Raw genomic sequence first — 226,068 nt, forward strand, 5'->3', positions numbered from 1 at the left:
GGTGCACACATCACGAGAGCGGAACAACCGGTCGGAATAAGACCCGTTGTTCTCAGCGTCCTCGCTGTGTAATTGCCTGTCGGTCACCGAAGTGAGCCGGCAGGACTTTCAAAGGAACCACCAACCTGCCGAAGCAGGCCGGGGTATCAACATATCTGGCGTTGACTTTTGGCACGCTGTTGAGTTCTCAAGGAACGGACGCTTCCTTCGGTCCCGTTTCACCGGGGCCCTCCGGGCGCTTCCCTTCGTTTTCTTCTTTGTCTTGCTGTCCTGCGTTTCCGACTCTATCAGACTCTTTCGTGTCCGATTCCCGGTCGAAGCGGGTCTCGCATCTCTCACCTTCCAGGTTCTTCGCTTTCGCGTTTTCCCTTTCCGGCGAGTCCGACTTTACCAGACTCTTTTTCGTTCCGTTTCCGGTCCGAATTCGATTTCTGATGGCCTGCGGAGCGGCCTTGCCTTTCGGCGTGTTCACTACGTTAGCCGATTCTCTTGGCAACTCATAATCGAGTCGATAGGGCGAATACGGGCATGCCGAATTCGCACCCGCCAGGGTGAGTCGTAGGTAGTGGTTTGGTCGCTTCGAGTGGCTCGGCCCGGTCCGATGGACTGTGCCGAGAGCTGTACCCGTGTCAAGCGGCTCGGACTACATTAGGCGTCTGCCGAGGGTGCGTCAAGTTGCCTTGGTGCTCGGCCGGCGGCGCGGTGCGTGGGCGCGGTACGGGCTCACCGTGGGGTCTCCCTCGATCCAGAAGCGCCACGGCTGGTGGGCGCCGTCGCCGCCCACCCCTGTGCGGGGGCCGCTGCGTACGAGGGCACGCGGCGGCGGGGTGCCGTGCAGTACGGACAGGACCGGGGCGGGGCCGCCGAAGAGATCGCTGCCGTCCAGGGCGCGGTCGACATCAAGGGCGGTGGCGAGCCGGGCCGGGCCTTTGGCCAGTTCCTTGTCATTACGGGCCGAGGGGCATCGGTCGCGGGCCAGAGCGGCGCCGACGTTGATCTCGCCCGCCCGGAGCAGAACCCCGCTCGCACGGCCTTCCGGGCCGCAGACCAGGTTGAGGCAGTGCCACATCCCGTACGTGAAGTAGACGTATGCGTGACCGGGCAGACCGAACATCACACTGTTGCGCGCGGTGCGGCCCCGGAAGGCGTGCGATCCGGGGTCGACCTCGCCCGCGTACGCCTCCACCTCGGTCAGCCGCAGCTCGATCGTGCCCGCCGGGCTGCGGCGGACGAGCGTGCGGCCCAGGAGGTCGGGGGCCACTTCCAGTACGGAGCGGTCGAAGAACTGTCGTGTCAGTGGGGCTCGGTCCGGGGTCTTGGTCATGGCGACCGAGGGTACTGGGATCGCGCGGAAGGGAACCGGCTACCGTCGTGGCGCGTATGTAGGGGTCAGAACCTAGAAGGAGTGACTATGGGCTTCAAGCGGCTGCTCGCGAGCATGGGTGCCGGCGGTGCCTCGGTGGAGACCGAGCTCACCGAGGCGAACGTCGTCCCCGGTGGGGTCGTCCAGGGCGAGGTGCGTATCCAGGGCGGTTCGGTAGCCCAGCAGATCGAGGGGCTCTCCGTCGGCCTCCAGGCGCGGGTCGAGGTCGAGGGCGGGGATCAGGAGACCAAGCAGGACATCGAGTTCACCAAGCAGAGCCTCGGGGGCGCCTTCGAGGTGCAGGCGGGCGCGGTGCACGTGGTGCCGTTCGGCCTGGAGATCCCGTGGGAGACGCCGATCACCATGTTCGGCGGCCAGCAGCTGCGCGGGATGAACATCGGGGTGACCACCGAGCTGGAGATCGCCCGCGCGCTGGACTCCGGTGACCTGGACCCGATCAACGTTCACCCGCTGCCTGCGCAGGAGGTCATCCTGGACGCCTTCCGGCAGCTGGGCTTCGGCTTCCGCAGCGCGGACATGGAGCGCGGTCACATCCGCGGTACGCGTCAGCGGCTGCCGTTCTACCAGGAGATCGAGTTCGTCCCGCCGACGCAGTACCGCGGCCTGAACCAGGTGGAGCTGACGTTCGTCGCCGACGACCGCGAGATGGACGTCATTCTGGAGATGGACAAGAAGCCGGGGCTGTTCAGCGAGGGCAGCGACTCCTACCGCGCGTTCAAGGTGGGACTGCACGACTACCAGCAGACCGACTGGGCCGCGTACCTCAACCAGTGGCTCGCCCAGGTCGGCGGACAGCGCAACTGGCTCTAGAGCGCGCCACCGCCCCCTAAGGTCGGGTGGGAAGGCAGACGAACCGATCAGGAGAGGTGCGAGACGTGACCGAGCCGAAGAGGGCCCCGCTGCCGCACGACTTCCATCCGGAGGTTCCGGCGTTCACCGTGGTGAGCGACGACCTGGCGCCGGGGGCCGTGCTGGGCGATGCCCAGGTGCTTGCGGGTGGGAACACTTCGCCGCAGCTGCGGTGGGAGGGTTTCCCCGAGGGGACCAGGAGTTTCGCCGTGACGTGCTTCGACCCGGATGCCCCGACGGGCAGCGGTTTCTGGCACTGGGTGCTCTTCGACGTCCCGGCCTCGGTGACGGAGCTTCCGGCCGGTGCGGGCAGCGGAACGTTCGAGGGGCTGCCCGAAGGGGCCGTCCAGGCCCGTAACGACTACGGCTCCAAGGATTTCGGGGGCGCCGCGCCGCCGCCCGGGGAGAACCACCGCTATGTGTTCACCGTGTACGCGGTGGACACCGAGAAGCTCGGCATCGACAGCGACGCGTCTCCCGCGGTGGCCGGATTCAATCTTCGGTTCCACACACTGGGGCGTGCTCAGCTGATCGGTGAGTACGAGGCTCCCACCGGCGATTAGTTCGTCTGCTGTTTGCCCTGCTCTGGTCTTGGAGAGATCAGAGCAGGGCATTTTTTATTGCGTTGTCCATCGCGGCCTGCCCAGCCAGAGTTGATCCGGGCCTGCCAGGGGGCGGGCGGCACACGGGAGGTGGGCAGGATGCGGGACACGCTGGTTCTCAACGCGAGCTTCGAGCCGCTGTCGACAGTGACGCTCAACCGTGCGGTGGTCCTGATCCTGACGGACAAGGCCGTCGTCGAGCAGTCGCATCCCGAGCTCCGTATGCGTGGTGCCGCCGTGGACATTCCGGTGCCCCGGGTGATCCGGCTCTGCCGGTACGTACGGGTGCCGTTCCGAAGACAGGCGCCGTGGTCCAGGAGGGGTGTGCTGATACGGGACCAGCACCGGTGCGCGTACTGCGGGCGGCGGGCGTCCACCGTCGACCATGTGGTGCCGCGTGCCCAGGGCGGGCAGGACACCTGGCTGAACACGGTGGCCTCCTGTGCCGAGGACAACCACCGCAAGGCCGCCCGGACGCCGGACCAGGCGGGGATGCCCCTGCTGAAGCAGCCGTTCGTCCCCTCCCCCGCCGAGGCGATGCTGCTGGCGATGGGGGCCGGCGACCGTTCGGCGCTGCCGGAGTGGCTGGAGCGGGCAGCGGTGGCGTAGGGCGCCGGAGTGATCGTCCGACGCGGCCGCGGGGAGCCGTGACGTAGTCGGCGTACGTCGGGTGGTGTATCCGTGGGCCCGTCCCTGGGAGGGGGCGGGCCCGCGTACGTCAGCGGAGCAGCAGTTGGACGATGGCCATCGTGCCGACGGCGACGATGAGGGCGCGCAGGACGGTGGGGCTCAGGCGGCGGCCGATCTTGGCACCTATCTGGCCGCCGATGGCCGAGCCGACCGCGATGAGGACGACGGCCGTCCAGTCGAAGTGGGCCATGAAGAGGAAGAACAGCGCGGCGATGGTGTTGACCACGGCCGCCAGGACGTTCTTGACGGCGTTGAGGCGCTGCATGGTGTCGTCGAGCAGCATGCCCATCAACGACAGGTAGATGATCCCCTGGGCGGCGGTGAAGTAGCCGCCGTAGACGCTGGCGAGCATCAGGCCGGTGAACAGGAGGGGGCCGCCGTCGGTGCGGGGCGTGGCGCCGGTGTGTTCGCGGCGGCGCTGGACGGCTTTGCTGATGCGTGGTTGCAGGATCACCAGGACGAGGGCCAGGGCGACCAGGACCGGGACGATCGTCTCGAAGGCCGTGGAGGGCAGGGCGAGGAGCAGGGTCGCCCCGCAGAGGCCGCCGATCGCCGCGCCGACGCTCAGCTTGAGGATGCGTCGGCGCTGTCCGGCGAGTTCCTTGCGGTAGCCGATGGCCCCGCTGATGGAGCCGGGGATGAGGCCCAGCGCGTTGGACACGGTCGCGGTGACCGGCGGGAGGCCGGTGGCGAGCAGGACGGGGAAGGTGATCAGCGTGCCCGAGCCGACGATCGTGTTGATCGTGCCCGCTCCGACGCCGGCCGCGAAGACGGCGAGTATTTCCCAGATGGACAAGGCCATCTCCTTCGGTGGTCAGTGACGCCTCCCCGCCATGAAGGTCGAGGGGCCTCACTGATCATGCACGAAGGGGCTTTCGGGTCAGGAGACCGGGGGTTCCTCGCGTCGTTCCACCGCCGGGGCGGGGATGGAGCCGTGGCCGTTGCCGCCGTTGCCGCCGTTCCCGTTACCGCCGTTCCCGTTGCCGCCATTGCCGCCGGTGTTGAAGCCGGGCATGCCGCCGCCGAGGTTCCCGAAGGCTCCGCTGAGTCCCTTGAGGGCGTCGCCGATCTCGCTGGGCACGATCCAGAGCTTGTTGGCGTCGCCCTCGGCGATCTTCGGGAGCATCTGGAGGTACTGGTACGAGAGGAGCTTCTGGTCCGGGTCTCCGGCGTGGATGGCCTCGAAGACCGTGCGGACGGCCTGCGCTTCGCCTTCGGCGCGCAGGGCTGCCGCCTTGGCCTCGCCTTCGGCCCGCAGGATCGCGGACTGCTTCTCGCCCTCGGCGGTGAGGATCTGGGACTGCCTGATGCCCTCGGCGGTGAGGATCGCGGCACGCTTGTCGCGGTCGGCGCGCATCTGCTTCTCCATCGAGTCCTGGATGGAGGTCGGCGGTTCGATGGCCTTGAGCTCGACGCGGTTGACGCGGATGCCCCACTTGCCGGTCGCTTCGTCGAGGACTCCGCGCAGGGCGGCGTTGATCTCCTCACGGGAGGTGAGGGTCCGCTCCAGGTCCATGCCGCCGATGATGTTGCGGAGGGTGGTGACGGTGAGCTGCTCGATCGCCTGGATGTAGCTGGCGACTTCGTAGGTCGCGGCGCGGGCGTCGGTGACCTGGTAGTAGATGACGGTGTCGATGTTGACGACCAGGTTGTCCTGGGTGATCACCGGCTGCGGCGGGAAGGGCACCACCTGTTCACGGAGATCGATCCGGTTGCGGATCGAGTCGATGAACGGGACGACGATGTTCAAGCCCGCGTTCAGGGTGCGGGTGTAGCGGCCGAACCGCTCCACGATGGCGGCGCTGGCCTGTGGGATGACCTGAATCGTCTTGATCAGGGCGATGAAGACGAGCACCACCAGAATGATCAGAACGATGATGATCGAGTTCATGGTGTCTCTCGTGCCCTTCGGTTGGCCGGTGGATCGCGGTGATCGGGGTCGGTGCTCATGGGGGCCCGTGATCCGTGCGTTGCGGGCCGGTCCGGGTCGCATGGTGATCGACATGATCGACTTCGAGTCTGGCAGATCTGGGCCCGCCACGTGCATGGTTCGGTCACATGACGACGGCCGTCGCTCCGTCGATGTCCACGACGTCGACCTGGCTGCCGGGGTCGAAGACCTGGTCGGAGTCGAGCGTGCGGGCCGACCAGACCTCACCGGCGAGCTTGATGCGGCCTCCGGAGGCCGATACCCGCTCCAGCACGACCGCCTGACGTCCCTTCAGCGCGTCGATGCCGCTGGCGTGCCCTGCCTGTCCGGCCCGGTGTCTGGCGGCGATCGGGCGCACGACGGCGATCAGCGCGACCGAGACCAGGACGAAAACCAGAACCTGGGCGACGATCCCGCCGCCGAGGGCGGCGACGGCCGATGCGGCCACCGCCCCGACGGCGAACATTCCGAATTCGGGCATCGCGGTCAGCACGAGGGGGATGCCCAGTCCCACCGCGCCGATCAGCCACCACACCCATGCGTCGATGTCCACATGGTCATCGTAGGACTGTCGGTGCGTCACCGACAGGGCGCACGGGTGGCCAACTGCGGTGCACGGCACGCCGATCGTGGCGCGGGGGCCTGTCGGCACCCGGCGCGAGGGCTGTGCGCGGCGGAGCCGGGGTCAGGAGAGCGGGAGGCCGTGGGCGGTGTAGCGGTCGCCGGTGTGCTCGACGATGAGCGGCAGTCCGAAGCAGAGGGAGAGGTTGCGGGAGCTGAGCTCCGTCTCCATGGGGCCGGCGGCGAGGATCTTGCCCTGGCGGATCATCAGGACGTGGGTGAACCCGGGCGCGATCTCCTCGACATGGTGGGTGACCATGATCATGGAGGGGGCGAGCGGGTCGCGGGCGAGGCGGCCGAGGCGGCGTACGAGGTCCTCGCGCCCGCCGAGGTCGAGCCCGGCGGCGGGCTCGTCCAGGAGCAGCAGTTCGGGGTCGGTCATCATGGCGCGGGCGATCAGGGTGCGCTTGCGCTCTCCTTCGGAGAGCGTGCCGAACCTGCGGTCCAGATACTCGGTCATGCCGAGGCGGTCGAGGAAGGCGCGGGCGCGCTCCTCGTCGACGGCTTCGTAGTTCTCGTGCCAGGTGGCGGTCATGCCGTACGCGGCGGTGAGGACCGTCTGCAGCACCGTCTGGCGCTTGGGCAGCTTGTCGGCCATCGCCACGCCCGCCATGCCGATCCGGGGGCGGAGCTCGAAGACGTCGGTGCCGACGCCGCCGAGCCGCTCGCCGAGGACGGTGGCCGTGCCGGTGCTCGGGAAGAGGTAGCTGGAGGCGAGGTTGAGGAGGGTCGTCTTGCCGGCGCCGTTGGGGCCCAGGATGACCCAGCGCTCCCCCTCCTTGACCGACCAGGAGACGTCGTCCACCAGAGCGCGTCCGTCGCGGACCACGGATACGTCCACCAGCTCCAGTACATCGCTCATGGCGCGTTGTCTCCCCATGCAGTCTCGTCGATCGTCGCGTGCCGGTGGGCACGGCTCCCAGGGAAAACCTACGCCACCGCGCGAGTGCTCCAGGCGTGAGGGCCGTTTCCAGGCGTTGCCTAGGCTGTCCGCATGCTTGTCGAACCACGTTCAGGGTTGTTGGCCGCTTGGGGAAACGCGCTTCTGGCGGGACTCGTCTCGCCGGACGAGGCGGCCCTCGCGATTGTCGGGGAGGACGCGGTGCACCGCGTCGATGGACTGCCGGGTGAGGCGGGGCCGGTCGGGCTCACGCTGGCGCTCGGCCGGCTGAGGGGGTTGGGGGCGACCGGGTTCCGGGTGGCGCTGCCGGTGCCGGGGCATCCGCTGGGGCTGAGCGGTCCGCCCGATTTCAACGCGCGGGCGCTGGAGGCGGAGGAGGCGGTGGTCGCGTACGGGGTGGCGTACGGGCTGGTGCCGGAGGTCACCGAGGCGGGGCCGGCCGGGGATCTGCACGTCGAGGTGGTGTGGCGGGTGCTGCCGGTACGGGAGGCGCCGCCCGCGGACGTGCCGTCGCTGGGCGAGGCGGAGCGGGAGCTGGCGGAGGCCTTGCGGGATGCGACGGCGGTGCTGTCGCGGCTGGACGTGGCCGGTTCGGGGCCGGTGGCGGAGGCCGCGGTGGACGCGTACCGGGCTCGGGCGGAGCGGGGGCGCGTTGTGCTGGCGCCCGGGTATCCGCCGCGGGCGGTGCGGGTGCTGGAGATGGCGCAGCGGGTGGGGCTGCTGGTCTCGGTGGCGTACGAGAACGGGCACGGCGGTGCGGTGAGCGCGTCGGAGATCGCGGCGCGGGGGGAGGCGTTGCGGCCGGTGGAGCGGGTGGCTCGGCGGGCTCAGGTGGCGGCGTACAACGCGTATGTGGAGGACGGGGAGGTTCGGCGGTAGGCCCGCGGGCCTTCTGTCCTCAAGCGCCGGACGGGCTGGGGTGCGTATGGGTGCGGCCGGCCCGGCGGCCACGGCCCCGGGGTAGGGCTCGGGCCCCCCGGGGCGAGGGTTCCGTCCTCAAGCGCCGGACGGGCTGGGTGCGTGCCGGACGGGCTGGGTGCGTACCGGACGGGCTGGGTGCGTACCGGACCGGCTGGGTGCGTGCCGGACGGGCTTGGTGCGGGCCGGACGGGCCCTTGGGGGTGGGTCAGTGGTTGAGGCCGAAGTTGCGACGGCCGGGTTGAGCAGGCCCACCGCGTTGACCGTGTTGCCGACCACGTTCACCGGGACGGCGACGGGAACCTGTGCGAGGTTGCCGCCGGCGACGCCCGGGGAGTGGGTGGCCACGCCGTGGGCGTCGGCGCCGCTGTGGCCGGTGGCGGAGGCGGCGCCGGCGGCGACGACGTCAGCCCGCCGCTCCGTTGCGTACCGCCCACAGCGCCGCCTGGGTCCGGTCGGCCACGTCGAGCTTCATCAAAATGTTCGACACATGCGTCTTGACCGTCTTCTCCGAGAGGACGAACGCACGGGCGATCTCGCGGTTCGAACGCCCGTCAGCGATGAGGCCGAGGACTTCGCGTTCCCGGTCCGTGAGCGTGCTCCCCCGGCCCGTGCCGGTGCCCGCGTCGTCCTGGGCGAGCAGCGCTCCCGCGACCTCCGGCTGGAGCAGGACGTGACCGGCGTGGACCGAGCGGATCGCCCCGGCCAGGGCGTCCGGGTCGACGTCCTTGTAGACGTAACCGGAGGCTCCGGCGCGCAGGGCGGGGACCACCGTGCGCTGCTCGGTGAAGCTGGTGACGATGAGCACCTTCGCGGGGTTGTCGAGCTCCCGGAGGCGGCGCAGGGCCTCGATGCCGTCCGTGCCGGGCATCTTGATGTCCATCAGCACGATGTCGGGGCGGAGCTCCTCGGTCCGGGCCACGCCCTCCGCACCGTCGGACGCCTCGCCGACGACCTCTATGTCCTCCTGGATCTCCAGGAACGTACGCAGTCCGCGGCGGACCACCTGATGGTCGTCGACCAGCAGCACCCTGATGATCTTGTCAGCCACCGGGGACCTCCATCTCGATCGTGGCGCCCTTGCCGGGCTCCGAGGCAACGGTGAGTCGGCCGCCGACGCTGTTCGCCCGGTGGCGCATGGAGACGAGGCCCAGGTGGCGGCCCGCCCGCCGCACTGCGGTGGGGTCAAAGCCCGCCCCGTCGTCGGTGACACGGAGGACGGTGTCGGTGCCGCGCCGGACCAGGGTGACGCTCACGCGCTCCGCACCGGAGTGGCGCAGGGCGTTGTGGAGGGCCTCCTGCGCGACTCGGAGCAGCGCTTCCTCCTGGGCGGCGGGCAGCGCGCGCACTCCGCGGCTCTCGAAGGCGACCGCGGCGGCGTGCGCCCGGTCCAGGACCTGGATCTGGGTGCGGAGGGTGGCGATGAGCCCGTCCTCGTCGAGGGCGGCGGGCCGCAGTTCCACGACGGCGGCCCGCAGCTCGTCGACCGCCTCGGCGGCGAGGGCGGCGACCTGCTGGAGCTCGCCCTTGGCACGGACCGGGTCGCGGTCGACGAGGGCGGTGGCGGCCTGGGCGGTGAGGCGGAGCGAGAACAGCTTCTGGCTGACCGCGTCGTGCAGTTCGTGGGCCAGCCGGGAGCGTTCCTCGGCGATGGTCAGTTCACGGCTGCGCTCGTAGAGGCGGGCGTTGGTGAGCGCGATGGCCGCGTGCTGGGCGAACATCTGGAGCAGTTCCTCGTCCTCGGCGGTGAAGCCGCAGCCGCCCGCGGGCTTGGGGCACAGCTTGTTGGCGAGGAACAGCGCTCCGATGATCTCGTCGCCGTCCGTGATGGGCAGGCCGAGGAAGTCGGACATGTCGGGGTGGGCGTCGGGCCAACCCTCGAAGCGGGGGTCCTTGCGGACGTCGGCGAGGCGCTCGGGCTTCGCCTGGTGGAGCATCGCGGCGAGGATTCCGTGCTGGCGGGGCAGCGGACCGATGGCCTTCCACTGTTCGTCGCTGACGCCGTCGACGACGAACTGGGCGAAGCCGCCGTGGTCGTCCGGGACGCCGAGGGCGGCGTACTGGGCGTCGAGCAGTTCACGGGCGGAGGCGACGATCGTCTTGAGGACGTCGCCCACTTCGAGGTGCCGGCTCATGGCGAGGAGCGCGGCACTCACCGCGGCGAGGCCCGACGGTGGGCGATGACTCATGGGATCACCGTACCGGCGGGGGCCGCGCGGTCGTATCGGGCCGGGGTCGGTGGTGGAGGTGCGATGCGCCTAGGTCCGGGCCGCGGGCCCCTCCGCCGAAGGTCGTAGGACTGCCCGGGGCCTGCGTCCGCCTCATCCTGCCGGACGAGGAACGTGACGCTCCGAATTGCTCCAGCAACGAGTGGTGAGACCGTTACGTCGCCGATGTGAGCCCAGGCATAGGGCCTACGTCACTTACGAACGTACCTAGTGGGCACATAAGGGCGATTTGGGCGGGCACACAGGGGGGTCAATTCGGACGAACGGGGTCCTCTTCCACTACTCACCTTCGTACGTCACACCTTTGCCACGCGATTTTGCTGCCGCTAAGAATTGCTCTCGTCCCCGACGGAGGTACGCATCACCACCTCCGGTCTCGTCCTCCGTGAGGACACCCTGCGCATTCGAAGAGGTAGCCCTACATGTCTGCGACTCGCATACCCAGCCGTGTCCGTCGTCTGAACAAGGTCCAGAAGATCTCCGTGGCCGGTGTGTCGGCCCTTGGCGTCGCCGCCCTGACCTTCTCGCTCGTCCCGTCGAACGCCGAGGCCGAGATCGCCCCGCAGGCAGCGGCCGCCGCCGCGCCCGTGGCCTTCACCAACGCCGCGGGCTCCGCCCAGGCCAGGACCGTGCAGAACAGCATGCTCGAGCAGCACTCCACCGCCGAGCAGCTGGTGAAGGCCGCCGACGCCGCCAAGGCGAAGGCCGCCGCCGAGACCAAGGCCGCCGCCGCGAAGGCGAAGGCCGCGTCCGAGGCGAAGGCCAAGGCCGCCGCGGACGCCAAGGCGAAGGCGAAGGCCGCCGCCGAAGCGAAGGACAAGGCCGCCAAGGCCAAGGCGGACGCGAAGAAGCGCGGCACCGAGGCCGCGAACCGCTCCACCCCGCGCAAGCCCGTCTACGCGAACAACCTGGACGGCTGGATCCGCGAGGCCATGTCGATCATGAAGAAGGAAGGCATCCCCGGCTCCTACGAGGGGATCCACCGCAACATCATCCGGGAGTCCAGCGGTAACCGCTGGGCCATCAACAACTGGGACATCAACGCCCGGAACGGCATCCCGTCCAAGGGCCTGCTCCAGGTGATCCAGCCGACCTTCGACCGCTACCACGTGGCGGGCACCAAGAAGGACCTGTACGACCCGGTCGCCAACATCGTCGCCGCCTGCAACTACGCGGCCGACCGCTACGGCTCCATGGACAACGTCGACAGCGCGTACTGAGTCCGGCCGTACACACGCCGGAGGCCGGCACCCCTCGGGGTGCCGGCCTCCGGCGTCGTTCCGTCCCGGCGGGACTCTACTTGCGCATGACCTCGGGCTCGTGGCGCCGCAGCAGGCGCGCGACCGCGATGCCGCAGATCACGCCGAGCGCGAGCAGCACGGCGATGTTGATGCCCCACTGGCCCGCGGTGTGCTCCCACAGCGGGTCGAGGTCGGTGGGGTTCTTCGGGTCCCACGGCGGCATCAGGTGCGCCAGGTCCAGCGTGGTGCCGGCCGCGGCCATCGCCCAGCGGGACGGCATCAGCCAGGCGAACTGTTCCAGACCCGGCGACCCGTACACCTGGAAGAGCACGCCGGTGAAGACGACCTGGATGATCGCGAACATGACCAGCAGCGGCATCGTCTTCTCGGCGGTCTTCACCAGCGAGGAGATGACCAGGCCGAACATCATCGAGGTGAAGCCCAGCGCGATGATCGAGAGGCAGATCTCGACGGCCGGCGGCATGATCAGGCCCTCCGCGGGCAGATCGCGGGTGGCGAAGCCGATGCCGCAGATGATCACGCCCTGGAACGCGGTGATCACGCCGAGGACGATCACCTTGGACATCAGGTACGCGGAGCGGGACAGGCCCGTGGCCCGCTCCCGTTCGTAGATGACCCGTTCCTTGATCAGCTCTCGTACGGAGTTGGCGGCGCCGGAGAAGCACATGCCGACCGCGAGGATCAGCATGATCGTTCCGGCCTTGCCGTTGAACCGGGACGGCGGGTCGGGCTCGGCGAGACCGAACTCCGCCGGGATGACCACGCTGACCACGCCCAGCACGGCGGGCAGGATCAGCATCAGGCCCATGAAGCCCTTGTCGGACGCGATGACGGAGGAGTATCTCCGGATCAGCGTCCACAGCTGCGCCATCCAGCCCTGCGGCTTCGGCGGGCGCATCTGCTGCGGCGGCGGCATGTTGACCGGCTGGGCCGCGACCGCGTCGATGTCGGCGGCGTACATCTGGTAGTGCTGCGACCCGCGCCAGCGGCCCGCCCAGTCGTAGTCGCGGTAGTTCTCGAAGGCGGAGAAGACGTCGGCCCAGCTGGTGTAGCCGAAGAAGTTCAGCGCTTCCTCCGGCGGACCGAAGTAGGCGACGGAACCGCCGGGGGCCATGACGAGGAGCTTGTCGCAGATCGCCAGCTCGGCGACCGAGTGCGTGACCACGAGTACCGTGCGACCGTCGTCGGCGAGGCCGCGCAGCAGCTGCATGACATCGCGGTCCATGCCCGGGTCGAGGCCGGAGGTCGGCTCGTCCAGGAAGATCAGCGAGGGCTTGGTGAGCAGCTCCAGGGCGACCGAGACGCGCTTGCGCTGGCCGCCGGAGAGCGACGTGATCTTCTTGTCCTTGTGGATGTCGAGCTTGAGCTCGGCGAGGACCTCGGTGATCCGGGACTGGCGCTCGGCCTCGGTGGTGTCCGCGGGGAAGCGGAGCTTGGCCGCGTACTTGAGGGCCTTGGTGACGGTCAGTTCCTTGTGCAGGATGTCGTCCTGCGGGACCAGACCGATGCGCTGGCGCAGCTCGGCGAACTGCTTGTAGAGGTTTCGGTTGTCGTAGAGGACGTCACCCTGGTTGGCGGGCCGGTAGCCGGTGAGCGCCTTGAGCAGGGTGGACTTTCCGGAACCGGACGGACCGATGACCGCGATCAGCGACTTCTCGGGGACGCCGAAGGAGACGTCCTTGAGGATCTGCTTCCCGCCGTCGACCGTCACCGTCAGGTGGCGGGCGGAGAAGGAGACCTCACCGGTGTCGACGAACTCTTCCAGCCGGTCCCCGACCAGCCGGAACGTCGAGTGGCCGACGCCGACGATGTCGTTCGCGCCGATGAGCGCGGAGCCGGACTTGTGGAGCGGCAGACCGTTGACGTACGTGCCGTTGTGCGAACCGAGGTCGCGGATCTCGAAGCGGCCGTCGGGCGTCGCGTGGAACTCGGCGTGGTGGCGGGAGACCTGGAGGTCGGAGACGACCAGGTCGTTCTCCAGCGCACGACCGATGCGCATGACCCGGCCGAGGGCCAGCTGGTGGAACGTGGTCGGGCTGCGGTCACCGTAGACCGGCGGCGCCCCCGCGGCGCCGCCCTGTCCCGGTCCGGCCGGATGCCCGGGGCTCTGCTGGTGCGGCACCTTCTGGTGCGAGGGGTGCGAGGGCTGCTGCGGCGGGACCTGCTGCTGCGGCGCCTGCGGCTGCTGCTGCCAGGCCTGGTGCGGGGCAGGGGCCTGATGCTGGGCAGGAGCCTGATGCGCCGGCGGCTGCTGTCCTTGCCAGCCCGCGCCGCCCCCCTGGGGCTGGTGGTGGGGCTGAGGCACGGGTGCCTGCTGAGCACCGGCCGCGTGCCCGCCGGCGACACCGGCGCCCGCGGCGGGGCTGAGGCTCACCCGGGGCCCGTCGGTGGCGTTGCCCAGATGCAGCACCGAGCCGGGGCCGATCTCCACCTGCTGGATCCGCTGACCCTGCACATAGGTGCCGTTGGTGCTGCCGTGGTCCTCGATGAACCAACTACGGCCGTTCCAGCTGATCGTGGCATGCCGCCACGACACCCTGGCATCGTCGATCGCCAGGTCGCCCTGAGGATCACGTCCAAGGGTGTACGACCTGGACGGATCGAGCGTCCAGGTGTTGCCATTCAATTCCAGTACGAGTTCCGGCACTCCGCGCCCCACTAGTTGTCCCCCGTGATACCCCCGTCGCAGGGAGTCTAGGGATGCTGAACATCGTGGGGAACTATTCCAGGACCAGTCCCCCATCCGAAAGTCGGGCGGGTGAAGAGCGCGCGGAGACCTGTGCGAACACCCGGGTACCGGGGAGCGAAACAGCTATGGAACGGATGAAGTACGGATGAAGGTCCAGTTACCTCCCAGAGAAGGTTCATCGACCGTATAACGGCGAAAACAAGACAGGTGGCCTGTCCGAGCGCAAGACCCGTACCGGCCAGATCCGCAACGTCCCACGTCCCCGGGCCGAGGCCGCGGGACCGTCGCTCGGCGCAGCGGACAACGCCGGGGCGAATTCCGTCCGGCACTCGGGACGGGCGGCCGGAGGAGCCGGTGGGACCGATACGGTGGGAGCACCATGAGCGCATCTCAGCCACCTCAGCCCCTCTCGTCCTCTGAGCCCCCTGGGCCCCGCCGGGTCGACGGCCCCGGAGGCGGGATCCCTCCGGGCGGCGACGCACCCACGCTTCTCGTCAAGATCTTCGGCAAGGACCGCCCCGGCATCACCGCCGGGCTCTTCGACACCCTCGCCGCGTACGCCGTCGACGTCGTGGACATCGAACAGGTCGTGACCCGGGGCCGCATCGTGCTGTGCGCTCTGGTCACCTCGCCCACCGCGGGCGGGACCACCGAGGGCGATCTACGGGCGACCGTGCACAGCTGGGCCGACTCCCTGACGCTGCAGGCCGAGATCATCTCCGGTATCGGCGACAACCGCCCCCGCGGTGACGGCCGTTCCCATGTGACGGTGCTGGGACACCCCCTGACCGCGGAGTCGACCGCCGCCATAGCGGCCACCATCACCTCGACCGGCGGGAACATCGACCGTATCTTCCGGCTGGCGAAGTATCCGGTCACCGCCGTCGAGTTCGCGGTGTCGGGGACCGGGACCGCGAAGCTGCGGACCGCGCTGGCGACCGAGGCCGCGGAGATCGGTGTGGACGTCGCGGTGGTCTCGGCCGGGCTGAGCCGCCGGGCTCAGCGGCTGGTGGTCATGGACGTCGACTCCACGCTGATCCAGGACGAGGTGATCGAGCTCTTCGCGGCGCACGCGGGCTGCGAGGAGCAGGTCGCCCGGGTGACCGAGCAGGCGATGCGCGGCGAGCTGGACTTCGAGCAGTCCCTGCACGCCCGGGTCGCGCTGCTGGCCGGTCTGGACGCGTCGGTGGTGGACAAGGTCCGCGCCGAGGTGCGTCTCACCCCCGGCGCCCGCACCCTGATCCGTACGCTGAAGCGGCTCGGCTACCAGGTCGGCGTCGTCTCCGGCGGCTTCACCCAGGTCACGGACGACCTGAAGGAACGGCTCGGCCTCGACTTCGCCTCGGCCAACACCCTGGAGGTGGTGGACGGCAAGTTCACCGGACGGGTCGTCGGCGAGGTGGTGGACCGGGCGGGCAAGGCCCGGCTGCTGCGGAGCTTCGCCGAGCAGGCGGGGGTGCCGCTGGCCCAGACGGTGGCGATCGGGGACGGGGCGAACGATCTCGACATGCTGAACACCGCCGGGCTCGGCGTCGCCTTCAACGCCAAGCCGATGGTCCGCGAGGCGGCGCACACCGCGGTGAACGTGCCGTTCCTGGACACCGTGCTCTACCTGCTCGGCATCACCCGTGAAGAGGTCGAGGCGGCGGACGGTCTCGTCGACTGACGGCCCCGGCCCGCCGCCCCGGCCGCCGGTTTCGGAGTCGTACGCGGTCGCCTCGGTCGTACGCGGTCGCCTCGGTCGTACGCGGCAGGGCCCCGACGGATAGGCGCCTGGGCCCTGCGCGTTCCTGGGGCGAGCGGTACCGGGCGGCCGGTCGTCCGGCGGCCGGTAGGGCGCTCAGTCGTTCGGCGTCCAGTACTCGGTGAGCTTGCCGGCCCCGTGCTCCACGCTCTTCCAGGAGCCGGGGAACTCGACCACGGCATAGGCGGCGGTGGGGAAGCCGTCCCGGGTCATCCGGGCCAGGGTGTCGCCCTCGGCCGAGCCCGAGAGGGCGTCGGCTGCCCCGTGCATCCCGGGGTTGTGGCCGATGACCAGGAGGCTGCGCACCTCGTCCGGGGTCTCGTTGAAGAGGGCGATCAGTTCGCCGAGGGAGGCCTCGTACAGCCTCTCCTCGTAGACGGTCCGGGGTCGCTGGGAGAATTCATGGACCGCCAGCTTCCAGGTCTCCCGCGTCCTGGCGGCAGTGGAGCAGAGGGCCAGATCGAAATCGATGCCGGAATCGGCGAGCTTGCGGCCGGCCACGGGTGCGTCTTTGCGGCCGCGCTCGGCCAGCGGACGCTCATGATCGGAAGCCTGTGACCATTCCGCCTTGGCATGCCGGAGAAGGACGATCCTGCGAGGTGTCTCGACGCTCATACACCTCAGCTTCGCATGAAACGCGGCCTCCGGCGCAGGGTGTTGACGTGCTCGTCCGGGGAGTTGGCGCGCTGGTCCGGGGCTGATTCGCCTCAACGGGACAGCAGCTGGAGGGTCCGCTCGATCAGCTGTCCGAGCGCGGGATCTGAGGTGGTGGCGGCCTGGGCCTGTCCGGGGCTGAGGATCATCAGCAGCAGAGCGGCGAACGCGAGGGCGGGCAGGGCGACGGCCCACCAGGGCAGCCGGATCTCGACACCGTCCGCGGCCGGTCGGTGGGACCTGGTGTGCGTAGGTGTCGGCATGTCCGCCTCCGTCAAGTCATCGGGTCGTCACCGAAGAACCTACGGACCGGAGGCGGTCGGCCCCATCCGGTGACCCACCCACTTCACCCTGAACCTGGCCCCCTAGGGGAGGTGGTGCTAGCCCCACCCCTCGGGTTTCAGGGTCTCGGGCGTCAGGGGGAGGCGATCGTGGCGATCACACCGATGACGACGGTGATGAGGAGCATCGCCCCGAACACGAGGAGAAGCTTCTTCTGGCCGTTCTGGGGGTTCGGATCGAGCACTGGCATGAGGTCAGTGTCGCATCTCAGCATTCGTCCTCGATCGTCCGGTCCCGGCCGGCGAGGATCCCGGCCACCATCTGGGGAACCATGAGGCCCGCCATCAGCGCGATCGGCAGCCCCCAGCCGCCGCTGTGCTGGTAGAGCACGCCGACGAGCAGCGGACCCGGTATCGAGATCAGGTAGCCGGTGGACTGGGCGAAGGCGGAGAGCCGGACCACGCCCGCGCCGGACCGGGCCCGCATGCCGATCATGGTAAGGGCGAGCGGGAAGGCGCAGTTGGCCACGCCGAGGAGCAGGGCCCAGGCCCAGGCGCCGGCGGCGGGGGCGAGGTAGAGGCCGCCGTAGCCGATCAGGCCGCACAGGCCGAGGACGACGACGATGGGGCCCTGCTGCTTGAGCCGGGAGGCGACCCGGGGGATGACGAAGGCGAGCGGGACGCCCATGGCCATGGTGACCGCGAGCAGGAGTCCGGCCGTGCCGGCGGAGACCCCGGCGTCGCGGAAGATCTGCGGCATCCAGCCCATGGTGATGTACGCGGCGGTGGCCTGGAGCCCGAAGAAGCAGGCCAGGCCCCAGGCGGTACGGCTGCGGGTGATCCGCAGCCCCGGCGCCCCGGTGGGCGCGGCGGCCGGACCCGGAGCGGGGGCCGGCTGTCCGGGGGCCGGGGTCCGGTCGCGTACGAGGACGATCCAGGGCAGCACCGCGACGACGGCGAGCACGGCCCAGACGACGAGTCCCGTTCGCCAGTCGCCGCCCAGCGCCCCGGTGACGGGGACGGTGACGGCGGCTGCCAGGGCGGTGCCGAGCGCCAGGGCCATGGAGTAGAGGCCCGTCATGGTGCCGACGCGGTCCGGGAACCAGCGCTTGACGATCACCGGCATCAGGATGTTGCTGACGGCGATGCCCATCAGGGCCAGCGCACTCGCGGCCAGGAACCCGGCGGTGGAGCCGATGTACGGACGGATCAGCAGGCCGGCCGCGATGGCGGCCATGCCCGCGCAGACCACGGCGCCCGCGCCGAAGCGGCGGGCCAGGCGCGGCGCCATGATGCCGAAGACCGCGAAGCAGAGCGGCGGTACGGAGGTGAGGACGCCGGCCACGCTCCCGCTCATGTGCAGCCCCTCGCGGACCTCTTCGAGGAGGGCGCCGAGGCTGGTGATGGCGGGGCGGAGGTTCAGAGCGGCGAGGACGAGTCCGACAGCGATGAGGCGCAGCAGCCAGGGTGCGGGAGGCTCGCCCTCGCCAGGGAGCTGCGGGGTGCGGAGTTCGTGGGCGGTGCGCGTGGCGGGGCCGCTCTTCAGGGTCGGGGTCTGCGTTTCATCGTCCGGCATGATGCCATCATAGAATCATGGGATGATTGATTGTCCACTCCCGTCCATCCACTGACCTCCGCGCCCGCCTGAGAGAATCCGGCCCCGACACCCTTCCCGCCCGGCCCCCGGGCAGGCCCCGAGCAAGGAGCACCATGGCGTTGACGTCCCCGCGGCGTTCGGCACTCTCCGACCAGGTGATCGCCCAGCTGAGGAATCAGATCACCTCGGGCGAGTGGCCCGTCGGCTCGCGGATTCCGACCGAGCCCGAGCTGGTCGAGCAGCTGGGCGTGGCCCGTAACACCGTCCGCGAGGCCGTGCGGGCCCTCGCGCACAACGGGCTCCTGGACATCCGGCAGGGCTCCGGCACGTACGTGGTCGCCACGAGCGAGCTGGCCGGGGTGATGCACCGCAGGTTCGCCGCCGCCGACCCCCGGCACATCGCCGAGCTGCGCTCGACGCTGGAGTCGTCGGCGGCGCGGCTGGCGGCGGCCCGGCGCACCGAGCGGGATCTGCGGCAGCTGGACGCGGTGATGGCGCGCCGGGAGGAGGCCTGGGCGTCGGGCGACACGGAGGCCTTCGTCGCGGCGGACGCGACGCTGCACCTGGCAGTGGTCGCGGCCTCGCACAACGACGTCCTGACCGAGCTGTACGCCGACCTCGGGGATCTGCTGCGCGACTATCTGCGCGGCGATGTGGGCCCCGAACTGCGGCCGGAGAACCACATGGACCACGGCCGGCTGGTGGAGGCGATCCGGGCCGGGGACGCGGACACGGCGGCGGAGGAGGCGGCGAGTCACGCGCTGAAGTGGCTGGAGCCGCGCACCGCACCGGCCGACGGCCTCGGCGCGGCCGCCCCGGGTCCCCTCACAGCGGGGCGGGACAGTGGCTGACCCACGCCGTGGCGACCTCTTTCCAGCAGCGGTCCTCAAGACGTACGGTCCGGCCGGGCTCCACCGCGACCGCCGCCCCGTCCGCGTCGACGTCCCACCAGCGGTCGCATTCGGTGTGCAGCCGGACCAGGTCGGTGGAGGGGTAGGGGTTGTGGCAGTAGGCGACGACCCGGGAGCCCTCGACGGAGGTACGGCACTCCGAGCCGGCCGGTTCGGGTTTCGGGGGCTCCGCTTCCGTACCGGAGTCGGCTCCCCTGGCGGCATGGACTCCCAGAGGGACGGCGAGGGCGGCGGCGACCACCGGGGCGGCCAGGAGGAGATGGGTTCGGCGGCGCGTGGGACGCATGGCGATCTCCCTCCCGCAGCCTGACAAGAAGTCCGGTTCCTCCTCATTCTGCGGTGGATCGGCCGACTTTTCGACCGGAGAGGCCCCGGGAGGCCACGGAGTGTGAACGGCCCCCGGCCGCGTACCGCCCCCGGAGAACCGGGAGGGGCACGCGGCCGGGGGCCGTCGGGCGGGGCCGTGCGCGGTCAGGCGCGGTCAGGCGCCCATCATGTGCACGCCGCTGTCGACGTGGATGATCTCGCCCGTGGTGCGCGGGAAGAAGTCGGAGAGCAGGGCGACGATGCCGCGCCCGGCCGGCTCCGGGTCGTTCATGTCCCAGGCCAGCGGGGCGCGGGTGTTCCAGACGTCGGCCAGCTCCTCGAAGCCCGGGATGGACTTGGCGGCCATGGAGCGGAGCGGTCCGGCGGAGATCAGGTTGCAGCGCAGCCCGTCCTTGCCCAGGTCGCGGGCGAGGTAGCGGGAGGTGGCCTCCAGCGCGGCCTTGGCCGGGCCCATCCAGTCGTACTGCGGCCAGGCGTACTGGGCGTCGAAGGTGAGGCCGACGATCGAGCCGCCCTCGCTCATCAGCGGCTTGCAGGCCATGGCCAGCGACTTCAGGGAGAACGCCGAGACGTGCATCGCGGTGGCGACGGACTCGAACGGCGTGTTGAGGAAGTTGCCGCCGAGCGCGTCCTGCGGCGCGAAGCCGATGGAGTGGACGACGCCGTCCAGGGAGCCGAGCTCCTCGCGCACCAGGCCGGCGAGCCGGTCCAGGTGCTCCTGGTTGGTCACGTCCAGCTCGATGACCTTGGCCGGCTTCGGCAGCTTCCTGGCGATGCGCTCGGTCAGGGTGGGGCGGGGGAAGGCCGTCAGGATGACCTCGGCCCCCTGCTCCTGGGCCACCTTCGCGGCGTGGAACGCGATGGACGACTCCATCAGCACCCCGGTGATCAGGATGCGCTTGCCGTCGAGAATTCCGCTCATGGTGATCAGTGACCCATGCCCAATCCGCCGTCAACGGGAATGACGGCTCCAGTGATGTACGACGCGTCGTCGGAGGCGAGGAAGCGCACCGCGGCGGCGATCTCCTCGGGCCGCGCGTAGCGGCCGAGCGGCACCTGGGACACGATGCCCTCGCGCTGCTCCTCGGTGAGCACCTGGGTCATGTCGGTGTCGACAAAACCGGGGGCGACGACGTTGAAGGTGATGTTCCGCGAACCGAGTTCACGGGCCAGCGACCGGGCGAAGCCGACGAGCCCGGCCTTGGAGGCGGCGTAGTTGGCCTGGCCGGCCGAGCCGAGGAGGCCGACGACGGAGGAGATCAGGACGACACGGCCCTTCTTGGCGCGCAGCATGCCGCGATTGGCGCGCTTGACGACCCGGAAGGTGCCCGTGAGGTTGGTGTCGAGGACGGAGGTGAAGTCCTCCTCCGACATCCGCATCAGCAACTGGTCCTTGGTGATGCCCGCGTTGGCGACCAGCACCTCCACGGGACCGTGCTTCTCCTCGATCTCCTTGTAGGCCTGCTCCACCTGCTCGGCGTCCGTGATGTCGCAGCGGACCGCGAGGACACCGGCTTCGGTGAGCGCCTGGGGCGGCTCTCCGGAGCGGTAGGTGATCGCGACCTGGTCGCCGTTGTCGGCGAAGGCGCGGGCGATGGCGAGGCCGATGCCCCGGTTTCCTCCGGTGACGAGAACCGAGCGGCTCATCGGATCACCCTTTCCTTGGCGGTCTGGTACATCGAAAACCTATCGGTACCGTGCGCCGATCGAGGAAGCGGTCCCTGACAGTGGCTTGTCCGGGGTGCTGTCGGGTTCCTACAGTCCACGCGGGTAGGTGGTCGACCCACGGGTCCTCGATATCCCCCGGTGCGGTCACCCTCCGGCATGGTTCACTGCCGTGGTGTATCGAGAAGGGAACTCCCTGTGCCCCACGAGGTAGATCAGTCATTCCTGGCCCTGCCGTCGCGCGCGCTGGCCGACGCGGCGCTCGCCAGAGCGCGGGCGCTGGGCGCGACCCACGCCGACTTCCGGCTGGAGCGGGTGCGCAGCGCCTCCTGGCGGCTGCGGGACGCCCGCCCGGCCGGCGCGTCGGACAGCACGGACCTCGGGTACGCGGTGCGGGTGGTGCACGGCGGTGCTTGGGGGTTCGCCTCGGGCGTCGACCTGACGATGGACGCCGCCGCGAAGGTGGCCTCGCAGGCCGTCGCGATGGCGAAGCTGTCGGCGAAGGTGATCGCCGCCGCCGGGTCGGACGAGAAGGTCGAGCTGGCGGACGAGCCGGTGCACGGTGAGCGGACCTGGGTCTCGGCGTACGACGTCGACCCCTTCTCCGTACCGGACGAGGAGAAGGCGGCGCTGCTCGCCGAGTGGAGCGGGCGGCTGCTGGGCGCGGAGGGGGTCGCGCATGTGGACGCGTCCCTGATGGCCGTGCACGAGAACAAGTTCTACGCGGACACGGCGGGCACCGTCACGACGCAGCAACGGGTGCGGATCCACCCGCAGTTCACCGCCGTCGCGGTGGACGGCACGAGCGGTGAGTTCGACTCGATGCGGACCATCGCGCCGCCCGCGGGCCGGGGCTGGGAGTACCTGACCGGGACGGGCTGGGACTGGAACGACGAGCTGGAGCGGATCCCCGGGCTGCTCGCGGAGAAGATGCGCGCGCCGAGCGTCGAGGCGGGGACGTACGACCTGGTCGTCGATCCGTCGAACCTGTGGCTGACGATCCACGAGTCGATCGGCCACGCCACCGAGCTGGACCGGGCGCTGGGGTACGAGGCGGCGTACGCCGGTACCTCGTTCGCCACCTTCGACCAGCTGGGCAAGCTGGCGTACGGCTCCCCCGTGATGAACGTGACCGGTGACCGCACGGCCGAGCACGGGCTCGCGACGATCGGGTACGACGACGAGGGCGTCGAGGCGCAGTCGTGGGACCTGGTGAAGGACGGCACCCTGGTCGGCTACCAGCTGGACCGCCGCATCGCGAAGCTGACGGGCCTCGGCCGCTCCAACGGCTGCGCGTACGCGGACTCGCCGGGCCACGTCCCCGTACAGCGCATGGCGAACGTGTCCCTGAAGCCGGACCCGGGCGGACTGTCGACGGAGGACCTGATCGGCGGGGTGGAGCGCGGGATCTATGTGGTCGGCGACCGGTCCTGGTCGATCGACATGCAGCGCCACAACTTCCAGTTCACCGGGCAGCGGTTCTTCCGTATCGAGAACGGCCGGCTGGCCGGGCAGCTGCGCGACGTGGCGTACCAGGCGACGACCACGGACTTCTGGGGCTCGATGGAGAAGGTCGGTGGCCCCCAGACGTACGTCCTCGGCGGCGCGTTCAACTGCGGCAAGGCCCAGCCGGGCCAGGTCGCGGCGGTCTCGCACGGCTGCCCCTCCGCCCTCTTCCGGGGCGTCAACATCCTCAATACGACGCAGGAGGCCGGACGATGAACGGCGACCACGGAACCGGCCGGGGGTCCGGCCCGCGGCGCAGCCGCAGTCAGATGCAGTGCCCCCCGGGTAGGCACAGTCTCAATACGACGCAGGAGGCCGGACGATGAGCCGCGTCAGCAAGCCGTACGAGATCGTCGAGCGGGCTCTGGAGCTGTCCACCACGGACGGCCTGGTGGTCATCGCCGACGAGCAGTCCTCCGCCAATCTGCGCTGGGCGGGCAACGCGCTCACCACGAACGGGGTGACCCGGGGGCGGACCCTGACCGTCATCGCGACCGTGGACGGGGCGAAGGGCACGGCGTCCGGCGTCGTCTCCCGGTCCGCGGTGACCCGGGGCGACCTGGAGCCGCTGGTGCGGGCCGCCGAGGCCGCCGCACGGGGCGCGGATCCGGCGGAGGACGCGCAGCCGCTGGTGAGCGGGGCGCCCTCATCGCCCGACTTCACGGACGCGCCCGCCGAGACCGGCTCGGAGGTCTTCGCCGACTTCGCCCCGGCGCTCGGCGACGCCTTCGCGCGCGCCCGGGCCGGGGGCCGCGAGCTGTACGGCTTCGCGAACCACGAGCTGACCTCCACCTACCTGGGGACGTCGACGGGGCTGCGGCTGCGCCACGACCAGCCGAACGGGACGCTGGAGCTGAACGCGAAATCGCCGGACCGTACGCGCTCCGCGTGGGCGGGCCGGGCGACCCGGGATTTCCAGGACGTCGACCCGGCGGCGATGGACGCGGAGCTGGCGCAGCGACTGCGCTGGGCGGAGCGGCGTGTCGAGCTGCCCGCCGGCCGGTACGAGACGCTGCTGCCGCCGGCCGCGGTCGCGGACCTGCTGATCTACCAGCTCTGGTCGTCGACCGCGCGGGACGCCGTGGAGGGCCGGACGGTGTTCTCCACGCCGGGCGGCGGTACGCGGCTGGGCGAGACGCTCGCCCCGCTTCCGCTGACCCTGCGCAGCGACCCGCACGCGCCGGGGCTGGAGTCGGCGCCGTTCGTGATCGCCCACTCCTCCGGCGACAGCGGTTCCGTCTTCGACAACGGACTGCCGCTGGCCCCGACGGACTGGGTCAGGGAAGGGAAGCTGGAGCGGCTGACGACGACCCGGCACACCGCGGGCCTGACGGGGCTGCCGGTCGCCCCGGCCATCGACAACCTGCTGCTGGAGGGCGGCGGCGAGCGGTCGCTGGAGGAGATGGCCGCCGCGACGTCCGGGCGGGCGCTGCTGCTGACCTGCCTCTGGTACATCCGCGAGGTGGACCCGGCGACGCTGCTGCTGACGGGGCTGACCCGGGACGGTGTCTATCTGGTCGAGGACGGCGAGGTGGTCGGCGGGGTGAACAACTTCCGCTTCAACGAGTCGCCGGTGGACCTGCTGTCGCGGGCCTCGGAGGCCGGTCGGACGGAGAGGACGCTGCCGCGCGAGTGGGGCGACTGGTTCACGCGGGCCGCGATGCCCGCCCTGCGCATCCCGGACTTCAACATGAGCTCGGTCAGCCCGGGGGTGTGACCCGCCTAGACTGACCCGTACATCTACCAGCATCTCTGCCAGTCATAAGGAGCACCGGAACCGTGACGGACATCGTCGACGAGCTGAAGTGGCGCGGGCTGTTCGCCCAGTCCACTGACGAGGACGCACTGCGCAAGGCTCTCGCGGACGGTCCCGTCACCTTCTATTGCGGCTTCGACCCGACCGCGGCCAGCCTGCACGTGGGGCACCTGGTGCAGGTGCTCACGATGCGGCGGCTCCAGCAGGCCGGACTGAGGCCGCTCGCCCTGGTGGGGGGCGCGACGGGCCAGATCGGTGACCCGCGGCCCACCGCCGAGCGCACGCTGAACGACCCGGAGACGATCGCCGCCTGGGTGGCCCGGCTGCGCTCGCAGATCGAGCCGTTCCTGTCCTTCGAGGGCGAGAACGCGGCGACGATGGTCAACAACCTGGACTGGACCGCGAGCATGTCCGCGATCGAGTTCCTGCGGGACATCGGCAAGCACTTCCGGGTCAACAAGATGCTCACCAAGGACTCGGTCGCCCGGCGGCTGGAGTCGCAGGAGGGCATCAGCTACACGGAGTTCAGCTACCAGCTGCTCCAGGGCATGGACTTCCTGGAGCTGTACCGCCGGCACGGCTGCACCCTTCAGCAGGGCGGCAGCGACCAGTGGGGCAACCTCACCGCGGGCATCGACCTGATCCACCGGCTGGAGCCGGGCGCCACCGTGCACGCGCTGGCGACGCCGTTGATGACGAAGGCGGACGGGACGAAGTTCGGCAAGTCCGAGAGCGGCGCCGTCTGGCTCGATCCGGAGATGACGACGCCGTACGCGTTCTACCAGTTCTGGCTGAACGTGGACGACCGGGACGTCTCGCGCTACCTGCGCATCCTCAGCTTCAAGAGCCGTGAAGAGCTGGAGGAGCTGGAGAAGCTCACCGAGGAGCGGCCGCAGGCCCGCTCCGCGCAGCGCTCGCTGGCCGAGGAGCTGACCACGCTGGTGCACGGCGGTGCGCAGTGCGCCGCGGTCATCGCGGCGTCGAAGGCGCTGTTCGGGCAGGGCGATCTGGCCGAGCTGGACGAGGCGACGCTGAGCGCGGCCCTGTCCGAGGTGCCGGGCGCCACCGTCGCCGAGCTGGGTCCGCTGGTGGACCTGCTGGTGGAGGTCGGTCTGGCACCCAGCAAGTCGGGTGCGCGCCGCACGGTCAAGGAGGGCGGCGCGTACGTGAACAACGTGAAGGTCGTCGACGGCGAAGTCGCGCCGGACGCCGGGGAGCTTCTGCACGGGCGCTGGCTGGTGCTGCGCCGGGGCAAGAAGAACCTGGCGGCCGTGGAGGTCGGCCCGGTCGGCTGACCCTCCCCCGCGTCACAGCGCCGTGGCCGGACACGCGAGGCACGCGTGTCCGGCCACGGCGTTGCGTGGTTCCGCCGGGTCAGGTTCGCTGTTTACGGTTGCCTCGGATGGCCTGCCAGGCCATGTCGCCGACGGCGACGACCGCCACGGCGCCCGCCAGTTGCAGCAGATGACGGATCCAGTCGATGCCCTTGGTGTTCTCGACACCGATCCAGCCGGCCACGGCGTTGCCGAGGATGCTGCCGAGGATGCCGAACACGGCCGTCAGCCAGAGCGGGATGTCCTGCTTGCCCGGCAGGATCGCTCTGGCGAGGACACCGAGCACCAGTCCCACGATGATTGCCCACAACCAGCTCATTTCGCCTCCTCGTGCGGCGCGGAGTGCGCGTCTGTCCAGAGTTGTCCCGTTGCCCGGCCGGCGCATGTCGGGTTGGGCCGTCCGGGTGACCCGGCCGCCCACCGCGAACCGCCCGGGCCCTCCTCGTACGGCGTGCCCCGGTCTCCTGCCCGGCCGGTGCCGGGCGTACCGTGGATGCGGCCCGGTCCGGGAGCGTCCGGCGACGAGATCTGGTGGTGGAGCATGCTGCGGAAGAGCGCGGGTACGGAGGTCATCCGGATCACGGGAGCCCGTCAGGGGCTGACGGACGACGTCCGCGGCCGACAGCGGCGCTATGTGATCTCGATGTCGGTGCGCACGGTGTCGGTGGTACTGGCCGCGGTGCTGTGGAACGTGGAGCGGCATGTGGCGATCGTGGCGCTCGTGCTGGGGGTGCTGCTGCCGTACGTTGCGGTGGTCATCGCCAACGCGGGCCGGGAGAACGTGACTTCGCTGCCGACGACGTTCGTGCAGATGCCGCTGCGGCCGGCGGTGGAGGCCGCTCCGGTGCCGGGCCGGGCCGAGCCCGGGCAGCCCGAGGGGGCGTCCGGCGGGGTCCGGCCGCCGCACGAGCGCACCTGATTCGGGAGCCCCGCGAAGCTCAGGAAAAGCTCAGATCAATCATGACGTTCCGGTGCACCGCACCCCGGTCCCCGTGACATACTTCGAAAGCGCTCCGCATCCCCCGTCGGAGCGATGGACCGACGCCGGGCAGCTCCCCCCGTGGCTGCCCGGCGTCGCCATTTCTCCGGCCGGGGATGCGTCAGAAAGCTCGTGGAGCACGTGACTTGGCTCGGGGTGCCCCTGACTTAGGCTGGGCCATGTGATTTTTCCCGAGACGTCCGCCGAGAGTCCCGCCGGTGCCCCGCTCTGTTCCGCCAAGGGCTGCCGGGCCGCTGCCGTGTGGGTGCTCGCCTGGAACAACCCCAAACTGCACACGCCGGAGCGGCGCAAGACCTGGCTGGCCTGCGACGAGCACCGGGAGCACCTGTCCTCGTTCCTCGGTGTACGGGGTTTCCTCAAGGACGTCGTGGCGCTGAAGGACTGGGCAGCCGGGGACGGGAAGGAGACCGAGGCCTGATCCTCGGGCCTCGGTCCCTCGGGCTCGGGCGCCTCAGCCGCCGATCGCCGACATCGGGCGGTCGGGCTGAAGGAAGGACGGGTCGTCCAGTCCGGAACCCGCCTTCTTGCCCCACATGGCCGTCTTCCAGAGCTGGGCGATCTCCTCGTCCGGCGCGTCCCCGCGCAGTGCCCCACGCAGATCCGTCTCCTCACGGGCGAAGAGGCAGGTACGGATCTGGCCGTCGGCGGTGAGCCGGGTGCGGTCGCAGGCGCGGCAGAACGGGCGGGTGACGGAGGCGATCACGCCGACGCGGTGCGGCCCGCCGTCGACGGTCCAGCGCTCGGCGGGGGCGGAGCCGCGGGACTCGTCGCCCTCCGCGGTGAGGGTGAAGCGCGTGCGCAGCGAGGCGAGGATGTCCCCGGCGGTGATCATGCCGTCACGCTTCCAGCCGTGCTGGGCGTCGAGCGGCATCTGCTCGATGAAACGGAGCTCGTAATCGTGGGCGACGGCCCAGGCGAGCAGCTCGGGGGCCTCGTCGTCGTTGAGTCCCGGCATCAGGACGGAGTTGACCTTCACCGGGGTGAGCCCGGCCTCGCGGGCGGCCTCCAGGCCGTCCAGCACGTCCCTGTGGCGGTCGCGGCGGGTGAGGGTCTTGAAGACGTCGGGGCGCAGGGTGTCCAGCGAGACGTTGACCCGGTCGAGCCCCGCGGCCTTGAGGGCGGTGGCGGTCCGCTTGAGTCCGATGCCGTTGGTCGTGAGCGACATGCGGGGGCGCGGGGTGAGCGCGGCGCACTGCTCGACGATGGAGACGAGGCCGGGACGGAGCAGGGGCTCGCCGCCGGTGAAGCGGATCTCGGTGATGCCGAGCGAGGTGACGGCGATACGGATCAGGCGCACGATCTCGTCGTCGGAGAGCAGCTCGCTCTTGCCGAGCCACTGAAGGCCCTCTTCGGGCATGCAGTAGGTGCAGCGCAGATTGCACTTGTCGGTGAGTGACACGCGCAGGTCGGTGGCGACCCGGTCGTAGGTGTCGATGAGCACGGTGGGTCCCTCCCCCGGGGTGTCCGCAGTGGTGCGGTCGCTCTGGTGGCCTCTTGTCCTTCCGAGCCTACGTGAGACGTGTGACATCGGGGGGGGCTCGTTTGCCACGAGGTGCGGCCGGGCCGCGTCGTAGGACTCTACGACGCGGCCCGGGCGCGGGTGGTGGCAGTGAGCCGCAGGGCCTGTCGGCGACGGGCCGAGAGGGGTCCTCGCGGTGTGCTCAGTGGGCTCCGATGCCGGTGAGGGACTTGACCTCCAGTTCGGCGTACTTGTCCGTGTCGGGCTTCTCCTTGGAGAACAGCGAGCCGACCCAGCCGAGCAGGAAACCGAGCGGGATCGAGATCAGGCCGGGGTTCTCCAGCGGGAACCAGGCGAAGTCGACGCCCGGGAACATCGAGCTCGGCTTGGAGGAGACGACCGGCGAGAACAGCACCAGCAGGACGGAGGAGGCGAGGCCTCCGTAGATGGACCAGAGGGCCCCCTGGGTGGTGAAGCGCTTCCAGAAGAGGCTGTAGAGGATCGTGGGCAGGTTGGCGGAGGCGGCGACCGCGAAGGCCAGGGCGACGAGCCCGGCGACGTTCAGGTCGCGGGCGAGTGCGCCGAGGCCGATGGAGACGATGCCGATCGCGACGGTGGCCCAGCGTGCGGCGCGGACCTCTTCCTTCTCGGTGGCCTTCCCCCTGCGGATGACGTTGGCGTAGATGTCGTGCGCGAAGGACGAGGAGGAGGCGAGGGTGAGCCCGGCGACGACGGCGAGGATGGTGGCGAAGGCGACGGCGGAGATCACCGCGAGGAGGATGGCGCCGCCGGTGGATCCGGAGCCGCCGCCGATCTCCAGTGCGGCGAGGGGCGCCGCGGTGTTGCCCGCCTTGTTGGAGGCGATGATGTCGTCCGGCTTGAGGATCGCCGCCGCGCCGAAGCCGAGCACGATCGTCATCAGGTAGAAGGCGCCGATGATGCCGATCGCCCAGTTCACGGACTTACGGGCGGCCTTGGCGGTGGGCACGGTGTAGAAGCGGATCAGGATGTGCGGCAGCCCCGCGGTGCCGAGGACCAGGGCGATGCCGAGCGAGATGAAGTCCAGCTTCGAGACGTTGTCGACGCCGTACTTCAGACCGGGCTCCAGGAAGGCCGCGCCCTTGCCGCTGTTGCTGGCGGCGGTGCCGAGCAGATCGGAGATGTTGAAGTTGAACTTCAGCAGGATCAGGAAGGTGATGAGCAGGGTGCCCGCGATGAGCAGGACGGCCTTGACCATCTGCACCCAGGTGGTGCCCTTCATGCCGCCGATGGTGACGTAGAGGATCATGAGCACGCCGACCAGGGCGACGATGAGGACCTTCCCGGCGTCGCTGGTGATACCGAGCAGCAGCGAGACGAGGACGCCCGCGCCGGCCATCTGCGCCAGCAGGTAGAAGATCGAGACGACGATCGTGGATGTGCCGGCGGCGGTACGGACGGGGCGCTGGCGCATCCGGTAGGCGAGGACGTCGCCCATGGTGTAGCGGCCGGAGTTGCGCAGCGGTTCGGCGACCAGGAGCAGGGCGACGAGCCAGGCGACGAGGAAGCCGATGGAGTACAGGAAGCCGTCGTACCCGAAGAGGGCGATGGCTCCGGCGATGCCGAGGAAGGACGCGGCGGACATGTAGTCGCCGGAGACCGCGAGTCCGTTCTGGAATCCGGTGAACTGCCGGCCGCCCGCGTAGAAGTCGGAGGCGTTCTTGGTCTGGCGGCCGGCCCACACGGTGATGAAGAGGGTCGCCACGACGAAGGCGGCGAACAGCGTGATGATCAGCGGCCGATGCTCGCTCGCTCCCTCGGTGGCGGCGAGCTGGACGGTGGGGTAAAGGGCGTGGGCGGCGCTCACAGGTCGGCCTCCATACGGGACTTGATCGCGTCGGCCTTGGGGTCGAGCTTGGTGGCGGCGTGCCGGGAGTAGAGCCAGGCGATGAGGAAGGTGGTGGCGAACTGGGCGAGTCCGAGGACGAGCGCCATGTTGATGTTGCCGGCGACCTCGGTGGCCATGAATCCGCCCGCGTAGTTGCAGAGCAGGACGTAGAGCAGGTACCAGGTCACGAAGGCGATGGTCAGGGGGAAGGCGAAGGAGCGGTGGGAGCGGCGCAGGTCCGCGAAGTCCGGGCTCGCCTGCATCGTGACGAACGCCTCGGTGGTGGGCTGGGCGGGGCCGGTGGGCGAGCCGCCCTCGGGCGGCGGTGCATCGGTAGCCACGGAATCTCCTCGCGACGCGGGTGCGGTGGTCTGGGGGGCGGTGGGTGTCAAGGGAAGCCTCGTTACCGACGGGGACGGTGATGTGCCTCCTGGACAACGGCACGGAGAGCGCGACGAAGCGGTTCACCGTGTCTTTCGCCTTCCCGGAGGTGCCGCGGTGCGCCCGGTTGCCCGGAAGTCACCCGTTCGCGTTCAGCCGCCCAGGTCACTCTTCGAACTGACTTGCCCGTAAGCGTTGATGCATCGGGATGATCAGCGATAGCTTCACTCGTCATGTACGCGACCGGACACGCCAGGTGTCCGGTCGTTCGGCACGGATGATGTGGAGACCCCATGGCTCATCTGGCATCGAGACGGACCCGCGCACTCGCGGTGCCCCTCGGACTCGCGCTGACCGCCTCGCTCGGCTTCCTGCCGACGGCGACGGCCACGGCGGCGCCCACCGGGGAGCAGGCCGCCGCGAGTGCGCGGACCGACGGACCGAAGCTGTCCTACGTGGTCAACACCCGGGGCGGGCACGGCACCGTCAAGAACGTCAAGAAGGCGATCGCCAAGGCCGGCGGCACCGTCGTCATCGCCTATGAGCAGATCGGCGTCATCGTCGTCCACTCGCAGAACCCCGCCTTCGGCGAAACGATTCGCCGGGTACGCGGCGTGGAGTCGGCGGGCGCCACCCGCACGAACCCGATCGTGCCGCAGGCCACCAAGGACGTCGGTTCGATAGCGGAGCCGCTCACCGCCGAGCAGGCGGCCGCCGCCGCCGCGGACGCGAAGGCCGGCGAGGACCCGCTGGAGCCCCTCCAGTGGTCGCTGCCCGCGATCAAGGCGGACAAGGCGCACGAGAAGTCGCTGGGCTCGAAGCGGGTGACGGTCGCCGTCATCGACACGGGCGTCGACGACACCCACCCGGACCTGGCCCCGAACTTCGACGAGCGCGCCTCGGCCAACTGCGTGTCGGGCGCTCCGGACACCACCGCCGGCTCCTGGCGTCCGGCGGCGGGCGAGAGCGACCACGGCACGCATGTGGCGGGCACCATCGCCGCCGCGAAGAACGGCGCCGGGGTCACCGGCGTCGCCCCGGGCGTGAAGGTGTCGGGCATCAAGGTGTCGAACCCGGACGGGTTCTTCTACACCGAGGCCGTCGTCTGCGGGTTCCTCTGGGCCGCCGAGCACGGCGTCGAGGTGACCAACAACAGCTACTACACCGACCCGTGGCTGTTCAACTGCAAGAACGACCCGGACCAGGGCGCCCTGGTCGACGCCCTCACCCGTGCCGTGAAGTACGCGGAGCGCAAGGGCACGGTCAACGTCGCGGCGGCGGGCAACTCCCGCCACGACCTGGCCCTCGACGCGATCGAGGACAAGACCAGCCCGAACGACACCGAGCCGGTCACGCGGACGATCGACCCGAGCGCCTGCCCGGACATCCCGACCATGCTGCCGGGTGTCGTGACGGTCTCCGCGACGGGTGCGAAGGGCCTGAAGTCCTCGTACTCGAACTACGGCAAGGGCGTCATCGACGTGGCCGCCCCGGGCGGTGACTCGACGGTCTACCAGACCCCCGAGGCGCCGGCCGTCAACGGGCTGATCCTGTCGACGCTGCCGGGCGGCAAGTTCGGCTACAAGGCCGGTACGTCGATGGCGTCCCCGCACGTCGCGGGCGTCGTGGCGCTGATCAAGTCCAAGCACCCCTACGCCTCGCCGGCCGCGGTGAAGGCGCTGCTGACGCTCCAGTCGGACGCGAAGGCGTGCGGTGAGCCGTACGACATCAACGGTGACGGTGTCATCGACGCGGTGTGCGAGGGCGGCAAGAACTACAACGGCTTCTACGGGGCCGGAGTGGTCGACGCGCTGGACGCGGTGCGCTGGTAGGCACGTGACCGATGAGGTGCGAGGGCCCGGGGAGGACGTTCTCCCCGGGCCCTCGCGCGTCGGGCCCTACGGCGTGATGAGCACCTTCAGCGCGGTCCGCTCGTCCATCTCCTTGTAGCCGAGCGGCACTTCGTCCAGGCCGATGGACCGGTCGAAGACGGGCGACGGGTCGATCGTGCCGTCCAGCACGTCGGGGAGCAGTTCCGGTATGTACCGGCGTACGGGGGCGACGCCGCCGCGCAGGGCGATGTTCCGGCCGAACATCACGCCGAGGTCCACGCCGGTGGCGCTGCCGTGCGGGACACCCACGTAGCCGACGGAGCCGCCGTCGCGGACGATGCCGAGGGCGGTGCGCATCGACTGCTCGGTGCCGACGGCCTCGATGACGCTGTGCGCGCCCTCGCCCCGGGTCAGTTCGCGGACGGCGGCGAGGGCGGCCTCGCCGCGTCCGGCGACCACGTCGGTCGCGCCGAAGCGACGGGCGATGTCGGTGCGCGCGGTGTGGCGGCCGAGCGCGATGACGCGCTCCGCGCCGAGCCGCTTGGCGGCGAGCACCCCGCACAGGCCGACCGCGCCGTCACCGACGACCGCGACGGTGCTGCCCGGCCCGACGCCCGCGCCGACGGCGGCGTGGTGGCCGGTGCCCAGGACGTCGGAGAGCGCCAGCAGGGCGGTGAGCAGGCGGTCGTCGGACGCCGCGGCGGCCGGGAGCCTGACCAGGGTGCCGTCGGCGTGGGGGACGCGGACGGCCTCGCCCTGGCCGCCGTCCGACTGTGCGCCGTCCGGGCCGACCGAGCCCCAGAAGCCGCCCTCGGGGCAGGAGGTGGTGAGGCCCTCGGCACAGTAGGTGCAGGTGCCGTCGGACCAGACGAACGGGGCGACGGCCAGATCGCCGACGGCGAAGCCGTTCACCCCGGGGCCGGCCTCCTCGACGACGCCGAGGAACTCGTGGCCGGTGCGCTGACCGGGCCGCCGGGCCGACTCGCCCCGGTAGGCCCACAGGTCGCTGCCGCAGATGCAGGACCGCAGGACCCTGAGCACCACGTCGGTGGGCTGCTGGATCCCGGGGTCCGGCACCTCCTCCACCCGGATGTCGTGGGGGGCGTGGATGACGGTGGCGCGCATACGTTCGGGGTCCTTGCCGGTCTCAGACGCTGGTACCCCGTTCACGGTACGCCCCGGTTCGCCCGGTTCCGCCGGCCGGGGGAGCCGTGAGCACCCCGAGGGTCAGCAGCGCCTGGGCGGCGATGTAGGTGAGCATGACCCAGAAGTCGGGGGCGGGTGCCTGCGGCCACTTCGCGATGCCGGTGGCGATGAGGGCGTCGGAGATCAGGAAGAGGGCCCCGCCGGCCGCGGCGTACCGGCCGAGCACGCCGGCCCGCCAGGCCACGGCCGTGAGCAGCAGGCTGTAGCCGGTCAGCGGGATACGGAGGTCCGCCGGGAGGTCCGGCCAGATCAGCACGAGGAAGACGGCCAGGACGAGGGCGTACCCGGCTCCCGTGGCCAGCGGCGCACGGGCCCGGTCGCGGCCGAACAGCGTCAGGTAGCAGACATGGCCGACCGCGAAGGATCCCATGCCGAGGAGGAAGGCCAGGTCGTCGGCGAGCAGGAAGACGTCGCCGCCCCACCCGAACAGCAGGGCCGCGACGAGTAGCCGGGGTCCGCCGCGGAGCGCCGCGTACCCGGCGAGCAGCGGCATCAGCAGCGGCTTGGCGACGAGGTGGACGGCCCCGGCCCCGGCGAGCAGCCCGGCCAGGTCGACCGCGGCGACGAGGAGGAAGGCGAGGAGCACGGGGCGGGCGAAGCGCTCGGCTCCGCCGGCGCGCGCGGGGCGGGAGTCAGTGGCGCTCACAGGGCGCGTCCCGGAACGGAGGTTTCCGGGGACACGGGCGCGGGTTCTCCCGCCGCGGCCCCGGCCCCGGCCCCCGCCTTCGGCCCCGGCTGCCAGCCGGGCCCGCGGAAGACCCGTCCGGCCCGCTCGCCCCAGGTGTCGGCGGCCCTGACGTCCCGGGCGATGGCGGCGTACTCGTGGGTCGCGACGCGCAGCGGGTTGTGGGTGGAGATGTTCTTGGTGAGCCCGTAGACGGGCCGCTCGGTCTCGGCCGCGAAGGATCCGAACATCCGGTCCCAGACGATCAGGATCCCGCCGTAGTTGCGGTCCAGGTAGCCGCCTTGGGAGGCGTGGTGGACGCGGTGGTGGGAGGGCGTGTTGAGGACGTACTCGAAGGGGCGCGGAAGCTTGCCGACGCGCTCGGTGTGCACCCAGAACTGGTAGACGAGGTTGGCCGACTGGCAGAACGCCAGCGCCGCCGGGTGCACCCCGCAGGCGATCAGCGGCAGATAGAAGGGCCAGACCGTCGCGGAGGTCCAGGGCTGGCGCAGCGCGGTGGTGAGGTTGAACTTCTCGCTGGAGTGGTGGACCACGTGGCAGGCCCACAGGATCCGGATCACGTGGTGGCCGCGGTGGGACCAGTAGTAGAAGAAGTCCTGGGCGAGGAGCATCAGCAGGACGGTCCACCACAGCACGGGCACCCGTAGCGGCGTCAGCTCGTGGACACCCATGTAGATCGCCAGGACGGGGATCTTCCACAGCAGGTCGAAGCCGAGGCTGCCGATGCCCATGGTGAGGCTGGTGGCGGTGTCCTTGGTCGCGTACCCGGCGGCGTCCTCGTCCGGGTGGAGGCGGTAGCTGACCATCTCGATCACGGTGAGCAGCACGAAGGCCGGTATGGACCACAGCACGACATCGGGCAGGTTCGGCTCCATGCGAGCACCGTAGGGCCGCGGGCCGGCGAGGGCTAGACGTTGTTACCCACAAGTATGCGAGACCTGGTGTCAGCGATCTTTGGCACTTTCTGCCAGTCGCCCACGCCGTAGGATCCGCGGTACAGGCCCCAGGGGAGGAACGCACGTGTCCGGTACGGAAGTTGCCCTGTTACGGCTGGCCACGACGGTGGGCGGCGCGGCCGCCAAGGCACTGCTGACGCCCAGGCCGGGCGCGGGCCTGGTCCCGGACCCGGTGCGTCCGCTCCCCCGCCCCGCGAAGCCGGAGCGGCTGGCCAAGGTGCTCGCGGGCCGCATGGCCGACGCCTTCGCCGACCTCCCCGAACACGAGCGGCTGGCCGCGCTCACCTCCGTACAGGACACGTTCGCGGCGGCGGACGAGCCGGACGCCGAACGGCTCTTCGCCCTGGAGCTGGCCCCCGAGCGGCTGCGCGCCGAGCTGTCGGCCCCCGCCGCCGGGCTCTCGGCGCGGGCCGTCGACCTGTACGAGGATCTGCTCGGCCGCTGCTGCGCGCACCTGGTGGAACAGCTGACGGCGCACCCGTCGTTCGCCGCCCGGGCGGCGGTGGAGCAGGTTCGCGCGACGGGCCGGACACGGGAGCTGGTGGAGGAGGTACGGGACCGGGTCGGGCCGCGCCCGGACGCGGCGGACCTGGAGTTCGAGGGGCGGTACGCGGAGTTCGTGGCGAAGGCCAACGACCGGGTGGAGCTGTTCGGGCTGACGCTGGGGCGGTCGGCGGGCGGGTGGCCGCTGGAGACGGCGTACATCGGTCTGGAGGTCAGCGGGGAGTACGAGACCGCCGACCGGCTCGGCCTGGATCATTCGCTGCGGACCACAGTCCGGATCGAGCAGGCCCTCGGCGAGCGGGACCGGCTGTTACTGCGCGGGCCCGCCGGTTCGGGCAAGAGCACGCTGGTGCAGTGGCTGGCGCTGAACGCGGCCCGACAGTCGTTCGGGGACGAGCTGACCGACTGGAACCGGTGTGTCCCCTTCGTCCTGCGGCTGCGCGCCTTCACGGCCCTGGACGCGCTGCCCGCCCCGGCGGACTTCCTGCGCGCGGCCGGCGTTCCGCTGCACGGCTCGGCCCCGGCCGGCTGGGCGGACCGACTGCTCCTGCAGGGCCGGGCGCTGGTCCTCGTGGACGGGGTCGACGAGGTTCCGGACCGGCTGCGCAAGCGTACGGAACGCTGGCTGAAGGATTTGATCCTTGCCTATCCACGGGCCCGGTACGTGGTGACGACCCGCCCGTCCGCCGTCCCCGAGACCTGGCTGTCCAGCTCCGGCTTCGAACCGCACAGCTTGCTGGCGATGAGCCAGGAGGACGTTCGTGCCTTCATCGAACACTGGCACCGGGCGGCCCACTCGGAGTGCGGGGCCGAGGAGGAGCGCACCGAGCTGGACCGGTACGAGACCGCCCTGCGCCGGGCGGTGGGCACCCGGCGGGACCTGGGGCTGCTCGCGACGAACCCGCTGATGTGCGCCCTGCTCTGCGCGCTGAACCGGGACCGCCGGATGCAGCTGCCCCGGGCGCGCAAGGAGTTGTACGACGCGGCGCTGGACATGCTGCTGGTCCGGCGCGACACGGAGCGCGAGATCATCGGGGTTGAGGGCGTCGACCTGACCCGCGAGGAGCAGACGGCTCTGCTGCAACGGCTCGCGTACTGGCTGATCCGAAACGGCCTGGTCGAGGCCCGGCAGGACGAGGCGGTCTCTCTGGTCGCTGACTGGATGCGGGCCATGTCGCAGGTCCGGGGCACCCCCGACCAGGTCTTCGCGCACCTTCTCAACCGCAGCGGACTCCTCCGCGAACCGGCCCCGGGCGCGGTGGACTTCGTGCACCGGACCTTCCAGGACTACCTGGGCGCGAAGGCAGCTGTGGAGGCGCGCGACTTCGGCGTCCTGGTCCGCCACGCCCACGAGGACCAGTGGGACGACGTGGTGCAGATGGCGGTGGGGCACGCTCGGCCGGACGAGCGGGCGTCGCTGCTGGGGGCGTTGCTGGAGCGGGCGGACGCGGAGCCCGAGTGCGAACACCGGCTGGTCCTGCTGGCGGCGGGGAGCCTGGCCCATGCCCCGGAGCTGGATCCGGAGGTACGGGAGGAGGTGGAGGCGCGGACGGGGAGGCTGTTGCCGCCGGACAGCAAGAAGAGCATCGACGAACTGGCCAAGGTGGGCGACCTCGCGCTGGAACTGTTGTCGTCGCTGCTGGACGGGCTGGCCGAGCGGGAGGCGGCTTCCGTGGTGCGGACCGCCGCGGCGGTGGGCAGCGAGACCGCGTACGAGCTGGTGAAGCAGTTCCGGGACGACGAGCGAAACCTGGTCACGGAGGCGTTGTCCCTGGCCTGGGAGGAGTTCGACCCGGACCTCTACGCGCGCGAGGTGATGGCGGCCCGGTCCTGGGACAACAACTACGTGTACGTGAAGTCCGATGCGCAGCTCTCAGCCCTGCGCCGGATCCCGCGTATGGGGTGCCTGAACGTGGCGGGCGACCGTCAGGATCTGCCACAGGTGCTCTCCCGGCTGAGCCTGGACCGCGTCTTCGTTTGGCAAAACGGACAGCTGACCGATGTGGGGCCGCTCGCGGCGATGCCCCGGCTCCGCGAGATCGGCCTGAGCCACTGCCCGCAGATCCGGAACCTGGAACCTCTCGCACGTCCCGGGTTGGAATGGCTCTCGCTCGTCCAGCTCCACCCCTCTCTCGATCCCGCGCCGCTCACCGGGATGCCGGACCTCCGGCACCTGGTACTCGGCCACCCCTTCCTCATGGAGTGCGTCGGCGAACTTCCCGTCTGCGGTCAGCTGACCGGACTCGACCTGCTGTCCGAGACCCGGTACCTGAACCTGGAGGGCCTGGACCGCTGGACAGGGCTGAAGTCCCTGTCCCTCTACGGTCTGACCCACTACCAGCAGCTCGCCCGGATGCCGTCGCTGCACGGTCTGGAGCGTCTGCACCTCGCCCGGATAGCGGAACTGGACCTGCGTCAGGCGGCGCCTCTCACCGCACTGCGTGAACTCTCTCTGTACCCGATGGGCAAGCCCTACTGCCTCGCACCCCTCGTCGATCTCCCGTCCCTCACCACCCTCGGCCTCTACGGAGGCGAAGGCGCCTGCGACCTCACCCCCCTGGCGGGCATGGACAACCTGACGATCCATGTGGCCCACGGCACCCACGTCACCGGCGCCGAACTCTTCCCGCCCGAACGGATCGTCCGCCTCCCCTGACGGCGGGATCACGTCACCGTGACCGGCCGAATAGGGGACTGTCAGTCGCGGCCCGTATTCTCTGTGACCATGCTCGACGACCGCCAGACAGCCGCACCATGGCCGACCGCCTACCCCCAGGGGTACGCGGTCGTCGACGTGGAGACCACCGGACTCGCCCGCGACGACCGGATAGTGTCCGCCGCCGTCTACCGGCTGGACGCCCTGGGCAATGTCGAGGACCACTGGTACACGCTGGTCAACCCGGAGCGGGACCCCGGGCCCGTCTGGATCCACGGGCTGACGAGCGACGTGCTCGAAGGCGCGCCGCTCTTCCCCGACGTGGCCGCCGAGCTGTCGGAGCGGCTCAGGGACCGGGTGCTCGTCGCGCACAACGCGGCGTTCGACTGGTCGATGATCGCCCGGGAGTACGCGCGAGCGTCGGTGATCGCCCCCGTCGAGCACCGGCTGTGCACGATCGCGCTGGCCAAGGAGTTGCGGCTGCCGCTGCCCAACCACAAGCTGGCCTCCCTCGCCGCGCACTTCGGCGTCGTACAGCAGCGGGCCCACCACGCCCTGGACGACGCCCGGGTGCTGGCCGAGGCGTTCCGGCCGAGCCTGCACGCCGCGGCCCGGGGCGGGGTGCGGCTGCCGTTGCTGGAGTGCCGGCCGCTGACCGAGTGGTCCGACTCCCCCGTCACCCCGCGTGTCGGCTACCAGCCCTCCCGGCAGCAGAACAGCTGGCGGCCCTCGCGCAAGCGGCCGGCCTGCCCGTATCCCAATCCGGGGCGGTACGAGAAGGAGAAGCCGCTCCAGCAGGGCATGCGGGTGGCCTTCTCCGGGGACACCTCGATCGACCGGGAGCTGCTGGAGGACCGGGCGGTGGAGGCCGGCCTGCACGTGGCGACCAGTGTGTCGCGGCTGACCAGTCTGCTGGTGACCAACGACCCCGACGCCGCCACGTCCAAGACACAGAAGGCGAAGACCTTCGGGACACCGATCCTGGAGGAGAGCGCCTTCACCCATCTGCTGCGCGACGTGGCCCCCGCCGAACCGGTCCCGGGGGCGACCCTGCCGCACCAGGCCCCCGCACCGTCATCGGAGTGAACCGGGCACGACTCGCCCGGCAGCCGCTCGCCCCGTGACCGCCGGGCGTCCCACCCTGTGGCGCATGGCACGTTGTGAGGTTTGCGGAAACGACTACGGCATGTCCTTCGAGGTGCACGCGCAGGGCGCGGTGCACGTCTTCGACTGCTTCTCCTGCGCCATCCACCGCATGGCGCCGATCTGCGAGCACTGCCGGGTCCAGGTGATCGGGCAGGGCGTCGAGGTCGACGGGCACTGGTACTGCGGCGCCCACTGCGCCCGCGCCGAAGGAAAGGCAGGCATCGTGGACAAAGTGTGACGGAGCGGACCACCGCCGGATCGCTCCGGCTCGACCCCTGAGTGCCGCACCCCATGCCCCCGGTTGTACGGTCATGGGGTGTACCGCTTCCTGTTGACCCGGCAGTGGGTGATCCTCACCCTGCTCGGCCTCGCGCTGATTCCGACGATGATCGAGCTGGGTTTCTGGCAGTTCCACAAGCACGAACACCGGGTCGAGCAGAACGCGCTGATCTCGCGGAACCTCGACGCGCGGCCGGTACCGGTCTCCGAGCTCACCTCTCCCGGACACACCGTCCCGCGCTCGGACTACTGGCGGGCGGTCACCGCGACGGGGACGTTCGACACCGAGCACGAGGTGGTCGTCCGCCGCCGGACCTCGGACGACGACCGCATCGGCGTCCATGTCCTGACCCCGCTGGACCTCAAGGGCGGCGGGACCGTCCTGGTCAACCGCGGCTGGGTCCCGGCCGCGCCCAACCAGACCGCCTTCCCCGACGTGCCGCCCGCCCCCCGGGGCGAAGTGACCGTCGCCGGCCGCCTCAAGGCGGACGAGACGACCGGCAGCAGCGGCATCAAGGACCTGGCGGGGCTGCCGGACCGGCAGGTGATGCTGATCAACAGCGACCAGCAGTCCCAGCTGCTGTCCCGGACGGTCCTCGGTGGGTACATCGAGCAGACCGCCCCCCGGCCGACGGGTGATCTGCCCGAGCAGATCGCCTCCCCCGACGACAGCTCGATCGGCCCGCACATGGCCTACGCCGTCCAGTGGTGGCTGTTCGTCGCCGCCGTCCCGGTCGGCTGGATCATTCTCGTACGCCGTGAGAAGCGCGACCGCGAGCAGGCCGCGGCCGAGAACGCGACGGCCGACGCCCCCGGACAGCCCGAACCGGCGAGCGCCTGAGGCCTCCGGCAAACCCTCGGCCTGATGGCTGGTTGACAACGGCCTGGTTCGGGAAAACGCCAGGCGTGACCCCACGCATCGAGGACTACGCCCTGATCGGCGATCTCCAGACCGCCGCGCTCGTCGGCAGGAACGGTTCCGTCGACTGGCTCTGCCTGCCCCGCTTCGACTCCGGCGCCTGCTTCGCCGCCCTGCTCGGCACCGAGGAGAACGGCCACTGGCGCATCGCGCCCCAGGGGACGGGCACCTCGGACACCTGCACCCGGCGCGGGTACGCGGGTGACTCCCTGGTCCTGGAGACGTACTGGGAGACGCGGACCGGCACGGTGAAGGTCGTCGACTTCATGCCGCAGCGCGACAAGTCGCCGGACCTGATGCGGATCGTCGAGGGCGTCAGCGGCACCGTCGACATGAGTTCGGTACTGCGGCTGCGCTTCGACTTCGGTTCGGTGGTGCCCTGGGTGCGGCGTTCGCACGGCCACCGGGTGGCGGTCGCCGGCCCCGACTCCGTATGGCTGCGCAGCGAACCGCCGGTCAAGACGTGGGGCCAGCAGTTCAGCACCTGCTCCTCGTTCACCGTCGCCGAGGGCGAGAGCGTGGCGTTCGTGCTGACCTGGCACCCCTCGCACGCGCCGCGCCCGAAGCTGATCGACCCGCGCAAGGCGCTGAAACACACCCTCCACGACTGGGCGAAGTGGACCGACGCCTGCACCTACGAAGGCCCCTACCGCGAGGCCGTGCTGCGCTCCCTGATCACTCTGAAGGCGCTGACATACGGCCCGACGGGCGGCATCGTGGCGGCCCCGACCACCTCCCTGCCGGAGGAGATCGGCGGCGTACGGAACTGGGACTACCGCTACTGCTGGCTGCGCGACGCCACGCTGACCCTGGGGGCGCTGGTCTCGGCCGGCTATCTGGAGGAGGCGGCGGCCTGGCGGGACTGGCTGCTGCGGGCCGTCGCCGGGGACCCGGCCGACCTCCAGATCATGTACGGGCTGGCGGGCGAGCGGCGGCTGCCCGAGACGGAGCTGCCCTGGCTCACCGGGTACGAGCACTCCCGGCCCGTGCGCACCGGCAACGCGGCGGTCCGTCAGCAGCAGCTCGATGTGTACGGCGAGGTCATCGACGCGCTCCGGCTCGCCCGCGTCGCCGGTCTCGACGACAAGCCGCACGCCTGGAACCTCCAGCTCAGCCTGCTCGGCTTCCTGGAGTCGACCTGGCGCGAGCCGGACGAGGGGCTGTGGGAGATCCGCGGCCCCCGGCGGCACTTCGTGCACTCCAAGGTGATGGCCTGGGTCGCCGCCGACCGGGCGGTGCGCTCGCTGGAGGAGAATCCCGAACTGCCCGGCGACGCCGACCGCTGGCGGGCGATGCGGGACGCCGTGCACGCCGAGGTCTGCGAGAAGGGGTACGACCCCGAGCGGAACACCTTCACCCAGTCCTACGGGTCACGGGAGCTGGACGCCTCCACGCTGCTCATCGTGCGAACCGGGTTCCTGCCGCCGGACGACCCGCGGGTGACCGGCACGGTGGACGCGGTCCGCGCCGAGCTGGGCAGCGACGGGCTGGTCCGTCGCTACAGCACCCAGGGCACCTCCGTGGACGGTCTGCCGGGCGACGAGGGGGCGTTCCTCGCCTGCTCGTTCTGGTTGGTGGACGCGTTGCAGCGGATCGGCAGGCCGGACGAGGCGCGGGAGCTGTTCGAGCATCTGCTGGAGCTGCGCAACGACGTGGGCCTGCTGGCCGAGGAGTACGACGTGGCGGCGGGGCGGCAGCTGGGCAACTTCCCGCAGGCCTTCAGCCATATCGGTCTGGTGAACTCCGCTGTCGACCTGGCCGGGGAGGACCCGGCAGGATAGGGCCATGGATCTTGGACTGAAGGACCGCGTCTACATCGTCACCGGAGCGACCCGGGGCCTCGGCAACGCCACGGCCCGCTCCTTGGCCGCCGACGGCGCGAAACTGATCATCACCGGCCGGGACGAGAAGTCCGTCGCGGAGGCCGCCGCCGAGCTGGGCCCGGACGCGGTCGGGCTCGCCGCCGACAACGCCGACCCGGGCGCCGCTCAGCGCCTGGTGGACACGGCGCGGGAACGCTTCGGACGGCTCGACGGCATCCTCATCAGCGTCGGCGGACCCGCCCCCGGCTTCCTCGCGGACAACACGGACGACCAGTGGCAGACCGCGTTCGAGACGGTGTTCCTGGGGGCGGTACGTCTCGCCCGGACGGCCGCGGCCGCGCTCGGCGAGGGCGGCGTGATCGGCTTCGTGCTCTCCGGTTCGGTCCATGAGCCGATCGCGGGGCTGACCATCTCCAACGGGCTGCGCCCCGGTCTCGCCGGCTTCGCCAAGTCGCTGGCCGACGAGCTGGGCCCGCGCGGCATCCGGGTGGTGGGCGTGCTGCCGGCCCGGATCGACACCGACCGGGTCCGCGAACTGGACGCCCTGTCCGGCGACGCGGAGGCCGCCCGCACCGCGAACGAGGCGCGGATCCCGCTGCGGCGCTACGGGACGCCGGAGGAGTTCGGGAGGACCGCGGCCTTCCTGCTCTCCCCCGCCGCCTCGTACCTGACGGGCATCATGGTCCCGGTCGACGGCGGAGCACGGCACGGCTTCTGACCCTCCCACCGCTCCCCAGGCGCCGCAAGGGCCGTCAGGAGACCCGTTCCGCGCGGTGCTTGACGGCCCTGAGGCGCACCTCCGCGGGGAGTCCGTCCAGGCCGGCCGAGTCGCGTGCGTGCGCCAGCGCCCCGTCGGCGACCGCGTTCAGCGTCCCCAGGGGCGCGGCGTGCGGTTCCATCAGCAGGCGGACCCGGGCCCGGGGCGCGGTGCGGCGGCCGGTCAGCATCGCCTGGGCGCGGGCGACTCCGTCCAGTGCCTCCGCCTCCCCGGCGAGGACGCCCTCCAGGGCGCGGCCCCGCAGCTGGGCCCCTTCGCCGTCGCCGCTGTCCACCAGTACGTCGGCGAGCCGGCCGCGGCGGAGCTGGGCGAGGAACCACCACAGAGCGAGGACCACGAGGACGGCGAGGACGGCGATCACCGTCGGCCACCACCAGCCGTCGTCGCGCCAGCGCTGCCGGTCGGCCACGCTGAGCAGCACGTCGGTCTTGCCGTCCCAGGGCCACCAGGACGGCACGGACGCGCCGAGGCCGGCGGCGAGCACGGCTCCGCCGACGACGACCAGCACCAGCCCGGCCAGGGCCAGCAGGACCCGGTTGACGGTGGAGCGCATGCGGCTCATCCCTTCTTCGCCGGTCGGTGCACCTGGACGGAGATGGCCGGCGGCTTCGCCAGGCCCAGCTCCCGTACGGCCTTCTCCAGCACGGTGTCCAGGTCGGTCCGCACGTCGTCGAGTTCCCGGAAGTGGGAGAGCGCGCGCACCTTCGCCTTCCGCCGTCCCATCCTGACCCGCACGGACTGCACGCCGGACACCTCCACGGACCGGTCCCGCAGGACCAGTGCGGCGGCGGTGCGGTCGAGTCCGGCCCGGACGTCCGCGCGGTCGCGACGCATCGGCAGCAGATCGCGCAGTCCGGGGGTGAGGGCGAGCAGGATCAGCCAGAGTCCGATCAACGCCGCCACCCCGGCCCCGATGAGCACCGCGACGTCGTCCAGCCGCTGTTCGGCCAGTCCGTCGGCGAGGGAGCGACGCCACCCCATGGCCGGGCGCCCGGCCCGTACGGCGGCGATGTCGTAGAGCAGCAGTCCGGCCCCGCCCAGGAGTACGAGAGCCAGCAGGGCGGCCGGGACGCGGCGGGCGGACCAGAAGCGGCCGGCGGCGCTGTCGCCCCGTTCCAGGGTGGGGACCGATTCGCGGGCGTCGGCCGTCGGGTCCTGGGCAGGCGTGCGCGCGTCGGCGTCGTCCTGTCCGACGGTGGGCATGCGCCGGGTGGAGCCGGTCGGCTCACGGGGTTCGGTCATCGGATCCTCCCCTGTGCGGCGGCGCTCGCTCCGGCGGGGTGCAGCCGTTCGACCTGCACGGCCACCTCGGGTACCTCCATGCCTGCGAGTGCCTCGACCCGCTGGGCGACCCGGCGGCGTACGGCGCCGCACTGGCGGCCGATGTCGCTGGGATAGCCGAGCTCCAGGCTGACGCGGACCCGGGCGGCGTCGCGGTGCACGGTGACCGTGGCACGCGGCGACGCCCCGTCCGCGGGCGGTTCGTCGATCGCCTCCTTCGCCGCCTGGGCGGCGATCTTGGCGACGACGCGGTCGGCGATCCGGGTCTCGCCCCGTATCGCGGCGGCGACCCGGCCGGTCACCGCCGTCACCGTCGCCGGTCGCCGCGCTCGCGACTCCGGAAGAAGTCGCCGGGCTCCAGGTCGCCGTCCAGGAAGCGGCCGGCGATGAAGCCGATCGCGCCCAGCGCGGCCACCAGTACGAAGGCTCCGAACCCGCCGAAATACCCGGCGAACCCGAGCGCCATGCCGGCCAACAGACCGGCGACAGCCATGCTCATCGTGTTTCTCTCCTCAACTGGCGTGCGACGGAAATGCGGAAGGGCTACTGGACCCGCTGTTCGGACTCGTCCTCGTCGTCCTCCTCGTCGGGCAGCTTGACGTCGCTGACCGCGATGTTGACCTCGACGACTTCGAGTCCGGTCATGCGCTCCACGGCGGCGACGACGTTCTCGCGCACGTCGCGGGCCACGTCGGAGATGGACACGCCGTACTCGACGACGATCTCCAGGTCGAGGGCCGCCTGGGACTCGCCGACCTCCGCCTTCACACCGCGGGTGACGGACTTGCCGCCGCCGGGAACCCGGTCGCGGACGGCGCCGAACGTCCTCGACAGGCCGCTGCCCATCGCGTGGACACCGGCCACGTCGCGTGCCGCCATTCCGGCGATCTTCTCGACGACGCCGTCGGCGATGGTGGTGCGGCCCCGGGTACCGGGGTCACCGCCGCCACGCTTGCCGAGGTTCTTGCCGCCCGGGCCGCTGTCGGGGTTGTTGCGCTGGGAGCTCTCAGTCATCGCCGATCTTCCCTTCGGGACAGGGTTGGACTTCCTCGCCCACGTTAAGTGTGCTTTCGCCATCCCGCGCCGTGGATGCGGCAGGCTGGGGCGATGACAACAGCGCGGGACCCGCAGAGGGACGACGGATGGACCGCCGCGGTACGGCAGCGGCTGGGCCTGGGCAGACTGCTGCCGCTGGGCGGCCCGGAGGACGGCGCGTGGATCGCCGAGACGGCTGCCGCCGCGGTGCTGCGCGGGGCGACGGCCCGCCCCGGGACGGTGCTGGGGAAGCTGCGGATCGGCCCCACGGAGGCGGCGGTGGAGGCGGCGGCGGCCGGAGGGGGCCGCGAAGCGTCGCGGGGCCCGGCGGACCCGGCGCCGCCCCCGGCTCCGCCGAACGCGCTGCCGTCGGTACCGCTGCGGATCGAGGCGGAGTTCTCCACCACCCCCGACCGGCCGCTGCCCGACACCGCGGCGGCCCTGCGCGCGGCGCTGCTCACGGCCGCCGCCGCCCGGCTGGGTCTGGAGATCGCCGAGGTGGACCTGACGGTCACCGCATTGCTGGAGGACGGTGCGACCGATCAGGTGACGGCCGGGGGAACGGCGCCGCCGGCCCCGGGCGCGAAGCCGGAGGGGCCGGTGGCGACGGCTGCCGCCGGAGTGCCGGGGGTCGTCTCGCTGACCCGGGTCCTGGGCGACCCGGTGCACACCTCCCGCGACCATGTGCGGGTCGAGGTGGCGACGGACGGGGACCACCGGGCGCTGGATGTCGCCCGGTCCGTGCGCACGGCGGTGGCGGCGGCCGCGGCGGAGCGGCTGCCGGTGTCGGTGCTGGTCACGCACGTGGTCAGTCGGTGATGCCCGCCAGGTCGCGGAGCCGGCGGCCCTGGGCGGCCCGCTCGGCGACGCGCTGCTCCTCGTAGTCGCGCGAGAGCGCGCCGGCCAGGAGGGCCTTGGTCTCGACGACGGCGTCGCGGGGTGCCGCGACCAGGGCCCCGGCCAGGTCGCGCGCCGCCGCGTCGAGCTGGTCGGCGGGGACGACGAGGTTGGCGAGGCCCGTGCGCTCGGCCTCCTCGGCGTGCACGAAGCGGCCGGTGGCGCAGATTTCGAGCGCGCGGGCATACCCCACGAGGTGCACCAGGGGATGGGTGCCCGTGAGGTCGGGAACGAGGCCGAGGCTGGTCTCGCGCATGGCGAACTGCACGTCCTCGGCGACGATCCGCAGATCGCAGGCGAGGGCGAGCTGGAAGCCGGCGCCGATGGCGTGGCCCTGGACCGCCGCTATCGACACCAGGTCGTTGCGGCGCCACCAGGTGAACGCCTCCTGGTACTCGGCGATGATCGCGTCGAGCTCGGCCTCCGGGCCGCGCGCCATGTCGAGGAACGACGGCTCGCCGTCGAAGCCCTCGGGAGTGAAGGCCTGACGGTCGAGGCCCGCGGAGAAGGACATGCCCTCGCCGCGGAGCACCACGACCCGGACCGTGCCGGGCAGCGCCCTTCCGGCCTCGGTCAACGCCCGCCACAGAGCGGGAGACTGAGCGTTGCGCTTGGCCGGATGGGTGAGCGTCACCGTGGCGACGGCGTCGTCGACGGTGAGCCGTACACCGTCCTTGTCGAGCACAGTGTCGAGCGAGGTCATGGGGCGCCTCCGGATGGGGTGCGGTCAGCACTCGGTATGAAGTGACTGAACAGTAACCACCCGGACGACCTTGCGGTCAGCCGGGTGGTCACCCCGAATTCGTTGGGCCCGAATGACGCCGAATGACCCGAGAAACGCAGAGGCCTCAGGCCGAAGCGGCCTTCTTGCCCCGTGTCGCGCCGCCGCGTCCTCGCAGCGTCACTCCGGATTCACTGAGCATCCGGTGGACGAACCCGTAGGAGCGGCCGGTTTCCTCGGCCAGCGCCCGGATGCTCGCACCGGAGTCGTATTTCTTCTTCAGGTCTGCCGCGAGCTTGTCACGCGCGGCGCCGGTTACCCGGCTGCCCTTCTTCAGAGTCTCGGCCACCCGTGCCTCCTCATGGGAAGTGCGCTCTGGACTCTCATGATCACCCCTCCCGCGCTTCCTGGCCACCCATTCGGCAAGGTCGGTGCGAGCGGTTTCCCGGACGCGAAGCGCGTCGGCACGAACGGAATCCTTGATTCCCCATGGCGTGCGAGGGCATACGACCCGGCCCGGCCGGAGAACAGCCAGGTCAGGGCCGTACGGGGAAGAGCGGCCGGGAAGGGGGCGCACGACGGGTGAGCGCCGGGCGCACCACCGGAGTACGAGACGTCCTCACGCAGATGATGGATCACGCGTAGGCCGAATGATCTATTCCCGGTGATTCAGGCGAGGGCGACGAGGTCCCCGGTGGATCAGGCGAGGGCGACGAGGTCGCGGTAGTCCGCTCCCCAGAGGTCCTCGACGCCGTCCGGGAGCAGGATGATCCGCTCCGGCTGGAGCGCCTCGACGGCGCCCTCGTCGTGGGTGACGAGGACGACCGCGCCCTTGTAGGTGCGCAGTGCGCCGAGGATCTCCTCGCGGCTGGCGGGGTCGAGGTTGTTCGTCGGCTCGTCGAGCAGGAGCACGTTGGCGGAGGAGACGACCAGCGTCGCGAGGGCGAGCCGGGTCTTCTCGCCCCCGGAGAGCACGCCCGCGGGCTTGTCGACGTCGTCGCCGGAGAAGAGGAAGGAGCCGAGCGTCTTGCGGACCGCCACGAGGTCGAGGTCGGGTGCGGCGGAGCGCATGTTCTCCAGGACCGTGCGCTCCGGGTCGAGGGTCTCGTGCTCCTGGGCGTAGTACCCGAGCTTGAGCCCGTGCCCCTCGATGACCTCGCCGGTGTCGGGCTTCTCGGCGCCGCCGAGCAGCCGCAGCAGCGTGGTCTTGCCGGCGCCGTTGAGACCGAGAATGACGACGCGGGAGCCCTTGTCGATGGCGAGGTCGACGTCGGTGAAGATCTCCAGCGAGCCGTACGACTTGGAGAGGCCTTCCGCCATCAGCGGGGTCTTGCCGCAGGGCGAGGGGTCGGGGAAGCGCAGCTTGGCGACCTTGTCGGAGACCCGGACGGCCTCCAGGCCCGAGAGCAGCCGGTCGGCGCGCTTGGCCATGTTCTGGGCGGCGACCGTCTTGGTGGCCTTGGCGCGCATCTTGTCGGCCTGCGCGTTGAGGGTCGCGGCCTTCTTCTCGGCGTTCTGGCGCTCGCGCTTGCGGCGCTTCTCGTCGGCCTCGCGCTGCTGCTGGTAGAGCTTCCAGCCCATGTTGTAGACGTCGATCTGGGAGCGGTTGGCGTCGAGGTAGAACACCTTGTTGACGACCGTCTCGACCAGGTCGACATCGTGGGAGATCACCACGAAGCCGCCGCGGTAGGACTTGAGGTAGTCACGCAGCCAGACGATGGAGTCGGCGTCGAGGTGGTTGGTCGGCTCGTCCAGGAGCAGGGTGTCGGCGTCCGAGAAGAGGATCCGGGCCAGCTCGACGCGGCGGCGCTGACCGCCGGAGAGCGTGTGCAGCGGCTGGCCGAGGACCCGGTCGGGCAGGCTGAGCGCGGCGGCGATGGTGGCGGCCTCGGCCTCGGCGGCGTACCCGCCCTTGGTGAGGAACTCCGTCTCCAGGCGCTCGTACTTCTTCATCGCCTTCTCGCGGGTGGCGCCCTGTCCGTTCGCCATCCGGTCCTCGTTCTCGCGCATCTTGCGCAGGATCGTGTCGAGGCCGCGGGCGGAGAGGATGCGGTCGCGGGCGAGGATGTCGAGGTCGCCGGTGCGCGGATCCTGCGGGAGGTAGCCCACCTCGCCGGACCTGGTGATGGTGCCCCCGGCGGGGGTGCCCTCGCCCGCGAGGCACTTGGTGAGGGTGGTCTTGCCCGCTCCGTTGCGGCCGACGAGGCCGATGCGGTCGCCCTTGGCGATACGGAAGGAAGCGGACTCGATGAGGATGCGGGCGCCGGCGCGCAGCTCGATGCCGGAAGCGGTGATCACGGGAGAACTCCAGGGCAGTAGGGACGGCGGAGGGACGAGGGCGGAGGTCTCTCGACGCCGCTAATGCACAAGGAGGAAAGCCATACGGCTCATTCTACTGGCGGTGCGCAACTTCTTTGTCCGCGCGCCCGTCGGGACGAACGGGCCGATACCCGGCCCGGGGCGGCACCCGCCTGGACGCGGCGACGGTCGGCGAGGACCGGGCCCAGGAGGGCGTTGTCAGTGCCCGGTGGAAGACTGAGACGCAGATCACATCCATGTGGTCGGGACAGCAGATGCGACACCGGGAGAGGTGAGTGCGATGACAGGCGGGGCGAGCGGCGTTCCCACGGTCTGCCCGACGATCCTGTACGACGACGCGAAGGCCGCGATCAGGACGCTGACGCAGGGCCTCGGCTTCACCGAGGAGGCGGTCCACGAGGGGGAGAACGGCAGTGTGCTGCATGCCGAGCTGTCCTGCGGCAACGGCAGGGTGATGCTCGGTTCCAAGGGGCGCGGGGGACTGTTCGCGCAGGCGATGACGGGCGCGGGCCCGGCGGGGGTGTACGTGGTGGTGGACGAGGTGGACGAGCACTGTGCCCGCGCCAGGGAGTTCGGCGTGGAGATCCTCATGGAGCCGACCGACCAGGACTACGGCTCCCGGGACTACATGGCGCGGGACGCCGAGGGCAACGTGTGGAGCTTCGGGACGTACGCACCGGGGTCCGGCTGAGCGGGCGGGCGGGCGGGGCGACTCCCCGGCACGGCGGCGGTCGGGTCTCGCCGGGTGGCCCCGGGGCCACCCGGGCCCCGGGTCAGGCTCCTCCGGTGTGCACCTGGAAGGCGGCCCGGCGGACCGCCTTGGCCAGGGCCGGGTCGGGGTGGGCGGCGGCCAGGGCGACCAGGACCTGGACGGTGCGCGGATGGCCGACGGCCCTGACCTCGTCGAGCAGGGCCGGGACGGTGCCCTGGACGGCGGAGTCGAGGTGGCGCACCAGCAGCCCGGTCTCGCCGTGGTCGGCGACGGCCGCCGCGGTGTCGACCCAGAGCCAGGTGGCCTCCTCGCGGCTGAGGACGTCCGGGGCGTCGTCCGGGTCGTTGCCCTCGTACTCGGCGAGCCAGAGCAGCGCGTAGGGCCGCAGCGAGGGTTCGGCGAGCACGGCCCGGACCTCGGGTTCGGCGGGGGCGCCGACGACCCTCAGCGCCTCGAAGGCCAGTCCGCGCAGCAGCGCGTCCTCGCCCCGGGCGACGGCCAGCAGTTCGGCGACGGCGCTGCCGACGGTGCGGGCGGCGAGCCAGGCGCGGTATTCGGCGCGGGCCGGGCCGGGGGTGAGCCGGGCGCAGCCGAGGAGCATGTGGGCGGCGGACTGCTCGATGTTTCCGGCCGGGCTCTGGGCGGCGACGCAGATCTGTTCCAGCTTGACCCAGACCGCCCAGTTGCCGAGCGGGGTGAGGGTGGCGTGCCCTTTGCCGAGCGTCAGCGCCCCGACGGCGGCGAGGCCCTCCAGGGCCCAGTCGAGCAGCAGGGCGTTGAGGTCGGCGCTCCGGGCGGGTCCGGCGCCGTTCTCGGCCGCCGCTGCCCGGGCGGGGGGCTCCGCCGGGGCGGCGGGCGCGGTTCTGCCGGGTCCCAGGGGCACTTCGCAGCGCTCCTCCTGGAGTTCGGCGACGCGCTGCCCGAGGAGGTCCAGCAGGGCGGGGACGGTGACGGGCCCCGCGGAGAGCTGGAGGAGGGAGAGCACCTGGGGCACGGCCTCGACGGCTTCGGCGACCGCCCCCGCCTCGATGTCCGCGGGTGCGGCGTGGACGAGCGACCAGGCGTCGAAGAGCGCCACCCAGCCGCGCAGGACGGCGGAGTCGTCCCGGTCCCAGGCGCGCAGCCGCCAGCCGGGGCGGGCGGTGTCGCCGTGCAGTTCGATCAGTCCGGCCAGCCGGGCCCGGTCCCAGCCGGCGCGGACCTGTGCCGGGGAGAGTTCCAGAGCGGTGGCCGCCCGTTCGAGGGCGTGGGCCGCGAGCGGGGCGGCGGTGCCCGGCCCCGGCGTGCCCGCCGCCCAGTGGGCGATGCGTACGGCGTCGGCGAGCACCGTCCTGGCCTGGCGCGCCAGTTCCGTACGGGGCGGGGTGCCCTCGGGGGGCCGGGGAGCCGGCCTGGTACGCCGGGTCGTCACGGCCTTGCGGGCGGTGGCGAGGGGTCGCGGGCGGACAAGTCGCAGCCTGGAGTCGCGCGGAGTACGGGACGTCACGGGAGCAGTCTTGCCCCTGACGGCCCGAAAGCCCAAACGGAAGGCGTTTCACCGGTACGGGAAAGGTTCCCCCGGTGCGGCGGCAAGCGGGAGAGTTCACCCCATCGGCTCACATCAGGGGCGTGAGGAAGCGTCGCAGGGTCTCTTCGTAGCGGGCCGGGCCGGCGTTCCACATCGACGCATGCGGAGCCTGCGGTACGGCGTGGAGGCTGACCACGTCCGGGCGGCGGGCGGCGAGCTCGCGGGAGGCGGCCCAGGGGGCGATGGTGTCGTCCGGGCCGTGCAGGATCAGGGTCGGGGTGCGCAGGGAGGCGGGCGCCGAGGTCTCCAGCAGCGGGGCGGCGTTCATCCCGGTCCTGCCCTGGGCGGCGCGGACGGCGAGCGGCAGAACGGCGGCCGGGACCCCGCGGGCCGCGGCCAGGGCGCGCAGGGTGACCTGCCAGTCCAGCACCGGGGAGTCGAGGACGAGGCCGCTGATCCGGTCGCGGAGCGGGGACTCGACCGCGGCGTACAGGGCCATGGTGGCGCCGGTGGACCAGCCGTGGACGATCACGTTGCGGGCCCCGTGGCGCAGGGCCCAGCGGAGGGCGGCGTCGAGGTCGCGCCACTCGGATGCGCCGAAGTGGCCGAGGCCGTCCGCGGGGCGGGGGGCTCCGGGATCGCCCCGGTGGGCGAGGTCGAGCACGGGGAAGCCCTGTCCGCGCAGGAACGGCATCAGGTTCATGGGGTGGGCCCGGGTGGTGCCGAGGCCGTGCACGGTGATGACCCAGGTGTCGCGGGCGCCGGGGACGTACCAGGCGGGCAGGGTGCCCAGCTCGCCGGGGATCTCGACCTCCTGGTGGTCCAGGCCGAGGTCGCCGCTCGGGTCACCGTCGTACAGCGCGGGGGTGAGCCGCACCTTCACGCCCGGTTCGAGGAGTCCCCGGCCGACGCTCTCCAGCCTGCGGACGACGGTGTCGGCGGCCTGGGAGGCCCCTTCGACGACGGGCCCGACGACCGCGTGGACGCCGGGTCCGGACAGGCCGTAGGTGCCGGGCCTGAGCGCCGAGAAGGACCGGGTCAGGGTGACCTGTCCGGCCGCCGTGGCGTGCACGGCGAGTCTGCGGTCGGCGGGGAGGGGACGTCCCGGCGCCGCTTTGAGGGCGACGCCGCTGGCGTACCGGCCGGCGGCGACCGCTGTCGCACCGACGCCGAGGATCGTGGTGACGGCCGTTGCCGTCGCGGTTACCGGGCGCACCGCTTCAGTGTCGGGGGGCGGGAGGCGGGCTGCCAGTGGGCGGGGCCGTCCGGGGCGGACGGGCGGGGTCCGGTCCGGAGCCGTGGCCCGGGCCCCGGTGGTTTGCGCGCGTGCCCGGGGGCAGGCGGGGTCAGCCGGGCTGGCCGTATCCCTTGAGCGCTTCCGTCACCTCGTCCAGCTGGGCCGCGTCGAGCAGGGCCGGGGTGCGGCCGGGCACGGAGCTCGCGGTGAGCCAGAGGCGGCAGAGCCACTCCAGCTGGGCGGTGCGCTCGTAGGCCTGGTCGAGCGTGTCGCCGTAGGTGACGGTGCCGTGGTTGGCCAGCAGACAGCCGGTACGGCCCTCCAGGGCCCCGAGCATGGCCTCGGCCAGTTCCGGGGTGCCGTAGCGGGCGTAGGCGGCGGTGCGGACGGGGCCGCCGAGGATGGCGGCGGCGTAGTGGACGAGCGGCACCTCGGTGACGAGGGTGGAGACGGCGGTGGCGTGCACGGCGTGGGTGTGGACCACGGCGGCGGCGTCGGTGGAGCGGTAGACGGCCAGGTGGAGGGGGAGTTCGCTGGTCGGCCCGAGGTCGCCGAGGACCTGGCGGCCTTCCAGGTCGACGCCGACCGCGTCCCGGGGGCCGAGCCGGTCGTAGGGGACCCCGCTGGGCGTGACCAGGATCAGGTCGCCGACGCGGGCCGACACGTTGCCCGAGGTGCCGACGACCAGGCCGTCCGCCGCGCTGCGGCGGGCGGTCGCGACGACGTCCAGCCAGGTCCGGCCGACGGATTCCGGGTGCTGCTCGCTCATGGGGCGAGCGTAGGGGGCAAGAGGCGCAACCGGAACGTCACATGACAGGTGACGGAGGTCTCTTCCGGGTGCCGAACAGCCGTTCAAAATGTTCGCCAACTAGTGGCAAAGGGCGGCCCACGCCCCACCTCACAGGCCTCGCCCGGCCCCTCCCGGACACAAGCGGAGGCAACACACTCCGCTTGGGGTCACCACAGCGCCCTGTCCAGTTCATCTTCCGTTCATCCAGGTTGCCTACGGTCCACGTGCCACTGACGTCGAACGATTGCCTGGGTAAATGGAACACATCACGCTGCTGCTTGCGATTGTGGTCGTGACAGCTCTCGTGTTCGATTTCACGAACGGTTTCCACGACACCGCCAACGCGATGGCGACGACCATCTCGACCGGCGCCCTGAAGCCCAAGACAGCGGTGGCGATGTCCGCCGTTCTCAACCTGATCGGCGCGTTCCTGTCGGTGGAGGTCGCCAAGACGATCTCCGGCGGGATTGTCAACGAGGACGGCCTCAGAACCGAGGTCATCTTCGCGGCGCTCGTCGGCGCCATCCTGTGGAATCTGCTGACCTGGCTGGTCGGCCTGCCCTCCAGCTCCTCCCACGCCCTGTTCGGCGGTCTGATCGGCGCCGCGGTCATGTCGGCCGGCTGGTCCTCGATCAACGGCGGCACCGTCGTCACCAAGGTGCTGCTCCCGGCGATCGCCGCCCCGCTCGTCGCCGGCCTCGCCGCGATGCTGGCCACGCGACTGACGTACCGGATCAACCGGAACGTCACCGACGAGGGCCAGCTGAAGTCGACGGCCAAGGGCTACCGGGCCGGACAGATCGCCTCCGCCGGTCTCGTCTCGCTCGCCCACGGCACCAACGACGCCCAGAAGACGATGGGCATCATCACGCTGGCCCTGGTCACCGGAGGCGTCCTCGCCCCCGGCTCCAACCCGCCGCTGTGGGTCATCGTCTCCGCCGGTGTGGCCATCGCGCTCGGCACCTACCTCGGCGGCTGGCGCATCATCCGCACGATGGGCAAGGGGCTGACCGACCTCCAGCCGCCGCAGGGATTCGCCGCCCAGACCAGTGCGGCGACGGTCATCCTGGCCTCTTCGCACCTCGGTTTCTCCCTCTCCACCACCCAGTCCTGCTCCGGCGCCGTGATGGGCGCGGGTCTCGGCCGCAAGGGGGGCGTGGTCCGCTGGTCCACCGCCACCCGGATGTTCGTGGCCTGGGGTCTGACGCTGCCCGCCGCGGGTCTGGTCGGCGCGGGCGCCGAGTTCCTGACCAAGCAGGGCCCCTGGGGCATCGCCGTCACGGCGGTCATCCTGGTGGGCGGTTCGTTCGCCATCTGGCTGGCCTCGCGCCGCCAGCCGGTCGACCACACCAACGTCAACGACATGGACGGGGAGGGCGAGCCCCAGGGCGTCGTCACCACCGCCATCGCCGCGGTCCAGCCGCCGCCCGTCGGCGGCCCGGCCGCCGACCTCGCAACCACCATCCCGGCCCCGGCCCCGTCGCCCGACGACCCGGCCCGGCCGCCGGCCAAGGTGTAAGGACAGATCCGCATGAAAATCGACTGGGCAGCTCTCGCCTCCGTGTTCGGTGTCAGCCTCGTGGTCACCGTCGCGCTGGTCGGCCTCTTCACCCTGGGCATCGTCGCCCTCTCCAAGCAGTCCGCCACGGCCGGAAGCAGCGCTTCCGGAGGGTCGGTCGCGCTGGCGCGCACCGGCGCGTACGCCTGCTTCGCGGCGTGCGTGGCGGCGGTCGCGTACGGGATCTACCTGATCGTCGCCTGACCCCGTACCCCGCACTTCCCCGGGCCGGACACACGCGCGTGTGTCCGGCCCGATGTGTGTCTGCGCACAGTGGAGCCTCGCAGGTCAACAGCGAGTTGACGGTTCTTCGCGGGGCGTGGTGGACTGCCGGAGCCATTTACGGCGACAGCAGAGGAAGCCGGTGCGAATCCGGCGCGGTCCCGCCACTGTCACCGGGGAGCACTCCCCCACACCGGACGTCACGGCCCACGACACACGGGCTGGAAGGCCGGGGGAACTGCGGATCCGGAAGCCAGGAGACTCTCGTCGCCGGTCACGTCGAACCAGGGCGCGGACCCTGAGTGAGGACATACGCCATGCCCGGCCGCCGTGTGCCGCTTCACATGCCCCCTCATTCCCCCTCCGGAACGCCTCTCCCCGCGACCGGCTGAGCCATGCGTGCCGACCGCGTTTTCGCGTACGGCGCCACGGCCGGGCTGATCGCCGACGCCCTGCTCGGCGACCCCCGCCACGGCCACCCCGTCGCCGGATTCGGCCGCGCCGCCGCGCGGGTGGAGTCCCTGCTGTGGCGTGACGACCGGGGCCGGGGCGCGCTGCACACCCTCGTCTGCGCCGGAGGCGCGGTGGGGGCCGCCGCGCTGACCGCGCGCGCCGTCCGGGGACGCCCCGCGCTCGCCGTCGCGCTGACCGCCGCCACCGCCTGGTCCGTCGTCGGCGGGACGTCACTGGGGCGGGAGGCCCGCGCCATCGGCGGCGCCCTGGCCGCCGGGGACCTGGAGGTGGCACGGGAGCGACTGCCGCACCTGTGCGGGCGCGATCCGTACTTCCTGGACGGCCCGGGCATCGCCCGCGCGGTCGTCGAGTCGGTCGCCGAGAACACCTCGGACGCCGTCGTCGGCGCGCTGGTGTGGGGGGCGATCGGCGGGGTGCCGGGGCTCGTCGGCTTCCGGGCGGTGAACACGCTCGACGCGATGGTCGGCCACAAGTCGCCCCGCTACCGCCGTTACGGCTGGGCCTCGGCCCGCCTGGACGACCTCGCGGGGTGGCCCGGCGCCCGGCTGACGGCCGCGCTGGCCGTGGCGGGCGGCGGGCGGCCCCGGGAGGCCGTACGCGCCTGGAGGGCGGACGCAGGGCGTCACCCGAGCCCGAACGCGGGGCCGGTGGAGGCCGCGTTCGCGGGGGCGCTCGGCGTACGGCTGGGCGGGACCCTGGCGTACGCGGGGCGCGTCGAGCACCGGCCGGTGCTGAACGGGGAGTCCGGACGGGACGTGCGGGGCGCGGACATCGAACGGGCGGTACGCCTGTCGCGCCGGGTGAGCGCGCTGGCCCTCGGCGTGTGCGTGGCGGGGCGGATGGTCGCGGGCCGCGTGGTCGCGGGACGGTCGTCGGCAGGACGGCAGCGGGGGCGGGGGCGGTCATGAACGGTCCGGCACGGAACGCGGTACGGGAACGGGAGCGGGTATGAGCGGCGGGCTGCTGGTCGCGGGGACCACATCGGACGCGGGCAAGAGCGTCGTCACGGCGGGCATCTGCCGGTGGCTGGTGCGCCGGGGCGTGAAGGTCGCGCCCTTCAAGGCCCAGAACATGTCCCTGAACTCCTTCGTGACCCGGGAGGGCGCGGAGATCGGCCGGGCCCAGGCGATGCAGGCACAGGCCGCCCGGGTGGAGCCGACGGCCCTGATGAACCCGGTGCTGCTGAAACCCGGCAGTGACCGGTCCAGCCAGGTCGTGCTGATGGGCAAGCCGGTGGGAGAGATGAGCGCCCGGGGGTACCACGGGGGGCGGCAGGAAGCGTTGCTCGGGACGGTGACGGACTGTCTGGAGGAGCTGCGGTCGTCCTATGACGCCGTGATCTGTGAAGGCGCCGGGTCCCCGGCCGAGATCAATCTGCGGCGCACGGACATCGTGAACATGGGGATCGCGCGGGCAGCTGGGTTCCCGGTTCTGGTGGTCGGGGACATCGACCGGGGCGGGGTCTTCGCGTCGTTCTTCGGGACGACGGCGCTGTTGAGCGCGGAGGACCAGGCGCTCGTCGCGGGCTATCTGGTGAACAAGTTCCGGGGCGACGTCTCGCTGCTGGAGCCGGGCCTGGACATGCTGTACGGGCTGACCGGGCGGCGGACGTACGGGGTGCTGCCGTACGCGCACGGGCTCGGCATCGACGAGGAGGACGGTCTGCGGGTGTCCCTGCGGGGTGCGGTGCGGGAGTCGGTCGTGGCTCCCCCGCACGGCGAGGACGTGTTGCGGGTGGCGGTCTGCGCCGTGCCGCTGATGTCGAACTTCACGGACGTGGACGCGCTGGCCGCCGAACCGGGCGTCGTCGTGCGGTTCGTGGACCGGGCGGAGGAGCTGGCCGACGCGGACCTGGTGATCGTGCCCGGGACGCGCGGCACGGTGAAGGCGCTGGCCTGGCTGCGCGAGCGGGGCCTCGCGGACGCGCTGGTGCGGAGGGCCGCGGAGGGCCGGCCGGTACTGGGGATCTGCGGCGGGTTCCAGGTGCTCGGCGAGCGGATCGAGGACGAGGTGGAGTCGCGGGCCGGCGTCGTGGACGGGCTCGGGCTGCTGCCGGTGCGCATCCGCTTCGACCGGGACAAGACGCTGGCGCGGCCGGTCGGTTCGGCGCTGGGCGAGCCGGTGGAGGGATACGAGATCCACCACGGGGTGGCCGATGTGCGGGGCGGGGAGCCGTTCCTCGACGGGTGCCGGGTGGGGGCGGTGTGGGGGACGCACTGGCATGGGTCGCTGGAGAGCGACGCGTTCCGGCGGCGGTTCCTGGTGGCGGTGGCCCGGGCCGCCGGGCGGCGGTTCGTGCCGGCGCCGGACACGAGTTTCGGGGTGCTGCGGGAGGAGCAGCTGGACCGGCTCGGGGATCTGGTGGAGGAGCACGCGGACACGGACGCGTTGTGGCGGTTGATCGAGGGGGGTGCGCCTGCGGGGTTGCCGTTCGTGCCGCCGGGGGCGCCGGCCCTGCCGGGGGCTGACGCGGGTGCGGGTGCTCCGGAGAGCCGGGGCGCCGCCCCGGACCCCGCTCCTCAATCGCCGGAGGGGCTTGATTTGGCCGGGTCCGCCGGGTCAAGGGGCCAGGGGCGTGACGTTGCCCGGTCCGCAGGGTCAAAGGACCAAGGGCTTGATTTTGCCCGGTCCGCCGGGTCAAGGGGCCAAGGGCTTGATGTCGCCCGGTCCGCTGACGCAATGCCCCACGGGCTCGGGGAAGCAGCTGTTGTTCACGTCGACCAGGAGGCCAAGTGAGTACGCCGTATCCCTTCACCGCGATCGTCGGGCAGGACGACCTGCGGCTCGGGCTGTTGCTGAACGCGGTCAGTCCGGCTGTCGGCGGGGTGCTCGTACGGGGCGAGAAGGGGACCGCCAAGTCCACCGCCGTGCGCGCGCTCGCCGCCCTCGTGCCGGAGGTCTCCGTCGTGCCGGGGTGCCGGTTCTCCTGTGATCCCGTCTCCCCCGATCCGGCGTGTCCCGACGGGCCGCACGCGGAGGCCGCCGGTGTGTCGCGGGCCGCGCGGACCGTGGAGCTGCCCGTCGGCGCGTCCGAGGACCGGCTCGTGGGGGCGCTGGACATCGAGCGGGCGCTGTCGGAGGGCGTCAAGGCGTTCGAGCCGGGGCTGCTGGCCGACGCGCACCGCGGGATCCTGTACGTCGACGAGGTCAACCTCCTCCACGACCACCTGGTGGACCTGCTGCTGGACGCGGCGGCCATGGGCGCCTCGTACGTCGAGCGCGAGGGCGTCTCCGTACGGCACGCGGCACGGTTCCTGCTGGTCGGGACGATGAACCCGGAAGAGGGCGAGCTGCGGCCGCAGTTGCTGGACCGGTTCGGGCTGACCGTCGAGGTGGCCGCGTCCCGGGACACCGACGAACGGGTCGAGGTCGTGCGGCGGAGGCTCGCGTACGACGACGACCCCGAGGGGTTCGCCGCGCGCTGGGCCGGGGAGGAGAGCGCCCTGCGGGAGCGCATCGCCGCCGCGCGCGCCCTGCTGCCCCGGGTCGTGCTCGGTGACGGCGTGTTGCGGCAGATCGCCGCGACCTGCGCCGCGTTCGAGGTCGACGGGATGCGGGCCGACATCGTGATGGCCCGTACCGCGACCGCGCTGGCCGCCTGGGCGGGCCGCGAGGAGGTCTCCGCCGACGATGTGCGGCAGGCCGCTCTCCTCGCCCTCCCCCACCGGCGTCGCCGCAACCCGTTCGACGCGCCGGGTCTGGACGAGGACAAGCTCGACCAGACCCTGGACGAAGCCGCGGGGGACGAGGGACAAGGGAACGGGGGGCCAGGCGACGACGACGATCCCGACCCCGGCCCCGATGGCGGTGGCGGTGGGGGCGGTGGCGTACCGCCGCAGGCCGATGGCGACCGCCCCCCGCCAGGGACTTCAGCAGGCGACGACACGCCGTCCGGGGCTCCCGAGGGCAGCCCCGACGCGCCCGGCCGGACCACCGGGGCCGAGCAGCAGCCGGTGGCGTCCGCCGAGCCGTTCCGGACGAAGATGCTCAGCGTGCCGGGGCTCGGGGAGGGCGCCGCGGGGCGGCGCTCCCGGGCCCGTACCGAGCACGGGCGTACGACCGGCGCCCGCCGCCCGCAGGGGTCGCTGACCAAGCTGCACCTGGTCGCGACCGTGCGGGCCGCCGCCCCGCACCAGCGGGCGCGCGGGCGCTCGGGGCGGGGGCTCGTGGTGCGCCGGGACGATCTGCGGCAGGCGACCCGGGAGGGGCGTGAGGGCAATCTCGTGCTGTTCGTCGTGGACGCGTCGGGTTCGATGGCGGCGCGGCAGCGGATGAGCGCGGTCAAGGGGGCCGTGCTGTCGCTGCTGCTGGACGCCTACCAGCGGCGGGACAAGGTCGGCCTGGTCATCTTCCGGGGCAAGGAGGCGGAGGTGGCACTGCCGCCGACCTCGTCCGTGGACGCGGCCGCCTCCCGCCTGGAGTCGCTACCGACCGGGGGCCGCACCCCGCTGGCCGCCGGGCTGCTCAAGGCTCATGACGTGCTGCGGGTGGAGCGGCTGCGCGATCCGTCGCGGCGGCCGTTGCTCGTCGTGGTGACGGACGGCCGGGCGACCGGCGGGCCGGAGCCGGTGGCGCTCGCGGGGCGGGCCGGGCGGCTGCACCGCTCGGAGGGGACGGCATCCGTCGTCGTGGACTGCGAGTCGGGGTACGTACGCCTCGGTCTCGCCGGGGAGTTGGCCCGGGAACTGGGAGGCACCGCCGTCACGCTCGACGAGCTGCGGGCCGACTCGATCGCCGGGCTCGTCAGGGACGTCACCGCAGCCGGGAGGGCCGCTTAATGCCACAGGGACAGCCGACATCGGTGCCGGACGACGGGCTCACCACCCGTCAGCGGCGCAACCGTCCGCTCCTGTTCGTCCACACCGGCATCGGCAAGGGCAAGTCGACGGCCGCTTTCGGGCTCGCGCTGCGGGCCTGGAACCAGGGCTGGCCGATCGGGGTGTTCCAGTTCGTGAAGTCCGCGAAGTGGAAGGTCGGTGAGGAGAACGCGCTGAAGGTCCTCGGAGCGAGCGGCGAGGGCGGCACCGTCGACTGGCACAAGATGGGCGAGGGCTGGTCCTGGGTCCAGCGCGACGGTCAGCTGGACAACGAGGAGAAGGCCCGCGAGGGCTGGGAGCAGGTCAAGCGCGACCTGGCGGCCGAGACGTACAAGCTGTACGTGCTCGACGAGTTCGCCTACCCGCTGCACTGGGGCTGGATCGACACCGACGAGGTCGTCGAGGTGATGCGGAACCGGCCCGGCACCCAGCATGTGGTGATCACCGGCCGCAACGCGCCGGACGCGCTGATCGAGGCCGCCGACCTGGTGACCGACATGTCGAAGGTCAAGCACCCGATGGACGCGGGGCAGAAGGGCCAGAGGGGCATCGAGTGGTGACCGTGCCCCGTCTGGTCATCGCCGCTCCGGCCTCCGGCAGCGGCAAGACCACCGTGGCCACCGGTCTGATGGCCGCCTTCGCCGCACGCGGGCTCGCCGTCTCCCCGCACAAGGTGGGGCCGGACTACATCGATCCGGGCTATCACTCGCTGGCGACGGGGCGCCCCGGCCGCAACCTCGACGCGTACATGTGCGGGACGGAGCTGATCGCCCCGCTGTTCGCGCACGGGTCGGCGGGGTGCGACCTCGCCGTGGTCGAGGGGGTGATGGGGCTGTACGACGGTGCCTCGGGACAGGGGGAGCTGGCGTCCACCGCGCAGGTGGCGAAGCTGCTGCGCGCCCCCGTGGTGCTGGTGGTGGACGCCTCCTCGCAGTCCCGTTCGGTGGCGGCCCTGGTGCACGGGTTCGCCTCCTGGGACCCCGAGGTCCGGATCGGCGGGGTGATCCTGAACAAGGTGGCGTCCGACCGGCACGAGGCGCTGCTGCGGGACGCGTTGGACGAGTCGGGGCTGCCGGTCCTGGGCGTGCTGCGGCGGGCCCCGCAGGTGGCGACGCCCTCGCGCCATCTGGGGCTGGTCCCGGTGGCCGAGCGTGGCTCCGAAGCGGTGGACGCCGTGGCGGCGATGGGCGAGCGGGTGCGCGCCGGGTGCGACCTGGACGCGCTGATGGCGCTGGCCCGGACCGCGCCGGCTCTGCCGGGCGAGGCGTGGGAGCCGGATTACGCCCGGAGGCCCGGCGCTGTGAAGCCCGTCGTGGCCGTGGCCGGCGGGGCGGCGTTCACCTTCGCGTACGCGGAGCACGCCGAGCTGCTGGCGGCGGCCGGTGCGGAGGTCGTGGTCTTCGACCCGCTGCGGGACGAGAAGCTGCCGGGGGGCACGGCGGGGCTCGTCATCGGCGGCGGGTTCCCGGAGATGTACGCCCCCGAGCTGTCGGCGAACGAGCCGTTGCGGCGGGCGGTCACGGAACTGGCCCTGAGCGGCGTCCCGGTGGCGGCCGAGTGCGCGGGGCTGCTGTATCTGGCGCGGGAGCTGGACGGGAAGCCCATGTGCGGGGTGCTGGACGCCGATGCCCGGATGTCCGAGCGGCTCACGCTCGGGTACCGCCAGGCGGTGGCCGTGTCGGACAGCGCGTTGGCGGTGGCGGGGACCCGGATGCGCGGTCACGAGTTCCACCGCACGGTGCTGGAGCCGGGGGCGGGGACCACGCCGGCCTGGGGCATGCACCAGCCGGAGCGGCGGGTCGAGGGGTACGTCCAGCGGGGCGTTCACGCGAGCTATCTGCACACCCACTGGGCCGCGTCGCCCGGGGTGGCCCGGCGGTTCGTCGAGCACTGCCGGGCGCGGTGAACCCACCGTCCGGGGGGCGGGGGCGCGCCCGTCGTGACGGGGCGCTCGGGCGTACGCGTGGCTCACTCCGCGATGCCGACGACCAGCCAGATGAAGCCCACGCCCCCGATGGTGCAGAGAAGGGTGGAGCGGGCGGGATGGGTGTGGTGCGCCTCGGGAAGGATCTCGGCAGCAGCCAGGTAGAGCAGCGCTCCGCCGAAGAAGCCGAGATAGCCGCCGAGCAGTTCCTCCGGAAGGGTGAACAGCAGCGTCGTCGCGGCGCCCACGACCGGTGCCGCGGCAGCCGCGAACAGCATCAGGAGCGCCTTGCGTCGGGCGTTCCCGTAAAGACTGGTGAGGGTGTACGTGTTGAATCCGTCGGCGAAGTCATGACTGATCACCGCCAGCGCGACGGCCACGCCCATGGAGCCGCTGACCTGGAAGGCGGCGCCCAGCGCGATGCCGTCCATCAGGCTGTGGACGACCATCGCGGCGGCCGCCGTCAGCCCCACCTGCGGCACGCGGTCGCCGTGGTGGCCGCCCGCCCCGTGTGCCACCTGGCGCCCGGCGAGCAGCCGCTCCACCAGATGGGCCGCCAGGAAGCCGCCGACGAACAGCAGCAGGGCGGCGGGGACCCCGAACACCGGGGTGCCCGCCGCCTCGATGGCCTCCGGCAGGAGGTCGAGTCCGACCACGCCGAGCATCAGCCCGCCCGCGAGGCCGAGCACCAGGTGACGGCGGTCGGTGACGCGTTGTGCGACCCAGCCGCCGGCCAGAGTCATCAGGAACGCGCCGAGCGCGACGAACACCGCCATGGGGCCTTGCTAGCCGATCGAGGCCTCTCCCCGCATCTCAGGGTGTCCTTACCCGCGGCGTCCGCCGTGCCCCTCCCACCGCCTGTTTCCGTATACGGAACGGCCCCACCGCCTCCTCCCCCGCACCACCGGGACGTATGACCTGAAAGGCAGGACTCCGCCGATGACCGGAGCATCCCTCGGCACCGGACCGGAGTCCGGGGCCCGCAGTCTGGTGGTGGGGGTCGGCGCACGCCGGGGCGCCCCGGGCGACGTGGTGTTCGCCCTGATCGAGGCGGTGCTGAGCGGGGCGGGACTGGACGCGGCGGACGTGCTGGAGGTGGCGACGGTCGACGCCAGGGCGGACGAGCCGGGGATCGTGGGGGCGGCGGCCCGGCTCGGGGTGCCGCTGCGGACCCATCCGGCCGGGGCGCTGGCCGCGGTCCGCGTGCCGCACCCCTCGGGCGCGGTGGACGCCGCGGTGGGGACCCCGTCGGTCGCGGAGGCGGCGGCGCTGATCGAGGCGGACGAACTGGTGGTCCCGAAGACCCGCGCCCCGGGCGGGAAGGCCGCCGGCCGGGGGATGGCGACCTGTGCGGTGGCCCGCCGGTTTCCGGCGGTCGCCGGGACTTTCGAGGTTTCCGGGAGGAAAACTTCCACCTCACCGGTGACGTCGGGCTCCCACCCGTTCACCATGGCTGCCATGAATCCCCCCACGCGGAACATCGAGAGCACAGGGCCCGACCTGCGCCACCACGGCGACGCGGAGGTGCGCGGCGAGAATCTGACCGACCTCGCGGTGAACGTCCGTACCCACACTCCCCCGGAGTGGCTGCGCGAGCGGATAGCCGCGTCGCTCACCTCGCTGGCCTCCTACCCGGACGGGTCATCCGCCCGAGCCGCGGTCGCCGGCCGGCACGGGCTGCCGGTGGAGCGGGTGCTGCTGACGGCGGGCGCGGCCGAGGCGTTCGTCCTGATCGCCCGTGCCCTTCCGGCCCGTTGCCCGGTCGTGGTGCATCCTCAGTTCACGGAGCCGGAGGCGGCTCTGCGAGCGGCCGGGCACGCGGTGGGCCGGGTGCTGCTGCGCGCCGAGGACGGCTTCCGGCTCGATCCGGAGGCGGTGCCCGAGGAGGCGGACCTCGTGGTGATCGGCAACCCGACGAACCCGACGTCCGTGCTGCACCCGGCGGCGCTGCTGGAGCGGCTGGCGCGGCCGGGGCGGACGTTGGTGGTCGACGAGGCGTTCATGGACGTCGTGCCGGGCGAGCGCGAGGCGCTGTGCGACCGGACGGACATCCCGGGGCTCGTGGTGCTGCGCAGCCTCACCAAGACGTGGGGGCTCGCCGGGCTGCGGATCGGTTATGTCCTGGCCGCTCCGGAGACCGTGGCGCTGCTCTCCGAGGCGCAGCCGCTGTGGCCGGTGTCGTCCCCGGCGCTGGCGGCGGCCCGGGCGTGCATGGAGCCGAGGGCGCTGGTGGAGGCGGCCGAGGCGGCGGACCGGATCGCGGTGGACCGGGCCCATCTGCTCGCCGGGCTGGCCGAGTTCAGTGAGGTGGAGGTGGTGGAGGCGGCCCGGGGGCCGTTCGTCCTGGTGCGTCTGGAACGGGCGGCGGAGGTCCGGGAGCGGTTGCGGCTGCTGGGCTTCGCGGCGCGGCGCGGGGACACGTTCCCGGGGCTGGGGCCGCAGTGGTTGCGGCTCGCGGTCCGCGACCGGGCCACGACCAATCGTTTCCTCCAGGCCCTGGACCAGGCCGTGCAGGCGCTGCCCGCGAGATCGGGGCGCTGAGAGGCTGTCGGGTGTCCGCCCCGAGGTCACCCGACAGCCTCGGGGGCCCGGCAGGGGCGGGGGCGGCGTCCGTCGTGCGAACGCCGCCCCCTCACCCGTATCAGCTCTGGCTGCTGCCACGCCTGCGGGCCAGCACCGTCGCGCCCGCGCCGACGGCCAGCAGCAGGGCCGCTCCGCCCGCGATGTACGGGGTGGTGGAGCTGCCGCCGGTCTCGGCGAGGTTGGCCTCGGTGGGGGCGGTGTCGGAGCCGGTCTGCGTCTTCACGTCGCCGCCGCTCGTGCCACCGTCGCCGCCGGTGGAACCGCCGTCGGTGGAGCCCGGCTCCTCGGGGGTCTTCGGCTCCTCCGGGGGCTTCGGCTTCTCGGAGGGCTTCGGCCCCTTCGGGGTCTCGCAGGTCGCCTCGGCCAGGGTGACCTCGCCCTCCACCTCGGCGACGTTGAGATTCAGCGGGTTGACCGAGACCTTGAGCTGGAGCGCCGTCGCGGCCGCCGTGCGCTCGGTGGTGACCGTCCTGGAGAGGTCGAGGGAGACCTCGCCGACGCCCGGCACCGCCACCCGGGTCGGTCCGCCGGCGGAGAGCGTCACCTTCTTGCCGAGCACCGCGACCTGGCCGAGCACGTTGGACTCGGCGACGGGCTTCCTGCCGGTCTCGCAGACCGCCTTGGAGGTGACCTTCTCGACCTCGATGAGCGAGAGCACCGGCAGTCCGGGGACATGGATCCTGGCCTTCGCCAGGTTGGTGTGGCCCTCGGCCCTGTGCTCGTCGACGGTGGCGTTCGCGGTGGCCACGTCGGCGCGCAGGACGCTGACCGGGGCGCCGCCCTCCACTCCGTCCACGTTCACGCTGAGCGCGGTCTTCTCGGCGCTGGCCGGGGCCGTCACCTCGTTGAGCGTGACCTTGAGGGGCACCTGGACGGACTTGTTGAGGAGCGAGACGTCGAGCCCGGTACGGAGCACGACCGCGCTCGCCCTGCCCTCGCCGCCGGTGGCGGGCGTCGCGGGGGCTGCGTGCGCGGGGACGGCGGCAAGCAGGGCGACGGGGCCGGCGGCGACCGCCAGGGCGGCGAGACGGAAGGTGTTGCTGTTCAAGATGGTGGAACCCCCACAAGAGACATGGAGCCACCGGCACAGCCCAATGGGGGACATCGCCTGCGCCGGTGGCCTCGACTCCGTGAATCTTTACGCACTGAGGGTGAACTGACGGACACCTGGCGTGAGTTCACTCCAAAGGGGGGTTTCCGTGCGCATATTCGAATCTTTCGGCACGTGCGTTCGCCGACGTCACCCGTGTCACCCGTTTCACCCGGCGCGAGCCGTACGAAGTGCGCTCGCGCCGGGGCCTCGCAGAGGTGCATCAACGAGTCCGGGACCGTGTCCGTCACTGCTCGTCAACACAGCACGTCACTGCTCGTCAACACAGCACCGCGTCGCTCTCATCCGATCACCCGCCCGTTCAGCACGACGTGCCGGGGGGCCGCCAGCACCCGGACGTCGGCCCTCGGGTCCTCGTCGTACACGACCAGGTCCGCCGGAGCGCCCTCCTCCAGCACGGGGCGTCCCAGCCAGCGCCTGGCCCCCCATGTGGTGGCGGAGAGGGCCTCCAGGGGCGGGATGCCCGCCTTGACCAGCTCGGCGACCTCGCCCGCGACCAGGCCGTGCGCCAGGGAGCCGCCCGCGTCGGTGCCGACGTAGACGGGGATCCCCGCGTCGTACGCGGCGCGCACGGTGTCGTAGCGGCGGTCGTACAGCTGCCTCATATGGGCCGACCAGCGGGGGAACTTGGCCTCGCCGCCGGCCGCGAGGTCGGGGAAGGTGGCGATGTTGACCAGCGTCGGGACGATCGCGACCCCCCGTTCGGCGAAGAGCGGGATGGTGTCCTCGGTGAGGCCGGTGGCGTGCTCGACGCAGTCGATGCCCGCCTCCACCAGGTCGGTGAGCGACTCCTCGGCGAAGCAGTGCGCGGTGACCCGGGCGCCCAGCCGGTGCGCCTCGGCGATGGCCGCCTCGACCTCGCCGCGCGGCCAGCAGGCGGTCAGATCGCCGGCGTCGCGGTCGATCCAGTCCCCCACCAGCTTGACCCAGCCGTCCCCGCGCCGGGCCTCCCGGGCCACGTACGCGACGAGGTCGCCGGGCTCGATCTCATGGGCGTAGTCGCGGATGTAGCGGCGGGTCCTGGCGATGTGACGGCCGGCCCTGATGATCTTCGGCAGGTCCTCGCGGTCGTCGATCCACCGGGTGTCGGAGGGCGAGCCCGCGTCCCGGATCAGCAGCGTTCCGGCCTCCCGGTCGGTGAGCGCCTGCTTCTCGGCGGTCGCCGCGTCGACCGGGCCGTGCCGGTCGAGGCCCACATGGCAGTGCGCGTCGACCAGCCCGGGAAGCGCCCAGCCCCTGACCGTCACCGCGCCGTCGGCGCCGGGCGGCCGCTCGTAGGAGACCCGCCCGTCCACGGCCCACAGTTCGTCCCGCACCTCGTCCGGGCCGACGAGCACCCGGCCCTTCACCCGCAGCACCCGCTGCTCCTCCTGATCACTCATACGCGGCACTGTACGAGGCCGTCGGTAGGCTGCCCGTGCGATTCCGACCGTCGAACGATCCCGAAGAGAGCCCCGCCGTGACGCACCCCTTCCTCGACCTTCCCCCGCTCACCGCCGACCGCTTCGCGGCGATCGAGCGGCGCGTGGCCCGGCTCCTCGCCACGGAGCAGGACATCGTCATCACCCAGGGCGAGGCGCTGCTGCCTCTGGAGGGCTGCATCCGCGGCGGCGCGCGGCCCGGCTCGACCGCGCTGAACGTGGTCACCGGGCCCTACGGGCAGACCTTCGGCAACTGGCTGCGGGACTGCGGTGCGGAGGTCGTCGACCTCACGGTGCCCTTCCACTCCGCGGTCACCGCCGGCCAGGTCGCCGAGGCGCTCGCCGAGCACCCGGGGATCGACTTCGTCTCGCTGGTGCACGCGGAGGCGGCGACCGGCAACACCAACCCGGTCGCGGAGATCGGCGAGGTGGTCCGGGCGCACGGCGCTCTGTTCATGCTGGACGCGGTCGCCTCGGTGGGCGCCGAGCCGCTGCTGCCTGACGCCTGGGGCGTCGACCTCTGCGTGATCGGCGCGCAGAAGGCGATGGGCGGGCCCGCCGGGGTGTCGGCGGTGTCGGTGAGTGAGCGGGCCTGGGAGCGGATCGCCGCCAACCCGGCCGCCCCGCGCCGCTCCTACCTCTCCCTCCTGGACTGGAAGGAGCGCTGGATCGACGCCGGCCGCAGGGCGCTGCCGCACGCCCCGGCGCAGCTGGAGATGCTGGGGCTGGAGGCCTGCGTGGCGCGGATCGAGGACGAGGGCCTGGACACGCTGATGGCCCGCCACGCCTCGGCCGCCTCGGCGACCCGGGCCGGGGCGGTGGCCCTGGGCGGGGGGCTGGAACCGTACGTCCACGAGGCGCGGGACGCGGCCCCGGTGGCGACGACGCTGCGCGCCCCGGCGGGGACGGACGCGGCCGCGCTGGTCGCGGGGGCGCTGGCGGCGGACCCCGCGCTGCCGCTCGTCGCGGGCGGCGGGGCGCTGTCCAAGGAGATGATCCGGGTCAACCATTACGGGGCGGATGCGACGCGGGGCGCGGTGCTGTCCTCGCTCGCGGCTCTGGGGGCGGTGCTGGCCGACGCGGGCCTGCCGGTCGACATCGAGGCTGCCCGGCGGGCTGTTTCGGAAACCTGGCCGAGCCTCTGATATTCATCATGCGGAAAGCTGCTTTATTAAAAGCAGCTTCCCACATTCTTCTTCCCGCTTTTCCGTCACCTAAACGGGCCAGTTTTTTCCGGCCTCGAACTTCATAATTCGGACACATCTCGCGAGAGTTACAACCCTGTGACCGACTCCACAAGATCGGCGTTATGCCCGATTAATTCGGGACAAAATGCAGGAAGTTGCACCCAGATCGGAGGTCTCCTCACGCACGCCTGATAACACATGAAGGCTCTTCACCCAACCCTCTACGTCGATGCAATTTCGAAATTTGCTGGGTAAATTCAATGCGCATGACCGCCGCACCAGCAGATTTTGCCCGTGCCCGAAGCGAATTCCTCAGTATCGATGCGCCACGAGTGGAGGACGGAGCCGCGATCTGGCGCATAGCCCGCGACTCCAAGGTCCTGGACCTGAACTCCTCGTACAGCTACCTGCTGTGGTGCCGTGACTTCGCCGCGACCTCCGCCGTCGCCCGTGGCGAGAACGGCGAGCCCATCGCCTTCGTGACGGGCTACATCAGGCCCGACCGCCCCCAGACCCTCGTCGTCTGGCAGGTGGCCGTCGACCAGGCCCACCGCGGCAAGGGACTGGCCGCCGCTCTGCTGGACGCGCTGACCGCCCGGGTCGCCGCCGACCAGGGCCTGGCGTCCGTGGAGACGACGATCACGCCGGACAACACCGCCTCCGACCGGCTGTTCACGTCCTACGCCCAGCGCCACGACGTCGCGCTGGAGAAGGAAGTGCTCTTCGACGGCGCGCTGTTCCCCGAGGAGACGCACCTGCCCGAGGTGCTCTACCGGATAGGCCCGTTCGCCACCTGAGCCGCCCGGCCACCGCACCCGGCGTACCCGCCGTACGTCCGCTCCCACCGACTTCTCGCGCCGTCCGACCACTCGGCGCGGCCCCGGCCGCATCCCTGCGGCGGGGAGCACCAGACCACTGCCCGTCACACCCCCTCACGCAGGAGATCCGCTGTGACCATCACCCCGCCCGCCCTCAGCGTCTTCGAGACCCTGGAGTCCGAGGTACGGAGCTACTGCCGCGGCTGGCCCGCCGTGTTCGACCGCGCGCAGGGCGCCCGCCTGACCGACGAGGACGGCCACTCCTACCTGGACTTCTTCGCCGGAGCCGGCTCGCTCAACTACGGCCACAACAACCCGGTGCTGAAACGAGCGCTGATCGACTACATCGAGCGCGACGGCATCACCCACGGCCTGGACATGGCGACCACCGCCAAGCGGGCGTTCCTGGAGACGTTCCAGAACGTGATCCTGCGCCCGCGCGACCTGCCGTACAAGGTGATGTTCCCCGGCCCGACCGGCACCAACGCCGTCGAGTCGGCGCTGAAACTGGCCCGCAAGGTCAAGGGCCGCGAGTCCGTCGTCTCGTTCACCAACGCCTTCCACGGCATGTCGCTGGGTTCGCTCGCCGTGACCGGCAACGCGTTCAAGCGGGCCGGGGCCGGCATCCCGCTGGTGCACGGCACCCCGATGCCGTTCGACAACTACTTCGACGGCACGGTCCCCGACTTCCTCTGGTTCGAGCGACTGCTGGAGGACCAGGGCTCCGGCCTGAACAAGCCCGCCGCCGTGATCGTGGAGACGGTCCAGGGCGAGGGCGGCATCAACGTCGCCCGCGCCGAGTGGCTGCGCGCGCTCCAGGAGCTGTGCCACCGCCAGGACATGCTGCTGATCGTCGACGACATCCAGATGGGCTGCGGCCGTACCGGCGGCTTCTTCTCCTTCGAGGAGGCCGGCATCGTCCCGGACATCGTCACGCTGTCGAAGTCCATCAGCGGCTACGGCATGCCGATGTCGCTGTGCCTGTTCAAGCCCGAGCTGGACATCTGGGAGCCGGGCGAGCACAACGGCACCTTCCGCGGCAACAACCCGGCCTTCGTCACGGCCGCCGCCGCGCTGGACGCCTACTGGGCCGACGGCCAGATGGAGAAGCAGACCCTGGCCCGCGGCGAACAGGTCGAGCAGACACTGCTGGCCATCTGCGCCGAGGAGCCGACCGCGCAGTTCCGCGGCCGGGGCCTGGTCTGGGGCATGGAGTTCCAGGACCCGGCGCGCGCCACGGCGGTCTGCGCCCGCGCCTTCGAGCTGGGGCTCCTGCTGGAGACCTCGGGCCCGCAGAGCGAGGTCGTCAAGCTCCTTCCGCCGCTGACCATCACCCCCGAAGAGCTGGACGAGGGCCTGCGCACGCTGGCCCGCTGCGTCCGCGAGACGGCCTGACCCGGCACTGCCGGGGCAGGCGGAGAAGAGAGGTCCCGGGCCCGCGAGGCCCGGGACCCTGTACAGAGAGAAAGGCAACCGCTCACCGTGATCGTCCGATCGTTCAGTGACATCGAGAACACCGACCGGCATGTGAAGTCAGCGTCCGGCACCTGGGAGAGCAAGCGCATCGTGCTCGCCAAGGAGAAGGTGGGCTTCTCGCTCCACGAGACCGTGCTGTACGCGGGCACGGAGACCTCCATGTGGTACGCGAACCACATCGAGGCGGTGCTCTGCACCGAGGGCGAGGCCGAGCTCACCAACGACGAGACCGGCGAGACGCACTGGATCACGCCCGGCACCATGTATCTGCTGGACGGGCATGAGCGGCACACCATGCGGCCCAAGACCGACTTCCGCTGCGTGTGTGTCTTCAATCCTCCCGTCACCGGACGGGAGGACCATGACGAGAACGGTGTCTACCCACTGCTGACCGAGGAGGCCTGAACCACCATGACCACCGAAGTACGCGCCGATCTGTACCCCTCGCGCGGCGCCGCCGAGATGACCACTCCCCGCCAGGACCCGGTCATCTGGTCCGCGCCGGGCGCACCGGGCCCGATCGCCGCCAAGGATCTCCAGGGGTTCGAGCACGACGGCTTCCTCACCGTCGACCAGCTCATCGCCCCGGACGAGGTCGCCGTCTACCAGGCGGAGCTGAACCGGCTGATCTCCGATCCGGCGGTCCGCGCCGACGAGCGCTCGATCGTCGAGAAGCAGTCGCAGAACGTACGGTCCGTCTTCGAGGTCCACAGGATCAGCGAGGTCTTCGCCGGTCTGGTCCGCGACGAGCGGGTGGTGGGCCGGGCCCGCCAGATCCTCGGCTCGGACGTGTACGTCCACCAGTCCCGGATCAACGTGAAGCCGGGCTTCGGGGCCACGGGCTTCTACTGGCACTCGGACTTCGAGACCTGGCACGCGGAGGACGGTCTGCCGAACATGCGGACGGTGTCCGTGTCGATCGCGCTGACCGAGAACTTCGACACCAACGGCGGGCTGATGATCATGCCCGGTTCGCACAAGACGTTCCTCGGCTGTGCGGGTGAGACGCCGAAGGACAACTACAAGAAGTCGCTGCAGATGCAGGACGCCGGCACCCCGTCCGACGAGGCGCTGACGAAGATGGCCGACCGCCACGGCATCAGGCTCTTCACGGGCAAGGCCGGTTCGGCGACCTGGTTCGACTGCAACGCGATGCACGGCTCGGGCGACAACATCACCCCGTACGCGCGCAGCAACGTCTTCATCGTCTTCAACAGCGTGGAGAACGCGGCGCAGGAGCCCTTCGCGGCTCCGATCCGCCGCCCCGAGTTCATCGGGGCGCGGGACTTCACCCCGGTGAAGTAGCGGCACGCACGCGCGGGAGAGGGCCGGGACGGTACGCCGTCCCGGCCCTCTCCGCGTAACTCGTTGGACCGGGGCCGGGTCAGCGGAGAGGGTGTCCGCCATGACCTCCCATGTACGCCACATCACGATCGACTGTGCCGACGCCTACACGCTCGGCAGCTTCTGGGCCCAGGTGCTCGGCGCACCGCTCTCCGACGAGGACGTCCCCGGCGACCCGGAGGCGCTGGTCGAGGCCCCTGGCGCGGCCATCCTCTTCGTCCAGGTGGACGAGAGGAAACAGACCAAGAACCGCGTCCACCTGGACATCCAGCCGCAGGACCGCTCCCGGGACGAGGAGGTGGAGCGGCTGCTCGCGCTCGGCGCGACCCTGGTGGGCGACCACCGCAGGCCGAACGGGCGCGGCTGGGCGACCCTCGCCGATCCCGAGGGCAACGAGTTCTGCGTGGAGTGCTCCGCCGCCGAGCGGGCGGCGCTCGGCGGGACCCGGCTGCCGGTGACCGCCGACGATGTGACCTCGGCGGTGCGGCTCGCGGTGGACGTGCTGGCCCAGGCCCCGGCGGACCGCTGGGACGCGCCCGCGGGAAGCCTTGACTGGACCTGCTGGGAGACGGTGGAGCACCTGAGCGACGATCTGTTCGCGTACGCCGTGCAGTTGGGGCCGCGTACGCCTCCGCTGGACCGCGAGGTGCCCTACCGGTGGGCGCCCGAACGGCAGGGCGGGCCCCACAACGCGGTCTTCGCCGACCGTGACGCCGGTCCCGCCGGGCTGTTGGCCACGCTGGAGGCGAGCGGGGCGCTGCTGGCCTCGATGGCGCGGACGACGCCCCCGGAGGTGCGCTCGTACCACGGGTACGGGATCTCCGACCCGGAGGGCTTCGCCGCGATGGGCGTGGTGGAGACCCTGGTGCACACGCATGATCTCGCCGAGGGCCTGGGGCTGGGCTGGTCGCCGTCCCCGGCGCTCTGCGACCGGGTGCTGGCCCGGCTCTTCCCGGACGCCCCGGCCGGCGGCGACCGGTGGGCCGTACTGCTGTGGGCCACCGGTCGCGCCGAGCTGCCGGACCACCCGCGCCGCACCTCGTGGCGGTGGGACGGGAGGCCTCGTGAGGACTCTCAGACGGCGTCGAGCGCCGGGTAGTCGGTGTAGCCCTTGGCGTCGCCGCCGAAGAAGGTCGACGGGTCGGGGGTGTTGAACGGGCCGCCCGCCTTGAGCCGGGCGGGCAGGTCCGGGTTGGCGAGGAAGAGCGATCCGTAGGAGATCAGGTCGGCGATGCCGTCGTCGATCACCGTGTGGTCGTCGGGTCCGGTGGCGCCCTCTGAGTGCACGTTGAGGACGAGGGTGCCGGAGAAGGCCTTGCGCAGGGCGAGGGTCAGCTCCCGGATCGGGGCGGCCTCCAGGAGGTGCAGGTAGGCGATGCCGAGCGGCTCGATCGCCTGGACCAGCGCGGTGTACGTGGCCTCCGGGGCGGGCTCGTGGATGTCGTTGTACGGGTTGCCGGGCGAGATGCGCAGGGCGGTGCGCTCCGGGCCGATCTCGGCGGCGACGGCCTTGACGGTCTCGACGGCGAAGCGGATGCGGGCCTCGTCGGAGCCGCCCCACGCGTCGGTGCGCAGGTTGGTGTTGGGGGCCAGGAACTGCTGGATGAGGTAGCCGTTGGCGCCGTGCAGCTCGACCCCGTCGAAGCCGGCGTCCACGGCGTTGCGGGAGGCGGTGACGAAGTCGGCGATGGTCGCGTGGATCTCGGCGTCCGTCAGCTCGCGCGGCTCGACGAAGTCCTTCGGGCCGACGTGGGTGTAGACCTGGCCCTCGGCCCTGACCGGGGAGGCGCTGACGGGGACGAGGCCGTCCGGCAGCAGGACCGGGTGGCCGATGCGGCCCGCGTGCATGATCTGGGCGAAGATCCGGCCGCCCTCGGCGTGCACGGCGTCGGTGACCTTGCGCCAGGAAGCGACCTGTTCGGCGCTGTGCAGACCGGGCGTGGTGGGGTAGCCCTGGCCCACGACGGACGGCTGGATGCCCTCGGTGATCACGAGGCCGGCCGAGGCCCGCTGGGCGTAGTACGTGGCGGTGAGCTCGGTGGCGGTGCCGCCCTCACCGGCCCGGCTGCGGGTCATCGGGGCCAGCGCGATGCGGTTGGCCAGCTGGGTTCCGGACAGGTCGATCGGGTCGAAAGCAGTGGTCATGAGAGCTCCCAAAAAAGTATGTGGTCGGCCAACTATCGGCGACAGCGGCAACTGTAGCCCATTGATTGGCCGACCAAGGTAAAGTTGCGGGAAACCGTCGGGCATCATCGAGAGCCGCCGCCCGCAACCCCGAGGACCCCCAGGAGCCCGCCATGACCACCGGCCGCGCCACCCCCGCGGAAGACGCCTGTACGAACGCGCCGCCCACGGCGGCGCTCAGCGGGCCCGTCAGCCACGCCGTCTCCCGGGTGGCCCGGCTGCACCGGACAGCGGCGGGCAAGGCACTGAAGGGGGTGGACCTCTACCCGGGGCAGGAGTTGCTGATGATGCACCTGTGGGACCGGGGCGCGGTCCGTCAGACGGAGCTGATCAGGGCCCTGGACCTGGACCCGTCCACGGTGACGAAGATGCTCCAGCGACTGGAGCAGACCGGGCACGTGCGCCGCCGCCCCGACCCGGCCGACCGGCGGGCCGTGCTGGTCGAGGCGACGGACGAGAGCTGCGCGCTGCACACCGCGGTCCGGGACGCCTGGGGCAGCCTGGAGGAGCAGACACTCGCGGGCCTCGGACCGGCCGAGCGCACGGAGCTGATCCGGCTGCTGGCGAAGGTCGAGGAGAACCTCTGCCGGGAGACCGCGGGCTGCCCGGACCGGTGCTGAGCCACCCCCCTGCGGATCAGGCCAGGACCTCCAGCATCCGGTCCACGTCGGCCTCGGTGTTGTAGAGGTGGCAGGAGATCCGCAGATTGCCGGCCGGGGCGGAGACGGCGACGCCCGCCTCCACCAGCTCGGCCTGCCGGCCCTCGAGACCCGGCACGGAGACGATCGCCGACTCCCCGGGAACGGTCTCGTGCCCGAGCTCCGCCAGCCCCGCCCGCAGTCGGGCCGCGAGCCCGGTGGCGTGCGCGTACAGGGCGTCGGCCCCTACTTCACCGAGCAGCTCCAGGGAGTGCTCGGCCCCGTGGTACGAGAGGAAGGCGGGCGGCTCGTCGAAGCCGCGAGCGGTGGGGGCGAGGCGCTCCAGGGGGCCGTAGTTGCTCGCCCAGGGAGCGCCGGCGGAGACCCAGCCGGCGAAGAGGGGCGGCAGGGTGTCCTGCGCCTCCTCGGTGACGGTCAGGAACGACGTACCGCGCGGACAGAGCAGGAACTTGAAGCCGCCGGTCACGGTGTAGTCGTACGCCCCCGCCTCCAGCGGGAACCAGCCCGCCGCCTGGGTTCCGTCCAGCAGGGTGCGGGCGCCGTGCGCCGCGGCGGCCGCGCGGACGGCGGCGAGATCGGCCACCCGGCCGTCGGCCGACTGCACGGCGGAGAAGGCGACGAGGGCGGTCGAGGGGCGCACGGCCCCGGCGAGCCCGTCGAGCGGCGCGTACCGCACGCGCAGATCACCGCGGAGCGCGAACGGGCTGACCACGGAGGAGAACTCGCCCTCGGGGCAGAGGACTTCGGCGCCCGGCGACAGGGAAGCGGCGATCAGGCCGACGTGGACGGTGACGGAACTCCCGGTGGCGACCCGGTCCGGATGAACCCCGGCGAGCCGGGCGAAGCCGGCCCGGGCGGCCTCCACCGCGTCGAAGCTGCCCGCCCCCACCCGGCGCCCCGCGGCGTTCTCGTCGGCCAGCGCCTTGACGGCCGCGATCGTCCGGCGGGGCAGCAGGCCCCAGCTGGAGGTGTTGAGGTAGGTGACTTTGGGGGCGAATTCGACGGCTGCCGCTCGGATGGGCGCGAGGATCGTCATGCGTCCACCCTGAAGCCCCCTTGAGGCAAAGTCAATCACGCAGATTCAAGGGATCACCAAAGGAATACTTATGGGCGGCTTCCGGGCGGCTCAGCTGCGCGGAACCTCGCAGGCCCCGTCCGCGTCGCAGGCCGCCGCCTCCCCGCCGACGGCGGTGAGAGCCGTGACGGCGCGGTCCTTCCACGCCTGCTCCAGCGCCTGGACGAAGACCTCCGACGGCTGGCCGCCGGAGATCCCGTACCGACGGTCGAGGACGAAGAACGGCACGGCGTTGGCGCCCAGTTCGGCCGCCTCGCGCTCGTCGGTGCGGACGTCGTCCGCGTACGCGTCCGGGTCGGCGAGCACCGCACGGGCCTCGCCGGCGTCGAGTCCGGCCTCCACGGCGAGAGCCAGCAGCACCTCGTCGTCGAAGACGGACCGCTCCTCGGCGAAGTTCGCCCGGTAGGCGAGGGTCAGCAGCTCGTCCTGACGGCCGCGGGCCTTGGCCAGGTGCAGCAGCCGGTGGAGGTCGAAGGTGGAGCCGTGGTCACGGCCCTCGGTGCGGTAGCCGAGCCCCTCGGCCTGCGCGTTGGCCGCGACGTTGGCCTCCATCGAGGCCGCTTCCTCGCGGCTGCGGCCGTACTTCTCGGCCAGCATGTCGATCACGAGCGCGGTATCGCCCTTGGCCCGGGAGGGGTCGAGCTCGAAGGAGCGGTGCACCACCTCGACCTCGTCCCGGTGGGCGAACTCCGCGAGGCCCTTCTCGAAGCGGGCCTTGCCGATGTAGCACCAGGGACAAGCGATGTCGCTCCAGATCTCGACGCGCATGACTCTTCTACTCTCCAGGGATCGCGGCGGGCGCGGAGGGGTCCTCCGCGCAGGGTCAGTGGGTCGAACGCGAATCCGCACCGGGTGATTCCCGGAACCTCCCGCCCGCCCCTCCTCCCCACGACCGCCGTGTCACCCCCGTCACCGCCGGGTCGCCCCCGTCACCGCCGGGCCCCCGTCACCGCCGGGCCGCCCCCGCGACCGCCGTATCGCCGCCGTGACCGCCGTATCGCCCCGTCACCGCCCGTCGCGCAGGTCCTCCACTCCCCCGGCCAGGAACGCGATCCGGTCGAAGACCGCGCCGCAGCCCTCACCAGTGGGCGACTGCACCAGGAAGCCGGCGCGGGCGGCCGCCCGTTCCTTCTCCGTCCCCAGGGTGAAGAAGCGGACGAAGGTCCACCTCTCGCCGTCGGTGGAGGCGTGGAAGGCGTAGGCGCCGCCGGTGCGGCTGAGGCGGAGCCAGCAGACGCCCTCCTCCACGACGAAGGCGTTGGCGTCGTCGGAGTGGCCCCGGGTGACGACGGTGCAGACGGTCGGGAGGCCCGCGGAGTGCTCCAGGCAGAGCTTGGCCCACTCGCGCTCCCCGACGTGGAGGTACAGCGCGCCCGCGTCACCGAACGACAGCAGCCCCGGGCGCACCCGGGCCACCAGCCGGAAGTCGCCCTCCCCCACCGGTCCGAGCAGGCGTGGGGCGTCGGAGCCCGGCTCCAGACAGTCGCCGGACGGGGGGACGAACAGGTCCTGGCCGGGTCCGGCCCGGCCGGTCAGCACGCCGTCGGCGTGGGTCCAGCGTCCGTCGGGGCCCTCCGCTTCCAGGGCGAAGGGAAGGGCGTCCAGGTGCGGGCTCATGCGCGGCCTCCGCCCACCCGGCGGGGCAGGCCCATCGGGTTGTCCTCGCGCAGCTCCGGCGGGAGGAGCGCCTCGGGGGTGGACTGGTACGTGACGGGGCGCAGCCAGCGTTCGATCGCCGTCGCGCCGACGGAGGTGGAGGTGGAGGTGGAGGCCGGGTAGGGGCCGCCGTGGTGCTGGGCGGGCGCGACGGCGACGCCGGTCGGCCAGCCGTTGACGAGGATGCGCCCGGCGAGCGGGGTGAGCGCGGCCAGCAGGCGCGCCGCGTCGGGGTCGTCGTCCTCGGTGGCGGTCTGAAGGGTGGCGGTGAGGTTCCCGGGCAGCCGGGCGAGGACGGCGGCGATCTCGTCGACGGACGCGTACCGGGCGATCACGGTGACCGGCCCGAAGCACTCCTCCAGCAGCGCGTCGTGCGGGCCCTCGGCGGCCAGCCGGGCGGCAGGAACGGTGAGGAATCCGGCGGAGACGGTGTGCTCGCCGCCCGCGCCGGGGGTGACGGGCGCTCCGACGTCCGGCAGCGCGGCCCGCTCCCGTACGCCGGCGACGAAGGCGTCCCGCATGCGGTGGTCCAGCAGGACGCCGGACCCGGTGGAGCTGACCGTCTCGGTGAGCGTCTTGAGGAGCTGGTCGCCCGTCGCACCCTCGGGGACCAGGACGAAGCCGGGCTTGGTGCAGAACTGGCCCGCGCCCAGGGTCATCGAGCCGCCGAGCCCGGCGCCGATCTCCCCGGCGCGCTCGGCGGCGGCCGCACCGGTGACGACGACCGGGTTGAGGGAGCCGAGTTCGCCGTGGAAGGGGATGGGGGCGGGGCGGGCGGCGGCCGCGTCGAACAGGGCGCGTCCGCCGCGTACCGAGCCGGTGAAGCCGGCCGCGCTCACCAGCGGGTGGCGGACCAGCTCGACGCCCGCGTCGAAGCCGTGCACCAGGGTCACGACGTCCTCGGGCAGTCCGGTGCGGGCGGCGGCGCGGCGGAGGACCGAGACACAGAGTTCGGAGGTGGCCGGGTGGTCGGGGTGCGCCTTGACCACGACCGGGCAGCCGGCGGCGAGCGCGCTGGCCGTGTCGCCGCCGGGGACGGAGAAGGCGAGCGGGAAGTTGCTGGCCGCGTAGACGGCGACGACCCCGAGCGGGATCTTGTAGCGGCGCAGGTCGGGCCAGGGCGGGGTCCGGGATCCGTCCTGGTGGTCGATGTGGACGTCGAGGTAGGCGCCTTCGTCCACGACCTCCGCGAACGCCCTCAACTGGGCCGCGGTACGGGCCAGTTCCCCGGTGAGCCGGGCCGGGCCGAGGGCGGTCTCCGCGTCGGCCGCCTCGACGATGTGCTCACCGGTCTCCTCCAGCAGTTCCGCCGCCGCCCGCAGGAACGCGGCGCGCGTCGCCCGGTCGGCGAGGGCGTCGCGGACGGCGTGGGCCGCCCGGACCGCCCGGTCGACCTCCTCGGCGGTGGCCTCCACCGCGACCTGCTCGCGCGGGTTCCCGGTTCGGGGGTCGACACTCCAGACTGGTGCTGCGCTCACCCTGATTACCTCCCGTGGTGCGACCGTCCTCCGGCCGACTTCGGCCGGCTTCGGCCGCGCGTCGGCAAGTGTTCGGTATTCTGAACGGAGTTCCTGAACGTGAATGTCCTGGGACTCTATTTCGGGGCGTTCCGTGTTGGCAATCGTGTGGCGGCTTTTCGGACGCCGACGCGGACGAGAAGTCGATGAGCTGGAGAAGGGGGCGTGGGCGATGTCGGTCGCCGAGTCCGGTGGGGCACAGGTCAAGTCCGCGGTACGGACCGTGGAACTCCTCGAATACTTCGCGGGGCGGCCCGGCATGCACTCGCTGGCCGCTGTCCAGGAGGCCGTCGGCTACCCCAAGTCGAGCCTCTACATGCTGCTGCGCACCCTGGTGGAGCTGGGCTGGGTGGAGACGGACGCGACGGGCACCCGGTACGGGATCGGCGTCCGCGCCCTGCTGGTCGGCACGTCGTACATCGACGGCGACGAGGTCGTGGCCGCCGCCAGGCCCACCCTGGACAGGCTGTCCGACGACACCACGGAGACCATCCACCTGGCCCGCCTCGACGGGACGAACGTGGTCTACCTCGCCACCCGGCAGTCCCAGCACTATCTGCGCCCCTTCACCCGGGTCGGCCGCCGGCTGCCCGCGCACTCGACCTCGCTCGGCAAGGCGCTGCTGGCGACCCACAGCGACGAGCAGGTCCGCAAGATGCTGCCCGAGTCGCTGCCCGCGCTGACCGAGCACACCATCACGGACCGCGAGAGGCTCATCGAGGAGCTGCGGCTGGTCCGCGAGCAGGGCTACGCGGTGGACCGCGAGGAGAACACCGTCGGGCTGCGCTGCTTCGGCGTGGCGATCCCCTACCGGACGCCCGCGCGCGACGCGATCAGCTGCTCGGTGCCGGTCGCCCGGCTCACCCCCGGTCACGAACAGCTGGTGAAGGACGCCCTGTTCGACGCCCGGGACCGGCTCGCCCTCGCGACCCGGAGACTCTGATGGCCGCGATAGCGCTCCGACCGGTCGAGGACGACGACGTCCTGGTCACGCTGAACGGCTGAGGCAGGGTGCGGCCGGCCGGCGGACGGCCCGTGGGCGGCCCGTGGGCGGCGGGCGGCCGGTGGGCGGGCGGTCCCCTCCCCCGCGTGGCGGAGACGGATCGTCGCCGGGCAGGACGTGCGGGGCCGGCCGGCGCGGAAGCCTGGGCGCCATGACAGTGAGCCGGCCTCCCCAGGCACCCACCCCGCCCCGCCGCACCGTTCCGGGCCCTGGGACGCCACCACACCGCGCCGAGGCGGCCTCCGAGGCGCCCTCGTACCGCGCCGAGGCGGCCTCGTACCGGGTCGCACCGTCCTCGTACCGCGTCGGCCGGGCGCGGTCCTTGCTCCGGGTGGTCGCCATGGTGGCCTGTCTGCCCTACATCGGGCTCAAGGTGACCTGGATGGCGGGCAGTCGGCTCGGCATCCCGGAGGGCAGCGCGCTGCTGGAGGGCGGCACCGGGCTGCGCGTCGTCAACGGGGCCACGGTGCTGATGGACTGCGCCGTCATCGTCCTCGCGCTGCTGCTCACCCGGCCCTGGGGCAAGCGGGTGCCCGCCTGGCTGCTGGTGGCGCCGATGTGGGTGGCGAGCGGTCTGCTGCTGCCGATCATGACGGCCTTCCCGCTCCAAATGGTCGTCCGGCTCCTCGGCGGCGGCGTCGGCCGGCCGGTCGGCGAGGGGAGCTCCGAGCCGTTCCTGGACCCGTGGGTCTTCGGCGTCGTCTACGGCGGCTTCATCGTCCAGGGCCTCGCCCTCGGCATCCTCTTCGCGCTGTACGCCAGGGAGCGCTGGGGCCGCCTGTGGCAGGGGCGGCTGCGGGATCTGCCGACCAGTCCGACCGGGCCCGCCCTGCGCGCGACCGCCGTCGCCGCCGCTTCGGCGGCTCTCTTTCCCGGCGTCACGCACCTGTTGTGGGTCAGCGGTTCCACCGCCGGGCTCCACGCCGGCCGGGCGGCGGACCGGACCAGCGACTTCTACGTCCTGGAAGCCGTCAACCTGCTCTTCGTCGTGGTCACCGTCGTCGGGGTGCTCCTGCTCGCCTTCCGCCGCACCGGGCGTCTCTCCCTGCGGCTGCCGCTCGTCCTGGCCTGGGCCGGCTCGGCGGAGATGGCCTGCTGGGGTGGCTGGTTGACCGTCGCGGAGTTGCTCGGCGCGGGCGAAGCGGCGGACCGGCCGACGACGGCGACGGTGTTGACCTACGCTGTCCAGATGCTGACCGGGGCGCTCGTCGTGACGCTGGGCGCCTATTTCCTCGCGGAGCGCTCGGCGGCTTCCGCGCGGCCCACCGACGTCGGCGTCGCCGACCCGGCCGACGCCGACCGGGTGTCATGAGGCCGCTCTCCGTGGTGTTCGGACGGCGGGTGCGGCTGCGCTGGCTGCATCTGATCATCGGCGGCGCGCTGCTGATGCCGTACTTCCTGGTCGGCACGGTGCTCGTCGGCATGACGGGGGGCGGGGAGGCGTTGTTCACCTCTCTGCCCGCCCAGTTCGCCGCGTTCGCCATCGCCCTGCCGATCGCGGCGGCCACCGGTTTCTTCCCGCTCGTCCGGCCGCTGTCCGTGGCCGCCGTCCGCGCCCTGTGCGGGGTGCCGCCCGCCCTGCTGGCCGACGGCCCCGCCCGGACCCGGCAGGCCCGGGTGCGTACCGCCGGCTGGTACACCCTGCATCTGGCGCTCGGCGGGATCGTCAGCGGCAGCACCCTGGCACTGCCGCCGTTCGCGGTGGCGGTCGCCGCGCTGCCGTTCTCCGCCGGGCTGCGCTCCACCTGGCTGCTCAACGGGCCCGAGGCGCTGCGGGGGCCGTGGGCCCTGGCCCTCGCCCCGTTCGCCGGGCTCGCGATGCTGGTGGCGCTGGCGCTGGTCGCGGGCGCGGCCGGGGAGTTGCTGGCCCGGCGGGCCCCGGTGCTGCTGGGGCCGACGCCCGAGGACCGGCTGGCCACCGCCGAACGCCGGGCGGCGGATCTGGCGGTGCGCAACCGGCTCGCCCGGGAGCTGCACGACTCGGTGGGGCACGCGTTGAGTGCGGTGACCCTTCAGGCGGGGGCGGCGCGCCGGGTCCTGGACCGCGATCCGGAGTTCGTCCGGGAGGCGCTGACCGCCATCGAGGAGACGACGCGGCGGACGGTCGGGGAGCTGGACTCGGTGCTGGGGCTGCTGCGGCAGGACGGGGAGCCGGACGACGAGGGCACGGTGTACGGGCCGGGGCTCGACGCGCTCGACGGGCTGCTGGCGCACTGCGGGGTGCCGGTGGCGTACGAGCGGCAGGGCGATCCGGACAGGCTGGACCTGGCGGTCTCGCGGGAGGCGTACCGGATCGTCCAGGAGGGGCTGAGCAACGCGTCGCGGCACGGCGGGGACGCGTCCCCGGTGCGGCTGCTGATCGCCGTACGGGAGAGGGAGTTGGAGATCGTGATGGAGAATCCACTGGGCGAGCGGCCCGCCGTGGCGCGCCCCGGGGGCGGTCGCGGACTGCGCGGCATAGCGGAGCGGGCCGTCCTGCTGGGCGGCCGGACCGAGGCGGGGGCGGACGCCGGCGTCTGGCGGCTGACCGCCCTGCTGCCGCTGACGGTGCCGGGTACGGCCGGGCGCAAGGGGGGACGGCGATGAGCGGGGCTCCGGTGCGGGTGGTGCTGGCGGACGACGAGCGGATGGTGCGTACGGCGCTGCGCGTGATCCTGGAAGCCGAGGAGGGCATCGAGGTCGTCGGGGAGGCCGCCACCGGTGCGGAGGCCGTCTCCGTGGTGCGGGCGCTGCGGCCCGACGTGGTGCTGATGGACGTGCGGATGCCGGAGATCGACGGCATCCGGGCCACGGAGCAGATCCTCGCCACGCTGGAGGACCCGCCGAGGATCGTCGTCGTGACGACCTTCGAGAACGACGCGTACGTGTACGAGGCCCTGCGCGCCGGGGCGGCCGGGTTCCTGCTGAAGCGGGCGGCCGCCGAGGAGCTGGTGCAGGCGGTGCGGCTGGTGGCGTACAGCGGCTCGCTCCTCTTTCCGTCGGCGGTGCGCACGCTGGCCTCCGAGCACGCCGGCCGGCGGGCGGGCGGGGCTCCGCCGTGGGTGGCGAGGCTGACCGGGCGGGAGGCGGACGTGCTGCGGCTGATGGCGGCGGGGCTGACCAACGCGGAGATCGCGGGGCGGCTCTCGGTGGGCCCGGCGACGGCGAAGACGCATGTGGCGGCGGTCCTCGCGAAGACCGGCGCCCGGGACCGCACCCAGGCGGTCATCGCGGCGTACGAGTCCGGTTTCATCACCCCGGGCTGAGCCGCCGGCCGGGCTCCGGGGCACGGCGGGCCGTCTGAGAAATCAGTGAGAAGGGGCAGGGACGGGAACGGCCGGAACGCGCCCGCTCGTCCCTCCAGTGGGATGAACAAGACAATCAGGCGCGCTTCGGTCTTCTGTCTGCTCATGGTGCTCGCCCTGCTGGTGCGGGCGACGTGGGTGCAGGGCTACCAGGCCAAGGCGCTCGCGGACGACGAGCACAACCGGCGGAACACCATCGCGCAGTACGCGCAGCCGCTCGGGGACATCATCGTGGCCGGTTCGCCGGTCACCGGATCGAAGGGGACCAGTGGCGGCGACCTCCGGTACAAGCGCACGTACCCCCAGGGCGAGCTGTACGCGCCCGTTACCGGCTACAGCTCGCAGGCGTACGGGGCCAACCAGCTCGAAGGCATCTACAGCGCCGTCCTGGACGGCACGGACGACCGGCTGAAGGACCCGAAGGACCTGCTCACCGGAGGGCAGGCCGACCCCGGCAACGTGCTGACGACGATCGACCCGGACGTCCAGAAGGCGGCCTACGAGGCGCTCGGCGACACCAAGGGCGCGGCGGTGGCCATCGACCCGGGGACCGGCCGGATCCTCGGCATGGTCTCCACCCCCTCCTACGACCCCTCGACGATCAGCGGGACGACGGACCAGGACGCCTGGCAGGCCCTGCTGGACGACCCGGACAAGCCGCTGGTCAACCGGGCGATGCGGCAGCCGCTGCCGCCGGGCTCCACGTTCAAGCTGGTGGTCGCGGCGGCCGCGCTGGAGAACGGGCTGTACGGCTCGGTCGACGAGCGCACCGAGAGCCCCGACCCGTACACCCTGCCCGGCACCACCACCGTGCTCCCCAACGAGAACAAGTCCGCCCCCTGCGAGAACGCGACCCTGCGCACCGCGCTCCAGTACTCCTGCAACAACGTCTTCGCGAAGGCCGCCGCCGACCTCGGCCAGGACGAGGTCAAGGAGATGGCGGACGCGTTCGGGTTCGACACCGAGAAGCTGGACGTCCCCGTACGGGCGGCGAAGAGCGTCTACCCGACCGGTATGGACAAGGCCCAGACGGCGCTGACGGGGATCGGCCAGTTCGAGGTCACCGCGACCCCGCTCCAGATGGCCATGGTCACCTCGGCCCTCGCCAACGGCGGTGAGCTGGCCGCGCCGCACATGGTCTCCCGGGTGACCGACGGAGACGGCACGGTGCTGGAGGAGACCGCCGACGGCGACACCGAGCGGGTGGTGAAGGAGTCGACCGCCGAGCAGCTGCGGAGCGCGATGGTGACGGTCGTCGAGGAGGGCACCGGCACCAACGCCCGGATTCCCGGGGCCGAGGTGGGCGGCAAGACGGGCACCGCGCAGCACGGCGTGGACAACAGCAGCACCCCGTACGCCTGGTTCACCTCCTACGCGAAGGACCGCGACAGCGGCAAGGAGGTCGCCGTCGCGGTGATCGTGGAGGACTCGGGGGCGGCGCGCTCCGAGATCAGCGGCAACGGGCTGGCCGCGCCGATCGCGCAGAAGACGATGCGGGCGGCGCTGGAGGGGTGACGCCGGTCCCTCTCGTGCGGCTCCGGGCGATCCCGGGGCCACGCTTTCGCCCGCTTCCTCACCGGCGCTGTGCCCCGGACGCGCCCTAAGGCATCCGCCCGATGCCGCCGCGCCGCCTTACTCCGCAGCATGAGCCGCACGGCCCGCACGGACGGGTCGCGGAGCACGAGGCGGAGGGCGGGGCGGCATGGGCGGTCCGGCGGTGGTGCGGGTCCTGCGGGACCCGACGGCGGGGCGGTATCTGGCGGGGGTGGTCGTCTCCGGGTTCGGTACGTCCGCGATGTGGCTCACGGCGGGGATCTGGGTCAAGTCGCTGACCGGGTCGGACAGTCTGGCGGCGCTGACGGTGTGCGCGATGTGGGCCCCGGTGCTGGCCGGGCCCGCGCTCGGCGCGCTCGCGGACCGGGTGGACCGGAAGAAGCTGCTGGTCCGGGTCAACCTGGCGATGGCCGCACTGCTGGTCACGCTGGTGCTGGTGGACTCGGGCCGCACCGTCTGGCTGGTCTTCGTGGTGCTGGTCCTCTACGGGGCGAGCGGCGTCCTGCTCGACGCGGCGGAGTCGGCGCTCGTCGCGGGGACCGTGCACGCCGCGCTGCTGGCGGACTTCAACGGGCTGCGGACGACGGCCAACGAGGGCATGAAGCTGGTCGCCCCGCTGGCGGGCGCCGGGCTGTACGCGCGGTTCGGCGGCCCGGCCGTGGCGCTGCTGGACGCGGCGACGTGCGCCCTGGCCGCCCTGATCTTCGCCCGGCTCCGGGTACGGGAGGCTCCGCGGCCCCCGGTGGGGGCGTGGCGCGGGGAACTCCTCGCCGGGCTGCGGCGGATACGCGCCTCGGCCGTGCTGCGCCCGCTGGTGACGGCGGGGGCGGCGACGATGCTGCTGGCGGGGGTCAACGGGGCCGTGACGTTCGGTTACGTCGATGACGTGCTGGGCCGGGCGCCGGAGTACGCGGGGGTCCTGTACGCGGTGCAGGGCGCCGGTTCCGTGGCGGTGGGGCTGCTGGCGGGGCCGCTGCTGCGCCGGCTGCCGGAGCGGGTCTTCGCGGCGGCGGGGATGGCGTTGTTCGCGCTGGCCGTGGGCGCGCGGACGCTCCCGCACGACGGGGTGGCCCTGGCGGCGAGCGCGGCGATCGGCTTCGGCCTGCCGTGCGTGCTGATCGCGACGATGACCGCGGTGCAGCGGGAGACGCCGGACGCGGTGCTGGGGCGGACGGCGGCGACGGCGGGCTCGCTGATGACGGCGCCCAACGCGGTGGCCCTGGCGGTGGGGGCGGGGCTCGTCGCGGTGGTGGACGTGAGGGTGCTGACAGCTACCGCCGGGGCGGCGGGGCTGCTGGCCGCGGCCCTGCTGGCGGCGGGGGCGGTGCGGCGCGGCACCGCCACCGCGCCGACATCCGCCGCCACGTCGACACCCGGCCCCGCGTCGACATCCGCCCCTGCGCCGGCGTCCCGCCCCGGAGAGGAGTCCCGGCCCGGAGAGGAGCCCCGGCCCGGCGAGGAGCCCCGGCCCGGAGGGGAGCCCCGGCCCGCAGGGGACTCCGGCCCCGCCTCACCCCAGCCGTGAGAGCGCGGCGGCGACCGCCTCCAGGTCCGGCCCCGAGGCGAGCCCCGCGTGGTACAGGCGCAGTTGGTCCGCGCCGAGCGAGGCTGCGTGGGCCGCGTCGCGCTCCAGGGTGCGTGGGCTGCCGCCCATCCCGGTGACGATCCCGAAGTTGGCGGCGCGCAGGCCTCCCCGGCCGGCGAACGGGCCGAGGACCGCTTCACGGGCGCTGTCGGGTCCGGTGCAGGGCAGCACCACGCCGTCGGCCACGGCCAGGATGTGGTCGGCGTCGACGCCGGCGTTGGCCCCGGTGCGGTACGGGACGGGGTCGGCGTGCAGCAGCACCTGGAAGCCGGGCGGGGCCGCGTCCCGTACCGCCGCGACGGCCGCCTCCTGGAACGTGCGGGCGACCCGGCCACGCCACCGCAGTGCGGCCTCCGCGAGCTCGGGTCCGAGCAGCTTTCCGATGCCGTCCCGGCCGGACTCCGGGGAGCCGGCGCCGGACCAGGCCGGTTCCAGGGCACGGCGGACGGCGGCGGACAGGTCGCCGGGATCGGCGCCCGCCTCCCCGTACCCCGCGCGGCACACCGGGCAGAAGCACAGCGACATCAGGTACTGCGCGGCCTCGCCGAGGCCCACGCCGGCGACCTTGTCGTGGGCGTGCAGATGGGCGAAGCCGTACCAGCCGCAGGACTCCAGCTCGGTCCCGTGCGTGCCGGGCCGGGCGGCGGCCTCGGCCGCCAGGTCCACGAGGTACGCGCGCACCGCGGGGCGGGCGATGCAGGGGGCCCAGGGGTAGCGGTCCCCGTAGGCGTTGACCACCGAGGTGTCCGGGTGCTCCGCCCCGAGCCGCGAGCTGTGGGCGAGCACCACCCAGCTGTGCACCTCCAGACCGGCGGCGGCCAGCGCGCCCGCGGCCTCCCCGTACGGATCGTCGCCGGCCGTCCAGCTCTGGCGGTACGGGGCGAGGGCCCGCCCCGCCCAGCGGGCCGGGTCCGGCGGATAGAGGACGGCGGCGTGCTCGGCGGTGACGACGCGGTGGGCGGGGTGGCGGGGGGTCAGGGCCCGGGTGGAGTGGTAGGCGGAGGCCAGGGTGACCTGGCGGACGCCGAGGTCCGCGATCCGGGCGGCGGCGTCCGGGTCCCCGACGACGTCCCACGGGTAGAGGAACGCGCCCGCCTTCACGCCCGGCCCCCCGCCCGGCCCGCCGGGGAGCCGTGTCCCTGGTTGGCGCGCTCCTGGGAGGCGCGCTCCTCCAGCAGGGCGCGGCCACTCGCGATGATCCCGATGAGGTCCTTGACGTGTGCGGCGGGCGGTTCGGTGAGCGGGGTGCGTACCTCGCCGACGTCCAGGCCCTGGAGCCGGACTCCGGCCTTGACCAGGGAGACGGCGTACCCGTGGCCCTTGGCGCGCAGTTCGACGAGCGGCCGGTAGAAGTGGTCGAGGAGCCCGTCGACCAGCGCGTCGTCGCCGGCGTCCAGGGCCCGGTAGAAGGCGAGGGCGATGTCCGGGGCGAAGGCGAAGACGGCGGAGGAGTAGAGGGTGACGCCGATGCCCCGGTAGGCGGGGCCGGTGAGTTCGGCGGTGGGCAGTCCGTTGAAGTAGAGGAAGTCGCCGTCGGGCCGGTGGGTGCGGACCGCGCTGACGATGCGCTGCATGAGGTCGAGGTCGCCGTGGCCGTCCTTGAGCCCGATGATGCCGGGGGTGCGTGCGAGGGCGACGACCGTCTCGGGGGTGAAGATCGCGTTGTCGCGCTGGTAGACGATCGTCTCCAGGCCGGTGGCCGCGGCGAGCGCCGCGTAGTGGTTCAGCAGCCCTTCCTGGCCGGCGACGACGAGGTAGGGCGGCATGGCGAGGAGCCCGTCCGCGCCGGCCTCCTCGGCGGCCCGCGCGTACTGGACGGCGAGCGCCGTGCCGTAGCCGGCCCCCGCGAGGACGGGGAGCTGCCCGGCGCTCTCCTCGACGGCGGCGGCGACCGCGAGGCGGAACTCCTCGGGGGCCAGCGCGTGGAACTCGCCCGTACCGCAGCAGGCGAAGACCGCGGCGGCTCCGGCGTCGATCCCGGCGCGCACATGGGCGCGGAAGACGGCGAGGTCGAGGGTGCCGTCCGGCCCGAACGCGGTCACGGGGAAGAAGAGCGGCCCGGCGACTTCGCTGAGCCGGGCGGCAAGGGGGGCTGAGGTCACGGGCGCTCCCTGAACAGATGCAGGCGTGCACAATTCTGATCGGTGTCCATATTTATGAACATCACAACGCTAAGGCAGCCTCCGATGGCAGGTCAAGACGGATGCGGGCTCTTGACGCACCTCGCCTCACCTCCCTATTTTGTCCACGCATGTGAATGTCAGCCAGGATTGCGCACAGCGCCCGCGTACGCCCCCGAGGAGACCCCCGTATGACCGCTCCCCGTACCGTCCTGCTCACCGGCGCCGCCGGCGGCCTCGGCACCCTGATGCGGGGGCTGCTGCCCGCGTACGGATACGACCTGCGGCTCCTCGACCTGGTCCCGGTGGAGGGCGCGCCCGAGGCGATCACCGCCGACCTGAACGACCGGGAGGCGCTGCGCGAGGCCGTGCGCGGGGTGGACGCGGTCCTCCACCTGGCGGGCATCTCGCTGGAGTCCACGTTCGACAAGATCCTCCGCGCCAACATCCAGGGCACGCACCACCTCTACGAGGCGGCCCGCGAGGAGGGCGTCCGGCGTATCGTGTCCGCCTCCTCCAACCACGTCATCGGTCACACCCCGCGCCCGGCTCCTGGCGATCCGCCGATCTCCCTGGACGCCCCACGCCGCCCCGACACCTTCTACGGGCTCTCGAAGTGCTTCGGCGAGGACCTGGCCCAGCTCTACTGGGACCGGCACGGGCTGGAGACGGTCTCGGTGCGCATCGGGTCCTGCTTCCCCGAGCCCACCTCGGTGCGGATGCTGTCGGTCTGGATGAGCCCCGGCGACGGGGCACGGCTGTTCCACGCGGCCCTCACCGCCGAGGACGTCGGGCACTCCGTCGTCTACGGCTCCTCCGCCAACACCCGCCTGTGGTGGGACCTGGCGCCGGCGCGGGCGCTGGGCTACCGGCCGCTGGACGACTCGGAGCCGTACGCGGCGAAGCTCGTCGCCGAGCAGGGCGAGCTGGACCCGGACAACCCGGCACACACCCGCGTGGGCGGCCACTTCGCGACCGACCCGCCGATCTGGCCGCACTGAGCCGCCGGACGGCGGCAGCGGAACCGGGTGGCGGCGCGGACCGGGCGGCGGCAGCGGACCCGGACGGCGGCGGGGACCGGGCGGCGGAAATCGGGGCGACGGGGGCGCGGCGGGGCGGGCAGGATACGGGCCATGCCGAGACCTTCCGGATTCCAGTACGAACAGCACGGCGACCAGCGCGTCACCATCACCCACCACGGCCGCCCCGCGGGCACCCTGCGCGGCGGCCGGGCGGAGAAGTTCCTGGCCGAGGTGGGCTCGGGCGACGCCCAGCTGGTGATGGCGCGCTGGACCGGTGCGTACAAGCACGGCAACGAGCGCACCGCCCGCGACCACCCGCGCAACCGCCGCTGAGAGCCCTCCGACGACCGTCCTCCGGACGGCCGAAGGTAAGGGAACGGCAAAGCCGGGTCGTTCGTTACCCCGTGCATGACCGCAATGACCCCCGGCTCGAACATCCCTCTCTCCGCCGCCCGCGTGGCGGTGGACGTCGCCGCTCCGGTGCGGCTCGACGTCTCGGGCCTGCTGCTCACCGCCGACGGCAAGGTGCGTTCCGACGACGACTTCATCTTCTACAACCAGCCCTCGGGCCCCGGCGTGACCTACCGCTCCGGCGGGGGCTCCGCGCCCGACGCGATCGTGGTGGACACCTCGGCCGTCCCGCCGGGCATCGAGAAGATCGTCGTCACCGCGAGCCCCGACGCCGCGGGCCAGACCTTCCAGGGCGTCGAGCCCACCGCCACCGTGCGCAACGCGGACGACGGCAGCGCGCTCGCCACCTTCACCCCGCCGCAGCTGGGCGCGGAAACGGCGCTCGTGGTCATCGAGGTCTACCTGCGCAACGGGGCCTGGAAGGCCCGCGCGGTCGGACAGGGTTACGCGAACGGGCTGGCCGGGATCGCCACGGACTTCGGCGTCTCGGTCGAGGAGCCCGCTCCCCCGGTCGCCCCTCCGGCTCCTACGCCCCCCGCGCCGGTCGCCGCCGCCCCGGTCGCTCCGGTCGCCGCACCCGTCGACCCGCGGATCGCCCCGGCCGCCCCGGCGGCCCCGCCCGCTCCCCCGGCGGCCCCTGCGGCGCCCGCGGGCTCCGGGAAGATCAACCTGGACAAGGGCCGGGTCAACCTCCAGAAGAACCAGACCGTGTCCCTCGTCAAGGGCGGCGCACCGCTGCTCTCGCGGGTCAGGATGGGCCTGGGCTGGGAGCCCGCGTTCCGCGGCAAGGACATCGACCTGGACGCGTCGGTGATCGCCTACGGCCCCAACCGCAACCACCTGGACAGCTGCTACTTCGGCAAGCTGACCATCCTGAACGGGGCGATCAAGCACTCCGGCGACAACCTCACCGGTGAGGGCGCGGGCGACGACGAGGTGATCATGGTGGACCTCGGCCGGATCCCCGCCGAGGCGACCGGCCTGGTCTTCACGGTGAACTCGTTCACCGGCCAGAAGTTCAACGAGGTGGCCAAGGCCTACTGCCGGCTGATCGACGACGCGTCCGGCGAGGAGCTGGTCCGCTTCGACCTCACCGGCGCCGAGCCGCAGACCGGCGTGATGATGGCCAAGCTCATCAAGCAGTTCACCGGCGAGTGGGAGATGACGGGGATGGGCGAGTTCGTGAAGTCGCGCACCGTACGGGGCATGGTGAAGCCCGCCGCCAAGTCCCTGTAGCCGCCGTGGGCCCTCTCCGGAGGGCCGCAACGGAGTCCGGGGCGCCTGAAGTGATTCAGGCGCCCCGGATCCGGAGAAGGCGGACGCTGCTCGTGCTTGTTCCGCGTCTCAGAGCTTGGTCAACTTGGAGTACGGGCTCAGGATCCTTCCCTGTCGCCCCGAGAAGTCGATGAGGACCGCATCGTTGTCGCCCTCGACAGCAAGAATCCTGCCGAGCCCGAACTGGTCGTGCGACACCCTGTCGCCCACATCGAAGCATTCGACCGGTGGGGCCTCCTGGGCCGGGCGGTTGAAGGGACTGGAAGGCAGGTGACGCCGGGCTGACTGTTTCATTAAGTCGAGTATGCGCCCTGCGAAGGTCCTACGCCATGCCCGTCGGTGCCCGAGGCCCCAGACGTGCCGGATTCGTAATCAGCGCTCACCACGGCCAGTCAGCGCTTCCTCCCGCCTCCAGCAGCGGAACCATGCGGAACGCCGCGTCGGAAAGACCCCCGAACGTGTGGCGGTTTCCCTCGCCGGACGGGGCGTGGCCGAGCCGGTATCCGGCCAGATTCCAGGTGTAGACGGGCACCCTGTCCGGAACGCTTCGGGTCGCGTCGCCACGGCGCGTGTACGCGACCTGCTCGTCGGTGACGATGAGTACCCGGTCGTGGTCCCGGTAGTGCCGTCGCACCGCTTCCTCCGTGTTCGTGCCGCCCAGGTTCCCGAAGCGGTCCAGGACCCGGAGCACGGACTCGCCCCTGCGGAAGGCCACCGGCGCGCTGCCCGTGCCGAACTGCACCAGGTCCGCGTCGGCGGAGCGCAGCGCCAGCGCCGCGCCGAAGACGGCCGCGGCGTCGGCCCGGTTCAGCCGGGAGCGCTCGGAGAGCGGCGCGCCCATCGACCCGGAGCGGTCGACCAGGACCAGGGTGCGGCCCGGCAGCGCGGGGACCTGGCGCAGCGAGTGTCCGAGGGCCTGTTCCAGCGGGTGGGCCCAGCGGAGCGAGGGCGCGTGCCGGTACGCGGCGAGGTAGCGGAAGGGGAACTGACCCGACGCGGCGACCGCTTCCGGGTCGCTGATCCGGACCGCGGCGGTCGCCGCGACCTCGTCCCGCACCCCGGCCTCGTCGAAGTTGCGGAGGTTCCGGACGAGCGCCATCGTCCCCATCGACGGGATCACCGCCTCCCAGGCCGCCGCGTCCATCGGGCCCTGAAGCCAGCCCGCCAGCGCTTCCCAGGTCATCCCCGCCTCGGCCAGCCGCTCCGCGCCGCCGGGTCCGGTGACGACGGTGCGACGCTCGGCGACCGGCAGTTCCATCAGCTCCCGGTGGGCGCTCAGGGTGCGGTCGGCGGCGGGCGGCACGGCGGTCTCCGGCCGGTGCCGGCGGTCCAGCGCGTACCGGAACAGCTCGCCCTGCCAGGGCTTGGCGGGGTCGGGCGCGGCGTGCACCAGATTGAGTACGTCGCCGAAGCGGTAGCCCTTGGACGCGGTGTCGTACTTCAGCAGAGCCCGCCCGGTGTAGAGGCGGCGCACGGCGTCGGCGATGCCCCGCTTCACGGGCTGGGGCAGGGCTCGCCCGTGGCGGGAGGTCCAGTAGCCGAGCAGTTCGCCCGGCTCGTCGGCCCGGAGCAGAACGGAGTCGATGACCTGACGGTTGGTGGGTCCTTCGGCGCAGCCTGCCGTCAGCCGCGCCTGCACGTACTCCGCGCCGCCGACCAGCGAGGCGGTCCGCATCCGCCCGTCGCGGCGCAGCCAGTGGAGCAGCCCGGCGGTCCAGGTGGGGTCCTCCACGGCGAGGCGGCGCACGAGCGCGGCGAACCGGTCGTCGCGCTGGTCCCCGCCCTCGTAATAGGTGTCCTGGGCCACGAAGTTGGCGACGGCGAGCAGGAAGAGCTCGGAGCGGGCGTCGCGCGCGTGCCCGGCGCCGCCCTGGTGGTTGGGCGCGAGCGCACCAGTCGTCGCGACGGGCGAGGTGGGCACGGAACGGGTGGTCCGGGACCTGTGGGTACGGAAGTTGAAGCGGGCCATGAGAAGAATTCCCCCGAATTCCTGGGGAAGGGCGCGGCGGCGGAACGGGGTGCCCGAGATCAGGAGTCGGCGACGGCACAGTCAGATGCTCCAACCGACTGAGCTACCGGCCGAAGCCGGGCGGGACTCGAACCCGCGACCCTCTGAACCAGAAGTACCCGTCGCCTGCGCACCGGGCACCCCGGCGCTCGCGCCTCCCGAGATCACCAGTGGCTGCGGCACATTTCGGGAAAGGAAGGAGCCGCCACCTTCGCACCGGGAGGTGCATGTCCATGACCTTAGGGAACGGCCCGGCCGCACGCGAAGGATTTTCGGCGGCCCCGACCCCGGCCGCTGCCCCCGCCGCTGCCCCGGGCCCCTGCCCCTGCCCCGACCGCTGTCCCGTCCCGGGGAGAGCGGGACGGAGCCCCGGCCCGACAGCACAGGGGGACGCGGTGCGCGGCGCTGGACCGGGGCACGACGGAGGTCCGGCGGCCCGCCGTGCTGGACCGGTCGGTGCTGCTGGCCGACGAGGACGGTGGGAACATCCGGTGCGTCGACGCGGTCAGCGATGAACTCCGGTGTCCTGCTCGGCGTCGGTGGCGCCCTGCACTACAACCACACGTCCGCCCCGGTGCGGGGCTCCTGAGGCCGCAGGGCGCCGACATCTGCCTTGTAAGAGCAGCGCTCCAGACCTGAGCTACGCTCCGGGCCCGGCCCCGGCCCCGGCGTCCGGGCCCCTCAGCCGCCCGCGCGCGAGCGGGCCTTGAACGCGGCCTTGCGGGCGTCCTTGGCCGCCTTCTTGTCGCTGTGCAGCCGGCCCATGGCCTCCAGCACATCGGCGGTGGCCGGGTGGTCGACGCGCCAGACCTCGTCGAAGAAGCCGCTGTGCTGCGCGGAGAGCCCCTCGATCAGGCCCTGAAGCTCGTCCAGCTCGCCGTCCGCGTCCAGCTGGGCGGCGATCGTGTCGATGGCCAGCCAGAAGATCATGTCCTCCGGCGGGGCGGGCACGTCGGCCGCGCCGCGCTCCGCGAGCCAGACGCGGGCCAGGCCGCCCAGCTCCGGGTCGCCGAGCACCGCGCGTACGGCGGGCTCCGCCCCGGGGCCGGCCAGGGCGAGGGCCTGCTGGCAGTGGAGGCGGCGCAGCGGCGCGCCCTCGTCCGTTCCGCGCGCGGCGGCCAGCAGCTCGGCCGCCGGGGCCGCCGCGCCCTCCGCGTCGTATCCCGCGAGCCAGAGCTTGACCTCGGCGCGGGCGGCGGGCTCCGGGTAGTGGGCGATGCCGTCGAGGAGGACGTCGGCGCCCTTGCCGGCGAGGTCGCCGACCGCGGGGGCGTCCACCCCGGCCTCCAGCATCCGGGCCCGGATGCCGTACAGGCCGAGGGGGGTGAGCTTGACCATGCCGTACCGGGTCACGTCCTCGTCGTCGGCCCCGGCGGCGGAGGCGTCAGCGGCTTCGCCCTCCTCGACCAGCAACGCCTCGTCGACCGGGCGGTATTCAACGATCCCGATGGGTTCGAGGAGCCGGAACTGGTCGTCGAGGCGCATCATCGCCTCGGACACCTGCTCCAGGACGTCGTCGGTGGGCTCGCCCATGTCGTCGGGGACGATCATCGACGCGGCGAGGGCGGGCAACGGGACGGGTCCTTCGCCCGCGCCGTTGTCCGCGAGGGTGAGCAGGTAGAGGTTGCCGAGGACACCGTCGAGGAACTCCGCCTCGGCCTCCGGGTCCCAGTCCAGGGCGTCGAAATCGATCGAGCCGTCCTCGCCGACGAGGTCCGCGAAGTCGTCCAGGACGGGCGCGGTGGCGTCGGCGTGCACGGCGTCGAGACCGTCGAGCCAGATGGACAGGACGTCCTGCGGGGAACCGCCGGTGAGCAGGGCCAGGTTCTCGCCCGTGGTGACGGTGCCCTCGCCCCCCGCACCCTCGTCGTCCTCGCCCTCCCCGGGGTCGGTGACGTCGAGGAGGCCGGTGTCCACGGCGAGCCGCCAGGCCTCGCTGGCATACGCGGCGCCGTCCTCGTCGGCCGGGAGGGCGAGGTGCTCGGCGGCTGCGGGAAGCTGGTCCTCGGCCAGTTCGCCGCCGGCCCCGACCCGGGTGTCCGGGCCCGCCCAGCGGGCGAGTTCGACGGCGCGGACGAACAGCGGAGCGGCGAGCGCGTCCCGTGCCAGTTCGGCCTCGGTGTTCAGCCGCACCGGCGGCAGGGAAGGGCGCTCTGCGGACATCGGGGGTTCTCCTCGGTGCGTGCTCGGGGCGTACGGAGTGCGTACGCGGTTCAGCCGCCCAAGCCTAGACGCAATGCACCGTATGCCGCCCGCCGCTTCACCACATACCGCCCGCCGCGCCCCCTATCCGCCCACGTCCGGCTCCATGCTGAGCGCGGGGGTGTAGCGGTGGACGCCGCCGCCGGTCATGCCCGGGTAGTTGTGGACGCGTTCCCAGAGCGGGGACGGGGAGCCGACGCCGTCTCCGGGTGCGGCGAGGGCCGCGATGTGGTGCTCGGCGCTCTCCCACTCGGCGTAGTTGAGGACCCGGGTGCCGTCGGTGCTGACGTGGAAGTACGCGGCGATGCCGCCGGCGGGCAGGTCGGCCTCCTCGCCGAGCGCCTCGAACACCGCGTCCACCCAATCGCGTTGGCGGGCCGGGTCGGGCCCGTCGAACTCGGCGTCCACGATGACGAGGCAGCCGGTCTCCCTGTTGTCACCCTCGGCCCGGAGCCCGGAGCGGTACAGCTCGTACGTGTGCAGGGCGACGCGTTCGATGCCGGGGACGGCGGCGTCGATCTCGGCGTTGCGGGTGTCACGGCTCTGCGTCACGAAGTCCTGGTAGGCCTGTTCGCCGGTCCACTGGGAGTAGTGCAGCAGGGTCGCGCCGTCCTCCCCGCGTAGACGCTGTAGGAGAGCAGCCCGGGGTGCGGCCATTCCCGGCTCTCCCAGGTCTTCCGGATGGCGTCGACGGCCTCTCGCTGCCGTTGCGGTGTACCGACGTTCCAGGTGCTGGCCTTGGCGATCCGGGCATCGGTGCGGGCCGGGTCGGGGCGGTCGGTGAGGTGCGTGGTCATGGCGGGTTCCCTTCGTCGCGCGCGCCGGTCGGTGCGTCGTGACGACACGGTGGCACCTCAGGTTCGGTTGAGGTCAAGGCTGTTCCGCCTCACGGCGACAGCCGCTGACGTCGTACGCGGTGGAGCACCCGGCCTTCACCGTCGTGGTCCTGGACTCGCGGGTGGCCGGCGCGCCCGGCGGTCGGCCGGGTCACGGCCCGGGTCACTCACACCGTGCCGGTGGGCGACGGCTGAAGGGCCGGTCAGGGCCCGCCCCGGGGGCGGTCACTCGGGCAGCTCCGCCCGCCAGGCCGTGATGTTCAGCTCGTCCATGTAACGGATGTCGTGACCCTCCAGCGGGTAGACCCGCGCCCCCGCGTCAGGGGCGGCGGCCAGCTCCAGGGCATCGGCCATGACGAGCTCGCCGCCCTCCTGGGTGGAGACCCAGGCGAGCATCGACCGCGCGGTGCCGCCCGGCTTCAGGGTGAGCGTCTCGGGGCCCCGGTCGCGGCCGAACTGCGAACCGGCCGGGTTGACCTTCACGGGGAGGCGTTCGCCGTCCTCGCCGAGCGCCTGGACCGAGGGGTAGCCCTCGACCCGGTAGGGCTTCGAGCCGCAGTTGGTCAGGGTCAGGGCGACCGCACGGCTCATCATCGCGGTCAGCACCTCGCTCATGGTCACCACGGCCCCGGAGGCGGGGCAGTCCTCGGACGGGGTGCCGGGCGGGGAGGGGGGCGGTCCCGTCCGCGCCGTCTCGCCGTAGGCGGGCGCGGGAGTCGGGGGCAGCGTCTCGGCGCGGACAATGCCGGAGCGGGGCGCGGAGGCGGACGGGGCGGGGTCCGGTTCTTCGCCCTCGCCGGCCGGGACGAGAAATCCGGAGCAGCCGGTCAGCGCGGTCAGCGCCGCCGCCAGCAGCACCGCGGAGGCCCGTCTCCGCACCCGCGCCCGCCCGCGTACACACACACCCATGCCGATGCCCCCACCTCTCGCCACAACCGCCGCCACGACCCGCCGCCGCAGCCCGTCGTCCGTGCGTTCGATCATGTCAGAAAGTCAGAAAGTGGTGGCGAAGCAGCCGTCGTCCTACGGACTCTTCAGCGTCCCTTGCCGGTCACCCCAAGAAGATCTAAGTGGACCTACAGGGTTCCGGGAGCCGACACTTCGGGCATGACCGCCACCGCACCGCGCCCCTTCGGCCGCACGCTCTGCGCCATGATCACGCCTTTCACCGCCACCGGGGCGCTGGACCGGGACGCCGCCCGTGCGCACGCCGCGCGCCTGGTGGCGGACGGCTGCGACGGGATCGTCCTCAGCGGCACCACGGGCGAGTCCCCCACCACGACGGACGCCGAGAAGTCCGCCCTGCTGCGGGCCGTCCGGGCGGAGGTCGGCGACGGAGTGCCGCTGCTCACCGGCGTCGGGGGGCCGGACACCGCGCACACCCTGCGCCTTGCGCGGGAGGCCGAGGAGGCGGGCGCGGACGGACTGCTGGTGGTCAGCCCGTACTACAGCCGCCCGCCGCAGGCCGCCGTCGAGGCGTACTTCCTGCGGGTCGCGGACTCCACCGGGCTGCCGCTGATGCTGTACGACATCCCCGGCCGCACCGGCACCCGGATCGAGCCGGAGACCCTGTCGCGGCTGGCGGAGCACCCGCGCGTGGTGGCGGTGAAGGACTGCTCCTACGACCTGCTCGGCTCGACGAAGGTGCTGGCCCGCACCTCGCTGGCGTACTACTCGGGCTGCGAGGAGCTGAATCTGCCGTTGTACGCGGTGGGCGGCGCCGGTTACGTCAGCACGGTCGCGAACGTGGCCCCGCGCCAGGTGCGGGCGCCGTTGGACGCGTTCGACGCGGGTCGCACCGACGAGGCGGCCCGGCTCAACGGGCTCACGGTGCGCCTCACCGAACTGATGATGGCGAGCGGCCTCCCCGGAACCGTCACCGTGAAGGCGCTCCTGGACGCGGGACCGGTCCGGGAACCGCTGCAGCCCGCCGGGCGCGAGGCGACCGACGGGCTGCGGGCGGCGTACGAGGAGCTCCTCGCTCCCTGCTGAACGGGTCAGTTGTGGGCGTGCAGGACCTCGTTGAGGCCGCCCCACACCGCGTTGTTCGGGCGGGCCTCGACGGTGCCGGTGACCGAGTTGCGGCGGAAGAGGATGTTGGAGGCGCCGGACAGCTCGCGGGCCTTGACGACCTGGCCGTCCGGCAGCGTGATGCGGGTGCCGGCGGTGACGTACAGACCGGCCTCGACGACGCACTCGTCGCCGAGCGCGATCCCGACGCCCGCCTCCGCGCCGACCAGGCAGCGCTCGCCGATGACGATGCGCTCCGTGCCGCCGCCGGAGAGGGTGCCCATGGTGGACGCGCCGCCGCCGATGTCCGAGCCGTCGCCGATGACGACGCCCGCGGAGATGCGGCCCTCGACCATGGAGGTGCCGAGCGTGCCCGCGTTGAAGTTGACGAAGCCCTCGTGCATGACGGTGGTCCCGGTGGCGAGGTGCGCGCCGAGCCGGACACGGTCGGCGTCGGCGATGCGTACGCCCTTGGGGGCGACGTAGTCCGTCATCCGGGGGAACTTGTCGACCGAGGTGACCTGGAGGTGCAGGCCCTCGGCGCGGGCGTTGAGCCGCACGCGCTCCAGGTCGTCGACGGCGACCGGGCCGAGCGAGGTCCAGGCGACGTTGGCGAGCAGCCCGAACAGCCCGTCGAGGTTCTGGCCGTGCGGCCGCACCAGCCGGTGCGAGAGCAGGTGCAGGCGCAGATAGGCGTCGTGGGCGTCGAGCGGCTTGTCGTCGAGCGAGGAGATGACCGTGGACACGGCGACGACCTCCACGCCGCGCCGGGCGTCCACGCCGAGGGCCTTGGCGGCGCCCTCGCCGAGCCGGCCCGCGGCCTCGTCCGGGCTGAGGCGCGTCGTACCGGCCGGGCCGGGGTCGGAGGTCAACTCGGGGGCGGGGAACCAGGTGTCGAGGACGGTGCCGTCACCGGCGACGGTGGCGAGGCCGGCGGCGACGGCGCCGGTGGTGCGGGCAGAACCCTGGGAAGTCGTGTCGGTCATGAACAGCAACCTAACCGGCCGGGACCCGCTCGGGCGAACCGGTCTCGGCGTGGGTCCCCTTTCCCGCCACCCGCGCCCGCTCCCCCGGTCCGGGCAACCGCCGCGCCGCGAGCACCGCGGCCCCCGCACCCGCCGCGAGCAGGGCGCAGAGCGGCCAGAGCAGGGCGGGAGCGGCCGCGTACAGGGCGGCGCCCAGCGGTGGGGCTAGCACCTGGCCGCTGATCGAGGCGCCGGCGTACAGGCTCTGGAAGCGGCCCTGGGCGTGGCCGGGGGCCTGGTCGGCGACGTAGGCGGTGGTGGGGGTCTTGTAGAGGATCTCGCCGAGGGTCACCGAGAGCATCATGGTGACGGCGAGGAGCACGCCCGCACCGGGGATCAGGACGGCGTAGCCGGCGCCGACGAGCAGGAGCCCGACGCCGACGAGACCGAGCGGGCTACGCCTGCGCAGGGCGTGGGCGGCGGGCAGTTCGAGGCAGAGGATGACGCCGCCGTTGATGGCGAGCAGCCAGCCGTACAGCTGGGTGGAGTGCCCGTGGTCGGCGAGGAAGACCGGCAGGGTGGAGTACTGCTGCCGGTAGACGAGGTCGATCAGGACGATCGAGGCGAGCAGCACCAGAACGGCGGGCCTGGCCCGTAGTTCGCGCCAGAGGCCCGGGGCGTGCGGGTCATGGGCGGGTGCGGAGTGGGCGCTGCCGCGGGCGGGCAGGATCCGGGCGGCGTAGGCGGCGAAGAGCAGGGTGCCGATGCCGTCGGCGACGAAGAGCCAGTCGTACGAGAGGCGGGTGGCGACCAGGGCGCCGAGCGGCGGGCCGATGGCGAAGCCTCCGTTGGAGGCGAAGCGGAAGAGGGCGAAGCTCTGGCGGCGGCTTGTGCCCTCGGGGACGGAGACCGCGACGAGGGCCGCGTTGGCGGCGCGGACGACGCCGGCGGCGTACTGGGCGACCGGGAGCACCGCGTACAGGGCGACGACCGGGAGGGCGGGCAGGACGACGAGCGCGGCCCCGCTGACGCAGGCGCCGGTCAGCAGGGCGCGGCGATGGCCGAGACGGTCGCCGAACCAGCCACCGGTGAAGTTCCCCGCGACCAGGCCGAGGCCGCCGACGCCGCTGATCACTCCGGCCTGGGTGACGGTCAGACCGCGCGGCCCGACCAGGTAGACGAAGAGATAGACGAAGGTGAAGCTGACGACGGCGTTGAGGAACGCCCCGAGCGCCAGCAGCCGTACCGTCCGCGGTACCCCGCGCACCATGCCCATTCCCGCCACCCCCGCGCGATCAGTGAGTTCCTTATGGGAACGGACTATGACAGCATGATTCCATCGGGGTCAACCGAAAGACCCCGGCGGGGCGGGCGGGGCGGACAGCGGCCACAACCGGAGGAACGACCATGCCTCAGCGCACCAGCCTGGCCGACGCCGACTGCTCGATCGCCCAGGCCCTCGACGTCGTGGGCGACTGGTGGACGCTGCTGATCGTGCGGGACACCGCGCGCGGTGTGCACCGGTTCGACGCGCTCCAGCAGGAGTTGGGCGTCTCGCGCAAGGTGCTGACCGAGCGGCTGCGGCTGCTGGTCGACGCGGGAGTGCTGGCACGGGAGCCGTATCAGGACCGCCCGGTCCGGCACGAGTACCGGCTCACCCCGCGCGGCCGGGCGCTGCTGCCCGTGCTGATCGCGCTCCAGGACTGGGGCGACACCTGGGTGCTGGGGGAAGGGGAGACGATGGCGACGACGACGGAGGCCTCGCGGGAGGCGGCCCGGGTGCGGGCCCTGAAAGGCACGCGGCTGCCGGAGCTGCTGCTGACCGGGGACGACGGAGAGCCGCGCGACCCGGTCGCCGACACCCCGTACACCGTCCTGTACTGCTTCCCCGGCGCCTACGCCCGGCGCGACGCCTACCCGCCGGGCTGGGCGGGGATCCCGGGGGCGAGTGGCTGCACGCTCGAATCGTGCACCTACCGCGACCAGTTGGCGGAGTTCACGGCGGCGGGCGCGAGCGTGCACGGGGTGTCCACGCAACGCCCGGACGAGCAGCGCGCGTTCGCGGAGAAGGAGGGGCTGCGTTTCCCGTTGCTCTCGGACGCGGACCTGACGCTGACGGCGGCGCTGCGGCTGCCGACGTTCCGGGCGGCGGGCGTGAGCCGGCTCAAGCGGCTGACGCTGGTGGTGGACCGGGAGCGGACGGTCCGGGAAGTGCTCTACCCGATCACGGACATCGGGGTGAGCGTGCGCGAGGCGCTGGAAGCGGTCCGCCACGCGGCGGGCCCAGCGCGACCCGCGTGACGCCGAGCGGCGCCCGCGGCCTTCGGCTCAGGCGCCGCCGTCCACGATCCGGGCCAGCATCTCGCGGGTGTAGGGCGCGTCGAACGTGCCGCCGGTGAGCAGGACCTGGAGGCAGACGCCGTCCATCAGGGCGACGAGCGCCCGCGCGGTCTCCGGGTCGGTGTGACGGGTCAGCAGCTCGACGGCCTCCTCGGTCCATGCGGCGGCGACGGGGCGCAGCACGGGGCGGCGCAGGGCCGCGAGGTACAGCTCGTACTCCAGCTCGATCGCCCCGCGTTCGCCCGCGAACCACCGGCCCAGCAACCGCGTCAGCTCCTCCGCGAGACCGGCGGAGCCGGCGGGTCCCGCCAGGACCTCGCTGCCGCGCAGTTCCTGCACGAAGTTCTCGTTGCACCGGCGCAGGGCGGCGACCAGGAGTTCGTCGAGGGAGCCGAAGTGGTACGTGGTCGAGCCGAGCGGCACATCGGCCTCGGCGGCCACGGTGCGGTGGCTGAGGCCGGCCATGCCGTCGGCCGCGATCACCCGCAACGCCGCGTCGATGATCTTCGTCCGCCGCCCGGGGTCGTACCGCCGGGCCATCAGTGCGCTCCGCCCAGGTTGAGGACGACGACTCCGGCCACGATCAGGGCGATGCCCGTGATCTTGACGAGGCCGCCGGCCTCCCCCAGGAACAGGATCCCGATGAGGGCGACGGCCGCGGTGCCGACGCCGGCCCAGATGGCGTAGGCGGTGCCCACGGAGAGCGTCTTGAGCGTCTGCGCGAGCAGGGTGAAGGCGATGAGGTAGCCCACCACGGTGCCGATCGAGGGCCAGAGCCGGGTGAAGCCCTCGCTGTACTTCATGGCCGTCGTCCCGGCCACCTCCGCCGCGATGGCGGCGGCCAGAAGTCCGTATGCGTATCCCATGTGTACGACTGTACCCAACGTTGGGTACGGCCGTACACATCATCGGCCCACGTCGGGGGCGCTACGGTGTGCCGACCGACCACACGGCCCGTGACACGGGCCGACTACACGACGGAGAAGCAGTGGCGCAGGACGCAGGGTGGGGCGGCGGCCCGTACGGGGGCGCACCTCACGGTGGGGGGCCCTTCCACGGGGGCGCGCAGGGACCGGGCGGGGGATGCAACAGCGGGTGGGCCGCACCGCCCAGGCCGGGGGTCATACCCCTGGCGCCGTTGAGGGTCTCGGACATGCTCAGCGGCGCCTTCTCGACGCTCGGGCGGTACTGGAAACCGCTGATCGGAATTGCCCTGACCCTGTTCGGCGCGGCGACGCTCGTGATGATCGCCGCGGTGGTGGCCGCCGGCGCCGCCGTCGCGAGCCAGTGGGACGAGCTGACGGCCGGCTCCTCGGGATCTCCGGACGCGGCTCAACTGGTCCCCCTGGGCGTCGCGTTCGGCGCACTGATGGTCATCGGCATGATCGTCTACCTGCTGGCGTCCGCCGTGGTGCAGGCAGCGGTCCCGGTGGTCCTCCAGGAAGCCGTCCTGGGCCGCCCGATCGGCTTCGGGGAGGTCTGGAGGCGGGCGTGGTCGCGGGTCTGGTCGATCCTCGGCACGGTGTTCCTGACCGGGCTGATCATGGCCGTCCCGATGGTGCTCATGGTCGGCGTCGTCGCCGGGCTGATGATCTACGCCGTATCCCTGGGCGACGATGACGGCACCGTGCCGCTGATGGTGGTCGGCTTCCTCGGCTTCCTGCTCGTCGCACCGGTGGCGATGTGGCTCTACGTCCGCTTCTCCCTGGCCCCGACGGTCGTGGTCTTCGAACACCAGCGCCCGGTCGCCGCCCTGCGCCGCTCGGTCCGGCTGGTGCGCGGCAGCTGGTGGCGGGTCTTCGGCGTCTGGCTGCTCGCCGTCGGACTCGCGGGTGTGATCGGCTACATGATCCAGCTGCCGTTCCAGATGGTCGGCCTGCTCCCCGGCGTGTTCGACCCGGCGGACATGGACGCGGACCCGACCGGCGGGCAGATCCTCGCGGTGCTCGGCGGCGTGCTGCTGCTGTCGTTCATCAGCCAGCTGATCGCCCAGCTGTTCACGGCGATCTTCCCCCCGCTGGTGGTCGGCCTGCTGTACGTCGACCTCCGGATGCGTACGGAGAACCTGGGCCCGGTCCTGGCCGAGGCGGCGGCAGCGACCCTGCCCGAGCAGTACGGCCCCCCGCCGCCCTCCCACGTCTGAGCAGGCGGGGGCCGGGCCCGGCTCAGTCGGTCAGGGTCCGCTTGGGGCGCAGCACACAGAACTCGTTGCCCTCCGGATCGGCCATCACCACGAAGGTGGCGTCCGGCCCCTGTCCGACGTCCACCCGCCGGGCGCCGAGCGCCAGGATCCGCTCGACCTCGGCGTCCCGGTCGTCGGGGGTCAGATCGATGTGCAGCCGGTTCTTGACGGTCTTGCCCTCCGGCACGGCGAGGAAGCACATGCCCGGCAGCGCGGTCTCGTGGGCTCCGATGACGATCTCCTCCTCGTCCTCGAAGAGCACCTGCCAGTCCAGCACCGCGCTCCAGAAACGGGCGAGGAGCGGCAGGTCGTGAGCGTCGACGGCGATGTGGTACATGGAGACGGCCATGCCCGCCAGTGTGCCTGGCGGGCATGGCCGTTCACCACTCCGGGGGGGCGTGTCAGACGTTGAACCCCAGCGCGCGGAGCTGCTCGCGTCCGTCGTCGGTGATCTTGTCCGGGCCCCACGGCGGCATCCAGACCCAGTTGATCCGGAGCTCGTTGACGATGCCGTCCGTGGCGGACTTCGCCTGGTCCTCGATGACGTCGGTCAGCGGGCAGGCCGCGGACGTCAGGGTCATGTCGAGGGTGGCGATGTTGGCGTCGTCGACGTGGATGCCGTAGATCAGGCCCAGGTTGACGACGTCGATGCCCAGCTCGGGGTCGACGACGTCGTACAGCGCCTCGCGGACCTCCTCCTCGGAGGCCGGCTTCATGGTCGCGGTCTCGTTGTCGCTCATGCGGTCTTCCCTTCGGACAGCGCCTTGGCCGTCGCGTCCTTCCACGCCATCCAGCTCAGCAGCGCGCACTTGACCCGGGCGGGGTACTTGGAGACGCCGGCGAACGCGACGGCGTCCTCCAGCACCTCCTCCATCGCGTCGTCCGGCTCCAGCTGGCCCTTGGACTGCATCAGCTCCAGGAAGGTCTCCTGGATCTTCCGCGCCTGGGACAGCTCCTTGCCGACGAGCAGCTCGTTCAGCACGGAGGCGCTGGCCTGGCTGATGGAGCAGCCCTGGCCGTCGTAGCTCACGTCGGCGATGGTCTCGCCGTCGTACCTCACCCGGAGCGTGATCTCGTCGCCGCACGTCGGGTTGGTGTGGTGCACCTCGGCGTCGCCGTCCCGCAGGCCGCGCCCGTGGGGGTGCTTGTAGTGGTCCAGGATGACTTCCTGGTACATGGATTCAAGCTTCACCAGTCAACCCTCAGCCGAAGAAGTTCCGGACGTGCTCCAGACCGTCCACCAGGGCGTCGACCTCGGCGGGCGTGGAGTACAGATAGAACGACGCTCGCGTCGTCGCGGGAATTCCGTACCGCAGGCAGACCGGGCGGGCGCAGTGGTGGCCGACCCGGACGGCGATGCCCTGCTCGTCGAGGACCTGGCCCACGTCGTGCGGGTGGATGTCGCCCAGGGTGAAGGAGATCGCCGCCCCGCGGTCCTCGGCCGTCGCCGGACCGATGATCCGCAGGTCCGGGACGTCCAGGAGGCGCTTCACCGCGTACTCGGTGATCGCCTTCTCGTGCTGGTGGATCTTCTCCATGCCGATCGCCGAGAGGTAGTCCACGGCCGCGCCGAGGCCGACGGCCTGGGCGATCGGTGGCGTACCGGCCTCGAACTTGTACGGCGCGGGGGCGTACGTCGAGGAGTGCATCGACACGGTCTCGATCATCTCGCCGCCGCCGAGGAAGGGCGGCAGGTCCTCCAGGAGCTCCTGCCGTCCCCACAGCACGCCGATGCCCGTCGGGCCGACCATCTTGTGGCCCGTGAAGGCCACGAAGTCGGCCTGGAGCGCCTGCACGTCCAGCACCATGTGCGGGGCCGCCTGCGAGGCGTCGATGCAGACCAGCGCGCCGACCTGCTGGGCGCGGCGGATGATCTGCTCGACCGGGTTGACGGTGCCCAGGATGTTCGAGACCAGCGTGAAGGAGACGATCTTCGTCTTCTCGGTGATGATCTCGTCGATGTTCGACAGGTCGAGCCGGCCGTCGTCGGTGATGCCGAACCACTTCAGCTTCGCGCCGGTGCGCTGCGCGAGCAGCTGCCACGGCACGATGTTGGAGTGGTGCTCCATCTCCGTGGTGACGATCTCCGTGTCACTGTCCACCCGATAGGGCTCGTCCGCCCAGCCGAGCATGTTCGCCACGAGGTTGAGCGACTCCGAGGCGTTCTTGGTGAAGATCACCTCGTTGCGGCTCGGCGCGTTGATGAAGGCCGCGACCTTGTCGCGGGCGCCCTCGTACAGCGCGGTGGCCTCCTCGGCGATCGTGTAGACGCCGCGGTGCACGTTCGCGTTGTGCCGCTCGTAGTACTCGTTGAGCGCGTCGAGGACCTGGCGCGGCTTCTGCGAGGTCGCCGCGGAGTCCAGGTAAACGATCTTCTTTCCGTCGTGGACCGTGCGGTCCAGGATCGGGAAGTCCTTGCGGATCGCCTCGGTGTCGAGGAGGCCGGCGAGCCCCTGTCGGGCGTCAGTCACTCGGAAGCGCCACCCTTCGTGTAGGCCTCGTAGCCCTCGTTCTCCAGCTGGTCGGCCAGCTCGGCGCCGCCGGAGGCCGCGATGCGGCCGTTGGCGAAGACGTGCACGAAGTCGGGCTTGATGTACTTCAGGATGCGGGTGTAGTGCGTGATCAGCAGCGTGCCGACCTCGCCGGTCTCGCGCACCCGGTTGACACCCTCGGAGACGGTCTTGAGCGCGTCGACGTCCAGGCCGGAGTCGGTCTCGTCCAGGACGGCGATCTTCGGCTTGAGGAGCTCCAGCTGAAGGATCTCGTGGCGCTTCTTCTCGCCGCCGGAGAAGCCCTCATTGACGTTGCGCTCGGCGAAGGCGGGGTCCATCTGGAGCCCGGCCATCGTCTCCTTGACCTCCTTGACCCACGTACGCAGCTTGGGGGCCTCGCCGCGGATGGCGGTGGCGGAGGTGCGCAGGAAGTTGGAGACCGAGACACCGGGGATCTCGACCGGGTACTGCATGGCGAGGAACAGGCCGGCGCGGGCCCGCTCGTCGACGGACATCTCCAGGACGTCCTCGCCGTCCAGGGTGACCGTGCCGCCGGTGATCGTGTACTTGGGGTGACCCGCGAGCGAGTACGCGAGGGTGGACTTGCCGGACCCGTTGGGGCCCATGATGGCGTGGGTCTCGCCCTGCTTCACGGTCAGGTCGACGCCCTTGAGGATCTCCTTCGTGGCGTTGTCGGCCTCGACGGTGACGTGCAGGTCGCGGATTTCAAGCGTTGCCATGGGTGACTCAGGACTCCTGGGTGACGGAGACGAGCACATCGTCCCCTTCGATCTTGACGGGGTATACGGGGACGGGGCGCGTCGCGGGAAGGCCGGACGGCTTGCCGGTGCGGAGGTCGAACGACGATCCGTGCAGCCAGCACTCGATCGCGCAGTCCTCCACCTCGCCCTCCGAGAGGGAGACGTTCGCGTGCGAGCAGATGTCGTTGATCGCGAACACCTCGCCCTCGGTACGGACGAGGGAGACGGGTGTGCCGTCGAGCTCCACCCGCTTGGGGGTGTCGTCCTCCAGCTCACTCAGCGCACAGGCCTTGACGAAGGACATCAGACGGACGCCTTCAGCTCGGTCTCGATCTTCTCGAGGAGACGCGCTTCGACGTCCGGCAGGCCGATCTGCTGGACCAGCTCGGCGAAGAAGCCGCGCACGACGAGACGGCGGGCCTCCTCGGCCGGGATGCCGCGGGACTGGAGGTAGAAGAGCTGCTCGTCGTCGAAGCGGCCGGTCGCCGAGGCGTGGCCGGCGCCGACGATCTCGCCGGTCTCGATCTCCAGGTTGGGCACGGAGTCGACCCGGGCGCCGTCGGTGAGGACGAGGTTCCGGTTCATCTCGTAGGTGTCGGTGCCCTCGGCCGCGGCCTGGATGAGGACGTCGCCGATCCAGACGGCGTGCGCGCCGTCGCCCTGAAGAGCGCCCTTGTACACCGCGTTGGACTTGCAGTGCGGGGTGTTGTGGTCGACCAGGAGGCGGTGCTCCTGGTGCTGGCCCTTGTCGGTGAAGTACAGGCCGAAGAGCTCCGCCTCGCCGCCGGGGGCCGCGTAGGCCACCCGGGGGTGCAGGCGGACGACGTCGCCGCCGAAGGTGACGACGATCGACTTGAACGAGGCGTCCCGGCCGACCAGCGCGTTGTGCTGGCCGACGTGGACGGCCGTGTCGTCCCAGTCCTGGACGGAGACGACGGTCAGCTTCGCGCCGTCGCCCAGCACGTAGTCGACATTGGCGGCGAGCACCGCGTCACCGGTGTGGTCGATGACGACGACGGCCTCGGCGAACGCGCCCAGCTGGATGAGCTGGTGGCCGTAGGCGACGCCGCCCTCGCCGTGCACGGTGATCCGGACCGGCTCGGTGAGCACGGCTTCCTTGGCGACCGTGACGACCGAGGCCTGCTCGAAGGAGCTGTACGCCTGGGCGGCGACCCGGTCCACCGGGGTGCCGGCCTTGCCGAGCCGGGAGTCGTCGCGGCCGACGGTCTCGACCGTGACGCCCTCGGGGGCGTCGATGGCGACCTTCACGCCGCCGCCGCTCGCGACCGCGGTGCCGTCGTGCAGACCGCGCAGCCGCTCCAGCGGCGTGAAGCGCCACTCCTCCTCGCGGCCGTGCGGGACGGGGAAGTCCGCGACGTCGAAGGACGGGGGTGCGCTCATGCGGGTGGCGACGGTCGACTCGGCGGCCACCGCGATGGAGCCGGCGGTGGTGGAGCCCACCGGAGTGTTCTGAGCCTCAGCCATGGCTGTCGTAGTGCTCGCTTTCTCAGTCAAGAAGGGGGGTGGTTCGGTGGGGGTGCGGGGACGGCCGCGGACGGCCGTCCCGGTGGCCCTCGGACGAGGACCTAGCCGACCGAACCCTCCATCTGCAGCTCGATCAGCCGGTTGAGCTCCAGGGCGTACTCCATGGGCAGCTCCTTCGCGATCGGCTCGACGAAGCCGCGCACGATCATCGCCATGGCCTCGAACTCGGTGAGTCCGCGGCTCATGAGGTAGAAGAGCTGGTCCTCGGAGACCTTGGAGACGGTCGCCTCGTGGCCCATCGACACGTCGTCCTCGCGGACGTCGACGTAGGGGTAGGTGTCCGAGCGGGAGATCGTGTCGACGAGCAGAGCGTCGCAGAGCACGTTGGACTTCGCGCCCGGCGCGCCCTCGCCGATCTCGATCAGACCGCGGTAGGACGTACGGCCGCCGCCTCGCGCCACCGACTTGGAGACGATGTTGGAGGAGGTGTTCGGGGCCATGTGGACCATCTTGGCGCCGGCGTCCTGGTGCTGGCCCTCGCCCGCGAAGGCGATGGACAGGGTCTCGCCCTTGGCGTGCTCGCCCATCAGGTAGACGGCCGGGTACTTCATGGTCACCTTGGAGCCGATGTTGCCGTCGACCCACTCCATGGTCGCGCCCTCGTAGGCCACGGCCCGCTTGGTGACCAGGTTGTAGACGTTGTTCGACCAGTTCTGGATGGTCGTGTAGCGGCAGCGGCCGCCCTTCTTCACGATGATCTCGACCACGGCGCTGTGCAGCGAGTCCGAGGAGTAGATCGGCGCGGTGCAGCCCTCGACGTAGTGGACGTAGGCGTCCTCGTCGACGATGATCAGCGTCCGCTCGAACTGGCCCATGTTCTCCGTGTTGATACGGAAGTAGGCCTGGAGCGGGATCTCGACGTGGACGCCCTTGGGCACGTAGATGAACGAGCCGCCGGACCACACGGCCGAGTTCAGCGAGGCGAACTTGTTGTCACCGACGGGGATGACGGTGCCGAAGTACTCCTTGAAGAGCTCCGGGTGCTCCTTCAGCGCGGTGTCGGTGTCCATGAAGATGACACCCTGCGCCTCCAGCTCCTCGTTGATCTGGTGGTAGACGACCTCGGACTCGTACTGCGCGGCGACGCCGGCGACGAGGCGCTGCTTCTCCGCCTCGGGGATGCCGAGCTTGTCGTACGTGTTCTTGATGTCCTCGGGCAGCTCCTCCCAGGAGGCCGCCTGCTTCTCCGTGGACCGCACGAAGTACTTGATGTTGTCGAAGTCGATGCCCGACAGGTCGGAGCCCCAGTTCGGCATGGGCTTCTTGCCGAAGAGCTTGAGGCCCTTGAGCCGCAGCTTCAGCATCCACTCGGGCTCGTTCTTCTTCTCCGAGATGTCGCGGACGACAGCCTCGGAGAGGCCGCGCTTCGCCGCCGCGCCTGCCGCGTCGGAGTCGGCCCAGCCGAATTCGTACGTACCCAGACCCTCGAGCTCAGGGTGGGCAGTCTCCGTGGGGAGCGTCATGCGGGGTTCCTCCCGGCCGTGCTTGCAGATGCTGAATGGGTGGTCTGTGGGGGTGGAGCGTGGCCACTGCGCGGCACATAGGTCGTGCACACACCATCGCCGTGGGCGAGGGTGGCCAGACGCTGCACATGGGTCCCGAGGAGGCTGGAGAAGAATTCCGTCTCCGCCTCGCACAGCTGTGGGAACTGCTCGGCGACATGCGCCACCGGGCAGTGGTGCTGGCACAGCTGCTCGCCCTGCTGCGGGCCCGGCGCGCTTCGCGCCATAGCAGCGTACCCGTCGGCCGACAGGGCCTTGGCCAGGGCCTCGGTGCGCGCTTCGGGCGCCGCGGCCTCGACCACGGCGCGGTACGCCTCGCCCACCGCGGCCATCCGGGCGCGGGCGAAGGCGAGGACCGCCTCGTCCCCTCCGGACTCGGCGATGAAACGCAGGGCGTCGGCGGCCAGCTTGTCGTAGGACTGGTCGAAGGCGTCCCGGCCGCAGTCCGTCAGGGCGAACACCTTGGCGGGCCTGCCGCGGGTCCGCGCCCCGTAGACCCGCTGTTCGCGGGCTTCGACGACAGCGTCGGAGACGAGGGCGTCCAGGTGGCGGCGGACGGCGGCCTGGGTGAGGCCGACGCGCTTGGCGAGGTCCGCGACGGTGGAGGGGCCGTGGTCCAGGATGGAGCGCGCGACCCGGTTGCGCGTCGAGCGCTCACCGGTCGCGAGTTCCTCCTGGGGAGCCCGTCCGTCGTATTTCACAACACCATTGTTGCGTAATTCGTTCGACTCTGACAACCACGGTCCGGAACGATCAACGGTGTGGTTCGTCACTTAGGGTTACCTAATCTGCCCCGGGAGCCGTCCTCCCCGGAGGGCTGCCTAGACTGGTGCGCCATGGAGAACGAGCCCGTCGTACAGGTCAAGGGCCTGGTGAAGCGGTACGGCACGAAGACCGCGGTGAACGGCCTCGATCTGGTGGTCGCCACCGGCGCGGTGACCGCCGTCCTCGGCCCGAACGGCGCCGGGAAGACCACCACCGTGGAGACCTGCGAGGGCTACCGACGCCCCGACGCCGGCACCGTACGGGTCCTCGGCCTCGATCCGGTCGCCGACGCGGAGCGGCTGCGTCCGCGGATCGGGGTGATGCTCCAGTCCGGCGGCGTCTACTCCGGTGCGCGCGCGGACGAGATGCTCCGCCACATGGCCAAGCTGCACGCCCACCCCCTCGACGTGGACGCACTGATCGAGCGCCTCGGCCTCGGCGACTGCGGCCGCACCACCTACCGGCGGCTCTCCGGCGGCCAGCAGCAGCGCCTCTCGCTGGCCATGGCGGTCGTCGGCAGGCCCGAGCTCCTGTTCCTGGACGAGCCGACCGCCGGGCTCGACCCGGGGGCCCGCCGCTCCACCTGGGACCTGGTGCGCGAGCTGCGCGCCGACGGGGTGTCCGTGGTGCTCACGACCCACTTCATGGACGAGGCCGAGGCGCTCGCCGACGACGTCGCGATCATCGACGCGGGCCGGGTCATCGCCCAGGGCAGCCCGGAGGCCCTCTGCCGGGGCGGCGCGGAGAACACCCTGCGCTTCACCGGGCGCCCGGGCCTCGACCTCGGCTCGCTCGTCAAGGCGCTGCCCGACGGCTCCGGGGCCGCCGAGCCGCTGCCGGGGACGTACCGGATCACCGGGTCCATCGACCCGCAGCTGCTGGCCACGGTGACCTCCTGGTGCGCCCAGCACGGCGTGATGCCCGAGGGCATCTCCGTGGAGCGGCACACCCTGGAGGACGTCTTCCTCGAACTGACCGGCAAGAAGCTGACCGGCAAGGAGCTGCGCGCATGAGCGCCGGTACGTACACCCCGCGCCCCGGGGCGGCCCCGCTCCCCCGGATGATCGCCGCGCAGACCGCGCTGGAGACCCGGATGCTGCTGCGCAACGGCGAGCAGCTGCTGCTGACGGTGATCATCCCGACGCTGCTGCTGGTGCTGTTCAGCGCGGTCGACATCGTGGACACCGGCTCGGGCGCGTCGGTCGACTTCCTGGCCCCGGGCATCCTGGCGCTCGCCGTGATGTCCACCGCCTTCACCGGCCAGGCCATCGCGACCGGCTTCGAACGCCGTTACGGGGTCCTCAAGCGGCTGGGGGCCTCCCCGCTGCCCCGCTGGGCGCTGATGACCGCGAAGACGCTGTCGGTGCTGGTCACCGAGGTGCTCCAGATCGTGCTGCTGACGGCGATCGCCTTCGCGCTCGGCTGGTCACCCGAGGGGAACCCGCTCTCCGTGCTGCTGCTCCTCGTCCTCGGGACCGCCGCGTTCTCCGGGCTCGGACTGCTGATGGCGGGGACGCTCAAGGCGGAGGCGACGCTCGCCGCCGCCAACCTGGTCTTCCTGCTGCTGCTGGTCGGCGGCGGGGTCATCGTGCCGCTGGAGAAGTTCCCGGACGCCGTGCAGTCGGTGCTGGGGCTGCTGCCCGTGTCGGCGCTCTCCGAAGGCCTGCGGGACGTCCTCCAGCATGGTGCGCCGATGCCGTGGGCCCAGGCCGGGATCCTGTCGGTGTGGGCGGTGCTGGGGCTCGGCGCGGCGGCGAGGTTCTTCCGCTGGGAGTAGCCCGCCGGGGCCGTACGGCTGGACGTGTCCGGGCAACCGGGTACGAACCCACCCCCCTCGTGAAATCATGCACAAGCCCCGTCCTACGATGGTCCGCGTGGAAACCCCCATCTCCCTCATCGCCAAGCGCTGGACGCCGTCCACCAAGGTGGTGAAGCGCGCCGCGCTCTCCGCCGTCCTGATGAGCGTCTTCATCATCGTCACCGGCGGGGCCGTCCGGCTCACCGGTTCGGGCCTCGGCTGCGACACCTGGCCCAAGTGCACCGACGACAGCCTCTTCGCGACGCCCGAACAGGGGCTGCACGGCGCGATCGAGTTCGGCAACCGGATGCTGGCCTACGTCCTGTCGGCCGCGGTCGGCTGGGCGATCATCGCCATCAGTTCGGTCAAGCCGCGCCGCCGCAAGCTCGCCCGGCTGGCCTGGCTGCAGTTCTGGATCGTGCTGGGCAACGCCGTCCTCGGCGGAATCACGGTCTGGGCGGGCCTCAACCCCTGGACGGTGGCCGGGCACTTCCTGCTGGCCAACGTGCTTCTCGCGGTCGCCGTGACCACCTGGGTGCGGGTCGGCGAGGGCGACGGTCCCGCCCGCCCCCGGGCTCCGCTGCCGGTACGGCGCCTGGCCCGGGCGATCGTGGCGACCACGGTGATCCTGATCGTGCTGGGCACCTCGGTGACCGGGTCCGGCAAGCACGCCGGAGACAGCAGCGACGTACCGCGCATGCCGTGGGACTGGTCGGCCGCCGCCCATGTCCACGCCATCGCCGCCTGGGTGGTCTGCGCCCTGGCCATCGCGATGTGGCTGGCCCTGCGGGTGGTCGACGCGCCCGCCGACACCCGGGCCCGCGCCCGCGACCTGCTGGTCGTGCTGCTCGCCCAGGGCGCGATCGGATACGTCCAGTACTTCAGCGACGTCCCCGAGATCCTGGTCGGCGTCCACATGTTCGGCTCGGCCATCCTGTGGATCGCCGTGATCCGGCTGCTGCTGAGCATGCGCGAGCGCGGCGACGACGCCGCCGCCCCGCTGCCCGGCCCGTCCGCCGAGCAGCCGGAGTCGACACCGGCGGCGGTCTGACGGACGGATACGGGTGAGGGGCGGCGGGCCGGTGGCCCGCCGCCCCTCACCCGTATGCCGTGCGTACGCACGGCCCAACAGGCGGGCCGCGTGTCCGGTGGTGCGCGGCGGCGCCGAAAGCGGCCCTGTCACCTCAGCGGCCGGCTGTCGCCCCAGCGCTCGGCTGTCGCCTCAGCGGTCGTTGGAGGGGCCGCCGACCTGGATGCCGGCCATCCGGGACCACTCGTACGGGCCGGTGCGGACCTTGAGCGCGAACTCGCCGTCGAACTCCTCGTGCATCGTGATGCCGGACTTCCGCGCCGCGTTCTCGGCCACGGCGTAGGTCGGGGCCACGAGGTCGCCCCAGGCGCCGTCCTCGCCGACCAGGACGATGCGGGCGCCCGCCTGGCCGAGGTAGGCGACCTGCCCCTCGGCGCCACCGTGCTCCTTGGCGAAGGCGCCGATCTGGTGGGCGAGCTTCGCCGCCCTGCGCTCGGCGCGCGCCGCCTTCCTGGCGTCCGTGCGCGAGGTCTGTCCGGTGTCCGCTGCGTCTGCTGCCGTCTCTGCCATGAACAGGATGCTACCGACGGGTAGATGAACTGGCGACGGGCGGGGGGGGGGGGGGGGGGGGGGGGGGGGCCCCCCCCCCCCCCCCCCCCCCCGTCGCCGAGAAGAGGGCGCCTCAGCGGAGGAAGGGGTCCACCGCGACCGCGAGGAAGAGGAGGGAGACGTAGGTGATCGACCAGTGGAACAGCCGCATCTCCTTGAGCTTGGCTCCGGTCACCCCGGACTTGGCCCGGTTCTGCAGGCCGTGGGCCTCCCAGAGCCAGGCGCCGCCGGACAGCAGCGCCACCGCGGTGTAGAACCAGCCGGTGTAGCCGAGCGGGGTGAGCAGCAGCGAGACCGCGACCATCACCCAGCTGTAGAGGACGATCTGCTTGGCGACCACCCGGTTGGAGGCGACCACCGGAAGCATCGGGACGCCGACCCGGGCGTAGTCGTCCTTCACCTTCATCGACAGCGGCCAGTAGTGCGGCGGCGTCCAGAAGAAGATGACGGCGAAGAGGATGACCGCGGCCCAGGAGAGCTCGTTCGTCACGGCGGACCAGCCGATGAGGACCGGCATGCAGCCCGCGATGCCGCCCCAGACGATGTTCTGGGAGGTGCGGCGCTTCAGCAGCATCGTGTAGACGACGACGTAGAAGAGGAGCGCGCCGAGCGCGAGAGCGGCCGAGAGCCAGTTGACGAGCAGACCGAACCAGAGCGTGGAGATCACCGCGAGGGCGATGCCGAAGGCGAGGCATTCGCGGGGGCTGACCATGCCGGTGACCAGCGGGCGCTGGGACGTACGGTCCATCAGCGCGTCGATGTCCCGGTCGATGTACATGTTCAGCGCGTTGGCGCCACCGGCGGAGAGATATCCCCCGATGGTGGTAGTGAGAACGAGCCACAGGTCGGGTACACCCTGGGCAGCGAGGAACATCACCGGAACCGTGGTGATGAGCAACAGCTCGATGATCCGTGGCTTGGTAAGCGCCACGAAGGCCTTGACGCGGGCCCCGAACGGGCGATGGCCCCTCGGGCTGGGAGTCAAGGCGACCCCTGCGGGTCGGGACTCGACGGCCGTCACGCACACCCCTGACAGAGAAATCCCAGCAAGCTCCGGGCGGAGAGGCCCGATGAAGACTTGCGCGAACCCGTTCACTCTAGACGTTGCGGATACGCCGCCCTTCGCGGGGGTGGGGTCGTGTTGGGGGTGACTGTTCACCGCTGTGCGCATTCCCCCGGGAGGCGAACTCCACGGGCCGCCCACACCCTGGAAAGTGCCCGGAAAGTGTGCGTGTCAACGGGGGTAGGCTCGACAGCGCCCGGTGCGGTAACAGTCACCGGCCTACGACAGTGGAGAGGAGCCCTGACTCAGGGTGAGCATCAAGCCGACCACCACAGACCTTCAGTGGACCGATTTGGACCAGCGGGCCGTGGACACCGCCCGCGTTCTCGCCGCGGACGCCGTACAGAAAGTCGGAAACGGCCACCCGGGCACGGCGATGAGCCTGGCTCCCGCCGCGTACACCCTCTTCCAGAAGGTGATGCGGCACGACCCCGCGGACGCCGAGTGGACCGGTCGCGACCGGTTCGTCCTCTCCGCCGGCCACTCCAGCCTGACGCTCTACATCCAGCTCTACCTGGCCGGGTACGGCCTGGAGCTGGACGATCTCAAGGCCTTCCGCACCTGGGGCTCCAAGACCCCGGGCCACCCGGAGTACGGCCACACCACCGGCGTCGAGACGACGACCGGGCCGCTGGGCCAGGGTGTCGCCAACGCGGTGGGCATGGCGATGGCCGCCCGCTACGAGCGCGGCCTCTTCGACCCCGAGGCGGCCCCCGGCGCCTCCCCGTTCGACCACATGGTGTGGGTCGTCGCGGGTGACGGCTGTCTCCAGGAGGGCATCTCGGCCGAGGCGTCCTCGCTGGCCGGGCACCAGAAGCTGGGCAACCTGGTCCTGCTCTGGGACGACAACCACATCTCCATCGAGGGCGACACGGAGACCGCGGTCTCCGAGGACACCATCAAGCGGTACGAGGCGTACGGCTGGCACGTCCAGCGTGTCGACCAGCTCCCCAGCGGCGACCTGGACCCGGCGGGTCTGTACGCGGCGCTCCAGGCGGCCAAGGCCGAGACCGGGCGCCCCTCGTTCATCGCGGCCCGCTCGATCATCGCCTGGCCCGCCCCGAACGCCCAGAACACCGAGGCCGCGCACGGCTCGGCGCTCGGCGACGACGAGATCGCGGCGACCAAGCGGGTCCTGGGATTCGACCCGGAGCAGACCTTCGAGGTCGCGGACGAGGTCATCGGCCACACCCGCGAGGCCCTGGACCGCGGCCGCGAGGCCCGCGCGGAGTGGGACAAGTCGTTCGCCGCGTGGCGCACGGCCAACCCGGAGCGCGCCGCCTCCTTCGACCGCATCGCCGCCGGCGAGCTGCCCGAGGGCTGGGAGCAGAGCATCCCGGTCTTCGAGCCCGGCAAGGGCCTGGCCACCCGCGCCGCCTCCGGCAAGGTGCTCCAGGCGCTCGGCGGGATCGTGCCCGAGCTGTGGGGCGGCTCCGCCGACCTCGCGGGCTCGAACAACACCACGATCGACAAGACGTCGTCGTTCCTTCCGGCGGGCAACCCGCTGCCGGAGGCCGACCCGTACGGCCGTACGATCCACTTCGGCATCCGCGAGCACGCGATGGCGGCCGCCATGAACGGCATCGCGCTGCACGGCAACACCCGGATCTACGGCGGCACCTTCCTGGTGTTCTCCGACTACATGCGCAACGCGGTGCGGCTGTCCGCGCTGATGCACCTGCCGGTGACGTACGTGTGGACGCACGACTCGATCGGCCTCGGCGAGGACGGTCCCACCCACCAGCCGGTCGAGCACCTGGCCGCGCTGCGCGCCATCCCGGGCCTGAACATCGTGCGCCCGGCCGACGCCAACGAGACCGCCATCGCCTGGCGCGAGATCCTGCGCCGCTACACCAAGGTGTTCGGCGAGGGCGCCCCGCACGGTCTGGCGCTGACCCGGCAGGGCGTGCCGACGTACGAGGCGAACGAGAACGCGGCCAAGGGCGGTTACGTCCTGTTCGAGGCCGAGGAGCCCTCCGGGGAGACCACGGCACCGCAGGTGCTGCTCATCGCGACCGGTTCCGAGGTCCACGTCGCCGTCGAGGCGCGCGAGCAGCTCCAGGCGGCCGGTGTGCCGACCCGGGTCGTCTCGATGCCGTCGGTCGAGTGGTTCGAGGAGCAGGATCAGGGTTACAAGGACAGCGTGCTGCCGCCGTCGGTGAAGGCGCGGGTCGCCGTCGAGGCGGGCATCGGCCTGACCTGGTACCGGTACGTGGGCGACGCGGGCCGCATCATCTCGCTGGAGCACTTCGGGGCCTCGGCCGACGCGAAGGTGCTGTTCCAGGAGTTCGGCTTCACCGCCGAGAACGTGGCCGCCGCAGCGCGGGAATCTCTCGCGGCCGCAGCACGCTGACGCCGGTAGATACGACTAGTAGGAGATGCAACTCATGACAGACGCACTCAAGCGCCTCTCCGACGAGGGCGTGGCGATCTGGCTCGACGACCTGTCGCGCAAGCGGATCACGTCCGGCAACCTGGCCGAGCTGATCGACCAGAGCCATGTCGTCGGCGTCACCACCAACCCGTCGATCTTCCAGAAGGCGATCTCCTCGGGCGACGGTTACGAGCAGCAGCTCACCGACCTCGCCGCCCGCAAGGTCACCGTCGAGGAAGCCCTCCGCATGATCACGACGGCGGACGTCCGCGACGCCGCCGACATCCTGCGCCCGGTCTTCGACGCCACGGACGGCCAGGACGGCCGGGTCTCCATCGAGGTCGACCCGCGCCTGGCGCACAACACCACGGCCACCGTCGCCGAGGCCAAGCAGCTGGCGTGGCTGGTCGACCGGCCGAACACGCTCATCAAGATCCCGGCGACCAAGGCGGGCCTGCCGGCGATCACCGAGACGATCGGCCGGGGCATCAGCGTCAACGTGACGCTGATCTTCTCGCTGGAGCGCTACCGCGCGGTCATGGACGCCTACCTGGCGGGTCTGGAGAAGGCGAAGGCCGCGGGCCTGGACCTCTCCAAGATCCACTCGGTGGCCTCGTTCTTCGTGTCCCGGGTGGACACCGAGATCGACAAGCGGCTGGACGCCATCGGATCGGACGAGGCGAAGGCGGCCAAGGGCAAGTCCGCGCTGGCCAACGCCCGGCTGGCCTACGAGGCGTACGAGGAGGTCTTCTCCTCCGACCGCTGGGCCCCCCTGGACAAGGCGCAGGCCAACAAGCAGCGCCCGCTGTGGGCCTCGACCGGCGTCAAGGACCCGTCGCTCAAGGACACGCTGTACGTCGACGACCTGGTGGCGCCGAACACGGTGAACACCATGCCGGAGGCGACGCTGGAGGCCGTGGCCGACCACGGCGAGATCACCGGCAACACCGTCGCCGGCGGCTACGACCGGGCGCGCGCCGACCTCGACGCGATCAAGAAGCTCGGCGTCTCGTACGACGAGGTCGTACAGGTGCTGGAGGACGAGGGCGTCGAGAAGTTCGAGGCGTCCTGGAACGACCTGCTCAAGTCGACCGAGGCGGAGCTGTCGCGCCTCGCCCCCTCGGAGGGCTGACCACTTTGTCTGCTGTTCCCGGAGCCAACCCGCTCCGTGACGCACAGGACCGACGGCTCCCGCGTATCGCGGGGCCGTCGGGCCTGGTCATCTTTGGCGTCACGGGCGATTTGTCCCGTAAAAAGCTGATGCCCGCCGTCTACGACCTGGCCAATCGCGGCCTGCTGCCACCGGGCTTCTCGCTCATCGGCTTCGCGCGCCGCGACTGGGAGGACGAGGACTTCGCCCAAGTCGTCCACGACGCCGTCAAGGAGCACGCCCGTACGCCGTTCCGCGAGGAGGTCTGGCAGCAGCTCATCCAGGGGATGCGCTTCGTCCAGGGCAACTTCGACGACGACGAGGCGTTCGAGACGCTGAAGTCGACCATCCAGGAGCTCGACAAGGCGCAGGGGACGGGCGGCAACTTCGCCTTCTACCTCTCCGTGCCGCCGAAGTTCTTCCCCAAGGTCGTCCAGCAGCTGAAGAAGCACGGCCTGGCCGACCAGAAGGAAGGCTCCTGGCGGCGCGCCGTCATCGAGAAGCCGTTCGGCCACGACCTGGCCAGCGCGCAGGAGCTCAACCAGCTCGTGCACGACGTCTTCCCGCCCAACGAGGTCTTCCGGATCGACCACTACCTGGGGAAGGAGACGGTCCAGAACATCCTGGCGCTGCGGTTCGCCAACACGATGTGGGAGCCGATCTGGAACCGGTCCTACGTCGACCACGTACAGATCACGATGGCCGAGGACATCGGCATCGGCGGCCGGGCCGGCTACTACGACGGCATCGGCGCCGCCCGTGACGTCATCCAGAACCACCTGCTCCAGCTGCTGGCGCTGACCGCGATGGAGGAGCCCGGCTCCTTCCACCCGAAGGCCCTGGTCGCCGAGAAGCTCAAGGTCCTCACCGCCGTCGAGCTGCCCGATGACCTCGGCAAGCACACCGTGCGCGCCCAGTACGAGCACGCGTGGCAGGGCGGCCAGGAGGTCCTCGGCTACTGCGAGGAGGAGGGCATCGACCCCAGGTCGACGACCGACACCTACGCGGCGATCAAGCTGACGATCAACAACCGCCGCTGGGCGGGCGTGCCGTTCTACCTCCGTACCGGAAAGCGGCTCGGCCGCCGGGTCACGGAGATCGCGGTCGTCTTCAAGCGCGCGCCCTACCTGCCCTTCGAGTCCGGCGCCACGGAGGAGCTGGGCGGCAACGCCCTGGTCATCCGGGTCCAGCCGGACGAGGGCGTCACCGTGCGCTTCGGCTCCAAGGTGCCCGGCACCTCGATGGAGGTCCGGGACGTCACGATGGACTTCGCGTACGGCGAGTCGTTCACGGAGTCCAGCCCGGAGGCGTACGAGCGGCTCCTCCTGGACGTCCTGCTCGGCGACGCCAACCTCTTCCCGCGCCACCAGGAGGTCGAGCTGTCCTGGAACATCCTCGACCCGATCGAGGAGTACTGGGACAAGCACGGCAAGCCCGCGAAGTACGCGGCCGGCACCTGGGGCCCGACCGAGGCCGACGAGATGCTCGCACGCGACGGACGGAGCTGGAGGCGGCCATGAAGATCGATCTCACGGAAACCACGTCCAGCAAGATCAACCAGGCGCTGGTGTCGGCCCGCCGGGCCATCGGCACCCCCGCCATCGGCATGGTCCTCACGCTGGTCATCGTCACCGACGAGGAGAACGCGTACGACGCGCTCAAGTCGGCCGGCGACGCCTCCCGCGAGCACCCCTCGCGGATCATCGCGGTGATCAAGCGGGTCAGCCGCTCACCGCGGGCCCGCCGGGACGCCCGGCTCGACGCCGAGGTCCGGGTCGGTTCCGACGCGGGCACCGGCGAGACCGTCGTCCTGCGCCTGCACGGCGAACTGGCCAACCACGCCCAGTCGGTGGTCCTTCCGCTGCTGCTGCCGGACGCCCCGGTCGTGGTGTGGTGGCCCGAGGGCGCCCCCTCCGACCCGGCGAAGGACCCGCTCGGGGCTCTCGCGCAGCGCCGGATCACCGATACCTACTCGGCCGAGCGTCCCATCGAGGCGCTGGCGGTGCGGGCGGCGACGTACAGCCCGGGCGACACCGACCTGGCGTGGACGCGGATCACTCCGTGGCGCTCCATGCTGGCCGCGTCGCTGGACCAGCAGCCCGCCGAGGTGATCGGCGCGACCGTCGAGGGCGAGAGCGACAACCCGAGCTGCGAGCTGCTGGCCATGTGGCTCGCGGACCGGCTCGGCGTCCCGGTGGAGCGCATGGTCTCCGAGGGCCCCGGCCTCACGGCGGTCCGGATGGAGACGAAAACCGGCGTCATCGTCCTCGACCGCGCCGACGGCACGCTGGCCACGCTCTCCATGCACAACCAGCCGGACCGCGGTGTGGCGCTCAAGCGGCGCGACACCGCCGAGCTGCTGGCCGAGGAGCTGCGGCGGCTCGACCCGGACAACACCTACGCTTCCGCGGTGAAGTTCGGCGTCGAACGGCTGCACGCGGGCGGCGAGGTCAAGGCCGCGCCGGTCGAGAGCGCCGAGGAGAAGGCGGACAAGGCCACCGAGGCCAAGGCTCCCGCCGCGAAGAAGGCCCCGGCCAAGAAGGCGGCGTCGAAGTGACGCCTCCCCAACTGGTCGTCCACCGCGACAAGGAGCTGATGGCTCAGGCCGCGGCGGCCCGGCTGATCACGAGGATCGTGGACGCCCAGGCCTCCCGGGGCCATGCCTCGGTGGTGCTGACCGGCGGCCGCAACGGCAACGGCCTGCTGGCCGCGCTCGCCGCCGCTCCCGCCCGGGACGCGATCGACTGGACCCGCCTGGACCTGTGGTGGGGCGACGAGCGGTTCCTGCCCGAGGGCGACCCGGAGCGCAATGTCACCCAGGCCCGCGAGGCGCTGCTCGACGCGGTGCCGCTGGACCCGGCCCGGGTGCACGCGATGCCCGCGTCCGACGGCCCGTACGGCGACGACGCGGACGCGGCGGCAGCCGGTTACGCCGCCGAGCTGGCCGCCGCGGCGGGTCCCGAGGACCATGGCGCGGTGCCCGCGTTCGACGTGCTGATGCTGGGCGTCGGCCCGGACACCCATGTGGCCTCGCTCTTCCCGGAGCTGCCCGCGGTACGGGAGACCGCGCGCACCGTCGTCGGTGTGCGCGGGGCTCCCAAGCCGCCTCCGGTCCGCGTCTCGCTCACGCTGCCGGCGATCCGCGCGGCGCGCGAGGTGTGGCTGCTGGCGGCGGGCGAGGACAAGGCCAAGGCGGCGGCCATCGCGCTGTCCGGGGCCGGGGAGATCCAGGCCCCGGCGGCGGGCGCGTACGGGCGCGTACGGACGCTGTGGCTGCTTGACTCCGCGGCGGCCTCGCAGCTGCCGCGCGCGCTGTATCCGCAGGCGTCCGCCTGACCCTCGGAAGTCCTCGCGGGCCCGGGCCGTTCCTACCGAGCGGTCCGGGCCCGCGGCGTGGTGGAGCGGCTGACCGGCCTCGGCGCGGAACGGGTCATGTCAGGGTGTTCTGCGGGCCGGGGTGCCCGGTGTTCCCGGCGCGCTCCAGGAAGGGTGCCAGCAGCCCCGGTACCGCCTCGGCGGCGAAGGCGATGCCCTCGGCCGCGTCGGCGTCGTACACCGTGTAGGCGCCCCCGCCGGCGGCGGTGGTGGCCGTGATGCTCACCAGACCGGCCCGCCGCTGGAAGACCGACTGCCTGACCGTCCAGCCGATCACCCCGGCTCGCTCCAGGGCTGCGGTGGAGCGGCGGACCGTGCCGGAGCGGGTGACCAGGTAGCGCCCGGAGAGCCCGTGCCCGAGCCCCCGGTAGGCGTCCAGGGCGAGCGCCACCGCCACGGGTGCGAGAACCACCGTGCAGCCGAGCGCGATCCACAGCAGCACGGGCGTGAGCAGCGCCCCGAGGACGGTCAGGACCAGGACCGGGCCGAGGACCGCGGCGAGCGACCAGCGCAGTCGGCGGCCCCGGGCTTCGGGCGGGTGCGGGGTGAGCGCCGCGCCGGTCGGGGTGACCGCCTCGCGCAGCACGTCGGCGGCGACGGTGTCGGCCCGGGTCCGGGGCACGGCCGGGAGCAGGGTGTTGTGGTCGGCGTTCCTGGCCTCCTTGTCCTTGGCCAGGCCGGTGGTGATGGCGTCCAGCCGGGCCGCGCCGAGCAGCCGTACGCCCAGCGGCTCGACCAGGTCGACGCCGCGCAGCCGGGCCTCCTCGACGGAGATGGACCGGGAGGTGAACAGCCCGCGCCTCACCCGCAACGTACCGCCCGGCTCGCGCTCCAGGCGGTAGTTCCACCACATCTCGATCCAGAGGCCGAGCGCCCCGACGACGCCGGCGACCAGGGCGGCGAGGGCCAGGATGACGATCGTCCAGAGCAGCGGGGTGTTCCGGAGGCGGTCGCCGACCCAGTCGATGACCTCGCCCTGGGCCCCGACCCAGTCGCTGACCTGCATGACGGCCCCGGCGGCCGCCCCGCCGAGCATGGGGGCGACGAAGGAGACCGGTGCGTAGCGGATCCAGCGGGGGTCCAGGACGGCCAGTTCCCCTTCGCGGTGGACGCCGCCGGACGGTGCTGTGGCGGCGCGCTCCAGCAGGAGGCGGCGCAGCCGTTCTCCCTCGGCGCGCGTGACCGGGTCCAGTTCGAGGGTGGATTCGGAGCCCTGTTCGCCGGTGCCGATCCTGACGGTGACCAGGCCGAGGAGGCGGAGCATCAGGTTGGCGGTGAGGTCCACCGTGCGGATGCGGCCGCGGGCCAGGGAGCGGCGCTTGACGATCAGGAGGCCGGTGTGGAGGTCGACGCGCTCCGCACCGATGCGGTAGCGCGTGCGGTGCCAGCGGACCCGGTCGGCGCCCGCCGCGGCCCCGATGACCAGGACCGCGCCGACGAGCACCTGGAGCACGGCGGCCGGGAGGCTGAACCACCGGGTGAGCCCGAGCGTGACGGGGATGGCGACGCCCGCGACGACTCCCGCCACGACGAGGGCGGTGACCAGGACCGTACGGGGGTCGAGGCGGCGCCAGTCGGCCGGCGGGGCGGCGGTGCTCATGTGGCGTCGCCGGGGGTGTCGCGGGTGATGCGGGTGAGCTGACGGGCGAGGTCGGCGGCGACCTCGTGGTCCAGGCCCGCGATCCGTACCGCGCCCTTGGCGGAGGCGGTGGTGACCGTGACGGTGGCGAGCCGGAAAAGCTGCTCCAGTGGGCCCCGTACGGTGTCGACGGTCTGGATGCGGGACATCGGGGCGATCCGCCACTCCTGCCAGAAGAACCCGGTGCGGACGTACACCGCGTCCTCGGTGATCTCCCAGCGGTGCGTACGGAACCACCACAGGGGGAAGAGGACGGCGGCCGCCGTGCCCGCCGCGGCCAGGACCGCGGCGGGCAGCAGCAGCCAGAGGCGGGCCGGCTCGATCAGCGCGCCCAGGACCGCGAGCGGCACGACGGGCACGGCCGTCAGCAGCAGCCACTGGGCCCGCCACCAGCCGACGGCGCGCTCGTCCAGCGTGTTGCGCGGCGGCCGCAGCGCTACCGCCGTCCCCTCCCCCGGTGGCATCGGCTCAGCGCCCGCGCAGTGTGCGGTAGGCGTCGACGAGGGCGGCGGTGGAGCTGTCCAGCTCCCCGGCGTCCGCTCCCCCGTCACCGGTCAGCAGCGGTTCGATCTTCTTGGCGAGGACCTTGCCGAGCTCCACGCCCCACTGGTCGAAGGAGTCGATGTTCCAGATGGCGCCCTGGACGAAGACCTTGTGCTCGTACAGCGCGATGAGCTGGCCGAGGACCGAGGGGGTCAGCTTGTCGGCGAGGATCGTCGTCGTGGGGTGGTTGCCCCGGAACGTCTTGTGCGGGACCAGCTCCTCGGGCACCCCTTCCGCCCGGACCTCTTCGGGTGTCTTGCCGAAGGCGAGGGCCTGGGTCTGGGCGAAGAAGTTGGCCATCAGCAGATCGTGCTGGGCGAACAGACCGGGCAGCAGGTCGTGGACCGGGGCGGCGAAGCCGATGAAGTCCGCCGGGATCAGCTTGGTGCCCTGGTGGATCAACTGGTAGTACGCGTGCTGCCCGTTGGTGCCGGGCGTGCCCCAGACGACCGGTCCGGTCTGCCAGTCCACGGGGTTGCCGTCGCGATCGACGGACTTGCCGTTGGACTCCATGTCGAGCTGCTGGAGGTACGCGGTGAACTTGGACAGGTAGTGGCTGTACGGCAGCACCGCGTGCGACTGGGCGTCGAAGAAGTTGCCGTACCAGACGCCGAGGAGGCCGAGGAGGAGCGGGGCGTTCTCCTCCGCGGGGGCGGTGCGGAAGTGCTCGTCGACGAGGTGGAAGCCGTCGAGCATCTCGCGGAAGCGGTCCGGTCCGATGGCGACCATCAGCGAGAGGCCGATCGCCGAGTCGTAGCTGTAGCGGCCGCCGACCCAGTCCCAGAACTCGAACATGTTGGCCGTGTCGATGCCGAACTCCTCGACCTTGTCGGCATTGGTCGACAGGGCCACGAAGTGTTTGGCGACGGCGTCCTGACCGGCCCTCAGCTCGGTCAGCAGCCAGTCCCGGGCGGAGGTGGCGTTGGTGATGGTCTCGATCGTCGTGAACGTCTTCGAGGCGATGACGAACAGCGTCTCGGCCGGGTCGAGGTCGCGGACGGCCTCGTGGAGGTCGGCGCCGTCGACGTTGGAGACGAAGCGGAGGGTGAGCGCGCGGTCCGTGAAGGAGCGCAGCACCTCGTACGCCATGGCGGGGCCGAGGTCGGAGCCGCCGATCCCGATGTTGACGATGTTCTTGACGGGCTTGCCGGTGTGACCGGTCCACTGCCCGGACCGGACCTTGTCGGCGAAGCCGGCCATCTTGTCCAGGACGGCGTGCACGCCCGGTACCACATTCTCACCGTGCCCGCCGTCGACCTCGATGACCGCGTCGCGCGGGGCGCGGAGCGCGGTGTGCAGGACCGCCCGGTCCTCGGTGGTGTTGATCCTCTCGCCGCGGAACATCGCGTCCCGCAGCTCCGCGACCCCGGTGGCGGCGGCGAGTTCGCGCAGCAGGCGCAGCGTCTCGTCGGTGACCAGGTGCTTGGAGTAGTCGAGGTGGAGGTCGCCGACCCGGAGGGTGTAGGCGGTGCCCCTGTCCGGCTGCCGCGCGAACAGCTCGCGCAGCTGGGGTGCGCCGAGCTCCTCACGGTGCTCGGCGAGAGCCGTCCACTCGGGCGTCTGGTTGAGCTTGGTTCGGCTTGCTGCGTTCATCCGGGATATCAGCCCACTTCTCACTCGTCATCAGCATCCCCGCTGCCCCTCCAACCTAATTGATCGAGGAGCGCTGCGGCGTGGAGGAGGGCGGTGGCGCGGGAACGCACTACGGCCGGACACCCGTGGGGTGTCCGGCCGGTGAACGACTGGGGTTGCGTGGAGCCGCGTCGGAGGGAGCCTCAGATCTCGCCGCGGAGCTTGGCCAGCGCCTCGGCGAGGATCGCCTCGCCGTCCTCGTCGCTCCGCCGCTCGCGGACGTACGCCAGGTGCGTCTTGTACGGCTCGGTGCGGGGCGGGTCGGGCGGACTGTCCTTGTCCTGGCCGGCCGGGAAGCCGCAGCGCGGGCAGTCCCAGGTGTCCGGCACCTGCGCGTCATGGGCGAAGCTCGGCTGCGTCTCGTGCCCGTTCGAGCACCAGAAGGAGATGCGGGCGCGCGGCGCGGACTCGCCTCGCTCCGCCTCCCCCATCGGCCCCGCTCCGACCCGGCTTCCCCGGATCGCGTTGCCACTTGCCACGGTCGTAACTCCCTGCGTGATGGTGCTCGAGCGATGCCCCAGTCTACGTAAGGCCCGACGCGCGTCCAGTGGAAGGAGTCACACCGTCACCGGTATGCGCGGACGACGGGTCAGTTGTCCAGCTTGACGAGCAGACCGAGTACGACGACGCACGCGAACCAGGCCAGACCGACGACGACGGTGATCCGGTCGAGGTTGCGCTCGGCCACCGAGGAGCCACCGACGGAGGACTGCATTCCGCCACCGAACATGTCGGAGAGGCCGCCGCCCTTGCCCTTGTGCATGAGCACCAGCAGCATCAGCAGCAGGCTGAAGACGATCAGAGCGATCTGGAACGCCAAAACCACGGCTGGTCCCTACTTTCCGGAATTCTTGACTACTGCGTGTACGTGCACCGGGGGCCGAAGGGCGACTAGCCCCTCCGGCCCCCGCAAGGGTACGACGGATCCGCGCTACCGCATACTCACTGGTCGCGGAAGCGGACGATCTTGACGAACTCGTCGGCGTCCAGTGCGGCGCCGCCGATGAGGGCGCCGTCCACGTCGGGCTGCGCCATGATGGCCGCGACGTTGCCGGACTTCACCGAGCCGCCGTACTGGATGCGGACGGCGTCGGCCAGCTCCTGGGAGTACAGCTCGGCCAGCCGGCCACGGATCGCGCCGCAGACCTCCTGGGCGTCCTCGGGGGTGGCGACCTCGCCGGTGCCGATGGCCCATACCGGCTCGTAGGCGATGACGATCGTCTCGGCCTGCTCGGCCGGGATGTCCTTCAGGGCGCCGTCGAGCTGCGCGAGCGTGTAGGAGACCTGGTCACCGGCCTTGCGGATGTCCAGGCCCTCGCCGACGCAGAGGATCGGGGTCAGACCGTGCTTGTAGGCGGCCTTCACCTTGGCGTTGCAGATCTCGTCGCTCTCGCCGTGGTACTGGCGGCGCTCGCTGTGGCCGACGGCCACGTACGTGCAGCGCAGCTTGGCGAGCATGGGGCCCGAGATCTCACCGGTGTACGCGCCGGAGTCGTGCGCCGAGATGTCCTGGGCGCCGTACTTGATCTTCAGCTTGTCGCCGTCCACCAGGGTCTGGACGGAGCGCAGGTCGGTGAAGGGCGCCAGGACGGCGACCTCGACGGCCTCGTAGTCCTTGTCGGCCAGGGCGAAGGAGAGCTTCTGGACGTGGGCGATGGCCTCAAGGTGGTTGAGGTTCATCTTCCAGTTGCCCGCCATCAGCGGGGTACGGGTGGTCATGAAAGGTCAGTCCTCCAGTGCGGCGAGGCCGGGAAGCGTCTTGCCCTCGAGGTATTCGAGACTCGCGCCGCCACCGGTCGAAATATGTCCGAAAGCATTCTCGTCGAAGCCCAGGATGCGAACGGCCGCGGCGGAGTCGCCACCGCCGACGACGCTGAAGGCCGACGAGTCGACGAGCGCCTGGGCGACCGCGCGGGTGCCGTCGGCGAAGTCGGGGTGTTCGAAGACGCCCATCGGGCCGTTCCAGAAGACGGTGGCCGCGTCGGCGAGCTTCGATGCGTAGAGCTTGTTGGTCTCCGGCCCGTTGTCCAGCCCCATCTGGCCGGCCGGCATGGCGTCGGCGGCGACGGTGGTGGGGTGGGCCGGGGCCTTGGTCTTCAGGTCCGGGAAGGACGGGGCGACCACGACGTCGACGGGGAGGACGAACTCCACACCCTTCTCCTCGGCACGTCGCAGGTACTCCTGGACGGCCGGGATCTGGTCCTCCTGGAGCAGCGAGCTGCCGACCTCGTGGCCCTGGGCCTTGAGGAAGGTGTACGCCATGCCGCCGCCGATGAGGATGCGGTCGGCCCGCTCCAGCAGGTGGTCGATCACGCCGAGCTTGTCGGAGACCTTGGCGCCGCCGAGGACGACCGCGTACGGCCGCTTGACGTCGGTGGTGAGCTTCTTCAGGACGCCGACCTCGGTGGCGATGAGGTAGCCCGCGTAGTGCGGGAGCCGGGCCGGGAGGTCGAAGACCGAGGCGTGCTTGCGGTGCACGGCGCCGAAGCCGTCGCCCACGTAGGAGTCCGCGAGCTCGGCCAGCTGGTCGGCGAAGGCGCCGCGCTCGGCGTCGTCCTTGGACGTCTCGCCGGCGTTGAAGCGGAGGTTCTCGATGACCGCGACCTGGCCGTCGGCGAGGCCGGCGACCGCGGCGCGGGCGGACTCGCCGACCGTGTCGGTGGCGAAGGCGACCTCGGCTCCGAGGAGTTCGCCCAGGCGTGCGGCGGCGGGCGCCAGCGAGAAGGCGGGGTCCGGGGCGCCCTTGGGGCGGCCGAGGTGCGAGGCGACGACGACGCGCGCGCCGGCCTCGGCGAGCTTGGCGATCGTCGGGACGACGGCGCGGATACGGCCGTCGTCGGTGATCGTGGTGCCGTCCAGCGGCACGTTGAGGTCGGCACGGACGAATACCCGCTTGCCCGCGACCCCTTCGGCGAGAAGTTCGTCGATCGTCTTCATCTGTTCCGTTTACTCCTTGGAAGGACCGATGAGCATGCTAAGGGGCTCGACCTGCGCTTCTTTGCGCCGGTCGAGCCCCTTGCTCACATCGTGGTGCCGCCGACCTCGAGGATCAGAGCTGCTCGCCGACGAAGACCGTGAGGTCGACGAGGCGGTTGGAGTAGCCCCACTCGTTGTCGTACCAGCCGAGGATCTTCACCGTGCTGCCTTCCTGGACCATGGTCAGGGAGGAGTCGAAGGTGCAGGACGACGGGTCGCCGACGATGTCCGACGAGACGATCGGGTCCTCGGTGTACGTCAGGAAGCCCTTGAGGGCGCCGTCGTCGGAGGCCTTCTTGAACGCGGCGTTGACCTCGTCCTTGGTGACCTCGCGCTGGAGGGTGACGACGAGGTCGGTGGCGGAGCCGGTCGGGACCGGGACGCGCATCGCGATGCCGTCGAGCTTGCCCTTGAGCTGCGGGAGGACCAGGGCGGTGGCCTTGGCGGCGCCGGTGGTGGTGGGGATGATGTTCTCGGCGGCGGCGCGGGCGCGACGCAGGTCCGAGTGCGGGAAGTCCAGGATCCGCTGGTCGTTGGTGTACGCGTGGACCGTCGTCATCAGGCCCTTGACGATGCCGAAGTTCTCGTCGAGGACCTTGGCCATCGGCGCCACACAGTTGGTGGTGCAGGAGGCGTTCGAGATGACGTGGTGGTTGGCCGCGTCGTACTGGTCCTGGTTGACGCCCATCACGATGGTGATGTCCTCGTCCTTGGCCGGAGCCGAGATGAGGACCTTCTTGGCGCCGCCCGCGATGTGCTTCTCGGCGTCGGCCTTCTTGGTGAAGATGCCGGTCGACTCGATGACGACGTCGACGCCCAGCTCACCCCAGGGGATGTCGGCCGGGTTGCGCTCGGAGAGCACCTTGATGGTGTGACCATCGACGGTGATGGTGTCGGCGGTGTGGCTGACCTCTGCCTTGAGACGACCCAGAATGGTGTCGTACTTCAGCAGGTGGGCCGTGGTCGCAGTGTCACCCAGGTCGTTGACAGCCACGATCTCGATGTCCGCACCCTGCTCCAGCAGAGCGCGGAAGTAGTTGCGGCCGATGCGGCCGAAGCCGTTGATGCCTACGCGGATCGTCACGAACCGATCTCCTCGTTAGGTACGCCGGTTTTCGACGCCGGCGAGTTGTATAGGGATGTCCCCGACCGCTTCCGACCCTACCTCTCCGAGGGCCCGGGGGTGACATCGAGAGGGCCTCCGCACGCCACCGGATACGACCGGAGATCCGTACTCACCAGTAGGAGTACGGACCTCCGTTTCGCCCGCCGGGGCCAACGTCCCCTGCCCGTCGCCGAGTCAGCCGACCAGGCCGTCGGCGAGCTCCTCGCTGAGGGTCGACTCGGTCCCCGGGATGCCCAGATCCTGGGCCCGCTTGTCGGCCATCGCCAGCAGGCGGCGGATCCGGCCGGCCACCGCGTCCTTGGTCAGCGGCGGGTCGGCGAGCGCGCCCAGCTCCTCCAGGGAGGCCTGCTTGTGCTCCATGCGGAGCCGTCCCGCGGCGGCCAGGTGCTCGGGGACCTCCTCGCCGAGGATCTCCAGCGCGCGCCCCACCCGGGCCCCGGCGGCGACCGCCGCGCGGGCCGAGCGGCGCAGGTTCGCGTCGTCGAAGTTGGCGAGCCGGTTGGCCGTGGCGCGGACCTCGCGCCGCATCCGGCGCTCCTCCCAGGCGAGCACCGCGTCGTGCGCGCCGAGCCGGGTCAGCAGGGCGCCGATCGCGTCGCCGTCGCGGACGACCACGCGGTCCACGCCGCGCACCTCGCGGGCCTTGGCCGCGATGGAGAGCCGCCGCGCCGCGCCGACCAGGGCGAGCGCCGCCTCCGGTCCCGGGCAGGTGACCTCCAGCGAGGAGGAACGGCCGGGCTCGGTGAGCGAGCCGTGGGCGAGGAACGCTCCGCGCCAGGCCGCCTCGGCGTCGCAGGTGGCCCCCGAGACCACCTGCGGGGGCAGCCCGCGGATCGGACGGCCGCGGCCGTCCACCAGCCCGGTCTGGCGGGCCAGCTGGTCGCCGCCCGCCACCACCCGTACGACGAAGCGCGAGCCGCGGCGCAGTCCGCCGGGGGCCATCACGATCAGCTCCGAGCTGTGCCCGAAGATCTCCAGGATGTCGCGCTTGAGGCGGCGGGCGGCGTTGCCGGTGTCCAGCTCCGCCTCGATCACAATCCGCCCGCTCACCAGGTGCAGGCCGCCCGCGAACCGAAGAATCGCCGAGACCTCTGCTTTCCTGCAGCAGGTCCGGGTGACGGGAAGATGAGAGATTTCGTTCTTCACCGCTGGCGTCATCGCCATGGGCCGATCCTTCCATGCATCCGAAAAATACGGTCGTACGCGGCGGCCAACAGCTCCTGATCATGGACCGGAACGCCGTCGGGCGATGCCACCGGCGCCAGCTCGACCGCGGCTCCGAGCCGTAGCGCGGCATCGGCGAGTGACTCACGATCGGGCACGGCGGCCTCATCGGCCAGCACCACGTCCAAGGCGAGTTTAGGGGCGTGTCGCCCCAAAACCTCCAAATGACGCTGCGGTGAGAAGCCTTCTGTTTCACCGGGCTGGGGTGCGAGGTTCAGCGAGAGGACCTTGCGGGCCTTCGTGGTGACCAGCGCGTCGAGCAGTTCCGGCACGAGCAGGTGCGGGATCACCGAGGAGAACCAGGAGCCGGGGCCGAGCACCACCCAGTCGGCGTCCAGGACCGCCTCCACGGCTTCCGGAACGGCCGGCGGGTCGGGCGGGACCACGTGCACGGACTGCACCTCGCCGGGGGTGAGCGCCACCGTGGCCTGGCCGCGCACGGTGACGATCGCGTCGGGCAGGTCGGGGTCGTGGCCCTTGACCAGCGCCTGGAGCTCCAGCGGGACGGCCGACATCGGCAGCACCCGCCCGTGCGCCCCGAGCAGCTTGCCGACCAGGTCGAGCGCCTGCACGTGGTCGCCCAGCTGCTCCCAGAGGGCCACGATCAGCAGATTGCCGACCGCGTGCTCGTGGAGGTCGCCCTTGGACTCGAAGCGGTGCTGGATGACCCGGGACCAGGTGCGGCCCCAGTCGTCGTCGCCGCACAGCGCGGCGAGCGCCTTGCGGAGGTCGCCGGGGGGCAGCACGCCCAGCTCCTCGCGCAGCCGGCCGCTGGAGCCGCCGTCGTCGGCGACGGTGACCACGGCCGTGAGATCGCCGGTGATCCGGCGCAGCGCCGCCAGGGACGCCGAGAGACCCATGCCGCCGCCGAGCGCGACGACCTTGGGCTGAGCACCGCGTTTGCGGCCGGAGAGCGCCGACGTGGCGCGGCTCAGGCGTCGCATCCGCAGATTGCGTCCGGTCACTCTCGCCCCATGTCGCGGTGGACGAGGACGGTCTCGACGCCTTCGGCGGCGAGGCGGGCCGAGAGCTTCTCCGACATGGCGACGGAGCGGTGCTTGCCGCCGGTGCAGCCGACGGCGATGGTCACGTACCGCTTGCCCTCGCGGCGGTAGCCGGCGGCGATCAGCTGGAGCAGCTCGGTGTACTGGTTGAGGAACTCCTTGGCGCCCGGCTGGTCGAAGACGTAGTCGGACACCTCCTCGTTGACGCCGGTGAAGGGGCGCAGCTCGGGTACCCAGTGCGGGTTGGGCAGGAAGCGGCAGTCGACGACCAGGTCGGCGTCGACGGGCAGGCCGTACTTGTAGCCGAAGGACATCACCGTGGCGCGGAGCTCCGGCTCCGACTCGCCCGCGAACTGGGCGTCCATCTTGGCCCGGAGCTCGTGCACGTTGAGGCTGGAGGTGTCGATGACCAGGTCGGCGTCGCCGCGCAGCTCGCGCAGCAGGTCACGCTCGGCCGCGATGCCGTCGACGATACGGCCGTCGCCCTGGAGGGGGTGCGGGCGGCGGACGGACTCGAAGCGGCGCACGAGGGCGTCGTCGGAGGACTCCAGGAAGACGATCCGCCGGGTGACGTGCTTGGACTCCAGGTCCGCGAGCGATTCGCGGAGGTTGTCGAAGAAGCGCCGGCCGCGTACGTCGACGACGACGGCGATCCGGGCCACGTTGCCCTGCGAGCGGGCGCCGAGCTCCACCATGGTGGGGATCAGCGCGGGCGGCAGGTTGTCGACGACGAACCAGCCGAGGTCCTCCAGACACTTGGCGGCGGTGCTGCGGCCGGCGCCCGACATCCCGGAGATGATCACCAGCTCGGGAATGGCCGCCTCACCCGTCTCGTTCGGGGTGTTCGTACTCACGTCTGCTGCTCCGTCTGCTCGGTCGGTGTCGATGCCGGTGTCCGCGGTGTTGTCGATGCCGGTGTCCGCGGTGTTCTGTGCGGTCTCGTGGCTGTTGTCGGTCATGAGCTGCCCCCGTCGTCCTCTTCAATGATCTCTCCTGTGGCCGTGTTCACGGCAGGTGCCGCGGGAGTGGTCGAGGCGAGGGCGGCGGCCACCGATTCCGCCGTCCTACGCCCTATCCCGGGGACCTCGCAGATCTCGTCGATTGTCGCTTGCCTGAGCTTCTTCACCGAGCCGAAATGCTTGATGAGGGCCTGCTTGCGGGTCTCGCCGAGGCCGGTCACGTCGTCGAGGGGGCTGGAGCGGATGCGCTTGGCGCGTTTGGCGCGCTGGTAGGTGATGGCGAAGCGGTGCGCCTCGTCGCGGATGCGCTGGAGGAGGTAGAGGCCTTCGCTGGAGCGGGGCAGGACGACGGGGTCGTCGTCATCGGGGAGCCATACCTCTTCCAGGCGCTTGGCCAGGCCGCAGACCGCGATGTCGTCGATGCCCAGCTCGTCCAGGGCGCGCTTGGCTGCGGCCACCTGGGGCTGCCCGCCGTCGACGACGACGAGCTGCGGCGGGTAGGCGAACCGCTTGGGGCGGCCGTCGTCCTCGCGGGGCTCGGGCACGTCCTCCGGGGAGGCGGCGGTGAGGTCCGGGGCGGGGACGGGGCCCGTGGCGGCGGGGACGGGGGCGCCGGGAATGGGGCCGGTGGCGCCGGGGGCGGCCTGCGGCGTCTCCTCCCACTCCCCCGTGCGTTCCTTGTCCTGGAGGTAGCGCTTGAAGCGTCGGCCGATCACCTCGTGCATCGAGCGGACGTCGTCCTGGCCCTCGAAGCCCTTGATCTGGAAGCGGCGGTACTCGCTCTTGCGGGCGAGGCCGTCCTCGAAGACGACCATGGAGGCCACCACGTCGTCGCCCTGGAGGTGGGAGATGTCGTAGCACTCGATGCGCAGCGGCGCGGTGTCCAGGCCCAGCGCCTCGGCGATCTCCTCCAGGGCGCGGGAGCGGGTGGTCAGGTCGGAGGCGCGCTTGGTCTTGTGCAGCCCGAGCGCCTGCTGGGCGTTGCGCTGGACGGTGACCATGAGGTCCTTCTTGTCGCCGCGCTGCGGGATGCGCAGACTGACCTGGGAGCCCCGGCGCTCGGCGAGCCACTGGGAGACCGCTTCGGCGTCCTCGGGCAGGGCGGGGACCAGGACCTCCTTGGGGACGGCGTCGCCGCGCTCCTCCCCGTACAGCTGCTGGAGGGCGTGCTCGACGAGGCCGGAGGTGTCGACCGCCTCGACCTTGTCGGTGACCCAGCCGCGCTGGCCGCGCACCCGGCCGCCGCGCACGTGGAAGATCTGGAGGGCGGCCTCCAGCTCGTCCTCGGCGACGGCGATCAGGTCGGCGTCGGTGGCGTCGGCGAGGACGACGGCGCTCTTCTCCATGGCCCGCTTGAGGGCCTCGGCGTCGTCGCGGAGGCGGGCCGCCCGCTCGTACTCCATCTCCTCGGCCGCCTGCATCATGTCCTTCTCCAGGCGGCGGATGTACGTGCCCGTGCGGCCGGCCATGAAGTCGCAGAAGTCCTCGGCCAGCTCGCGGTGTTCCTCGGGGGTGACCCGGCCGACGCAGGGGGCCGAGCACTTGCCGATGTACCCCAGCAGGCAGGGGCGGCCGGTGCGCGCGGCGTTCTTGAAGACCCCGGCGGAGCAGGTGCGGACGGGGAAGACGCGCAGCATCAGGTCGACCGTCTCGCGGATCGCCCAGGCGTGGCCGTACGGACCGAAGTAGCGCACGCCCTTCTTCTTGGCGCCGCGCATGACCTGGACGCGGGGGAACTCCTCGTTGAGCGTCACCGCGAGGTAGGGATAGCTCTTGTCGTCCCGGTACTTGACGTTGAACCGGGGGTCGAACTCCTTGATCCAGGAATACTCCAGCTGGAGCGCCTCGACCTCGGTGGAGACGACCGTCCACTCGACGGAGGCGGCGGTGGTGACCATCGTGCGCGTACGCGGATGGAGGCCCGCCAGGTCCTGGAAGTAGTTGGCCACGCGTTGGCGCAGGTTCTTGGCCTTCCCGACGTAGATCACCCGGCGGTGCTCGTCGCGGAACTTGTAGACCCCCGGGGAGTCGGGGATCTGTCCCGGCCTGGGGCGGTAGCTGGAGGGGTCTGCCATGTCTCACACCCTACTTGCGGGCAGTGACAGCGCGTCGTCCTCAGGTGGTGCCGGGGGCGGTACCGCGCTCCGGGGTGCCGTGGGGTGTTCGCACCCCGGAGCGCGGGCCCGGCGGGCCGGTGGAGAGCCGCCGGTCAGGCGTCCGTGGCCGGGGATCGCCCGGCACGGTTCCGGCGGCGCAGCGCGGCGGCCCCGCAGAGGACCAGGGCGAGCAGCGCCCCGGCCCCGGCGGTCGTGGACACGGCGGTCAGGGCCGTGTCCGGGGACCCCGGCGCCGTGCCGGCGAGCGCGGGGCTCCCGGCGGTGTCCGGCGCCCGGTCCCCGGCCGGGCCCTGGGCCGGGCCGGGGGCGGGTGCGGCCGCCGGGGCTCCCCCGGTGCCGGTGACCGCGTCGGGGCCGTAGCCGCCCGCCTTGCCGGAGCGGGCGTATCCGGAGCCGGGCAGCTTGTCGCCGTACGCCTCCTGGACGCGGGCCCGGTAGGCGCTGAGCGCGGTGCCGCGGGCGCCCACGGCGGCCTTCGCGTCCTCGTCCAGCGGGAGGACCCGGGAGCCGTCATGGACGTACCAGGCGTCGATCTGCGGTTCGCGGAACACGGTGCCGCCGGGGAGCGCGCGGGCCCCCTGTGCGGTGTAGCGGGCCTCGTCGTCGCCGGTGGCGATGTTCACCACCTGCCACGGGTCGTCCCCGTCCGTCCCGGGGACGGTCCACAGGGAGGCCTTCTGGCCGTCGGAGGAGACGGCGGTGCTGGCCAGGTAGTCCACGGTGCTCGGGGCGGCCCCGGGCTTTCCGGCGACGAAGGCGGCGGAGAGCGTGCGGACGGGGACGGTCCTCCCCTCGATCCTGGGTGCGCTCGCCGCCCTGCTCACCGCGCCCTCCCGGGCGAAGAACCGGGACAGGGTGTCCAGGGTCGCGGGCTCGGTGGCGGCCTCGTGGGCCGCTTCGAGGGTGGCGGCGGTCAGTTTCGGCGGGCCCGCCCTGCCGTCGTCGGCGAGGGCGGGCGCGGCGGCGGTGAACAGGGCGGCGCCGGTGAGGGCGGTGGCGACGGCGATGCGCCGGGTGGTGGAGTTCATGACCTCACGCCCCGATCCGGTAGAGCGAGTGGGTCCAGGAGAACTCGTTGTTGTTGACGTACCAGGCGTGCGAGGCCCAGTTGTAGCGGTCGCTGGAGGGCCACGGGTCGCCCCAGTAGACCCAGCTGTTGGCGTCGTCGTACCCGTAGATCACATGCATGTGCCCGCCGCCGGACGACCACTGGATGCGGGTCTCGATGGGGCGCCGGGCGGATATCTCGGCCTGCACGGTCGGGTAGCGCAGCCAGCCGGTGACGTAGCTGCCGGGCCTGACCCCGGCCCAGGACAGGCCGGTCTGGACGTTGCCGAGGGTGGCCTGCGAGTTGGGGCACTGGTAGTTCTGGCTCCGGTTGAAGGCGGCGTTGCAGAACTGGTTCTGGGAGTAGTCGCGGCCGAACCAGGCGGCGATGGTGTTGCCGCCGGCCGCCCAGCACCAGTTGCTCTGCTGCTGCGCCTGCATGGTGATGTCGAGCCGCTGGGCGGCGGCGACGGTGGAGCCCGTCGCCCCGTCCGGGGACGGGGCGACGGTGGCGGTGGCGGTGGCGGTGGCGGTGGCCGCGGGGACGGCGAGCAGGACGGCGGCCAGGAGGGCGGTGAACGAGAACCTTCCGGGCCTGACTCTTCGGTTGCGCATGGCGTTCCTCCCAATGCGGGGGTGGGGATCGGAGGAGCGCGTCCGGACGCTGACGATGAGCATCCGGCGTTGTCCGGAGCAGGTCAACACGCTTCAATGCGAGGTGACATCACGGTGTGAACGGCACGGCGTCCGTGTGAACGGCTCTGTCCCGGTCACCTGCTCCCCCGCGTCCCCCGGGGGCGGGTGTCGCCACTCCCCACGTGAACGTTCACCGGAGGCCCGCCATGCGGCAGACCGAGACCGAACTGGCGCAGGTACTGCGGACCGGACCGTTCCATCTGGCGTTGCGCACCGCTCTGTCGGTGCGCGGGCTGCCGCTCCAGCGGGTGCAGCACCATCTGGCGCACCGGGGCGTCAAGCTCGGGGTGACCAGTCTCAGTTACTGGCAGCAGGGGGTGCGCCGGCCTCGGCGGGCCGAGTCGTTGCGGGCCGTCCGGGCACTGGAGGAGGTGCTCGCGTTGCCGGACGACTCGCTGCTGCGGCTCCTGCGCGACGGTGACGCCCCGGCGGACGGGGACCGTCCGGCCGCCCGTTCCTACCGGTCGCTCATGGAGGCGTCGGGCTCGGTGGAGCGGCTCCTCGCGGCGATGGAGTCACCCGTGGACGGCGGCCTGCACACCGTGGGGCACCAGGAGCGGGTGCGGATCGGGGCGCGGCGCGAGCTGGCGGGCCGCACGTCGCAGCACGTGGTGCGCGCGCACCGGGACGGCGTCGACCGCTATCTCGCGGTCCACCGGGGCGACCCCGGCTGCGACCCGTCGCGGATCGCGGTGCGGGCCCTGGAGAACTGCCGGACGGGCCGGGTCCGCTGGGATCCGGACGCGGGGGTGCTGGTGGCGGAGCTGCTCTTCGACACCCGGTTGCGGTCCGGTGAGACGTACCTCTTCGGCTACGGCTTCGAGGACGGTACGGGCGGGGCCGGCGCGGAGTACGTGCGCGGCTTCACCTTCGGGGGCGGGCAGTACGTGCTCCAGGTCGGCTTCGACGAGGCGGCGCTCCCGGTGCGGTGCCGCCGGTTCGCGCAGGCGTCGGCGGGGGCGGTGCGCGCGGCCCGCGAGGACCTCACGCTGACCGGCCGGCACCGGACCGTGCACCTGGTGGAGGAGAGCGTACGGCCCGGTCTGATCGGGGTCGACTGGGACTGGGAGTGAGTGAGTCCTCGACGCGACGAGGGGGCCCTCGCCGACGTCGGGCGTCGGCTCCGTGTCAGGCGTCGGGGCCCGCGACGAGCTTTCCGCCCTCGGCGGTGACCGGGACGGCGGGCAGCGGCACGGTGGCCGGGCCCTTCACCGGCTTGCCGGTGGTCATGTCGAAGCGGCTGCCGTGGCAGGGGCAGTGGCCCTCGGTGCCCTCGACCTTGTCCAGGACACAGCCGCCATGGGTGCACTGGGCGCTGAACGCCTTGTACTCGCCCTTCGCCGGGCAGACGACGACCACGCGCTGCTCGCGGTAGAGCTTGGCCCCGCCGACGGGCACCTCGGAGGCGGCCCCGAGGTCGACGGGGGCGGTGGGGGTGGGGTTCTTGGCGTGGCCGAGCTTGGACTCGGTGGAGCAGGCGGCTGCTCCCAGCCCGGCGGCGCCGGCGAGCGCGGCGCCCTTCAGCACGGTACGGCGGGCGGCGGGCAGGCCGGGCATGCGGACTCCACGGGGTTGTTGTTCGGGTGGATCATGGTGGGGCCGGTTGGCCGGGGGTGGATCACGGCGGATCCGCGTCGCCGGACAGGGCGGGGCGGCGACGGCGGCCCTGCGTGCCGGTGACAGAACCGACGATACCGGCGGGGATCGGGAGCCCTGCGACCGGGCCGGAGCGCCTGTGCGGACGGGCGACGGCGGCCCCCTTCGTGCTGTGGGGGCCGCCGTCGCCGACGAGGGCCTGTCCGCCCCTTCCCGTCGTGGCCCGCGTGGTGGCGCCGCAGGGCGTCGTGAGGCAGGCGGGAAGGGGCGGACAGGCCCGAGGGGCGAGCGGCTGCCGGGCCGGGCGACCGCTCGCGCCTCGCTCAGGCCTTGCGGGCGCGGGTGGCCTTCTTCGCGGCGGCCGTCTTCGTGACGGCCTTGGCCGTACCCGCCTTGGCGTTCGCCTTGGTCACCGCGGCGTTCTTGGCCGCGGCGGCCGTCTTCTTCGCCGGGGTGGTACTGCGGGCGGCCGTCTTGCGGGCCGTTCCCCGCCCGGCGGGCATCGCGGCCTCGCTGACGCGGTCCGTGTCCAGGACGCCCTGGAGGAACTTCCCGGTGTGGCTGGCGGGGACCGAGGCGACCTGCTCCGGCGTCCCCTCGGCGACCACCAGACCACCGCCGTTGCCGCCCTCGGGGCCCATGTCGACGACCCAGTCGGCGGTCTTGATGACATCGAGGTTGTGCTCGATGACGATGACCGTGTTGCCCTTGTCCACCAGGCCGGAGAGCACGGTGATCAGCTTGCTGATGTCCTCGAAGTGCAGACCGGTGGTCGGCTCGTCCAGGACGTAGACCGTACGTCCGGTGGAGCGCTTCTGGAGCTCGCTCGCCAGCTTGACGCGCTGCGCCTCACCGCCGGAGAGGGTCGGCGCGGACTGGCCGAGCCGCACATAGCCGAGGCCGACCTCGTTGAGCGTACGGAGGTGGCGGGCGATCGTGGGGACGGCCTCGAAGAACTCCAGGCCCTCCTCGATCGGCATGTCCAGCACCTCGGCGATGGACTTGCCCTTGTAGTGGACCTCCAGGGTCTCCCGGTTGTAGCGCGCTCCGTGGCAGACCTCGCACGGGACGTACACGTCGGGCAGGAAGTTCATCTCGATCTTGATCGTGCCGTCACCGGAGCAGTTCTCGCAGCGGCCGCCCTTGACGTTGAAGGAGAAGCGGCCCGGCAGATAGCCGCGCACCTTCGCCTCCATCGTCTCGGCGAAGAGCCGGCGGACGTGGTCGAAGACTCCGGTGTACGTCGCCGGGTTGGACCGGGGGGTCCGGCCGATGGGCGACTGGTCGACGTGCACCACCTTGTCGACGAGGTCGTCGCCGTCGACCCGGGTGTGTCGGCCGGGGACCGACTTGGCGCCGTTCAGCTCGCGGGCGAGGTGGGTGTAGAGGATGTCGTTGACCAGCGTCGACTTCCCGGAGCCGGAGACGCCCGTGACGGCGGTGAGGACGCCGAGCGGGAAGGAGACGTCGATGTCGTGGAGGTTGTTCTCCCGGGCGCCGTGCACGGTGAGGCGGCGGGCCGGGTCGACCGGGCGACGGATGTCGGGGGTCGTGATGGACCGCTTGCCGGACAGATACTGGCCGGTGATGGACTCCTTGTTGGCCAGGAGTTCCTTGAGCGAGCCGGAGTGGACGACCTTGCCGCCGTGCTCACCCGCGCCGGGGCCGATGTCGACGACCCAGTCGGCGACCTTGATGGTGTCCTCGTCGTGCTCGACGACGATGAGCGTGTTGCCCATGTCGCGGAGCCGGACCAGGGTCTCGATGAGCCGGTGGTTGTCGCGCTGGTGCAGGCCGATGGACGGCTCGTCCAGGACGTACAGCACGCCGACCAGGCCGGAGCCGATCTGGGTCGCCAGCCGGATGCGCTGGGCCTCGCCGCCGGACAGGGTGCCGGCCGCGCGGTTCAGCGACAGGTAGTCCAGACCGACGTCGACGAGGAACTTCAGCCGCTCGTTGACCTCCTTGAGCACCCGCTCGGCGATCTTCTTGTCGCGGGCGTTCAGCTTGAGGCGGCCGAGGAACTCGGCGCACTCGCTGATCGACATCGCGGCGACCTCGGCGATGGACTTCTCCATCACGGTCACCGCGAGCACGATCGGCTTCAGCCGGGTGCCCTCGCAGGTGGGGCAGGGCACCTCGCGCATGTAGCCCTCGAACCGCTCCCGGCTGGAGTCGCTCTCGGCCTCGGTGTGGCGCCTCTTGACGAACTGCACCGCGCCCTCGAAGGCGGGGGTGGTGTAGGCGCGCTCGCGCCCGTAACGGTTGCGGTAGCGGACCTCGGTCTGGATCTTGTGGCCGAAGAGCAGGGCCTTCTTGGCCCGCTGCGGCAGCCCGGCCCAGGGGATGTCCGTACGGAAGCCGAGCGCTTCGGAGAGCGCGCCGATCAGGCGGCCGAAGTACTCCTTGGTGTGGCCGTGGGACCAGGGGTGGATCGCGCCCTCGTCGAGGGACTTCTCCTCGTCCGGGACGATCAGCTCCGGGTCGACCTCCATGCGCGTGCCGATGCCGGTGCAGTCGGGGCAGGCGCCGAAGGGCGAGTTGAAGGAGAAGGAGCGCGGCTCCAGCTCCTCGAAGGAGAGGTCGTCGTACGGGCAGTAGAGGTGCTCGGAGAACATCCGTTCGCGCTCGGGGTCGTCCTCGGGGAGGTCGACGAAGTCGAGCACGACCATGCCGCCGGAGAGGCCGAGCGCGGTCTCGACGGAGTCGGTCAGCCGGCGCTTGGCGCTGTCCTTGACGGTGAGGCGGTCGACGACCACCTCGATGGTGTGCTTCTCCTGCTTCTTGAGCGTGGGCGGCTCGGCGAGCTGGATGGTGGCCCCGTCGACCCTGGCCCGGCTGTAGCCCTTGGTCTGGAGGTCGGCGAAGAGGTCGACGAACTCGCCCTTGCGCTCGCGCACCAGCGGCGAGAGGACCTGGAAGCGGCTGCCCTCCGGCAGGCCGAGGACCTTGTCGACGATGGCCTGCGGCGACTGGCGCGAGATGGGGCGATGGCACTCGGGGCAGTGCGGCTTGCCGATCCTGGCGAAGAGCAGCCGGAGGTAGTCGTAGACCTCGGTGATGGTGCCGACCGTCGAGCGCGGATTGCGCGAGGTCGACTTCTGGTCGATGGAGACGGCCGGCGAGAGACCTTCGATGAAGTCGACGTCAGGCTTGTCCATCTGGCCGAGGAACTGCCGGGCGTACGAGGAGAGCGACTCGACGTAGCGGCGCTGCCCCTCGGCGAAGATCGTGTCGAACGCGAGGGACGACTTGCCCGATCCGGAGAGCCCGGTGAAGACGATGAGGGAGTCACGGGGCAGGTCGAGCGAGACGTTCTTCAGGTTGTGCTCGCGCGCGCCACGGACGATGAGACGGTCGGCCACGCCGGTCCGCACCTTTCTAGAGAGAAGCGGGGGAACTGAGCCCCTCTCCCAGGGTATGGGGGGCGCCACAGCGGTGTTAGAGGCTTTCGACTCCGAGCGTATAGCACGCACATTCGATTTACGGCCGCCCTCTGACTCCTTCACCCGAATGAGTGGCAGAGCTAGGCTCGGCCGCATGATTGATCATGCGCACGACCTGGAAGCTGTACGCGAAGCGACCGAACGACTGCTCGACGCAGTCGGCAAACTGGACAACGCCGCTGTCGCCGAGCCGTCACGGCTGCCCGGATGGAGCCGGGGCCATGTTCTGGCCCACCTGTCACGTAACGCCGACGCGATCGGAAATGTTCTCCGGGGACTCCCGATGTACGCGAGCAGCGAAACCCGGGACTCCGACATCGCCGACGGCGCCCCGCGCCCGGCGGCCGAGCAGCTGACCGACCTGCGGGAGAGCGCGGACGGCTTCCTGGCGGTCACCGCCGAACCCGCCGACTGGTCCCGTACGGTCACCCTGCGCAACGGGGTGACGGACTCCGCGGCCCGGGTGCCCTTCCGGCGCTGGGTCGAGGTGGAGCTGCACCACGTCGACCTGGACGTCGGCTACGAGCTGGAGGACCTGCCCGCGGAGTTCGTCTCGCGGGAGATCGCCTTCCTGACCGAGCGCTTCCTGGGCAACCAGGAGGTGCCCGCCACGGCGCTGACCGACCTGGACGGCCGCACCTGGAGCACCGGCGGCGGCCCGCCGAGCGCCCTGGTGACGGTGCAGGGGCCCGCCGCCGAGCTGCTGGGCTGGCTCTGCGGCCGCCGTGACGGCGCCGCCCTCACCGTGGCCGGGGGCCCCCTGCCCGCACTGCCCCCGCTATAGGCTGAGCCGTATGACGTACAGCGGAGCGGTGAAGGTCGGCGGACCGGCGAGCGTGCACGAACTGACGGATCTGATGATCTCCAAGGTCGCCGTCGGCGAGATGGACAACAACGCCTATCTGCTGCGCTGCCGGGCGACCGGCGAGCAGCTGCTGATCGACGCGGCCGCCGAGCCGGAGACGCTGCTGGCGCTGATCGGTGACGACGGGATCGCCTCCGTCGTCACCACGCACCGGCACGGGGACCACTGGCAGGCGCTGGCCCAGGTGGTCGGGGCCACTGGCGCCCGGACGTACGCGGGCCGCTACGACGCCGAGGGCATCCCGGTCCCGACCGATGTCCTGGTCGAGGACGGCGACACGATCACCGTCGGCCGGGTCGAGCTGACCGCCCGCCATCTGGCCGGTCACACCCCGGGCTCCATCGCCCTGGTCTACGACGACCCGCACGGCGCCCCGCATCTGTTCACCGGGGACTGCCTCTTCCCCGGCGGGGTGGGGAACACGGACAAGAACCCCGAGGCGTTCGCAAGCCTTCTGCACGACGTCGAGACGAAGCTGTTCGACCGGCTGCCCGACGAGACGTGGGTCTATCCGGGCCACGGGCACGACACGACGCTCGGCGACGAGCGGCCCCAGCTGCCCGAGTGGCGTGCCCGCGGCTGGTAGGCCGCACGCGCCTCTCTCCGGCGCATGTCCCTCGTACGCCCGCACAGAGCAGCGGCCGGGGCGGACGGCCTTCGCCGTTACCGCCCCGGCCGCTGCCGGTCTGTCCCTGTGCCGCCCGGGGCGGCCCCGGGTCAGCTGTTGATGCTCTTGCTCTCCTCTTCGGACGGACCGGCGGTCTCCGGCTTCCCGTCCTTCTCTGCCTTCTCCGCCTCGGCCGCCGCCATCTTCTTGCTGGCGATGAGGCTGGTGATCGTGGTGATCACCAGGACGCCGCCGATGACGGCGAGGGAGAACGGGATGGAGACGACGGGCACGTGCACGCCGTTCTCGTGCAGGGCGTGCAGCACCAGCTTGACGCCGATGAAGCCGAGGATCACCGACAGGCCGTAGCTGAGGTGGACCAGCTTCTTCAGCAGACCGCCGATGAGGAAGTACAGCTGGCGCAGACCCATCAGGGCGAACGCGTTGGCCGTGAAGACGATGTACGGGTCCTGGGTCAGGCCGAAGATCGCCGGGATCGAGTCCACCGCGAACAGCACGTCGGTCATACCGATGGCGAGCATGACCACCATCAGCGGGGTCATGACGCGCTTGCCGTTGTTGCGGATGAAGAGCTTGGTGCCGTGGTACTTGTCGGCGACACCGAAGCGGTGCTCGATCGACTTCAGGAGGCGGTTCTCCTCCCAGTCGTCGTCGTCCTCGTCGGCCCGCGCCTCCTGGATGAGCTTCCAGGCGGTGTAGATCAGGAACGCGCCGAAGATGTAGAACACCCACGAGAAGTTCGCGATCACGGCGGCGCCGGCGGCGATGAAGATCGCCCGGAGCACCAGGGCGATCAGCACACCGATGAGCAGTACGCGCTGCTGAAGCTGTGAGGGCACCGCGAACTTCGCCATGATCAGGACGAAGACGAAGAGATTGTCGACGCTCAGCGACTTCTCGGTGATGAATCCCGCGAAGAACTCGCCGGATGCCTGGCTCTCACCGAAGACCATCAGGCCGGCTCCGAAGAGCACGGCCAGCGCGATCCAGACGACCGTCCAGATTCCGGCTTCCTTGGTCGACACGTCATGGGGCTTGCGCCCGATGAAGAAGTCGACGGCGATCAGGGTTGACAGACCAACGATGGTCAGGACCCATACGGTCCATGAAACGTCCACTGCGCCTCCGGCAGTTCGCTACGGCTACTGATCAGCGTCGTCGCTGCCGGAGGTCTCTTCCACCCCGCACGCGGTGTGCGTGCCTGGGCCGGCGCCCCGGGACCGATAACGGTCCGTATTGACGGGACGTCGCGTAAGGAGTACTCCCCTCCGTTCCCCGAACAGTACAGGCATCACCAAGGAAAGGTAAAGGGAAGAGTAAAGAACTCGTCAAGTCCGCAGGTCAGAGCCGCCTGAAGGTCAGCGACCCGCAGCTCGGCGGGCGGCTGCCACCGCCGCGAGCACCTGTTCCAGGACGCGGCTGCCCGGCGGGACGGTCAACGGCTCGTACGTCCAGGCGTGCCCGACCCACGGATCGGCGAGGTGGCTGTCGGCGACCGGGGTGATCCGCAACAGCGAACGCCACAGCGGGTCGAGCACCGGCCCGTACGCACTGGCCTCCTCCCGGTCCGCGACCATCAGGAGGTGCACCCCGACCGCGGGGCCCTCGTCGGCGAGATAGCGGAGCTGGGTGACGGCCCGGTCGTCGAAGCCGTGCGGGAAGTCGTTGACCACCAGGAGCTGCTCGCCGGTGTCCAGATCGGGCGGGAGCGCGTCGGACGCCCCGGCCCGCACCGCCATCTGCACCAGGTCCACCCGCCGGGTGAGGTGGGCGAGGACCGAGGACACTCCCCCGGATCCGGCGGCGGGCGGTCCGGCGAGGACGCCCGCCCCGACCAGCGGCGCGAGCGGGCCGGCCGCGGCCCCCGCCGGGTCGATGACGTGCACCGAGAACTCACCGGGCGGATACACCGCGAGCAGCCGCGCCGCGTGGGCGACCGCGGTCTCCATGGCGAGCCGACGCAGCCGGTCCGTGTCCATCAGGGCGGCCGCCTCGGACGCCGTCCGTCCGCTGTCCACCCAGATCCCGCGCTCCAGCGGCAGCCGGACGAGCAGCGGTACACGCAGGTCGGGGCGCTCGGGCAGGTGGAGGTCGCCGATGCGCAGGGCCATCGGTATCTCCATCGGGACGCGGTGGGCGTGCCAGACCGGGTTGCCCCAGCCCGCGTACGCGGCCGGGAGCGCGGGCTCGACGACGGCCGCCTCGGCGGCCAGCTGGGCCAGATCGCGGTCGAGTACCTCCCGGGCCCGGGAGGTCAGCTCGTCGCGCTTGGCGCGGGCCTCCTCGCGGGCACGGTCGCCCGCGCCCCCGATGCGATTGCGCGGGTCGGACAGGGACCGGTCGAGCTCCTGGTCCATACGGGACTCGGCGAAGTCCACGGCGCTGCGGTAGGCGGCGACGGCGCGGGCCAGATCCTCAAACATGCCCCAGATCTGGTTGTAGAGGCGCTCGTCCATCGACCAGCCGGTGGCGTCCCCGGCGACCGGCTGCGCGGCCTGTCCGGGCTGGGCCGGAGGCGGGGTGGGCGGGGGCGACGGGGGCGCGGCGTGCCGGCGCCGCGGGTGCGCGTAGTTGATGGGGCCCTCGGCGGGTCCCGTGGCGGCCGGGCCCTGGGCGGTGTGCGGCTGGGGAGTGGTGGCCGGGTCGGTCAGCGGCTCGGGGGGCTCCGGGGCCCGGGGCGGCGTGGGCGGGCGGTGGTCCGCGGAGCCCGTCGCGTGCCGTACGCGGTCGCCTTCCTGGGTCCGGGGCGGCGGCGCCACCGAGCGGGCCATGCCCCGGGTGACGGCCTCCTGAATGGATCCGGCCAGTCCGGTGGCCTCGGCCACGCCCTGGTCGGCGAGCATCTCGGCGAGCCCGCCGGCATACCCCTGTCCCACGGCGCGGACCTTCCAGGCGTCCTGGCGACGGTAGAGCTCCAGCGCGCTGACCGCGGATTCGGCGTCCAGGCCGGTGAGGGTGAAGGTGGCGATCTCGGCGCCGTCGAGCCCGGTGACCGCGACGAAGGGGGCGGGAACGGCGCCGAACCGCGCCGGGCCGCCCGCTCCGACGGGAAGCGCGAGCAGCACGGTGACCCGGTGGGCGCCGGCGGGCAGGGCCTCAAGGTCGACGGCGAGGCGGTGATCGGCCGCCGCCTGCTGGGAGACCTCAAGACCGGGGAGCTGGGGCGAGCCGGGGTGGGCGATCCAGTCGACGCCGCGCACCGTGCCCCGTTCGTCGCCGAGGGTGGCCCCGGCCACGACGGGCGTGCCCGCCGATACCCGGATCTCCAGACGGGTCTGGGGCAAGGTGTGGTTCTGCCCCCGGACCAGTTCGGCCGTCATTGCCCTGTCCCCCTCGACGATGGCCCGCGCGTCGGTGGCCGCGGTGCCGTGCGGTGCCTGTTCCGCTGTTCCGTTCATGACCGTGTACGTGCGTGCCGTGGGCGACCGTGCACGTGTGTGCCGTGTATGACCGTGTACGCGCGTGTGTGCCCTGCTGCCCTGCTGCCTGTGCGTGCCGCCGTGTGGGGCAGCTCCCGGCGGCGGGTGCCTCCGGGAGCCGCTCCTGGCGTTCCGGTGCGGGCCGCGCCGGAACGGTGCGGGTCCTACAGGTGCGGGAGGATCGACGGCATCAGGTCCTGGAAGGTGCGGCCGTTGGCCGGGTTCCCGAGGGCCGTCATCTGCCATCCGCTGCCCGCGCGGTGCACCTTCGCCATGATCTGGGCGGTGTACTGGCCGCCGCCGTCGAGCGTGTACCGGGCGAGCTCCTGGCCGTTGGTCTCGTCGACGATGCGGCAGAAGGCGTGTCGAACCTCCTGAAACGTCTGCCCGGTGAAGGAGTTCACGGTGAAGACGATCTGGTCGATGTGGACCGGAACGCGCTGGAGGTCGACGAGGATCGCCTCGTCGTCGCCGCCGGAGCCGGCGCCGCCGACCAGGTTGTCACCGGTGTGCTTGACCGAGCCGTCGTCGCTGACGAGGTGGCGGAAGAACACGACGTCGACCGGCTGCTTGTCGGCGAAGAGCACCGCCGAGGCGTCCAGGTCGACCTCGCGGGTGCGCGAACCGAACAGGCCACGGCGCGGAGCCGCCTGCCAGCCGAGCCCCATCCGTACCGCGGTCAGGGTCCCCCCGTCGCTCTTCTGCAGGCTGATGGCCTGACCCTTGGTCATATTGACCGTCACGCGCTGTCCCCTCTCGGCATTGCCCCGCAACCATCCGTGTGCGGTTTTCCCGCACCCTACGCATTCCACCCCGGGCGACAGCAGGCTCGGCCCGTTTTTGTGTCGCTCTTGCAACACACCCGGCGCGGCCTGCCCGGCGCATCAGAAACTCCACCGGATCCGCACGGGTAGGCGCGCCCGAAACCGCGCCGGAACGGCCCGGGACCGGCGCACGTCAGCCGCGGTCCCGGGCCGGGTGGGCCACCGGGATCAGGCGAGGCCCGCCTCCTTCATCTGGCGCAGTTCCTTCTTCAGTTCACCGACCTCGTCACGCAGCCGGGCGGCCACCTCGAACTGCAGGTCCGCGGCGGCAGCCCGCATCCGCTCGGTCATCTCCTCGATGATCCCGGCCAGTTCGGTGGCGGGCCGGTCGCTGAGCACCGCGCCGGGCGAGGCCGCCCTGCCCTTCGCCCCGCCCTTGACCGCCTTGGAGCCGAGCGCGGGCACCGGCGCCTTTGCCTCCTTGCCCTGCCGGTAGCCGGTGCCGAGCAGCTGCTCGGTGTCGACCTCCTCGCGGGCGATGGTCGCGACGATGTCGTTGATCTTCTTGCGCAGCGGCTGTGGGTCGATGCCGCGCTCGGTGTTGTACGCGACCTGCTTCTCGCGGCGGCGGTTCGTCTCGTCGATCGCCTGCGCCATGGCCGGAGTGATCTTGTCGGCGTACATGTGGACCTGGCCGGAGACGTTACGGGCGGCGCGGCCGATGGTCTGGATGAGCGAGGTGCCGGAGCGCAGGAAACCCTGCTTGTCGGCGTCGAGGATGGCCACGAGGGACACCTCGGGAAGATCGAGGCCCTCGCGCAGGAGGTTGATGCCGACCAGCACGTCGTACTCGCCGGAGCGCAGCTCGCGCAGCAGCTCGATGCGGCGCAGGGTGTCGACGTCGCTGTGCAGGTAGCGGACCTGGATGCCGAGCTCCAGGAAGTAGTCGGTGAGGTCCTCCGACATCTTCTTGGTGAGCGTGGTGACCAGGACCCGCTCGTCGCGCTCGACGCGCTCGCGGATCTCGTGGACCAGGTCGTCGATCTGACCCTCGGTGGGCTTGACCACGACCTCGGGGTCGATGAGGCCGGTGGGGCGGATGATCTGCTCGACGAAACCGTCGCCGCGCGAGAGCTCGTACTTCCCCGGGGTGGCGGAGAGGTACACCGTCTGGTCGATCCGCTTCAGGAACTCCTCCCACTTCAGCGGCCGGTTGTCCATCGCGGACGGCAGCCGGAAGCCGTGGTCGACGAGGGTCCGCTTGCGGGAGGCGTCCCCCTCGTACATCGCGCCGATCTGCGGGACCGTGACGTGGGACTCGTCCAGGACGAGCAGGAAGTCGTCCGGGAAGTAGTCGAGGAGGGTGTTGGGGGCGGTGCCGGGCGCGCGGTCGTCGAAGTGCATCGAGTAGTTCTCGACGCCGGAGCAGGTGCCGATCTGGTGGAGCATCTCGATGTCGTACGTGGTGCGCATGCGCAGTCGCTGGGCCTCCAGCATCTTGCCCTGCTTCTCCAGCTCGGCCAGGCGCTGCTCCAGCTCCTGCTCGATGCCGCTGACCGCCTTCTGCAGACGCTCGGGCCCGGCGACATAGTGGCTGGCGGGAAAGACGTGGACCATGGGGTCCTCGCTGATGATCTCGCCGGTCAGCGGGTGCAGCGTGGACAGGGCCTCGATCTCGTCGCCGAACATCTCGATCCGGACGGCGAGCTCCTCGTAGACCGGGAAGATCTCGATGGTGTCGCCCCGGACGCGGAAGGTGCCGCGGGTGAACGCCAGGTCGTTACGGCTGTACTGCATCTCGACGAAACGGCGCAGCAGCTGGTCGCGGTCGATCTCCTCGCCGACCTTGAGCCGGACCATGCGGTCCACGTACTCCTGGGGCGTGCCGAGGCCGTAGATGCAGGAGACGGAGGCGACCACGACGACGTCGCGCCGGGTGAGCAGCGAATTCGTCGCCGAGTGGCGCAGCCGCTCGACCTCCTCGTTGATGGAGGAGTCCTTCTCGATGTAGGTGTCCGACTGCGGGACGTACGCCTCGGGCTGGTAGTAGTCGTAGTACGAGACGAAATACTCCACCGCGTTGTTCGGGAGGAGCTCGCGGAACTCGTTGGCCAGCTGGGCGGCGAGGGTCTTGTTCGGCGCCATCACCAGGGTGGGGCGCTGCAGCTTCTCGATCATCCAGGCGGTGGTCGCCGACTTGCCGGTGCCGGTGGCGCCGAGCAGGACGACGTCCTTCTCGTCCGCGCGGACGCGCCGCTCCAGCTCGGCGATGGCCGCCGGCTGGTCGCCGCTGGGCTGGTAGGGACTGACGACCTCGAAGGGCGCCACCGAACGTTCGATCTTGGAAACGGGCCGCATGCATCCACCGTACGGCCCACCACTGACAACGGCCTCGGATCAGCGGTACCGGGCCCCTCCCGCCCCCTCCCGGGCGAGGCTCCGCGGGCGCTGCCCGCCCCGGGATTCCTGACCGGGCTCCCCCGTCACGGCCTTGGGGTCGAACATGAGCACCAGGGCGGCGAGGAGCAGGAAGCAGCCGGGCCCTGCCAGCATCGGGCCGATCATCTCGGCGGGCCGGTCGCCGGGCAGGACGTCGGCCAGGTCGGACGGCAAGGTGGGCGGCAGGTGCAGGTGCACGTCGAGCGCGGCCATGCCGGTGTAGTGCATCCCGGACACGGCGACGGCCATCAGGATGCTGGCGCCGAGGCCGGAGAGGGCCCCCCGGAGCGTGACGGCGGCCCGCAGGGCGCCCGTGGCGGCGATGCCGGCGATCAGCACCGAGAGGACCACGAGGGGCGTGTCGTACGCGAACCGCGCGTCCATGCGCATGCCCGCCATGCCGAGATAGTGCATCGAGGCGATGCCGAGGCCGGTGATGGTGCCGCCCGTGATCAACGCCATGCGGGTCGCGCCCCGGTAGCCGACAATGAAGATGCCGATGCCGACCATCACCACGGCAATGGCCAGGCCTGCGAAGGTGAGGGGTTTGTCGTAGGAGATCGGGGTCTCCTGGACGGTGAAGCCCGTCATCGCGACGAAGTGCATCGTCCATACCCCGGAGCCGATGGACAGCGAACCCAGCGCCAGCCAGCCGGCCCGCCAGGAGCGTGCCGCGTGAAAGGACCGGGTGGTGCAGCGGAGTCCGAGGGCGGCTCCCAGGGCGGCCATGAGAAAAGCCGCGACCGGAGTCACCAGGCCGTAGGTGAATCCGTCGACTGTTCCTTGCATACGCGCACGCCCTTCGAAAAGCCCGGGGTCGAGGAGGGTCCCCAAGGGGCGAGTCCCGGCAGGCAGACAAAGAAAGCACATTTTATCGGCACGGCCGCGGGACGTGCTCCGGCGGCGGCCCCGGGAGCGAAGATTCCGTTCATTTCGCGGCCATCGCCGCCCCGCCGGGTGTTGGCGGGCCGCTGTCACTCTCTGCGTGTCCGCATACTCGCGACGTGAGGAGTCTCCGTGTTCGTCCGCACCGCCACCGCCTCCACCACGGCCGCCGCCCTGCTCGGCGCCGGCGCCCTGCTGCTGCCCGCCGACCGGCCCGAGGCTCCGGAGCGGCAGGGGCAGGACGCCCCGGTCGTCGTGGCCCACCGGGGGGCGTCGGGCTACGCGCCGGAGAACACCCTCGCCGCCGTCGACGCCGCCGACGCGCTCGGCATCGAATGGGTCGAGAACGACGTCCACCGCACCCGCGACGGCGAACTCGTCGTGCTCCACGACACCGACCTCAAGCGCACGACCAACGCCGAGCAGGTCTTCCCCGACCGGGCGCCGTGGGCGGTCAAGGACTTCACCGCGGCGGAGGTGGCGAAGCTCGACGCGGGCAGCTGGTTCGGAGCGCGGTTCACCGGGGCCCGGGTGCCGACGCTCACCCAGTTCCTGCACCGCATGGAGCGCAACCGGCAGAAGCTGCTGCTGGAGATCAAGAGCCCGGCGACCTACCCGGGCATCGAGCGGGACATCATCCGGGTCCTGGGACGGTCGGGGTGGCTGGACCGCTCCCACGTACGGAGCCGGCTGGTCATCCAGAGCTTCGGCGCCGACAGCGTGAAGAAGGTGCACAGCCTGCGCCCCGACATCACGACCGGCTTCCTGGGCACGCCCGCGGTGGCAGACCTGCCCTCGTACGCGGCGTTCACCGATCAGATCAATCCCTCGTACGCGACGATCGGCGCCGACTACGTGGCGGCCGTCCAGCGGCTCAAGGGCCCGCACGGCAAGCGTCTGCGGGTGAACACGTGGACGGTGAACAAGGCGGCGGACGCGGTGAAGGCCCGTGACTACGGTGTCGACGGCATCATCACCAACTTCCCCGACGTGGTGCGCGACGCGACGAGCTGACGCGGCAGGGGGTGGGCCCGTCGGTTTCCGGCCGACGGGCCCGCCGCTGTCAGTGGCGGGTCGTACGGTGGTCGGCATGAACAGCTACGGGACCGCTGCCGGTCCGGCCGTCGAGTGGGCCGTCGTGGACAGCGACATCGGCCCACTGCTGCTCGCCGCGACGGGGTCCGGTCTGGTGAGTGTCTCCTTCCACGCCCGCCCCGCCGTGCGGGACGGGGTCCTCGACCGGTTGCGGACCCGGTTCGGCGCGGAGCCGGTGGAGGCGCCCGGCTCCGCGCGGCTCGCCGGTCCCATACGCGCGCTCGCTGCGTACTTCGCGGGCGAGCGGCAGGATTTTGACCTCGATCTGGACTGGTCGCTCACCTCCGGGTTCCACCGTGAGGTGCTCCGCGAGCTGGCATCCGGGGTGCCCTACGGGACGGTCGTCGGATACGGGGAGCTGGCCGCGCGGGTCGGCCGGCCGGAGGGGGCGCAGGCGGTGGGCGCCGCCATGGGGGCCAACCCGCTGCCGGTGGTGGTGCCGTGTCACCGGGTGGTGGAGAGCGACGGAGGCCTGGGCGGGTTCGGCGGCGGTCCGGAGACCAAGCGGCAGCTGCTGGCGCTGGAGGGGGTCCTGCCGCAGCCGCTGTTCTAGGATCCGCGGCCCGAGCACTGTTACCCCACGTGAGGGCCACGTGTGCTCCGGAGACCGTGGGGCCGCTGCGCTCCGGAATCCGTGGGGTTGCTGCGCTCCGGAGACCGCGGGGTCGCTGTGCTCCGGAGACCGCGGTAATCGCCGCTCGGGAAAGCCTGCGGGGCCGCTTCTCCACGGGATGGCCGCGTACCGCCCGGGAGCGTCCGATCGGTCACCGTGAGGGTCCGTTCACCCGTCCGGGTGCACGGCGGCGCTCGGGCGGTGACACACTGCGCCGGTGACACGTCCCCTCTCCCTCCCCCAGGTCACGGCCGCCGGTCTGCCGGCCCTCCGGCGCCGGACGTCGGCCGTGCTCGTCATCAGCCAGATACTCGGCGGCCTCGGCGTGGCCGTCGGCATCGCCCTGGCCCCGATGCTGGCCGCCGACGTGAGTGGGTCGGAGGCGCTGTCCGGGCTGGCGCCCACGGCGTCCGTCGTCGGCACGGCGCTGCTGTCGCTGCCGCTGGCCGCCCTGATGAACGCCCGGGGCCGCAGGTCCGGCCTGGCGCTCGCCTATCTGATCGGTGCGCTGGGCGGCGGCCTGGTGGTCCTCGCCACGATGGTGCCCAGCTTCCCACTGCTGCTGCTCGGCATGGCCGCGTTCGGTGCGGGATCCCTGGCCGGTCTCCAGGCCCGGTTCGCGGCGGCCGACCTTGCGGGACCGGAGCGGCGGGGGCGGGCGATCTCCACCGTCGTCTGGGCCACCACGATCGGCTCGGTCGTGGGTCCCAACATCTCGGCCCCGGCGAGCCGGCTGTTCCGCGGTACGCCGGTGCCCGAGGCCGCCGGGCCGTATCTGTGCTCGGCCGTCGTGTTCCTGCTCGCCGGAGCGGTCGTGGCGCTCGCCCTGCGCCCGGATCCGCTCCTCACCGCCCGCACCCTGGCTCCGGAGGGCCCCACGGGGCCGCCGAAGCGCTCGCTGCGCGCCGGGATCGAGGCGGTCCGGGAGTCGCCGATGGCGCGGCTCGCCCTGCTGACGGTCACCGTCTCGCACACCGCCATGGTGTCGATCATGGTCATGACCCCGGTCGATCTGGGCCGGCACGGAGCCGGTCTCCAGCTGATCGGGCTCGTGATCAGCGGGCACATCGCGGGCATGTACGCGTTCTCACCGGTGATGGGGTGGCTGGCCGACCGGTTCGGACGGCTGGCCGTGATCGGCCTGGCCGTCGGCCTGCTGAGCTGTGCCGCGCTCCTGGCGGGCACCGCCGGGCCCCGGCACGGGCAGACGGCCGCGGGCCTGTTCCTGCTGGGCCTCGGCTGGTCGGCGGGGATGATCGCCGGTTCGGCGCTGCTCACCGACGCGGTGCCGCAGTCGGCCCACGCCGCGGTGCAGGGGCTGTCGGACCTGACCATGAACGCGGCGGCGGCGGTCGGCGGGGCAGCGGCCGGGGTGATCGTCGCCCAGTGGGGATACGGCCTCCTCAACGCGATCGGCGCCGCGCTGCTGCTGCCCGTCGCGGCGCTCGCCCTGCGCCGGAGTCTGTGGCGGCCGGGAGCGGTCAGCGGCTGACACACCCCCGGGCCGCACCCCTGCCACAGCCACAGCCCAGCCCCCGTAACCGGCTGCCGTCACGACTACCGCAACCGCCGCCGGCGTGACCGTAGTTATCAGCCACAGCCCTCAGAGGCTGATGTGGTACGCCTTGCGGAGCGTCTCGTGAACCGTCCAGGTCGTCCGGTCTCCCTCGCGCAGGACGCAGGCGTCCCCCGGGCCGATCTCCAGTGTCGCCCCACCCTCGACCTCGACCGTCGCCCGTCCGCTGACGACCACGAACAGCTCGTTCGCCTCGGTGTCGGTGACCACACCGGGGGTGATCTGCCAGATCCCCCGGAGCTGCTTGCCGTCGGCCGATTCCCACAGCACCCTGCCCGTCACCACGGGATCGCCCGAGACGATCTGCGCCGGATCGAGAGGCTCCGGTACGAGTTCGGCATCCGGGATGTGGACGGCGAAGGAGGCGGGGACCTGGTCATATGTCGTCATGGCCGGTCACCTTAGCGACCGCTTCCGGCCACCCAGCGGCCAGGACCCGCCCCAGGAGGTCCGTCCGTGGTTTGCGCTCGTCCCGGCCGCGACAGGGATGGGGCATGCCTCAGAACCCACCGGACCAGCGTCCCGCTCCGCGCGGGAACCTTGGGACGAACGTCTACGAACCCGTGCTCTCGGCGGAGGTGCGGGCCGCTCTGAGCGCCGGTCTGCCCGTCGTGGCGCTGGAGTCGACGATCATCGCGCACGGTCTGCCGCGCCCCCGCAATCTGTCCGTGGCCCGGGAACTGGAGGGGCTCGTCCGGTCCGTCGGCGCCGTCCCGGCCACCGTCGCCGTTCTGGACGGGTGGGCCCATGTCGGTTTGGTCGAGGACCAGTTGGAGCGGGTCGCCGAGGACCCGGCGGTAAGCAAGCTCGGGCACCGCGATCTCGCCCCGGCGCTCGCCGCCGGGACGAGCGGGGCGACGACGGTGTCCGCGACGGCGTTCCTGGCTGCGCGGGCGGGGATCGGCGTCTTCGCGACGGGCGGGCTCGGCGGCGTACATCGGGAGTGGTCCGAGAACCAGGACGAGTCGGCCGATCTGCGGCTGCTCGCCCGCATCGGGATCACCGTGGTCTGCGCGGGGGTGAAGTCGATCCTCGATGTCCCGGCGACCCTCCAGCGGCTGGAGACACTCGGCGTCTCCGTCGTCGGCTACGGCACCGGGCACTTCCCCGGCTTCTACCTGAGCAGCTCCGGCGAACCCGTCGACTGGACGGTGGGCAGCCCGGAGGAGGTGGTGGAGGTGATCCGGGCGAAGGAGGCGCTGGGCGGCCCGGCGTCCGCGTTGATCGTCGCCAACCCCGTAGCGGAACAGGATCAGTTGGATCCGGCACTGCACGACCGGGTGCTGGCGGAGGCGTTGGACGCGTGCCGGGAGCGGGGCGTCTCGGGGCAGGGCGTGACTCCGTTCCTGCTGGACCAGCTGATGCGGCGGACCGAGGGCGCTTCACTGGAGGCGAACCTGGCGGCCGTCCGCGGAAACGTGACGCTCGCGGCGCGGATCGCCGTCGCGGCGGCGGGCGCCCGGTGAACCGTCCGGCGGCGGGCGGTGGGCTGCTGGTGGTGGGGGACGTGGTCACGGACGTGGTGGCGCGGTACGGATCGGCGCTCGCCCACGGTACGGACACGGCGGCCCGGATCCGTACGCTGCCGGGCGGCGCGGGGGCCAACGTCGCCTGCTGGGCGGTGCGTTCGGGGTGTACGGACGTGCGGCTGCTGGCCAGGGCGGGGTCGGGGTCGGCCGGCTGGCACCGGGAGGAGCTGGAGCGGGCGGGGGTGCGGGCGTTCCTGGCGGTGGACGACGCGTTCCCGACGGCGACCGTCATCGCCCTGGTCGACGCTTCGGCGGAGCGCACGTTCCTGACCGACGGAGGGGCGGTGCTGCGGCTCTCCGTCGAGGACTTCGCGCCCACGATGCTCGACGGTGTCGGGCGGCTGCATCTCTCCGGCTATCTCCTGTTCGCCGCGGTGAGCCGGGCCGCCGCCCTCCTCGCCCTGCGCACCGCCGTGGAGCGGGGCGTTCCGGTGAGCGTGGACCCGGCGTCGGCCGGTTTTCTCGGCGAGCTGGGGTCCCAGCGGTTCCTGGAGTTCGCGGAGGGTGCGGAGCTGCTGGTGCCGAACGCGGACGAGGCCCGCCTGCTCACCGGGCTGCCCGGACCGGAGGAGGCGGCGGCCGAGTTGAGCCGGCGGTTCCCCCGCGTCGTCGTCACCCTGGGCGCGGGCGGAGCCGTGGTGGCCGCCGGGGGCGAGGTCGTCGGCCGCGTACCCGCCCCGCCGGTGCGCGAGCCGGTCGACTCGACGGGGGCGGGCGACGCGTTCACCGGCGGGTTCCTCGCGGCGCTGCTGGCCGGGGCGGACGACCTGGCCGCGGCGGCCGAGGGCTGCCGGGCGGGAGCGGTGGCCGTGACCACGGTGGGCGGTCGCCCGCCGGTCCGGTGACGGGAGGTGCCGGGGAGGCCGACCGCCGGTCCGGTGACGGGAGCTGCCGGGGAGGCCCGTTCACCCGCTCCCGGGCAGTCCCGACCAGGCGGGGTGCGACGGGTCGTCCGCCCGGACCACCACGTCCGCGCGGTCCGCGGGCGCCACCTCCTCCTCGTACCGGGCGAAGGCGGGCAGGGTCCAGCGTTCCGGCTCCGCCGTGCGTCGCCGCAACGCCCCCGGGGACAGCCGCAGATGGACGCTGAGCGCGAACGGGAACCAGTGCCCCAGCAGGAACGGGCCGTGCACGACGACCACCCCGCCCTCGGGCAGGGAGTGGTACGGGCTACGGGTGGCCCGGTCGGTCACGGGGTCCCACAGATCGGGCAGCACGCGGCCCGAGCCGCCGGCCTCCAGCGGCCCGAACACCTCGCGCCACAGCGCCCCGGTGTCGTACCAGCTGTCGGCGTACGCGTCCGGGTCCCGCTTCCCGTACTCGAAGCGCAGGCTCGCCGGGCGCAGGAAGCCCTCGGTGGAGATGACGAGCACCGCACGGCCGAGCAGCCGCAGCTCCCGGGCGAGGCGTTCGGCGCTCTCGCCGGTGCGGGCGGCCGGCGCTCCGTCGATGCCGAGCGCGAGCCAGGGCCCGCCGTCGGCGGCGGACAGCCCGTCGCCGTAGCGGGCCAGTTCGCCGGCCAGCCGTTCCCAGGTGATCGCTTCGAGTCGCACGGACCCATCATCGCCGCACCGGCGGAGGGGCGCTCGGGTGAGGGGGTCCGGCCCGCCCGTGCGGGAGGTTCAGGCGCCGCGCAGTTCGGCGGCGAGCGGGCCTTCGCCGAGCACCTCGACGCGGCCGTCCTTCACCGCCTCCGTGAGGGTCGCCCCGCCCCGCGCGAGCTCCAGACACACCTCTGCGTCGAGGACGATCCGGGCGTCGGGGCGGTCGGCGGGGCCGTAGCCGTACACCGCGGCGACCGCTTCGGCGGCCGTGAGCGCGGCGCCCGCTCCCGGACCGACACGGAGGTGGAACTCGCCCTCCGCCAGCCGGACTTCGAGGACGCCCTCCCGGGTGAGCCCGGCGAGGGCGCCGAGCAGGGGCAGGGCGAACCAGTGGGCCCGCACCGCGTCCGTGGGGCGGCGCTCGGCGAGGGCGGGCGCCCCCCACTCGGCGAGGGCGGCGAGGACGGGCAGCAGGCCGCGGCCGCGGGCGGTCAGCTCGTAGACCGACGCCGCCGACGGGGGCGGCAGCTTGCGGCGCAGGGCCAGCCCGGTCTGTTCCATGTCCTTGAGCCGGGAGGCCAGCACATCCGTGCTGACGCCGGGCAGGTCGGCGTGCAGGTCCGTGTACCGGCGCGGCCCGCCCAGCAGTTCACGGACGATCAGCAGCGTCCACCGGTCGCCGACGGAGTCGAGGGCGCGGGCGGTGGCGTCGAACTGGTCGTAGCTCCGGCGACGGGCGGGGCGTGCTGCAGGCTGCTGCTGACGTGGCATGCGACGCAGTCTAGACATGTTGTTGGACTTTCCAAGCTGAAGCTTGGTAAAACCAAGTATCGCAATTCGGCTCGGGAGGCAGCGCATGGAGTTCCGGCAGTCCAGCAAGCTCAACGAGGTCTGCTACGAGATCCGGGGCCCGGTCATCGAGCACGCCAACGCCCTGGAGGAGGCGGGCCACAGCGTGCTCCGGCTCAACACGGGCAATCCCGCGCTCTTCGGTTTCGAGGCCCCCGAGGAGATCGTCCAGGACATGATCCGGATGCTGCCGCAGGCGCACGGCTACACCGATTCGCGCGGCATCCTCTCGGCCCGGCGAGCGGTGGTCCAGCGCTACCAGGCCATGGGCCTCACCGAGGTCGGCGTGGACGACGTGTTCCTCGGCAACGGGGTCTCCGAGCTGATCTCCATGGCGGTGCAGGCGTTGCTGGAGGACGGCGACGAGGTGCTGATCCCGGCCCCGGACTTCCCGCTGTGGACGGCGGTGACCACGCTCGCGGGCGGCAGGGCCGTGCACTACGTCTGCGACGAGGAGTCCGACTGGAATCCGGATCTCGCCGACATGGCCGCGAAGATCACCGACCGGACCAGGGCCGTCGTGATCATCAACCCGAACAACCCCACCGGCGCGGTCTATCCGCGCGAGATCCTCGAAGGCATTCTCGATCTGGCCAGGCGGCACGGGCTGATGGTGTTCGCCGACGAGATCTACGACCAGATCCTGTACGACGGGGCCGAGCACCACAGCGCGGCGGTCCTCGCCCCCGACCTGGTCTGCCTCACCTTCAGCGGTCTGTCGAAGACGTACCGGGTGGCCGGCTTCCGGTCCGGCTGGATGGTGGTGTCCGGTCCGCGGCAGCACGCCCGCAACTATCTGGAGGGCCTCACCATGCTGGCCTCCATGCGCCTGTGCCCCAACGCCCCGGCCCAGTACGCCATTCAGGCCGCGCTCGGCGGACGGCAGTCGATCCGGGAGCTGGTCGCGCCGGGCGGGCGGCTGCACGAGCAGCGCGACCGGGCCTGGGAGCGGCTGAACGAGATCCCCGGTGTCTCGTGCGTGAAGCCGAAGGGCGCGCTGTACGCCTTCCCGCGCATCGATCCGAAGGTGCACCGCATCGTCGACGACGAGAAGTTCGTGCTGGACCTGCTGTTGCGGGAGAAGATCCAGGTGGTGCAGGGCACCGGCTTCAGCTGGCCGCGGCCGGACCACTTCCGCATCCTCACCCTCCCGTACGCCGACGACCTCGACGCGGCGATCAGCCGCATCGGCCGGTTCCTGAGCGGATACCGACAGTGATCCGCGCGCACGGTCCGGCCGGGACCGGATGACGGGTCGGCCTGTTCGGGTGGGGCGGGTCCCCCCGAGGCGGGTCCTCCCAAGGCGGGTCCTCCCGAGGCCGAGGCTGATCCGGCCGGGGTCAGATGAGGCGGAAGAGATCCGCGGCGGCGTGGACGTCGGTGAGGTCCTCGATGGAGCGGAGGTTGTCGCACAGCGCGTCCAGGACCGAACCGGCCTCGGCGGCGCCCGGGGCGCCGACGGCGAGGCCGAAGACGCGGAAGCCCAGCACCCGCCTGGCATCGTTCCAGCCGCGCATCCACTCCTCGGTGACGCCGCATTCGTCGTCGGTGATCATCACGATGTCGCCGCGCATGGCGGCCGCGTCGTCGAACTCCTCCTCCAGCACTTCACGGGCCGTGGTCAGGGGCGTCTGGTAGCTGGTGCCGCCGCCGAGGAAGGTCTCCGCGAAGTCGAGCACCCGCTCGATGCGGGCGGACCGGTCGGCCGGGAAGCGGAAGACCTGGACCCTGTCCTCGGCGGAGAACAGGATGCCGACGAAGTCGCGCCCGGCATGGCGGGCCTGGTCGAGCAGCGCCAGGGCGCACGCCTTGGACCAGGCCTCCCGCGTGACTCCTCCGGGCCCCGCCGCGTACATCGAGTGGGAGGTGTCCACGCACGCGATGACGGCGCCCCGCCCCGTCGGCTGCTCGCCCCGGCTGTCGTAGAGCATCAGCTCCCCGGCGGCGTACCGCGCGGCGAAGACGGCGCGCAGCTCGGGCAGGCCGAGGTTGGCCAGCTCGGAGGGGATCAGGCGGGAGAGGTCGTCGCCGAGTGTGACGCCGACCAGCTCCCCGGCGGTGCTCTCCACCTTGCGGGCCCGCTCCCCGTCGGCCATCTGCCGGAAGCGCCCGATCAGTTCGGCCCACCGGGCGAGACGACCCGCGCGCAGCCGCTCGGCCAGCCGGGCGCGCCCCGCGTACGGCATCCGCTCCAGCTCGCCGGGGCCCACGCCCCAGGCCCGCATCAGCGCGGCCTCCTCCCTGACGGCATCGGCGGCCGTCGCCGCCGCGTGCCGCGCGGCGGTACGGAGTCCGGGGACGGCGGCGGCGCCCTGCTCGGCAGCCTGGGCGGCCAGCCGCGCGGCCGTTCCGGTCGCCTCGGCGGACTCGATCGCCCGGTGGACGGCGTCGGCGGTCGAGGCCGGTACGCCGCCGTCCTCATCGGTCTCTTCGGCGGCGCGCCGGAGCGCCTCGGCCACGGCGGTCGCGGCGCCGTCGGTGTCCTGGAGGGCCTTCGCCGCTCGCTCGGCCCGCCCCTGGGCGTCCTGGGCGCGCTCCAGCATCCTGCGCAGGGCGCCGGACTGGGCGAGGACGGCCATGGCGGCGGCGTAGGGGTCGCCGACGGTTTCCCGGCGCAGTGCGGCGAAGTCCGGTGACTCCACCAGGGCGGTGACGATCTGGTGGTTGACCAGCCGCGAGGGTTCCATCTCCGTGCGCTCGCGCAGTCGGAGGCCGGTCTTGTAGGCGGCCAGGAACACATCGGCCAGGAGGTCGGCGGCGTGGCCGTGGCGCTCGCCCAGCTCCTGGGCCAGCTCGCGCAGTCCTGCGGACTGTTCGCAGGTGTCGCGCCAGGTGAACCGTTCGAACCGGTCCGCGACGACGGCCCCCTGGCTCCGCTCGGCCCTGGAGTGGCCCAGCCACGTCCGGGCCCGGCCCGCGAGTGCGTCGAGCGCGGTCGGCGCCCGGCCGGCGCCGCTGGTCCTCCCGGTGTTCAGAGCCGGTCCTGGACCATGCTCGCGTCCACGCCGAGCGCCTCGGTGAGGACGCGGGCGCGGACGGCGCGCTGACGGCCGGTGACCCGGTCGATGGCGGCGGTGGAGCGGCCGGCGCCCGCCGCCTCGGCTCGCAGCTTCTCCAGCCGCTTGCCCGCCGTGGCGAGCTTGTTGTGGGCCTTCTTGATGACCCAGTCGCTGAGCGCCTCGCGGGACTGCCCCGCCATGGCGTCGAGCTGGGCCTCCAGCTCGTCGAGGGCGTCGGCCAGGTCCAGCGCCTCCTTGGCGTCGGGGTTGACCAGGTGCAGCACCTCCCGCTCGACGGTGGGGCGCTGGGCCGGGGAGTCCCACAGCACGTGGGTGAGCACCGTCAGGTCGGTCTCGGCGACCGCCGGGCGGCCGTCGAGGTACGCGGACGCCTGGAGCAGCCGCACCGCCTGCCGCCAGCGGCGGTCGGAGGCGACGAGCTCCTTGCGGCGCAGGGCCGCCCGCAGCGCGCACACGGCGTCCACGATGGCGTCGGGGACGTCCACGGCCGGGACGGATCCGGTCACCGCGTGCTGCAACGCGGCCAGTTCGACGGTGGTACGGACGGGGGCAGCCGGGCGGTTGACGGCGGAGCGGACCAGCGCGGCGAAGTTCGACGGGTCCGCCAGGTATCCGACCTCGATCCGCACCAGCAGCCGGTCGTAGATCGCGGACGTGGCCTCCCCGGTCGGCAGCTCGTTGCTCGCCGTGATGGCGCCGATCAGCGGGCAGCGAATCGGTTCGCCGCCGCTCTCGGGGTGGTAGATCCGCTCGTTGAGGTAGCCCAGGGTCTCGTTCAGCGCCGCCGTGGAGCACTTGAAGATCTCGTCGATGAACGCGACGTGCGCGGTCGTGGCGCGGCCCTCGTACACCTGGCGGTACTCCCCGCGGGCGAGCGCGGCGACGTCGACGGGACCGAACATTCTCGTCGGCGCGGTGAACTTCGACAGGAGGATCTCCCAGTAGGCAGCCCCCTCGACCCTGCCGGTGAGCTCCCGGGCGATCTCGGACTTCGCCGTTCCGGGCGGGCCGAGCACCAGCGAGTGCTGCCCGGCCAGCAGCGCCACCACGAGCGTGCGCACCACGTCGGCCCGCTCGTAGAAGCGGTCCGAGACCTCGTCGCAGATCGCCCGCAGCCGGGCGGCTGTTGACTGCGCGTCGCCCGCACCTTGCACATCTGCACCCTGCACGTCCGCACCTCGCACGTCTGTACCTCGCACGTCCTGCATTGTGCCCTGCGGGTCCCGCGCCCCTGTGGTCGGCTCCGGGTCTCCGCCGCTCCCCGGGGACGGGAGCGGGCCCGGAGGCGTAGCCGGCCTCCGGGCCCTGAGTGTGCCGCCCATCGGGCACGCCGGCACGTTTAAGGATCCGGGTCAGTCTGATGTCGTCGCGTCCTGCCTTTGGACCACCGCAGATCGAAGCTCTGCGGGCCGGACTTGAACCGGCATTTCGACGCGCGCGGGCCCGGGCCCGTTCGATCCGGCGATCGGCGGCGAATGCTGAGTCTGGAGCAATAGTCTGAGATTGACGGCGGTCTGCCTCTGCCTGCTTGGGCTACTCCGGCCCGTGCCGGAGGGAGGAGTTGAACCTCCACTGGAACCGCGCCTTCACGACAAGCCTCAGTTTCAGCTTGCGCTCCTCGCGCACCCCGGCCGCCTTGAGCGGCGCCCGGGGAATCCATGGTCGGTCACCCGAAGAGGTAACCGAATACCGCATCACCCACCCGCTGGTCGGTGACCTCTGCGCCGTTGGCCTCCTCGCGGGCGAACTTCACAGCCTGCTGGAGCTTCTCGATCCGGTCCAGCAGTTCGTTGACGCGCCGCGCCGGAAGCGCCCCGGAGAACTTGACCGTCGTCCAGTACCCGATCGGGATGTCCTCGTAGTACACCTCGACCTGCGCCGGGTGCTTCTCGGTGGCCTCCGCCTTCACGTGGTTGCGGGGCACCTTCTTCGTGCGGACCGTGCGGACCGGCTCGGTCTTCCAGGAGTCGGTCGAGGGGTCCTGCACCCAGGCCTCGGCGGCGTCCAGCACGGGCAGCTTGCGGACGAAGGTGTTGAGGTCGGTCAGCTGCTTCTCCAGGAAGAGCAGATACGACACCGGCACCTCGCTCACCAGCACCCGGCCGTCGACCGTCACATCGGCCCTGGCCGAGCAGTTCGCCCAGTCCTTCGTGGCGGTCACATCGAAGAGCCGGGTCAGGGTGAGCGCGGTGTCCCGCAGCACGTCCTCGGCCTTGACCTGGACGAGCGTCGACTCGGGCGGAAGCTGTTCGCCCTCCTCGTCCTTGGGCTGGTAGGTCCGGGAGATCCCGGCCAGCAGTCCGGTCTTCTGGAGGCCGTGATGAGCCGCCGTCAGGTCCTGGTGTGCCTTGGACTTGACGCCCTTCTCCACTGCGATGATCTGATTGAGTTTCGCCACGCCGTGGACGCTAACAGGGGTAACTCTCCCCTGGCCAAGGGTTTTACCGTACGTACGACGGGTCGTCGGTCCCGGAGGCGTCGGGGACGGAGTCGCCGGCCAGCAGGGTCTCCAGGGCGGCCACCGGGTCGGCGTCCGGGGCGGCGCGCGGCCACCAGTCGTCGGCGCCGGGGTCGGATTCGTAGCCGTACCACCGGTGGTCGTGGCCGAAGCGGAGCTGGAGCGAACCGTCCGGGTGGGTGAGGTGGTTGCGCGAGGGCGTGAAGCGCGGGAAGCCGGCGGCGGCGAGCGCGGGCCTGGCCCGGTCGAAGGGGCCGGCCGGCGGGTCCCAGGGCGTCTCCAGGACCGCGAGGCCCTCGGCGTCGCCCTGCCGCCAGGCGGCGACGGCGCGGGCGAGGTCGGTGGTGGTGCGGCCGGTGGCGTAGGCCAGCTCCCGGTAGAGCGCGCGGGTGGTGGCGGTGAGCCCGGCGGTCGGCCGTGCGGCGGCGAGGCGGACCGCGTCCTGCCAGGGGGTGAGTCCGGCCAGCGGATCACGGCCCGTGGTCAGCAGGGCGTGGGCGCGGGCGGCGGCGTCGGTGGCGAGGTGGTCCAGGCCCAACGGGTCGCGGGCGCCGGGCAGATCGGGATACGACGGTGGCTGGCCCGGATGCGGCGGTACGGGCAGGGGCGCCGGGAGCGGGGGCAGGAAGCGGGCGGCGAGGGCCTCCCGGGCCCCGACCGTCGGGACGGCGGGAGCGGCGGGGCGCTCGCGGGCGGAGTGTTCGGCGTTGCGCCGGCCCAGCTCGTCCAGCAGCTCGCGCTCGCCCCGGCCCCGCATCAGCAGCAGGACGAACGGGTCGCTGTCGAGCAGCAGGGCCGTCTGGAAGCAGAGGGCGGCGACGTGCTTGCAGGGCCGCCCGTGGTCGGGGCAGGTGCAGCTGGGGTCGAGGTCGTCGGCGGCGGGCAGCAGCCGGACGCCGGCCTCTTCGGCGGTGTGGGCCAGGGAGTGCGGCATCTCCTTGGCCAGCAGCGCGGACAGGTGGCCGGGGTGGGCGGCGACCGCGTCGAGCAGGGTCTCCCAGCCGGGGTCGGTGAAGGTGCGCAGCCGCAGTTCGGAGCGGTAGGGGCGGGCCCGGCTGCCGTGGACATAGGCGACGACGCGCCCGGGAGTGACGGTGATCGCGGCGACCTGGCCGTCGTCGGCATACGCACGGCCACGGGCGAGGCGGGCCTCGTCCATCGACAGCGACTCCACCGCGTCGACCCAGGCCCGGCCCCACCAGCTCCCCGCGAAGGGCTCGCCCTCGGCGGAGGTGCGGGCGGGCACCGCCTCGAAGGTGCGCCGCAGGTCGTCCGGGCCGGGCCGGGCTCGGGGGGCCGATCTCCGGGCGGCCGGGCCGGTGGTCGGGCGCGGGCTCATGCGGGCCTCCGCAGCGATACGAGGTCGGCGAGGTCACGGTCGCTGAGCTCGGTCAGGGCGCTCTCGCCGCTGCCGAGCACCGCGTCGGCCAGGACCCGCTTGGACTCCAGCAGCTCGGCGATCCGGTCCTCCACCGTGCCCTCCGCGATGATCCGGTGGACCTGCACGGGCTGGGTCTGGCCGATGCGGTACGCCCGGTCGGTGGCCTGCTCCTCCACGGCGGGGTTCCACCAGCGGTCGAAGTGGACGACATGGGCGGCGCGGGTCAGGTTCAGCCCGGTGCCGGCCGCCTTTAGGGAGAGCAGGAAGACGGGGACCTCGGCGGACTGGAAGCGGTCCACCATCCGCTCCCGCTCGGGGACCGGCGTGCCGCCGTGGAGGAGCTGGGAGGGGATCGCGCGGGAGGAGAGGTGTGCGGAGAGGAGCTTCGCCATCGCCACGTACTGCGTGAAGATCAGGACCGAGCCGTCCTCGGACAGGATCGTGTCGAGCAGTTCGTCGAGGAGGGCGAGCTTGCCCGAGCGGCCCGTGAGCCGGGTCGGCTCCTCCTTCAGATACTGGGCGGGGTGGTTGCAGATCTGCTTGAGCGAGGTCAGCAGCTTCATGACGAGACCCCGGCGGGCGATGCCCTCCGCCGCCTCGATCTGCGCCATCGTCTCGCGGACGGCCGCCTCGTAGAGCGTGGCCTGCTCACGGGTGAGGGAGACGGGGTGGTCGGTCTCCGTCTTGGGCGGCAGCTCGGGGGCGATGCCGGGGTCGGACTTCTTGCGCCGCAGGAGGAAGGGCCGCACCAGCCGCGACAGCCGCTCCACCGCCTCCTCGTTGCCCAGGCCCGCGGCGGTGCCGGTGTTCTCCACGATCCGGGCGTGCCGGGCCCGGAACGCCTTGAGCGGGCCGAGCAGTCCGGGTGTGGTCCAGTCGAGGAGCGCCCAGAGTTCGGAGAGGTTGTTCTCGACGGGGGTGCCGGTGAGGGCGACCCGGGCCGGGGCGGGGATGGTGCGCAGCGCCCTGGCCGTGGAGGAGTGCGGATTCTTGACGTGCTGCGCCTCGTCGGCGACGACCAGGCCCCAGCTCTGCTCGGCGAGCTGGGGAGCGCTGGAGCGCATCGTGCCGTAGGTGGTGAGGACGAAGCCGCCGTCCGGGTCGCTCAGGGTGCGGTCCGTGCCGTGGAAGCGGCGCACGGGGACGCCGGGGGCGAAGCGGTTGATCTCGCGGTGCCAGTTGCCGAGGAGGGAGGCGGGGCAGACCACCAGGGTGGGCGAGTGGTGCGCCCGGTGCAGATGGAGGGCGATGAGGGTGATCGTCTTGCCGAGGCCCATGTCGTCGGCGAGGCAGCCGCCCAGCCCGAGGGAGGTCATCCGGTCCAGCCAGGCCAGACCGCGCAGTTGGTAGTCGCGCAGCGTCGCGTCGAGGCCGGGCGGCGGCGCGATCGTCGTGTCCTGGGTGAGGATCCGCGTACGGAGGGCGGCCAGCGCCCCGGCGGGGACGGCGTCCACCCGCTCGCCGTCCACCTCCGCGCTGCCGGTGAGGGCGACGGCGAGCGCGTCCACCGGATCCAGGAGCCCGAGCTCCCGCTTGCGCGCCTTGCGTACGAGGGCGGGGTCGACGACCACCCACTGGTCGCGCAGCCGCACCACCGGGCGGTGGGCCTCGGCCAGGGTGTCCATCTCGGCCTCGGTCAGCCGCTCCTCCCCCAGGGAGAGCTGCCAGTCGAAGGCGAAGAGATGCTCGGCGTCGAAGAAGGACGTGCCGTCGGTGGCCGATCCGGGCGCGGGCCGCACGACGGCGGTCGCGGTGAGGGAACGGGCCAGCTCGCGCGGCCAGTGCACCTCGACCCCGGCGGCGGCCAGCCGGGATCCCGCGTCGCTCAGCAGCTCGTACAGCTCGTCCTCGGTGATCGCGAGCACATCGGGCGCGGGCTGCCCCAGCAGTCGTTCCAGCGGGGCCCAGACGCGGGCGGCGCGGCGCACCGCCAGCACCGCGTCGACCCGGGCACGCGGCCCGAACGGCTCGCCCACCGCGCCGTTCCACAGGGCGGCCGCGTCCACCACGTAGGTCGGGTCGGCGAGGCTGTGGACCTGGACGACGGCGGCGGCGGCGTGCCGGACCGCCGGGTCGTCCGGGTGCTCCGGCCGGGCGGGTCCCCCGTCGGTCTCCGTCTCCTCGCGGGCGGCCGTGACCGCGTAGGTGTCGGCGGTGTCGAACAGCTCGTACGCGGAGAGGTCCAGGCGCAGCGAGACCCGCACGCCCGCGTCCAGCCCCGAGGCGACCTCCACGGCCCAGGCCGCGGCATGGGGCAGATGCTGGGGCTCGTGGGCGGCGAACGGCGCGCCCATCGCGAACGCGGCGGCGGGGGTGCGCGGCAGGGTGTCGGCGACGGCGTCCAGGAACGCCCCGATCAGCGCCTCGGGGTCGGGGAGCCGGGGCGGCTCGGAGCCGGGGACCGGCGCCGCGTGCCCCTCGGGCGGCAGGGCGGCGGCGACCGCCCGCAGGTGCGCGACGTCCTCGGCGTCCCTCGGACCCGCCCGCCAGGCGTCGTGTCCGTCCGCCGTGAGTCCGGGGAGGAGCCGGCCGCGGGCGACGAGCTGAAGGGCGTGCAGAGCGGCCGCGCCCCAGCAGCGGGTGGCGGGATGGGCGGAGGCCTGATGGCGTGCCCGGACGAGCAGGGGGAGCGCGTCGGCCACGGACACCAGGGCCGCGGGCGCCGCGACGGCGCGCACGCTCCCGGGGCCCGCCGCCGGGTCCGGCCGGACGACCGTGAGCCGGGCGGTGGTGCACGGGACGGAGTCGGGACTGCCGGGGGTCTCCGCGTACGCGAAGGGCGCCCCGCTGCGCCCCCGCGCGCCGTCGTCGTGCCACGGGCCGGCGTCCGCGAGCGGATCCCAGAAGGCAATGCGGCCGTCCCTGGGCACCGGGCCGGGCAGGAAGACCGCCGCGCAGCGCAGGAGGCGTCCGGCATCGGCGGTCCGGGCCGTGTCCATGGTGTCCCGCGGCTCGCCCTCCCGGGTCCGTGCCGTCATGTCCGCCACCCCCTCCCACCTGATCCGCGGTCTTTCGTCGGCACGGAATGTGCTGACTCCGCGAGTCTAGGCGGGAGGTCTGACACTGCGGACGCCCGCCGTATCACCCCAGGTCAGCGACGGCGTAATCGATCGGGCGGGTGCCCCGCTCCGCGTGCGGGCCGCCACGCTCAGTGATGGGCGAACGGCTGTTCCGATGAGGACGGCGCGGTCGGGGCGGTGGGAGGCGCGGCCGGAGCGAGGAGGTCGGCAGGTACGGCCGGGGCATGGGGTACGGCGGGTTCGTCGTGCCCCGTCTCCGCCGCCGGCTGCTGCGCGCGCTCCAGGAAGCGGAGCAGCTCGACCGGGAAGGGCAGCACCAGCGTGGAGTTCTTCTCCGCCGCGACGGCGACCACGGTCTGCAACAGCCTCAGCTGGAGCGCCGCGGGCTGGGCGGACATCTCGCCCGCCGCCTGCGCCAGCTTCTTGGAGGCCTGGAGCTCCGCGTCGGCGTTGATCACCCTGGCGCGTCGTTCCCGGTCGGCCTCGGCCTGGCGGGCCATGGACCGCTTCATGGTCTCCGGCAGCGAGACGTCCTTGATCTCCACCCGGTCGATCTGCACGCCCCAGCTGACCGCCGGGCTGTCGATCATGACCTCCAGCCCCTGGTTCAGCTTCTCGCGGTTGGACAGCAGATCGTCCAGGTCGCTCTTGCCGATGATCGACCGGAGCGAGGTCTGGGCCATCTGCGAGACGGCGAACCGGTAGTCCTCCACCGCGATGACGGCGTTCGTCGGGTCGACCACCTTGAAGTAGATGACAGCGTCCACGCGGACGGTGACGTTGTCCCGGGTGATGCCGTCCTGGGCGGGCACGGGCATGGTCACGATCTGCATGTTGACCTTGCGCAGCCGGTCGATCCCCGGCACGACCATGGTGAAGCCCGGCAGCCGCACATCGTCCCGCAGCCGGCCGAGCCGCAGCACCACACCGCGCTCGTACTGCCGGATCACCCGCGCCGCCGAGGCCACGTACAGCGCTCCGGCGCAGAGCACCGCCACCAGGGCGATCACTAGTTCCTGAACCATGACGGCCCCCTGGGACGAAGGGGAGCGGACACCCGCGTGCCCGTGGAACACCCTTGACGCATAACACCTTTTATAAATCTATGCCCCATTTGGGCGTATGGGGAACCCTGGTCCGTCGCACCGCGGCTCGCCCGGTCGGCCGCGCACCGGATGCCTGCCCGCCCCGGGGCGGGCAGGGTGGCCAGCGCCAGCACGTCTTCCCGACGTACCGAATCGCCGGACGAGCACCGGACGAGCAGACGAGGACCCGCCCATGTCCGTGACCGCCACCGTTCCCCGCCGCCGACGCCGCCTCGGGATCGCCGCCGGAGCCTCGCTCCTCACCCTCGCCGTCTCGGGCTGCTCGGGGCTCGGCCGCACCGCGGTGGGCCCGGTGACGTACAAGACGGAGCACGAAGCGGTGTTGCAGGTGGAGAGCCCGTCGGTACGCGGTTGCCACCGGATCGCACCGGTGGGAGCCCACGAGGTGGAGAACGGGACGCTGGTCGACGCCATCATGTACCGCACACGTGACTGCACGGGCGGCAGCACGATCTATGTGCCGACCGGGGTCAGCGATGTGACGGCGCCGGGCAGCGAGCCGTGGCGCAGCTACAGCTTCGTGCACTGAGCGGCTGGGGCGGGCGGGACGGGAGTCGGCCGGCCGCGGCCCCTCAGAGCACGGGCCGGGCCAGCAGCCAGGTGCCGTCGTCGGTGAGAGTGCGGTCCACCGCGAGTCCGGCCGTCGCCAGATGCCGGGCGATGTCCTCGTCGGACAGCTCCCGCGACAGGAAGGTCTGCGTCCACCGCGCGTCGTCGAAGTGATACTCCGCGCGCACCGAGCGCACACCGTCGCCCACCGGATCCGCGGAGACGATCCGGATGAGACCGCCGGACGGGTCGGTCCGCTCCCACGGCAGCTCCGAGCGGTGGGCCACCCCCTCGCGCTGGACGAGGACGATCCCGTCGTCCCGCACGTGGTCGCGGCAGACGCGCAGCATCCCGTCGCGCACCCGGTGCTCGCCCGCATGGACCAGGAACGAGCCGAGCAGCACCACGTCGAACCGCTCGCCGCCCAGGTCCAGCGTTTCGATGGGGCTCCGCACCCTGCGTGCCCCGACGATCTCCTCCAGCATCTCCGGCGACTCGTCCACCGCCGTCACCCGGAATCCGCGCCGCACCAGCGGGTGGGTCACGCGGCCCGCCCCACAGCCCAGTTCGAGGATGCTCGCCCCGGCGGGGGCCACGCCCGCGATCACGTCCGGCTCGTCGCCGGCGGAGAGCCGGCGGTACAGCTCCACCGCGCACCCGTCGGGCGTGATGGCTCCGGGACCGGTCCCCTCGTGCCCCTCGCGTACCAGTGATTCGCTCATGAAGGACGAACGAGCCGCCGCCGGGCGGGGTTCCCCGGCCATCACGCGGGGTCAGCGCCGGAGCCCGCAGCGTAGCGTCCCTCCCCGGGCCGCACCGCCGTTCCTTCCGCGTGCGCCGCGTGGTGTTTCCGTACGCCGCCGGACGGGTCCATGCTGGTGGGGTGAGGTGATCGTCATGCGTACCGGCAGTGAACCCGCGACCGCCCGCAGTCCGCTGCGGATGCGGCTCTGGCTGAGCCTGTGGGGCATGCTCTGGGCCCTCTTCGGCGTGGTGGCGTTCTCCCTGGCCGGACGACCGGGCTGGGCCGCGGCCTGCGGGGTGGTGCTGCTGCTCGCGGTCCTGGACCTCTGCGTGATCCGATACCGCATGCGCCAGGGCCCGCACTACCAGCCGGACCGTGACGTTCCGCCGTACGAGCCGGACCACGGCGACGGCCGTCCACACCGGGCGGGGCCCGGCACGGACAGCGGCTGGGAGAACGGGGGGCGGGCGGGCCCTCCTTCCGGGCGCCCCTAGGCCGTGTCCGGGTGTCGTCGGTCCGGTCCGTCAGGACCGCTCGTCGAACTTCGCGGCCCGGAGGTACTCCGGCTTCGGGTCGAGCGCCGCCGCCAGGCGGAAGTGCCGGGTCGCCTGCTCGGGACGCCCCGCCCGCTCGAAGGTACGGGCCAGGGCGAAGTGGGCGAACGCGTTGTCCGGCTCGCGCTCCAGCACCAGCTCGAATTCCAGCTCGGCGGGACGCAGTTGGGCGGCGGCGAAGAAGGCGCGGGCCCGGAGCAGCCGGGCGGCGGTGTTCTCCGGATGGGCGGCGATCACCGAGTCGAGGAGCTTGACGGCACCCCGGGGGTCCCGGGCGTCGAGCAGTTGCTCGGCCGCTCGGAAGTCGATGACGTGGGTCTGCGGATTCCTCTCGGGCACGGTCGCATCCTTCCCTTCCCTCGCGGGTTTCCAACGTTCACCCCCGAGCCGGTATTACGTCCGGCCGGGGCGTCCCCGCACGCGGCTCAGCGGGCGGCGGCGGCCCTGCGGACCAACTCGTCCCAGACCGTGCGCACCTGCGGTTCCAGCGCCTCCAACGGCCCGTCGTTGTCCACGATCAGGTCGGCGACGGCCCGGCGCTGGTCGCGCGTGGCCTGTGCGGCCATCCTGGCACGGGCGTCCGACTCCGTCATTCCGCGCAGCGTGACGAGCCGGTCGAGCTGGGTCTCGGCGGAGGCGTCGACGACCACGACCAGGTCGTAGAGGGGGGCGAGCCCGTTCTCCGTGAGGAGCGGGACGTCGTGGACGACGACGGCGTCCTCGGGGGCCGCCCGTTCCCGTTCGGCCGCGCGGGCGCCGACCAGGGGGTGGACGATCGCGTTGAGCGCGGCCAGCCGCCCGGCGTCGGCGAAGACGAGCGCGCCGAGCGCCGGGCGGTCCAGAGCGCCTTCGGCGGTCAGCACGCCCGGCCCGAACTCCTCGACGACGGCCGCGAGTCCGGGCGTACCGGGCTCGACGACCTCACGGGCGATCCGGTCGGAGTCGATCAGGACGGCACCGTACGTCACGAGCAGCCGCGACACTTCGCTCTTGCCGGCTCCGATGCCGCCGGTCAGGCCCACTTTCAGCATGGGCCGCAGCCTACGGGCCGGGCGGGGGCGCTCAGCCCTCGCCCTCCCGCTCGGCGAGGAAGCGCTCGAACTCGCGGCCGATCTCGTCGGCGGACGGCAGGTCGACCGGCTCGGCGACGAGGTTGCCGCGCGTCTCGGAGCCGGCGACGGCGTCGTACTGGTGCTCCAGGCCCTCGACGAGGGAGACCAGCTCCTCGTCGCCCTGGCCGATCTGCCGGTCGATCTCGGTCTGGGTGCGGTGCGCCTCGGTGCGCAGGGAGTGCGCGAGCGCGGGCAGCACGAGACCCGTCGCCGCGGTGATCGCCTCCAGCGCGGTCAGCGCCGCGTCCGGGTAGGAGGACCTGGCGACGTAGTGCGGGACGTGGGTGGCGACCCCGAGGACGTCGTGGCCCGCCTCCATCAGCCGGTACTCGACGAGGGCCTCGGCCGAACCGGGTACCTGGGCCTCGTCGAAGGGGCTTCGGTGGCCCGGCATCAGGTCGGTGCGGTTGCCGTGCGGGGTGATGCCGACGGGGCGGGTGTGCGGGACGCCCATCGGGATGCCGTGGAAGTTCACCGCGAGCCGTACGCCGAGGCGCTCGACGATCTGCTCGACGGCGGCGGCGAACCGCTCCCACTCCACATCCGGCTCCGGGCCCGACAGCAGCAGGAAGGGCGCTCCGGTGGCGTCCTGGACCACCCGCACCTCCAGGGTCGGAGCCTCGAAGGACGCCCAGCGGTCGCGCCGGAAGGTGAGCAGGGGGCGCCGTGCGCGGTAGTCGACGAGCCGGTCGTGGTCGAAGCGGGCGACGACCTGGTGCGGCAGCGTTTCGAGCAGGCCGTCGACGATCTGCTCGCCGGTCTCGCCCGCGTCGATGTAGCCGTCGAAGTGGTAGAGCATGACCAGGCCGGCCGACTCCTGCGCCAAGGCCATGTCGACGACGGCCAGGCCCTTCGGCTCCCATTCGTACAAACTCTGCGGATCAGGCACGGTTACCGCTCCTCCTCGTGTTCCTAGGCAAGAACACGAAGGGCGGCACGCGCATTCCCCGCACCCGGACTTTCCCCGGCGAGGGCGGGTCACGGCGTGTCAGTTGCCCGTGCCGCGCGAGCGGTTCGGCCTCTCCGGCAGCGCCCGCCGATCCTGGTCCAGACCTTGACGCGCCCCTCCGCCGTCCCTACCGTCTCTGGGCAACACGTTCAGACACGCATCTCGCGTTCATGTACAAGAACTGCACGACGAGAGCGTAGACGTTACCCGCACGAGAAGCATCCGGACCCCTCCGACGGGAAGGCACCCCCCATGCGCACCCGCTCCCCCCTCACCGCTCTGCTCGCCACAGCCCTGGCCGCCGGCGGTCTCACCCTGGCCGGCGCCGGGCCCGCGAACGCGGCGGTCATCGACGTCAGCACCGCGGCCCAGCTCAAGTCGGCACTCACCACCGTCTCCCCCGGTGACACGATCCGGCTCGCCGACGGCACGTACACCGGGAACTTCAAGGCCACCCGGCCCGGCACCTCCGGGGCGCGGATCGCCCTCACCGGCTCCAGCAGGGCGGTCCTGACCGCCGGCGGCGGCTACGGGCTGCACCTGAACGGCGCCTCGTACTGGACCGTCCAGGGCGTCACGGTCAGGGGCGGCCAGAAGGGCATCATGGCCGACGCGGCGAACGGCGTCGTCATCGACTCCGTGACCGTGCACGACCTCAACATGGAAGGCGTCCACTTCCGCAAGTCCAGCAAGAACGGCGTACTGAAGAACTCCCGGATCCACGACACCGGGCAGAACGGACGCGGCATGGGCGAGGGCGTGTACGTCGGTTCGGCCGGCGACCTCTCCGACCGCAGCGACAACGCGCAGATCCTCAACAACACCATCGGCCCGGGTGTCGGCGGCGAGAGCATCGACATCAAGGAGGGCACGACCGGCGCGAGGATCATCGGCAACACCTTCGACGGCCATGGACTGACCGGCGCCAACTACGACGACTCCTGGGTCGACGTGAAGGGCAACAACGTCCTGGTCGAGGGCAACAAGGGTTCGCGCACCACCAACAACGGCTACGAGACCCACACCCAGCAGAGCGGCTGGGGCTGCGGCACCGTCTTCCGCGACAACGCCTCGGACCTCTCCGGGGCCACCGGCGGCAAGCGACTCGCCATCAACGTCACCAACAACAGCTCCGGCTGCCGCACCACCGTGTACGCGAGCAACACCGTCACCGGCGGCAGGGGGCTGACCAACATCGCCGTCACTCCGTAACCGCCCCGCCCCGCCCCGCAGACGCGAGCGAGGCCCGCCCCCCGAAGGGGACGGGCCTCACTTACCGCTGTACAGCTACCGCAGCCGATGAGCCGCCGGGGTCAGAGCGTCAGCTCTGGCCGCCCGCGAGCTTCTCGCGCAGCGCGGCAAGGGCCTCGTCCGACGCCAGGGCGCCGGAGTTGTCCGCCGACTCCGAGGAGTAGGAGCCGCCGCCACCGCCACCGCTGCCACCGGAGGCGGCCGGAGCAGCGCCGGCCGGGGCGGCAGCGCCCTCGGCCGCAGCAGCCTCGTCGGCCTCGCGGGACTTGATGACCTGGGCCTGGTGCTGCTCGAAGCGCGTCTGCGCCTCGGCGTACTGGGTCTCCCAGACCTCGCGCTGCGCCTCGAAGCCCTCGAGCCAGTCGTTGGTCTCGGGGTCGAAGCCCTCGGGGTAGATGTAGTTGCCCTGGTCGTCGTACGACGCGGCCATGCCGTACAGCGTCGGGTCGAACTCGACCGAGGCCGGGTCGCCACCGAAGGACTCGTTGGCCTGCTTCAGCGAGAGGCTGATGCGACGACGCTCGAGGTCGATGTCGATGACCTTGACGAAGATCTCGTCGTTGACCTGGACGACCTGCTCCGGGATCTCCACGTGGCGCTCGGCCAGCTCGGAGATGTGGACCAGGCCCTCGATGCCCTCGTCGACGCGGACGAACGCACCGAAGGGAACGAGCTTGGTGACCTTACCCGGGACGACCTGACCGATCTGGTGCGTCCGGGCGAACTGCTGCCACGGGTCTTCCTGCGTCGCCTTGAGCGACAGGGAGACGCGCTCGCGGTCCATGTCGACGTCGAGAACCTCGACGGTGACTTCCTGGCCGACCTCGACAACCTCGGAGGGGTGGTCGATGTGCTTCCAGGACAGCTCGGAGACGTGCACGAGACCGTCGACGCCACCCAGGTCCACGAAGGCACCGAAGTTGACGATCGAGGAGACGACGCCGGAGCGGACCTGACCCTTCTGCAGGGTGGTGAGGAACGTCTGGCGAACCTCGGACTGGGTCTGCTCGAGCCAGGCACGGCGGGACAGGACCACGTTGTTGCGGTTCTTGTCCAGCTCGATGATCTTGGCCTCGAGCTCCTTGCCCACGTAGGGCTGGAGGTCGCGGACGCGACGCATCTCGACGAGCGACGCCGGCAGGAAGCCACGGAGGCCGATGTCGAGGATGAGACCACCCTTGACCACCTCGATGACGGTACCGGTGACGATGCCGTCCTCTTCCTTGATCTTCTCGATGGTGCCCCAAGCACGCTCGTACTGAGCGCGCTTCTTCGAGAGAATCAGGCGGCCTTCCTTGTCCTCCTTCTGGAGAACCAGGGCCTCGATCTCGTCGCCGACCTTGACGACCTCGTTCGGGTCGACGTCGTGCTTGATCGAGAGCTCGCGGCTCGGGATGACACCTTCGGTCTTGTAACCGATGTCGAGGAGAACTTCGTCCCGGTCAACCTTGACGATGACACCGTCAACGATGTCGCCGTCGTTGAAGTACTTGATCGTCTCGTCGATCGCCGCGAGGAACGCGTCCGCGTCGCCGATGTCGTTGACCGCAACCTGCGGAGTGGTGGCGGTGGTCTCGGTGCTGCTCGTCATGTGGGAAAGGGCTCCGGTACGGACAGAGAGTCGTAGGTACTGCTACGCCGAAAGCCCGTATCGCCTCTGCAGAAGCCGGACAGCCTGGAAAGCGCGCAATCCGTTTCCGGAGAGACGCCTCGACAACCGAGGGGACATGCAACAGACGCGAGCGCGGCCTGCTAGGTCTGAGGCGCGCAGGCTCGCAGCGCAACTTGTAGCATACGGGGGCAGCCGGACAGGGTCAATGCGCGAAGGCGCACACCCGGGGCACACCGCCCCGATTCCGGCACAACTCGTGTTCTCCGAGGCCGTATCGGCCCGAGAACACTACGGCACGGCGCCGCGGACGCGCGTCCGTACCCCCGGGGTGCGCCCCCTGGTACGTACCGCGCGCGGCGGGTGAAGGCAAACTACAACGACGGGCACGATGAGCCAAGAGATCCACGGGACCTACTCCGCAGAACCCGCAGAGCCCCCGGAGCCGGAGGCCACACGCCGTGCGGCGGACGAGACGGAGAGCAGCCGGGCCAGCCGCGGCTGGTGGGACCGGAACGCCGACGAGTACCAGAGCGACCACGGCGGCTTCCTGGGGGACGACCGCTTCGTCTGGGGTCCGGAGGGGCTGGACGAGGCGGACGCCGCCCTGCTGGGGCCCGCCGCCTCCCTCAGGGGCCTCGACGTCCTGGAGATCGGCGCCGGGGCCGCCCAGTGCTCGCGCTGGCTGGCCGGGCAGGGCGCCCGCCCGGTCGCGCTCGACCTCTCCCACCGCCAGCTCCAGCACGCCCTGCGGATCGGCGGGGACGTCCCGCTCGTCGAGGCCGACGCGGGCCGGCTCCCGTTCCGGGACGGCTCCTTCGACCTGGCCTGCTCCGCGTACGGGGCCGTGCCGTTCGTCGCCGACCCCGTGCGGGTCTTCCGCGAGGTCCACCGGGTGCTGCGGCCCGGCGGGCGCTGGGTGTTCTCCGTGACGCACCCGATCCGCTGGGCTTTCCCGGACGAGCCCGGGCCCGAGGGGCTGTCCGTCGCCGCCTCCTACTTCGACCGCGTCCCCTACGTGGAACAGGACGAGGACGGCGACGCCGTCTATGTGGAACACCACCGAACGCTGGGCGACCGGGTCCGGGACGTGGTGGCGGGCGGCTTCCGGCTGGTCGACCTGGTCGAACCGGAATGGCCCGCCTGGAACAACCAGGAGTGGGGCGGCTGGTCCCCGCTGCGCGGCAACCTGATCCCGGGCACGGCGATCTTCGTCTGCGAGCGGGGCTGAGCCGCTGACCGTCCGGGGTGCGCGGCCCCTGGGGGCGCTCCCGTACGACACCGGGGGTTCCCGTACGACGCTGGGGGCTCCCCTACGACACCGGGCGCTCCCGTACGACACTGGGGGCGTGATCCGCACCGAAGCCCTGGACCGACTGCCCGTCCGCACCGCCGTGCCCGCCCTGCGGCGCGCGCTCGACGACCGGGGCGTCGCCGTCCTGTGCGCCCCGCCCGGCACCGGCAAGACGACGCTCGTCCCGCTGGTGCTGGCCGGGCTGACCGGCGAGGGCCCGGCGCGCCGGGTCGTGGTCGCCGAGCCGCGCCGGATCGCCGCGCGGGCGGCGGCGCGGCGGATGGCCTGGCTGCTGGGCGAGCGGCCGGGCGAGCGGGTCGGCTTCACGGTGCGCGGCGAGCGCGTGGTGGGGCGGGACACGGTGGTGGAGGTCGTGACCACCGGGGTGCTGCTCCAGCGGCTCCAGCGGGATCAGGAGCTGGCCGGGGTGGACGTGGTGATCATCGACGAGTGCCACGAGCGGCATCTGGACGCGGACACGGTCGCCGCGTTCCTCCTGGACGTACGGGGCACGATCCGGCCCGATCTGCGGCTGGTGGCGGCGTCCGCGACGACGGACGCGGAGGGCTGGGCGCGGCTGCTCGGCGACGCCCCGGTGATCGAGGCGCAGGGCGTCTCGCATCCGGTGGAGGTCCTCTGGGCGCCGCCCGCCCGTCCGGTGAAGCCGCCGCACGGGATGCGGGTGGACCCCGCCCTGCTGACGCATGTGGCGGCGACCGTGCGGCGGGCGCTCGGGGAGCGGGCGGGGGATGTGCTCTGCTTCCTGCCCGGCGTCGGGGAGATCGGGCGGGTGGCCGGGCAGCTCGCGGGCGTGGACGCGGAGGTGCTCCAGGTGCACGGGCGGGCTCCGGCCGCCGTGCAGGACGCGGTGCTGGCCGGGTCCTCCGGGGGGCGGCGGGTGGTCCTGGCGACCTCGGTGGCGGAGTCGTCGCTGACGGTGCCGGGCGTGCGGGTCGTCGTCGACTCGGGTCTCGCGCGGGAGCCCCGTACCGACCATGCCCGGGGCCTGAGCGCCCTGAGCACCGTACGGGCCTCCCGGGCGGCCGGGCGGCAGCGTGCCGGGCGGGCGGGGCGGGAGGCCCCGGGGGCGGTGTACCGGTGCTGGGACCAGGCCGAGGACGTGCGGCTCGCGCGCTTCCCGTCACCCGAGATCAAGGTCGCCGACCTTGCCGCCTTCGCGCTCCAGGCGGCGTGCTGGGGCGATCCGGACGCCTCCTCGCTCGCGCTGCTGGACCCGCCGCCCGCCGGGGCGATGGGCGCCGCCCGGGAGGTGCTGGAGGCGATCGGCGCGGTGGACGACGGGGGCCGGGTCACCGAGCGCGGCACCCGGATGTCCCGTCTCGGGCTGCACCCCCGGCTGGCGCGGGCCCTGCTGGACGGCGCGCGGGAGGCCGGGGCGCGGCGGGCCGCGGAGGTGGTGGCGCTGCTGAGCGAGGAGCCGCCGAGGGAGTACGGGGACGATCTCGCGGCGGCGCTGCGGACCGCCCGCCGGGGCCAGGACGGATACGCGGGGCGCTGGAAGCAGGAGGTGCGCCGGCTGTCGGGCCAGGTGGACGGCGCCGGCTCCGGCGGGGCCCGCTCGGACGACGCCGTCGTCGGCCTCGTCGCCGCGCTGGCGTTCCCGGAGCGGGTGGCGCGGGCCCGGGGCGACGGGGCCTTCCTGATGGCGTCGGGCACGGGCGCGGAGCTGCGGGACGCCTCGCGGCTGCGCAGCGCGCCCTGGCTGGCCGTGGCGGTCGCGGACCGGCCCTCCCACGCGGCGTCGGCGCGGGTGCGGCTGGCGGCGGTGGTCGACGAGCCCACCGCGCTGCTGGCCGCCGGTCATCTGCGGGTGCGGGGCGAGGAGGTCCGGTGGGTGGACGGCGAGGTGGTGGCCCGGTCGGTGGACCGGCTGGGCGCGGTGGAGCTGGCGGTACGGCCGCTGCGGCAGCCCGATCCGGAGCTGGTGCGCGGGGCCCTGGCCGAGGGGCTGCGGCGGGAGGGGCTCGGGCTGCTGCGGTGGACCCGGGACAGTGAGCAGTTCCGGCTGCGGCTGGCGTTCCTGCACCGCGTGCTGGGCGCGCCGTGGCCGGACGTGTCGGACGCGGCGCTGCTCGCGGAGACCGGGGCGTGGCTGGAGCCGGAGCTGTCGCGGGCCCGGCTCCGCGCCGACCTGGGGCGGATCGACGCGGGCCAGGCGTTGCGGCGGCTGCTGCCCTGGGCGACCGGGGAGGCCGCCCGGCTCGACGAGCTGGCGCCGGAGCGGATCGAGGTGCCGAGCGGTTCCCGGATCAGGGTGGAGTACGGCGGCGAGCAGCCCGTCCTGGCGGTGAAGCTCCAGGAGCTGTTCGGACTGGCCGAGACGCCCCGGGTCGCCGGGGTGCCGGTCCTGGTGCACCTGCTCTCCCCCGCCGGGCGGCCCGCGGCCGTCACGGCGGACCTGGCGTCGTTCTGGCGGGAGGGCTACAAGGCGGTGCGGGCGGAGCTGCGCGGCCGCTACCCGAAGCATCCGTGGCCGGAGGACCCCGCGACCGTACCGGCGACGCGGTTCACCTCGGCGCGGCTCAAGCGGTCGTAGGACTCTCCGCCTGCCGGGACCGCGCCTCCAGCCAGAGGGCGAGCGCGAGCAGTGCGATGCCGAGGCCGAGGAAGCCCCAGGGCAGGTACGAGGTGAGGAGGAGGACCAGGACGCGCTGGGACTTCACCAGGTCGACGGTGTCCGCGATGTAGTCCTCGCGCATCTTCACATGGCCGGAGAACGCGGTGACGGTGTCCTCGGACATGCCCATCTTCTTGGCGTCGCGCAGCTCCTCCGTATGGATCTCCTCGCCGTTGACGGGGGCTCCGGTGACGGGGTCGACCCAGAACATGCGCTTCGTGGTGTACCAGCGGGTCATGCCGGTCTGCGCGATCTGTTCGGGGGTGATGCCCTCGATGGGCATCTTCTTGGGCATGGGGACCTTGGTCCACGGGATGGTCTGCTCGAAGTAGTAGACGTCCAGTCCCCGGAAGGTCCTGGTGCCCTTGTAGTGGATGGGGGCGGTGGTGCGGCTCTGGGCGTCGAAGTACTCGTAGTCGCGCTTCTCGGTGAGGAAGGGCCACTTGTACTCGATGCCCTCGCGCCGGACCGGGTCGCCGTCGACCATCTCGCCGGTGGCGTTGACGGGGGCCTGGCTGTGGGCGTCGAAGATGTAGCGCTCGGGGATCTCGGAGACCATCCTGCCGTCGGGGCCCTGGATGTAGGAGAGCGCGTCCCAGACGACGACGTCGCGTCCGGCGCTGCGTTCGATCTTCTCGGACTCCTCCACGTTGCCCTTGAGCGTCTGGACGATGGTGACCTTCTCGACCTTCCTGGCCTTGAGGGTGGTGTAGTCGAGGAGGGTGGCGGGGGACGCCTCCAGGACGACTTCCTGGTACTGGTTCGGCGGGACCTTGGCCAGGCGCGGGAAGGCGTACCAGCGCAGCAGGGGTGACAGGGCGGCGAAGAACACGGCGAAGGCCAGGAGTACGAGACCGGCTCGGCGGCGCATGGTGGTGACCTCTCCCTCTGCGGCGGCTATCTCTTCGGTCCCGGGACGGTGGTCAGCAGGGGTTTCGGCGAGGTCTCCCCGGCCGGGGAGCCGACGGCGGAGACGGTGAGCACGAGCGCGAGGGCGGCGGCCAGTCCGATGGCGGCGGCGACGAGGGCACGCATGCTCGGCCTCCCGGGGCGTGGTCCGGTGACGGCGACCTGATGGGCCGCCGGCTGCCTGATGGGGCGTCAGGGCTGGGGCACCGTAGCAACCGGGGCGCGAGATGAGAACAGAGCGGACAGCCCCTCGGCCGGATGACCGAGGGGCTGTGCGCGATGGCTGTGCGGCGTGGCGGGTGCGGCGGGGTCAGGCTTCGGGGGTTTCCGTCTCCTTCGGAGCCGCCTCCTCCGGGGCGGTCTCCTCCGGGGCAGTCTCCTCCGGGGCGGTCTCCTCGGGGGCGGTCTCCTCCGGGGCCTGGATGGTGAGTTCGATGACGACCGAGGCGCCGCCCTCGGTGGTGAGGCGCAGTTTGAAGGTGCCCTCGGTGTCGTCCGCGAAGATCTCCGGGAGCCGGAGCACACCCTCGGCGTCCGTCGTCAGGGTGGTCAGGGTCCGCACCGGCTTGCCGGCCGCGTCCTTGAAGTACGGGCCCTTGTCGTTGTCGAACAGCCCCAGGGGGTCCTTGACCATGGTGGCAGTGACGGCCACTCCGGCCGCCGCGGCGTCCTTGTACGTGGCCCTGACGGTGACGGCGTCCGCGAACTTCTCGCCGGGCGCGGCGACGAGCGCCTTCTCGTCGGTCCGGACGAGCGCGTCGGCCTGGCGGGCGGTGACGGTCGCCGCGTAGGTCAGGGTGCGCGGCCTGCCGGTGCCCGCGACGGCGGTCACCGTGAACTCCCCGGCCTTCTCGCCGGCCCTGAGCTGCGGCGCGGTGGCGGTGCCGTCGGACCCGGTCCGCACCGTGACGGTCTTCTTGCCGCCGGCGAAGAGCGTGCCGGTGTTCCCGGTGACGGTGAACGTGACGGGCACCTTGCCGAGCGGAGCGCCGAGCGCGTTGCGGGCGAGGACGGTGACCCGCTCGTCGAACGCCTGGCCCGCGGTGGCGCGCAGCGGGCCGGTGCCCGCGTTCTCCAGGGAGCCGAAGGTCTCGGCCGGCGTCGGCTTGGAGGTGGGCGGCTTCGGCGGCTTCGGCGTCGGGCTGGTGGAGCCGTCGCCGGGCTTCGAGGAGCCCGGGCCCGGCTTCCCGCCCGGCTTGTCCGGGGAGGGCTTCGGGCTCGGGGTGGTGCCCGGGCTCGGGGTTCCCGGGCTCGGGGTGGTGCCCGGGTTCGGAGTTCCCGGGTTCGGGCTCGGGGTGGCGCCGGAGGGGATGCTCGGAGTGGTGGGCAGCGTTCCGGTGCCGTCGGGGATCTCGTGCGTACCGCGCTGGTAGTACGAGAACCAGGAGCGGACCGTGCGCAGGTACTCCCCCGACTGGTTGTAGCTCAGCACGGCCTTGTCGAGGTCGGCGGCGATGGCCAGATCCCGGTCGTTGGCGCAGAGGTAACGGCCGGCGGCGAGCGCCGCGTCGTAGATGTTGTTGGGGTCCTTGCGGCCGTCGCTGTTGGCGTCCTGGCCCCAGGCGGCCCAGGTCGACGGGATGAACTGCATCGGGCCGACCGCACGGTCGTGGACCGCGTCGCTGTCGTACGCCCCGCCGTCGGTGTCCTTGATCAGGGCGAAGCCCTGGCCGTTGAGGGCCGGGCCGAGGATCGGGGGGCTGGCGGTGCCGTTGGCGTCGACGCGTCCGCCGCGCGCCTGGCCGGACTCGACCTTGCCGATCGCCGCGAGGAGCTGCCAGGGCAGCCGGCAGGTGGGGTCCGTCGTCCTGACGGTCTGCTCGGCCTGCTTGTACGCGGCCAGGATCGACGCCGGGATGCCGGCTTCCGCTCTCCCGGTCACCGGCAGATTGCTGGAGGCTCCGGGCTTGTTGGGTGTGACCAGGGGCGGAAGGTCCGTGTAGTAGGGCGAGTTGCCGGTCGCGGCGCCGTCGTCCTCGGTGCTCGCGGTGTCCTCACCGGCCGCCTTCGGGTCACCGCCGCCGGCGGCTCCGTCGGCCAGGGTCGCTGCGGGCGCCTGCGAGGCCGCGAGTGCCGCCACGGCGGCCGCCGCCACCGCGGTGGTCGTGGCCCCCTTGCGCAGACGTCGGCGAATGTGCGCTGCCATACGTTCCGGTCCCTCCCCCTCGAAGGCTGCTCGCGCTCCCCAGCGCAAGGACTCCAGCGACCCTACGGCAACTTGTGTCGGCCGAGCACCGAGCCCTGACCGCTTCTTACTGTTTTTTCACGTTCGCGGGCGCATGTTGTCCTGCCGGCCACGGAAGGGTGCCCGAACGGTCGCGCATACTTGCCGCCATGCCGTTCACGCTCAGTCATGCCGCGGCCGTGCTCCCGGCGATCCGCCGGAACGGGACGGCCCGGTGGCCGCTGTTCCCCTCCGCTCTCGTCGCCGGTTCGTTCGCGCCCGACATCACCTACTTCGCGGACACGGTGGCCCCCGGGGCGATGGCGTTCGGATCGTTCACGCACACCTTCCTCGGGGTCGTCACGGTGAACGTGGTCATCGCGGCGGCGCTGGTGACGGTGTGGGTCCTGCTGCGGGAGCCGTTGGCGGCGCTGCTGCCGGTACGCGTACGGGGCCGCGTCCACGTCTTCGTGCGGGGGCAGCGGTGGACGCGCGCCTCCTTCGGTCCTTCCGCCTGGCTGTGGTTCGCCGTCTCCGGCGCGCTGGGGGCGGCCACGCATGTGGTGTGGGACGCGTTCACCCACCACAGCCGGTGGGGGACGGAGCTGGTGCCGGTGCTCAGCCGCAGCGTCGGCGGCTTCCCGGTGTACCAGTTCGTCCAGTACGGCAGTTCGGCCCTGGCCCTCGTGGTCATCGGCTGGTTCGCCGTCACCGGCCTCCGGCTGACCCCGAAGGCCGCCGCGCCCGAGGAGGTGCCGGTGCTCGGCCGCCGGGAGAGGTGGGGCGCTCTCGGCCTGCTGGGCCTGTGCGTGCTGCTCGGCGCCGTCCACCGGTGCGTCCGCTGGTACGCCCGCTTCGGCCGGGTGGAGAGCCCGCTCGACATCATCCCCACCGCCTGCTTCGGCGCGGGCGCCGGGCTGGCGGGCGGGCTGCTGCTGTACGGGGTGTGGATGCGGCTGCCGGGCAGGCGGCGGGGGACGCGGGGCCCGGAGCGGACGCCGGTAGCGGAGGGGACGCCGGTAGCGGAGGGGACCCGTACGGAAGCGCCGGCAGGCCCGAGGTAGCGGCGAGGCCCCGTACGGAAGCGCCGGCAGGCCGGGGGTAGCGGCGAGGCCCCGCGCGGGAGCGCCGGCAGGCCGGGGGTAGGGCCGAGCGGCAGGACCGGGCCCGGAACCGTGACGCGGCCCGGGCCCGGCCTCTGCCGGTGGCTCAGTGCGCGGCCGACTCCCAGTCCTCGCCGACGCCGACCGACACGTCGAGCGGGGCCCGCAGCTCGACCGCGTGGGCCATCTCGTGGCGCAGGATCTCCTCCACCCGCTTCCGCTCGCCCTTCGCGATCTCCAGGACGATTTCGTCGTGGACCTGGAGCAGCATCCGCGAGGTCAGCCCGGCCTCGGTGAGCGCCTTGTCCACCCGCAGCATCGCGACCTTCACGATGTCCGCGGCGGTGCCCTGGATCGGGGCGTTGAGCGCCATCCGCTCGGCGGCCTCGCGGCGCTGACGGTTGTCGCTGTTCAGGTCGGGGAGATAGCGGCGCCGGCCGAGGATCGTCTCCGTGTACCCGGTGGCCCTGGCCTCCTCGACGACCCGGTGGAGATAGTCCCGTACCCCGCCGAACCGCTCGAAGTAGGTGTCCATCAGCACCCGGGCCTCGGCGGGGTCGATGTTCAGCTGCTGGGAGAGGCCGAACGCGGAGAGACCGTACGCCAGGCCGTAGGACATGGCCTTGATCTTGCGGCGCATCTCCGCGTCGACCGCGTCCTTCCCGACGCCGAAGACCTGCGAGGCGACCGTGGTGTGGAGGTCCTCGCCGGAGGTGAACGCCTCGATCAGACCGGCGTCCTCGGAGAGGTGCGCCATGACCCGGAGCTCGATCTGGCTGTAGTCCGCCGTCATCAGCGTCTCGAAGCCCTCGCCGACGACGAAGCCCCGGCGGATCGCCCGGCCCTCGTCCGTGCGGACGGGGATGTTCTGGAGGTTGGGTTCGGTGGAGGAGAGCCGGCCGGTCGCCGCCACCGTCTGGTTGAAGGTGGTGTGGATCCGTCCGTCGGCGGCGATCGTCTTGATCAGGCCCTCGACGGTGACCCGTAGCCTGGCCTGATCGCGGTGGCGCAGCATGAGGACCGGCAGCTCGTGCTCGGTCTGCGCGGCCAGCCAGGCCAGCGCGTCCGCGTCCGTCGTGTATCCCGTCTTGGTCTTCTTCGTCTTCGGCAGGCCCAGCTCGCCGAAGAGGATCTCCTGGAGCTGCTTGGGCGATCCGAGGTTGAACTCACGGCCCACCGCCGCGTGCGCTTCCTTGATCGCCTGCTGCACGGTCCCGGCGAACTGCTGCTCCATCCCCTCCAGGTGGGCCCGGTCCGCGGCGATCCCGTGCCGCTCCAGACGGGCCAGGAGGATCGACGTCGGCAGCTCCATGTCGTGCAGCAGCTCCGCCGCGCCCACCTCCTTGAGGCGGGTGGTGAACGCGTCGCCCAGGTCGAGCACGGCACGGGCCTGCGCCATCAGGGCGTCCGACTCGGCCCGGTCGTCCGCGCCGAACGCCAGCTGCCCGTCGGAGGCGGCGGCCGGGGCCAGCTCCCGGCCCAGGTACTCCACGGCCAGCGCGTCCAGGGCGAAGGAGCGCCGTCCCGGCTTCACCAGATACGCGGCGAGCGCGGTGTCCATCGCGACGCCTTCGAGCCGCCAGCCGTGCTCGGGCAGGACCCGCATCACGTTCTTCGCGTTGTGCAGGACCTTCGGCCGGGCCGGGTCCGACACCCAGGCGGCGAACGCCCGCTCGTCGGTCTCCTCCAGCTGGGTGGGGTCCAGCCAGGCGGCGGCACCGTCGGCGGCGGCGAGCGCGATCTCCGTGACCGTGCCGGCGCCGAGCGACCAGGTGTCCACCGTCATGACGCCGAGCGGCTGCGCGCCGTGCGTCTCCAGCCACGGGGCGACCTCGCCGGAGCCGAGCACGACCCCGTCCAGCTCGATCCCGGCGGCGGGCGCGGGCGGCTCGGCCTCCGCCGCACCCGGGTCGACGGCGAGGAGGCGCTCGCGCAGGCTCGGGTTGCGGATCTCCAGTATGTCCAGGACACCGGTGACCGCCGTGCGGTCGTACGGGGCGCGCTCCAGCTCGGCCGGGGTCTTCGGCAGCTCCACGTCACGGACCATCTCGGTCAGCACCCGGTTCATCTTCACCGCGTCCAGGTGGTCGCGGAAATTCTGCCCGGCCTTGCCCTTGACCTCATCGGCCCGCTCGACCAGCTCGGCGAAGGAGCCGAACTGGTTGATCCACTTCGCGGCCGTCTTCTCACCGACGCCCGGAATGCCGGGGAGGTTGTCGGACGGGTCGCCGCGCAGGGCGGCGAAGTCCGGATACTGCTGGGGGGTGAGCCCGTACTTCTCGACGACCTTCTCGGGCGTGAACCGGGTCAGCTCGGAGACCCCCTTGGTGGGGTACAGCACGGTCACGTTCTCCGTGATCAGCTGGAAGGAGTCCCGGTCGCCGGTGACGATCAGCACCTCGAACCCGGCCGCCTCGGCCTGGGTCGCCAGCGTCGCGATGACGTCGTCCGCCTCGAAACCGTCCACCGCGAACCGGTCCGCGTGCATCGCGTCCAGCAGCTCGCCGATCAGCTCGACCTGCCCCTTGAACTCGTCGGGGGTCTTGGAGCGGTTCGCCTTGTACTCCGGGAACTCCGTCGCCCGCCAGGTCTTGCGGGACACGTCGAACGCCACCGCGAAGTGCGTGGGCGCCTCATCACGCAGTGTGTTCGCCAGCATCGACATGAAGCCGTACACGGCATTCGTCGGCTGCCCCACCGCCGTCGTGAAATTCTCCGCGGGCAGGGCGAAGAACGCCCGGTACGCCAGGGAGTGCCCGTCCATGAGGAGCAGGCGCGGTCGGTTGTCTGCCGTCTTCTTCGATGCCGTCTCAGCCACGCCCCCGATCCTGCCACGGCCCACTGACAATCCGGACCGGCGCGACATCCGGGGGGCCGTGACAGGATCGACGGTGAGGACGTACGGAGGACGTACGGACGTGGAAGAAGCGCTCGAAGGGGAGCAGCATCATGGCCACCAAGCCGCCGACCGGAGACCCGGTCCAGGACGCCCCGCAGGTCGAGCCGGCCCCGCACGCCGCCGCGGGCCTGCCCGCCGTCGCCCACTCCCTGCGCATCGCGCAGCAGCAGATGGGGGTGCGCCGCACCGCGCAGACCCTCCTCAAGGTCAACCAGAAGGACGGCTTCGACTGCCCCGGCTGCGCGTGGCCCGAGGGCGACAAGCGGCACACCGCCGAATTCTGCGAGAACGGCGCCAAGGCCGTCGCCGAGGAGGCGACCCTGCGCCGCGTCACCCCCGCCTTCTTCGCCGCCCACCCACTGGCCGACCTCGCCGGACGCAGCGGCTACTGGCTCGGCCAGCAGGGCAGGATCACCCAGCCGGTGTACCTCCCCGAGGGCGCCGACCGGTACGAGGCGGTGACCTGGGAGCGGGCCTTCGCGATCATCGCCGAGGAGCTGACCGCCCTCGCCTCCCCCGACGAGGCCCTCTTCTACACCTCAGGACGCACGAGCAACGAGGCCGCGTTCCTGCTCCAGCTCTTCGCCCGCGAGTTCGGCACCAACAACCTCCCCGACTGCTCCAACATGTGCCACGAGTCATCCGGCTCGGCGCTCACCGAGACCATCGGCGTCGGCAAGGGCAGCGTCTCCCTGGAGGACCTGCACCAGGCCGACCTGATCATCGTCGCCGGACAGAACCCCGGCACCAACCACCCCCGGATGCTCTCCGCCCTGGAGAAGGCGAAGACCTCCGGGGCGAAGATCATCTCGGTGAACCCGCTGCCCGAAGCCGGCATGGAGCGGTTCAAGAACCCCCAGACCCCGCAGGGCATGATCCGGGGCACCGCCCTCAACGACCTCTTCCTCCAGATCCGCATCGGCGGCGACCAGGCCCTCTTCCGCCTCCTCAACAAGCTGATCCTCGCCACCGACGGCGCCGTCGACACCGCGTTCGTCACCGAACACACCCACGGCTACGACGAGTTCACCAAGGCCGCCGAAGCAGCCGACTGGGACGAGACCCTCACCGCGACCGGCCTGACCCGCGCCGAGATCGAGCAGGCCCTCGCCCTCGTCCTCGCCTCGAAACGCACCATCGTCTGCTGGGCGATGGGCCTCACCCAGCACAAGCACTCCGTGCCCACCATCCGCGAAGTCGTCAACTTCCTTCTCCTGCGCGGAAACATCGGCCGCCCCGGCGCCGGGGTCTGCCCGGTGCGCGGCCACTCCAACGTCCAGGGCGACCGCACCATGGGCATCTTCGAACGGCCCGCACCGGCCTTCCTCGACGCCCTCGACAAGGAGTTCGGGATCACCTCGCCGCGCCACCACGGCCTGGACGTGGTGCGCTCCATCCAGGCCCTGCGCGACGGCGACGCGAAGGTCTTCTTCGCGATGGGCGGCAACTTCGTCGCGGCCACACCCGACACCGCCGTCACCGAGGCCGCGATGCGCCGCGCCCGCCTCACCGTCCACGTCTCGACCAAGCTCAACCGCTCCCACGCCGTGACCGGGACCCGCGCCCTGATCCTGCCCACCCTCGGCCGGACCGACAAGGACGTCCAGGCGAGCGGCAAGCAGTTCGTCACCGTCGAGGACTCCATGGGCATGGTCCACGCCTCACGCGGCAACCTCGCCCCCGCGAGCCCCCAGCTGCTCTCCGAGCCGGCCATCGTCGCCCGCCTCGCCCGCGCCGTCCTCGGCGCCGACTCCCGTACCGACTGGGAGGCCTTCGAGCGCGACTACGCCACCATCCGCGACCGCATCTCCCGCGTCGTCCCCGGCTTCGAGGACTTCAACACCCGCGTCGCCCGCCCCGGCGGCTTCACCCTCCCCCACGCCCCCCGCGACGAGCGCCGCTTCCCCACCGCCACCGGCCGCGCCAACTTCACCGCCGCCCCCGTCGAGTACCCCGAACTCCCCGACGGCAGGCTCCTGTTGCAGACCCTGCGCTCCCACGACCAGTACAACACCACCATCTACGGCCTCGACGACCGCTACCGGGGCATCAAAGGCGGCCGCCGCATCGTCATGGTCAACCCCGAGGACGCCGCCGCCCTCGGCCTCGCCGACGGCGCGTACACCGACCTCGTCAGCGAGTGGAAGGACGGCGTCGAGCGCCGCGCGGCCGGCTTCCGCGTCGTCCACTACCCCACCGCCCGGGGCTGCGCCGCCGCCTACTACCCGGAGACCAACGTCCTGGTCCCCCTGGACTCCACGGCCGACACCAGCAACACCCCGGCCAGCAAATCGGTCGTCGTCCGCTTCGAGAGCACCCGGAGCGACGGAAGGACCGCCGCCCCCTAAGCGTCCGCTCAGCCGTCTGGTAAGAACAATGCAGACAGCAACGAAACGAGCGCACCGAAACGGAGCCGGACCCATGGGCGAGCACACCACACCCCTCTTCCCGCAGGAAGTCATCGACGAGTACGCGGCACTCGGCGTCGACCTGCCCGCCCTCTTCTCCGCCGGCCACCTCGGCGAGCGCATGGGCGTCACCATCGTCGAGGCCTCCGCCGACCGCGTCGTCGGCACCATGCCCGTCGAGGGCAACACCCAGCCCTACGGACTCCTGCACGGCGGCGCCTCCGCCGTCCTCGCCGAAACCCTCGGCTCCATCGGCTCCATGCTCCACGGCGGAGCCTCCAAGCTCGCCGTCGGCGTCGACCTCAACTGCACCCACCACCGAGGCGTCCGCAACGGCCTCGTCACCGGCGTCGCCACCCCCGTGCACCAGGGCCGCTCCACCGCCACGTACGAGATCGTCATCACCGACGAACAGGACAAGCGAGTCTGCACCGCACGCCTCACCTGCCTCCTCCGCGACGCCCCCCGCCCCGAAGCCGGCTGAGCCCCGTCCCGGAGCCGGCTGACCCCCGCCCCTAAGCCCGCTGACCCCCGCCACCCTCAACCCCTCGCCCCGCACGGCGAACCCACCTGCCCGGCCAGAACCGCACCCTGTGCATTCCGGCCGGGCAGTGCCATATCCCCACCAAAAAACGACAGTTGGCCAACACACTCGGTCAACTTCCTTGACCACACAGCACGTTCCATGAGCCACTCAGCAGCCACATCAGCCCCCGCAGCCCCGCCGACCAAACCGCCGATGTAACACTCCGTAACACGCAGGCAATGCGGAATCCAGCCGCACACCCCGGCCACGGACACCCGGGGAACTTCGCCGCGCCCACCGCGCCCACCGAACCGCGTCAGCACCAAGATCACCCCAAGCCCCTTAGCAGAGCTGCGCGTTCTCACCATGTGGTCCTTCCGCACTCCAGGCGAAACCGCCACATGTCCTCACAGGAACCTCAAGCCTTGCTCAAGGGCATAACAAGAGAGTCACATCCGCCGCCGACCAGTCCCGGTGGCCCCCAGCTGCGCTTAGAGTCACCGCCAGTCACCGCGCCGCCGGGCGCGTCTGCTGCACGGCCCTGTACCAACCCAGTACGGCCCGGCGATCGTCACGGCACCTCAAGCAGAGGAGGCCGCGCCAGGGAAAGGACTTTTCGTGCGACACCGTTCTTTGCTCATACTCACCGCAGTGCTCACCACCGGAGCACTCACCCTCACCGCCTGCGGTTCGCGCGACGACAGCAAGAGCAGCGGCGGCGACGGAGGCAACCAGACGGTCGTCATCGGCCTCGACGCCCCGCTCACCGGCGACCTCTCCGCCCTCGGCCTCGGCATCAAGAACTCCGCCGACCTCGCCGTCAAGACGGCGAACAAGGAAAAGACCGTCCCCGGCATCACCTTCAAGCTGGAAGCACTCGACGACCAGGCCCAGCCCTCCGTCGGCCAGCAGAACGCCGTCAAGCTCATCGGCACCAAAGAGGTCCTCGGTGTCGTCGGCCCGCTGAACTCCGGCGTCGCCCAGTCGATGCAGAAGCCGCTCAACGACGCCAAGCTGACCCAGGTCTCCCCCGCCAACACCGGCACCGAGCTGACCCAGGGCAACAACTGGAAGACCGGCGACAAGAAGCGCCCCTACGCGTCCTACTTCCGCACCGCCACCACGGACCAGATCCAGGGCGCCTTCGCGGCCAAGTACCTCTTCGAGACCGCGAAGATCAAGGACGTCTACCTCATCGACGACCAGAAGCCCTACGGCGCCGGACTCGCCGCCTCCTTCAAGGCGACGTTCACCGAACTCGGCGGCAAGATCGTCGGCACCGACCACGTCAACCCCGAGGACCGCGACTTCAACTCCGTCGCCACCAAGGTCAAGAGCTCCAAGGCCAAGGCCGTCTACTACGGCGGCGAGTACCCCGCCGGCGCCCCCCTGAGCCAGCAGATCAAGGACAGCGTCAAGATCCCCTTCATGGGCGGCGACGGCATGTACAGCGCCGACTTCATCAAGCTCAACAAGAAGGCCGAAGGCGACATCGCCACCTCCGTCGGCAAGCCCGTCGAGGAGCTGGAGTCCGCCAAGAAGTTCATCGCCGACTACAAGACGGCCGGCTACAAGGACGCCTACGAGGCCTACGGCGGCGGCACCTACGACGCCACCTGGTCCATCATCGAGGCCGTCAAGATCGTCGCCGCCGAGAACGACGGCAAGATCCCCGCGGACGACGCCCGCGCCAAGGTCCTCGCAGCCATGGACAAGGTCAAGTTCGAAGGCGTCACCGGCCCCGTCTCCTTCGACGAATACGGCGACACCACCAACACCCTGATGACCGCCTACCAGGTCACCGGCGGCAAGTGGGTCTCCAAGGTCAGCAGCACCGTCGAGTAGTCACCGGCCGGGCCACGACCCCGCCACCCTCACACAAAGCAACCAGACCGCGCGGGAGCGCTACGAGCCCTCCCGCGCGGTGCCATATCCGAACCACTCCACGGAGGCCCTGCGGTGAACGAACTGCCGCAACAGCTGGCCAATGGACTCATCCTCGGCGCGATGTACGGTCTCATCGCGATCGGTTACACGATGGTCTACGGAATCATCCAGCTCATCAACTTCGCGCACGGCGAGATCTTCATGATCGGGGGCTTCGGAGCCCTCACGGTCTACCTCGGGCTTCCGTCCGGATTCTCCCTCATAGCCGCGATACCCCTCATGATCGTCGGCGGCGTCATAGCCGCCGTCGCCATCAGCATGGCCGCCGAACGCTTCGCCTACCGGCCCCTGCGCGGCGGCCCACGCCTGGCACCACTCATCACCGCCATCGGGCTCTCCCTCGCCCTCCAGCAAGCGGTATGGATGTGGTACCCCAACGCCACGAAGGACCGCTCCTTCCCCCAGTTCGAAGGCGAAGCCCTCGACATCCTCGGCGCCACCATCCAGCGCGGCGACATCTTCGTCCTCGTCGTGGCCCCCCTCTGCATGCTCGCCCTCGGCCTCTTCGTCTCCAAGACCCGGGCCGGCCGCGGCATGCAGGCCACCTCCCAGGACCCCGACACCGCCAAGCTCATGGGCATCAACACCGACCGCATCATCGTCATGGCCTTCGCCATCGGTGCCGCGTTCGCCGCCGTCGCCGCCGTCGCCTACGGGCTCAAGAACGGCCAGATCGGCTTCCGCATGGGCTTCATCATGGGCCTCAAGGCCTTCACCGCAGCCGTACTCGGCGGCATCGGCAACATCTACGGCGCCATGCTCGGCGGCATCGTCCTCGGCGTCGCCGAAGCCCTCGCCACCGGCTACATGAGCGAAGTCCCCGGCATGGAACTCTTCGGCGGCGGCGCCTGGAAGGACGTATGGGCCTTCGCCCTCCTCATCATCGTCCTCCTCGTACGCCCCCAGGGCCTGCTCGGCGAACGCGTCGCGGATCGGGCGTGATGACCATGACCACCAAGTCCACACCCGCCAACAGCGCCCTCATCGCGCTGCCCGCCGCCCGCCACCTCACCACCGCCGGCGCGGCCATCGCCCTCATCGGCACCTTCCTCGCCTGGACCTGGACCGCCGAATTCCCCGGCGACCTCACCGTCACCGGCTACCCCGGCGGCCTCCAGGTCCTCACCCTCATCAGCGCCGTCCTCACCCTCCTCTTCGCCCTCTCCGGCTACGGGATCAAGGGACTTGGCTGGCTCACCCCCGGCGGCGCCAACAGCCCCGTCCGACTCGCCGCACTCGGCGTCCTCGGCATCACCGGCTTCTCCATCGGCGCCATCGCCGTCAAACTCGGCGGCGTAGTCAACCTGGAACCCGGAGCCTGGGTCAGCCTCCTCGGCGCGATCATCGCCACCGTCGCCGCCCTCGGCCTCCCCGCCGACCAGGAACTCGACGACACCACCCACCCCAGCCCCCTCAACCGATTCGTCAACAGCCTCCGGGCCCCCGCTCCCACGCGCGCCAAGGACCTCCCCAACTGGGCCGAGATCCTCATCATCGCCGGAGCCTTCGGCGTCGCCCTCCACGTCTTCACGTACGGCATCGACACCGAATACGCCGAACTCTTCATCGGCTACATCATCGCCGTCGCGTTCGGCTTCACCGCCCTCACCCGGGCCGGGCTCATCGCCCGCATCACCCGGCTCACCACCAAACACCGCAACGTCACCATGGCCGCCGCCCTCATCGCGGCCTTCTGCTTCCCCTTCACCCAGCAGAACGAGCAGTACGCCCTCATCGGCGCGAACATCCTCATCTTCGCGACCGTCGCACTCGGCCTCAACGTCGTCGTCGGCCTCGCCGGCCTCCTCGACCTCGGATACGTCGCCTTCCTCGGCGTCGGCGCCTACGCCGCCGCCCTGGTCTCCGGCTCCCCGCTCTCCCCCGTCGGCGTCCAGTTCCCCTTCTGGGCCGCCGTCCTCACCGGCGCCGCAGCCTCACTCGTCTTCGGCGTCGTCATCGGCGCCCCGACCCTCCGACTGCGCGGCGACTACCTCGCCATCGTCACCCTCGGCTTCGGCGAGATCTTCCGCCTCACCGTCAACGCCCTCAACGGCGTCAGCGGCCCCGACCTCACCAACGGCTCCCAGGGCATCCCCAGCATCCCCGACCTCAACCTCTTCGGCTTCGACTTCGGCATCAGCCACAACATCGCCGGATTCACCCTCGGCAGGTCCGCCAACTACTACCTGCTGATGCTCGTCTTCACCGCCGTCGTCGTCCTGGTCTTCCGACGCTCCGGAGAATCCCGCATCGGCCGCGCCTGGGTCGCCATCCGCGAGGACGAGACCGCCGCCACCGCCATGGGCATCAACGCCTTCCGGCTCAAGCTGCTCGCCTTCGCCCTCGGCGCCACCCTCGCCGGACTCGCCGGCACCGTCCAGGCCCACGTCTCCTACACCGTGACGCCCGAGCAGTACCAGTTCGCCGGCTCCGTCCCCCCGAACTCCGCCTTCCTCCTCGCCGCCGTCATCCTCGGCGGCATGGGAACCCTCAGCGGACCCCTCGTCGGCGCGGCACTGCTCTACCTCATCCCGGCGAAGCTGCAGTTCATGCAGGACTACCAGCTCTTCCTCTTCGGCATCGCACTCATCCTCCTGATGCGCTTCCGCCCCGAAGGGCTCGTCGCCGACCGCAGGAAGCAACTCGAATTCCACGAGACCGGCCAACTCGACGTCCCACCGGACACCCCACTCACCGACCAGGCCGCCGGCACCACGAAGGCGGGGGCGTGACCACATGACCACCACGACAACCACCCCGGCCAACCCGGCCACCACGGTCCTCGACGCCAGCGGCGTCACCATGCGCTTCGGCGGACTCACCGCCGTACGCGGCGTCGACCTCACCGTCAACAGCGGCGAGATCGTCGGCCTCATCGGCCCCAACGGCGCAGGCAAGACCACCTTCTTCAACTGCCTCACCGGCCTCTACATCCCCACCGAGGGCAAGGTCAGCTACAAGGGCACCGTCCTGCCGCCCAAACCCCACCTCGTCACCAAGGCCGGCATCGCCCGCACCTTCCAGAACATCCGGCTCTTCGCCAACATGACCGTCCTGGAAAACGTCCTCGTCGGACGCCACACCCGGACCAAGGAAGGCCTCTGGTCAGCCCTCCTGCGCCTCCCCGGCTACCACAAGGCAGAAGACGCCAGCCGCGAACGCGCCATGGAACTCCTGGAGTTCATCGGCCTCCAGGACAAGGCCGACCACCTCGCGCGCAACCTCCCCTACGGAGACCAGCGCAAGCTGGAAATCGCCCGCGCACTCGCCAGCGACCCCGGACTCCTCCTCCTGGACGAGCCCACCGCCGGCATGAACCCCCAGGAAACCCGCGTCACCGAAGAACTCATCTTCGCCATCCGGGACCAGGGCATCGCCGTCCTCGTCATCGAGCACGACATGCGCTTCATCTTCAACCTCTGCGACCGCGTCGCCTGCCTCGTCCAGGGCGAGAAACTCGTCGAAGGCACCCCCGGCGACGTCCAGGCCGACGAACGCGTCGTCGCCGCCTACCTCGGCACCCCCTTCGAAGGCGCCCCCGGCGCCGAAGAAGTCGCCGAGGTCGAAGCAGCCGAGGCCCACGCCGGAACCACCAGCACCACCACCCCGGCGAAGGACACCACGACACCCGACACCACCAGCACCGATGAGGAGGGCACCCGATGACCGCACTGCTAGAGGTCCAAGACCTCCGGGTCGCCTACGGCAAGATCGAAGCGGTCAAGGGCATCTCCTTCACCGTCGACGCCGGCCAGGTCGTCACCCTCATCGGCACCAACGGCGCCGGCAAGACCACCACCCTGCGCACCCTCTCCGGACTGCTCAAGCCCCTCGGCGGCCGCATCCTCTTCGAGGGCAAACCGCTGGCCAACATCCCCGCCCACAAGATCGTCTCCCTCGGCATCGCCCACTCCCCCGAGGGCCGCCACATCTTCCCCCGGCTGACGATCACCGAGAACCTCCTCCTCGGCGCCTACCTCCGCAACGACAAAGCAGGCATCGAGAAGGACGTCCAGCGCGCCTACGACCTCTTCCCCATCCTCGGGGAACGCCGGAAGCAGGCCGCGGGCACCCTCTCGGGCGGCGAGCAGCAGATGCTCGCCATGGGACGCGCCATGATGTCCCAGCCCAAGCTGCTCATGCTCGACGAGCCCTCCATGGGACTCTCCCCGATCATGATGCAGAAGATCATGGAGACCATCGTCGAGCTCAAGGCGTCGGGCACCACGATCCTGCTCGTCGAGCAGAACGCCCAGGCCGCCCTCTCCCTCGCGGACCAGGGTCACGTCATGGAGGTCGGCAAGATCGTCCTCTCCGGCGCGGGCTCGGACCTGCTCCACGACGAGTCGGTCCGCAAGGCCTACCTCGGCGAGGACTGACTCGTCCGCCGCCGTACGCGAGAGGCCCGCACCCCGATCGTCCGGGGTGCGGGCCTCTCGCCTTCGTTACGTGTACGCGGCTACTCGGCCGACTTCTTCTTCTCCTCGGCGTCCTCGATCAGCGCCTCCGCCAGCTGCTGCATCGACATACGGCGGTCCATCGACGTCTTCTGGATCCACCGGAACGCGGCCGGCTCGGAGAGCCCGTAATCCGTCTGGAGGATGCTCTTCGCCCGGTCCACCAGCTTCCGGGTCTCCAGCCGCTGGGACAGGTCCGCGATCTCGCTCTCCAGCGCCTTCAGCTCCGCGAACCGGGAGACGGCCATCTCGATGGCCGGCACCACGTCGCTCTTGCTGAACGGCTTCACCAGATACGCCATGGCCCCGGCGTCCCGGGCCCGCTCGACGAGGTCGCGCTGCGAGAACGCGGTGAGCATCAGGACCGGGGCGATGGACTCCTCGGCGATCTTCTCGGCGGCGGAGATCCCGTCGAGGACCGGCATCTTCACGTCCAGGATGACGAGGTCCGGCCGGTGCTCCCGGGCCAGCTCGACGGCCTGCTGCCCGTCGCCCGCCTCACCGACGACGGAGTAACCCTCCTCCTCCAGCATCTCCTTGAGGTCGAGGCGGATGAGGGCCTCGTCCTCGGCGATGACGACGCGGGTCGTCAGCGGCGGGACGTGCGACTTGTCGTCGTCGACGGCGTCTACGGGCTGGGGCGACTCGGGGGTGGTCACGGGGCTCCTTGTTAGGACAGGGGTGCAGCTCCCAAGAGCCTACCTAGTTACGGTATGTTTGAGGCACGGAGGGTCCTCGGTATCCTTCGTTTCGAAGGGGCCCCGGTAGCCCAGCGGCAGAGGCGATGGATTCAAAACCCATACAGCGTCGGTTCGAATCCGACTCGGGGCACTTCTCCTTGGATTCCAAGGTCGAGCAACAATTTGGCGATCTTCACCCTTGCCGGTGAACGCGCCTCCGATCCGGGCACGCCCCTTCGAAGGTCGCAGAAAACTACGCTGCATGGAGCAGCACAACCCCTCGATACGTGACGAAGCGCTCGCCCTCCTGCGGAGCGGAACCACCAATCGGGCAGTAGCAGAACGTCTCAACGTGCCGCGCGGGACCGTCGGCTGGTGGCTGCACGAGGACCGCAAGCGACGCGGGGTGCAGTACGAGCAGCCCACCGACTGCCCCGCCTGCACAGGCCGACAGGCCGATCGGGCCGCCTACGCCTACTTACTGGGGCTGTACCTCGGCGACGGCCACATCACGTCGAAGATTAAGCAGCATCACCTGTCCATCTTCTGCGACGCCGTCTGGCCGGGCGTGATCGACGAGGCGGAAGCGGCCATGCGCACGGTCATGCCCATGCCCCGCATCGGTCGGCGGCAGCGAAACAACTGCGTTGAGGTGAAGTCGTACAGCAAACACTGGACCTGCGTCTTTCCTCAGCACGGCCCGGGCAAGAAACATGAGCGACCGATCGTTCTCGAAGCGTGGCAGCAGGAGATCGTCGACGCCCGCCCCTGGCATTTCGTTCGGGGCCTCATCCATTCCGACGGATGTCGAAACATGAACTGGACAACCAGGATCGTCAATGGCGAACGCAAGCGCTACGAGTACCCCCGGTACTACTTCACCAACGTCTCCGACGACATCCGCCGCCTCTACACCGACACCCTCGACACGCTCGGCATCACCTGGACGCACTGCACTCGCGCGGGCAAGCCCTACAACATCTCCGTAGCCCGACGGGCATCCGTCACCCTCATGGATGCGCACGTCGGGCCGAAATACTGAGCTGATCCTGAGCCGCCCTACTTCGGGCTGTCGTCCTCGCCGATGTGGTGGACGCGGACCAGGTTCGTGGAGCCCGCGACGCCCGGCGGGGAGCCGGCGGTGATGACGACCACGTCACCCTTCTGGCAGCGGCCGATGCGCAGCAGCTCCTCGTCGACCTGGGCGACCATCGCGTCCGTGGAGTCCACGTGCGGGCCGAGGAAGGTCTCGACGCCCCACGTCAGGTTGAGCTGGGCGCGGGTGGCCTCGTCGGGGGTGAAGGCGAGGAGCGGGATGGGTGAGCGGTAGCGGGAGAGGCGCTTGACGGTGTCGCCGCTCTGGGTGAAGGCGACGAGGAATTTCGCGCCGAGGAAGTCGCCCATCTCGGCTGCGGCCCTCGCGACGGCGCCGCCCTGGGTGCGGGGTTTGTTGCGCTCGGTGAGGGGCGGGAGGCCCTTGGCGAGGAGGTCTTCCTCGGCGGCCTCGACGATGCGGGACATGGTGCGGACGGTCTCGATGGCGTATTTGCCGACGCTGGTCTCGCCGGAGAGCATGACCGCGTCGGTGCCGTCGATGATGGCGTTGGCGACGTCGGAGGCTTCGGCGCGGGTGGGGCGGGAGTTGTCGATCATCGAGTCGAGCATCTGGGTGGCGACGATGACCGGTTTGGCGTTGCGCCGGGCGAGCTTGATGGCGCGTTTCTGGACGATGGGGACTTGTTCCAGGGGCATTTCGACGCCGAGGTCGCCGCGGGCGACCATGATGCCGTCGAAGGCGGCGACGATGTCGTCGATGTTGTCGACGGCCTGGGGTTTTTCGACCTTGGCGATGACGGGGAGGCGGCGGTTCTCCTCGTCCATGATGCGGTGGACGTCGTCGATGTCGCGTCCGGTGCGGACGAAGGAGAGGGCGATGATGTCGGCGCCGGTGCGCAGGGCCCAGCGGAGGTCGTCGATGTCCTTTTCGGAGAGGGCGGGGACGGAGACGGCGACGCCGGGGAGGTTGAGTCCCTTGTTGTCGGAGACCATGCCGCCTTCGATGACGGTGGTGTGGACGCGGGGGCCTTCGACGCCGGTGACTTCGAGGGTGACGCGGCCGTCGTCGACGAGAATGCGTTCGCCGGTGGTGACGTCGGCGGCGAGTCCGTCGTAGGTGGTGCCGCAGATGTCGCCGGTGCCTTCGCCTTCGAGGGGTTCGACGGTGATGGTGAAGGTGTCGCCGCGTTCAAGGAGTACGGGGCCTTCGCGGAAGCGTCCGAGGCGGATCTTCGGGCCTTGAAGGTCGGCGAGGATGCCGACGTTGCGGCCGGTTTCCTCGGACGCTTTGCGGACGTGGTCGTAGCGCGCTTGGTGTTCGGCGTAGCTGCCGTGGCTGAGGTTGAAGCGGGCGATGTCCATTCCCGCTTCGACCAGGGCTTTGATCTGGTCGTATGTGTCGGTTGCGGGTCCCAGGGTACAAACGATTTTCGCTCGGCGCATGGTTCGAGACTAAACCTTACCTACGGGTAGGTATTTGGCTCTGCATGACACCTCAACAACCTTCTCATGAAGGGTTGTTGACAACTGTTGAATTGTGCAGCGGGGTGCTCTGATGAGCGTTTATCCGAGGTTCGGTGGGATGAGTGTGAAGGATGCTTCGACTTGGGCGTCGATGGTCTGGCGTACGGGTTCGAGGTCGATGGGTGCGGCGTCGGTGGCGGCTTCCGTGCCCGCGCCTCCGTAGGCCATCGCCTGGGTGGAGAAGGCGGCGCGGGCCATGTGGGGGCCGGCGTGGACCCCGGTGTCGTTGAGTTCGAGGAGGGCGCCGAGTCGGGTGTCGAGGGCTTCGGCGTATTCGCGGGCGCGTTGGAGGGCTTCCTGGACGGCTTGGCGGCGGGCGGCTGCGTGGTGGGGGGAGGTGGGGCGCAGGGCCCACCAGGGGCCGTCGAGGCGGGTGAGGTCGTTGTCTGCGAGGCGGGTGACGAGTTCGCCGAGGGTGGTGAAGTCGTTGAGGGTGGTGGTGATTTGGATGCTGCCGTGGTAGGCGCGGATGCGTTCGGCGCGGCCGTGGCGGGTGAGTTCGGGGCGGATGGTGAGGGTTCCGGTTTCGAGCTTTTCGATGGCGTCGCCGTAGGTCTTGATGAGGTCGAGGGTGGTGGTGTTGCGGCGGGTGAGGTCGTCGAGGGTGGTGCGGCGGTCGGTGGAGCGGGCGGTGAGGGTGATGGTGATGTGGGCGATTTCGGGGTCGACTTCGAGGTGGGCTTCGCCGCGGACGGTGACGTGGGGGGTGGTGGGGGTGCCGTAGGGGTGGTGGGGGGCGGGCGCGGGGGCGGGTGTGGGGGTTTCGGTCATGTGTTCACTGTGGCATGGGGGGTGGGGTGTCGTGGTGTGTGTCGCGTGGTCATCAGATCGAAACCTGTGTGGGGTGTTGTGCGTGGCGGCGGCTGGGCCAGAATCTACGCGCGTTGCCCTACTGAACGAGGAGTGAAGAAATGCCGTTGAATCCGTTGAACCCGTTGGACCGTAGGACTTTTCTGGGCCGTTCGGCTGCCGCCGGTGCGGGTGTGGCGATGGCGGGCGGTGCGGTCGTGGGCTCGGCCGGTGCGGCGGAGGCGAAGGACCACGGTCATGGGCGTGGGGCGAAGCGGTATTCGTTCACGGTGATGGGCACGACTGATCTGCACGGCAACGTCTTCAACTGGGACTACTTCACGGACAGGGAGTACGACGACTCCGCGCACAACGATGTCGGCCTGGCGAAGATCTCGACGTTGGTGGAGCAGGTGCGCCGGGAGAAGGGCCGCGGGAACACGCTGCTGATCGACGCGGGTGACACGATCCAGGGCACGCAGTTGTCGTACTACTACGCGAAGGTCGATCCGATCACGGCGCGGCGTGGTCCGGTGCATCCGATGGCGCGGGCGATGAACGCGATCGGTTACGACGCGGCGGCGCTGGGGAATCACGAGTTCAATTACGGCATTCCGGTGCTGCGGAAATTCGAGGAGCAGTGCGACTTTCCGTTGCTGGGGGCGAATGCGCTGGATGCGAGGACGTTGCGGCCGGCGTTCGCCCCGTATGTCATCAAGCGGATGCGGACGCCGTACGGGCGTGATGTGCGGGTGGCGGTGCTGGGGCTGACGAATCCTGGTATCGCGATCTGGGACAAGGCGAACGTGGGCGGGAAGATGGTGTTCCCGGGTCTGGAGGAGCAGGCGGCGAAGTGGGTGCCGAAGCTGCGGTCGATGGGTGCGGACGTGGTGCTGGTGTCGGCGCATTCGGGTTCTTCGGGGACGTCGTCGTGGGGGGATCAGTTGCCGTACGTGGAGAACGCGGCGGCTCTGGTGGCGGAGCAGGTGCCGGGGATCGACGCGATTCTGGTGGGGCACGCGCATGTGGAGATCGCCGAGCGTTTCGTGACGAACAAGGAGACCGGGAAGCGGGTCGTGCTCTCGGAGCCGGCGAAGTGGGGTCAGCGGTTGACGCTGTTCGATTTCGATCTGGTGTGGGAGAAGGGCCGCTGGGCGGTGGAGAAGGCCGGTTCGCGGGTGTTGAACTCCAACACGGTGCCGGAGGACCGGAAGGTGACGTCGCTGCTGCGGTCGGAGCACCGCAAGGTGGTGGAGTACGTCAACCAGGTGATCGGTACGTCGGTGGTGGCGATGTCGACGGCGGACGCGCCGTGGAAGGACGAGCCGATCATCGATCTGATCAACCAGGTGCAGGCGGAGACGGTGAAGGCGGCGCTGGCGGGCGGGGAGTTCGCGGCGTTGCCGGTGTTGTCACAGGCTTCGTGCTTCTCGCGTACGGCGGGGATTCCGGCCGGTGAGGTGACGATCAAGGACGCGGCGGGGCTGTATCCGTTCGAGAACACGCTGGAGGCGCGGCTGCTCACGGGTGCGCAGTTGCAGGAGTATCTGGAGTATTCGGCGCGGTATTTCGTGCGGACGCCCGCGGGTGGTCCGGTGGAGACGGCGAAGCTGACGAACGCGGACGGGATTCCGGACTACAACTACGACGCGGTGTCGGGGGTGACGTACGACATCGACATCGCTCAGCCGGTGGGTTCGCGGATCGTGGGGCTGTCCTTCGAGGGGAAGGCGATCGATCCGGCGGCGCGGTTCGTGTTCGCGGTGAACAACTATCGGGCGAGTGGTGGGGGGAACTTTCCGCATGTGCCGGGTGCGCGGCAGGTGTGGGCGGATTCGGACGAGATCCGGAACACGATCATCGGGTGGGTGCGGGAGAAGGGGTCGGTGGATCCGGCGGCGTTCGCTTCGGTGGGGTGGCGGCTGACGCGTGATGGGGCGCCTGTGTTCCCGTAGCGCCGGTGTTCCCGTAGCGCCGGTGTTCCCCTGACGCCGACGTCCCTGTGACGCCTGTGTTCCCGTAGCGCCGGTGTTCCCCTGACGCCGACGTCCCTGTGACGCCTGTGTTCCCGTAGCGCCGGTGTTGCCGTGATTCCTTGGCGCCGGTGGTCCCGTGGCGCTGTGCGCGGTGGGTTGTTCGTTCGGCCCGGGTCTCCTTCGGTGGGGGCCCGGGCCGTTCCTTGTGCGGGGGCTAGACGGATTGGCTCAGGGGGACGAGGACGTGGCCCTGGGCGGGGATTCTGGGGGGTTGGGGGGCGAGGCCGAAGGTGGTGAAGGCGGTGCGCTCGGGGAGGGGGTAGGGGTTGGCGTTGGTGAGGTTGTTGAGGATGGTGGCGCTGCGCCAGGCGGCGAGTCCGAGGTCGGGGGCGCCGACTCCGTGGGTGTGGCGTTCGGCGTTCTGTACGTAGACGTGTCCGGTGACGGCGGGGTCGAGGACCAGGCGGTACTGGTCGTCGATGCGGGGGCGGTGGGAGGCGTCGCGGCTGAGGTAGGGGCCGAGGCTGCCGAGGACGGCGTCGAGGGGGCGTTCGCGGTAGCCGGTGGCGAGGATGACGGCGTCGGTGGTGAGGCGGGAGCGGGTGCCCTGCTGGGTGTGTTCGAGGTGGAGTTCGACGCGGGTGTTGGCGACGCGTCCGGCGGTGCGGACGTGGACTCCGGGGGTGAGGGTGGCGTCGGGCCAGCCGCCGTGGAGGGTGCGGCGGTAGAGCTCGTCGTGGATGGCGGCGATGGTGTCGGCGTCGATGCCTTTGTGGAGTTGCCATTGGCGGGGGACGAGTTCGTCGCGGGCCGTTTCGGGGAGGGCGTGGAAGTAGCGGCTGTAGTCGGGGGTGAAGTGTTCGAGGCCGAGTTTGGAGTACTCCATGGGGGCGAAGGCCTGGGTGCGGGCGAGCCAGTGGATCTTCTCGGCGCCTTCGGGGCGGGCGCGCAGGAGGTCGAGGAAGATCTCGGCGCCGGACTGTCCTGATCCGATGACGGTGATGTGTTCGGCGGTGAGGAGCCGTGTCCGGTGGCGGAGGTAGTCGGCGGAGTGGAGTACGGGGACGGTTTCGGCTTCGGCGAGGGGTTTGAGGGGTTCGGGGACGAAGGGTTCGGTGCCGATGCCGAGGGCGATGTGGCGGGCGTAGGCGCGGCCGAGGGCTTCGGCTTCGCCGTCGCGGTCGAGTTGGGTGAAGTCGACTTCGAAGAGGGAGCGGTCGGTGTTCCAGCGGACGGCGTCGACCTGGTGGCCGAAGTGGAGGCCGGGGAGTTGTTCGCTGACCCAGCGGCAGTAGGCGTCGTATTCGGCTCGTTGGATGTGGAAGCGCTCGGCGAAGTAGAAGGGGAAGAGGCGGTCGCGGGTGCGGAGGTAGTTGAGGAAGCTCCAGGGGCTGGTGGGGTCGGCGAGGGTGACGAGGTCGGCGAGGAAGGGGACCTGGAGGCTGGCGCCGTCGAGGAGGAGGCCGGGGTGCCAGTGGAAGGCGGGGCGTTGTTCGTAGAAGGTCGCGGCGAGGGGGCGGGGGTCGTCGGTGCTCGCGGGGATGTTGTGGGCGAGTGCGGCGAGGGAGAGGTTGAAGGGGCCGATGCCGATGCCGACGAGGTCGTGTGGCTGGTCGGGGGTGGGGGCGGGCCGGGCGGTCATCGCTGGGTGTCGCTTTCCGTGGGGTGGGGGGTGGGGTGGGTCGTGGTGGGGGTGGTGGGTGGGTGGGTGAGGTGTTCGTTGGTGGTGGCGGTGATGAGGTCGAGGAGTGCTTGGAGGTCCTGGGGGGTGGTGTGGGGGTTGAGGAGGGTGGCTTTGAGCCAGAGGCGGCCTTCGGCGTGGGCGCGGCCGAGGACGGCGTGGCCGCGTTGGAGGAGGGTGCGGCGGACGGTGGCGACGGTGTGGTCGTCGGCGCCGGTGGGGCGGAGGAGGACGGTGCTGATGGTGGGGCGGTCGTAGAGGTCGAGGGCGGGGTTCTTGGTGATGAGGTCGGCGAGGTGGTGGGCGGTGGCGAGGGTGCGGTCGATGAGGTCGGCGAGTCCGGTGCGGCCGAGTGCCTGGAGGGTGACGGCGATCTTGAGGGCGTCGGGGCGGCGGGTGGTGCGCAGGGAGCGGCCGAGGAGGTCGGGGAGGCCGGCTTCGGTGTCGTCGTCGGCGTTGAGGTAGGGGGCGTGGTGGTGGAGGGGGGTGAGGTGGTGGTGTTCGGGTACGGCGAGGAGGCCGGCGCAGGCGGGTTGCCAGCCGAGTTTGTGCAGGTCGAGGGTGACGCTGTGGGCTCGGTCGAGGCCGTGGAGGAGGGTGCGGTGGGTGGGGCTGAAGAGGAGGGGTCCGCCGTAGGCGGCGTCGATGTGGAGTTCGGCGCCGTGGGTGGTGCAGAGGTCGGCGATGGCGGGGAGGGGGTCGATGTCGCCGGTGTCGGTGGTGCCGGCGGTGGCGACGACGAGGAGGGGGCGGTGGAGTTCGGTGAGGGCTTGGTCGAGGGCGGCGAGGTCGAGGGTGCCGGTGGGGGCGGGGACGACGACGGGTTGGGGGAGGCCGAGGAGCCAGGCGGCGCGGGTGATGCTGTGGTGGGCGTTGGCGCCGCAGATGGTCTGTACGGGGCCGTGTCGTTCGCGGGCGAGGAGCAGGGCGAGTTGGTTGGCCTCGGTGCCGCCGGTGGTGATGACGGCGTCGGGTGAGCGGGTGTGGGGGTAGATCTCGGCGGCGAGTGCGGTGGTGAGGTCGGCTTCGAGGGCGGAGGCGGCGGGGGCCTGGTCCCAGGAGTCCATGGAGGGGTTGAGGGCGCTGGCGGCGAGGTCGGCTGCTGCTGCCAGGGCGAGGGGTGGGGTGTGGAGGTGGGCGGCGCAGTGGGGGTGGGCGGGGTCTGCGGCGCCTGCGGCGAGGGCGGTGACGAGGCTCCGGAGGGCGTGGTGGGGTCCGGTGCCGTGGTCGGGGATGAGGGGGTGGGTGGCGGTGCGGGTGTGGGGGGTGACGGTGTCGGGTCCGCCGGCGGGGAGGGGGCCGTCGCGGAGGGTCGCGCCGTTGTGGAGTGCGGTGAGGACGGTGTCGATGAGGGGGCGGAGGGCGGCGGGGCCCGCGGTGCCTCCGGCGAGGGGCGGGGTGGGCATGGGTGAGGTGGTCCTTCGGGTGCGCGGGGGTGGGCGTGCCGGCTTGTCCCGGGTTTCGGGTGGCGCGGCCGAAGAGCCCAACGATCTGAACTCGAAAGGGGTACTGCCGGTTGGTGTCGCCCGATGGGGGGTGGGGTGGGGTGGGTGGGCCGTGGGAGCGGGGTGGCCGAAGCACACCGCTGTACCGATTGACGGCGGAGTTCTTCGAGGCGCTGGGGCACCCGGTCCGGATCAGGGTGCTCGAACTGCTCAGGAACGCGGGCACGCGGTCTCGAAGATGCTGAACGAAGTGGGGGTCGAGGCCGCCCATCTCTCGTCACAGCTGGCCGTGTTGCGCCGTGCCGGTCTCGTGACGGCCCGGCGGGAGGGCTCGGCCGTCCACGGCACGCTGGCCGACCCGGGGGGGTGGCGGAGCTGCTGCGGGTGGCGCGGACGGTTCTGACCGGGGTGCTGGCGGGCCAGGCGGAGCTGCCGGCCGATCTGCGGGCGACGGGCGGGTCCGGGGGCCGTACCCCGGTCGGGGCTCCGGACGACGTCGCGGACGGGAGCGGTGACGGCCGCGGCCGATCCTCCGCACCGCACGGCCGCGGCCGATCCTCCGCACCGCACGGCCGCGGGGCGGGAAGCCGTTCCCGTCCCGCGGCGGTGCGCCTCGGTCAGTCGGCGAGGGCGACGGCCGACCGTACGGCGAGGGCGCGGCGCAGGTCGTCGAGCTGGTCGACGAGCTTGCGGCGCAGGGCGGGGGTGAGGGCCGGGTCCTCCAGGGCGCGGGTGCCGGTGCCGAGGCTCGTGGGGTCGACGGCGTACGCGGGGAAGGCGTAACGTCCGGCGGCTTCGGCGATGGCGGGGCCCCGGCGGGCGGCGAGGGCGATGGCGTCCGGGTAGAAGCGGGCCACGTAGTCGTCGGTCAGCTCTTCCTGTCCGGGCTGCCAGAAGCCCTGGGCGGTGGCGGTGAAGAGGTAGTTGGACAGGGTGTCGTCGGTGAACAGGGCGTCCCAGGCGGCGGCCTTGGCCTCTGCGGTGGGCAGCGCGGCACGGCAGCGGGCGGCGCCCTCGCGGCCGGTGGCGCTGGGGTCGGCTGCGAGCGCGGCCGCGATGGTGGTCTCGTCGGTGGCGCCGAGGACGGCGAGCCGGGTGAGGATGCGCCAGCGCAGCTCGGGGTCGAGCTCGGGTCCGCCGTGGACGGTGCCTTCGTCGAGCCAGCTCCGGAGTGTGTCGGGCTGGGTGGCGGCGTCGATGAAGTGGCGTACGGCGATGAGGCGGAGGCCCGGCTGTGAGCCGTCCTCGGTGCGGCGGATGAGGTCGCGGCAGAGGTCGGTGAGGGTGGCGCGGGCGGCGGGCAGGTCCTCGGGGATGGTGTAGCGGTCGACGACCTGGCCGGCGGCGAAGGACAGGACGCCCTGGACGAGCGCGAGGTCGGTCTCGTGCGGGAGGTGTGTGCGGGCGGTCGCGAGGTAGGTGGCGGGAGGGAGCTGCGCGTCGCGGACCATGTCGCGGGCGGTGTTCCAGACGACGGCCCGGGTGAGGGCGTCGGGGATGCCGGAGAGGCTGGTCAGGACGGTGTCCCAGGAGGCGGTGTCCAGGCGGATCTTGGCGTAGGTGAGGTCGCCGTCGTTGAGGACGACGAGGGCGGGGCGGCGGCCGGGGCGGATCGTGGGCGTCCCGTCGCCGGGTACGTCGAGGTCGAAGCGGTCGCGCAGGGCGAGGTGGCCGGGGGCGGGCTGGGTGCCCAGGGCGTGGTCGTAGGCGCCGACGGTGACGCGGTGGGGGCGGGAGCCGTCGCGGGTGACGGTGAGGGCCCAGGACTGGCCGTTGCCGGTCGGCTCGGTGGGGCCGGCGGTGGGCTCGGGGGCGGTGATCTCGGCGGTGAGGGTGTCGATGCCGGTGGTGCGCAGCCACTGTTCGGCCCAGGCGTGGACGTCGCGGTCGGTGGCGGAGGCCAGGTTGTCGATGAAGTCGGCGAGGGTGGCGTTGGCGAACTTGTGGCGGGCGAAGTGGGTGTTGATGCCGGCCAGGAAGTCCTTCTCGCCGAGCCAGGCGACGAGTTGGCGCAGTGCGGAGGCGCCCTTGGCATAGCTGATGCCGTCGAAGTTGAGGAGGGCGGACGCGGTGTCGGGGACGGCGTCGGGATCCGGCGCGACGGGGTGGGTGGAGGGGCGCTGGTCGGCGTCGTAACCCCAGCCCTTGCGGGCGACGCCGAAGTCGACCCAGGTGTCGGGGAAGGGGACCTCCCCTGCTCGCACGGAGTTGAGAGCTCGGGGAAGCGTGGCCTCGGTGAGCGTCTGGTAGCCCATGTACTCGGCGAAGGACTCGTTGAGCCAGATGTCGTCCCACCAGGCCAGGGTGACGAGGTCGCCGAACCACATGTGGGCCATCTCGTGGGCGATGACCATGGCTCGGGTCTGCCGCTCGGTGTCGGTGACGGCGGAGCGGTAGACGAACTCGTCGCGGAAGGTGACGAGTCCGGGGTTCTCCATGGCGCCCGCGTTGAATTCGGGGACGAAGGCCTGGTCGTAGGAGTCGAAGGGGTAGGGCTCGTCGAACTTCTCGTGGTAGCGGTCGTACAGGGCGCGGGTGATGTCGAGGATCTCGTCGGCGTCGGCGTCCAGGTACGGCGCGAGGGAGCGGCGGCAGTGGATGCCGAAGGGCAGCCCGGCGTGCTCGGTGGTGACCGAGTGCCAGGGTCCCGCGGCGACCGCGACGAGGTAGGTGGAGACGAGGGGTGTGGGGGCGATGGTCCAGCGCCCCTCCCCCGTGTGTTCGGCGACGCCGTTGCCGAGGACGGTCCAGCCTTTGGGCGCGGTGACGTCGATGGCGAAGACGGACTTCAGGTCGGGCTGGTCGAAGGCGGCGAAGACGCGCTGGACGTCCTCCATGAACAGCTGGGTGTAGACGTAGGTCTCGCCGTCGGTGGGGTCGGTGAAGCGGTGCATGCCCTCGCCGGTGCGGGAGTAGTGCATCGCGGCGTCGACGCGCAGTTCGTGGGGGCCGGCGGTGATTCCGGTGAGGGGGTAGCGGTTGCCGTCGAGGAGGGCGGGGTCCAGGGGGTGTCCGTCGAGACTGATCGAGCGCAGGGTGGCGGGCTTGACCTCGACGAAGGTGTCTCCGGCCGCGCGGGCGGTGAACCGGATGGCGGTGGCGGAGTCGAAGGTCTCCTCGCCGGTGGTGAGGTCGAGGGCGATCGTGTACCGCTCCACGTCGAGGATCTGGGCTCGGGTCTGCGCTTCGTCGCGCGTCAGTACGGACATGTCCCCATGCTGCCGTACGGCATACGGCGGGCGCAGCGGGGTTCTCCCTGGGCGGACGGGGCGGCCCGGGGGGGCGCGCGGGGCGGGTCTCGCGGGCGCGTCCCCCGTGGCGGGCGGGCCTCGCCGGGCGGATCTCACCGGGCGGGTCTCGCGGTGCGCGTCCCCGGAGCAGGCGGGGCGGGTCTCGCGCGGGCTCTCCCCCGGAGCAGGCGGGGCGGGTCTCGCGCGGGCTCTCCCCCGGGCCGGCCGGTCAGGCTTCGGCGGCGGTGGCCGTCGTGCCGCCGGTCCGGCCGGCGTCGCCGTTCTCCGCTTCGTCGGCGATGCGCTCGTGGTGGCGGATCACCTCGGCGATGATGAAGTTCAGCAGCTTCTCGGCGAACGCCGGGTCCAGGTTGGCGCTCTGCGCGAGCTGTCGGAGCCGGGCGATCTGTCGGGTCTCGCGGGCGGGGTCGGCGGGCGGCAGCCTGTGGTCCGCCTTGAGGCGGCCGACCTGCTGGGTGGCCTTGAACCGCTCGGCCAGCATGTGGACGACGGCGGCGTCGATGTTGTCGATGCTCTCGCGCAGCCGGTTCAGCTCGGCCTGGACGGACGCGTCGATTTCGCTCGTACTCATGGTCAGCGAGCTTAGAGCCCCGCACCGCCGCCCCCCAATCGTCGGTGGGCAGTGGGGGGCGGGCCGCGGCGCTCAGGTGGTGATCGTCGGTGGGTCGTCGGGGTCGGGCACCTGGTCGCTCCAGCCGCCGGGCACGCTGCGGCCCTGCTGTTCGCGGAAGCGGACGGGGGCGGTGCCGACCCGGCGGGCGAAGAGCCGGGAGAAGTAGGCGGGGTCGTCGTAGCCGACGCGGCGGGCCACGGCGGCGACCGGGAGGTCGGTGGCGGCGAGGAGTTCCTTGGCCCGGCCCAGGCGGATGCCCAGCAGGTAGTCCTTGGGGCTGCAGCCGGCGCCGCGCCGTACGGCGGTGCGCAGTTCGGCGGGGGTCATGCCGTGCCGGGCGGCGTGCTCGGCGACGGTGAGCGGCTGGTAGGCGTCGCGGGCCAGCGCCTGGAGGACCGGGTCGCCGTCGGGGCCGATGTCGGCGCGGGCGCGGCGCAGGGTGACGAGGAGTTCGTGGACGGCGGCCCCGGTCTCCACCTCCAGGAGGGGGTTGCCGCGCCGGGCGGCGCGCACGATGCGTCCGACGGCCGCGCGGGGTGCGGCGGTGTCGGAGAGGGGGACGAGGGGGCGGTCGGGCTCGATGTAGCCGAGTTCGGTGTACGTGGTGGTGGCGGGGCCGGTGAAGTCGACGAAGCTCTCGTCCCAGCCGGTGCCGGGGTCGGCGCCGTAGTGGTGGGGGGTGCCGGGGGTCAGCCAGATGAGGCTGGGGCCGGTGACGGGGGTGCGGCGGCCGTCGGGGCCCTTGAACCAGCCGGTGCCGGAGTTGACGATCACGGCGACGTGGTGGTCGAGGGTGCGGGGCCCGACGGTGGGCAGCGCCCCGTGCTGGAGTCCGACGCCGAGGCAGACGAGGCCCAGGCGGTGGTGGAGCGGGCTCGGGGTGAAGAAACGCATCCAGGTGTGGTACATCGCGGTCCCTTCCTCTCCCTGCTGGTCCGGGTGCCGACCGGCTGGTCCGGGTGCCGACCCGGCAGGTCCGTGGTGTCGGGTCCCCGCTGATCCGTGGTGTCCGTTCCCGCTGGTCCGTGGTGTCCGTTCCCCGCTGGTCCGTTGTGTCCAATCAACAGCGATCTTTGTCCATGGACCGGGTGCGGCGCCAGAGGTGAAGGTGGTCGGACCAATCGACCCGAGGGGCCGCCGGGCGCGGCCGAGCACAGGAGCGTACGAGCACCATGACCGACTTCACCGTGGGGGACGACTGCTTCCGGCTCGACGGGAGGCCCGTGCGGCTGCTGTCGGGCGCGCTGCACTACTTCCGCGTGCACGAGGCGCAGTGGGAGCACCGGCTGGCGATGCTCGCCGCGATGGGGCTGAACTGCGTCGAGACGTACGTACCGTGGAATCTGCACGAGCCCCGGGAGGGCGAGGTCCGGGATGCCGGGGCCCTCGGCCGGTTCCTGGACGCGGTGGGGCGGGCGGGGTTGTGGGCGATCGTGCGGCCGGGTCCGTACATCTGCGCCGAGTGGGAGAACGGCGGCCTCCCGGTGTGGGTGACGGGCCGGTTCGGGCGTCGGGTGCGCACCCGGGACGCGGCGTACCGGGCGGTGGTGGAGCGGTGGTTCCGGGAGCTGCTGCCGCAGGTGGTGCAGCGGCAGGTGTCCCGGGGCGGTCCGGTGATCCTCGTACAGGCGGAGAACGAGTACGGGAGTTACGGCAGCGACGCGGTGTATCTGGGGTGGCTGGCCGGGTTGTTGCGGCAGTGCGGGGTGACGGTCCCCCTGTTCACGTCGGACGGCCCGGAGGACCACATGCTGACCGGTGGTTCGGTGCCGGGGCTTCTCGCGACGGCGAACTTCGGTTCGGGAGCGCGGGAGGGTTTCGAGGTGCTGCGCCGGCATCAACCGAGGGGCCCGCTGATGTGCATGGAGTTCTGGTGCGGCTGGTTCGACCACTGGGGGGCCGAGCCGGTGCGCCGGGAGCCGGGGCAGGCGGCCGGGGCGCTGCGGGAGATCCTGGAGTGCGGGGCGTCGGTGAACATCTACATGGCGCACGGGGGGACGAACTTCGGGGGCTGGGCGGGGGCGAACCGGTCGGGCCCGCATCAGGACGAGTCGTTCCGGCCGACGGTGACGTCGTACGACTACGACGCGCCGGTCGACGAGTACGGGCGGGCCACGGAGAAGTTCCGGCTGTTCCGGAAGGTCCTGGAGGCGTACGCCGAGGGGCCGTTGCCCGCGCTGCCGCCGGAGCCGGTCGGGCTCGCCGGGCAGGTGCGGGTGGAGCTGGCGGAGTGGGCCGGGCTCGGGGAGGTCCTGGAGGCGCTGGGTGATCCGGAGACGGAGTCGGGGGTGCCGCCGACGTTCGAGGAGCTGGGCGTGGACCGGGGGCTCGTGCGCTACCGGGTGGCGGTGCCGGGGCCGCGCCAGGCGTATCCGCTGAGCGTCTCGGGTCTGCGGGACCGGGCGGTGGTGTACGTGGACGGGGCCCGGGCCGGGGTGCTGACCGAGGAGTCGGGGACGCTGCCGGAGCCGGTGGCGGGCCCGGCGGAGGTCGAGCTGTGGGTGGAGTCGCTGGGCCGGGTCAACTACGGGCCGCGTCTCGGCGAGCCGAAGGGCGTCACGGGCGGGGTGCTGCACGAGCGGCAGTATCTGCACGGGGTACGGGCCCGGGGGCTGCGGCTCGACGCGTTCGAGGCTGCGGACGCACTGGCCGAGGTCCCGTTCGGGCCGGTGGAGGCCGCCGCCGGGGCGGGTGACGCGGGGCGGACGGGGCTGTTCCGGGGGACGTTCACCATCGAGGGGGCCGGGGGCGCGCCAAAGACTTCAGGCACGTCAGCCACCTCCGGCACGTCAGCCACCTCCGGCACGTCGACCACCTCCGGCACGTCAGCCACCTCCGGCACGTCCGGCGTCGATCACGCGGGGCTCGAACTGCCGGGCTGGACCCGCGGGTTCGTCTGGGTGAACGGCTTCTGCCTGGGCCGGTACTGGTCGGTGGGCCCGCAGCGGACCCTGTACGTGCCGGGTCCGGTGCTTCGCGACGGCGCCAACGAGGTGTGGGTCCTGGAGCTGGAGGACGCGGGCGAGCCGTGTGTGGAGCTGGGCCCGGGGGCGCCCGCCGATGCGGACGCCCCCGGGGTGGTTCAGCCGTGATCACCGGCCGGACGTGCGGTGGTCCGGCGGCCGGCCCGGACCGGGGTCCGGGCCCGGACGGGGGTCAGAGCGAGTCGGCCGCGGAGGCGATGTCGCCCGCGAAGTGCGAGACCTCGGTGTAGACGCCCGGGTAGTCCGGGCGGGCGCAACCCCGGCCCCAGCTGACGATGCCGACCTGGATCCACTCGTCGGCGTCGTCCTTGCGGAACATCGGGCCGCCGGAGTCGCCCTGGCAGCTGTCGACGCCGCCGGTGTCGAGGAGGCCGGCGCACAGCTCCTCGCCGGGGACGAGGTCGCTGTAGGCGCTCTGGCAGTCGGCGTCGGAGACGAACGGGACGTCGGCCTTGAGCAGATGGCGCTGCTGGCGGCCGCCCTCGCGGTCGGCGCCCCAGCCCGCGACGGTGAAGGTGCCCTCGTCGTAGGTGCTGTCGGTGGCGGTCTTCAGGGTGGGCTGATCGATCGGCCGGGCGAGCTTGATCAGCGCCCAGTCCTTGCCGGTGCCGTTGTAGCCGGGGGCCTGGAGGACCTTGGTCGACCGGACCTTGACCGCGTCGGGCGACTTGAGGTCGGCGACGCCGCCGGTGACGGTGATCGAGGTGTCGTTGCCCGAACCGTCCACGCAGTGGGCGGCGGTGAGGACGATGTCCTGGGCGTAGAGCGAACCGCCGCAGCCCATGGAGAGCCGGACCATGAAGGGGAACTCGCCCTGTTCGGCGCGTTCGCCGCCGACGATCGGCTGGGGGGCCGCGGAGGCGGGCTGGAGGCTGACGGTCGCGAGGGCGACGGCGGCTATGGCGACGGAACACCTTTTCAGCGCGCTCAGAAGCTTCACGGAGGCCTTCTTTCGTGGGGGATTTCGTGTGGGGGGTTGCTGTGGGAGGTTGCCGTGCCGCGTTGTGGTGCAGGAGCCCCTGGAGTGCGGGAGTCGTGGGAGTGCTGTGGTCGCGCGGTCCGGCACGCGTGCCCCGGGCGGGCGACGGCCTTCGGCACCGAAGCCGAACTAGTCATGAACCCGTCAAGAACGCTCCGATTATCGGCGCGTGGTGACCGCTGCCACAAGGCGCACTTTTCGGCCAAGCCGATCAGGGCGCTTCCGGGGCCCCTCCCCCGGCCCGGCATACAGTGGAGGTCCGTCGACCGTCACGGAGGGGGGTTCCGACGTGGCGAACGGCCCTCCGGGCGCACCCGTCGTCCATGGCTTTCCGCATCTGGACACGGTCCGCTCCGCCATCACCGCGCTCTACCGGCGGCTCTCCGCGGACGGCGTCCACGCCTACGCCACCAGCCTCCCGCCCGTCGACGCCGCCTTCGCGGACCACGACGATCTGCATCTGGGGGCCCAGCGGGTGGCGCGCTCCCTGGTCCAGCACCTCCATCTGCCCGAGGCCCGCATGATCGTCGGCTTCCGGGCGATGGAGCACGCGGCGAGCGTGGAACTGACCGCCGGCCCCGAGTACTTCATCGAGCTCAACGACCGCTTCCGCACCCACCGCAGGGACATCGGGGCGGCGCTCGCCCACGAGGTCACCCATGTGCTGCTGCACCGGCTCGGCCTGGAGTTCCCCGGCACCCGCGCCAACGAGATCCTGACCGACACGACGACGGCCTACCTCGGCGCGGGCTGGCTGCTGCTGGACGCGTTCCGGGAGGACGCCACGTCCCGTCAGAAGCTCGGCTACCTCACCCCCGAGGAGTTCGGATACGTCCTGGCCAAGCGGGCGTTCGCCTTCGGTGAGGACCCCTCCCCGTGGTTCACCAGCCCCCAGGCGTACACCGCGTACACCAAGGGGCGGGAGCGGGCCCTGCACGATCTGCGCAGGCCCCCGCTGACCGCCGCGGGCTGGGCGGGCCGCCGCCGCTACGCGAAGGACCGGCGGTACGCCCAGGACCACCCCGGCACGAGCCCGGACCCGAACGTCCCGTACGCCTTCGAGACCGGCGATCGGGGGCTGCGCGTCTCGTTCCCCTGCCCCACCTGCCACCAGCGCATCCGGGTCCCCGTCCGAGGCCGGTTCACCGCGCGCTGCGGACTGTGCCGGACCGCCCTGGAATGCGACACCTGAGCACTGTTTCGGCCACCGTAGGATCGAAGCATGACGAACGAGCCGATCAGGGACGAACTACACCTGTTCGACGCGCTGTACGAGGACGAGAACGCGGTCGTACGAGCGCTGCGCTCGGGCGCGTCGGCCGAGTCGAGCGACGAGGAGGGCACGACGGCGCTCTATCTGGCGTCGGTGCAGGACCTCCTGGAGGCCGTGCGCCTGCTGCTCGCCGCCGGGGCCGACCCGAACCGGGCGAGCGGCCCCGGGGCGAGCGACCTGCCGCTGTGCGGTGCGGCGTGCGGCGGGCACACCGAGGTGGTGGAGGCGCTGCTGTCCGCCGGGGCCCGGCCGGATCTGCGCGAGGAGTTCGGTTTCACCGCGCTGCGGTGGGCGGTCGGTCTGGGGCACGCCCCGACGGTGAAAGTGCTCCTCGCCGGGGGCGCGGACCCGCTGCTGCCGGGCCCCCGGGGCGAGGCGATGCTGGTGCTGGCGGCGCAGCGCGGATCGGTGCGGACGGTACGGGCGCTGCTCGCGCACGGTGCGGGGGCGGCGGGGCAGGAGGCGGTGGTCGCGCTCGCGCTGGCCGAGGCGCGGCGCATCGCCGCCCTCGATCCGGAGCGGGAGTTGCGGCGGCGGCTGGAGGAGTCGTACGGCTCCGATATCGAGACGGTGACGCTCCGCGACCGCAGGGACGGTGAGGAGACGGTGGCGGTGGAGCTGCTCAGGGACGGGGCGCCGTCGGCGGGCACGGACCAGCACACGGGACACGGGGAGATCGCGGACCTGCTGGGCGGGCCGTCGTCGTAGTCGCCGCCGGAGTCCTTACCGGCCTCGCTCCCAGGCCTCACGGGTGAGTACGTACTCGACCTCGCCGTGCTCGGAGCCCTCGATGGCCTCCGGCCAGTCCTCGGTGTAGGTCCGCAGAAAGGTCAGCCCCGTCTTCTCCATCACGCGCCGGGATCCCGTGTTGACGGCCATGGTGTTGGCGGTGACCCGCTGGACCCCGAGGTCGGTGAACCCCTTGTCGACCAGGGCCCGCGCGCCCTCGGTGGCGTAACCACGGCCCCAGGCGGCACGGTTCAGCCGGTAGCCGAGCTCGACGACGGCGGGGTCGTGGTCGTCCAGCGGCCGGAGCTCGAACCAGCCCAGAAAGACGCCGGTCGCCTTCTCCCGCGCGGCCCAGAAGCCACGGCTTCCGGTGCACGCGTGATCGTGGAGGAGCTTCGGCAGGGTCCGGTCCCGGATGTCCTCGGGGCTCGTCGGCCGGCCGCCGTTGATGTACCTCATGACGGCGGGGTCGCTGTCGAGGGCGAGCAGGTCGGGGGCGTCGGCCTCCGTGACCGGGTGCAGGACGAGCCGGTCGGTCTCCAGGAAGATGCGCATACGGCGATCCTCACAGTCGGCGACCGGGCCGCGCCACCCGATATGCGCGGGCGTCAACGGTCCGGGCCGTAGCCCTGGTGCCGAGCCTGGATCAGGAACGTCAGCCCCTCCGGACTGCGCAGCCGCGCGACACGGCGACCGCCCTGCCCGGCGAGGGTGACGAGGTCCGGCCCGTGGGCACGGGCCCGGCGGATCACCGCGTCGGGATCGTGCACGGCGAGGGCCAGCTCCCACTGCGGTGCGGAGCCGGTGGCGGCGCCCGCACCTGTGCCGGTCCCGCCGGGTCCGGCTTTCCGGAAGGAGGCCCGGCCGAGGGGCGTGCCCGTCGTCCTGGTGTAGAAATCCCGGGCCCGCGCGGGGTCTTCGCAGACCAGGACCGCGTGGTGGGGCGTGCCCTCGGCCGTGGTCGATACCGGCCACCCGGCGAACCCTCGTGGCCGCCAGAGGGAGACGACGGCACCCATCGGGTCGATCAGCGTGGCGATCCGGCCCTGGTCCCCCGCGTCGAACGGCGCGACGACGAGCTGCGCACCGTTCGCCACGGCCAGATCCGTGCGGTGGTCCACGTCGTCGACCGCGAGGTAGTAGGCGATGTGCGGCGGCGTACCGGGCGGGTACACGGGCTGGGCGAGGTCGCTCAGCCCGCCGATCCGGCAGGTTCCGGCGGAGATCTTCACGGCCCGCCGCCAGTCCTCCTCGTCCACGGCGAAGTCCCAGCCCAGCACCGAGGAGAAGAAGGCGGCGGTGCCGGACGGGTCGCGGGTCTTGAGGTCCATCCAGCAGAACTCGTTCATCGGGCCGTGCCTCGTCATCGTGCGCCCCCAGGTGTTTCTCTGCTGGATACCGGGTGCCCGCGGGTGTTCGCAAGCGGGTTCCCCGCGCCGTACGCGATGCGCGGGGCGCGGGGAACGTGCGGGGGCCGGTGCCGGTGCGGGTCACGCGAGCCCGGACGACGGCGAGGAGGTCGAAGGGTCACGGGCGGGGGGTGTGGCCCGTGTTGGGGTCAGCTGACGGACCGGATGGTGCTCCAGCTGCTCGCACCGACCGTAGTGCGCTCGCCGTCCACCGGCCGGCCCGCCGCACCAGTCGCGCCGGCGTAGAACATCAGGGTGCCGGTGCCCTCGTTCGTCGTGGTCCACATGTCGGCGACGCCGTTGCCGTCGGCGTCGGCTGCCCCCGCGATCAAGGGACGGTTGACGAGGCCGTAACCGTGGCCGTAGAGGGTGCGGTCGTCGAAGCTTCCTCCGTCGCGGCCCCGGTAGAGCCAGAGGTCACCGTTGGCCGTGTTGCGGGCCAGCAGGTCGGGGCGGCCGTCCCGGTCGGCGTCGCCGGGGGCCGTGAGGGTCATCACGTCCCAGCCGCTGCCGCCGATGAGGACGGGGGCGGCTACGGCCGGGGCGGTGCCGCGCACGCCCGCGAAGAGCCAGAGCTTGTCGTCGTAGGAGAGAACTGTGTCGGGGTGGCCGTCCCGGGTGACGTCCCCGGGACTGACGACCTTCGCGTCCGTGGGCAGGCCGCCGGCGACCACGACGGGGGCGGCCAGCGAGCCGTCCCCGCGGTTGGCATAGACGCGTAGGTCGCCGCCTACCCGGGCGACGACGTCCTCCGCGCCGTCTCCCGTCCAGTCACCGCGGTGCGTCACGGAGGCGCTCCCCCAGCCACCGGTGCCGATGATGTCGTGGGCGCCGGGCACACCGCCGGTCCCCTCGCCGTGGTAGAGGCGCAGCTTGCCCAGGTCGTCGGTGGCCAGGAGGTCCGGCTTGCCGTCACCGGTCATGTCGCCGGGGACGGGCGCCTCGCGGAGGTAGGCGATGACGGGGGCGTGGTCGGAGTAGCCGTTCGGCGGGTTGGTCGCCTCGGTGCCGGTGTTCCGGGTCCGGTCCATACGGGACTGGTCGACGGTGCAGAGGACGAAGCGGGGGCCGTCGGCGCGTGGGGTGGTGAACAGGTGGTCGAGCCAGTGGCGGCTGGGCGCGGCCGCGGTGGACGCCCAGTACTGGTAGGTGTGGTCGCCGTTGACGCAGCGGTCCAGCTTCGAGGTGACGGGGGCAAGCTCGGCGGACGCGGCGTTGCGGTTGAAGTCGCCGCCGATCACCACACCGACCGGAATGTCGTCCTGGAGGTGAGCGGCGATGGTCCGGGACTGGCGCGCGGCGATCGCCGACTCGTCGGGGATCAGGTGCACGCTGCAGAACTTGTCGGTCAGGCCGGTGACCCGGGCGCACAGCATGGGCAGGTTGCGCGAGGACAGGTCGGCCGGCACCGTCTCGACCCGCTCGACGGGGCCGTCGAACGTGCCCTTGACCGCGAGCAGGACGCCCAGGTCGCCGCCGAGCGCTGCACCGCGGCAGCGGCTGTCCAGGTCCGATTCACGGTTGCCGGGCGCGTGTGCGAACGACCATCCGGCGCCGAGACGTTCCTTCAGGAGCGCCATGTGGCTCTTGCGCCAGTTGGCACGGCGCTCGGTCTCGGGTGTGGCCTCGTCGTAGCCGCAGACCTCCTGGAGCATCACCACGTTCGCCTGGTGCTCGGTGACCAGTTGGGCGACTTGCTCCGCCTTGCGGTCGGGCTCGTTGCGGTAGGCGCAGTAGCCCGCCGCGCCGCGGGGGCTGCCGGCCTCTCCGCATATGTTCCAGGTGATGACCCGCGTCTCCCCCGGGTATGGCGAGGTCACCTGTGCCGTCCGGGCTGCCGCGGTCGTCTCGACCGCCGGTGCCGCCGGTGCCGCCTGTACCGCCTGTACCGCCTGTACCGGCGCGCCGAGCAGCAAGCCGCTGGCGACGGCCAGTAGCAGCATCGCCGTTGTCACTCTCTTCAACGCTTTTCCTCCCCTGATGTCCAGGCCCGAAGCGACCCGGACGCCCGCAGATCATCTCAAGCGGCAGATCATCTCAAGCGCGAAGAGGACAGTTCGTCCCGATCTCCGTGATCCTCGACGACCTGGCCGCCAAGAGCTACGTCAACACCGCCGCCGACGACCACTCCCGCCTCGCCCGCAGCGAGATCCGCACCTGGCGCGACGCGTTCCCCGGCCGACCGCACACCTCCCATCACCACCGCGGACACACCCCGCTCGCAGGCAAACCGCCCGCCAGCCGCGTCCCCAACCTCACAGGGCAGTACACCTAGGACGCCCCGTAGACCCGCCCCGGCTCCTCCGCCTCCGCCAGCAGTCGGCGCACCGCTTCCCCCGCCTCGGCCGGGGACCTGCGCGCGCCCCGGTCGTCGGTGGGGCCGGGGCGCCAGCCCTCCATGACGGTGATGCGGCCCGCCTCGGCCTCGAAGACGCGGCCCGTCACGCCGTCGCTCGCGGCGGAGCCGAGCCAGACGACGAGGGGCGAGACGTTCGCGGGGGCCATGGCGTCGAACTCCCCCTCCCCCGGGGCCGCCATCGTCTCGGCGAAGGTCCGCTCGGTCATCCGGGTCCGGGCCGCCGGGGCGAGGGCGTTGACGTGGACCCCGTACCGGCCCAGCTCGGCCGCCGCGACCAGGGTCAGGGCCACGATTCCGGCCTTGGCCGCCGCGTAGTTGCCCTGGCCGACGCTGCCGAGGAGCCCGGCGCCGGAGCTGGTGTTGATCACCCGGGCGACCGGCGCCTGGCCCGCCTTCGCCTCGTTCCGCCAGTGGGCGGCGGCGTGCTTGAGGGGCAGGAAGTGGCCCTTGAGGTGGACCCGCATCACCGCGTCCCAGTCGTCCTCGTCCAGGTTGACGAGCATCCGGTCGCGCAGGAAGCCCGCGTTGTTGACCAGGGTATCGAGGCCGCCGAAGGCGTCCACGGCGGTGGTGACCAGGGAGGCCGCGCCCTCGGCCGTGGCGATGTCGCCGCCGTGCACGACGGCTTCGCCGCCCGCCGCCACGATCTCGTCGACGACCGCCCGGGCCGGGCCGGCGGATCCCCCGCCCCCGTCAGGTCCGACGCCGAGGTCGTTGACGACGACGCGCGCCCCTTCGGCGGCGAAGGCCAGGGCGTGGGCCCGGCCGAGCCCCCGCCCGGCGCCCGTGACGGCGACGACCCGGTCCACGCAGAGTCCGGCACGGTGCGCGATGGGTGCGGTCATCTCATCTCCCCATGATCGAGCGGTGGTTGACGGTCGACGGTTGACGGCCGGTTGGCGGCCGGGGGTGCGACTGCTACCGTCCACCTAACAAATGTTTGGTGGAAAGGTAGCTGATCCTCCGATGAGTGTCTCCACCGCCTGCCCCTCGGACGGCGTGCGCGTCGTCACCGTGGACCGTCCGCCCGTCAACGCGCTTCCCGTCCAGGGCTGGTACGACCTGGCGGACGCCGTCCGGGCGGCGGGCCGCGACCCCGGGGCCCGCTGCGTCGTCCTGGCCGCCGCCGGGCGCGGCTTCAACGCGGGCGTCGACATCAAGGAATTGCAGCGCGATACGGGGCACGAGGCCCTGATCGGCGCCAACCGTGGCTGCGCCGAGGCGTTCGCCGCGGTGTACGCCTGCGAGGTCCCGGTCGTCGCGGCGGTGCAGGGGTTCTGCCTGGGCGGCGGGGTCGGACTCGCCGGGAACGCCGACGCGATCGTCGCGAGCGAGGACGCGGTCTTCGGCCTGCCGGAGCTGGACCGGGGCGCGCTCGGCGCCGCGACCCACCTGGCCCGGCTGGTCCCGCAGCACCTGATGCGCACGCTGTACTACACCTCCCGCACGGTCACCGCGACCGAACTGCTCGCCCACGGTTCGGTCTGGCGGGTGGTCCCCGCCCGCGAACTGGCGGAGAACGCATTGGAGTTGGCGACCGAGATCGCCGCCAAGGACGGCCATCTGCTGCGGCTCGCGAAAGCCGCACTGAACGGCATCGACCCCGTCGACGTACAGCGCAGCTACCGCTTCGAGCAGGGGTTCACCTTCGAGGCGAACCTCGCCGGGACCGCCTCCCGGGTCCGCGACACCTTCGGCAAGGAGGCCTGAACCGTGACCAGTTCCCCTCGTCCGCGCGACAAGACGATGACACCCGAGGAGGTCGTCGACCGACTGAGCAGCGGCATGACGATCGGGATCGGCGGCTGGGGGTCGCGCCGCAAGCCGATGGCCCTGGTCAGGGCGCTGCTCCGGTCGCCCGTCACCGATCTCACGGTGATCTCCTACGGCGGCCCGGACGTGGGACTGCTGGCCGCGGCGGGCCGGATCGCCCGTCTGGTCACGGCGTTCGTGACGCTCGACTCCATCCCGCTGGAGCCGCACTACCGGGCGGCCAGGCAGCGGGGGGCGTTCGCGCTGACGGAGATCGACGAGGCGATGTTCATGTGGGGACTGCACGCGGCGGCGAACCGGCTGCCCTTCCTGCCGGTTCGCGCGGGCATCGGTTCGGACGTGATGCGGGTCAACCCCGATCTGCGCACGGTGACTTCACCGTACGAGGACGGCGAGGAGTTCGTGGCGATGCCGGCCCTGCGGATGGACGCGGCGCTGGTCCACCTCAACCGGGCGGACCGGCTCGGCAACGGCCAGTACCTGGGCCCCGACCCGTACTTCGACGACCTGTTCTGCGAAGCGGCGGACGCCGCGTACGTCTCCTGCGAACGCATCGTGCGTACGAGGGAGTTGACCGAGAACTCCATCGCCCCGCAGACCCTCCTCGTCCAACGGCACTCGGTCGCCGGTGTGGTGGAGACGCCGGGCGGGGCGCACTTCACCTCCTGCGTACCCGACCACCCGCGTGACGAGCCGTTCCAGAAGGCGTACGCGGCCGCTGCGGCGGACCCGGCGGCGTGGGCGGATTTCGCAGCCCGCTTCCTGCCGCCGGACGGCGACGAGAAGGGCTACCAGCAGGCGGTCCGCACCTGGCACGAGGAGCAGAATTGAACGCGTCCACGAGGGGGGACATCACCCGTGCCGAGTACTGCGTGATCGCGTGCGCGGAGGCGTGGCGGGGCGACGGCGAGATCCTGGCCAGCCCGATGGGCGCCGTGCCGTCGGCCGGGGCGCGGCTGGCCCGGCTGACCTTCGCCCCCGACCTGCTGCTCACGGACGGCGAGGCGACGCTCGTCGGCCCGGACGGTGAGGCGGAGGGCTGGCTGCCCTACCGCAGGCACCTGGCCCTGGTGACCGGCGGGCGGCGGCACGTGATGATGGGCGCGAGCCAGATCGACCGCTTCGGCAACCAGAACATCTCCTGCATCGGCGACTGGGAACAGCCCTCGCGGCAGCTGCTGGGTGTCCGTGGCGCTCCCGTCAACACCCTGAACAATCCGGTGAGTTACTGGGTCCCCCGGCACTCCCCCCGGGTCTTCGTCGAACGCGTCGACATGATCTGCGGGGTCGGCCACGACAGCGCGAGGGCGGCGGGTCCGTCGGCCACCCGTTTCCACCGCATCCCCCGGGTCGTCAGCGATCTCGGCGTCTTCGACTTCGCGACGCCCGACCGCTCGATGCGCCTCGCCTCGGTCCACCCCGGCGTCACGGTGGACCAGGTCCGGGAAGCGACGGGTTTCGCGCTCACGGTCCCGGACGGCGTCCCGGACACCCGCGCCCCCTCCCCCACCGAACTCGCCCTGATCCGCGAGGTCGTCGACCCGGCCCGCACCCGGGACCGGGAGGTCCGGTCCTGATGCGCACCGCCCTCACCGACCTCGTCGGCGTACGGCACCCGATCGTGCAGACCGGGATGGGCTGGGTGGCGGGCCCCCGCCTGGTCACCGCGACCGCGCGGGCCGGGGCGCTCGGCATCCTCGCGTCGGCGACCATGTCACCGGACCAACTGCGTTCGGCCGTACGGGAGGTGAAGTTCCGGACGGACGCGCCGTTCGGGGTGAATCTGCGGGCGGACGCGGGGGACGCCCGGGAGCGGGTCCGGATCATGGTCGAGGAGGGCGTGCGGGTGGCGTCGTTCGCGCTCGCCCCGTCGCGGGAGCTGATCGCGGAGCTGAAGGACGCGGGCGTGGTCGTCGTCCCGTCCGTGGGGGCCCGGCGGCACGCGGAGAGGGTCGCGGCGTGGGGCGCGGACGCGGTGATCGTGCAGGGCGGCGAGGGCGGCGGCCACACCGGCGAGGTCGCCACCACGGTGCTGCTGCCGCAGGTCGTCGACGCGGTGGACATCCCGGTGGTCGCGGCGGGCGGCTTCCACGACGGCCGGGGCCTGGTGGCGGCGCTGGCGTACGGGGCGGCGGGCGTCGCGATGGGGACCCGGTTCCTGCTGACCTCGGACTCGACGGTCCCGGACGCGGTGAAGGCCCGCTATCTGGCGGCGACCGCCAAGGACATCATCCTGACGAGGGCGGTGGACGGCCTCCCGCACCGGATGCTCCGTACGGAGATGGTGGCGGAACTGGAGGGTGCGGGCCGGCTGCGCTCCCTGTACCGGGCGCTGCGCCGGGCGTCCGGCTTCCGCCGGATCTCCGGCCTGAGTTGGCCGGGCATGGTCCGCGACGGCCTGGCGATGCGGCACGGCAAGGAGCTGAGCTGGAGCCAGGTGCTGCTGGCGGCGAACGCCCCGGTGCTGCTGAGGGCGTCGATGGTCGACGGCCGCACGGACCTCGGCATCATGGCCTCGGGCCAGGTCGCGGCCCTCATCGAGGACCTGCCGGGTGTGGCGGAGCTGGTGGACCGGATCGTGGCCGAGGCGGAGGCGACCCTCACGGTGCTGGGCGCCTCTGCCCCTTCCAGCCCGTCCGGCGCCCGAGGTCACGGCCCGGCCAGCTCAAGCCCGTCCGGCGCGTGAGGACCGGGGGCCGGGGCAGCGCCCCGTCACACCCGGGCCGCCCGCGGCAGGCTCTCGGCCGATACCAACAGCCCGGCGGCCGCATCCAACCTGTCCGCGACCACCCAGCCCGTCCGGCGCTTGAGGACAGAGCCCCGGCCCGGGGCTCACGGGGCTCTGCCCCGGCCCCCGGTCCTCAATCGCCGGACGCCCAGAGGTGGCCCGGTCCTCAATCGCCGGACGGCTTGAAGTGGGTGGCCCTACGCGGCCCGGCGCCCCCGCGCAGGCGCGCCGGAGCGCCCGGCGCCACGGGACTCGCCGCCCGAGCGCGCCCCGGCACCGGAGCGCGCGGCCCCGCCCGAGCGTGCCGCGCCGCCACCCGCACCGCCGGCCCCGGCACCCGCACCGGACCCGCGCCGGCCACGTCCCCGGCTGCCGGAGCGCACCGCTCCCCCGCCGGAGCCGGTGCCGGAACCGCCCGACCGGGCCCGCTGCTTCGGCGGCGTCGGCTGCGGCACCTCGATCACGATCGCGACGCCCGACGGCTCGCGGGCCCCCGTGATCCGGCCCAGTTCCGCGTCGCTGGAGGTGACCCGCGTGGTGCGCGGCGCGATGCCGGCGTCCTGCATCAGCCGGGTCATCTCGCGCTTCTCCTCGGGCAGCACCAGCGTGACGACGCTGCCGGACTCCCCGGCGCGCGCCGTGCGCCCGCCGCGGTGGAGGTAGTCCTTGTGGTCGGTCGGCGGGTCCACGTTGACGACCAGGTCGAGGTCGTCGACGTGGATGCCGCGGGCCGCGACGTTCGTCGCGACGAGCGCGGTGACCTCCCCGTTCTTGAACTGGTCGAGCGTCCGGTTGCGCTGCGGCTGCGAGCGCCCGCCGTGCAGGGCGGCCGCCCGTACACCGCTGGCGAGCAGCCGCTTGGCGAAGCGGTCGGCGGCGCGCTTGGTGTCGACGAACATGATCACCCGGCCCTCGCGGGCGGCGATCTTCGTGGCGACGGCCTTCTTGTCGGTCTCGTCCAGGACGTGGAGGACGTGGTGCTCCATCGTGGTGACCGCGCCGGCGGACGGGTCGACGGAGTGCACGACCGGGTCGGTGAGGAACATCTTCACGAGCCGGTCGATGTTCTTGTCGAGGGTCGCGGAGAACAGCATCCGCTGTCCGTCCGCCTCGACCTGCTTGAGCAGGGCGACGACCTGCGGCATGAAGCCCATGTCGGCCATCTGATCGGCCTCGTCGAGGACGGTGATGGAGACCTCGTCCAGGCGGCAGTCGCCGCGCTCGATGAGGTCCTTGAGCCGGCCCGGGGTGGCGACAAGCACTTCGGCGCCGCGCCGCAGGGTGGCGGACTGCTTGGTGATCGACATGCCGCCGACGACCGTGGCCATCCGCAGGTTCACGGCGGTCGCGTACGGGGTCAGCGCGTCGGTGACCTGCTGCGCC

General features: G+C 71.8%; 204 protein-coding genes, 1 tRNA gene, 3 pseudogenes and 1 riboswitch (1 of these 209 only partly in view). Of the genes and pseudogenes, 90 read left to right on the forward strand and 118 right to left on the reverse strand.

Going from position 1 to position 226,068, the window contains the following annotated elements; genetic code table 11:
- Window positions 1–187: 187 nt before the first annotated feature.
- Window positions 188–472 carry a hypothetical protein gene (locus ACH4KB_RS04055; RefSeq protein WP_398063363.1) on the reverse strand — a complete coding sequence of 95 codons (285 nt, stop codon included), beginning with the start codon at window positions 470–472 and terminating at the stop codon, window positions 188–190.
- A 198-nt stretch (window positions 473–670) separates the two neighbouring features.
- Entirely contained in the window at window positions 671–1,324 is a 654-nt protein-coding gene (locus ACH4KB_RS04060; protein WP_398063365.1) for a DNA-3-methyladenine glycosylase, read from the reverse strand.
- Between the two features lie 87 nt (window positions 1,325–1,411).
- On the opposite strand from ACH4KB_RS04060, the gene ACH4KB_RS04065 reads away from it, so the two are divergent.
- The 3 genes from ACH4KB_RS04065 to ACH4KB_RS04075 all read left to right on the forward strand — a co-directional run bounded on the left by ACH4KB_RS04065 (window position 1,412) and on the right by ACH4KB_RS04075 (window position 3,444).
- Window positions 1,412–2,194 (forward strand): sporulation protein, encoded by a 783-nt coding sequence (locus ACH4KB_RS04065; protein WP_398063367.1) that lies wholly within the window; start codon window positions 1,412–1,414, stop codon window positions 2,192–2,194.
- A 65-nt stretch (window positions 2,195–2,259) separates the two neighbouring features.
- Window positions 2,260–2,796, forward strand: a complete 537-nt coding sequence (locus ACH4KB_RS04070) for a YbhB/YbcL family Raf kinase inhibitor-like protein (protein ID WP_398063369.1) — start codon at window positions 2,260–2,262, stop codon at window positions 2,794–2,796.
- A gap of 138 nt (window positions 2,797–2,934) precedes the next feature.
- Window positions 2,935–3,444, forward strand: coding sequence for an HNH endonuclease (locus ACH4KB_RS04075; protein ID WP_398063370.1), 510 nt, complete (start codon window positions 2,935–2,937; stop codon window positions 3,442–3,444).
- 109 nt (window positions 3,445–3,553) lie between these two features.
- On the opposite strand, the gene ACH4KB_RS04080 is transcribed toward ACH4KB_RS04075, so the two are convergent.
- The 4 genes from ACH4KB_RS04080 to ACH4KB_RS04095 all read right to left on the reverse strand — a co-directional run bounded on the left by ACH4KB_RS04080 (window position 3,554) and on the right by ACH4KB_RS04095 (window position 6,938).
- Entirely contained in the window at window positions 3,554–4,327 is a 774-nt protein-coding gene (locus tag ACH4KB_RS04080; protein ID WP_398063372.1) for a sulfite exporter TauE/SafE family protein, read from the reverse strand.
- A gap of 78 nt (window positions 4,328–4,405) precedes the next feature.
- Window positions 4,406–5,416: an SPFH domain-containing protein gene (locus tag ACH4KB_RS04085; RefSeq protein ID WP_398063374.1), complete on the reverse strand. Its 1,011-nt coding sequence runs from the start codon at window positions 5,414–5,416 to the stop codon at window positions 4,406–4,408.
- Window positions 5,417–5,579: 163 nt separating this feature from the next.
- Window positions 5,580–6,008 (reverse strand): NfeD family protein, encoded by a 429-nt coding sequence (locus tag ACH4KB_RS04090; protein ID WP_279570894.1) that lies wholly within the window; start codon window positions 6,006–6,008, stop codon window positions 5,580–5,582.
- Between the two features lie 132 nt (window positions 6,009–6,140).
- Window positions 6,141–6,938, reverse strand: a complete 798-nt coding sequence (locus ACH4KB_RS04095; protein WP_398063376.1) for an ABC transporter ATP-binding protein — start codon at window positions 6,936–6,938, stop codon at window positions 6,141–6,143.
- A gap of 132 nt (window positions 6,939–7,070) precedes the next feature.
- Here ACH4KB_RS04095 and ACH4KB_RS04100 point away from each other — a divergent pair, with 132 nt between their 5' ends.
- The gene (locus tag ACH4KB_RS04100) at window positions 7,071–7,856 is read left to right on the forward strand and encodes a hypothetical protein (RefSeq protein WP_398063378.1); all 786 of its coding nucleotides are present in this window, start codon (window positions 7,071–7,073) and stop codon (window positions 7,854–7,856) included.
- Between the two features lie 247 nt (window positions 7,857–8,103).
- On the opposite strand, the pseudogene ACH4KB_RS04105 reads toward ACH4KB_RS04100, so the two are convergent.
- The 3 genes and pseudogenes from ACH4KB_RS04105 to ACH4KB_RS04115 form a co-directional block, all read right to left on the reverse strand.
- Window positions 8,104–8,291, reverse strand: a pseudogene (locus ACH4KB_RS04105) (chaplin family protein); the annotation flags it as partial.
- A gap of 10 nt (window positions 8,292–8,301) precedes the next feature.
- Window positions 8,302–8,946 (reverse strand): response regulator, encoded by a 645-nt coding sequence (locus ACH4KB_RS04110; RefSeq protein ID WP_398063380.1) that lies wholly within the window; start codon window positions 8,944–8,946, stop codon window positions 8,302–8,304.
- Window positions 8,939–10,084, reverse strand: a complete 1,146-nt coding sequence (locus ACH4KB_RS04115) for a GAF domain-containing sensor histidine kinase (RefSeq protein WP_398063382.1) — start codon at window positions 10,082–10,084, stop codon at window positions 8,939–8,941. Before ACH4KB_RS04115 ends, ACH4KB_RS04110 begins: the two co-directional genes overlap by 8 nt.
- Before the next feature lie 461 nt (window positions 10,085–10,545).
- Here ACH4KB_RS04115 and ACH4KB_RS04120 point away from each other — a divergent pair, with 461 nt between their 5' ends.
- On the forward strand, window positions 10,546–11,343 hold the full coding sequence (locus ACH4KB_RS04120) for a transglycosylase SLT domain-containing protein (protein WP_398063384.1): 798 nt from the start codon (window positions 10,546–10,548) through the stop codon (window positions 11,341–11,343).
- A 76-nt stretch (window positions 11,344–11,419) separates the two neighbouring features.
- Here the strand turns inward: ACH4KB_RS04120 and ACH4KB_RS04125 are convergent, their stop codons facing one another.
- The gene (locus tag ACH4KB_RS04125) at window positions 11,420–14,044 is read right to left on the reverse strand and encodes an FHA domain-containing protein (protein WP_398063386.1); all 2,625 of its coding nucleotides are present in this window, start codon (window positions 14,042–14,044) and stop codon (window positions 11,420–11,422) included.
- Window positions 14,045–14,453: 409 nt separating this feature from the next.
- Here ACH4KB_RS04125 and serB point away from each other — a divergent pair, with 409 nt between their 5' ends.
- Window positions 14,454–15,740: a phosphoserine phosphatase SerB gene (gene serB, locus ACH4KB_RS04130; protein WP_398063388.1), complete on the forward strand. Its 1,287-nt coding sequence runs from the start codon at window positions 14,454–14,456 to the stop codon at window positions 15,738–15,740.
- A gap of 174 nt (window positions 15,741–15,914) precedes the next feature.
- On the opposite strand, the gene ACH4KB_RS04135 is transcribed toward serB, so the two are convergent.
- The 4 genes from ACH4KB_RS04135 to ACH4KB_RS04150 all read right to left on the reverse strand — a co-directional run bounded on the left by ACH4KB_RS04135 (window position 15,915) and on the right by ACH4KB_RS04150 (window position 18,329).
- Complete coding sequence (locus tag ACH4KB_RS04135; RefSeq protein ID WP_398063390.1) at window positions 15,915–16,433, reverse strand: SixA phosphatase family protein; 519 nt, start codon at window positions 16,431–16,433, stop codon at window positions 15,915–15,917.
- Window positions 16,434–16,525: 92 nt separating this feature from the next.
- Window positions 16,526–16,735, reverse strand: coding sequence for a hypothetical protein (locus tag ACH4KB_RS04140; RefSeq protein WP_398063392.1), 210 nt, complete (start codon window positions 16,733–16,735; stop codon window positions 16,526–16,528).
- Between the two features lie 152 nt (window positions 16,736–16,887).
- A complete protein-coding gene (locus ACH4KB_RS04145) occupies window positions 16,888–17,004 on the reverse strand; it encodes an SGM_5486 family transporter-associated protein (protein ID WP_007446146.1) in 117 nt (38 codons plus the stop codon).
- Between the two features lie 17 nt (window positions 17,005–17,021).
- Entirely contained in the window at window positions 17,022–18,329 is a 1,308-nt protein-coding gene (locus ACH4KB_RS04150) for a CynX/NimT family MFS transporter (protein WP_398063394.1), read from the reverse strand.
- A gap of 134 nt (window positions 18,330–18,463) precedes the next feature.
- Here ACH4KB_RS04150 and ACH4KB_RS04155 point away from each other — a divergent pair, with 134 nt between their 5' ends.
- Window positions 18,464–19,201 carry a FadR/GntR family transcriptional regulator gene (locus ACH4KB_RS04155; protein ID WP_398063395.1) on the forward strand — a complete coding sequence of 246 codons (738 nt, stop codon included), beginning with the start codon at window positions 18,464–18,466 and terminating at the stop codon, window positions 19,199–19,201.
- Here ACH4KB_RS04155 and ACH4KB_RS04160 read toward each other — a convergent pair.
- The 3 genes from ACH4KB_RS04160 to fabG all read right to left on the reverse strand — a co-directional run bounded on the left by ACH4KB_RS04160 (window position 19,176) and on the right by fabG (window position 21,235).
- Window positions 19,176–19,547: a hypothetical protein gene (locus ACH4KB_RS04160; protein WP_398063397.1), complete on the reverse strand. Its 372-nt coding sequence runs from the start codon at window positions 19,545–19,547 to the stop codon at window positions 19,176–19,178. The two genes, ACH4KB_RS04155 and ACH4KB_RS04160, sit on opposite strands and share 26 nt — an antisense overlap.
- Before the next feature lie 195 nt (window positions 19,548–19,742).
- Window positions 19,743–20,510: an enoyl-ACP reductase FabI gene (gene fabI, locus ACH4KB_RS04165; RefSeq protein ID WP_398063399.1), complete on the reverse strand. Its 768-nt coding sequence runs from the start codon at window positions 20,508–20,510 to the stop codon at window positions 19,743–19,745.
- 5 nt (window positions 20,511–20,515) lie between these two features.
- Complete coding sequence (gene fabG, locus ACH4KB_RS04170) at window positions 20,516–21,235, reverse strand: 3-oxoacyl-[acyl-carrier-protein] reductase (RefSeq protein WP_398063401.1); 720 nt, start codon at window positions 21,233–21,235, stop codon at window positions 20,516–20,518.
- A 216-nt stretch (window positions 21,236–21,451) separates the two neighbouring features.
- On the opposite strand from fabG, the gene ACH4KB_RS04175 reads away from it, so the two are divergent.
- The 3 genes from ACH4KB_RS04175 to tyrS all read left to right on the forward strand — a co-directional run bounded on the left by ACH4KB_RS04175 (window position 21,452) and on the right by tyrS (window position 25,810).
- Window positions 21,452–22,975 carry a TldD/PmbA family protein gene (locus ACH4KB_RS04175; RefSeq protein WP_398063403.1) on the forward strand — a complete coding sequence of 508 codons (1,524 nt, stop codon included), beginning with the start codon at window positions 21,452–21,454 and terminating at the stop codon, window positions 22,973–22,975.
- Window positions 22,976–23,081: 106 nt separating this feature from the next.
- Entirely contained in the window at window positions 23,082–24,476 is a 1,395-nt protein-coding gene (locus ACH4KB_RS04180; RefSeq protein WP_398063405.1) for a metallopeptidase TldD-related protein, read from the forward strand.
- A 62-nt stretch (window positions 24,477–24,538) separates the two neighbouring features.
- Window positions 24,539–25,810, forward strand: coding sequence for a tyrosine--tRNA ligase (gene tyrS, locus ACH4KB_RS04185; protein ID WP_398063407.1), 1,272 nt, complete (start codon window positions 24,539–24,541; stop codon window positions 25,808–25,810).
- Between the two features lie 79 nt (window positions 25,811–25,889).
- On the opposite strand, the gene ACH4KB_RS04190 is transcribed toward tyrS, so the two are convergent.
- A complete protein-coding gene (locus ACH4KB_RS04190) occupies window positions 25,890–26,168 on the reverse strand; it encodes a GlsB/YeaQ/YmgE family stress response membrane protein (protein WP_398063409.1) in 279 nt (92 codons plus the stop codon).
- Window positions 26,169–26,390: 222 nt separating this feature from the next.
- On the opposite strand from ACH4KB_RS04190, the gene ACH4KB_RS04195 reads away from it, so the two are divergent.
- Together ACH4KB_RS04195 and ACH4KB_RS04200 are read left to right on the forward strand one after the other, a co-directional pair.
- A complete protein-coding gene (locus ACH4KB_RS04195; protein ID WP_398063411.1) occupies window positions 26,391–26,768 on the forward strand; it encodes a DUF3099 domain-containing protein in 378 nt (125 codons plus the stop codon).
- A 241-nt stretch (window positions 26,769–27,009) separates the two neighbouring features.
- Complete coding sequence (locus ACH4KB_RS04200) at window positions 27,010–27,267, forward strand: hypothetical protein (RefSeq protein ID WP_361867707.1); 258 nt, start codon at window positions 27,010–27,012, stop codon at window positions 27,265–27,267.
- A gap of 33 nt (window positions 27,268–27,300) precedes the next feature.
- On the opposite strand, the gene moaA is transcribed toward ACH4KB_RS04200, so the two are convergent.
- From moaA to ACH4KB_RS04215, 3 genes are all read right to left on the reverse strand, one after another.
- Window positions 27,301–28,290, reverse strand: a complete 990-nt coding sequence (moaA, locus tag ACH4KB_RS04205; protein WP_398063413.1) for a GTP 3',8-cyclase MoaA — start codon at window positions 28,288–28,290, stop codon at window positions 27,301–27,303.
- Window positions 28,291–28,510: 220 nt separating this feature from the next.
- On the reverse strand, window positions 28,511–30,154 hold the full coding sequence (locus tag ACH4KB_RS04210) for a cation acetate symporter (RefSeq protein ID WP_398063415.1): 1,644 nt from the start codon (window positions 30,152–30,154) through the stop codon (window positions 28,511–28,513).
- Complete coding sequence (locus tag ACH4KB_RS04215) at window positions 30,151–30,516, reverse strand: DUF485 domain-containing protein (RefSeq protein WP_398063417.1); 366 nt, start codon at window positions 30,514–30,516, stop codon at window positions 30,151–30,153. The genes ACH4KB_RS04210 and ACH4KB_RS04215 overlap by 4 nt, the downstream gene beginning before the upstream one ends.
- A gap of 333 nt (window positions 30,517–30,849) precedes the next feature.
- On the opposite strand from ACH4KB_RS04215, the gene ACH4KB_RS04220 reads away from it, so the two are divergent.
- On the forward strand, window positions 30,850–32,388 hold the full coding sequence (locus tag ACH4KB_RS04220) for a S8 family peptidase (RefSeq protein ID WP_398063419.1): 1,539 nt from the start codon (window positions 30,850–30,852) through the stop codon (window positions 32,386–32,388).
- 66 nt (window positions 32,389–32,454) lie between these two features.
- On the opposite strand, the gene ACH4KB_RS04225 is transcribed toward ACH4KB_RS04220, so the two are convergent.
- From ACH4KB_RS04225 to ACH4KB_RS04235, 3 genes are read right to left on the reverse strand one after another with little or no spacing between them, the layout of a single operon-like run.
- Entirely contained in the window at window positions 32,455–33,513 is a 1,059-nt protein-coding gene (locus ACH4KB_RS04225; protein ID WP_398063421.1) for a zinc-dependent alcohol dehydrogenase family protein, read from the reverse strand.
- A gap of 22 nt (window positions 33,514–33,535) precedes the next feature.
- Window positions 33,536–34,240: a lysoplasmalogenase gene (locus ACH4KB_RS04230; protein ID WP_398063423.1), complete on the reverse strand. Its 705-nt coding sequence runs from the start codon at window positions 34,238–34,240 to the stop codon at window positions 33,536–33,538.
- Window positions 34,237–35,154 carry a sterol desaturase family protein gene (locus ACH4KB_RS04235; RefSeq protein ID WP_398063425.1) on the reverse strand — a complete coding sequence of 306 codons (918 nt, stop codon included), beginning with the start codon at window positions 35,152–35,154 and terminating at the stop codon, window positions 34,237–34,239. The genes ACH4KB_RS04230 and ACH4KB_RS04235 overlap by 4 nt, the downstream gene beginning before the upstream one ends.
- Before the next feature lie 145 nt (window positions 35,155–35,299).
- On the opposite strand from ACH4KB_RS04235, the gene ACH4KB_RS04240 reads away from it, so the two are divergent.
- From ACH4KB_RS04240 to ACH4KB_RS04265, 6 genes are all read left to right on the forward strand, one after another.
- Window positions 35,300–38,395 carry an NACHT domain-containing protein gene (locus ACH4KB_RS04240; RefSeq protein ID WP_398063426.1) on the forward strand — a complete coding sequence of 1,032 codons (3,096 nt, stop codon included), beginning with the start codon at window positions 35,300–35,302 and terminating at the stop codon, window positions 38,393–38,395.
- A 63-nt stretch (window positions 38,396–38,458) separates the two neighbouring features.
- A complete protein-coding gene (locus ACH4KB_RS04245) occupies window positions 38,459–39,481 on the forward strand; it encodes a DEDDh family exonuclease (protein ID WP_398063428.1) in 1,023 nt (340 codons plus the stop codon).
- A 64-nt stretch (window positions 39,482–39,545) separates the two neighbouring features.
- Window positions 39,546–39,779: a hypothetical protein gene (locus ACH4KB_RS04250; protein WP_007459448.1), complete on the forward strand. Its 234-nt coding sequence runs from the start codon at window positions 39,546–39,548 to the stop codon at window positions 39,777–39,779.
- Between the two features lie 78 nt (window positions 39,780–39,857).
- A complete protein-coding gene (locus tag ACH4KB_RS04255) occupies window positions 39,858–40,661 on the forward strand; it encodes an SURF1 family protein (protein ID WP_398063430.1) in 804 nt (267 codons plus the stop codon).
- Between the two features lie 65 nt (window positions 40,662–40,726).
- Window positions 40,727–42,520, forward strand: a complete 1,794-nt coding sequence (locus ACH4KB_RS04260) for a glycoside hydrolase family 15 protein (RefSeq protein ID WP_398063432.1) — start codon at window positions 40,727–40,729, stop codon at window positions 42,518–42,520.
- Window positions 42,521–42,524: 4 nt separating this feature from the next.
- Window positions 42,525–43,280 carry an SDR family oxidoreductase gene (locus ACH4KB_RS04265; RefSeq protein ID WP_398063434.1) on the forward strand — a complete coding sequence of 252 codons (756 nt, stop codon included), beginning with the start codon at window positions 42,525–42,527 and terminating at the stop codon, window positions 43,278–43,280.
- A 34-nt stretch (window positions 43,281–43,314) separates the two neighbouring features.
- Here the strand turns inward: ACH4KB_RS04265 and amaP are convergent, their stop codons facing one another.
- Genes amaP through ACH4KB_RS04290 form a run of 5 tightly spaced genes read right to left on the reverse strand, consistent with a single transcriptional unit; the run spans window position 43,315 to window position 45,635 of the window.
- Complete coding sequence (amaP, locus tag ACH4KB_RS04270; RefSeq protein WP_398063436.1) at window positions 43,315–43,893, reverse strand: alkaline shock response membrane anchor protein AmaP; 579 nt, start codon at window positions 43,891–43,893, stop codon at window positions 43,315–43,317.
- 5 nt (window positions 43,894–43,898) lie between these two features.
- Window positions 43,899–44,582, reverse strand: a complete 684-nt coding sequence (locus ACH4KB_RS04275) for a DUF6286 domain-containing protein (RefSeq protein WP_398063438.1) — start codon at window positions 44,580–44,582, stop codon at window positions 43,899–43,901.
- Window positions 44,579–44,932 (reverse strand): hypothetical protein, encoded by a 354-nt coding sequence (locus tag ACH4KB_RS04280; RefSeq protein WP_398063440.1) that lies wholly within the window; start codon window positions 44,930–44,932, stop codon window positions 44,579–44,581. The genes ACH4KB_RS04275 and ACH4KB_RS04280 overlap by 4 nt, the downstream gene beginning before the upstream one ends.
- Window positions 44,929–45,120 (reverse strand): hypothetical protein, encoded by a 192-nt coding sequence (locus ACH4KB_RS04285; protein WP_006123598.1) that lies wholly within the window; start codon window positions 45,118–45,120, stop codon window positions 44,929–44,931. Before ACH4KB_RS04285 ends, ACH4KB_RS04280 begins: the two co-directional genes overlap by 4 nt.
- A 44-nt stretch (window positions 45,121–45,164) precedes the next feature.
- Entirely contained in the window at window positions 45,165–45,635 is a 471-nt protein-coding gene (locus ACH4KB_RS04290) for an Asp23/Gls24 family envelope stress response protein (protein ID WP_018957713.1), read from the reverse strand.
- Window positions 45,636–45,728: 93 nt separating this feature from the next.
- Here ACH4KB_RS04290 and ACH4KB_RS04295 point away from each other — a divergent pair, with 93 nt between their 5' ends.
- Window positions 45,729–46,475: a hypothetical protein gene (locus tag ACH4KB_RS04295; protein ID WP_398063442.1), complete on the forward strand. Its 747-nt coding sequence runs from the start codon at window positions 45,729–45,731 to the stop codon at window positions 46,473–46,475.
- Here ACH4KB_RS04295 and ACH4KB_RS04300 read toward each other — a convergent pair.
- The 3 genes from ACH4KB_RS04300 to ACH4KB_RS04310 form a co-directional block, all read right to left on the reverse strand.
- A complete protein-coding gene (locus tag ACH4KB_RS04300) occupies window positions 46,465–47,256 on the reverse strand; it encodes an enoyl-CoA hydratase/isomerase family protein (RefSeq protein ID WP_265602352.1) in 792 nt (263 codons plus the stop codon). The two genes, ACH4KB_RS04295 and ACH4KB_RS04300, sit on opposite strands and share 11 nt — an antisense overlap.
- 145 nt (window positions 47,257–47,401) lie before the next feature.
- A complete protein-coding gene (locus ACH4KB_RS04305; protein ID WP_006123601.1) occupies window positions 47,402–47,623 on the reverse strand; it encodes a helix-turn-helix domain-containing protein in 222 nt (73 codons plus the stop codon).
- A 350-nt stretch (window positions 47,624–47,973) separates the two neighbouring features.
- Window positions 47,974–49,572 (reverse strand): ABC-F family ATP-binding cassette domain-containing protein, encoded by a 1,599-nt coding sequence (locus ACH4KB_RS04310; protein ID WP_371622754.1) that lies wholly within the window; start codon window positions 49,570–49,572, stop codon window positions 47,974–47,976.
- Between the two features lie 301 nt (window positions 49,573–49,873).
- Between ACH4KB_RS04310 and ACH4KB_RS04315 the strand changes: the two genes are divergently transcribed.
- Window positions 49,874–50,284, forward strand: coding sequence for a VOC family protein (locus tag ACH4KB_RS04315; RefSeq protein ID WP_398063445.1), 411 nt, complete (start codon window positions 49,874–49,876; stop codon window positions 50,282–50,284).
- Window positions 50,285–50,366: 82 nt separating this feature from the next.
- On the opposite strand, the gene ACH4KB_RS04320 is transcribed toward ACH4KB_RS04315, so the two are convergent.
- The 3 genes from ACH4KB_RS04320 to ACH4KB_RS04330 all read right to left on the reverse strand — a co-directional run bounded on the left by ACH4KB_RS04320 (window position 50,367) and on the right by ACH4KB_RS04330 (window position 53,818).
- Complete coding sequence (locus ACH4KB_RS04320) at window positions 50,367–51,716, reverse strand: hypothetical protein (RefSeq protein WP_398064624.1); 1,350 nt, start codon at window positions 51,714–51,716, stop codon at window positions 50,367–50,369.
- Between the two features lie 184 nt (window positions 51,717–51,900).
- The gene (locus ACH4KB_RS04325) at window positions 51,901–53,028 is read right to left on the reverse strand and encodes an alpha/beta hydrolase (RefSeq protein ID WP_398063446.1); all 1,128 of its coding nucleotides are present in this window, start codon (window positions 53,026–53,028) and stop codon (window positions 51,901–51,903) included.
- A 130-nt stretch (window positions 53,029–53,158) separates the two neighbouring features.
- The gene (locus ACH4KB_RS04330; RefSeq protein ID WP_398063448.1) at window positions 53,159–53,818 is read right to left on the reverse strand and encodes a class II aldolase/adducin family protein; all 660 of its coding nucleotides are present in this window, start codon (window positions 53,816–53,818) and stop codon (window positions 53,159–53,161) included.
- Window positions 53,819–54,095: 277 nt separating this feature from the next.
- Between ACH4KB_RS04330 and ACH4KB_RS04335 the strand changes: the two genes are divergently transcribed.
- From ACH4KB_RS04335 to ACH4KB_RS04365, 7 genes are all read left to right on the forward strand, one after another.
- The gene (locus ACH4KB_RS04335) at window positions 54,096–55,358 is read left to right on the forward strand and encodes an anion permease (protein ID WP_398063450.1); all 1,263 of its coding nucleotides are present in this window, start codon (window positions 54,096–54,098) and stop codon (window positions 55,356–55,358) included.
- Between the two features lie 12 nt (window positions 55,359–55,370).
- On the forward strand, window positions 55,371–55,601 hold the full coding sequence (locus ACH4KB_RS04340) for a hypothetical protein (protein WP_265602347.1): 231 nt from the start codon (window positions 55,371–55,373) through the stop codon (window positions 55,599–55,601).
- A gap of 149 nt (window positions 55,602–55,750) precedes the next feature.
- Window positions 55,751–55,883, forward strand: a riboswitch (cobalamin riboswitch).
- Window positions 55,884–56,014: 131 nt separating this feature from the next.
- A complete protein-coding gene (locus tag ACH4KB_RS04345) occupies window positions 56,015–57,001 on the forward strand; it encodes a cobalamin biosynthesis protein (protein WP_398063453.1) in 987 nt (328 codons plus the stop codon).
- Between the two features lie 40 nt (window positions 57,002–57,041).
- A complete protein-coding gene (locus tag ACH4KB_RS04350) occupies window positions 57,042–58,829 on the forward strand; it encodes a cobyric acid synthase (RefSeq protein ID WP_398063455.1) in 1,788 nt (595 codons plus the stop codon).
- A complete protein-coding gene (locus ACH4KB_RS04355) occupies window positions 58,826–60,871 on the forward strand; it encodes a putative cobaltochelatase (RefSeq protein WP_398063457.1) in 2,046 nt (681 codons plus the stop codon). The genes ACH4KB_RS04350 and ACH4KB_RS04355 overlap by 4 nt, the downstream gene beginning before the upstream one ends.
- Window positions 60,871–61,470, forward strand: a complete 600-nt coding sequence (cobO, locus tag ACH4KB_RS04360; RefSeq protein ID WP_026237554.1) for a cob(I)yrinic acid a,c-diamide adenosyltransferase — start codon at window positions 60,871–60,873, stop codon at window positions 61,468–61,470. Before ACH4KB_RS04355 ends, cobO begins: the two co-directional genes overlap by 1 nt.
- Window positions 61,464–62,816 carry a cobyrinate a,c-diamide synthase gene (locus ACH4KB_RS04365; RefSeq protein ID WP_398063459.1) on the forward strand — a complete coding sequence of 451 codons (1,353 nt, stop codon included), beginning with the start codon at window positions 61,464–61,466 and terminating at the stop codon, window positions 62,814–62,816. The genes cobO and ACH4KB_RS04365 overlap by 7 nt, the downstream gene beginning before the upstream one ends.
- A 62-nt stretch (window positions 62,817–62,878) precedes the next feature.
- On the opposite strand, the gene ACH4KB_RS04370 is transcribed toward ACH4KB_RS04365, so the two are convergent.
- A complete protein-coding gene (locus ACH4KB_RS04370; RefSeq protein ID WP_398063461.1) occupies window positions 62,879–63,610 on the reverse strand; it encodes a ZIP family metal transporter in 732 nt (243 codons plus the stop codon).
- Between the two features lie 163 nt (window positions 63,611–63,773).
- Here ACH4KB_RS04370 and cobC point away from each other — a divergent pair, with 163 nt between their 5' ends.
- Window positions 63,774–65,375, forward strand: coding sequence for an Rv2231c family pyridoxal phosphate-dependent protein CobC (cobC, locus tag ACH4KB_RS04375; protein WP_398063463.1), 1,602 nt, complete (start codon window positions 63,774–63,776; stop codon window positions 65,373–65,375).
- Between the two features lie 100 nt (window positions 65,376–65,475).
- Here the strand turns inward: cobC and ACH4KB_RS04380 are convergent, their stop codons facing one another.
- On the reverse strand, window positions 65,476–66,465 hold the full coding sequence (locus ACH4KB_RS04380) for an SCO1860 family LAETG-anchored protein (RefSeq protein WP_398063465.1): 990 nt from the start codon (window positions 66,463–66,465) through the stop codon (window positions 65,476–65,478).
- A gap of 344 nt (window positions 66,466–66,809) precedes the next feature.
- Window positions 66,810–67,910, reverse strand: a complete 1,101-nt coding sequence (locus ACH4KB_RS04385; protein ID WP_398063467.1) for an amidohydrolase family protein — start codon at window positions 67,908–67,910, stop codon at window positions 66,810–66,812.
- A gap of 77 nt (window positions 67,911–67,987) precedes the next feature.
- On the opposite strand from ACH4KB_RS04385, the gene ACH4KB_RS04390 reads away from it, so the two are divergent.
- The 6 genes from ACH4KB_RS04390 (at window position 67,988) to ACH4KB_RS04415 (ending at window position 73,873) form a co-directional block, all read left to right on the forward strand.
- Window positions 67,988–69,094, forward strand: coding sequence for a pyridoxal-phosphate-dependent aminotransferase family protein (locus ACH4KB_RS04390; RefSeq protein WP_398063469.1), 1,107 nt, complete (start codon window positions 67,988–67,990; stop codon window positions 69,092–69,094).
- 308 nt (window positions 69,095–69,402) lie between these two features.
- Complete coding sequence (ectA, locus tag ACH4KB_RS04395) at window positions 69,403–69,933, forward strand: diaminobutyrate acetyltransferase (protein ID WP_398063471.1); 531 nt, start codon at window positions 69,403–69,405, stop codon at window positions 69,931–69,933.
- Between the two features lie 153 nt (window positions 69,934–70,086).
- Window positions 70,087–71,349, forward strand: a complete 1,263-nt coding sequence (ectB, locus tag ACH4KB_RS04400; protein WP_398063472.1) for a diaminobutyrate--2-oxoglutarate transaminase — start codon at window positions 70,087–70,089, stop codon at window positions 71,347–71,349.
- 87 nt (window positions 71,350–71,436) lie between these two features.
- A complete protein-coding gene (locus ACH4KB_RS04405; RefSeq protein ID WP_003969937.1) occupies window positions 71,437–71,835 on the forward strand; it encodes an ectoine synthase in 399 nt (132 codons plus the stop codon).
- Window positions 71,836–71,841: 6 nt separating this feature from the next.
- Window positions 71,842–72,735, forward strand: coding sequence for an ectoine hydroxylase (thpD, locus tag ACH4KB_RS04410; protein ID WP_398063474.1), 894 nt, complete (start codon window positions 71,842–71,844; stop codon window positions 72,733–72,735).
- A gap of 100 nt (window positions 72,736–72,835) precedes the next feature.
- Window positions 72,836–73,873, forward strand: coding sequence for a VOC family protein (locus ACH4KB_RS04415; protein ID WP_398063476.1), 1,038 nt, complete (start codon window positions 72,836–72,838; stop codon window positions 73,871–73,873).
- Here ACH4KB_RS04415 and ACH4KB_RS04420 read toward each other — a convergent pair.
- Complete coding sequence (locus ACH4KB_RS04420) at window positions 73,849–74,919, reverse strand: alkene reductase (protein ID WP_398063478.1); 1,071 nt, start codon at window positions 74,917–74,919, stop codon at window positions 73,849–73,851. The two genes, ACH4KB_RS04415 and ACH4KB_RS04420, sit on opposite strands and share 25 nt — an antisense overlap.
- Window positions 74,920–75,071: 152 nt before the next feature.
- On the opposite strand from ACH4KB_RS04420, the gene ACH4KB_RS04425 reads away from it, so the two are divergent.
- Window positions 75,072–75,578, forward strand: a complete 507-nt coding sequence (locus tag ACH4KB_RS04425; protein WP_398063480.1) for a MarR family winged helix-turn-helix transcriptional regulator — start codon at window positions 75,072–75,074, stop codon at window positions 75,576–75,578.
- A gap of 16 nt (window positions 75,579–75,594) precedes the next feature.
- Here the strand turns inward: ACH4KB_RS04425 and ACH4KB_RS04430 are convergent, their stop codons facing one another.
- From ACH4KB_RS04430 to ACH4KB_RS04445, 4 genes are all read right to left on the reverse strand, one after another.
- Entirely contained in the window at window positions 75,595–76,653 is a 1,059-nt protein-coding gene (locus ACH4KB_RS04430; protein WP_398063482.1) for an aminotransferase class V-fold PLP-dependent enzyme, read from the reverse strand.
- 90 nt (window positions 76,654–76,743) lie between these two features.
- Window positions 76,744–77,460, reverse strand: coding sequence for a DsbA family oxidoreductase (locus tag ACH4KB_RS04435; RefSeq protein ID WP_398063484.1), 717 nt, complete (start codon window positions 77,458–77,460; stop codon window positions 76,744–76,746).
- Between the two features lie 237 nt (window positions 77,461–77,697).
- On the reverse strand, window positions 77,698–78,309 hold the full coding sequence (locus tag ACH4KB_RS04440) for a DUF1349 domain-containing protein (RefSeq protein WP_398063485.1): 612 nt from the start codon (window positions 78,307–78,309) through the stop codon (window positions 77,698–77,700).
- Entirely contained in the window at window positions 78,306–79,826 is a 1,521-nt protein-coding gene (locus ACH4KB_RS04445) for an aldehyde dehydrogenase (NADP(+)) (protein ID WP_398063487.1), read from the reverse strand. The genes ACH4KB_RS04440 and ACH4KB_RS04445 overlap by 4 nt, the downstream gene beginning before the upstream one ends.
- 211 nt (window positions 79,827–80,037) lie before the next feature.
- Here ACH4KB_RS04445 and ACH4KB_RS04450 point away from each other — a divergent pair, with 211 nt between their 5' ends.
- The 6 genes from ACH4KB_RS04450 (at window position 80,038) to ACH4KB_RS04475 (ending at window position 87,231) form a co-directional block, all read left to right on the forward strand.
- Entirely contained in the window at window positions 80,038–80,808 is a 771-nt protein-coding gene (locus ACH4KB_RS04450; RefSeq protein WP_398063489.1) for an IclR family transcriptional regulator, read from the forward strand.
- Between the two features lie 400 nt (window positions 80,809–81,208).
- A complete protein-coding gene (locus ACH4KB_RS04455) occupies window positions 81,209–82,180 on the forward strand; it encodes a hypothetical protein (protein ID WP_398064626.1) in 972 nt (323 codons plus the stop codon).
- Window positions 82,177–83,454 carry a sensor histidine kinase gene (locus ACH4KB_RS04460; protein WP_398063491.1) on the forward strand — a complete coding sequence of 426 codons (1,278 nt, stop codon included), beginning with the start codon at window positions 82,177–82,179 and terminating at the stop codon, window positions 83,452–83,454. The genes ACH4KB_RS04455 and ACH4KB_RS04460 overlap by 4 nt, the downstream gene beginning before the upstream one ends.
- Window positions 83,451–84,113 (forward strand): response regulator, encoded by a 663-nt coding sequence (locus tag ACH4KB_RS04465; protein ID WP_398063493.1) that lies wholly within the window; start codon window positions 83,451–83,453, stop codon window positions 84,111–84,113. Before ACH4KB_RS04460 ends, ACH4KB_RS04465 begins: the two co-directional genes overlap by 4 nt.
- Window positions 84,114–84,215: 102 nt before the next feature.
- Complete coding sequence (locus ACH4KB_RS04470; RefSeq protein ID WP_398063495.1) at window positions 84,216–85,667, forward strand: peptidoglycan D,D-transpeptidase FtsI family protein; 1,452 nt, start codon at window positions 84,216–84,218, stop codon at window positions 85,665–85,667.
- Window positions 85,668–85,854: 187 nt separating this feature from the next.
- On the forward strand, window positions 85,855–87,231 hold the full coding sequence (locus ACH4KB_RS04475; protein ID WP_398063497.1) for an MFS transporter: 1,377 nt from the start codon (window positions 85,855–85,857) through the stop codon (window positions 87,229–87,231).
- On the opposite strand, the gene ACH4KB_RS04480 is transcribed toward ACH4KB_RS04475, so the two are convergent.
- Window positions 87,217–88,392 carry a hypothetical protein gene (locus tag ACH4KB_RS04480; protein ID WP_398063499.1) on the reverse strand — a complete coding sequence of 392 codons (1,176 nt, stop codon included), beginning with the start codon at window positions 88,390–88,392 and terminating at the stop codon, window positions 87,217–87,219. The genes ACH4KB_RS04475 and ACH4KB_RS04480 overlap by 15 nt on opposite strands.
- The gene (locus ACH4KB_RS04485; RefSeq protein ID WP_398063501.1) at window positions 88,389–89,393 is read right to left on the reverse strand and encodes a 5-dehydro-4-deoxyglucarate dehydratase; all 1,005 of its coding nucleotides are present in this window, start codon (window positions 89,391–89,393) and stop codon (window positions 88,389–88,391) included. Before ACH4KB_RS04485 ends, ACH4KB_RS04480 begins: the two co-directional genes overlap by 4 nt.
- Window positions 89,394–89,602: 209 nt before the next feature.
- Here ACH4KB_RS04485 and ACH4KB_RS04490 point away from each other — a divergent pair, with 209 nt between their 5' ends.
- The 3 genes from ACH4KB_RS04490 to ACH4KB_RS04500 all read left to right on the forward strand — a co-directional run bounded on the left by ACH4KB_RS04490 (window position 89,603) and on the right by ACH4KB_RS04500 (window position 92,080).
- Window positions 89,603–90,412, forward strand: coding sequence for an NAD-dependent epimerase/dehydratase family protein (locus ACH4KB_RS04490; protein ID WP_398063503.1), 810 nt, complete (start codon window positions 89,603–89,605; stop codon window positions 90,410–90,412).
- A gap of 132 nt (window positions 90,413–90,544) precedes the next feature.
- A complete protein-coding gene (locus ACH4KB_RS04495; RefSeq protein ID WP_398063505.1) occupies window positions 90,545–90,766 on the forward strand; it encodes a hypothetical protein in 222 nt (73 codons plus the stop codon).
- A 75-nt stretch (window positions 90,767–90,841) separates the two neighbouring features.
- Window positions 90,842–92,080: a TerD family protein gene (locus ACH4KB_RS04500; RefSeq protein ID WP_398063507.1), complete on the forward strand. Its 1,239-nt coding sequence runs from the start codon at window positions 90,842–90,844 to the stop codon at window positions 92,078–92,080.
- A gap of 108 nt (window positions 92,081–92,188) precedes the next feature.
- On the opposite strand, the gene ACH4KB_RS04505 is transcribed toward ACH4KB_RS04500, so the two are convergent.
- The 5 genes and pseudogenes from ACH4KB_RS04505 to ACH4KB_RS04525 all read right to left on the reverse strand — a co-directional run bounded on the left by ACH4KB_RS04505 (window position 92,189) and on the right by ACH4KB_RS04525 (window position 98,149).
- The gene (locus ACH4KB_RS04505; RefSeq protein ID WP_032752687.1) at window positions 92,189–92,413 is read right to left on the reverse strand and encodes a hypothetical protein; all 225 of its coding nucleotides are present in this window, start codon (window positions 92,411–92,413) and stop codon (window positions 92,189–92,191) included.
- A gap of 85 nt (window positions 92,414–92,498) precedes the next feature.
- On the reverse strand, window positions 92,499–94,088 hold the full coding sequence (locus tag ACH4KB_RS04510; RefSeq protein WP_398063509.1) for a TROVE domain-containing protein: 1,590 nt from the start codon (window positions 94,086–94,088) through the stop codon (window positions 92,499–92,501).
- A gap of 720 nt (window positions 94,089–94,808) precedes the next feature.
- The gene (locus tag ACH4KB_RS04515) at window positions 94,809–96,290 is read right to left on the reverse strand and encodes a hypothetical protein (protein WP_398063511.1); all 1,482 of its coding nucleotides are present in this window, start codon (window positions 96,288–96,290) and stop codon (window positions 94,809–94,811) included.
- A gap of 123 nt (window positions 96,291–96,413) precedes the next feature.
- Window positions 96,414–97,126: pseudogene (locus tag ACH4KB_RS04520) on the reverse strand (antibiotic biosynthesis monooxygenase).
- Window positions 97,127–97,390: 264 nt separating this feature from the next.
- Window positions 97,391–98,149, reverse strand: coding sequence for a DUF4232 domain-containing protein (locus tag ACH4KB_RS04525; protein ID WP_398063513.1), 759 nt, complete (start codon window positions 98,147–98,149; stop codon window positions 97,391–97,393).
- Window positions 98,150–98,272: 123 nt separating this feature from the next.
- On the opposite strand from ACH4KB_RS04525, the gene dapA reads away from it, so the two are divergent.
- A complete protein-coding gene (gene dapA, locus ACH4KB_RS04530) occupies window positions 98,273–99,157 on the forward strand; it encodes a 4-hydroxy-tetrahydrodipicolinate synthase (RefSeq protein WP_398063515.1) in 885 nt (294 codons plus the stop codon).
- Window positions 99,158–99,162: 5 nt separating this feature from the next.
- Here the strand turns inward: dapA and dapD are convergent, their stop codons facing one another.
- Both dapD and ACH4KB_RS04540 read right to left on the reverse strand, forming a co-directional pair.
- Window positions 99,163–100,161 (reverse strand): 2,3,4,5-tetrahydropyridine-2,6-dicarboxylate N-succinyltransferase, encoded by a 999-nt coding sequence (gene dapD, locus ACH4KB_RS04535; protein WP_398063517.1) that lies wholly within the window; start codon window positions 100,159–100,161, stop codon window positions 99,163–99,165.
- A gap of 10 nt (window positions 100,162–100,171) precedes the next feature.
- Window positions 100,172–101,416, reverse strand: coding sequence for an MFS transporter (locus ACH4KB_RS04540; protein WP_398063519.1), 1,245 nt, complete (start codon window positions 101,414–101,416; stop codon window positions 100,172–100,174).
- Window positions 101,417–101,547: 131 nt separating this feature from the next.
- Between ACH4KB_RS04540 and ACH4KB_RS04545 the strand changes: the two genes are divergently transcribed.
- Window positions 101,548–102,441 carry a winged helix-turn-helix transcriptional regulator gene (locus tag ACH4KB_RS04545; RefSeq protein WP_398063521.1) on the forward strand — a complete coding sequence of 298 codons (894 nt, stop codon included), beginning with the start codon at window positions 101,548–101,550 and terminating at the stop codon, window positions 102,439–102,441.
- A 27-nt stretch (window positions 102,442–102,468) separates the two neighbouring features.
- Here the strand turns inward: ACH4KB_RS04545 and ACH4KB_RS04550 are convergent, their stop codons facing one another.
- Both ACH4KB_RS04550 and ACH4KB_RS04555 read right to left on the reverse strand, forming a co-directional pair.
- Complete coding sequence (locus ACH4KB_RS04550; RefSeq protein WP_398063523.1) at window positions 102,469–103,020, reverse strand: TetR/AcrR family transcriptional regulator; 552 nt, start codon at window positions 103,018–103,020, stop codon at window positions 102,469–102,471.
- On the reverse strand, window positions 103,020–103,346 hold the full coding sequence (locus ACH4KB_RS04555) for a DMT family transporter (protein WP_398063525.1): 327 nt from the start codon (window positions 103,344–103,346) through the stop codon (window positions 103,020–103,022). Before ACH4KB_RS04555 ends, ACH4KB_RS04550 begins: the two co-directional genes overlap by 1 nt.
- Before the next feature lie 287 nt (window positions 103,347–103,633).
- Between ACH4KB_RS04555 and ACH4KB_RS04560 the strand changes: the two genes are divergently transcribed.
- Complete coding sequence (locus tag ACH4KB_RS04560) at window positions 103,634–104,623, forward strand: hypothetical protein (RefSeq protein WP_398063527.1); 990 nt, start codon at window positions 103,634–103,636, stop codon at window positions 104,621–104,623.
- Between the two features lie 22 nt (window positions 104,624–104,645).
- On the opposite strand, the gene ACH4KB_RS04565 is transcribed toward ACH4KB_RS04560, so the two are convergent.
- The 9 genes from ACH4KB_RS04565 to ACH4KB_RS04605 form a co-directional block, all read right to left on the reverse strand.
- The gene (locus tag ACH4KB_RS04565; protein ID WP_398063529.1) at window positions 104,646–105,011 is read right to left on the reverse strand and encodes a VOC family protein; all 366 of its coding nucleotides are present in this window, start codon (window positions 105,009–105,011) and stop codon (window positions 104,646–104,648) included.
- Window positions 105,012–105,063: 52 nt separating this feature from the next.
- A complete protein-coding gene (locus tag ACH4KB_RS04570; protein ID WP_003969897.1) occupies window positions 105,064–105,402 on the reverse strand; it encodes a metal-sulfur cluster assembly factor in 339 nt (112 codons plus the stop codon).
- Complete coding sequence (gene sufU, locus ACH4KB_RS04575; protein ID WP_398063531.1) at window positions 105,399–105,854, reverse strand: Fe-S cluster assembly sulfur transfer protein SufU; 456 nt, start codon at window positions 105,852–105,854, stop codon at window positions 105,399–105,401. Before sufU ends, ACH4KB_RS04570 begins: the two co-directional genes overlap by 4 nt.
- A 10-nt stretch (window positions 105,855–105,864) precedes the next feature.
- Window positions 105,865–107,133, reverse strand: a complete 1,269-nt coding sequence (locus ACH4KB_RS04580; protein WP_398063533.1) for a cysteine desulfurase — start codon at window positions 107,131–107,133, stop codon at window positions 105,865–105,867.
- Complete coding sequence (sufC, locus tag ACH4KB_RS04585; RefSeq protein ID WP_398063535.1) at window positions 107,130–107,894, reverse strand: Fe-S cluster assembly ATPase SufC; 765 nt, start codon at window positions 107,892–107,894, stop codon at window positions 107,130–107,132. The genes ACH4KB_RS04580 and sufC overlap by 4 nt, the downstream gene beginning before the upstream one ends.
- 7 nt (window positions 107,895–107,901) lie before the next feature.
- Window positions 107,902–108,219 carry a bifunctional 3-phenylpropionate/cinnamic acid dioxygenase ferredoxin subunit gene (locus ACH4KB_RS04590; RefSeq protein WP_265602306.1) on the reverse strand — a complete coding sequence of 106 codons (318 nt, stop codon included), beginning with the start codon at window positions 108,217–108,219 and terminating at the stop codon, window positions 107,902–107,904.
- Entirely contained in the window at window positions 108,219–109,400 is a 1,182-nt protein-coding gene (gene sufD / locus ACH4KB_RS04595; protein ID WP_398063537.1) for a Fe-S cluster assembly protein SufD, read from the reverse strand. The genes ACH4KB_RS04590 and sufD overlap by 1 nt, the downstream gene beginning before the upstream one ends.
- A 101-nt stretch (window positions 109,401–109,501) precedes the next feature.
- Entirely contained in the window at window positions 109,502–110,923 is a 1,422-nt protein-coding gene (gene sufB, locus ACH4KB_RS04600) for a Fe-S cluster assembly protein SufB (RefSeq protein ID WP_018957645.1), read from the reverse strand.
- A complete protein-coding gene (locus tag ACH4KB_RS04605) occupies window positions 110,920–111,663 on the reverse strand; it encodes a helix-turn-helix transcriptional regulator (RefSeq protein ID WP_398063539.1) in 744 nt (247 codons plus the stop codon). Before ACH4KB_RS04605 ends, sufB begins: the two co-directional genes overlap by 4 nt.
- A gap of 135 nt (window positions 111,664–111,798) precedes the next feature.
- On the opposite strand from ACH4KB_RS04605, the gene ACH4KB_RS04610 reads away from it, so the two are divergent.
- The 3 genes from ACH4KB_RS04610 (at window position 111,799) to ACH4KB_RS04620 (ending at window position 114,576) form a co-directional block, all read left to right on the forward strand.
- The gene (locus ACH4KB_RS04610; RefSeq protein WP_398063541.1) at window positions 111,799–112,740 is read left to right on the forward strand and encodes an ABC transporter ATP-binding protein; all 942 of its coding nucleotides are present in this window, start codon (window positions 111,799–111,801) and stop codon (window positions 112,738–112,740) included.
- Window positions 112,737–113,504 (forward strand): ABC transporter permease, encoded by a 768-nt coding sequence (locus ACH4KB_RS04615; protein ID WP_398063543.1) that lies wholly within the window; start codon window positions 112,737–112,739, stop codon window positions 113,502–113,504. Before ACH4KB_RS04610 ends, ACH4KB_RS04615 begins: the two co-directional genes overlap by 4 nt.
- 88 nt (window positions 113,505–113,592) lie before the next feature.
- Window positions 113,593–114,576, forward strand: a complete 984-nt coding sequence (locus ACH4KB_RS04620) for a heme A synthase (protein WP_398063544.1) — start codon at window positions 113,593–113,595, stop codon at window positions 114,574–114,576.
- Between the two features lie 171 nt (window positions 114,577–114,747).
- Here ACH4KB_RS04620 and ACH4KB_RS04625 read toward each other — a convergent pair whose 3' ends face one another.
- Entirely contained in the window at window positions 114,748–115,125 is a 378-nt protein-coding gene (locus tag ACH4KB_RS04625) for a hypothetical protein (protein ID WP_398063546.1), read from the reverse strand.
- Window positions 115,126–115,237: 112 nt separating this feature from the next.
- Window positions 115,238–116,191: a heme o synthase gene (locus ACH4KB_RS04630; RefSeq protein WP_398063548.1), complete on the reverse strand. Its 954-nt coding sequence runs from the start codon at window positions 116,189–116,191 to the stop codon at window positions 115,238–115,240.
- Between the two features lie 286 nt (window positions 116,192–116,477).
- Between ACH4KB_RS04630 and tkt the strand changes: the two genes are divergently transcribed.
- Genes tkt through pgl form a run of 5 tightly spaced genes read left to right on the forward strand, consistent with a single transcriptional unit; the run spans window position 116,478 to window position 123,087 of the window.
- Window positions 116,478–118,580 carry a transketolase gene (tkt, locus tag ACH4KB_RS04635; protein ID WP_398063550.1) on the forward strand — a complete coding sequence of 701 codons (2,103 nt, stop codon included), beginning with the start codon at window positions 116,478–116,480 and terminating at the stop codon, window positions 118,578–118,580.
- Window positions 118,581–118,614: 34 nt separating this feature from the next.
- A complete protein-coding gene (gene tal / locus ACH4KB_RS04640; RefSeq protein ID WP_397762744.1) occupies window positions 118,615–119,733 on the forward strand; it encodes a transaldolase in 1,119 nt (372 codons plus the stop codon).
- 5 nt (window positions 119,734–119,738) lie between these two features.
- Window positions 119,739–121,271, forward strand: coding sequence for a glucose-6-phosphate dehydrogenase (zwf, locus tag ACH4KB_RS04645; RefSeq protein ID WP_398063552.1), 1,533 nt, complete (start codon window positions 119,739–119,741; stop codon window positions 121,269–121,271).
- Window positions 121,268–122,308, forward strand: a complete 1,041-nt coding sequence (gene opcA / locus ACH4KB_RS04650) for a glucose-6-phosphate dehydrogenase assembly protein OpcA (RefSeq protein ID WP_398063554.1) — start codon at window positions 121,268–121,270, stop codon at window positions 122,306–122,308. The genes zwf and opcA overlap by 4 nt, the downstream gene beginning before the upstream one ends.
- Window positions 122,305–123,087 (forward strand): 6-phosphogluconolactonase, encoded by a 783-nt coding sequence (pgl, locus tag ACH4KB_RS04655; protein WP_398063556.1) that lies wholly within the window; start codon window positions 122,305–122,307, stop codon window positions 123,085–123,087. Before opcA ends, pgl begins: the two co-directional genes overlap by 4 nt.
- Before the next feature lie 94 nt (window positions 123,088–123,181).
- Here the strand turns inward: pgl and ACH4KB_RS04660 are convergent, their stop codons facing one another.
- The 14 genes from ACH4KB_RS04660 to ACH4KB_RS04725 all read right to left on the reverse strand — a co-directional run bounded on the left by ACH4KB_RS04660 (window position 123,182) and on the right by ACH4KB_RS04725 (window position 138,008).
- Entirely contained in the window at window positions 123,182–124,726 is a 1,545-nt protein-coding gene (locus ACH4KB_RS04660) for a PH domain-containing protein (RefSeq protein ID WP_398063558.1), read from the reverse strand.
- On the reverse strand, window positions 124,723–125,229 hold the full coding sequence (locus ACH4KB_RS04665; protein WP_398063560.1) for a PH domain-containing protein: 507 nt from the start codon (window positions 125,227–125,229) through the stop codon (window positions 124,723–124,725). The genes ACH4KB_RS04660 and ACH4KB_RS04665 overlap by 4 nt, the downstream gene beginning before the upstream one ends.
- Before the next feature lie 4 nt (window positions 125,230–125,233).
- Entirely contained in the window at window positions 125,234–126,901 is a 1,668-nt protein-coding gene (pgi, locus tag ACH4KB_RS04670) for a glucose-6-phosphate isomerase (RefSeq protein WP_398063562.1), read from the reverse strand.
- Between the two features lie 182 nt (window positions 126,902–127,083).
- Window positions 127,084–127,419, reverse strand: a complete 336-nt coding sequence (locus ACH4KB_RS04675) for an RNA polymerase-binding protein RbpA (protein ID WP_006123681.1) — start codon at window positions 127,417–127,419, stop codon at window positions 127,084–127,086.
- A 110-nt stretch (window positions 127,420–127,529) separates the two neighbouring features.
- Window positions 127,530–127,766 carry a preprotein translocase subunit SecG gene (gene secG / locus ACH4KB_RS04680; protein ID WP_097868880.1) on the reverse strand — a complete coding sequence of 79 codons (237 nt, stop codon included), beginning with the start codon at window positions 127,764–127,766 and terminating at the stop codon, window positions 127,530–127,532.
- 116 nt (window positions 127,767–127,882) lie between these two features.
- Window positions 127,883–128,659: a triose-phosphate isomerase gene (gene tpiA, locus ACH4KB_RS04685; protein ID WP_398063564.1), complete on the reverse strand. Its 777-nt coding sequence runs from the start codon at window positions 128,657–128,659 to the stop codon at window positions 127,883–127,885.
- A 6-nt stretch (window positions 128,660–128,665) separates the two neighbouring features.
- The gene (locus ACH4KB_RS04690) at window positions 128,666–129,877 is read right to left on the reverse strand and encodes a phosphoglycerate kinase (RefSeq protein ID WP_398063566.1); all 1,212 of its coding nucleotides are present in this window, start codon (window positions 129,875–129,877) and stop codon (window positions 128,666–128,668) included.
- Window positions 129,878–129,989: 112 nt separating this feature from the next.
- The gene (gap, locus tag ACH4KB_RS04695) at window positions 129,990–131,000 is read right to left on the reverse strand and encodes a type I glyceraldehyde-3-phosphate dehydrogenase (RefSeq protein ID WP_398063568.1); all 1,011 of its coding nucleotides are present in this window, start codon (window positions 130,998–131,000) and stop codon (window positions 129,990–129,992) included.
- A 216-nt stretch (window positions 131,001–131,216) separates the two neighbouring features.
- On the reverse strand, window positions 131,217–132,206 hold the full coding sequence (gene whiA, locus ACH4KB_RS04700) for a DNA-binding protein WhiA (protein ID WP_003969868.1): 990 nt from the start codon (window positions 132,204–132,206) through the stop codon (window positions 131,217–131,219).
- The gene (gene yvcK / locus ACH4KB_RS04705; protein ID WP_007448516.1) at window positions 132,197–133,231 is read right to left on the reverse strand and encodes a uridine diphosphate-N-acetylglucosamine-binding protein YvcK; all 1,035 of its coding nucleotides are present in this window, start codon (window positions 133,229–133,231) and stop codon (window positions 132,197–132,199) included. Before yvcK ends, whiA begins: the two co-directional genes overlap by 10 nt.
- Complete coding sequence (gene rapZ, locus ACH4KB_RS04710; protein ID WP_398063571.1) at window positions 133,228–134,229, reverse strand: RNase adapter RapZ; 1,002 nt, start codon at window positions 134,227–134,229, stop codon at window positions 133,228–133,230. The genes yvcK and rapZ overlap by 4 nt, the downstream gene beginning before the upstream one ends.
- Window positions 134,226–136,304, reverse strand: a complete 2,079-nt coding sequence (gene uvrC, locus ACH4KB_RS04715; RefSeq protein WP_398063573.1) for an excinuclease ABC subunit UvrC — start codon at window positions 136,302–136,304, stop codon at window positions 134,226–134,228. Before uvrC ends, rapZ begins: the two co-directional genes overlap by 4 nt.
- A 134-nt stretch (window positions 136,305–136,438) precedes the next feature.
- Complete coding sequence (locus ACH4KB_RS04720; RefSeq protein WP_398063575.1) at window positions 136,439–137,374, reverse strand: hypothetical protein; 936 nt, start codon at window positions 137,372–137,374, stop codon at window positions 136,439–136,441.
- A gap of 4 nt (window positions 137,375–137,378) precedes the next feature.
- Window positions 137,379–138,008 (reverse strand): papain-like cysteine protease family protein, encoded by a 630-nt coding sequence (locus ACH4KB_RS04725; protein WP_398063577.1) that lies wholly within the window; start codon window positions 138,006–138,008, stop codon window positions 137,379–137,381.
- A 227-nt stretch (window positions 138,009–138,235) separates the two neighbouring features.
- Here ACH4KB_RS04725 and ACH4KB_RS04730 point away from each other — a divergent pair, with 227 nt between their 5' ends.
- The gene (locus ACH4KB_RS04730) at window positions 138,236–139,162 is read left to right on the forward strand and encodes a hypothetical protein (RefSeq protein WP_398063579.1); all 927 of its coding nucleotides are present in this window, start codon (window positions 138,236–138,238) and stop codon (window positions 139,160–139,162) included.
- 55 nt (window positions 139,163–139,217) lie between these two features.
- Here the strand turns inward: ACH4KB_RS04730 and ACH4KB_RS04735 are convergent, their stop codons facing one another.
- Together ACH4KB_RS04735 and uvrA are read right to left on the reverse strand one after the other, a co-directional pair.
- Complete coding sequence (locus ACH4KB_RS04735; RefSeq protein WP_032790784.1) at window positions 139,218–139,646, reverse strand: Rieske (2Fe-2S) protein; 429 nt, start codon at window positions 139,644–139,646, stop codon at window positions 139,218–139,220.
- Window positions 139,647–140,008: 362 nt separating this feature from the next.
- Window positions 140,009–143,050 (reverse strand): excinuclease ABC subunit UvrA, encoded by a 3,042-nt coding sequence (uvrA, locus tag ACH4KB_RS04740; RefSeq protein WP_398063581.1) that lies wholly within the window; start codon window positions 143,048–143,050, stop codon window positions 140,009–140,011.
- A 175-nt stretch (window positions 143,051–143,225) separates the two neighbouring features.
- On the opposite strand from uvrA, the gene ACH4KB_RS04745 reads away from it, so the two are divergent.
- Window positions 143,226–143,915 (forward strand): maleylpyruvate isomerase family mycothiol-dependent enzyme, encoded by a 690-nt coding sequence (locus ACH4KB_RS04745; protein WP_398063583.1) that lies wholly within the window; start codon window positions 143,226–143,228, stop codon window positions 143,913–143,915.
- Between the two features lie 10 nt (window positions 143,916–143,925).
- Window positions 143,926–144,582 (forward strand): MBL fold metallo-hydrolase, encoded by a 657-nt coding sequence (locus ACH4KB_RS04750; RefSeq protein ID WP_398063585.1) that lies wholly within the window; start codon window positions 143,926–143,928, stop codon window positions 144,580–144,582.
- 131 nt (window positions 144,583–144,713) lie between these two features.
- Here the strand turns inward: ACH4KB_RS04750 and ACH4KB_RS04755 are convergent, their stop codons facing one another.
- The 5 genes from ACH4KB_RS04755 to ACH4KB_RS04775 form a co-directional block, all read right to left on the reverse strand.
- A complete protein-coding gene (locus tag ACH4KB_RS04755) occupies window positions 144,714–145,742 on the reverse strand; it encodes a TerC family protein (protein WP_398063587.1) in 1,029 nt (342 codons plus the stop codon).
- A gap of 240 nt (window positions 145,743–145,982) precedes the next feature.
- A complete protein-coding gene (locus tag ACH4KB_RS04760; RefSeq protein WP_398064628.1) occupies window positions 145,983–147,944 on the reverse strand; it encodes a TerD family protein in 1,962 nt (653 codons plus the stop codon).
- Window positions 147,945–148,207: 263 nt separating this feature from the next.
- Entirely contained in the window at window positions 148,208–148,786 is a 579-nt protein-coding gene (locus tag ACH4KB_RS04765) for a TerD family protein (protein WP_026290465.1), read from the reverse strand.
- A gap of 249 nt (window positions 148,787–149,035) precedes the next feature.
- The gene (uvrB, locus tag ACH4KB_RS04770) at window positions 149,036–151,165 is read right to left on the reverse strand and encodes an excinuclease ABC subunit UvrB (RefSeq protein ID WP_398063588.1); all 2,130 of its coding nucleotides are present in this window, start codon (window positions 151,163–151,165) and stop codon (window positions 149,036–149,038) included.
- 39 nt (window positions 151,166–151,204) lie between these two features.
- Window positions 151,205–152,035, reverse strand: coding sequence for an MHYT domain-containing protein (locus tag ACH4KB_RS04775; RefSeq protein WP_398063590.1), 831 nt, complete (start codon window positions 152,033–152,035; stop codon window positions 151,205–151,207).
- Window positions 152,036–152,263: 228 nt separating this feature from the next.
- Between ACH4KB_RS04775 and ACH4KB_RS04780 the strand changes: the two genes are divergently transcribed.
- The 3 genes from ACH4KB_RS04780 to ACH4KB_RS04790 all read left to right on the forward strand — a co-directional run bounded on the left by ACH4KB_RS04780 (window position 152,264) and on the right by ACH4KB_RS04790 (window position 155,331).
- Window positions 152,264–153,145 (forward strand): glycerophosphodiester phosphodiesterase family protein, encoded by an 882-nt coding sequence (locus tag ACH4KB_RS04780; RefSeq protein WP_398063592.1) that lies wholly within the window; start codon window positions 152,264–152,266, stop codon window positions 153,143–153,145.
- Window positions 153,146–153,221: 76 nt separating this feature from the next.
- On the forward strand, window positions 153,222–153,779 hold the full coding sequence (locus ACH4KB_RS04785; protein WP_398063594.1) for a methylated-DNA--[protein]-cysteine S-methyltransferase: 558 nt from the start codon (window positions 153,222–153,224) through the stop codon (window positions 153,777–153,779).
- 349 nt (window positions 153,780–154,128) lie between these two features.
- Window positions 154,129–155,331: an MFS transporter gene (locus ACH4KB_RS04790; protein WP_398064630.1), complete on the forward strand. Its 1,203-nt coding sequence runs from the start codon at window positions 154,129–154,131 to the stop codon at window positions 155,329–155,331.
- A 111-nt stretch (window positions 155,332–155,442) separates the two neighbouring features.
- Here ACH4KB_RS04790 and ACH4KB_RS04795 read toward each other — a convergent pair whose 3' ends face one another.
- Entirely contained in the window at window positions 155,443–155,805 is a 363-nt protein-coding gene (locus ACH4KB_RS04795) for a cupin domain-containing protein (protein ID WP_398063596.1), read from the reverse strand.
- A gap of 104 nt (window positions 155,806–155,909) precedes the next feature.
- Between ACH4KB_RS04795 and ACH4KB_RS04800 the strand changes: the two genes are divergently transcribed.
- Both ACH4KB_RS04800 and ACH4KB_RS04805 read left to right on the forward strand, forming a co-directional pair.
- Window positions 155,910–156,881: a pseudouridine-5'-phosphate glycosidase gene (locus ACH4KB_RS04800; RefSeq protein WP_398063597.1), complete on the forward strand. Its 972-nt coding sequence runs from the start codon at window positions 155,910–155,912 to the stop codon at window positions 156,879–156,881.
- Window positions 156,878–157,789: a carbohydrate kinase family protein gene (locus ACH4KB_RS04805; RefSeq protein ID WP_398063599.1), complete on the forward strand. Its 912-nt coding sequence runs from the start codon at window positions 156,878–156,880 to the stop codon at window positions 157,787–157,789. Before ACH4KB_RS04800 ends, ACH4KB_RS04805 begins: the two co-directional genes overlap by 4 nt.
- A 60-nt stretch (window positions 157,790–157,849) precedes the next feature.
- Here the strand turns inward: ACH4KB_RS04805 and ACH4KB_RS04810 are convergent, their stop codons facing one another.
- Both ACH4KB_RS04810 and ACH4KB_RS04815 read right to left on the reverse strand, forming a co-directional pair.
- Window positions 157,850–158,497 (reverse strand): uridine kinase, encoded by a 648-nt coding sequence (locus ACH4KB_RS04810; RefSeq protein ID WP_398063601.1) that lies wholly within the window; start codon window positions 158,495–158,497, stop codon window positions 157,850–157,852.
- Window positions 158,498–158,566: 69 nt separating this feature from the next.
- Window positions 158,567–159,259: a winged helix-turn-helix transcriptional regulator gene (locus tag ACH4KB_RS04815; protein WP_398063603.1), complete on the reverse strand. Its 693-nt coding sequence runs from the start codon at window positions 159,257–159,259 to the stop codon at window positions 158,567–158,569.
- 85 nt (window positions 159,260–159,344) lie between these two features.
- Here ACH4KB_RS04815 and ACH4KB_RS04820 point away from each other — a divergent pair, with 85 nt between their 5' ends.
- Window positions 159,345–160,556: a pyridoxal phosphate-dependent aminotransferase gene (locus ACH4KB_RS04820; RefSeq protein ID WP_398063605.1), complete on the forward strand. Its 1,212-nt coding sequence runs from the start codon at window positions 159,345–159,347 to the stop codon at window positions 160,554–160,556.
- A 121-nt stretch (window positions 160,557–160,677) separates the two neighbouring features.
- Here the strand turns inward: ACH4KB_RS04820 and ACH4KB_RS04825 are convergent, their stop codons facing one another.
- From ACH4KB_RS04825 to ACH4KB_RS04850, 6 genes are all read right to left on the reverse strand, one after another.
- Entirely contained in the window at window positions 160,678–162,075 is a 1,398-nt protein-coding gene (locus ACH4KB_RS04825) for a VWA domain-containing protein (RefSeq protein WP_398063607.1), read from the reverse strand.
- A 233-nt stretch (window positions 162,076–162,308) separates the two neighbouring features.
- Complete coding sequence (locus ACH4KB_RS04830) at window positions 162,309–163,565, reverse strand: AAA family ATPase (protein ID WP_398063609.1); 1,257 nt, start codon at window positions 163,563–163,565, stop codon at window positions 162,309–162,311.
- Window positions 163,566–164,023: 458 nt separating this feature from the next.
- Window positions 164,024–164,755: a hypothetical protein gene (locus ACH4KB_RS04835; RefSeq protein WP_398063611.1), complete on the reverse strand. Its 732-nt coding sequence runs from the start codon at window positions 164,753–164,755 to the stop codon at window positions 164,024–164,026.
- 43 nt (window positions 164,756–164,798) lie between these two features.
- Window positions 164,799–166,154, reverse strand: a complete 1,356-nt coding sequence (locus ACH4KB_RS04840; RefSeq protein ID WP_398063613.1) for an SWIM zinc finger family protein — start codon at window positions 166,152–166,154, stop codon at window positions 164,799–164,801.
- On the reverse strand, window positions 166,151–169,174 hold the full coding sequence (locus tag ACH4KB_RS04845; protein ID WP_398063615.1) for an SNF2-related protein: 3,024 nt from the start codon (window positions 169,172–169,174) through the stop codon (window positions 166,151–166,153). The genes ACH4KB_RS04840 and ACH4KB_RS04845 overlap by 4 nt, the downstream gene beginning before the upstream one ends.
- Before the next feature lie 170 nt (window positions 169,175–169,344).
- A complete protein-coding gene (locus ACH4KB_RS04850) occupies window positions 169,345–170,241 on the reverse strand; it encodes a slipin family protein (RefSeq protein WP_398063617.1) in 897 nt (298 codons plus the stop codon).
- A 253-nt stretch (window positions 170,242–170,494) separates the two neighbouring features.
- On the opposite strand from ACH4KB_RS04850, the gene ACH4KB_RS04855 reads away from it, so the two are divergent.
- The gene (locus tag ACH4KB_RS04855) at window positions 170,495–170,851 is read left to right on the forward strand and encodes a hypothetical protein (protein ID WP_398063619.1); all 357 of its coding nucleotides are present in this window, start codon (window positions 170,495–170,497) and stop codon (window positions 170,849–170,851) included.
- 43 nt (window positions 170,852–170,894) lie between these two features.
- On the opposite strand, the gene ACH4KB_RS04860 is transcribed toward ACH4KB_RS04855, so the two are convergent.
- On the reverse strand, window positions 170,895–171,593 hold the full coding sequence (locus ACH4KB_RS04860; RefSeq protein WP_398063621.1) for a class I SAM-dependent methyltransferase: 699 nt from the start codon (window positions 171,591–171,593) through the stop codon (window positions 170,895–170,897).
- A 175-nt stretch (window positions 171,594–171,768) separates the two neighbouring features.
- Between ACH4KB_RS04860 and ACH4KB_RS04865 the strand changes: the two genes are divergently transcribed.
- Window positions 171,769–172,110 carry a DUF6343 family protein gene (locus ACH4KB_RS04865; protein ID WP_398063623.1) on the forward strand — a complete coding sequence of 114 codons (342 nt, stop codon included), beginning with the start codon at window positions 171,769–171,771 and terminating at the stop codon, window positions 172,108–172,110.
- A 30-nt stretch (window positions 172,111–172,140) separates the two neighbouring features.
- On the opposite strand, the gene ACH4KB_RS04870 is transcribed toward ACH4KB_RS04865, so the two are convergent.
- The 3 genes from ACH4KB_RS04870 to ACH4KB_RS04880 form a co-directional block, all read right to left on the reverse strand.
- Window positions 172,141–172,509, reverse strand: coding sequence for a tetratricopeptide repeat protein (locus tag ACH4KB_RS04870; RefSeq protein ID WP_398063625.1), 369 nt, complete (start codon window positions 172,507–172,509; stop codon window positions 172,141–172,143).
- Between the two features lie 86 nt (window positions 172,510–172,595).
- On the reverse strand, window positions 172,596–173,201 hold the full coding sequence (coaE, locus tag ACH4KB_RS04875) for a dephospho-CoA kinase (RefSeq protein ID WP_398063627.1): 606 nt from the start codon (window positions 173,199–173,201) through the stop codon (window positions 172,596–172,598).
- Window positions 173,202–173,232: 31 nt separating this feature from the next.
- Window positions 173,233–174,171, reverse strand: a complete 939-nt coding sequence (locus ACH4KB_RS04880) for a PAC2 family protein (protein ID WP_398063629.1) — start codon at window positions 174,169–174,171, stop codon at window positions 173,233–173,235.
- 312 nt (window positions 174,172–174,483) lie between these two features.
- Here ACH4KB_RS04880 and ACH4KB_RS04885 point away from each other — a divergent pair, with 312 nt between their 5' ends.
- On the forward strand, window positions 174,484–175,443 hold the full coding sequence (locus tag ACH4KB_RS04885; RefSeq protein ID WP_398063631.1) for a right-handed parallel beta-helix repeat-containing protein: 960 nt from the start codon (window positions 174,484–174,486) through the stop codon (window positions 175,441–175,443).
- A gap of 109 nt (window positions 175,444–175,552) precedes the next feature.
- On the opposite strand, the gene rpsA is transcribed toward ACH4KB_RS04885, so the two are convergent.
- Complete coding sequence (gene rpsA / locus ACH4KB_RS04890; protein ID WP_024493912.1) at window positions 175,553–177,073, reverse strand: 30S ribosomal protein S1; 1,521 nt, start codon at window positions 177,071–177,073, stop codon at window positions 175,553–175,555.
- Window positions 177,074–177,482: 409 nt separating this feature from the next.
- Here rpsA and ACH4KB_RS04895 point away from each other — a divergent pair, with 409 nt between their 5' ends.
- Together ACH4KB_RS04895 and hrpB are read left to right on the forward strand one after the other, a co-directional pair.
- Window positions 177,483–178,322 carry a class I SAM-dependent methyltransferase gene (locus tag ACH4KB_RS04895; RefSeq protein ID WP_398063633.1) on the forward strand — a complete coding sequence of 280 codons (840 nt, stop codon included), beginning with the start codon at window positions 177,483–177,485 and terminating at the stop codon, window positions 178,320–178,322.
- Between the two features lie 118 nt (window positions 178,323–178,440).
- A complete protein-coding gene (gene hrpB, locus ACH4KB_RS04900; protein ID WP_398063635.1) occupies window positions 178,441–180,942 on the forward strand; it encodes an ATP-dependent helicase HrpB in 2,502 nt (833 codons plus the stop codon).
- On the opposite strand, the gene ACH4KB_RS04905 is transcribed toward hrpB, so the two are convergent.
- The 3 genes from ACH4KB_RS04905 to ACH4KB_RS04915 all read right to left on the reverse strand — a co-directional run bounded on the left by ACH4KB_RS04905 (window position 180,929) and on the right by ACH4KB_RS04915 (window position 184,078).
- On the reverse strand, window positions 180,929–181,894 hold the full coding sequence (locus ACH4KB_RS04905) for a DUF3068 domain-containing protein (RefSeq protein ID WP_398063637.1): 966 nt from the start codon (window positions 181,892–181,894) through the stop codon (window positions 180,929–180,931). The genes hrpB and ACH4KB_RS04905 overlap by 14 nt on opposite strands.
- Window positions 181,895–181,920: 26 nt before the next feature.
- Window positions 181,921–182,058: an SPW_0924 family protein gene (locus tag ACH4KB_RS04910; RefSeq protein ID WP_398063639.1), complete on the reverse strand. Its 138-nt coding sequence runs from the start codon at window positions 182,056–182,058 to the stop codon at window positions 181,921–181,923.
- A gap of 184 nt (window positions 182,059–182,242) precedes the next feature.
- Window positions 182,243–184,078: a lytic murein transglycosylase gene (locus ACH4KB_RS04915; RefSeq protein ID WP_398063640.1), complete on the reverse strand. Its 1,836-nt coding sequence runs from the start codon at window positions 184,076–184,078 to the stop codon at window positions 182,243–182,245.
- Window positions 184,079–184,266: 188 nt separating this feature from the next.
- Here ACH4KB_RS04915 and ACH4KB_RS04920 point away from each other — a divergent pair, with 188 nt between their 5' ends.
- Window positions 184,267–185,160: a DUF4184 family protein gene (locus ACH4KB_RS04920; protein WP_398063642.1), complete on the forward strand. Its 894-nt coding sequence runs from the start codon at window positions 184,267–184,269 to the stop codon at window positions 185,158–185,160.
- Between the two features lie 145 nt (window positions 185,161–185,305).
- Here ACH4KB_RS04920 and polA read toward each other — a convergent pair whose 3' ends face one another.
- A complete protein-coding gene (gene polA, locus ACH4KB_RS04925) occupies window positions 185,306–188,017 on the reverse strand; it encodes a DNA polymerase I (protein ID WP_398063644.1) in 2,712 nt (903 codons plus the stop codon).
- A gap of 131 nt (window positions 188,018–188,148) precedes the next feature.
- On the opposite strand from polA, the gene ACH4KB_RS04930 reads away from it, so the two are divergent.
- From ACH4KB_RS04930 to ACH4KB_RS04960, 7 genes are all read left to right on the forward strand, one after another.
- Window positions 188,149–190,446, forward strand: coding sequence for an FdhF/YdeP family oxidoreductase (locus ACH4KB_RS04930; protein ID WP_398063646.1), 2,298 nt, complete (start codon window positions 188,149–188,151; stop codon window positions 190,444–190,446).
- Between the two features lie 73 nt (window positions 190,447–190,519).
- Window positions 190,520–190,990, forward strand: a complete 471-nt coding sequence (locus ACH4KB_RS04935) for a PaaI family thioesterase (protein ID WP_398063648.1) — start codon at window positions 190,520–190,522, stop codon at window positions 190,988–190,990.
- Between the two features lie 675 nt (window positions 190,991–191,665).
- Window positions 191,666–192,877: a branched-chain amino acid ABC transporter substrate-binding protein gene (locus tag ACH4KB_RS04940; RefSeq protein WP_398064632.1), complete on the forward strand. Its 1,212-nt coding sequence runs from the start codon at window positions 191,666–191,668 to the stop codon at window positions 192,875–192,877.
- Between the two features lie 114 nt (window positions 192,878–192,991).
- The gene (locus ACH4KB_RS04945) at window positions 192,992–193,921 is read left to right on the forward strand and encodes a branched-chain amino acid ABC transporter permease (protein ID WP_398063650.1); all 930 of its coding nucleotides are present in this window, start codon (window positions 192,992–192,994) and stop codon (window positions 193,919–193,921) included.
- A 5-nt stretch (window positions 193,922–193,926) separates the two neighbouring features.
- Window positions 193,927–195,711: a branched-chain amino acid ABC transporter permease gene (locus tag ACH4KB_RS04950; protein ID WP_398064634.1), complete on the forward strand. Its 1,785-nt coding sequence runs from the start codon at window positions 193,927–193,929 to the stop codon at window positions 195,709–195,711.
- Between the two features lie 4 nt (window positions 195,712–195,715).
- Entirely contained in the window at window positions 195,716–196,645 is a 930-nt protein-coding gene (locus ACH4KB_RS04955) for an ABC transporter ATP-binding protein (protein ID WP_398063652.1), read from the forward strand.
- Complete coding sequence (locus ACH4KB_RS04960; RefSeq protein WP_398063654.1) at window positions 196,642–197,358, forward strand: ABC transporter ATP-binding protein; 717 nt, start codon at window positions 196,642–196,644, stop codon at window positions 197,356–197,358. Before ACH4KB_RS04955 ends, ACH4KB_RS04960 begins: the two co-directional genes overlap by 4 nt.
- Window positions 197,359–197,438: 80 nt before the next feature.
- Here ACH4KB_RS04960 and ACH4KB_RS04965 read toward each other — a convergent pair whose 3' ends face one another.
- Window positions 197,439–198,095, reverse strand: a complete 657-nt coding sequence (locus ACH4KB_RS04965) for an ANTAR domain-containing response regulator (RefSeq protein WP_007460230.1) — start codon at window positions 198,093–198,095, stop codon at window positions 197,439–197,441.
- 99 nt (window positions 198,096–198,194) lie between these two features.
- On the opposite strand from ACH4KB_RS04965, the gene ACH4KB_RS04970 reads away from it, so the two are divergent.
- Window positions 198,195–198,267: transfer RNA gene (locus ACH4KB_RS04970), tRNA-Leu, on the forward strand.
- 111 nt (window positions 198,268–198,378) lie between these two features.
- Window positions 198,379–199,158, forward strand: coding sequence for a helix-turn-helix domain-containing protein (locus ACH4KB_RS04975; RefSeq protein ID WP_398063657.1), 780 nt, complete (start codon window positions 198,379–198,381; stop codon window positions 199,156–199,158).
- Window positions 199,159–199,175: 17 nt separating this feature from the next.
- On the opposite strand, the gene pyk is transcribed toward ACH4KB_RS04975, so the two are convergent.
- Window positions 199,176–200,615, reverse strand: coding sequence for a pyruvate kinase (gene pyk, locus ACH4KB_RS04980; protein ID WP_026290457.1), 1,440 nt, complete (start codon window positions 200,613–200,615; stop codon window positions 199,176–199,178).
- 120 nt (window positions 200,616–200,735) lie between these two features.
- Window positions 200,736–201,467: an SIMPL domain-containing protein gene (locus ACH4KB_RS04985; protein WP_398063660.1), complete on the reverse strand. Its 732-nt coding sequence runs from the start codon at window positions 201,465–201,467 to the stop codon at window positions 200,736–200,738.
- A gap of 140 nt (window positions 201,468–201,607) precedes the next feature.
- Here ACH4KB_RS04985 and ACH4KB_RS04990 point away from each other — a divergent pair, with 140 nt between their 5' ends.
- Window positions 201,608–203,440, forward strand: a complete 1,833-nt coding sequence (locus ACH4KB_RS04990; RefSeq protein ID WP_398063662.1) for a bifunctional metallophosphatase/5'-nucleotidase — start codon at window positions 201,608–201,610, stop codon at window positions 203,438–203,440.
- 235 nt (window positions 203,441–203,675) lie between these two features.
- Here the strand turns inward: ACH4KB_RS04990 and ACH4KB_RS04995 are convergent, their stop codons facing one another.
- On the reverse strand, window positions 203,676–205,103 hold the full coding sequence (locus tag ACH4KB_RS04995) for a lysine N(6)-hydroxylase/L-ornithine N(5)-oxygenase family protein (RefSeq protein ID WP_398063664.1): 1,428 nt from the start codon (window positions 205,101–205,103) through the stop codon (window positions 203,676–203,678).
- Complete coding sequence (locus tag ACH4KB_RS05000; protein ID WP_398063666.1) at window positions 205,100–206,548, reverse strand: pyridoxal phosphate-dependent decarboxylase family protein; 1,449 nt, start codon at window positions 206,546–206,548, stop codon at window positions 205,100–205,102. Before ACH4KB_RS05000 ends, ACH4KB_RS04995 begins: the two co-directional genes overlap by 4 nt.
- A gap of 140 nt (window positions 206,549–206,688) precedes the next feature.
- Here ACH4KB_RS05000 and ACH4KB_RS05005 point away from each other — a divergent pair.
- Window positions 206,689–207,040: pseudogene (locus ACH4KB_RS05005) on the forward strand (ArsR/SmtB family transcription factor); the annotation flags it as partial.
- A gap of 164 nt (window positions 207,041–207,204) precedes the next feature.
- Here the strand turns inward: ACH4KB_RS05005 and pepN are convergent.
- The 3 genes from pepN to ACH4KB_RS05020 all read right to left on the reverse strand — a co-directional run bounded on the left by pepN (window position 207,205) and on the right by ACH4KB_RS05020 (window position 211,360).
- Window positions 207,205–209,796, reverse strand: coding sequence for an aminopeptidase N (pepN, locus tag ACH4KB_RS05010; RefSeq protein ID WP_398063668.1), 2,592 nt, complete (start codon window positions 209,794–209,796; stop codon window positions 207,205–207,207).
- A 250-nt stretch (window positions 209,797–210,046) separates the two neighbouring features.
- Window positions 210,047–210,409: a chorismate mutase gene (locus ACH4KB_RS05015; protein ID WP_398063670.1), complete on the reverse strand. Its 363-nt coding sequence runs from the start codon at window positions 210,407–210,409 to the stop codon at window positions 210,047–210,049.
- A gap of 72 nt (window positions 210,410–210,481) precedes the next feature.
- Window positions 210,482–211,360, reverse strand: coding sequence for an AraC family transcriptional regulator (locus tag ACH4KB_RS05020; RefSeq protein ID WP_381752998.1), 879 nt, complete (start codon window positions 211,358–211,360; stop codon window positions 210,482–210,484).
- 263 nt (window positions 211,361–211,623) lie between these two features.
- On the opposite strand from ACH4KB_RS05020, the gene ACH4KB_RS05025 reads away from it, so the two are divergent.
- On the forward strand, window positions 211,624–213,543 hold the full coding sequence (locus ACH4KB_RS05025; RefSeq protein ID WP_398063673.1) for a beta-galactosidase family protein: 1,920 nt from the start codon (window positions 211,624–211,626) through the stop codon (window positions 213,541–213,543).
- A 64-nt stretch (window positions 213,544–213,607) separates the two neighbouring features.
- Here the strand turns inward: ACH4KB_RS05025 and ACH4KB_RS05030 are convergent, their stop codons facing one another.
- Entirely contained in the window at window positions 213,608–214,375 is a 768-nt protein-coding gene (locus ACH4KB_RS05030) for a S1 family peptidase (RefSeq protein ID WP_398063675.1), read from the reverse strand.
- 328 nt (window positions 214,376–214,703) lie between these two features.
- On the opposite strand from ACH4KB_RS05030, the gene ACH4KB_RS05035 reads away from it, so the two are divergent.
- On the forward strand, window positions 214,704–215,606 hold the full coding sequence (locus ACH4KB_RS05035) for a hypothetical protein (protein ID WP_398063677.1): 903 nt from the start codon (window positions 214,704–214,706) through the stop codon (window positions 215,604–215,606).
- A 30-nt stretch (window positions 215,607–215,636) separates the two neighbouring features.
- The gene (locus ACH4KB_RS05040) at window positions 215,637–216,395 is read left to right on the forward strand and encodes an ankyrin repeat domain-containing protein (protein ID WP_398063679.1); all 759 of its coding nucleotides are present in this window, start codon (window positions 215,637–215,639) and stop codon (window positions 216,393–216,395) included.
- 15 nt (window positions 216,396–216,410) lie between these two features.
- Here ACH4KB_RS05040 and ACH4KB_RS05045 read toward each other — a convergent pair whose 3' ends face one another.
- The 3 genes from ACH4KB_RS05045 to ACH4KB_RS05055 all read right to left on the reverse strand — a co-directional run bounded on the left by ACH4KB_RS05045 (window position 216,411) and on the right by ACH4KB_RS05055 (window position 219,780).
- Complete coding sequence (locus ACH4KB_RS05045) at window positions 216,411–216,971, reverse strand: GNAT family N-acetyltransferase (RefSeq protein WP_398063681.1); 561 nt, start codon at window positions 216,969–216,971, stop codon at window positions 216,411–216,413.
- Window positions 216,972–217,024: 53 nt separating this feature from the next.
- Window positions 217,025–217,783: a VOC family protein gene (locus ACH4KB_RS05050; protein ID WP_398063683.1), complete on the reverse strand. Its 759-nt coding sequence runs from the start codon at window positions 217,781–217,783 to the stop codon at window positions 217,025–217,027.
- Between the two features lie 191 nt (window positions 217,784–217,974).
- Window positions 217,975–219,780, reverse strand: coding sequence for an FG-GAP-like repeat-containing protein (locus ACH4KB_RS05055; RefSeq protein ID WP_398064636.1), 1,806 nt, complete (start codon window positions 219,778–219,780; stop codon window positions 217,975–217,977).
- 116 nt (window positions 219,781–219,896) lie between these two features.
- On the opposite strand from ACH4KB_RS05055, the gene ACH4KB_RS05060 reads away from it, so the two are divergent.
- Window positions 219,897–220,100: a hypothetical protein gene (locus tag ACH4KB_RS05060; protein ID WP_398064689.1), complete on the forward strand. Its 204-nt coding sequence runs from the start codon at window positions 219,897–219,899 to the stop codon at window positions 220,098–220,100.
- Here ACH4KB_RS05060 and ACH4KB_RS05065 read toward each other — a convergent pair.
- On the reverse strand, window positions 220,097–221,029 hold the full coding sequence (locus tag ACH4KB_RS05065; RefSeq protein ID WP_398063685.1) for an SDR family oxidoreductase: 933 nt from the start codon (window positions 221,027–221,029) through the stop codon (window positions 220,097–220,099). The two genes, ACH4KB_RS05060 and ACH4KB_RS05065, sit on opposite strands and share 4 nt — an antisense overlap.
- A gap of 121 nt (window positions 221,030–221,150) precedes the next feature.
- On the opposite strand from ACH4KB_RS05065, the gene ACH4KB_RS05070 reads away from it, so the two are divergent.
- The 4 genes from ACH4KB_RS05070 to ACH4KB_RS05085 are packed head-to-tail and all read left to right on the forward strand — an operon-like array spanning window position 221,151 to window position 224,643.
- A complete protein-coding gene (locus ACH4KB_RS05070) occupies window positions 221,151–221,894 on the forward strand; it encodes an enoyl-CoA hydratase family protein (RefSeq protein ID WP_398063687.1) in 744 nt (247 codons plus the stop codon).
- Between the two features lie 36 nt (window positions 221,895–221,930).
- Complete coding sequence (locus ACH4KB_RS05075) at window positions 221,931–222,788, forward strand: CoA transferase subunit A (RefSeq protein ID WP_398064638.1); 858 nt, start codon at window positions 221,931–221,933, stop codon at window positions 222,786–222,788.
- Window positions 222,785–223,534 (forward strand): CoA-transferase subunit beta, encoded by a 750-nt coding sequence (locus ACH4KB_RS05080; protein WP_398063689.1) that lies wholly within the window; start codon window positions 222,785–222,787, stop codon window positions 223,532–223,534. Before ACH4KB_RS05075 ends, ACH4KB_RS05080 begins: the two co-directional genes overlap by 4 nt.
- A complete protein-coding gene (locus ACH4KB_RS05085) occupies window positions 223,534–224,643 on the forward strand; it encodes an NAD(P)H-dependent flavin oxidoreductase (protein WP_398063691.1) in 1,110 nt (369 codons plus the stop codon). Before ACH4KB_RS05080 ends, ACH4KB_RS05085 begins: the two co-directional genes overlap by 1 nt.
- A 239-nt stretch (window positions 224,644–224,882) precedes the next feature.
- Here the strand turns inward: ACH4KB_RS05085 and ACH4KB_RS05090 are convergent, their stop codons facing one another.
- Window positions 224,883–226,068: the 3' portion of a DEAD/DEAH box helicase gene (locus ACH4KB_RS05090; RefSeq protein ID WP_398063693.1), read on the reverse strand. 482 nt of this gene lie beyond the right edge of the window; the window shows 1,186 of its 1,668 coding nt (coding positions 483–1,668); the start codon falls outside the window, past its right edge; the stop codon is at window positions 224,883–224,885.

Origin of the sequence: Streptomyces sp. NPDC017520, from assembly GCF_044329855.1 — a bacterium.
Lineage (GTDB): Bacteria > Actinomycetota > Actinomycetes > Streptomycetales > Streptomycetaceae > Streptomyces.

Coding starts and splice junctions, on each gene's coding strand:
- ACH4KB_RS04060 (WP_398063365.1), bottom strand. CDS start 1,324: ATGACCAAGACCCCGGACCGAGCCCCACTGACACGACAGTTCTTCGAC.
- ACH4KB_RS04065 (WP_398063367.1), top strand. CDS start 1,412: ATGGGCTTCAAGCGGCTGCTCGCGAGCATGGGTGCCGGCGGTGCCTCG.
- ACH4KB_RS04075 (WP_398063370.1), top strand. CDS start 2,935: ATGCGGGACACGCTGGTTCTCAACGCGAGCTTCGAGCCGCTGTCGACA.
- ACH4KB_RS04080 (WP_398063372.1), bottom strand. CDS start 4,327: ATGGCCTTGTCCATCTGGGAAATACTCGCCGTCTTCGCGGCCGGCGTC.
- ACH4KB_RS04085 (WP_398063374.1), bottom strand. CDS start 5,416: ATGAACTCGATCATCATCGTTCTGATCATTCTGGTGGTGCTCGTCTTC.
- ACH4KB_RS04095 (WP_398063376.1), bottom strand. CDS start 6,938: ATGAGCGATGTACTGGAGCTGGTGGACGTATCCGTGGTCCGCGACGGA.
- ACH4KB_RS04100 (WP_398063378.1), top strand. CDS start 7,071: ATGCTTGTCGAACCACGTTCAGGGTTGTTGGCCGCTTGGGGAAACGCG.
- ACH4KB_RS04115 (WP_398063382.1), bottom strand. CDS start 10,084: ATGAGTCATCGCCCACCGTCGGGCCTCGCCGCGGTGAGTGCCGCGCTC.
- ACH4KB_RS04120 (WP_398063384.1), top strand. CDS start 10,546: ATGTCTGCGACTCGCATACCCAGCCGTGTCCGTCGTCTGAACAAGGTC.
- serB (WP_398063388.1), top strand. CDS start 14,454: ATGAGCGCATCTCAGCCACCTCAGCCCCTCTCGTCCTCTGAGCCCCCT.
- ACH4KB_RS04135 (WP_398063390.1), bottom strand. CDS start 16,433: ATGAGCGTCGAGACACCTCGCAGGATCGTCCTTCTCCGGCATGCCAAG.
- ACH4KB_RS04140 (WP_398063392.1), bottom strand. CDS start 16,735: ATGCCGACACCTACGCACACCAGGTCCCACCGACCGGCCGCGGACGGT.
- ACH4KB_RS04145 (WP_007446146.1), bottom strand. CDS start 17,004: ATGCCAGTGCTCGATCCGAACCCCCAGAACGGCCAGAAGAAGCTTCTC.
- ACH4KB_RS04150 (WP_398063394.1), bottom strand. CDS start 18,329: ATGCCGGACGATGAAACGCAGACCCCGACCCTGAAGAGCGGCCCCGCC.
- ACH4KB_RS04155 (WP_398063395.1), top strand. CDS start 18,464: ATGGCGTTGACGTCCCCGCGGCGTTCGGCACTCTCCGACCAGGTGATC.
- ACH4KB_RS04160 (WP_398063397.1), bottom strand. CDS start 19,547: ATGCGTCCCACGCGCCGCCGAACCCATCTCCTCCTGGCCGCCCCGGTG.
- fabI (WP_398063399.1), bottom strand. CDS start 20,510: ATGAGCGGAATTCTCGACGGCAAGCGCATCCTGATCACCGGGGTGCTG.
- fabG (WP_398063401.1), bottom strand. CDS start 21,235: ATGAGCCGCTCGGTTCTCGTCACCGGAGGAAACCGGGGCATCGGCCTC.
- ACH4KB_RS04180 (WP_398063405.1), top strand. CDS start 23,082: ATGAGCCGCGTCAGCAAGCCGTACGAGATCGTCGAGCGGGCTCTGGAG.
- ACH4KB_RS04190 (WP_398063409.1), bottom strand. CDS start 26,168: ATGAGCTGGTTGTGGGCAATCATCGTGGGACTGGTGCTCGGTGTCCTC.
- ACH4KB_RS04195 (WP_398063411.1), top strand. CDS start 26,391: ATGCTGCGGAAGAGCGCGGGTACGGAGGTCATCCGGATCACGGGAGCC.
- ACH4KB_RS04220 (WP_398063419.1), top strand. CDS start 30,850: ATGGCTCATCTGGCATCGAGACGGACCCGCGCACTCGCGGTGCCCCTC.
- ACH4KB_RS04225 (WP_398063421.1), bottom strand. CDS start 33,513: ATGCGCGCCACCGTCATCCACGCCCCCCACGACATCCGGGTGGAGGAG.
- ACH4KB_RS04235 (WP_398063425.1), bottom strand. CDS start 35,154: ATGGAGCCGAACCTGCCCGATGTCGTGCTGTGGTCCATACCGGCCTTC.
- ACH4KB_RS04250 (WP_007459448.1), top strand. CDS start 39,546: ATGGCACGTTGTGAGGTTTGCGGAAACGACTACGGCATGTCCTTCGAG.
- ACH4KB_RS04265 (WP_398063434.1), top strand. CDS start 42,525: ATGGATCTTGGACTGAAGGACCGCGTCTACATCGTCACCGGAGCGACC.
- amaP (WP_398063436.1), bottom strand. CDS start 43,893: ATGCGCTCCACCGTCAACCGGGTCCTGCTGGCCCTGGCCGGGCTGGTG.
- ACH4KB_RS04275 (WP_398063438.1), bottom strand. CDS start 44,582: ATGACCGAACCCCGTGAGCCGACCGGCTCCACCCGGCGCATGCCCACC.
- ACH4KB_RS04285 (WP_006123598.1), bottom strand. CDS start 45,120: ATGAGCATGGCTGTCGCCGGTCTGTTGGCCGGCATGGCGCTCGGGTTC.
- ACH4KB_RS04290 (WP_018957713.1), bottom strand. CDS start 45,635: ATGACTGAGAGCTCCCAGCGCAACAACCCCGACAGCGGCCCGGGCGGC.
- ACH4KB_RS04295 (WP_398063442.1), top strand. CDS start 45,729: ATGACAACAGCGCGGGACCCGCAGAGGGACGACGGATGGACCGCCGCG.
- ACH4KB_RS04300 (WP_265602352.1), bottom strand. CDS start 47,256: ATGACCTCGCTCGACACTGTGCTCGACAAGGACGGTGTACGGCTCACC.
- ACH4KB_RS04315 (WP_398063445.1), top strand. CDS start 49,874: ATGACAGGCGGGGCGAGCGGCGTTCCCACGGTCTGCCCGACGATCCTG.
- ACH4KB_RS04330 (WP_398063448.1), bottom strand. CDS start 53,818: ATGAGCGAGCAGCACCCGGAATCCGTCGGCCGGACCTGGCTGGACGTC.
- ACH4KB_RS04335 (WP_398063450.1), top strand. CDS start 54,096: ATGGAACACATCACGCTGCTGCTTGCGATTGTGGTCGTGACAGCTCTC.
- ACH4KB_RS04340 (WP_265602347.1), top strand. CDS start 55,371: ATGAAAATCGACTGGGCAGCTCTCGCCTCCGTGTTCGGTGTCAGCCTC.
- ACH4KB_RS04345 (WP_398063453.1), top strand. CDS start 56,015: ATGCGTGCCGACCGCGTTTTCGCGTACGGCGCCACGGCCGGGCTGATC.
- ACH4KB_RS04350 (WP_398063455.1), top strand. CDS start 57,042: ATGAGCGGCGGGCTGCTGGTCGCGGGGACCACATCGGACGCGGGCAAG.
- cobO (WP_026237554.1), top strand. CDS start 60,871: ATGCCACAGGGACAGCCGACATCGGTGCCGGACGACGGGCTCACCACC.
- ACH4KB_RS04370 (WP_398063461.1), bottom strand. CDS start 63,610: ATGGCGGTGTTCGTCGCGCTCGGCGCGTTCCTGATGACTCTGGCCGGC.
- cobC (WP_398063463.1), top strand. CDS start 63,774: ATGACCGGAGCATCCCTCGGCACCGGACCGGAGTCCGGGGCCCGCAGT.
- ACH4KB_RS04385 (WP_398063467.1), bottom strand. CDS start 67,910: ATGAGTGATCAGGAGGAGCAGCGGGTGCTGCGGGTGAAGGGCCGGGTG.
- ectA (WP_398063471.1), top strand. CDS start 69,403: ATGACCGCCGCACCAGCAGATTTTGCCCGTGCCCGAAGCGAATTCCTC.
- thpD (WP_398063474.1), top strand. CDS start 71,842: ATGACCACCGAAGTACGCGCCGATCTGTACCCCTCGCGCGGCGCCGCC.
- ACH4KB_RS04415 (WP_398063476.1), top strand. CDS start 72,836: ATGACCTCCCATGTACGCCACATCACGATCGACTGTGCCGACGCCTAC.
- ACH4KB_RS04420 (WP_398063478.1), bottom strand. CDS start 74,919: ATGACCACTGCTTTCGACCCGATCGACCTGTCCGGAACCCAGCTGGCC.
- ACH4KB_RS04425 (WP_398063480.1), top strand. CDS start 75,072: ATGACCACCGGCCGCGCCACCCCCGCGGAAGACGCCTGTACGAACGCG.
- ACH4KB_RS04430 (WP_398063482.1), bottom strand. CDS start 76,653: ATGACGATCCTCGCGCCCATCCGAGCGGCAGCCGTCGAATTCGCCCCC.
- ACH4KB_RS04435 (WP_398063484.1), bottom strand. CDS start 77,460: ATGCGCGTCGAGATCTGGAGCGACATCGCTTGTCCCTGGTGCTACATC.
- ACH4KB_RS04440 (WP_398063485.1), bottom strand. CDS start 78,309: ATGAGCCCGCACCTGGACGCCCTTCCCTTCGCCCTGGAAGCGGAGGGC.
- ACH4KB_RS04450 (WP_398063489.1), top strand. CDS start 80,038: ATGTCGGTCGCCGAGTCCGGTGGGGCACAGGTCAAGTCCGCGGTACGG.
- ACH4KB_RS04455 (WP_398064626.1), top strand. CDS start 81,209: ATGGTGGCCTGTCTGCCCTACATCGGGCTCAAGGTGACCTGGATGGCG.
- ACH4KB_RS04460 (WP_398063491.1), top strand. CDS start 82,177: ATGAGGCCGCTCTCCGTGGTGTTCGGACGGCGGGTGCGGCTGCGCTGG.
- ACH4KB_RS04465 (WP_398063493.1), top strand. CDS start 83,451: ATGAGCGGGGCTCCGGTGCGGGTGGTGCTGGCGGACGACGAGCGGATG.
- ACH4KB_RS04470 (WP_398063495.1), top strand. CDS start 84,216: ATGAACAAGACAATCAGGCGCGCTTCGGTCTTCTGTCTGCTCATGGTG.
- ACH4KB_RS04475 (WP_398063497.1), top strand. CDS start 85,855: ATGGGCGGTCCGGCGGTGGTGCGGGTCCTGCGGGACCCGACGGCGGGG.
- ACH4KB_RS04490 (WP_398063503.1), top strand. CDS start 89,603: ATGACCGCTCCCCGTACCGTCCTGCTCACCGGCGCCGCCGGCGGCCTC.
- ACH4KB_RS04495 (WP_398063505.1), top strand. CDS start 90,545: ATGCCGAGACCTTCCGGATTCCAGTACGAACAGCACGGCGACCAGCGC.
- ACH4KB_RS04500 (WP_398063507.1), top strand. CDS start 90,842: ATGACCGCAATGACCCCCGGCTCGAACATCCCTCTCTCCGCCGCCCGC.
- ACH4KB_RS04505 (WP_032752687.1), bottom strand. CDS start 92,413: ATGAAACAGTCAGCCCGGCGTCACCTGCCTTCCAGTCCCTTCAACCGC.
- ACH4KB_RS04510 (WP_398063509.1), bottom strand. CDS start 94,088: ATGGCCCGCTTCAACTTCCGTACCCACAGGTCCCGGACCACCCGTTCC.
- ACH4KB_RS04515 (WP_398063511.1), bottom strand. CDS start 96,290: ATGTCCGCAGAGCGCCCTTCCCTGCCGCCGGTGCGGCTGAACACCGAG.
- ACH4KB_RS04525 (WP_398063513.1), bottom strand. CDS start 98,149: ATGATCGAACGCACGGACGACGGGCTGCGGCGGCGGGTCGTGGCGGCG.
- dapA (WP_398063515.1), top strand. CDS start 98,273: ATGACCGCCACCGCACCGCGCCCCTTCGGCCGCACGCTCTGCGCCATG.
- dapD (WP_398063517.1), bottom strand. CDS start 100,161: ATGACCGACACGACTTCCCAGGGTTCTGCCCGCACCACCGGCGCCGTC.
- ACH4KB_RS04540 (WP_398063519.1), bottom strand. CDS start 101,416: ATGGGCATGGTGCGCGGGGTACCGCGGACGGTACGGCTGCTGGCGCTC.
- ACH4KB_RS04545 (WP_398063521.1), top strand. CDS start 101,548: ATGCCTCAGCGCACCAGCCTGGCCGACGCCGACTGCTCGATCGCCCAG.
- ACH4KB_RS04550 (WP_398063523.1), bottom strand. CDS start 103,020: ATGGCCCGGCGGTACGACCCCGGGCGGCGGACGAAGATCATCGACGCG.
- ACH4KB_RS04555 (WP_398063525.1), bottom strand. CDS start 103,346: ATGGGATACGCATACGGACTTCTGGCCGCCGCCATCGCGGCGGAGGTG.
- ACH4KB_RS04560 (WP_398063527.1), top strand. CDS start 103,634: ATGCTCAGCGGCGCCTTCTCGACGCTCGGGCGGTACTGGAAACCGCTG.
- ACH4KB_RS04565 (WP_398063529.1), bottom strand. CDS start 105,011: ATGGCCGTCTCCATGTACCACATCGCCGTCGACGCTCACGACCTGCCG.
- ACH4KB_RS04570 (WP_003969897.1), bottom strand. CDS start 105,402: ATGAGCGACAACGAGACCGCGACCATGAAGCCGGCCTCCGAGGAGGAG.
- sufC (WP_398063535.1), bottom strand. CDS start 107,894: ATGGCAACGCTTGAAATCCGCGACCTGCACGTCACCGTCGAGGCCGAC.
- ACH4KB_RS04590 (WP_265602306.1), bottom strand. CDS start 108,219: ATGTCCTTCGTCAAGGCCTGTGCGCTGAGTGAGCTGGAGGACGACACC.
- sufD (WP_398063537.1), bottom strand. CDS start 109,400: ATGGCTGAGGCTCAGAACACTCCGGTGGGCTCCACCACCGCCGGCTCC.
- sufB (WP_018957645.1), bottom strand. CDS start 110,923: ATGACGCTCCCCACGGAGACTGCCCACCCTGAGCTCGAGGGTCTGGGT.
- ACH4KB_RS04610 (WP_398063541.1), top strand. CDS start 111,799: ATGGAGAACGAGCCCGTCGTACAGGTCAAGGGCCTGGTGAAGCGGTAC.
- ACH4KB_RS04615 (WP_398063543.1), top strand. CDS start 112,737: ATGAGCGCCGGTACGTACACCCCGCGCCCCGGGGCGGCCCCGCTCCCC.
- ACH4KB_RS04620 (WP_398063544.1), top strand. CDS start 113,593: ATGGTCCGCGTGGAAACCCCCATCTCCCTCATCGCCAAGCGCTGGACG.
- ACH4KB_RS04625 (WP_398063546.1), bottom strand. CDS start 115,125: ATGGCAGAGACGGCAGCAGACGCAGCGGACACCGGACAGACCTCGCGC.
- tal (WP_397762744.1), top strand. CDS start 118,615: ATGACAGACGCACTCAAGCGCCTCTCCGACGAGGGCGTGGCGATCTGG.
- opcA (WP_398063554.1), top strand. CDS start 121,268: ATGAAGATCGATCTCACGGAAACCACGTCCAGCAAGATCAACCAGGCG.
- ACH4KB_RS04660 (WP_398063558.1), bottom strand. CDS start 124,726: ATGAGCACCGCCGCCCCGCCGGCCGACTGGCGCCGCCTCGACCCCCGT.
- ACH4KB_RS04665 (WP_398063560.1), bottom strand. CDS start 125,229: ATGCCACCGGGGGAGGGGACGGCGGTAGCGCTGCGGCCGCCGCGCAAC.
- pgi (WP_398063562.1), bottom strand. CDS start 126,901: ATGAACGCAGCAAGCCGAACCAAGCTCAACCAGACGCCCGAGTGGACG.
- tpiA (WP_398063564.1), bottom strand. CDS start 128,659: ATGACCACCCGTACCCCGCTGATGGCGGGCAACTGGAAGATGAACCTC.
- ACH4KB_RS04690 (WP_398063566.1), bottom strand. CDS start 129,877: ATGAAGACGATCGACGAACTTCTCGCCGAAGGGGTCGCGGGCAAGCGG.
- whiA (WP_003969868.1), bottom strand. CDS start 132,206: ATGGCGATGACGCCAGCGGTGAAGAACGAAATCTCTCATCTTCCCGTC.
- rapZ (WP_398063571.1), bottom strand. CDS start 134,229: ATGACCGACAACAGCCACGAGACCGCACAGAACACCGCGGACACCGGC.
- uvrC (WP_398063573.1), bottom strand. CDS start 136,304: ATGGCAGACCCCTCCAGCTACCGCCCCAGGCCGGGACAGATCCCCGAC.
- ACH4KB_RS04720 (WP_398063575.1), bottom strand. CDS start 137,374: ATGAACTCCACCACCCGGCGCATCGCCGTCGCCACCGCCCTCACCGGC.
- ACH4KB_RS04725 (WP_398063577.1), bottom strand. CDS start 138,008: ATGCGCAACCGAAGAGTCAGGCCCGGAAGGTTCTCGTTCACCGCCCTC.
- ACH4KB_RS04730 (WP_398063579.1), top strand. CDS start 138,236: ATGCGGCAGACCGAGACCGAACTGGCGCAGGTACTGCGGACCGGACCG.
- ACH4KB_RS04735 (WP_032790784.1), bottom strand. CDS start 139,646: ATGCCCGGCCTGCCCGCCGCCCGCCGTACCGTGCTGAAGGGCGCCGCG.
- ACH4KB_RS04745 (WP_398063583.1), top strand. CDS start 143,226: ATGATTGATCATGCGCACGACCTGGAAGCTGTACGCGAAGCGACCGAA.
- ACH4KB_RS04750 (WP_398063585.1), top strand. CDS start 143,926: ATGACGTACAGCGGAGCGGTGAAGGTCGGCGGACCGGCGAGCGTGCAC.
- ACH4KB_RS04760 (WP_398064628.1), bottom strand. CDS start 147,944: ATGACGGCCGAACTGGTCCGGGGGCAGAACCACACCTTGCCCCAGACC.
- uvrB (WP_398063588.1), bottom strand. CDS start 151,165: ATGCGGCCCGTTTCCAAGATCGAACGTTCGGTGGCGCCCTTCGAGGTC.
- ACH4KB_RS04775 (WP_398063590.1), bottom strand. CDS start 152,035: ATGCAAGGAACAGTCGACGGATTCACCTACGGCCTGGTGACTCCGGTC.
- ACH4KB_RS04785 (WP_398063594.1), top strand. CDS start 153,222: ATGAACAGCTACGGGACCGCTGCCGGTCCGGCCGTCGAGTGGGCCGTC.
- ACH4KB_RS04795 (WP_398063596.1), bottom strand. CDS start 155,805: ATGACGACATATGACCAGGTCCCCGCCTCCTTCGCCGTCCACATCCCG.
- ACH4KB_RS04800 (WP_398063597.1), top strand. CDS start 155,910: ATGCCTCAGAACCCACCGGACCAGCGTCCCGCTCCGCGCGGGAACCTT.
- ACH4KB_RS04815 (WP_398063603.1), bottom strand. CDS start 159,259: ATGCCACGTCAGCAGCAGCCTGCAGCACGCCCCGCCCGTCGCCGGAGC.
- ACH4KB_RS04820 (WP_398063605.1), top strand. CDS start 159,345: ATGGAGTTCCGGCAGTCCAGCAAGCTCAACGAGGTCTGCTACGAGATC.
- ACH4KB_RS04830 (WP_398063609.1), bottom strand. CDS start 163,565: ATGCAGGACGTGCGAGGTACAGACGTGCGAGGTGCGGACGTGCAGGGT.
- ACH4KB_RS04840 (WP_398063613.1), bottom strand. CDS start 166,154: ATGAGCCCGCGCCCGACCACCGGCCCGGCCGCCCGGAGATCGGCCCCC.
- ACH4KB_RS04845 (WP_398063615.1), bottom strand. CDS start 169,174: ATGACGGCACGGACCCGGGAGGGCGAGCCGCGGGACACCATGGACACG.
- ACH4KB_RS04850 (WP_398063617.1), bottom strand. CDS start 170,241: ATGGTTCAGGAACTAGTGATCGCCCTGGTGGCGGTGCTCTGCGCCGGA.
- ACH4KB_RS04855 (WP_398063619.1), top strand. CDS start 170,495: ATGTCCGTGACCGCCACCGTTCCCCGCCGCCGACGCCGCCTCGGGATC.
- ACH4KB_RS04860 (WP_398063621.1), bottom strand. CDS start 171,593: ATGAGCGAATCACTGGTACGCGAGGGGCACGAGGGGACCGGTCCCGGA.
- ACH4KB_RS04865 (WP_398063623.1), top strand. CDS start 171,769: ATGCGTACCGGCAGTGAACCCGCGACCGCCCGCAGTCCGCTGCGGATG.
- coaE (WP_398063627.1), bottom strand. CDS start 173,201: ATGCTGAAAGTGGGCCTGACCGGCGGCATCGGAGCCGGCAAGAGCGAA.
- ACH4KB_RS04885 (WP_398063631.1), top strand. CDS start 174,484: ATGCGCACCCGCTCCCCCCTCACCGCTCTGCTCGCCACAGCCCTGGCC.
- rpsA (WP_024493912.1), bottom strand. CDS start 177,073: ATGACGAGCAGCACCGAGACCACCGCCACCACTCCGCAGGTTGCGGTC.
- ACH4KB_RS04895 (WP_398063633.1), top strand. CDS start 177,483: ATGAGCCAAGAGATCCACGGGACCTACTCCGCAGAACCCGCAGAGCCC.
- ACH4KB_RS04905 (WP_398063637.1), bottom strand. CDS start 181,894: ATGCGCCGCCGAGCCGGTCTCGTACTCCTGGCCTTCGCCGTGTTCTTC.
- ACH4KB_RS04910 (WP_398063639.1), bottom strand. CDS start 182,058: ATGCGTGCCCTCGTCGCCGCCGCCATCGGACTGGCCGCCGCCCTCGCG.
- ACH4KB_RS04915 (WP_398063640.1), bottom strand. CDS start 184,078: ATGGCAGCGCACATTCGCCGACGTCTGCGCAAGGGGGCCACGACCACC.
- ACH4KB_RS04920 (WP_398063642.1), top strand. CDS start 184,267: ATGCCGTTCACGCTCAGTCATGCCGCGGCCGTGCTCCCGGCGATCCGC.
- ACH4KB_RS04930 (WP_398063646.1), top strand. CDS start 188,149: ATGGCCACCAAGCCGCCGACCGGAGACCCGGTCCAGGACGCCCCGCAG.
- ACH4KB_RS04935 (WP_398063648.1), top strand. CDS start 190,520: ATGGGCGAGCACACCACACCCCTCTTCCCGCAGGAAGTCATCGACGAG.
- ACH4KB_RS04950 (WP_398064634.1), top strand. CDS start 193,927: ATGACCACCAAGTCCACACCCGCCAACAGCGCCCTCATCGCGCTGCCC.
- ACH4KB_RS04955 (WP_398063652.1), top strand. CDS start 195,716: ATGACCACCACGACAACCACCCCGGCCAACCCGGCCACCACGGTCCTC.
- ACH4KB_RS04960 (WP_398063654.1), top strand. CDS start 196,642: ATGACCGCACTGCTAGAGGTCCAAGACCTCCGGGTCGCCTACGGCAAG.
- ACH4KB_RS04975 (WP_398063657.1), top strand. CDS start 198,379: ATGGAGCAGCACAACCCCTCGATACGTGACGAAGCGCTCGCCCTCCTG.
- pyk (WP_026290457.1), bottom strand. CDS start 200,615: ATGCGCCGAGCGAAAATCGTTTGTACCCTGGGACCCGCAACCGACACA.
- ACH4KB_RS04985 (WP_398063660.1), bottom strand. CDS start 201,467: ATGACCGAAACCCCCACACCCGCCCCCGCGCCCGCCCCCCACCACCCC.
- ACH4KB_RS04990 (WP_398063662.1), top strand. CDS start 201,608: ATGCCGTTGAATCCGTTGAACCCGTTGGACCGTAGGACTTTTCTGGGC.
- ACH4KB_RS04995 (WP_398063664.1), bottom strand. CDS start 205,103: ATGACCGCCCGGCCCGCCCCCACCCCCGACCAGCCACACGACCTCGTC.
- ACH4KB_RS05000 (WP_398063666.1), bottom strand. CDS start 206,548: ATGCCCACCCCGCCCCTCGCCGGAGGCACCGCGGGCCCCGCCGCCCTC.
- pepN (WP_398063668.1), bottom strand. CDS start 209,796: ATGTCCGTACTGACGCGCGACGAAGCGCAGACCCGAGCCCAGATCCTC.
- ACH4KB_RS05015 (WP_398063670.1), bottom strand. CDS start 210,409: ATGAGTACGAGCGAAATCGACGCGTCCGTCCAGGCCGAGCTGAACCGG.
- ACH4KB_RS05020 (WP_381752998.1), bottom strand. CDS start 211,360: ATGTACCACACCTGGATGCGTTTCTTCACCCCGAGCCCGCTCCACCAC.
- ACH4KB_RS05025 (WP_398063673.1), top strand. CDS start 211,624: ATGACCGACTTCACCGTGGGGGACGACTGCTTCCGGCTCGACGGGAGG.
- ACH4KB_RS05040 (WP_398063679.1), top strand. CDS start 215,637: ATGACGAACGAGCCGATCAGGGACGAACTACACCTGTTCGACGCGCTG.
- ACH4KB_RS05045 (WP_398063681.1), bottom strand. CDS start 216,971: ATGCGCATCTTCCTGGAGACCGACCGGCTCGTCCTGCACCCGGTCACG.
- ACH4KB_RS05050 (WP_398063683.1), bottom strand. CDS start 217,783: ATGACGAGGCACGGCCCGATGAACGAGTTCTGCTGGATGGACCTCAAG.
- ACH4KB_RS05065 (WP_398063685.1), bottom strand. CDS start 221,029: ATGACCGCACCCATCGCGCACCGTGCCGGACTCTGCGTGGACCGGGTC.
- ACH4KB_RS05070 (WP_398063687.1), top strand. CDS start 221,151: ATGAGTGTCTCCACCGCCTGCCCCTCGGACGGCGTGCGCGTCGTCACC.
- ACH4KB_RS05075 (WP_398064638.1), top strand. CDS start 221,931: ATGACACCCGAGGAGGTCGTCGACCGACTGAGCAGCGGCATGACGATC.
- ACH4KB_RS05085 (WP_398063691.1), top strand. CDS start 223,534: ATGCGCACCGCCCTCACCGACCTCGTCGGCGTACGGCACCCGATCGTG.